General features: G+C 69.2%; 204 protein-coding genes, 4 tRNA genes and 2 pseudogenes (1 of these 210 cut by a window edge). 95 read left to right on the top strand and 115 right to left on the bottom strand.

All coding sequences use genetic code 11. From position 1 onward, the window contains the following. The 4 genes from AB0H54_RS01050 to AB0H54_RS01035 form a co-directional block, all read right to left on the bottom strand. Positions 1–1,758, bottom strand: partial view of a serine/threonine-protein kinase gene (locus AB0H54_RS01050; RefSeq protein ID WP_357341936.1) — the 5' portion only. 60 nt of this gene lie to the left of the window's left edge; only the first 1,758 of its 1,818 coding nucleotides appear in the window; it begins with the start codon at positions 1,756–1,758; its stop codon lies off the left edge, out of view. Between the two features lie 18 nt (positions 1,759–1,776). Continuing rightward, complete coding sequence (locus AB0H54_RS01045) at positions 1,777–4,596, bottom strand: hypothetical protein (protein ID WP_357341934.1); 2,820 nt, start codon at positions 4,594–4,596, stop codon at positions 1,777–1,779. Continuing rightward, positions 4,596–6,395: an HSP90 family protein gene (locus AB0H54_RS01040; protein ID WP_357341932.1), complete on the bottom strand. Its 1,800-nt coding sequence runs from the start codon at positions 6,393–6,395 to the stop codon at positions 4,596–4,598. Before AB0H54_RS01040 ends, AB0H54_RS01045 begins: the two co-directional genes overlap by 1 nt. Positions 6,396–6,488: 93 nt before the next feature. After that, on the bottom strand, positions 6,489–9,251 hold the full coding sequence (locus AB0H54_RS01035) for an AAA family ATPase (protein WP_357341930.1): 2,763 nt from the start codon (positions 9,249–9,251) through the stop codon (positions 6,489–6,491). Positions 9,252–9,373: 122 nt separating this feature from the next. On the opposite strand from AB0H54_RS01035, the gene AB0H54_RS01030 reads away from it, so the two are divergent. The 8 genes from AB0H54_RS01030 (at position 9,374) to AB0H54_RS00995 (ending at position 15,874) form a co-directional block, all read left to right on the top strand. After that, positions 9,374–9,709, top strand: a complete 336-nt coding sequence (locus AB0H54_RS01030; RefSeq protein ID WP_357341928.1) for a hypothetical protein — start codon at positions 9,374–9,376, stop codon at positions 9,707–9,709. Further along, positions 9,706–10,221 carry a YceI family protein gene (locus AB0H54_RS01025; RefSeq protein ID WP_355275248.1) on the top strand — a complete coding sequence of 172 codons (516 nt, stop codon included), beginning with the start codon at positions 9,706–9,708 and terminating at the stop codon, positions 10,219–10,221. Before AB0H54_RS01030 ends, AB0H54_RS01025 begins: the two co-directional genes overlap by 4 nt. A 105-nt stretch (positions 10,222–10,326) precedes the next feature. Then, on the top strand, positions 10,327–11,682 hold the full coding sequence (locus tag AB0H54_RS01020) for a hypothetical protein (RefSeq protein WP_357341926.1): 1,356 nt from the start codon (positions 10,327–10,329) through the stop codon (positions 11,680–11,682). Positions 11,683–11,786: 104 nt separating this feature from the next. Beyond that, a complete protein-coding gene (locus AB0H54_RS01015; RefSeq protein WP_357341924.1) occupies positions 11,787–12,578 on the top strand; it encodes a TIGR03084 family metal-binding protein in 792 nt (263 codons plus the stop codon). A 336-nt stretch (positions 12,579–12,914) separates the two neighbouring features. Continuing rightward, the gene (locus AB0H54_RS01010; protein WP_357341923.1) at positions 12,915–13,598 is read left to right on the top strand and encodes a hypothetical protein; all 684 of its coding nucleotides are present in this window, start codon (positions 12,915–12,917) and stop codon (positions 13,596–13,598) included. Then, the gene (gene lhgO / locus AB0H54_RS01005) at positions 13,595–14,800 is read left to right on the top strand and encodes an L-2-hydroxyglutarate oxidase (protein WP_357341922.1); all 1,206 of its coding nucleotides are present in this window, start codon (positions 13,595–13,597) and stop codon (positions 14,798–14,800) included. The genes AB0H54_RS01010 and lhgO overlap by 4 nt, the downstream gene beginning before the upstream one ends. A gap of 68 nt (positions 14,801–14,868) precedes the next feature. Next, on the top strand, positions 14,869–15,342 hold the full coding sequence (locus tag AB0H54_RS01000; protein ID WP_355275258.1) for an SRPBCC family protein: 474 nt from the start codon (positions 14,869–14,871) through the stop codon (positions 15,340–15,342). Positions 15,343–15,352: 10 nt separating this feature from the next. Further along, positions 15,353–15,874 (top strand): ribonuclease H, encoded by a 522-nt coding sequence (locus tag AB0H54_RS00995; RefSeq protein WP_355275260.1) that lies wholly within the window; start codon positions 15,353–15,355, stop codon positions 15,872–15,874. A gap of 91 nt (positions 15,875–15,965) precedes the next feature. Here AB0H54_RS00995 and AB0H54_RS00990 read toward each other — a convergent pair whose 3' ends face one another. The 9 genes from AB0H54_RS00990 to AB0H54_RS00950 form a co-directional block, all read right to left on the bottom strand. Continuing rightward, entirely contained in the window at positions 15,966–16,721 is a 756-nt protein-coding gene (locus AB0H54_RS00990) for a hypothetical protein (RefSeq protein WP_357341921.1), read from the bottom strand. A 130-nt stretch (positions 16,722–16,851) separates the two neighbouring features. Next, positions 16,852–18,030 carry an MlaD family protein gene (locus AB0H54_RS00985; protein ID WP_355275263.1) on the bottom strand — a complete coding sequence of 393 codons (1,179 nt, stop codon included), beginning with the start codon at positions 18,028–18,030 and terminating at the stop codon, positions 16,852–16,854. Next, positions 18,027–19,118 carry an MCE family protein gene (locus AB0H54_RS00980; protein ID WP_357341920.1) on the bottom strand — a complete coding sequence of 364 codons (1,092 nt, stop codon included), beginning with the start codon at positions 19,116–19,118 and terminating at the stop codon, positions 18,027–18,029. Before AB0H54_RS00980 ends, AB0H54_RS00985 begins: the two co-directional genes overlap by 4 nt. A gap of 8 nt (positions 19,119–19,126) precedes the next feature. Further along, positions 19,127–20,239, bottom strand: coding sequence for an MlaD family protein (locus tag AB0H54_RS00975; RefSeq protein ID WP_357341919.1), 1,113 nt, complete (start codon positions 20,237–20,239; stop codon positions 19,127–19,129). Continuing rightward, positions 20,236–21,231: an MCE family protein gene (locus AB0H54_RS00970; protein ID WP_357341918.1), complete on the bottom strand. Its 996-nt coding sequence runs from the start codon at positions 21,229–21,231 to the stop codon at positions 20,236–20,238. The genes AB0H54_RS00975 and AB0H54_RS00970 overlap by 4 nt, the downstream gene beginning before the upstream one ends. After that, positions 21,228–22,253, bottom strand: coding sequence for an MCE family protein (locus AB0H54_RS00965; protein ID WP_355275271.1), 1,026 nt, complete (start codon positions 22,251–22,253; stop codon positions 21,228–21,230). Before AB0H54_RS00965 ends, AB0H54_RS00970 begins: the two co-directional genes overlap by 4 nt. Then, a complete protein-coding gene (locus AB0H54_RS00960) occupies positions 22,250–23,728 on the bottom strand; it encodes an MCE family protein (RefSeq protein ID WP_357341917.1) in 1,479 nt (492 codons plus the stop codon). Before AB0H54_RS00960 ends, AB0H54_RS00965 begins: the two co-directional genes overlap by 4 nt. A gap of 40 nt (positions 23,729–23,768) precedes the next feature. Beyond that, a complete protein-coding gene (locus AB0H54_RS00955) occupies positions 23,769–24,632 on the bottom strand; it encodes an ABC transporter permease (protein WP_355275275.1) in 864 nt (287 codons plus the stop codon). Between the two features lie 3 nt (positions 24,633–24,635). Then, on the bottom strand, positions 24,636–25,490 hold the full coding sequence (locus AB0H54_RS00950; RefSeq protein WP_355275277.1) for an ABC transporter permease: 855 nt from the start codon (positions 25,488–25,490) through the stop codon (positions 24,636–24,638). 461 nt (positions 25,491–25,951) lie between these two features. Here AB0H54_RS00950 and AB0H54_RS00945 point away from each other — a divergent pair, with 461 nt between their 5' ends. Then, entirely contained in the window at positions 25,952–26,626 is a 675-nt protein-coding gene (locus AB0H54_RS00945) for a serine protease (protein ID WP_355275279.1), read from the top strand. Between the two features lie 62 nt (positions 26,627–26,688). Here AB0H54_RS00945 and AB0H54_RS00940 read toward each other — a convergent pair whose 3' ends face one another. Then, on the bottom strand, positions 26,689–28,140 hold the full coding sequence (locus AB0H54_RS00940) for an MFS transporter (protein WP_357341916.1): 1,452 nt from the start codon (positions 28,138–28,140) through the stop codon (positions 26,689–26,691). Positions 28,141–28,178: 38 nt separating this feature from the next. Then, the gene (locus AB0H54_RS00935; protein ID WP_357341914.1) at positions 28,179–28,799 is read right to left on the bottom strand and encodes a hypothetical protein; all 621 of its coding nucleotides are present in this window, start codon (positions 28,797–28,799) and stop codon (positions 28,179–28,181) included. 191 nt (positions 28,800–28,990) lie between these two features. On the opposite strand from AB0H54_RS00935, the gene AB0H54_RS00930 reads away from it, so the two are divergent. The 3 genes from AB0H54_RS00930 to AB0H54_RS00920 all read left to right on the top strand — a co-directional run bounded on the left by AB0H54_RS00930 (position 28,991) and on the right by AB0H54_RS00920 (position 32,589). After that, positions 28,991–30,199 carry a serine hydrolase domain-containing protein gene (locus tag AB0H54_RS00930; protein ID WP_357344137.1) on the top strand — a complete coding sequence of 403 codons (1,209 nt, stop codon included), beginning with the start codon at positions 28,991–28,993 and terminating at the stop codon, positions 30,197–30,199. Positions 30,200–30,243: 44 nt separating this feature from the next. Continuing rightward, positions 30,244–31,587 (top strand): cytochrome P450, encoded by a 1,344-nt coding sequence (locus AB0H54_RS00925; protein ID WP_357341913.1) that lies wholly within the window; start codon positions 30,244–30,246, stop codon positions 31,585–31,587. An 81-nt stretch (positions 31,588–31,668) separates the two neighbouring features. Beyond that, on the top strand, positions 31,669–32,589 hold the full coding sequence (locus AB0H54_RS00920) for an alpha/beta fold hydrolase (RefSeq protein WP_357341911.1): 921 nt from the start codon (positions 31,669–31,671) through the stop codon (positions 32,587–32,589). 34 nt (positions 32,590–32,623) lie between these two features. On the opposite strand, the gene AB0H54_RS00915 is transcribed toward AB0H54_RS00920, so the two are convergent. Continuing rightward, positions 32,624–33,328 (bottom strand): TetR family transcriptional regulator, encoded by a 705-nt coding sequence (locus AB0H54_RS00915; RefSeq protein ID WP_357341909.1) that lies wholly within the window; start codon positions 33,326–33,328, stop codon positions 32,624–32,626. Between the two features lie 74 nt (positions 33,329–33,402). Between AB0H54_RS00915 and AB0H54_RS00910 the strand changes: the two genes are divergently transcribed. The 6 genes from AB0H54_RS00910 to ugpC all read left to right on the top strand — a co-directional run bounded on the left by AB0H54_RS00910 (position 33,403) and on the right by ugpC (position 39,964). Further along, the gene (locus AB0H54_RS00910) at positions 33,403–34,311 is read left to right on the top strand and encodes an alpha/beta fold hydrolase (protein WP_357341907.1); all 909 of its coding nucleotides are present in this window, start codon (positions 33,403–33,405) and stop codon (positions 34,309–34,311) included. Between the two features lie 376 nt (positions 34,312–34,687). After that, on the top strand, positions 34,688–35,539 hold the full coding sequence (locus AB0H54_RS00905; RefSeq protein ID WP_355275446.1) for a L,D-transpeptidase: 852 nt from the start codon (positions 34,688–34,690) through the stop codon (positions 35,537–35,539). A 144-nt stretch (positions 35,540–35,683) separates the two neighbouring features. Next, positions 35,684–36,613, top strand: a complete 930-nt coding sequence (locus AB0H54_RS00900) for a sugar ABC transporter permease (RefSeq protein WP_357344135.1) — start codon at positions 35,684–35,686, stop codon at positions 36,611–36,613. 71 nt (positions 36,614–36,684) lie between these two features. Continuing rightward, the gene (locus AB0H54_RS00895; RefSeq protein ID WP_355275449.1) at positions 36,685–37,476 is read left to right on the top strand and encodes a carbohydrate ABC transporter permease; all 792 of its coding nucleotides are present in this window, start codon (positions 36,685–36,687) and stop codon (positions 37,474–37,476) included. Between the two features lie 20 nt (positions 37,477–37,496). Next, positions 37,497–38,825, top strand: a complete 1,329-nt coding sequence (locus AB0H54_RS00890) for an ABC transporter substrate-binding protein (protein WP_357341905.1) — start codon at positions 37,497–37,499, stop codon at positions 38,823–38,825. A gap of 62 nt (positions 38,826–38,887) precedes the next feature. Then, a complete protein-coding gene (gene ugpC / locus AB0H54_RS00885) occupies positions 38,888–39,964 on the top strand; it encodes a sn-glycerol-3-phosphate ABC transporter ATP-binding protein UgpC (RefSeq protein ID WP_357341904.1) in 1,077 nt (358 codons plus the stop codon). A gap of 11 nt (positions 39,965–39,975) precedes the next feature. On the opposite strand, the gene AB0H54_RS00880 is transcribed toward ugpC, so the two are convergent. The 5 genes from AB0H54_RS00880 to AB0H54_RS00860 form a co-directional block, all read right to left on the bottom strand. Further along, positions 39,976–41,151: a Fic family protein gene (locus AB0H54_RS00880; RefSeq protein WP_357341902.1), complete on the bottom strand. Its 1,176-nt coding sequence runs from the start codon at positions 41,149–41,151 to the stop codon at positions 39,976–39,978. Positions 41,152–41,256: 105 nt separating this feature from the next. After that, positions 41,257–42,003, bottom strand: coding sequence for an MBL fold metallo-hydrolase (locus AB0H54_RS00875; RefSeq protein ID WP_357341900.1), 747 nt, complete (start codon positions 42,001–42,003; stop codon positions 41,257–41,259). A gap of 69 nt (positions 42,004–42,072) precedes the next feature. Further along, positions 42,073–44,088: a M13-type metalloendopeptidase gene (locus tag AB0H54_RS00870; RefSeq protein WP_357341898.1), complete on the bottom strand. Its 2,016-nt coding sequence runs from the start codon at positions 44,086–44,088 to the stop codon at positions 42,073–42,075. A 75-nt stretch (positions 44,089–44,163) separates the two neighbouring features. Further along, the gene (locus AB0H54_RS00865; RefSeq protein ID WP_357341897.1) at positions 44,164–44,529 is read right to left on the bottom strand and encodes a DUF397 domain-containing protein; all 366 of its coding nucleotides are present in this window, start codon (positions 44,527–44,529) and stop codon (positions 44,164–44,166) included. Positions 44,530–44,539: 10 nt separating this feature from the next. After that, on the bottom strand, positions 44,540–45,391 hold the full coding sequence (locus AB0H54_RS00860) for a helix-turn-helix transcriptional regulator (RefSeq protein ID WP_357341895.1): 852 nt from the start codon (positions 45,389–45,391) through the stop codon (positions 44,540–44,542). 209 nt (positions 45,392–45,600) lie between these two features. Here AB0H54_RS00860 and AB0H54_RS00855 point away from each other — a divergent pair, with 209 nt between their 5' ends. Next, positions 45,601–46,128: a hypothetical protein gene (locus AB0H54_RS00855; RefSeq protein WP_218722251.1), complete on the top strand. Its 528-nt coding sequence runs from the start codon at positions 45,601–45,603 to the stop codon at positions 46,126–46,128. 9 nt (positions 46,129–46,137) lie between these two features. On the opposite strand, the gene AB0H54_RS00850 is transcribed toward AB0H54_RS00855, so the two are convergent. Further along, positions 46,138–46,914, bottom strand: a complete 777-nt coding sequence (locus AB0H54_RS00850; RefSeq protein ID WP_357341893.1) for a pirin family protein — start codon at positions 46,912–46,914, stop codon at positions 46,138–46,140. Between the two features lie 165 nt (positions 46,915–47,079). Between AB0H54_RS00850 and AB0H54_RS00845 the strand changes: the two genes are divergently transcribed. Next, positions 47,080–48,342 (top strand): MFS transporter, encoded by a 1,263-nt coding sequence (locus AB0H54_RS00845; RefSeq protein WP_357344132.1) that lies wholly within the window; start codon positions 47,080–47,082, stop codon positions 48,340–48,342. Here the strand turns inward: AB0H54_RS00845 and AB0H54_RS00840 are convergent. Next, positions 48,311–48,769 (bottom strand): hypothetical protein, encoded by a 459-nt coding sequence (locus AB0H54_RS00840; RefSeq protein ID WP_357341891.1) that lies wholly within the window; start codon positions 48,767–48,769, stop codon positions 48,311–48,313. The two genes, AB0H54_RS00845 and AB0H54_RS00840, sit on opposite strands and share 32 nt — an antisense overlap. 100 nt (positions 48,770–48,869) lie before the next feature. On the opposite strand from AB0H54_RS00840, the gene AB0H54_RS00835 reads away from it, so the two are divergent. After that, positions 48,870–50,420, top strand: a complete 1,551-nt coding sequence (locus AB0H54_RS00835; protein ID WP_357341889.1) for a DUF4185 domain-containing protein — start codon at positions 48,870–48,872, stop codon at positions 50,418–50,420. Here the strand turns inward: AB0H54_RS00835 and AB0H54_RS00830 are convergent, their stop codons facing one another. The 3 genes from AB0H54_RS00830 to AB0H54_RS00820 are packed head-to-tail and all read right to left on the bottom strand — an operon-like array spanning position 50,421 to position 52,814. After that, positions 50,421–51,278, bottom strand: coding sequence for a biotin-dependent carboxyltransferase family protein (locus AB0H54_RS00830; RefSeq protein ID WP_357341888.1), 858 nt, complete (start codon positions 51,276–51,278; stop codon positions 50,421–50,423). A gap of 55 nt (positions 51,279–51,333) precedes the next feature. Continuing rightward, entirely contained in the window at positions 51,334–52,044 is a 711-nt protein-coding gene (locus AB0H54_RS00825) for an allophanate hydrolase subunit 1 (protein WP_357341886.1), read from the bottom strand. Between the two features lie 14 nt (positions 52,045–52,058). Beyond that, positions 52,059–52,814, bottom strand: coding sequence for a 5-oxoprolinase subunit PxpA (locus AB0H54_RS00820; RefSeq protein ID WP_357341884.1), 756 nt, complete (start codon positions 52,812–52,814; stop codon positions 52,059–52,061). Positions 52,815–52,974: 160 nt separating this feature from the next. Between AB0H54_RS00820 and AB0H54_RS00815 the strand changes: the two genes are divergently transcribed. Beyond that, positions 52,975–53,829 carry a hypothetical protein gene (locus tag AB0H54_RS00815; protein WP_355275313.1) on the top strand — a complete coding sequence of 285 codons (855 nt, stop codon included), beginning with the start codon at positions 52,975–52,977 and terminating at the stop codon, positions 53,827–53,829. On the opposite strand, the gene AB0H54_RS00810 is transcribed toward AB0H54_RS00815, so the two are convergent. After that, positions 53,830–55,293 carry a CCA tRNA nucleotidyltransferase gene (locus AB0H54_RS00810; RefSeq protein WP_357341882.1) on the bottom strand — a complete coding sequence of 488 codons (1,464 nt, stop codon included), beginning with the start codon at positions 55,291–55,293 and terminating at the stop codon, positions 53,830–53,832. A 271-nt stretch (positions 55,294–55,564) separates the two neighbouring features. Here AB0H54_RS00810 and AB0H54_RS00805 point away from each other — a divergent pair, with 271 nt between their 5' ends. Together AB0H54_RS00805 and AB0H54_RS00800 are read left to right on the top strand one after the other, a co-directional pair. Beyond that, a complete protein-coding gene (locus AB0H54_RS00805; protein ID WP_280346635.1) occupies positions 55,565–56,020 on the top strand; it encodes an NUDIX hydrolase in 456 nt (151 codons plus the stop codon). Next, complete coding sequence (locus AB0H54_RS00800) at positions 56,017–58,446, top strand: DUF6049 family protein (RefSeq protein ID WP_357341880.1); 2,430 nt, start codon at positions 56,017–56,019, stop codon at positions 58,444–58,446. The genes AB0H54_RS00805 and AB0H54_RS00800 overlap by 4 nt, the downstream gene beginning before the upstream one ends. 732 nt (positions 58,447–59,178) lie before the next feature. Here AB0H54_RS00800 and AB0H54_RS00795 read toward each other — a convergent pair. Further along, positions 59,179–60,021 (bottom strand): hypothetical protein, encoded by an 843-nt coding sequence (locus tag AB0H54_RS00795; protein WP_357341878.1) that lies wholly within the window; start codon positions 60,019–60,021, stop codon positions 59,179–59,181. A 222-nt stretch (positions 60,022–60,243) separates the two neighbouring features. Between AB0H54_RS00795 and AB0H54_RS00790 the strand changes: the two genes are divergently transcribed. From AB0H54_RS00790 to AB0H54_RS00765, 6 genes are all read left to right on the top strand, one after another. Further along, on the top strand, positions 60,244–64,062 hold the full coding sequence (locus AB0H54_RS00790) for a murein biosynthesis integral membrane protein MurJ (protein ID WP_357344130.1): 3,819 nt from the start codon (positions 60,244–60,246) through the stop codon (positions 64,060–64,062). Between the two features lie 323 nt (positions 64,063–64,385). Beyond that, a complete protein-coding gene (gene sigM, locus AB0H54_RS00785; protein ID WP_357341876.1) occupies positions 64,386–64,946 on the top strand; it encodes an RNA polymerase sigma factor SigM in 561 nt (186 codons plus the stop codon). A 96-nt stretch (positions 64,947–65,042) separates the two neighbouring features. Then, complete coding sequence (locus AB0H54_RS00780) at positions 65,043–65,882, top strand: hypothetical protein (RefSeq protein WP_357341874.1); 840 nt, start codon at positions 65,043–65,045, stop codon at positions 65,880–65,882. 97 nt (positions 65,883–65,979) lie between these two features. Further along, positions 65,980–66,966 carry a thioredoxin-disulfide reductase gene (trxB, locus tag AB0H54_RS00775; protein ID WP_355275326.1) on the top strand — a complete coding sequence of 329 codons (987 nt, stop codon included), beginning with the start codon at positions 65,980–65,982 and terminating at the stop codon, positions 66,964–66,966. 41 nt (positions 66,967–67,007) lie between these two features. Next, the gene (trxA, locus tag AB0H54_RS00770) at positions 67,008–67,340 is read left to right on the top strand and encodes a thioredoxin (RefSeq protein WP_019050115.1); all 333 of its coding nucleotides are present in this window, start codon (positions 67,008–67,010) and stop codon (positions 67,338–67,340) included. A 130-nt stretch (positions 67,341–67,470) separates the two neighbouring features. Then, positions 67,471–68,664: an N-acetylmuramoyl-L-alanine amidase gene (locus AB0H54_RS00765; RefSeq protein ID WP_355275328.1), complete on the top strand. Its 1,194-nt coding sequence runs from the start codon at positions 67,471–67,473 to the stop codon at positions 68,662–68,664. Positions 68,665–68,725: 61 nt separating this feature from the next. Here the strand turns inward: AB0H54_RS00765 and AB0H54_RS00760 are convergent, their stop codons facing one another. The 9 genes from AB0H54_RS00760 to rpmH all read right to left on the bottom strand — a co-directional run bounded on the left by AB0H54_RS00760 (position 68,726) and on the right by rpmH (position 77,833). Then, the gene (locus tag AB0H54_RS00760) at positions 68,726–69,451 is read right to left on the bottom strand and encodes a GNAT family N-acetyltransferase (RefSeq protein ID WP_357344128.1); all 726 of its coding nucleotides are present in this window, start codon (positions 69,449–69,451) and stop codon (positions 68,726–68,728) included. Positions 69,452–69,557: 106 nt separating this feature from the next. Continuing rightward, on the bottom strand, positions 69,558–70,589 hold the full coding sequence (locus tag AB0H54_RS00755) for a ParB/RepB/Spo0J family partition protein (protein WP_357341873.1): 1,032 nt from the start codon (positions 70,587–70,589) through the stop codon (positions 69,558–69,560). Between the two features lie 34 nt (positions 70,590–70,623). After that, positions 70,624–71,619: a ParA family protein gene (locus tag AB0H54_RS00750; RefSeq protein ID WP_357341872.1), complete on the bottom strand. Its 996-nt coding sequence runs from the start codon at positions 71,617–71,619 to the stop codon at positions 70,624–70,626. Between the two features lie 2,854 nt (positions 71,620–74,473). Beyond that, positions 74,474–75,214: a 16S rRNA (guanine(527)-N(7))-methyltransferase RsmG gene (gene rsmG / locus AB0H54_RS00745; RefSeq protein ID WP_357341871.1), complete on the bottom strand. Its 741-nt coding sequence runs from the start codon at positions 75,212–75,214 to the stop codon at positions 74,474–74,476. Between the two features lie 98 nt (positions 75,215–75,312). After that, a complete protein-coding gene (locus AB0H54_RS00740) occupies positions 75,313–75,846 on the bottom strand; it encodes a protein jag (RefSeq protein ID WP_218722267.1) in 534 nt (177 codons plus the stop codon). A 24-nt stretch (positions 75,847–75,870) separates the two neighbouring features. Beyond that, positions 75,871–76,947 carry a membrane protein insertase YidC gene (yidC, locus tag AB0H54_RS00735; protein ID WP_355275337.1) on the bottom strand — a complete coding sequence of 359 codons (1,077 nt, stop codon included), beginning with the start codon at positions 76,945–76,947 and terminating at the stop codon, positions 75,871–75,873. A gap of 4 nt (positions 76,948–76,951) precedes the next feature. Beyond that, positions 76,952–77,251 (bottom strand): membrane protein insertion efficiency factor YidD, encoded by a 300-nt coding sequence (gene yidD / locus AB0H54_RS00730; protein WP_355275339.1) that lies wholly within the window; start codon positions 77,249–77,251, stop codon positions 76,952–76,954. Continuing rightward, entirely contained in the window at positions 77,248–77,667 is a 420-nt protein-coding gene (rnpA, locus tag AB0H54_RS00725; protein WP_357341870.1) for a ribonuclease P protein component, read from the bottom strand. The genes yidD and rnpA overlap by 4 nt, the downstream gene beginning before the upstream one ends. Positions 77,668–77,689: 22 nt before the next feature. Next, the gene (gene rpmH / locus AB0H54_RS00720; RefSeq protein ID WP_005516618.1) at positions 77,690–77,833 is read right to left on the bottom strand and encodes a 50S ribosomal protein L34; all 144 of its coding nucleotides are present in this window, start codon (positions 77,831–77,833) and stop codon (positions 77,690–77,692) included. Positions 77,834–78,486: 653 nt separating this feature from the next. Here rpmH and dnaA point away from each other — a divergent pair. The 11 genes from dnaA to AB0H54_RS00665 all read left to right on the top strand — a co-directional run bounded on the left by dnaA (position 78,487) and on the right by AB0H54_RS00665 (position 91,978). Beyond that, positions 78,487–80,706, top strand: a complete 2,220-nt coding sequence (gene dnaA / locus AB0H54_RS00715; protein ID WP_357341869.1) for a chromosomal replication initiator protein DnaA — start codon at positions 78,487–78,489, stop codon at positions 80,704–80,706. Between the two features lie 782 nt (positions 80,707–81,488). Then, positions 81,489–82,664 carry a DNA polymerase III subunit beta gene (gene dnaN, locus AB0H54_RS00710; protein WP_355275345.1) on the top strand — a complete coding sequence of 392 codons (1,176 nt, stop codon included), beginning with the start codon at positions 81,489–81,491 and terminating at the stop codon, positions 82,662–82,664. 24 nt (positions 82,665–82,688) lie between these two features. Further along, complete coding sequence (gene recF / locus AB0H54_RS00705) at positions 82,689–83,885, top strand: DNA replication/repair protein RecF (RefSeq protein ID WP_357341867.1); 1,197 nt, start codon at positions 82,689–82,691, stop codon at positions 83,883–83,885. Positions 83,886–84,024: 139 nt separating this feature from the next. Further along, positions 84,025–84,561: a DUF721 family protein gene (locus AB0H54_RS00700; protein ID WP_355275348.1), complete on the top strand. Its 537-nt coding sequence runs from the start codon at positions 84,025–84,027 to the stop codon at positions 84,559–84,561. Positions 84,562–84,933: 372 nt separating this feature from the next. Continuing rightward, entirely contained in the window at positions 84,934–86,967 is a 2,034-nt protein-coding gene (gyrB, locus tag AB0H54_RS00695) for a DNA topoisomerase (ATP-hydrolyzing) subunit B (RefSeq protein ID WP_357341865.1), read from the top strand. 59 nt (positions 86,968–87,026) lie between these two features. After that, on the top strand, positions 87,027–89,537 hold the full coding sequence (gene gyrA, locus AB0H54_RS00690) for a DNA gyrase subunit A (protein WP_357341863.1): 2,511 nt from the start codon (positions 87,027–87,029) through the stop codon (positions 89,535–89,537). A gap of 39 nt (positions 89,538–89,576) precedes the next feature. Then, on the top strand, positions 89,577–90,614 hold the full coding sequence (locus tag AB0H54_RS00685; protein ID WP_357341862.1) for a DUF3566 domain-containing protein: 1,038 nt from the start codon (positions 89,577–89,579) through the stop codon (positions 90,612–90,614). A gap of 135 nt (positions 90,615–90,749) precedes the next feature. Further along, a tRNA-Ile gene (locus AB0H54_RS00680) sits at positions 90,750–90,823 on the top strand. 29 nt (positions 90,824–90,852) lie between these two features. Continuing rightward, positions 90,853–90,960: a DLW-39 family protein gene (locus tag AB0H54_RS00675; RefSeq protein ID WP_355275356.1), complete on the top strand. Its 108-nt coding sequence runs from the start codon at positions 90,853–90,855 to the stop codon at positions 90,958–90,960. Between the two features lie 34 nt (positions 90,961–90,994). Then, a tRNA-Ala gene (locus AB0H54_RS00670) sits at positions 90,995–91,067 on the top strand. Positions 91,068–91,072: 5 nt separating this feature from the next. Further along, on the top strand, positions 91,073–91,978 hold the full coding sequence (locus tag AB0H54_RS00665) for an acyl-CoA dehydrogenase family protein (RefSeq protein ID WP_357341860.1): 906 nt from the start codon (positions 91,073–91,075) through the stop codon (positions 91,976–91,978). A 3-nt stretch (positions 91,979–91,981) separates the two neighbouring features. Here the strand turns inward: AB0H54_RS00665 and AB0H54_RS00660 are convergent, their stop codons facing one another. Continuing rightward, positions 91,982–93,559 carry a serine hydrolase gene (locus tag AB0H54_RS00660; RefSeq protein WP_357341859.1) on the bottom strand — a complete coding sequence of 526 codons (1,578 nt, stop codon included), beginning with the start codon at positions 93,557–93,559 and terminating at the stop codon, positions 91,982–91,984. A 606-nt stretch (positions 93,560–94,165) separates the two neighbouring features. Between AB0H54_RS00660 and AB0H54_RS00655 the strand changes: the two genes are divergently transcribed. Together AB0H54_RS00655 and AB0H54_RS00650 are read left to right on the top strand one after the other, a co-directional pair. After that, positions 94,166–95,167, top strand: a complete 1,002-nt coding sequence (locus tag AB0H54_RS00655; RefSeq protein WP_357341858.1) for an ATP-binding cassette domain-containing protein — start codon at positions 94,166–94,168, stop codon at positions 95,165–95,167. 56 nt (positions 95,168–95,223) lie between these two features. Next, positions 95,224–96,018, top strand: a complete 795-nt coding sequence (locus AB0H54_RS00650; RefSeq protein ID WP_355275456.1) for an ABC transporter permease — start codon at positions 95,224–95,226, stop codon at positions 96,016–96,018. Positions 96,019–96,022: 4 nt separating this feature from the next. Here the strand turns inward: AB0H54_RS00650 and AB0H54_RS00645 are convergent, their stop codons facing one another. Continuing rightward, positions 96,023–96,199, bottom strand: coding sequence for a hypothetical protein (locus tag AB0H54_RS00645; protein WP_357341856.1), 177 nt, complete (start codon positions 96,197–96,199; stop codon positions 96,023–96,025). A gap of 58 nt (positions 96,200–96,257) precedes the next feature. On the opposite strand from AB0H54_RS00645, the gene AB0H54_RS00640 reads away from it, so the two are divergent. Continuing rightward, the gene (locus AB0H54_RS00640) at positions 96,258–96,785 is read left to right on the top strand and encodes a peptidylprolyl isomerase (protein WP_357341854.1); all 528 of its coding nucleotides are present in this window, start codon (positions 96,258–96,260) and stop codon (positions 96,783–96,785) included. A gap of 75 nt (positions 96,786–96,860) precedes the next feature. Here the strand turns inward: AB0H54_RS00640 and AB0H54_RS00635 are convergent, their stop codons facing one another. Both AB0H54_RS00635 and crgA read right to left on the bottom strand, forming a co-directional pair. Further along, the gene (locus AB0H54_RS00635; RefSeq protein ID WP_357344126.1) at positions 96,861–97,307 is read right to left on the bottom strand and encodes a PH domain-containing protein; all 447 of its coding nucleotides are present in this window, start codon (positions 97,305–97,307) and stop codon (positions 96,861–96,863) included. Positions 97,308–97,410: 103 nt separating this feature from the next. After that, the gene (gene crgA / locus AB0H54_RS00630; protein ID WP_218715976.1) at positions 97,411–97,674 is read right to left on the bottom strand and encodes a cell division protein CrgA; all 264 of its coding nucleotides are present in this window, start codon (positions 97,672–97,674) and stop codon (positions 97,411–97,413) included. Positions 97,675–97,767: 93 nt separating this feature from the next. On the opposite strand from crgA, the gene AB0H54_RS00625 reads away from it, so the two are divergent. From AB0H54_RS00625 to AB0H54_RS00615, 3 genes are all read left to right on the top strand, one after another. Further along, complete coding sequence (locus AB0H54_RS00625; RefSeq protein WP_357341852.1) at positions 97,768–98,430, top strand: aminodeoxychorismate/anthranilate synthase component II; 663 nt, start codon at positions 97,768–97,770, stop codon at positions 98,428–98,430. Between the two features lie 4 nt (positions 98,431–98,434). Then, the gene (locus AB0H54_RS00620; RefSeq protein WP_357341850.1) at positions 98,435–99,142 is read left to right on the top strand and encodes a dihydrofolate reductase family protein; all 708 of its coding nucleotides are present in this window, start codon (positions 98,435–98,437) and stop codon (positions 99,140–99,142) included. Between the two features lie 144 nt (positions 99,143–99,286). After that, on the top strand, positions 99,287–99,754 hold the full coding sequence (locus tag AB0H54_RS00615) for a deaminase (protein ID WP_357341849.1): 468 nt from the start codon (positions 99,287–99,289) through the stop codon (positions 99,752–99,754). Positions 99,755–99,757: 3 nt separating this feature from the next. Here AB0H54_RS00615 and AB0H54_RS00610 read toward each other — a convergent pair whose 3' ends face one another. The 8 genes from AB0H54_RS00610 to AB0H54_RS00575 all read right to left on the bottom strand — a co-directional run bounded on the left by AB0H54_RS00610 (position 99,758) and on the right by AB0H54_RS00575 (position 110,199). Next, the gene (locus AB0H54_RS00610; protein ID WP_218715980.1) at positions 99,758–100,177 is read right to left on the bottom strand and encodes a CBS domain-containing protein; all 420 of its coding nucleotides are present in this window, start codon (positions 100,175–100,177) and stop codon (positions 99,758–99,760) included. Positions 100,178–100,284: 107 nt separating this feature from the next. Continuing rightward, complete coding sequence (pknB, locus tag AB0H54_RS00605) at positions 100,285–102,189, bottom strand: Stk1 family PASTA domain-containing Ser/Thr kinase (protein ID WP_357341846.1); 1,905 nt, start codon at positions 102,187–102,189, stop codon at positions 100,285–100,287. After that, positions 102,186–103,724: a protein kinase gene (locus AB0H54_RS00600; protein ID WP_357341844.1), complete on the bottom strand. Its 1,539-nt coding sequence runs from the start codon at positions 103,722–103,724 to the stop codon at positions 102,186–102,188. The genes pknB and AB0H54_RS00600 overlap by 4 nt, the downstream gene beginning before the upstream one ends. A 37-nt stretch (positions 103,725–103,761) precedes the next feature. Continuing rightward, positions 103,762–105,228, bottom strand: coding sequence for a penicillin-binding protein 2 (locus AB0H54_RS00595; RefSeq protein ID WP_357341842.1), 1,467 nt, complete (start codon positions 105,226–105,228; stop codon positions 103,762–103,764). Continuing rightward, a complete protein-coding gene (locus AB0H54_RS00590; protein ID WP_357341840.1) occupies positions 105,225–106,697 on the bottom strand; it encodes an FtsW/RodA/SpoVE family cell cycle protein in 1,473 nt (490 codons plus the stop codon). Before AB0H54_RS00590 ends, AB0H54_RS00595 begins: the two co-directional genes overlap by 4 nt. Continuing rightward, on the bottom strand, positions 106,697–108,145 hold the full coding sequence (locus tag AB0H54_RS00585; RefSeq protein ID WP_355275384.1) for a protein phosphatase 2C domain-containing protein: 1,449 nt from the start codon (positions 108,143–108,145) through the stop codon (positions 106,697–106,699). Before AB0H54_RS00585 ends, AB0H54_RS00590 begins: the two co-directional genes overlap by 1 nt. After that, positions 108,142–108,618, bottom strand: a complete 477-nt coding sequence (locus tag AB0H54_RS00580; protein WP_355275386.1) for an FHA domain-containing protein — start codon at positions 108,616–108,618, stop codon at positions 108,142–108,144. Before AB0H54_RS00580 ends, AB0H54_RS00585 begins: the two co-directional genes overlap by 4 nt. A 168-nt stretch (positions 108,619–108,786) precedes the next feature. Continuing rightward, on the bottom strand, positions 108,787–110,199 hold the full coding sequence (locus AB0H54_RS00575) for a DUF3662 and FHA domain-containing protein (RefSeq protein WP_355275388.1): 1,413 nt from the start codon (positions 110,197–110,199) through the stop codon (positions 108,787–108,789). A gap of 219 nt (positions 110,200–110,418) precedes the next feature. Between AB0H54_RS00575 and AB0H54_RS00570 the strand changes: the two genes are divergently transcribed. Continuing rightward, positions 110,419–110,504: transfer RNA gene (locus AB0H54_RS00570), tRNA-Leu, on the top strand. Between the two features lie 56 nt (positions 110,505–110,560). On the opposite strand, the gene AB0H54_RS00565 is transcribed toward AB0H54_RS00570, so the two are convergent. From AB0H54_RS00565 to AB0H54_RS00550, 4 genes are all read right to left on the bottom strand, one after another. Then, entirely contained in the window at positions 110,561–111,097 is a 537-nt protein-coding gene (locus AB0H54_RS00565) for a TetR/AcrR family transcriptional regulator (protein ID WP_357341837.1), read from the bottom strand. Further along, a complete protein-coding gene (locus tag AB0H54_RS00560) occupies positions 111,094–111,942 on the bottom strand; it encodes an alpha/beta fold hydrolase (protein ID WP_357341835.1) in 849 nt (282 codons plus the stop codon). Before AB0H54_RS00560 ends, AB0H54_RS00565 begins: the two co-directional genes overlap by 4 nt. A gap of 78 nt (positions 111,943–112,020) precedes the next feature. Beyond that, positions 112,021–112,644: a methyltransferase domain-containing protein gene (locus AB0H54_RS00555; RefSeq protein WP_357341834.1), complete on the bottom strand. Its 624-nt coding sequence runs from the start codon at positions 112,642–112,644 to the stop codon at positions 112,021–112,023. 829 nt (positions 112,645–113,473) lie between these two features. Beyond that, the gene (locus AB0H54_RS00550; protein ID WP_357341833.1) at positions 113,474–114,508 is read right to left on the bottom strand and encodes a stage II sporulation protein M; all 1,035 of its coding nucleotides are present in this window, start codon (positions 114,506–114,508) and stop codon (positions 113,474–113,476) included. An 18-nt stretch (positions 114,509–114,526) separates the two neighbouring features. Between AB0H54_RS00550 and AB0H54_RS00545 the strand changes: the two genes are divergently transcribed. Continuing rightward, a complete protein-coding gene (locus AB0H54_RS00545; RefSeq protein ID WP_357341832.1) occupies positions 114,527–115,273 on the top strand; it encodes an RDD family protein in 747 nt (248 codons plus the stop codon). 78 nt (positions 115,274–115,351) lie between these two features. Here AB0H54_RS00545 and AB0H54_RS00540 read toward each other — a convergent pair whose 3' ends face one another. From AB0H54_RS00540 to AB0H54_RS00515, 6 genes are all read right to left on the bottom strand, one after another. Then, on the bottom strand, positions 115,352–116,647 hold the full coding sequence (locus AB0H54_RS00540; RefSeq protein ID WP_357341831.1) for a DUF58 domain-containing protein: 1,296 nt from the start codon (positions 116,645–116,647) through the stop codon (positions 115,352–115,354). Between the two features lie 4 nt (positions 116,648–116,651). After that, the gene (locus AB0H54_RS00535) at positions 116,652–117,638 is read right to left on the bottom strand and encodes a MoxR family ATPase (RefSeq protein WP_357341830.1); all 987 of its coding nucleotides are present in this window, start codon (positions 117,636–117,638) and stop codon (positions 116,652–116,654) included. Further along, the gene (locus AB0H54_RS00530) at positions 117,635–118,714 is read right to left on the bottom strand and encodes a DUF4129 domain-containing protein (protein WP_357341829.1); all 1,080 of its coding nucleotides are present in this window, start codon (positions 118,712–118,714) and stop codon (positions 117,635–117,637) included. The genes AB0H54_RS00535 and AB0H54_RS00530 overlap by 4 nt, the downstream gene beginning before the upstream one ends. Further along, a complete protein-coding gene (locus AB0H54_RS00525) occupies positions 118,711–119,595 on the bottom strand; it encodes a hypothetical protein (RefSeq protein WP_357341828.1) in 885 nt (294 codons plus the stop codon). The genes AB0H54_RS00530 and AB0H54_RS00525 overlap by 4 nt, the downstream gene beginning before the upstream one ends. Positions 119,596–119,849: 254 nt before the next feature. Continuing rightward, the gene (locus tag AB0H54_RS00520) at positions 119,850–121,454 is read right to left on the bottom strand and encodes an adenylate/guanylate cyclase domain-containing protein (protein WP_357341827.1); all 1,605 of its coding nucleotides are present in this window, start codon (positions 121,452–121,454) and stop codon (positions 119,850–119,852) included. Between the two features lie 176 nt (positions 121,455–121,630). Continuing rightward, positions 121,631–122,176, bottom strand: coding sequence for a TetR/AcrR family transcriptional regulator (locus AB0H54_RS00515; protein WP_357341826.1), 546 nt, complete (start codon positions 122,174–122,176; stop codon positions 121,631–121,633). A gap of 81 nt (positions 122,177–122,257) precedes the next feature. Here AB0H54_RS00515 and AB0H54_RS00510 point away from each other — a divergent pair, with 81 nt between their 5' ends. After that, positions 122,258–123,775 (top strand): MFS transporter, encoded by a 1,518-nt coding sequence (locus AB0H54_RS00510; RefSeq protein WP_357341825.1) that lies wholly within the window; start codon positions 122,258–122,260, stop codon positions 123,773–123,775. A gap of 163 nt (positions 123,776–123,938) precedes the next feature. On the opposite strand, the gene AB0H54_RS00505 is transcribed toward AB0H54_RS00510, so the two are convergent. Then, the gene (locus tag AB0H54_RS00505; RefSeq protein WP_357341823.1) at positions 123,939–125,771 is read right to left on the bottom strand and encodes a DUF4407 domain-containing protein; all 1,833 of its coding nucleotides are present in this window, start codon (positions 125,769–125,771) and stop codon (positions 123,939–123,941) included. 948 nt (positions 125,772–126,719) lie between these two features. Between AB0H54_RS00505 and gltB the strand changes: the two genes are divergently transcribed. The 5 genes from gltB (at position 126,720) to AB0H54_RS00480 (ending at position 137,061) form a co-directional block, all read left to right on the top strand. Beyond that, positions 126,720–131,372 (top strand): glutamate synthase large subunit, encoded by a 4,653-nt coding sequence (gene gltB, locus AB0H54_RS00500; RefSeq protein ID WP_357341821.1) that lies wholly within the window; start codon positions 126,720–126,722, stop codon positions 131,370–131,372. Continuing rightward, positions 131,365–132,834 carry a glutamate synthase subunit beta gene (locus tag AB0H54_RS00495; RefSeq protein WP_355283809.1) on the top strand — a complete coding sequence of 490 codons (1,470 nt, stop codon included), beginning with the start codon at positions 131,365–131,367 and terminating at the stop codon, positions 132,832–132,834. The genes gltB and AB0H54_RS00495 overlap by 8 nt, the downstream gene beginning before the upstream one ends. 153 nt (positions 132,835–132,987) lie before the next feature. Further along, a complete protein-coding gene (gene dcm / locus AB0H54_RS00490) occupies positions 132,988–134,157 on the top strand; it encodes a DNA (cytosine-5-)-methyltransferase (protein WP_357344124.1) in 1,170 nt (389 codons plus the stop codon). A gap of 41 nt (positions 134,158–134,198) precedes the next feature. Further along, positions 134,199–136,223, top strand: coding sequence for an AAA family ATPase (locus AB0H54_RS00485; protein WP_357341818.1), 2,025 nt, complete (start codon positions 134,199–134,201; stop codon positions 136,221–136,223). 109 nt (positions 136,224–136,332) lie between these two features. Continuing rightward, the gene (locus AB0H54_RS00480; RefSeq protein WP_357341817.1) at positions 136,333–137,061 is read left to right on the top strand and encodes an HNH endonuclease signature motif containing protein; all 729 of its coding nucleotides are present in this window, start codon (positions 136,333–136,335) and stop codon (positions 137,059–137,061) included. A gap of 355 nt (positions 137,062–137,416) precedes the next feature. Here AB0H54_RS00480 and AB0H54_RS00475 read toward each other — a convergent pair whose 3' ends face one another. Continuing rightward, positions 137,417–137,581, bottom strand: coding sequence for a DDE-type integrase/transposase/recombinase (locus AB0H54_RS00475; RefSeq protein WP_357341815.1), 165 nt, complete (start codon positions 137,579–137,581; stop codon positions 137,417–137,419). Between the two features lie 392 nt (positions 137,582–137,973). Between AB0H54_RS00475 and AB0H54_RS00470 the strand changes: the two are divergent. The 7 genes and pseudogenes from AB0H54_RS00470 to AB0H54_RS00440 form a co-directional block, all read left to right on the top strand. Next, positions 137,974–138,315: pseudogene (locus AB0H54_RS00470) on the top strand (FAD-dependent oxidoreductase); the annotation flags it as partial. A gap of 286 nt (positions 138,316–138,601) precedes the next feature. Next, positions 138,602–139,207, top strand: a complete 606-nt coding sequence (locus AB0H54_RS00465; protein ID WP_218716106.1) for a tetratricopeptide repeat protein — start codon at positions 138,602–138,604, stop codon at positions 139,205–139,207. A 353-nt stretch (positions 139,208–139,560) separates the two neighbouring features. Continuing rightward, positions 139,561–139,881: a hypothetical protein gene (locus tag AB0H54_RS00460; protein WP_357341813.1), complete on the top strand. Its 321-nt coding sequence runs from the start codon at positions 139,561–139,563 to the stop codon at positions 139,879–139,881. Further along, positions 139,878–140,885, top strand: coding sequence for a hypothetical protein (locus AB0H54_RS00455; protein ID WP_357341811.1), 1,008 nt, complete (start codon positions 139,878–139,880; stop codon positions 140,883–140,885). The genes AB0H54_RS00460 and AB0H54_RS00455 overlap by 4 nt, the downstream gene beginning before the upstream one ends. Further along, positions 140,882–141,337, top strand: a complete 456-nt coding sequence (locus AB0H54_RS00450; protein ID WP_355283800.1) for a roadblock/LC7 domain-containing protein — start codon at positions 140,882–140,884, stop codon at positions 141,335–141,337. Before AB0H54_RS00455 ends, AB0H54_RS00450 begins: the two co-directional genes overlap by 4 nt. A 10-nt stretch (positions 141,338–141,347) precedes the next feature. Then, positions 141,348–141,719, top strand: a complete 372-nt coding sequence (locus tag AB0H54_RS00445) for a hypothetical protein (protein ID WP_355283797.1) — start codon at positions 141,348–141,350, stop codon at positions 141,717–141,719. A gap of 251 nt (positions 141,720–141,970) precedes the next feature. Next, positions 141,971–142,870: a cutinase family protein gene (locus AB0H54_RS00440; RefSeq protein WP_357341809.1), complete on the top strand. Its 900-nt coding sequence runs from the start codon at positions 141,971–141,973 to the stop codon at positions 142,868–142,870. A gap of 54 nt (positions 142,871–142,924) precedes the next feature. On the opposite strand, the gene AB0H54_RS00435 is transcribed toward AB0H54_RS00440, so the two are convergent. The 4 genes from AB0H54_RS00435 to lysX form a co-directional block, all read right to left on the bottom strand. After that, positions 142,925–143,548, bottom strand: a complete 624-nt coding sequence (locus AB0H54_RS00435; RefSeq protein WP_357341807.1) for a histidine phosphatase family protein — start codon at positions 143,546–143,548, stop codon at positions 142,925–142,927. 37 nt (positions 143,549–143,585) lie between these two features. Further along, complete coding sequence (locus AB0H54_RS00430; RefSeq protein WP_357341805.1) at positions 143,586–144,272, bottom strand: hypothetical protein; 687 nt, start codon at positions 144,270–144,272, stop codon at positions 143,586–143,588. Between the two features lie 35 nt (positions 144,273–144,307). After that, complete coding sequence (locus tag AB0H54_RS00425; protein WP_357341803.1) at positions 144,308–144,619, bottom strand: hypothetical protein; 312 nt, start codon at positions 144,617–144,619, stop codon at positions 144,308–144,310. Positions 144,620–144,786: 167 nt separating this feature from the next. Continuing rightward, positions 144,787–148,077 carry a bifunctional lysylphosphatidylglycerol synthetase/lysine--tRNA ligase LysX gene (lysX, locus tag AB0H54_RS00420; RefSeq protein WP_357344122.1) on the bottom strand — a complete coding sequence of 1,097 codons (3,291 nt, stop codon included), beginning with the start codon at positions 148,075–148,077 and terminating at the stop codon, positions 144,787–144,789. A gap of 149 nt (positions 148,078–148,226) precedes the next feature. Between lysX and AB0H54_RS00415 the strand changes: the two genes are divergently transcribed. Next, a complete protein-coding gene (locus AB0H54_RS00415) occupies positions 148,227–148,448 on the top strand; it encodes an RNA-binding S4 domain-containing protein (RefSeq protein WP_218716112.1) in 222 nt (73 codons plus the stop codon). 25 nt (positions 148,449–148,473) lie between these two features. Here AB0H54_RS00415 and rraA read toward each other — a convergent pair whose 3' ends face one another. The 7 genes from rraA to AB0H54_RS00380 form a co-directional block, all read right to left on the bottom strand. Further along, positions 148,474–148,962 (bottom strand): ribonuclease E activity regulator RraA, encoded by a 489-nt coding sequence (gene rraA, locus AB0H54_RS00410; protein ID WP_030201693.1) that lies wholly within the window; start codon positions 148,960–148,962, stop codon positions 148,474–148,476. A gap of 13 nt (positions 148,963–148,975) precedes the next feature. Continuing rightward, entirely contained in the window at positions 148,976–149,431 is a 456-nt protein-coding gene (locus tag AB0H54_RS00405) for an SRPBCC family protein (RefSeq protein ID WP_355283786.1), read from the bottom strand. A 36-nt stretch (positions 149,432–149,467) separates the two neighbouring features. Further along, a complete protein-coding gene (locus AB0H54_RS00400) occupies positions 149,468–150,412 on the bottom strand; it encodes a CopD family protein (RefSeq protein WP_357341801.1) in 945 nt (314 codons plus the stop codon). A gap of 6 nt (positions 150,413–150,418) precedes the next feature. Next, the gene (locus AB0H54_RS00395; RefSeq protein WP_357344120.1) at positions 150,419–150,895 is read right to left on the bottom strand and encodes a copper resistance CopC family protein; all 477 of its coding nucleotides are present in this window, start codon (positions 150,893–150,895) and stop codon (positions 150,419–150,421) included. A gap of 98 nt (positions 150,896–150,993) precedes the next feature. Further along, entirely contained in the window at positions 150,994–151,644 is a 651-nt protein-coding gene (locus tag AB0H54_RS00390; RefSeq protein WP_357341800.1) for a YcnI family protein, read from the bottom strand. Positions 151,645–151,685: 41 nt separating this feature from the next. Continuing rightward, on the bottom strand, positions 151,686–152,207 hold the full coding sequence (locus AB0H54_RS00385) for a hypothetical protein (protein WP_357341799.1): 522 nt from the start codon (positions 152,205–152,207) through the stop codon (positions 151,686–151,688). Between the two features lie 7 nt (positions 152,208–152,214). Continuing rightward, positions 152,215–152,889 (bottom strand): DUF6474 family protein, encoded by a 675-nt coding sequence (locus AB0H54_RS00380; protein ID WP_357341798.1) that lies wholly within the window; start codon positions 152,887–152,889, stop codon positions 152,215–152,217. Positions 152,890–153,126: 237 nt separating this feature from the next. Here AB0H54_RS00380 and AB0H54_RS00375 point away from each other — a divergent pair, with 237 nt between their 5' ends. From AB0H54_RS00375 to AB0H54_RS00360, 4 genes are all read left to right on the top strand, one after another. Further along, positions 153,127–154,722, top strand: coding sequence for a TM0106 family RecB-like putative nuclease (locus AB0H54_RS00375; protein ID WP_357344118.1), 1,596 nt, complete (start codon positions 153,127–153,129; stop codon positions 154,720–154,722). A gap of 13 nt (positions 154,723–154,735) precedes the next feature. Further along, positions 154,736–156,694: a molecular chaperone HtpG gene (gene htpG, locus AB0H54_RS00370; RefSeq protein ID WP_357341797.1), complete on the top strand. Its 1,959-nt coding sequence runs from the start codon at positions 154,736–154,738 to the stop codon at positions 156,692–156,694. A 126-nt stretch (positions 156,695–156,820) separates the two neighbouring features. Next, a complete protein-coding gene (locus tag AB0H54_RS00365) occupies positions 156,821–157,273 on the top strand; it encodes a GNAT family N-acetyltransferase (RefSeq protein WP_357341796.1) in 453 nt (150 codons plus the stop codon). Positions 157,274–157,340: 67 nt separating this feature from the next. After that, on the top strand, positions 157,341–158,159 hold the full coding sequence (locus AB0H54_RS00360) for a methyltransferase domain-containing protein (RefSeq protein WP_357341795.1): 819 nt from the start codon (positions 157,341–157,343) through the stop codon (positions 158,157–158,159). A gap of 125 nt (positions 158,160–158,284) precedes the next feature. Here AB0H54_RS00360 and AB0H54_RS00355 read toward each other — a convergent pair whose 3' ends face one another. After that, positions 158,285–159,052 carry an SDR family NAD(P)-dependent oxidoreductase gene (locus AB0H54_RS00355; protein WP_218716139.1) on the bottom strand — a complete coding sequence of 256 codons (768 nt, stop codon included), beginning with the start codon at positions 159,050–159,052 and terminating at the stop codon, positions 158,285–158,287. Between the two features lie 153 nt (positions 159,053–159,205). Here AB0H54_RS00355 and AB0H54_RS00350 point away from each other — a divergent pair, with 153 nt between their 5' ends. Beyond that, positions 159,206–160,084, top strand: coding sequence for an SDR family NAD(P)-dependent oxidoreductase (locus AB0H54_RS00350; RefSeq protein WP_357341794.1), 879 nt, complete (start codon positions 159,206–159,208; stop codon positions 160,082–160,084). 21 nt (positions 160,085–160,105) lie between these two features. Further along, positions 160,106–160,750: a TetR/AcrR family transcriptional regulator gene (locus tag AB0H54_RS00345; protein WP_355283764.1), complete on the top strand. Its 645-nt coding sequence runs from the start codon at positions 160,106–160,108 to the stop codon at positions 160,748–160,750. On the opposite strand, the gene AB0H54_RS00340 is transcribed toward AB0H54_RS00345, so the two are convergent. From AB0H54_RS00340 to AB0H54_RS00325, 4 genes are all read right to left on the bottom strand, one after another. Further along, the gene (locus AB0H54_RS00340; protein WP_357341793.1) at positions 160,726–161,439 is read right to left on the bottom strand and encodes a TMEM165/GDT1 family protein; all 714 of its coding nucleotides are present in this window, start codon (positions 161,437–161,439) and stop codon (positions 160,726–160,728) included. The two genes, AB0H54_RS00345 and AB0H54_RS00340, sit on opposite strands and share 25 nt — an antisense overlap. A 359-nt stretch (positions 161,440–161,798) precedes the next feature. Further along, the gene (locus tag AB0H54_RS00335) at positions 161,799–162,326 is read right to left on the bottom strand and encodes a peptidase (RefSeq protein WP_355283758.1); all 528 of its coding nucleotides are present in this window, start codon (positions 162,324–162,326) and stop codon (positions 161,799–161,801) included. A gap of 156 nt (positions 162,327–162,482) precedes the next feature. Beyond that, the gene (locus AB0H54_RS00330) at positions 162,483–163,106 is read right to left on the bottom strand and encodes a superoxide dismutase (protein WP_355283756.1); all 624 of its coding nucleotides are present in this window, start codon (positions 163,104–163,106) and stop codon (positions 162,483–162,485) included. Between the two features lie 152 nt (positions 163,107–163,258). Next, positions 163,259–163,870, bottom strand: a complete 612-nt coding sequence (locus AB0H54_RS00325; protein WP_355283754.1) for a hypothetical protein — start codon at positions 163,868–163,870, stop codon at positions 163,259–163,261. Between the two features lie 367 nt (positions 163,871–164,237). Between AB0H54_RS00325 and AB0H54_RS00320 the strand changes: the two genes are divergently transcribed. The 4 genes from AB0H54_RS00320 (at position 164,238) to AB0H54_RS00305 (ending at position 167,395) form a co-directional block, all read left to right on the top strand. After that, positions 164,238–164,597 (top strand): rhodanese-like domain-containing protein, encoded by a 360-nt coding sequence (locus tag AB0H54_RS00320; protein WP_355283752.1) that lies wholly within the window; start codon positions 164,238–164,240, stop codon positions 164,595–164,597. 109 nt (positions 164,598–164,706) lie between these two features. Then, positions 164,707–165,657, top strand: a complete 951-nt coding sequence (locus AB0H54_RS00315) for a DUF4328 domain-containing protein (RefSeq protein WP_357341792.1) — start codon at positions 164,707–164,709, stop codon at positions 165,655–165,657. Next, on the top strand, positions 165,654–166,421 hold the full coding sequence (locus AB0H54_RS00310; protein WP_355283747.1) for a glycerophosphodiester phosphodiesterase: 768 nt from the start codon (positions 165,654–165,656) through the stop codon (positions 166,419–166,421). Before AB0H54_RS00315 ends, AB0H54_RS00310 begins: the two co-directional genes overlap by 4 nt. A 53-nt stretch (positions 166,422–166,474) precedes the next feature. Continuing rightward, positions 166,475–167,395, top strand: coding sequence for a DUF5926 family protein (locus AB0H54_RS00305; protein ID WP_355283744.1), 921 nt, complete (start codon positions 166,475–166,477; stop codon positions 167,393–167,395). A gap of 248 nt (positions 167,396–167,643) precedes the next feature. Here the strand turns inward: AB0H54_RS00305 and AB0H54_RS00300 are convergent, their stop codons facing one another. The 5 genes from AB0H54_RS00300 to AB0H54_RS00280 all read right to left on the bottom strand — a co-directional run bounded on the left by AB0H54_RS00300 (position 167,644) and on the right by AB0H54_RS00280 (position 171,981). Beyond that, positions 167,644–168,192 carry a ferritin gene (locus AB0H54_RS00300; RefSeq protein ID WP_357341791.1) on the bottom strand — a complete coding sequence of 183 codons (549 nt, stop codon included), beginning with the start codon at positions 168,190–168,192 and terminating at the stop codon, positions 167,644–167,646. Between the two features lie 84 nt (positions 168,193–168,276). Continuing rightward, positions 168,277–168,816, bottom strand: a complete 540-nt coding sequence (locus AB0H54_RS00295; RefSeq protein ID WP_355283739.1) for a ferritin — start codon at positions 168,814–168,816, stop codon at positions 168,277–168,279. A 9-nt stretch (positions 168,817–168,825) separates the two neighbouring features. Further along, a complete protein-coding gene (locus AB0H54_RS00290; RefSeq protein ID WP_357341790.1) occupies positions 168,826–170,256 on the bottom strand; it encodes an LCP family protein in 1,431 nt (476 codons plus the stop codon). 132 nt (positions 170,257–170,388) lie between these two features. Beyond that, the gene (locus AB0H54_RS00285) at positions 170,389–171,165 is read right to left on the bottom strand and encodes a CPBP family intramembrane glutamic endopeptidase (protein WP_355283734.1); all 777 of its coding nucleotides are present in this window, start codon (positions 171,163–171,165) and stop codon (positions 170,389–170,391) included. 54 nt (positions 171,166–171,219) lie between these two features. Next, positions 171,220–171,981 (bottom strand): DUF2470 domain-containing protein, encoded by a 762-nt coding sequence (locus tag AB0H54_RS00280; RefSeq protein ID WP_355283731.1) that lies wholly within the window; start codon positions 171,979–171,981, stop codon positions 171,220–171,222. A gap of 111 nt (positions 171,982–172,092) precedes the next feature. Between AB0H54_RS00280 and AB0H54_RS00275 the strand changes: the two genes are divergently transcribed. Genes AB0H54_RS00275 through AB0H54_RS00265 form a run of 3 tightly spaced genes read left to right on the top strand, consistent with a single transcriptional unit; the run spans position 172,093 to position 174,145 of the window. Further along, positions 172,093–172,524, top strand: coding sequence for a hypothetical protein (locus AB0H54_RS00275; RefSeq protein ID WP_357341789.1), 432 nt, complete (start codon positions 172,093–172,095; stop codon positions 172,522–172,524). A 41-nt stretch (positions 172,525–172,565) separates the two neighbouring features. Further along, positions 172,566–173,480, top strand: a complete 915-nt coding sequence (gene pheA / locus AB0H54_RS00270; RefSeq protein WP_357341788.1) for a prephenate dehydratase — start codon at positions 172,566–172,568, stop codon at positions 173,478–173,480. Then, entirely contained in the window at positions 173,477–174,145 is a 669-nt protein-coding gene (locus tag AB0H54_RS00265) for a histidine phosphatase family protein (protein ID WP_357341787.1), read from the top strand. The genes pheA and AB0H54_RS00265 overlap by 4 nt, the downstream gene beginning before the upstream one ends. On the opposite strand, the gene AB0H54_RS00260 is transcribed toward AB0H54_RS00265, so the two are convergent. The 6 genes from AB0H54_RS00260 to AB0H54_RS00235 all read right to left on the bottom strand — a co-directional run bounded on the left by AB0H54_RS00260 (position 174,146) and on the right by AB0H54_RS00235 (position 179,785). Continuing rightward, the gene (locus AB0H54_RS00260) at positions 174,146–174,916 is read right to left on the bottom strand and encodes an ESX secretion-associated protein EspG (RefSeq protein WP_357341785.1); all 771 of its coding nucleotides are present in this window, start codon (positions 174,914–174,916) and stop codon (positions 174,146–174,148) included. Positions 174,917–174,978: 62 nt separating this feature from the next. Beyond that, the gene (locus tag AB0H54_RS00255) at positions 174,979–176,109 is read right to left on the bottom strand and encodes a PPE family protein (protein WP_357341783.1); all 1,131 of its coding nucleotides are present in this window, start codon (positions 176,107–176,109) and stop codon (positions 174,979–174,981) included. Between the two features lie 46 nt (positions 176,110–176,155). After that, the gene (locus AB0H54_RS00250) at positions 176,156–176,467 is read right to left on the bottom strand and encodes a PE family protein (RefSeq protein ID WP_355283715.1); all 312 of its coding nucleotides are present in this window, start codon (positions 176,465–176,467) and stop codon (positions 176,156–176,158) included. 109 nt (positions 176,468–176,576) lie between these two features. Continuing rightward, positions 176,577–176,927: a metallopeptidase family protein gene (locus AB0H54_RS00245; RefSeq protein WP_355283827.1), complete on the bottom strand. Its 351-nt coding sequence runs from the start codon at positions 176,925–176,927 to the stop codon at positions 176,577–176,579. Between the two features lie 2 nt (positions 176,928–176,929). Next, a complete protein-coding gene (locus tag AB0H54_RS00240) occupies positions 176,930–178,003 on the bottom strand; it encodes a septum formation family protein (protein ID WP_357341781.1) in 1,074 nt (357 codons plus the stop codon). An 84-nt stretch (positions 178,004–178,087) separates the two neighbouring features. Further along, on the bottom strand, positions 178,088–179,785 hold the full coding sequence (locus tag AB0H54_RS00235) for an aldehyde dehydrogenase family protein (RefSeq protein WP_357341780.1): 1,698 nt from the start codon (positions 179,783–179,785) through the stop codon (positions 178,088–178,090). A gap of 80 nt (positions 179,786–179,865) precedes the next feature. On the opposite strand from AB0H54_RS00235, the gene serS reads away from it, so the two are divergent. The 3 genes from serS to AB0H54_RS00220 all read left to right on the top strand — a co-directional run bounded on the left by serS (position 179,866) and on the right by AB0H54_RS00220 (position 184,543). Beyond that, on the top strand, positions 179,866–181,122 hold the full coding sequence (gene serS, locus AB0H54_RS00230; RefSeq protein ID WP_355283706.1) for a serine--tRNA ligase: 1,257 nt from the start codon (positions 179,866–179,868) through the stop codon (positions 181,120–181,122). 78 nt (positions 181,123–181,200) lie between these two features. Then, the gene (locus tag AB0H54_RS00225) at positions 181,201–183,030 is read left to right on the top strand and encodes a bifunctional diguanylate cyclase/phosphodiesterase (RefSeq protein WP_355283703.1); all 1,830 of its coding nucleotides are present in this window, start codon (positions 181,201–181,203) and stop codon (positions 183,028–183,030) included. Between the two features lie 100 nt (positions 183,031–183,130). Continuing rightward, positions 183,131–184,543: an MFS transporter gene (locus AB0H54_RS00220; RefSeq protein WP_357344116.1), complete on the top strand. Its 1,413-nt coding sequence runs from the start codon at positions 183,131–183,133 to the stop codon at positions 184,541–184,543. On the opposite strand, the gene AB0H54_RS00215 is transcribed toward AB0H54_RS00220, so the two are convergent. Then, entirely contained in the window at positions 184,544–185,056 is a 513-nt protein-coding gene (locus tag AB0H54_RS00215) for a hypothetical protein (RefSeq protein ID WP_357341777.1), read from the bottom strand. It abuts the gene before it with no gap. Positions 185,057–185,161: 105 nt separating this feature from the next. Here AB0H54_RS00215 and AB0H54_RS00210 point away from each other — a divergent pair, with 105 nt between their 5' ends. The 6 genes from AB0H54_RS00210 to AB0H54_RS00185 all read left to right on the top strand — a co-directional run bounded on the left by AB0H54_RS00210 (position 185,162) and on the right by AB0H54_RS00185 (position 194,344). Beyond that, positions 185,162–186,118: a DMT family transporter gene (locus AB0H54_RS00210; protein WP_357341775.1), complete on the top strand. Its 957-nt coding sequence runs from the start codon at positions 185,162–185,164 to the stop codon at positions 186,116–186,118. Positions 186,119–186,299: 181 nt separating this feature from the next. After that, complete coding sequence (locus AB0H54_RS00205) at positions 186,300–188,189, top strand: serine/threonine-protein kinase (RefSeq protein ID WP_357341773.1); 1,890 nt, start codon at positions 186,300–186,302, stop codon at positions 188,187–188,189. Between the two features lie 83 nt (positions 188,190–188,272). After that, positions 188,273–189,436, top strand: coding sequence for a hypothetical protein (locus AB0H54_RS00200; RefSeq protein WP_357341771.1), 1,164 nt, complete (start codon positions 188,273–188,275; stop codon positions 189,434–189,436). Positions 189,437–189,452: 16 nt separating this feature from the next. Further along, positions 189,453–191,309 (top strand): serine/threonine-protein kinase, encoded by a 1,857-nt coding sequence (locus AB0H54_RS00195; RefSeq protein ID WP_357341769.1) that lies wholly within the window; start codon positions 189,453–189,455, stop codon positions 191,307–191,309. Beyond that, positions 191,306–193,234 carry a serine/threonine-protein kinase gene (locus AB0H54_RS00190; protein WP_357341768.1) on the top strand — a complete coding sequence of 643 codons (1,929 nt, stop codon included), beginning with the start codon at positions 191,306–191,308 and terminating at the stop codon, positions 193,232–193,234. The genes AB0H54_RS00195 and AB0H54_RS00190 overlap by 4 nt, the downstream gene beginning before the upstream one ends. Before the next feature lie 66 nt (positions 193,235–193,300). Continuing rightward, complete coding sequence (locus tag AB0H54_RS00185; RefSeq protein ID WP_357341767.1) at positions 193,301–194,344, top strand: Gfo/Idh/MocA family oxidoreductase; 1,044 nt, start codon at positions 193,301–193,303, stop codon at positions 194,342–194,344. Between the two features lie 34 nt (positions 194,345–194,378). On the opposite strand, the gene AB0H54_RS00180 is transcribed toward AB0H54_RS00185, so the two are convergent. From AB0H54_RS00180 to AB0H54_RS00165, 4 genes are all read right to left on the bottom strand, one after another. Next, the gene (locus AB0H54_RS00180) at positions 194,379–194,681 is read right to left on the bottom strand and encodes a metalloregulator ArsR/SmtB family transcription factor (RefSeq protein WP_355283664.1); all 303 of its coding nucleotides are present in this window, start codon (positions 194,679–194,681) and stop codon (positions 194,379–194,381) included. Positions 194,682–194,717: 36 nt separating this feature from the next. Then, positions 194,718–195,089, bottom strand: coding sequence for a hypothetical protein (locus tag AB0H54_RS00175; protein ID WP_022566549.1), 372 nt, complete (start codon positions 195,087–195,089; stop codon positions 194,718–194,720). A gap of 189 nt (positions 195,090–195,278) precedes the next feature. Beyond that, positions 195,279–196,814, bottom strand: a complete 1,536-nt coding sequence (locus tag AB0H54_RS00170; protein WP_357341766.1) for a Rieske 2Fe-2S domain-containing protein — start codon at positions 196,812–196,814, stop codon at positions 195,279–195,281. A 43-nt stretch (positions 196,815–196,857) separates the two neighbouring features. Beyond that, complete coding sequence (locus AB0H54_RS00165) at positions 196,858–197,802, bottom strand: hypothetical protein (RefSeq protein ID WP_357341764.1); 945 nt, start codon at positions 197,800–197,802, stop codon at positions 196,858–196,860. Positions 197,803–197,843: 41 nt separating this feature from the next. On the opposite strand from AB0H54_RS00165, the gene AB0H54_RS00160 reads away from it, so the two are divergent. Next, positions 197,844–198,605 (top strand): lysophospholipid acyltransferase family protein, encoded by a 762-nt coding sequence (locus AB0H54_RS00160; protein ID WP_357341762.1) that lies wholly within the window; start codon positions 197,844–197,846, stop codon positions 198,603–198,605. A 31-nt stretch (positions 198,606–198,636) separates the two neighbouring features. Here the strand turns inward: AB0H54_RS00160 and AB0H54_RS00155 are convergent, their stop codons facing one another. After that, entirely contained in the window at positions 198,637–199,434 is a 798-nt protein-coding gene (locus tag AB0H54_RS00155) for a helix-turn-helix domain-containing protein (protein WP_357341760.1), read from the bottom strand. A gap of 85 nt (positions 199,435–199,519) precedes the next feature. Between AB0H54_RS00155 and AB0H54_RS00150 the strand changes: the two genes are divergently transcribed. After that, positions 199,520–200,374: an NAD(P)H-binding protein gene (locus AB0H54_RS00150; protein ID WP_357341758.1), complete on the top strand. Its 855-nt coding sequence runs from the start codon at positions 199,520–199,522 to the stop codon at positions 200,372–200,374. A 15-nt stretch (positions 200,375–200,389) separates the two neighbouring features. Here the strand turns inward: AB0H54_RS00150 and AB0H54_RS00145 are convergent, their stop codons facing one another. After that, positions 200,390–200,812 carry a hypothetical protein gene (locus AB0H54_RS00145; protein ID WP_357341756.1) on the bottom strand — a complete coding sequence of 141 codons (423 nt, stop codon included), beginning with the start codon at positions 200,810–200,812 and terminating at the stop codon, positions 200,390–200,392. 182 nt (positions 200,813–200,994) lie between these two features. Between AB0H54_RS00145 and AB0H54_RS00140 the strand changes: the two genes are divergently transcribed. Beyond that, complete coding sequence (locus AB0H54_RS00140; protein WP_357341754.1) at positions 200,995–201,369, top strand: DUF6463 family protein; 375 nt, start codon at positions 200,995–200,997, stop codon at positions 201,367–201,369. Between the two features lie 119 nt (positions 201,370–201,488). Further along, a tRNA-Gly gene (locus tag AB0H54_RS00135) sits at positions 201,489–201,564 on the top strand. Positions 201,565–201,609: 45 nt separating this feature from the next. On the opposite strand, the gene AB0H54_RS00130 is transcribed toward AB0H54_RS00135, so the two are convergent. Both AB0H54_RS00130 and AB0H54_RS00125 read right to left on the bottom strand, forming a co-directional pair. Further along, a complete protein-coding gene (locus AB0H54_RS00130) occupies positions 201,610–203,040 on the bottom strand; it encodes a lipase maturation factor family protein (protein ID WP_357341752.1) in 1,431 nt (476 codons plus the stop codon). 73 nt (positions 203,041–203,113) lie between these two features. Then, positions 203,114–203,773 carry a histone deacetylase gene (locus AB0H54_RS00125; RefSeq protein WP_357341750.1) on the bottom strand — a complete coding sequence of 220 codons (660 nt, stop codon included), beginning with the start codon at positions 203,771–203,773 and terminating at the stop codon, positions 203,114–203,116. Between the two features lie 107 nt (positions 203,774–203,880). Between AB0H54_RS00125 and AB0H54_RS00120 the strand changes: the two genes are divergently transcribed. Continuing rightward, positions 203,881–204,528, top strand: coding sequence for a DUF6636 domain-containing protein (locus AB0H54_RS00120; protein ID WP_357341748.1), 648 nt, complete (start codon positions 203,881–203,883; stop codon positions 204,526–204,528). Positions 204,529–204,582: 54 nt separating this feature from the next. Here the strand turns inward: AB0H54_RS00120 and AB0H54_RS00115 are convergent, their stop codons facing one another. The 5 genes from AB0H54_RS00115 to AB0H54_RS00095 form a co-directional block, all read right to left on the bottom strand. After that, on the bottom strand, positions 204,583–206,838 hold the full coding sequence (locus AB0H54_RS00115) for a heavy metal translocating P-type ATPase (RefSeq protein ID WP_355283554.1): 2,256 nt from the start codon (positions 206,836–206,838) through the stop codon (positions 204,583–204,585). Positions 206,839–206,897: 59 nt separating this feature from the next. Next, complete coding sequence (locus tag AB0H54_RS00110; RefSeq protein ID WP_357341746.1) at positions 206,898–207,827, bottom strand: hypothetical protein; 930 nt, start codon at positions 207,825–207,827, stop codon at positions 206,898–206,900. A gap of 20 nt (positions 207,828–207,847) precedes the next feature. Next, positions 207,848–208,051 (bottom strand): heavy metal-associated domain-containing protein, encoded by a 204-nt coding sequence (locus AB0H54_RS00105; RefSeq protein ID WP_355283667.1) that lies wholly within the window; start codon positions 208,049–208,051, stop codon positions 207,848–207,850. A gap of 55 nt (positions 208,052–208,106) precedes the next feature. Beyond that, positions 208,107–209,522, bottom strand: a complete 1,416-nt coding sequence (locus AB0H54_RS00100) for an MFS transporter (RefSeq protein WP_357341744.1) — start codon at positions 209,520–209,522, stop codon at positions 208,107–208,109. Between the two features lie 149 nt (positions 209,523–209,671). After that, positions 209,672–210,430 carry a carboxymuconolactone decarboxylase family protein gene (locus AB0H54_RS00095; protein WP_357341742.1) on the bottom strand — a complete coding sequence of 253 codons (759 nt, stop codon included), beginning with the start codon at positions 210,428–210,430 and terminating at the stop codon, positions 209,672–209,674. 121 nt (positions 210,431–210,551) lie between these two features. Between AB0H54_RS00095 and AB0H54_RS00090 the strand changes: the two genes are divergently transcribed. Next, positions 210,552–211,100 (top strand): TetR/AcrR family transcriptional regulator, encoded by a 549-nt coding sequence (locus tag AB0H54_RS00090; protein ID WP_357341740.1) that lies wholly within the window; start codon positions 210,552–210,554, stop codon positions 211,098–211,100. A gap of 10 nt (positions 211,101–211,110) precedes the next feature. Here AB0H54_RS00090 and AB0H54_RS00085 read toward each other — a convergent pair whose 3' ends face one another. From AB0H54_RS00085 to AB0H54_RS00040, 10 genes are all read right to left on the bottom strand, one after another. Continuing rightward, positions 211,111–211,581, bottom strand: a complete 471-nt coding sequence (locus AB0H54_RS00085; protein ID WP_357341738.1) for a hypothetical protein — start codon at positions 211,579–211,581, stop codon at positions 211,111–211,113. Positions 211,582–211,724: 143 nt separating this feature from the next. Beyond that, positions 211,725–212,336 carry a sterol desaturase family protein gene (locus tag AB0H54_RS00080; protein WP_355283670.1) on the bottom strand — a complete coding sequence of 204 codons (612 nt, stop codon included), beginning with the start codon at positions 212,334–212,336 and terminating at the stop codon, positions 211,725–211,727. 132 nt (positions 212,337–212,468) lie between these two features. Beyond that, entirely contained in the window at positions 212,469–213,200 is a 732-nt protein-coding gene (locus AB0H54_RS00075) for a GntR family transcriptional regulator (RefSeq protein WP_357341736.1), read from the bottom strand. A 90-nt stretch (positions 213,201–213,290) separates the two neighbouring features. After that, complete coding sequence (locus AB0H54_RS00070) at positions 213,291–213,935, bottom strand: hypothetical protein (protein WP_357341734.1); 645 nt, start codon at positions 213,933–213,935, stop codon at positions 213,291–213,293. 3 nt (positions 213,936–213,938) lie between these two features. Beyond that, positions 213,939–215,612, bottom strand: coding sequence for an ABC transporter family substrate-binding protein (locus AB0H54_RS00065; protein WP_357341732.1), 1,674 nt, complete (start codon positions 215,610–215,612; stop codon positions 213,939–213,941). A 49-nt stretch (positions 215,613–215,661) separates the two neighbouring features. Beyond that, positions 215,662–217,350: an ABC transporter family substrate-binding protein gene (locus AB0H54_RS00060; protein ID WP_357341730.1), complete on the bottom strand. Its 1,689-nt coding sequence runs from the start codon at positions 217,348–217,350 to the stop codon at positions 215,662–215,664. Further along, on the bottom strand, positions 217,347–219,041 hold the full coding sequence (locus tag AB0H54_RS00055) for an ABC transporter family substrate-binding protein (protein ID WP_357341728.1): 1,695 nt from the start codon (positions 219,039–219,041) through the stop codon (positions 217,347–217,349). Before AB0H54_RS00055 ends, AB0H54_RS00060 begins: the two co-directional genes overlap by 4 nt. Before the next feature lie 19 nt (positions 219,042–219,060). After that, positions 219,061–220,911, bottom strand: coding sequence for an ABC transporter ATP-binding protein (locus tag AB0H54_RS00050; RefSeq protein WP_357341726.1), 1,851 nt, complete (start codon positions 220,909–220,911; stop codon positions 219,061–219,063). Next, on the bottom strand, positions 220,908–221,876 hold the full coding sequence (locus tag AB0H54_RS00045; RefSeq protein ID WP_357341724.1) for an ABC transporter permease subunit: 969 nt from the start codon (positions 221,874–221,876) through the stop codon (positions 220,908–220,910). Before AB0H54_RS00045 ends, AB0H54_RS00050 begins: the two co-directional genes overlap by 4 nt. Then, entirely contained in the window at positions 221,873–222,850 is a 978-nt protein-coding gene (locus tag AB0H54_RS00040; RefSeq protein WP_357341722.1) for an ABC transporter permease, read from the bottom strand. The genes AB0H54_RS00045 and AB0H54_RS00040 overlap by 4 nt, the downstream gene beginning before the upstream one ends. 77 nt (positions 222,851–222,927) lie before the next feature. Here AB0H54_RS00040 and AB0H54_RS00035 point away from each other — a divergent pair, with 77 nt between their 5' ends. Next, a complete protein-coding gene (locus AB0H54_RS00035) occupies positions 222,928–223,764 on the top strand; it encodes an HAD family hydrolase (protein WP_355283597.1) in 837 nt (278 codons plus the stop codon). 67 nt (positions 223,765–223,831) lie between these two features. Here AB0H54_RS00035 and AB0H54_RS00030 read toward each other — a convergent pair whose 3' ends face one another. Then, positions 223,832–226,291 (bottom strand): N-acetylmuramoyl-L-alanine amidase, encoded by a 2,460-nt coding sequence (locus AB0H54_RS00030; RefSeq protein WP_357341719.1) that lies wholly within the window; start codon positions 226,289–226,291, stop codon positions 223,832–223,834. Positions 226,292–226,528: 237 nt separating this feature from the next. Between AB0H54_RS00030 and AB0H54_RS00025 the strand changes: the two genes are divergently transcribed. Continuing rightward, complete coding sequence (locus AB0H54_RS00025) at positions 226,529–228,157, top strand: SpoIID/LytB domain-containing protein (protein WP_357341717.1); 1,629 nt, start codon at positions 226,529–226,531, stop codon at positions 228,155–228,157. Between the two features lie 9 nt (positions 228,158–228,166). Here AB0H54_RS00025 and AB0H54_RS00020 read toward each other — a convergent pair whose 3' ends face one another. Further along, complete coding sequence (locus tag AB0H54_RS00020; protein WP_357341715.1) at positions 228,167–228,667, bottom strand: MarR family transcriptional regulator; 501 nt, start codon at positions 228,665–228,667, stop codon at positions 228,167–228,169. 102 nt (positions 228,668–228,769) lie between these two features. Here AB0H54_RS00020 and AB0H54_RS00015 point away from each other — a divergent pair, with 102 nt between their 5' ends. Further along, positions 228,770–229,741 carry an EamA family transporter gene (locus AB0H54_RS00015; protein WP_357341713.1) on the top strand — a complete coding sequence of 324 codons (972 nt, stop codon included), beginning with the start codon at positions 228,770–228,772 and terminating at the stop codon, positions 229,739–229,741. 13 nt (positions 229,742–229,754) lie between these two features. Here AB0H54_RS00015 and AB0H54_RS00010 read toward each other — a convergent pair whose 3' ends face one another. Further along, positions 229,755–230,381 carry a helix-turn-helix domain-containing protein gene (locus tag AB0H54_RS00010; protein ID WP_357341711.1) on the bottom strand — a complete coding sequence of 209 codons (627 nt, stop codon included), beginning with the start codon at positions 230,379–230,381 and terminating at the stop codon, positions 229,755–229,757. Positions 230,382–230,486: 105 nt separating this feature from the next. Here AB0H54_RS00010 and AB0H54_RS00005 point away from each other — a divergent pair. Then, positions 230,487–230,686, top strand: a pseudogene (locus AB0H54_RS00005) (dehydrogenase); the annotation flags it as partial.

Below are 230,686 nucleotides of genomic sequence, written 5' to 3'. Positions count from 1 at the left end.
GAGGGTGCCGTTCGAGCCCATGGTGACCGTCGAGGTCGCGCCGTCGTCCACACAGCCACTCGCGCTCTTGCCGGTGAGTTTCGCCTGGAGGACGAGGCCGTCGGTGGTGGCCTCGACCAGGGTTTCCGAGCGCTCGCAGCGCTCGCCGGAGAGCACGCCGGTATTCGACGCGGTGGCGACCTTCTGCCCGACCTTGCCGTCGTCGATGGTGAGGGTGATGTCGAACTGCACCGGCCCGTCGACAGCCCGCCCCTGCCAGCTCCCCACGAACGCGGCGGGGACGGTCGACACCGGCGCTCCGGTGGCGGGTGGGAGCTCGGAACCTCGGTGGCTGGTGGAGATCGACGTCGAGTTCGCCACGCTATTGCCGTCCGATCGGTCGCGCAGCTGGACCCCGATCAGGAACGCGCCCCCGGCGACCGCCAGCGCCACGACCACCGCCGCGGCCACCAGTGCGTTGCGCCCGCGGCGCGCGGGCGGGCGCAACGCCTGCCCGGGCGCGGAAGTACCGCCGGTGAGGTCACCGGCGGGCCGACGGACCGTCGCGTACCCGGCCTGCGCCGGCCCACCGCCGGCGAAGGACGTATGCCCGCCGAAGCCCGCAGCCGTGCCCTGTCCGTTGAACCCCGACCCGGACCCGGGCAGCTGCGTTTGTCCGCCGAAGCCCGCAGCCATGCCAGGCGACGACGCCGGGCCGGCGACGCCCGCAGCCATCCCGGGCGACGACGCCGGGCCGCCGAAGCCCGCAGCAGCACCTGGCAGCGGGGTCTGCCCACCGGAGCCCGTGAGGCCGGGGAAGGATGCCTGGCCGCCTGTGTTCGACCATGTCGGGGGGAGCGCTGCGCTGGGTCCGACAGGTGGGTCGGCCGGGCCGGAGTCGAGGTCGAGCAGGATGACCGCGCGCCTGCTGACGTCCTCGAGCACGGCCGGTGGTAGCCAGCCGGTGCGCTCGGGCAGGCCGATGGCGGTGAGCTCGGCGAGGACCTGCTGCGGGGTGGGGCGGGCGGCGGGGTCCTTGGCGACGCAGGCGGCGACCAGCGGACGCAGGCGCGCGGGCACGCCCTCGAGGCGCGGTTCCTCGTAGACGATGCGAAACAGCATCTGCACGATCTCGGCGGTGCCGAACGGGCCGTGGCCGGAGGCGGCGAAGGTCAGCACGCCGCCGAGCGCGAACACGTCGCAGGCGGGGCCGAGCGGTTCACCGGTGACCTGCTCCGGGCACATGAAACCCGGTGAGCCGATGACCTTTCCGGTGGTGGTGAGCGCGGTGTCCTCGACGGCGCGCGCGATCCCGAAGTCGACCACCTTGGGCCCGTCGACGGCGAGCAGCACATTCGACGGCTTCAGATCGCGATGCACGATGCCGACGCCGTGAATGGCCACCAGCGCCTCGGCCAGCCCGTGCCCGAGCGCGAGCAACGACGGTTCGGTGAAGGGCCCGAACCGCGACACCGCGTCCGAGAGCGCGAGTCCGGCGACGTAACCGGTGGCCAGCCACGGCGGATCGGCGTCGACATCGGCGTCGAGGACTGGCGCGGTGCAGGCACCGCCGACCCGCCGCGCGGCGGCCACCTCCCGGCGGAACCTGGCCCGGAATTCGGGGTCGCCCAGCAGATCCGGCCGGATCACCTTCACCGCGACCGTGCGTCCGCCCGCGTTGCGGCCCAGGTACACCTTGCCCATGCCGCCGGCGCCGAGGACGCCGAGCAGCCGGTACGCCCCGATCTGGCGTGGATCGTCGCTGCCGAGCGGTTGCATCGCGTGGAGTCCTTCGAATCAGCCGAGTCTGGAGCGGGTTTCGGTCAGCAGGGTGGTGAGCAGGCCGTAGGCGGGGTGGGTGTCGTCGAGTTCGGCGACGGCACCGGCGAGGACCTTCTCGGCCTCGGCGGTCCGGTCGAGGTCGAGCAGGATCCTGGCCTGGTCGTAGTCGGCCCGCACCGCCCGATCGATGACCTCGATCGCGCGGAACCCGGCGGCGGCGGCTTCGGCGCGCGGGAGGGCTTCGGGGAAACGATAGGCGGCGTGCAGGATTCGGGCGGCATTGTGGTCGAGCCTGGCCCGGTGCCAGCACAGCAGATCGGCGTCGGGGCCGGTGGCGGCGAGCGCCGCCAGCGCGGCGTCGGCGACCTCGACGGCCGCGACCGCGCCCGCCGAATCACCGGACCAGTGCAGGGACAGCGCGGCGCTGTAGCGGCAGTAGGCGACCCGGATCGGATCGTCGACCCGCGCCGCCACCTCGGCGGCGAGGCGGTAGCGTTCGGCGGCCTCGGCGTCGCGGTCGAGTGCGTCGAGCAGGTCGGCGGTCTCGGCCAGGACGTACGCCTCGTCACCGAGATCCTCGACGGCCCGGTCGAATTCGATGATCGCGTCGTACACGGCGAGCGCCTGATCGGGCTCGCCGAGCGAGCGGTGCAGACCGGCCAGCAGGTAGCGGCAGCCACGGGCCGCGCCGCCCGCGCCCGCGCCGTCGAGCGCGGTGATCGCCGCTTCCGCCTGCTCGGCGGCATCGAGCAGCTGCCCGGTGGCCCGGTAGGCGATGGCCAGATCCCATTGGGCGTACGGCAACTGGGGCAGACCGGCGGGTGCGCCGATCGCGATGGCGGTGAGCAGCTCGCCGACCGCTTCGGCGGGACGCTCGAGCAACAGCAGGAGATCGCCGCGACGGGCGAACAGGGCCGTCCGGAAACCGACGCGGGTGTCCGCGTCGAGCAGCGGCAGCGCCTCGTCGGTCGCGGCCAGGGCGGCGGTGAAATCACCGGCGGCCCGGTGGATTCCGGCCAGGTAGTACAGCGTGGTCGCGGCCCGGAACGGCAGGTTCGCCCGGCGGTAGGCCGAGATCGCCGTCCGTGCCGCGACATCGGCGTCGTCGATCCGGGAATTGTTCTCGGACAGGAAGAGCCGCTGCTTGGCGGCATCACCGATCAGCTCGTCGTCACCCGAGGCGGCGGCCTCGGCGTCGGCACGGTCGAGCAGTTCGGGGAGCTCGGCGGAGGCATCGTCGGGCAGCAGGCCACGGTCGTACAGGTCGAGCAGACCGCCGGACAGCCGCAGCACGGCGTTGCCCCGGACCGCAGGATCGGCCGACGCGCCCAGGTGCGCGAGCGACGCGCGCAGCAGCGGTGTCGCTTCGGCGGGATCACCGTGCCTGCACAGGTGCACGCCGAGCCTGCCGAGACCGATCTGGCGGTGATCCTCGTCGCCTGCGGCGGTGTAGTGCTCGATCGCGCGGCGCAGCAGGGATTCGGTCGCGAGACAGTCGTCGCCACGGGCGGACTCGCGCGCGAGCACGGCCGCGCGCCTGCCCGCCAGCAGCGGATCGGTGGGCTCGGCGTCCTCGGTCAGGCGCTGGATCAACGCCGTCACCTCGGTGGTGGCATCGCGCTGGAGGCCCGATTCGGCCCGTTCGATCAGCTCGGCGGTGGTCAGCGCGGGGAGTTCGATCGGGGCGGGCGCCTGCTCGACCGGCACCCGGTGCACCGCGGCGGCCGACAGCGGCAGCTGGTCGACGATCGGCGCGCTCGCCAGCACCGCGTGCACCAGTTCCGTCTGGTGGGTGGTGCCGTTGCGCCGATCGAATCGCGCCGCGATCGCCAAGGCCTCGGCGGTCAGTTCCGCGCGCAGGGCGCGCGCGGTCGATTCGGCCGCGGGGCGGTCGAGATGCGCGGGCCGCCGGACGACGGTGTCGCCGTGGCCCGCGTCCTCGACGGTGCGCAGCAGCAGCGCGGCCGCGGCGGCGAAGTCCATGGCGGCGGATGGATTCGGCGACCGGTCGAGCCAGCCGAGATGCCGGTCGAGCAGTTCCAGGCCGCGGGCCTGGTTGCCGGACAGCGCGCAGAACTCGAGATGGCTCGCGATGGCCCGCAGGTCCTGCGGCTTGGTGCGCAGCACCCGGTAGGCCCGGCGATGCGCGTCGCGCGCCGCCTCGAGCTGGCCGGTGCGCAGGTAGGGCAGCAGCAGCGCGGTGAGGATCAGCTGGGGCTGCTCATCGCAGTTCAGCTCGCCACGCAGGACCGGGGCGGCCAGGTCGACGGCCTCGGCGTCGCGACCCCGGCTCGCCAGCCAGGCGACCTTGCCGGTCGGGTCACAGCCGGCGCAGTCGGAGTTCTCGTCACGCGGTGTGGTGCACCATCTCTCGTACCAGCGCTCGGCCTCGTCCAGCTCGCCCAGGTGCTCGGTGACATAGTGCCGGTAGGCGTACACCGCCTGCGGGCTCTGGCCCTCCACGCGGTAGCGCTGCTCCATCTGGTCGAGCGCGGCCAGCGCCCGATCCTTGGGCACCTCGGGGAAGTTCGTCATCGCGCGCACCGCGAACTTGAAATCCCAGCGCAGCGATCCCGCCACCCAGTCGTCGTAGGCGCCGGGTTCCCGGTCGTAGTCGGCCAGGCAGCGGGCGAACGGGACGAACAGCTTGGCCGGGCTCATGCCCTGGGCGTAGGCGGCGATCAACCGCATCCGGGTGTTGAACGCGATGTCGGTGTGCCCGCCCGCTTCGGCGTGTCGCAGGACCTGTTCCAGCAGTGCGTCTTTGGCGTCGCCGTAGGGCATGTGACCGGCCTGGGCGAGCAGCCGCCACAGGTCGTCGGCGGACTCGGACATCAGAGCTCTCCCTGCGGATCGTGCACTGCCCAGTCGAGCAGCCCGACGAACGACTTGTTCAGCAGCGCGGTGTCCACCGGCCGCATCGGATGCTGGCCCTGGAGCAGTGCCTGGCTGTAGAGCGCCTCGACCGCCATGGTCACCAACCGGGTGTCGGCGAGCCCGGCGATGCGGCGCACCAGCGGATTACGGTGATTGAGCACCAGCTGCGGCCGGTCGCCGTCCTGACCGGAATCGAAGGCGCCGAGCACATCGGCCCACAGTTCGTCGGCGACCTGGCGGGTGGCCCGCAGTTCGGCGCGATGCTGGGTGTCGCGGTCGAGCAGGTACAGCGCCGACAGCGAAGGCGGATCGAACGTGCGCAGCGCGACCTCGCAGTCGAGCCGGTCGAGCACGCGCTGGGCGGTCGTCAGGAAGGGCCGCAGCGCGAGTTCGGTGGCCGGGTCGACCAGGTCGAAGTGGGTCGCCAGGGCGGCGGTGTCCAGGCGGGTCACCTGGATCTCGGGATCGAGCGCGGGCAGGCGCTCCAGGATCTCGGTGATGTAGGTGTAGCCGCCGTTCACCAGGCCGAGGCCCTGCGCGGCCGCCACCCCGCCGAGCTGGCGGAATTCCTCCACCGACGGCGTGTAGCGCATGCCACCGAACCGGCGGCGGAACTCCGCGAGCGGGATCTGCCCGGCATTGGTCTCCACCGGCAGCCAGCGGTCGACCAGCCGGAGCATGTCGTCGTCGTGCAGGGCCAGCGCCTTCACGCCCAGGTCGTGGACGCGCAGGAAGCGGGCGAGCGCGGCCGGGTCGGCGGTGGACAGCTCCACCAGCCAGTCCCTGATCTGCCCGCCGAGCGACTCCCTGGTGGATTCGAGCAGGTCGTCCTCGTACAACGCCTCCCGGCTCGCGGTCGGCCGCAGCTCGGTGGTGTCGACGACGCAGCGCACGAAGAACGCCCAGTCGGGCAGCAGCCCGCTGACGCTCTCCGCCAGCAGCATCCGCTTGAGATACACCCGGTGCCCGGCCTTGGCCGCCGGGTTGACCGGCTGCGGAAGCACGAACGCCACGCCGGTGACGCCGGATTCGGCACAGCTGAGATCGAACGTGGCGAACGGCGTGAAACCGAAGGTGTCCTCGGCGTAGGCGGCGAGCGCGGCCTTGCGGTCGTCGGGAGTGGGGTGGTTCGCCCGCCACGGCACCTCGGGCTCGGTGACCGAGCGCCCGTCGACGGTGACCTCGAACGGCAGCAGACTGCCGAACAAGGCGGCCAGCTCGGTGACGGTGGCGCCGGTGAGCCACTGCTCGGCGCCGCGCCGGGGCGTCAGGATCACCGTGGTGCCCGGTTCCTCGCGTTCCCGCGAGGCGGGCTCGACCCGGTAGCGGCCGTCGGCGAAGCCGGTCCAGCGCACCGTCGGCCCGCCGCGCGCGGAGCGGGTGAGCACGGTGACCTCGTCGGCGACCAGGAAGCACGAGAGCAGGCCGATGCCGAACTGGCCGAGGAACTCGTGCCTGGCGAAGCCGAGATCGTCGCGTTTGCCGCTGCGGCCGATGGTGGCCAGGAAGGTGTGCACCTCGGCCTCGGTGAGCCCGATACCGGTGTCGTGGATCCTGATGCTGCGGTCGCCGGTCCGGTCGGCGGTCTCGATCCGCACGCTGAGCTGCGCCGACGGGTCCAGCGTCCGGCGCGCGGTGCTCGCGTCGACGGCGTTCTGCATCAGCTCGCGCACGTACACCCGCGGGCTGCCGTACAGGTGGTGACTGAGCAGGTCGACCACACCACGCAAATCGACCTGGAATACCTGTTCCACCACCGGTCCCCTCCGAGCACGAGCACTACTTGCCCGGCCACTGTAACCGCAACTTCGCACCGCGCACCGACCACGATGTCAGGGGCGTGACCTGCGTCAGCGGGGGTCGCGGGCGAGTTCGGTGCGGTTGGTGACACCCAGTTTGGCGAGGATGTTGCGGACGTGGGTTTCCACGGTGCGCTCGGAAAGAACCAGACGCGTGGCGATTTCGCGATTCGTCAGGCCCGCCGCCGCGAGATCGCGGACTTCCCGCTCGCGCGGCGTCAGGGGATCGGCGGACCGGGTGGCGGCGGCGATCCTGGTCAGCAGGGCGTCGGCGGCGGCCAGGCGGTACGGCATGCCGAGCCTGCGGAACCCGGCGGCCGCCCGCCCCGCTTCGGCGCGCGCGGCGGCGAAGTCGGCGCGGGCGAGCTGGGTGCGGGCCAGGCCGAGATGGCCGAGCGCGACGAAGGGCCGCGCGCCGATCCTGGCGTCCATCGCCAGACCGCGCCGGTACAGCTCGACGGCGGCGTCCAGGTGCCCGGCCACGCGGGCGTTGTCGGCGCGGACCCGGGCCAGCGAGCTGACGCAGATCAGCGCGCCGGTGCCGTCGGCGGAGTAGTACCGTTCCTGGCCCGCCAGGGCGCGGTAGACCCGGTCGGCGGTCTCGGCGTCGTCGAGGAGTTCGGCCACCAGACCGACACAGAACACGGTGCCCGCCCAGCGCGCGCCGATCTCCAGGGTGTCGGGGAGCTCGCGGAACGGCGCGAACAGGGCCGTGGCCTCGTCGACGTCACCGGCGAGCGCGTGCATCAGCGGCGCGAAGAGCTGGGCGATCGGGATCTTCGGGGCGAAGGCCAGCGACTCGACCGCGGCGGTCAGCTCGGCGCGGTCGATGTGGCCGACGATCACCGCGTACATCCCACGGAACGCGTGATGCAGCCCGGCCAGCGAGAAGTCGCCGATGGCCAGCGCCAGTTCATAGGCGGCACTGTCGAATTCGAGGGCGGCGGCGAGGTCGCCGACGAGGACCGCGCGGGTGGCGCGCAGGCGCAGCAGGTGCCACCGGGCGATCGGCAGCCGACGGCGTTCGACCAGCAGCGCGATGTGGTCGAGGGCGCTGTCGAAGGCGGTGAGGTCGCCGCGTTGCAGGCTCGCGTCGGCGGTCCACACGTGTCCCCAGAGCTGGGCGAGCGGTTGTTCGGCGTCGACCGCGAGCTCGATCGCCTTGGCGGCCAGGGTGGTTCGCTCGTCGAGGTAGTCGGGCGCGGCCAGGGACAGGTGGCGGGCGTGGATGGCGTCGAGCGCGACATCGGGGTCGGTGGAGTGCGCGGCGGCGCGCATGGCCTGCTCGGACAGCGTCCTGGCCGCCGCGCCCGCGCCGCGATCGGCGGCCGACAGGGCGTGCCTGGCCAGGATCCGGGCGATCAGGTCGTCGTGGGTGCCGGGCTCGAGCTGCCGTAAGGCGGTGGCGCACAGCTGGTCCAGCTGCGTCATCACCGTGGGCGTGGTGACGCCGTGCACCACGAGCGCGGCCTCGGCGAGCAGGTCGGGACGGGCGGCCCGCTCGGCGAGGGCGGCGGCCTGGACACAGTGTTCGAGGCTGTCGGCGATCCGGCCCGCCGCGAACTCGTCGCGGGCGAGGTCGAGGAGCAGCTCGGCGCGGTCGGCCTCGGCGGCGGTGGCGCCCGCCGCGTCGATCGCCCACTGCCCGAACCGGATCGCCTCCGGATAGGCCGCGGCGGCCCGTGCCGAGCGGGCCGCGCGCCGCGACCAGCGCAGGCCCGCCGGTGATTCGGCGCCTGCCGTCGCCTCGCGCCACTGCGTCGCGATCGCCCCGGCGACAACGGCGTCGGGACCGCCACGCGCGGTCAGCGCTTCCGCCGCCACGCGGTGCAGGGCGGACCGGCGCGAGGGTGTCAGGTCGGCGTACACCGCGTCCCTGATCAGGGCGTGGGTGAAACCGGTCGTGCCGTCGTCGAAACGGCGGACGATGCCCGCCGCGGTCGCGGCGTCGATGGCGTCCGGCACCCGCGGGCATACCTGCGCCAACAGGTCGGCGTCGATGCGTTCACCGAATACGGCGGCGGCACTGAGCACGTCGACGGTGTCCGGCGCGAGCCGGTCGAGCTGTGACAGCACCAAACGGCGCACCGCGGGCACGGACAGCACGTCGCCGTTGCCGGACTCGGCGGCACCGGATTCCAGGACGAGCCGGACCAGCAGCGGATTGCCGTCGGTGCGATCGCGCACCCGCGCGGCGAGATCGGCGGACAGACCGCGCTGTTCGAGCCAGTAGCGCACCTCCGGCTCGGAAAGCCCCGGTACCGACAGTGATCGGGCATTCGGCAGCCGCAGCCACTCGGACTGGTGCCCGAGCAGGGTCGCCCCCGCCGGTTCGCGCGCCGTGCCGACGATGAGCAGCTCGGCGCGCGCCGTCTCGCCGGCGACGTGGGTGAGCAGCGCCAGCGAGGTCGGGTCGGCCCAGTGCAGATCCTCGAGCACGAGCAGCAGGCCGGTGCCCGCGGCCGCCGCGGTGAGCACGTCGACGACCTCGGTGCACATCCGGAAGCGCTGCGCGGCCGCACCGCCACCGGGTTCGCTGACCGTATCGAGGGCGGCGGCGAGTTCGGGCAGGTCGCGGGCGGCCCGGCGCCACGGCCACAGCGGTGGCATCCCGGCGTCGTCGAGCGCGTTGCCGCGCGCCACTCGCAGCCCCGACTCCGCGGCCAGCTCGACGGCGCGTTCCGCCAGCCAGGACTTGCCGATCCCGGCCGCACCACCGACCAGCACGAACCGGCCTGCCCCCGCGGCGGCGGACAGCACCGCCGCGCGCAGCCGCGCGATCTCCTGATGCCGTCCGACGGCCGGAGTCTGCATCGCACCAGTATCGCGCCTACGGCGAAGTTCAGTACCGCGGATACGTACCGGCACTGATCCGGACGCGCCCGCGCGCGGCGATCCTTGAATCACCGAATTCCCCAGGTCAGGAGCTGAAAATCATGTACGCACACCTTGTCTGGTTCGACCGGCCGCGCACGGCGGGCGAACTGGCGGCCGCCGACTTCGCCGCCGCGAACCGCATCCGGCCCGCCCTGGCCACCGTGCCGGGCCTGCTCGAGTACTACGAACTGCGCCGCGCCGACGGCTCCGGCGTGGTGATCGGCATCGGCGAGTCCGAGGAAGCGCTGCACGCGGTGCGCGCGGCCATCCTCGCCACCGAGCTGCTGCCGGACGAGGACCCGGCGCTGCTGCCCGGGCCCGACCGGGTGGAGATCTACCCGGTGCTGCGGCACCACGACACCGCCGCCATCTACGCCGCGGGGGCGACGTCATGAACTGGATCATGCTGGGCGAGCGCGAGCGCACGGACTGGGTCGCCGCGCCGCAGCGGTGCACCGCGCGGTTCCGGGTCGGCCACTTCGGGCGGCGGACCGTGCACGGGACGATGCCGGTGCTGGCCGGCCGGCTGACGGTCGGTCCCGCCGGGCAGCCCGAGACGGTCAGCGGGGTCGTCGACCTCGCCGCGATCGACACCGGCAACGCCCGGCGCGATCGCGATCTGCGCAAGCCGGGGCTGCTGGATCTGGACCGGCACCCGCGGATGAGCTTCGTCGCCGACGACATCACGGGCACCGATGGGGAGTGGCGTGTGGCGGGCGTGGCCACCGTCCGCGGCCGGGACATCCCGCTGGTCTTCACCGTCACCCGGTTCGACCTGACCGCCGACACCGTGGCCGTCAGCGCGGAAGCCGTGCTCGACCGCAGGGCGATCGGGGTGAAAGCACCGGAATTCCTGATCGGGCGCTGGGTGACGATCGAGGTTCACGTCGTGCTGCGGCCGGGGTAGATACCGCCCTCCGCCGTTGACACCCCGTCGCGACCGGTCAGAATGTGATTGCCTTATCCTCACGTTCTTCACGTTCTTCGCGCGTCAGCACTAGGGGGCTCCACGATGACCACACTGGCCTCCGGACTCTTCATCGATTGGGAAGAGCTGACGGGGCAGTCGAAATTCGTGGTCGAACTGGTGAGCTTTCCGATCTTCTGCGCGGTGGCGGGCTGGCTCACCAACTGGACCGGCGTGCTCATGCTGTTCTGGCCGCTGCATTTCAAGGGCTTCCGGGTACCGATGCTGCACGTCCTGTATCCGTATCTGCCACGCCGGGTCCAGGTGCTGCCGACCTTCTCCGGTGACGGGCGCCAGCTCGGTTTCCAGGGCTTCATCCCCGCCCGCTCCGAGAAGATGGCGAGTATCTGCGTCGACAAGGCGCTGATGCGCATCGGCAGCCCGCGCGATTTCATCCATGAACTCGATCTGGACGGCATCGGCGACTATCTCGCCGAACGGGCCCGCGACCAGGTGCGGCCGATCGTCGACGAGATCATGTACCGGGAGAATCCCGATCTGTGGCGCTCGCTGCCACGACCGGTGAAGCAGGCCGTCTACCAGCGGGTCGACCGGCAGCTGCCCGCGCTGGGCAGGCGCGCGTTCGCGAGCCTCGGCGACAACATCGACCAGCTGCTCGACGTCAAGAACTTCGTGATCAGGTACCTGGAGAAGAACCCGACCATTCTCAAGGACCTCACCACCACCATCGCCGCGCCGGAACTGAAGTTCATGGTGCGGATCGGCCTGCTCGGCGCGCCGTTCGGCCTGGTGCTGGCGCTGTACCTGCACGTGCACTCGCAGATCCCGTTCTGGGGGCTGGTGCCCGCGTGGGTGATCGTGCTGCTGGCCTCGGCCGCGATCGGCGTCATCGTAAACGTCATCGCGATCAAGATGGTGTTCGAGCCGGGCGACCCGCAGCCGCGCTACAAGTACCTGTGGCGCCAGGCCCTGCTGGCCAAGCGGCAGCCGCAGGCGGCGACCGACCTCGCGCACATCCTGGCCTACCAGGTGCTGACCGTGGAGAACCTGTCCAACGAGCTGCTCGATGGGCCGAACGGCGACAAGACCAAGCAGTTGATCGAGCGGGTCGTCGCCGAGGAGATCCAGCACCAGCTCGGCCCGACCGCGTTCATGGTGCGCGCGGCGATCGGGCGGAAAGGGTACGACAACCTCGCCATCTCCGGCGCGGGCGCTGGCATGAGCCTCGCGCCGGAAATGGTCGACGACGAGAAGTTCGTGCTGGAGCAGGCGAAGAAGATCGACGAGTTCGCCGATCGCAAGCTGCAGAAACTCACGCCGGGCGAGTTCATGGAGATGTTCTATGCCGCGGTGGAGCAGGACGCGTGGCTGCTGTACCTGCACGGTGGTGCGCTGGGCGTCGTAGTCGGCGCGGTCCACCTCCTCATCTTCGGCTGGTAGCGGCAAATAACAAGCACGCGTGCTTGCATTTTTCTCGGGCCGCTGAGATTCTTGGTGACGAGGCGCACCCGTACCGGGTCGCGCCACGATCGGCAAGGGAACAGATGGCTGACCTCGCAGCGCTCCTCGACGACTTCGCCGCCGAATGCGCGGATCTGGAAAACCTGGTCGCACCGCTGACCTCCGCGCAGTGGCAGACCACCACCCCCTCGCCCGGCTGGGACATCACCACCCAGATCGCCCACCTGACCTGGACCGACGAAGTCTCCAAGCTGGCCGCCACCGACGGTGACACCTTCGCGAAGCTGCTGGCCGAGGCAGCGCCCAAGATGTTCACCTTCGTCGACGAGGCCGCCGAAGAGGTCGCGCAGACCCCGCCCGCCGAGTTGCTCGTGCGCTGGCGCTCGGGCCGCGCGGCCCTGATCGCCGCGCTGGCCGCCGTGCCCGCGGGCACCAAACTGCCCTGGTTCGGCCCGCCGATGAGCCCGGCGTCGATGATCTCCGCGCGGATCATGGAGACCTGGGCGCACGGCCAGGACGTCGCCGACGCGCTCGGCGTCGAGCGCACACCCACCGCCCGGCTGCGCACCGTCGCCCACATCAGCGTCCGCACCCGCAACTACGCCTACACCGTGCACGGGGAATCCGGTCCCGCCGAGGAATTCCGGGTGGAGCTGACCGCGCCCGACGGCAGCCTGTGGACCTGGGGTCCCGAGGACGCGAAGCAGCGCGTCACCGGTCCGGCCGTCGACTTCTGCCTGGTCGCGACCCAGCGCAGGCACCGCGAAGACACCGCCCTGGTCACCGAGGGCCCCGACGCCGAACACTGGCTCGGCATCGCCCAGGCCTTCGCCGGTCCGCCCGGGGCGGGCCGCGAAGCAGGCCAGTTCGCCTGACCACACGTTTCGAACAGGCGAGCGTCAGTCTCTGAGCGCCATTCGTGCCGACTGCCCCGGACTTCGTTGGCCGGGGGTTGACCTCCGTGGCAGTCGTGAACGACGCTCGCCTGCTTCGGAGGGGTACCCCGCGGCGCGGTGTGAGAAACAACCGCGACCCCCGGGCACGGCGCTGACCCGCACTGATAGGTCGGTTGTCCAGATGTGGTCCTGATCTCACCGGCGCCGGTGCTAACAACAGCTAGCACCGGCGTACCGTGGAAATCAGCGCGTGGCTTTCAACGATGCGGGCCCCGTTCCCTCGGGTTCACCCACAGGTACAGGAAGGACCGCATCGTGACCGCTCACCGACCCGCTCAGATCGCGCGTCTGTCCGCCACCGTCATCGCCGGCGCCGCCAGCCTCTGCCTCACCGTCGCCGCGGGCGCCTACATCGTCAACCACATGCCCGAGCTCGCGCCGCCGCGCGCCGACGACACCGCGGCCCCCGCCGTGCCGCCGGGATCGGGCCACCACCGCCCCGCCTTCGCCGAGGACTCCGCGCCGCGCGCGAGCAGCGATCTCGTCGAGCTCGCGATGTCGACCGAGCGCACGGTGCCCGCCGTGACCAGGACCCCGGTGACCGCACAGCAGTCGGGTGTCGGCGCGACCCCCGACAGCTCGGCGCTGGCCGGACGGCTCAAGATCGGCACCACCTACGTCGGAGCGCAGGTCGCGCCCGCGCGCACCGACACCATCGCCTTCACGGTGGACACCAACCTGGTGACGATCGCGTCGAAATACCTTGGCCTCACCGCCGACCCCGCCGGGGTGACCGCGCTGCGGACCGAACTCGACACCCGCCGCGGTGAACTGGTCTTCGTGCTCTCCGATCCCGGCCTCGGCAGCCACACGCTGCGCGTGGAACGGGTGCAGAAGCCGGGCACCGAGCCCGCGCCGGTCGAGTCGGCACAGGCCGGCGACGAGACCGCCGCACCGACCACACCTGCCGACGAGGCGCCGACTACCGTCGGCGTGTGAGTTCTGGCGGCACCGGGCGCGGTGCGTACGACTTCTGCGTGCTCGGCGGCGGCATCGTCGGCGTGGCGACCGCGCATCGCCTGCTGACCACCCACCCCGGCGCGAGTCTGGTGCTGGTGGACAAGGAGTCGAGCCTCGGCGCGCATCAGACCGGGCACAACAGCGGCGTCATCCACTCCGGAATCTATTACCCACCCGACAGTTTGAAGGCCCGGCTGTGCCGCGCGGGCGCGCGGTGGACCAAGGAGTTCGCCGCCGCCAACGACATTCCGTTCGAGGTCTGCGGAAAGCTGCTGGTGGCCACCGATTCCGCCGAGCACGCGCGGATGCTCGACCTCTACGAGCGCTCCGTCGCCAACGGCGTCGAGGTGGAAGCGATCGACGCGGCCGAGCTGGTGCGCCGCGAGCCGCGGATCACCGGCGTCGGCGCGCTGTTCGTGCCAGCCACCGGCATCATCGACTACGCGAAGGTGACGGCCGCGCTCGCCGATCAGGTGGTGGCCATGGGCGGGCGGATCGCGCTCGACACCGTCGTCGAGGCGATCAGCGAAACCGATTCCGCCGTCACGATTTCCGGCCCGGCCGCGACGTTCACCGCGCGCACGCTGGTGGTCTGCGCCGGCTTGCAGGCCGACCGGATGGCGCGGATGGCGGGCATCCGCACCGACTTCCGCATCGTCCCGTTCCGCGGCGAGTACTACCGGCTGCCCGCCGAGCGCGCCGAGCTGGTGCGCACGCTGATATACCCGGTGCCCGATCCCGCGTTGCCGTTCCTCGGCGTCCACCTGAGCCCGACCATCGACGGCGAGCTGACCGTCGGGCCGAACGCCGTGCTCGGGCTGGCCAGGGAGGGCTATCCCAAGGGCAGCGTGAACGTGCGGGACGCGGTCGACGTGCTGCGCTTCCCCGGCGTGCACCGGGTCGCCCGCACGCACCTGCGGACCGGGGCGCGCGAGCTGCGCAATTCGGTGTTCAAGCGGGGCTACCTCGCCGAATGCCGTCGCTACTGCCCGGAACTCACGACCGCGGATCTGCTGCCGCATCGCGCGGGCATCCGCGCCCAGGCCGTGCTGCGCGACGGCACCCTGGTGCACGACTTCCTGATCGAGCGGACCCCGCGCTCGATCCACGTGCTCAACGCACCCTCACCTGCGGCGACGTCGGCGATGCCGATCGCGGAGTACCTCGTCGACCAGCTCTGAGCGGCAATCCGGCCAATAAAGAGGATATTTGTAGTAATTTTGAGCCCATCCGTGATCAGGGAGGGCCGATGGGCCACATCAGGTATGCGTGTGACGTCGGCGCACCCGTCGACGCCGCCTTCGCCTACGCCGCGAACTTCCGCTTCGTCCCGGACTGGATGTCGGGTGTCACCGGCATCGAGCCAGACGGCGAACCCGACCAGGGCCTCGGCGCCGCCTTCGTGCTGAAAGTCCGGCTGTTCGGGGTGATTCCGCTGCGCTCGACCTGCGAGATCACCGAATATCGGCGCAACGCGGTGATCGGGTATACCCTGCGTGGGCGGGTATACGGAACCGTGACACTACGGTTCGATCCGCTCGGCTACGAACGGTCGGTGCTGACCTCCGAAGCCGACTATCCACCACCACGCGGTGTGTTCGGCCGCCTGTGCCACGGCCTCGTCGACGCGGTCGCGAGATCGGCACTGCGCCGGACGGAGTCGCGGTTGCGAAGGGAGATAGAGGCATTCCACGGTACCGATCTTGTCGGCCGCATCGCCTAGGGTGGCGGTCATGATCATCGTGAGCACCGACGGGTCCTGCCTGCGCAATCCCGGTGGTGCCATCGGCTGGGCCTGGGTGAACCACCAGGGCCCGGCGGACAGCGGGGGAGCGGCGACCGGCACCAACCAGATCGCCGAGCTGCGCGCCGTACTGGAAGCCATCCTCGCCCACCCCGGCGCCGAGCCGATGCTCATCGAGAGCGATTCGCTCTACGCCATCAAATGCGCCTCCGAGTGGATCACCGGCTGGCGGCGCAACGGCTGGCGCACCTCCACCGGTGGCGCGGTGAAGAACGTCGAGATCATCAAGCAGATCGATCGGGCCATCACGACCCGCGAGGGCCCGGTGCGTTTCCGCTGGGTCCGCGGGCACGTCGGTAACTATTTCAACGAACAGGCCGACACTCTGGCAGGCGCGGCCGCCCGCGAGGCCGCCGCCCGCCCGGCGCAAGTCGCCGAACCCACCAGACCGCGGACCACGGGGAAGCCGGTCGAGCCGGCGGCGCCGTCCGGGACACTCACCCTGTTCTGAGGCGCCGACGCGACCGGAGTTGGTCCGCACGAAAACGCCTCCGGCGGCAGAGTCGCTCTGCCGCCGGAGGCGTTCGCCGATTACTCGTCGATCAGTTGCCCGGCGTCGGCGCGGGCGCCTGCGGGGTCGGCACGGTCTGGCCGGGGGCGCCGCCGCCGGGGACCTGGCTGCCGTTCTTGAGCAGCGGCGAGTCCAGCTTGCTGACCAGCCACTTGCCGTCGTCGGACTTCTCGAGGGTCATCTCGATGGCGAACATCATCCGGTCCGGTTCGGTCTGGGTGAAGTTGGTCCGGTACTGGGTCATGGTGACCATGGCCTTGACGTCCTCGGTGCTACCCGAGATGTAGGCGCACTGCACGTCCTCGCCGCGGGACTTCACCTGGGCCTGGACCATCGCGCCCTTGAGCGCCTCGCTGGCGTCGCTGAATTCCTTCAGGTAGTCGCCGGTGGCCCCCGCCTTCATCGAGGCGATGTAGCCGTCGAGGTCCTTGGAGTAGTCGTAGTTGGCGAGGATGTTGCCGTAGTCGCAGGCCGCCTTCGTCGACTCCGCGATGGCATCGAGCTTGTCGCCCTTGTCGCTGCTCTGCAGGAAGAACACCACGGCCGCGGTGGCCGCACCGAGAGCGACCACACCGGCCACACCGGCGGCGATCCAACCCGTCGAGCTCGATTTCCCGGCCGACGCGGGCGCCGGCGCCTGCGCTTCGGGCACGGTCGCCGCCTTCACCGTGGGGGCGTCCGTTTCGGGGGTGGCCGCGGCGCCCTTGACGGTCGCGTCGGCCTTGGCCAGATCGGGCTTATCCGCCGCGGCAGCTTCCTTCTTGCTCTCGGCGTCGTCGCTGGTCATCGAATCAATCCTGCTCTTTCCCGGCACACATATCGCACCGATATCCTTCGTGGGCCCGTGAGCCGGGCCACACGCTCTCCCCAGCGAGTATGCCCGGTCCGGTCCGCGAGGGACCGGGCCGGGCATCAACTCAGTTCACCGGGATGGGTGTCCGCTCGTTGGGATCGACACCGGGGGGCATCTGCGCGCCGTTGTTGGGCACGTTCGGACGCGGCGCGTTGGCCGAACCGCGGATCTGCTGATCGGCGGGCGGGTTCACGCAGTAGTTCCACTTCGGGATCGACCCGTCCTGGACTTCCTCGTTGCGGCGGTACTCGGTGGCGTAGTAGCACGTCGGCCGCGGCCAGATGTCGATGACGGTGTGGAACTCGCCGTCGTGGGCGGGTACCGCGATCGACTCCAGACCCAGCGCCAGCGACGGGAACAGCAGTCGCAGCGCGGGCTGACGCAGCTGCGCCGCCCTGGTGATGGCGACGAAGTTGGCCGCCAGACCGGTGATCGGATCGGCCGTCTTGTCCAGCACCGCGCCGAGCGCCTCGAACTGCGCCGGCGCGTTGTCCAGCACGCTCTGCAGCTCGGCGTTGGCGTTGTTGAACTGGGTCAGCAGCGCGCCCGAGTTGCTGGTCAGGGTCTGCAGATCCGGCTGCGCGTGCGAGGTGGTCTCGGCGATCACCCGCAGATTCGCGATGAGGTTCACCGTCTGCGGCAGCAGGTTGTCCAGACCCGCCACCACCAGGCTGACGCCGTTGATCAGGCCGCGCAGCTGATCCGGGCCCGCGCCGAGCGCGGTGTCGAGCTCGGACAGGATCGTCTTGAACTGCTGCGGGTTGACCTGGGCGATCAGCGCGCTGGTGTCGTCGAGCACCGCCCACACCGGGGTGGGGGTCTTGATCTGCTCGGGGTTGTACTTGATCACCGCGCCGTCACCGAGGAACGGGCCGACATCGCTCTTCGGACGGAAGTCGATGTACTGCTCGCCCGCCGCCGACAGGGCCGCCACCTGGATCATGGTGTCGACCGGGATCTTGTAGCTCTTGTCGATCTGCGCCTTGGCGGCGATCGACTGCCCCTGGTCGATCAGCTCGACCGAGGTGACCTTGCCGATCCGGTGCCCGCGCAGGGTCACGTCGTTGCCCGGCTGCAGACCACCCGACCGGTCCAAGTTGACCGTCACCGCGTACTCCGAGCGCAGCGGGTTCACCCGCATGACGTTGACCAGCAGGTAGGTGGCACCGACGATCAGCACCACCACCAGCGCGGCATTGGCCAGCAGGATCTTGTTACCGAAGAACTTCTTCGCCTTGCTCATCGGTGGCCTCCCACTCGGCCCTGAACGATCTGCAGCACCTGGATGAAGGTGCCGACGAAGTCGTTCACGTCCTTCAGATCGGGGAACTTGCTGTTGGCCGGATCGGTGAGCAACCCGATGTCGAGGTTGGTCAGCGTCGCGTACGGCGCCAGCGACTTGCCCTGGAACGTGGCGTTCGCGCCGGGCCGGATCGCGTGCAGCTGATCCAGCACGTACCCGAAGTTGTCGCCGGAGGCCGCGAGCGCGGTCATCAGGTTGTCCAGGTTGGTGAGCAGCTCGGAGAGCTGATCGCCGGTGGTGTTGGAGTAGTCGCCGAGCGCGGCGCTGGCCGTGGCCACCTTGGTGAGCAGGTCACCGATCGCCTTGTTGTTCTCGGCGATGGCGCCGATGGCCTGCGGCAGGGTGTCGGCCACCTGACCCAGCTGGGTCTTGTTGTTCTCGATGGTGTTGGCGAGGGTGTTGAACTCGGTCAGCACCGTATCGACCTTGGCGCTGTTGTTGTTCAGTTCGCCGATGACACCGGTCATCTCGGTGATCAGGTGCGACAGGTTGCCGCCCTGCCCGTTGAGGATCGAGCCGAGTTCGGTGCCGAGCCGGCTGAGGCTGGCCACGCCACCGCCGTTGAACAGCATCGACACCGAGATCAGCAGCTCTTCCACGGTGGCGCCCGCGGAGGTGTACTCGCGGGTGAGCGTGGCACCGTCCTGCAGCGGCGCGCCCGTGGGAGCGCCGTTCTTCGGCTTGGACAGCGCGATGAAGACGTCACCGAGCGGAGTCGCCTGACGCAGCTCGGCCGTGCTGCCCTGGGGCAGCACGATGTCCTTGCTGATCTGCATGTCGATGAGGGCTTGGAAGTTCTTGGTGGAGATGCCGGAGACCACCCCGACATCGGAACCACCGATCTTCACCTTCGCCTGATCGGGCAGGTTCAGCGCGTTGTCGAACTCCGCGTGGAGCGTGTAGGTGTCGCCTTCGGCGCCCGGCTTGGGCAGCGGCAGATCCTCCACGGTGAATCCACACCCGGAGGTGATCGCCACGGTGGCCGTCGCGGCCGCGGCGACCAGCGCGCGGCGGGCTTTCATCGTCATACGTAGGGTCATTTCGTCAGTCCGAGCAGTGCGGCGGTGAGCCCGTAGTCCGGGCCGAAGTCCTGCATGTTCCCGGAGCGGCAGCCATCGGACTTCATCTGGACCCGCTCACAGAAGACGCTGACGATCTCGCCGGAGAGGGCGGTACCGATCAGGCCGTGCAGGCGGACGAAGCGGCCTTCCTTGTTCATCGCGCCGTCGATGTTCTGCATCAGCAGCGGCACGATGTCGACGATCTCGACCATCGCGCCCGAGTTGGCGCGCAGCTGGTTGGTGACGTTGGTCAGACCGGTCAGCGAGGTCTCCAGCTCGTCGGCGTGCTCGCCGAACATCGTGGAGGTGTTGGCCAGGAACGCGTTCAGCTGATCCAGGGTGGCTTGCAGGCCGGGGGCCTGTTCGGCCAGCAGGCCCGACATCGCGGTCACCCGGTTGCTGAAGTCGCGCACGGACTGGTCGTTGTCGGCCAGCATCGTCGTCAACTCGTTGAGCTTGATGATGATGTTGGAGATGGCGTCCTTGTTGTCGACACCGATCTTCAACGCCGAAGACAGGGCGTCGAGGGTTTCGCGGATCTTCTGGCCGTTGCCGTTGAGGACCGGGTAGAGCACCCGGCCCGAGAGCGGGCCGAGTCCTTCCTGGCCCTCTTCCGGCTTGAGCGAGGCGGAGAACTGGTCGATGGTCTTGATCATCGTGTCCAGCTCGACCGGGGTCCGGGTACGCGCCTTGGGCAGGTGCTCACCGGACTTCATCGACTCACCACCGGTGAAGGGCGGGGTGATCTCGATGTGCCGGTCGGTGACGATCGACGGCGAGATGATCGCCGCGATCGCTTCCTTCGGGATCTTCACCCCACCGTCGATGGTCATGTGGACCTCGACGTAGGTGCCCTTGGGAATGATCTTGTCGACCTTGCCGACCGCCAGGCCCAGGACCATGACGTCGTTGCCCTCGTACATGCCCGCGATGTTCTCGAAGTCGGCCGTGATCTTGGTCGACATGCCGAGCGCGTCGTTCACCTGATTGGGCAGCAGCGAGCAGCTGCCCAGGGTCAAGGCGGTGGCGCCGATCATGAGCGATCGGGCCAGCGTCTTGCCGCCGCGGAATCTCGAGGTCAGTTTCATCCTGCGCACCCCTGAATCACCTGAACGAAGCACAGCCAGTTGTCGGGGAACAGCCACGGCAGCGAGACGTCGCCGTAGTTGCCGTTGCCGAGCGCGTTGTTGAAGTAGCGCGCGGTCGGCTGCCCGATCTGCAGCAGCCGGTCGAGGTTGTCCTTGTTCTTCTGCAGACCCTCGGCCATGGTGTTGAGCTGACCGATGGTGCCGCCGAACTGGTTACCGTTCTCGGCGCCGATCTCCTCCAGCTGACGAGTCAGCGTGGCGATGTTGTCGAGCAGCTGGCGCAGCAGGTTCTGCCGCTCCATCACCCGGTTGGCGATGGCCTCACCCTGGGTGATGACCAGCAGGATCGAGTTGCGGTTGTCGGCCAGCAGCTGGGTGACCCGGTTGAGGTCCTTCAGCAGGCTGTCGACCTCGGTCTTGCGCCGGTCGACGACCTTGGCCAGGGCGCCGACGCTGTCGATCGCCTGGGCGACGAGCTCCGGCGAGTCACCGAGCTGGCTGTTGATCGTGTTGAGCGAGGCGGCCAGCTTCTTGGTGTCGAGTTCCTCGAACTTGGGCGTACCGACCTGCACGACATCGGCGATGTTGTACGGCACGTCGGTGTTGGAGCGCGGGATGGTCTTGTTCTTCAGACCCGACCCGTCGCCCGGCTGCAGGTCGACGTAGCGCGCGCCGAGCAGCGTGGCCATCTTGATCGCGGCGTGCGCGTCGGGGCCGAACTTCAGCGACTTGTCGACATCGAGGGTGATCACCACGTGATCGCCCTCGATCTCGGCGCCGGTGACCGTGCCGACCTGCACACCCGAGACCGCGACCTTGTCGCCGGTCTTGATGCCCGCGGCCTGCACGAACTCCGCTTCGATCGACTGCCTGCCGATCCCGATGAACTGGTAGACCGTCGAGCCGACCAGCAGCAGCACGATGACCAGCGAGCCGATCACACCGAGCCAGAAGTTGCGGTTGCCAAGGAAGGTCTTCTTGAGCTTGCTCATCTGCAGACCTCCGAGTGGGAGGTGCCACCGATCTGGCTGAACAGACCGCGCGGGAAGAGCACCCCGTAGAGCGAGACGTCGAGGCTGCACAGGTAGGCGTTGGCGTGCGTGCCCTCGGAGGTCATCCGGCCCAGGTCGGCGAGCATCGACGGCATGTCGATCGCGGCCTGGTCGAGCTTGGCGCCGTTGGCCAGCAGCAGGTTCAGCGCCGCGGTGGTCGAGTTCTGCGCCGCCGACAGCTTCGGCTGGATCTTGCCGACCATGCCGACCAGCGAGGTCGTCGCGTCGGCCAGGGTGGCCGTGGACGCCTGCAGCGACTGACCCTGTTCGTAGAGCCCGCCGATCAGCGCCCGGGTCTGGGTCACCAGGGTCTCCAATTCATCCCCTCGCTTGGCCAACCCGGCCATCACGCCGGACAGGTTGGTGATCACGTCGGAGAGAATCGCGTCCCGACGCTGGAAATCCGTGGCCAGCTGCGCGGCCTGGACGATGAAGGACGACAGCGAGACACCGTCACCCTGCAGCGCCTGGATCAGCGTCTCCGACATGGCGTTGACCTCGGCCGGCTCCAGCGCCTGGAACAGCGGCTGGAAACCGTTGAGCAGCGCGGAGATGTCGAACGAGGGCTCGGTGCGGTCGATCGGGATGACCGAACCGCTCTTGAGCTCCTGCGGGCTCGGCGCCGAGCCCGGGGTCAGCGCGACGTAGCGCTGGCCGATCAGGTTCTGGTAGCGGACAAGGGCTTTGGTGTCGTCGAAGACCGTCTGGTCGCTCTGCACGATGAACGACACCTTGGCATCGTTCTTGCCGTCGAGCTCGATCTTCTCGACCTTGCCGACGCGCACGCCCGCCATGCGGACGTCGTCGCCGGGGCGCAGGCCCAGGACATCGGTGAAGATCGCGGTGTACTTGCGGGTGTCTCCGTCGACCGTGCGGGCGAGCGTATTCCACACGACCACGATGACCAGCATGGAAACGATCGCGAAGATACTGAACCCGATCAGTGGCTTGCGGATGCTCATGCGCCACCCCCGTTTTCGGACACTTGCAGGGTTCCGCCCTTCAGAATCGGACCGAGCAGCAGGAATTCGGATGCCGTCGGCTTACGCCCCAGCAGTTGAGTCATCGCCGCTTCGCCCTGGTAGGAGATCGGCTTGGCGGCCGGGGCCACCGCTGGCTGCGGTGCGTCGGCCGGGGCAGCGGGACCGGCGGCGGGCGCGGGGGCGCCACCACCGAGCAGACCCGGCAGGCCCGGGATCTGGATCGAGGGCACCAGGCCCTCGAGCGGCGTACCGGCGAACGGCTTGACCTCGGTGCCGTTGGCGGTCTGCATCGGCGCGAGGCCCGGCGTGGTGAGGCCAGGGATGGCGGGCATGCCGGGGATCGCGACCAGCGGCGGCAGGCCGGCGGCCGACGCCAGCGCCTTCGGGCGCACGCTCTCCGGCATCGGCGGCAGGCTGACCGTGGCGGGCGCGGTGAAGCAGCTCGGGCCGAGCAGTTCGCCGTAGCGCGGGCAGTCGGCGACGGTGTTCGGCTTGTACGGGGTGAAGGTGATGCCCGCGTTCCAGACCATCTGCTTGGACGGACCGCCGTGCATGGTGGTGTTCAGCGCCGCCAGCGACGGACCGAAGACCTCGAAGGTCTTGGTGATCGAGCTCGGATCGGCGGCCAGCGCGCCCAGGGTCGCGTTCATCCCGACGGTGACCTCCTTGCCGACATCGGGGTTGGTCGCGAACAGGTCGTTCACCTGGTCGGTGGTGGCACTCGCACCGGCCAGCAGCGCGATCAGCTGATCGCGCTTGGTGGCGATGGTGTTGGCGGTCTGCACCGAGCTGCCGAGCACGTCGAGCAGTTCCGGCGCCGACTGGTTGAGCGCGTGCGCCGAGGCCGCGAAGTTGTCGAGCATGCCGCCCAGGTTCGGGCCTGCATCGGCGACGGTGGTCAGCCAGTGGTCGAGGCGCTGGATGGTGGAGCCGGGGACCCGGCCGCTGCCGTCGAGCGCCTGGGTCAGGGTGCCGAGCACCCGGCCCAGCTGCACCGGGTCGACCTCGTTGAGGATGTCGCGCACCGTGGTGAGCGTGTCCTGCAGCGCGATCGTGCCCTGGCTGGTGTCCTCGGGGATCTGCGAACCCTCGTGCAGGTACTGATCGGACGCGCCGTTGAAGACCAGCTCGACCGAGGTGACGGCGAACAGGTTGCTCGGCACGACGCGAGCGGTGACGTTGGACGGGATGTCGCCGGCGAACTCGGGCTTGAGCTCGATGTTCACCTTCTGGGTGGCGCCCTGGTCGGTGATCTCGACGTCCTTGACGGCGCCGACGAGCACGCCACGGAACTTCACGTCGGCATCCGAGGGGAGGCCGTCACCGGTGGTGGTCAGGTTGGCGGCCACGTTGACCTTGGGCACGAAGTAGCCCTGGTACCTCGCCATCAGGAACCCGAGGATCACCGCGAAGACGATGACGCCACAGGTACCGGCGATGTACAGCTGTTTCATCGTGGGACCGCGCCCACTGGGATCGATGATCATCGCGCGCCTACCCCGAGATCCGGATTCCGGGGTTGACGCCCCAGATCGCCAAAGTCATGAACAGGTCGGCGAACACGACCAGGATGATGCACATCTTGATCGCGCGGCCGGCCGCGACGCCGACGCCCTCGGGACCACCGGAGGCGAAGAAGCCGTAGTAGCACTGGATGAACGTCGTGATCATGACGAACACGACCGCCTTGAGCAGCGAGTACAGCACGTCCGTCGGTACCAGGAATTGATAGAAGTAGTGCGAGTAGGTACCGGCCGCGGTGCCACCTATCAGCTGGACCGTGATCGAGCAGGAGACGTAGGCCATCACCAGGCCGATGCAGTACAGCGGCACGATCGCGATGACCGCGGCCATCATCCGGGTGCTGACCAGGTAGGGCAGCGGCCGGATGGCGATGGAGTCGAGCGCGTCGATCTCCTCGGAGATGCGCATGGCGCCGAGCTGGGCGGTGAATCGACAGCCCGCCTGTGCCGCGAACGCCAGCGCCGCCAGCAGCGGGCCGAGCTCGCGGGTGGTGGCGAAGGCCGAGATGGCACCGGTGATCGGGCTCAGGCCGAGCAGGTTCAGCGAGGTGTGACCCTGGATGGCGACCGTCATGCCGCCGAAGGCGCTGATGATCAGGATGACGCCGATGGTGCCACCACCGACGACGATGTTGCCGTTGCCCCAGGTGACGTCGGAGAGCAGCCGCCAGACTTCCTTCGGGTACTGCTTGAAGGCCAGCGGAATCGAGCCGACGGAACGCAGGAAGAAGAAGACCTGGTGACCGAGGCGCGCGAGCAGATCGATGGGCGCCTTGCCGACCGCCTTGAGCTGGCGCAGCGGCCGCAGCAGCGGGGGTACATACGTTGATGACATGGCTCAGACCACCTGTGGGGGGAAGACTGCGGCGTAGATCTGGGTGATCGCCACGTTGACACCGAGCAGCATCACCATGGAGCTGACCACCGCCGAGTTCACCGCGTTGGCGACGCCACCGGGGCCGCCGCGCGCGTTCAGGCCGGAGTCGCAGGCGATGATCGCGGCGATGATGCCGAAGATCACCGACTTGAGCAGCGCCACCGCGAGGTCGCGGGTGACCGCGAACGAGGCGAAGGTGCTCATGTAGGAGCCGGGGGTACCCGCCTGGGCGAAGATGTTGAACATGTAGCCGGTGATGAAGCCGACGAAGACGACGAAGCCGCAGAGCAGGAAGCTGACGATCATCGCGGCGCCGAGCCGGGGGGCGACCAGCCTGCGCAGCGGATCGACGCCCATCACCTTCATGGCGTCGATCTCTTCACGGATGGTGCGCGAGCCGAGATCGGCGCAGACCGCCGAGCCGACCGCGCCGGCGATCATGATCGAGGTGACCAGTGGCGCGCCCTGCTGGATGATGCCGAGGCCGTTCGCCGCGCCGATGAACGAGGTCGCGCCGACCTGACCGGCGACCGCGCCGACCTGGATGGAGACGATCACCGCAATCGGGATGGCCACGAGCAGGGTGGGCGCGGCGGCCACGTTGGCCATGAAGGCGCATTGCCGGACGAACTCGTCGAAGGGGAAGCGGCGACGGAAGATCGCGACGATCAACTCCGTGATCGCTTCGAAACCCATCGTGATCTGTCGACCGAAGGTCTCGAGTGACTTCTTCGGATGGTCGTCCCAAAGGCCCTTGGTCCGGTCGACAGCTTCGCTGACTCGTGAACGGGCGGGTGGACTCTCGGTCGACTGCACTGCTTTTACCCCTCTCGACGCCAGGTCATCAACACCCCGACGACTTGTTTGCTTGACGCACCTTACTACGGAGTAGCGCAGAACACACCACCGACATGTGAGCGCTGTCATAGACAGAGGTCACTGTCCAGAACAGCTATGAGTCCTGCCATGTCGGACCATACAGCCCACAATTGTGGCGGTATCGGCGATTGCGTTGGATGTCGTTTTCCCCCTGGATTCCCAGCACTGGCGGCTGCGCCGAATAAATATTGCGGAAAACTGTCATTCATAACGAACCCCCCGACCGAATACTCCGGCAGATCACAGACCGATGGCATAACTGGACAATTGATCATTCCATTGATAGATATCAGCTATCACCGAGAAGTGCCCGGCGGGCGGGGCGCGCCCGGGACGGAATACAGGCACGATAGGCAGAGCGAATTGATATCGTGCGGGCTTCCGACGTCTGGAGGGACATGTTCACCACACTCGCCAAGGTGGCCAACGCCGCCTTCGCCGTCGCCCTCGGTGCAGCACTGCTCGGCACCGGCGCGGGCGCTTCGCAGGCTCAACCCGGCCCACCGGTGATCGGCGGCGGCTCCGGAATCGTCATCGACAGCATGTTCGAGTGCACCGTCACCACGGTCGGCTACGACGGTGCGGGCAGACTCGTCGGACTGACCGCCGGCCACTGCGGCGACGCGGGCGCGAGCGTCACCGCCGAGGTGGACCGTGGCTACGGCGAGATCGGCCGGTTCGCCTACAGCAACTCCGAACTCGACTACGCGATCATCGAGTTCACGCCGGGACGGATCATCCCGGTCAACCGGATCGGCAACGTCACCATCACCGGCATCGGCGGGCCCGCCCAGTTCCCGACGATCGTCTGCAAGGAAGGCCGGACCACCGGCAACACCTGCGGCATCACCTGGGGTGACGTCTTCCAGACCAATACCGAGACCTGGGCCCAGATGTGTGTGATCGAAGGCGATTCCGGTGCGCCGGTGGTCGTCGGCTCGACCCTGGTGGGCATGGTGAACGCCTACCTGGCCGTGGCCTGCTTCGGTCCCGAGGTCGGCACGAACATGAGCGCGATCATGAACGACGTCAATGGCCGCGGCGGCGTCGGCGCGGGATTCCATCCCATCTAGCTCACCGTTCGGATCGCCGGAAGCACTGCGGGTCGCGTGGATTCACCTCCACGCGGCCCGCTTCATTTCTGTCCGAGGGGCGCCAGCGCCGGACCGTCGGCACCCGCGCAGTGCGGCAGGCAATCGACCCGGTCGGGTTCCGGCGCGCGGCGCGGGACCCGCAGCAGCACTCCCGCCACGACCGCCCCGACCAGCAGCAGCGCCGCGCACCAGCGCATCGCGGTGTCGAAGCCGGCGGCGAAGGCGACCGGATCGTCGAAGGCGCCGGCCAGGCCCGCCAGCCCGGGCAGCGCGGCGACGGCCAGCAGTTGCGCCGTCCTGGCGACGGCGTTGTTGACCCCGGAGGCGATGCCCGCGTCGGCGGTCGGCACCGCGGCCAGCACCGCGCCGGTCAGCGGCGCGACCATGATCGAGAGCCCGAGCCCGAAGATCAGCACGCCGGGCAGGACATCGGTGAGATAGTTCGCGTCGGCCCCGACCCGTTGCAGGGCGAAGACCCCGCCCGCGGCCAGCAGCGGACCCGCGGTCATCGGGATCCGCGGTCCGTGCCGTTGCGCCCAGCGCCCGGCCGGGGCCGACAGCACCAGCATCAGCACCGTCACCGGCAGACTCGCCGCGCCCGAGGCCATCGGCGAATACCCGGAGACCAGTTGCAGCTGCAGGACCAGCAGGAAGAAGACGCCGCCCAGCGCGGCGTAGACGAAGAACGTCACCAGATTCGCGACGGTGAACACGCGCGAGCCGAACAGCGAGGGCGGGACCAGCGGATTCGGGCTGCGCAGCTCGACCACCACGAACAGCGCCAGCGCGACCAGCCCGACCCCGATCAGCACCGGAAGCGCCTCGATCAGCCCGAGCGTGAGCGCCCCGAGCGCGATGGCGACGATCACCGCGCCCGGCACATCGATGCGCGACGGCGCGTCCGGATCCCGGCTCTCCGGCACGAACCGGATCGCCACCACCGCCACGACCAGCGCCAGCGGCACATTGAGCAGGAAGATCGCGCGCCAGCCGACCAGGTCGATGAGCCCGCCGCCGAGCAGCGGCCCGAACGCGCCCGCCACGCCGCCGAAACCGGACCACAGGCCGATCGCGCTGCCCTGATCCTCGTGATCGATCGACGCCGAGATCAGCGCGAGGCTGCCCGGGGTGAGCAGCGCGCCAGCCAGGCCCTGCAGCAATCGGGCCACGACCAGCAGCTCGATGTTCATCGCGACCGCGCACAGCAGCGAGGTGACCGCGAATCCGGCCACCCCCCAGACGAACACGCGCTTGCGGCCGAGCCGGTCGCCCAGCGAGCCGCCGAGCAGGATGAACGAGGCCAGGGTGAGCGTGTAGCCGTTGACCGTCCACTGCAGACCGGCGACATCGGTGTGCAGCGACTCGCCGATGCGCGGCAACGCGACCGCGACCACGGTGGCGTCCAGCGACGCCATCGAGGAGCCCAGGATGGTGGCGAGCAGGATCCACCGCCCCGTGGCCGAATTCAGCCGAACCGTCTGGGTCGGGGACACCTCACCAAACTAGCGCCTCGCGCCGGTCTTTCGCCGGACTACAGGCTCTGGACGCAGACCACGACTTTGCGCTCGGGGTACTTGAAGCCCGAATCGGCGACGTCGGGGCAGTCGTCGACGCTGTCGGTGCCGGTCTTGATCGTGATGACCTTGACCGCCTCGGACCCGGACTCGGTGCACTCGATGCGCTTGGGCTCGTCGCCGCCGACATCCATGCAGCCGCCGACAACCCAGTCGATATCGAGGCACAGCGCGCCGGTCTCGATGCCGTTGAGGGTCTCGGCGTAGAAGTTGTCGCGGTCGCTGACGCAGCCGGTGCTGTTCTTGGCCTTGCCGATGACCTTGTAGTTCGACGCCCGGCTGCCGCACGACGCCTTGTCGATGGTGGCGTCGTTGACGGTGCCACCGAGCGCGACGCAATCGCCGACATTGGCCTGGAAGTCGGTGTTGCCGCCCCGGGTCGAGGTCTGCGCGGGTTTGCTCGTGGTCGGCTTGCCCGAGGGTTTGGTGGTGGGGCCGGCGCTGCTGGTCGCCGGGACGACATCGATCGCGGGCTGCGCGTGGCCGTCGATGGTGCCACCGCATCCACTCGCGACGAAGGCGGTCACCGTGATGGCGACCGCGCCGACGAGCCGGCCGATGGACAGGTCTGCAAACACCTACTGTGAATACACCACCGGAGCCACCGGCGTCGACTCCATCCCGATGGTCGGGGTGCTGGGTTACCCTTGGGATTCCGGCCCCCCGGCCGTACCTGCATCAGGAGGTGAACCCGATGGTGGCAGCAACGGCGGGAGATTTCGGCCCCCTGACCCGGCCCGGCGGCACGCCGATCGCGGCGCCGCGCCAAATGCTGGTCGATCCCCGGTTCATCCGGCTGGCCGACCATTTCTTCGGACTCTTCCCGCAGCCCAGCCGTGGCGGCGGCGCGCTGGCCATCTATCTGGACGGCAGGCCGGTCGTCGACATCTGGGCGGGCTGGGCGGCCAAAGATCAGCGCTGGAACGGCGAGAACGTCGCGCTCACCTTCTCCACCGGCAAGGGCGTCGCGGCCACGGTCGTGCACCGGCTGGCCGAGCGCGGCCTGATCGACTACGAGGCGCCGGTCGCGCGGTACTGGCCGGAGTTCGCCGCGCACGGCAAGCACGACATCACCGTCCGCGACGTGCTCTCGCACCGCGCGGGCCTGCACCGCGTGCGCGGGCTGGTGCCGGGCCGCGAGGGCATCCTCGACTACGACAAGGTGGTCACCGCGCTCGCGGAGAGCCCGGCCGACCCGCGCCGCATCCGCACCTCGGGCTATCACGCGATCACCTTCGGCTGGCTGGTCGCCGAGATCGTGCAGCGGGTGACCGGCGAGCCGTTCACCACGGTGCTGGAGCGAGAAGTGGCGCAGCCGTTGGGAACCGACGAATTCTGGTTCCAGGTGCCCGCCGCGCAGCGGTACCGGATCGCCAAGATCTTCCCGCACCTGGCACCGCCGGGAATCCGCTGGAACACCGCGTCCTCGGTGCTGTCGTGGGTGCGGCCCGCGCGCGGACTGGCCGAGGCGGGCATGCCGGAGAGCTTCGACGAACTGGTGCGCGACCCGCGCGTGCACGACGCGGTGATGCCGGGCTGGAACGGCGTCTTCTCGGCCAGGGCGCTGGCCCGGCTGTACGGGGCCCTCGCCAACGGCGGTGTGGTGTACGCCGGCGACGCCGAGCACCGGCCCGCGCGCGGCGACGCGGCGGTGCGGTTCCTGCGTCCCGAGACGATCGAGGCCGCGAACGTGACCCAGCAGACCGACAGCCGCGACTACGTCCTCGGCCTGCCGCTGCGCTTCACCCTCGGCTATCACCGGCCGGTGCTGATGACCAAGCAGCAACCGCGACAGGCGTTCGGCCACTACGGAATCGGCGGCTCCGGCGCCTACGCCGACCCCGATCTGCGGATGTCGATCGCGTTCGTCACCAACCGGCTCGGCAACTCCTTCACCGCGCTCGGTGACGCGCGGCTGGCGAAGCTGTCGGCGATCGCCCAGGGCACGGTGCGCCGCCTGCGCGCCGAGCAGACCTAGGTGCCGGTTCGAACCGGCCGCGGGCGCGCGCCGTAGTAACGGGCATGACAGCGCTGAGCCCGGCACCCTCGACCCCTCGCTGGTCGGTGCTGCACGGCGTGGCGGCGGGCCGCGATTTCGAGGGCTACCTGCGACGACGCGCGGCACACAGCGATCCGTTCGCGGTGGGCTTCCCCGGCTTCCCGCCGGTGCTGTTCACCGGAACGGCCGAGGGCGCGCGCGAACTGTTCCGCGCGCCCGCCGCGCTGCTGACCCCGCCGCGGCCCAATCCGATCGAACCGATGGTCGGCGCCGCCTCGCTGATCCTCAGCTCCGGCGCGCGGCATCGCACCGATCGCGCGCTGCTGGCGCCCGCCCTGCACGGTCCGCGAGTGCGCGCGCTGGCCGGGGTGATCCGGGACGCGACGCTGCGCGAGATCGAGCACGGTTGCGGCACAGCGGGTTCCTGGCAGGTGGGCAGCCGGATCGACGCGCTCGACGCGGCACGATCCATCACGCTGCGGGTCATCCTCGCGGCCGTGTACGGACCCGAGGTCGATCGTGCGCCCGAATACGCCGGTGCCGTCACCGATTTCCTCGCCGCCTTCACCACGCCGCTGCTCGTCGCGCCCGTATTACGCCGTGGCGTAGGCGGATTCGGGCCGTGGGAGCGTTTCGTCGCCGCCCGCGCCCGGCTCGACCAGGTGATCCTGACCGATATCGCCCACCGTCGGCGCACCGGTCCCGGCTCGGGCGACCTGCTCGATCTGCTCCTGGCCACCCGCTACGACGACGGCAGCGCCCTCACCGACACCGAACTGTGCGAGCAGCTGCGGACGCTGCTCGTGGCCGGTCACGAGACGACGGCCACCACCCTGACCTGGGCGCTCTATCACCTGCACCGCGAGCCGGGCCTGCTCGACCGGCTCACCGCCGAACTGGCGACGGCCGGCGACGACCCCGCCGAGCTCGCCGCGCTGCCGCTGCTCGGCGCGGTCTGTCAGGAGACGTTGCGCCTGCATCCGGCGGTTCCCATCGTGCTGCGCACGCTGACCGGACCGCTGCGCTGGCGCGGGGTCGACGTGGCGGCCGGACAGACGATCGGCCTCGCCGTCGGCGTCCTGCACAGCGACCCGTCGACCTGGCCCGCGCCCCGCCTGTTCCACGCCGACCGTTTCCTCGACCGCAAGGTCTCGCCGTTCGAGTACGCCCCGTTCGGCGGCGGACATCGCCGCTGCATCGGCGCCACGCTGGCCGAATACGAACTCCGCATCGTGCTGGCAACCCTGTTGACCACGGTCGGCTTGGCTCTGGACCCCGCGCTCGCCCTGGGCGCCCGCCCCCGGACCGTGCCCCGGAATCTGGCCACCGCGCCGGATCGGCCGATCCGGTTCACCCGCGAACGGTAGTGAACCAGCTCATATCCCGTCACAGCGATGCCACCTGCCTCGTCCGAGGTGTGTCCACCGCAATCGACGAGGAGTCGAGTCATGCAGTACAGCACCGTTTTCCCCCGGATCGCGCTGGTCGTCGCGGTCCTGTTCGGCACCATCGGCGTGGTCGCCGGGCCCGCGGCCGCCGCGCCGGAGGCCCGGTTTCCGGGCGGGCTCGCGTCGAACTACGTGGAGACCGACCTGGCGACGTTCCACTACGTCCGCGCGGGGTCGGGTACCCCGGTCGTCCTGATCGCCGGCGGCGGCCTGTGGGGCTACTCCTGGCGCGACGTGCTGCCCGCGCTGGCGGCCGAGCACACCGTCTACGCGGTGGATCTGCCCAGTCAGGGCTACACCGAACCGCGCCGCGCCGACTTCGCCTACGACCTGCCCGCGATGTCGGCGGCGATCGCGAGTTTCCTCGACGCCGTCGGCCTCGACCGGACCACCCTGGTCGGGCATTCGTGGGGTGGCGCCTGGAGCATGTACTTCGCCCAGGAGCACCCGGATCGGGTGGATCGACTGGTCCTGCTCGACGCGCCGGGGCTGGATGCCGAGAAGGCACCGGTCGCGCCGCTGTTCACCACTCCGCTGCTCGGTGAGCTCGCCACCGAGCTCACCACGCGGTCGTTCTACGCCGAGAACATCCGCGCCACCTTCGCCCATCCACAGCTGGTCACCGACGAGATCGTCGACGCGTACTACCTCCCGTTCGCGCGACCGGCGAACCGGGCCGGGTTCCTGGCGCTGTGGCGCAACCTCGACTACCGCGTCACCGATGCCGGGCTGCACCGGATCACCGCACCGACCCTGGTGCTGTGGGGTGGCGCGGACACCTGGCTCCCCGCCACCCAGGCCGGGGCGCTCGCCGCGCGGATCCCGGACGCGACCGCGCACGTCCTGCCCGGGTGCGGGCACGCCCTGCACGAGGATTGTCCAGCGCAAGCCGTGCCGCTGCTGAGCGACTTCCTGCGGTAGCGGATTCTCATATCAAAATCAAAAGTGGGCGAAATTAGATTTTGAGACAGCGGTAGACGGTCGCCCTGGATACCCCGAATCTGGTGGCGATCTCCGGCACCGCCAGCCCGTCCGCGTGCAGGGCCTTCGCCTGCTCGACGAGGTCGGCGGAGAGCTTGGCGGGGCGGCCGCCGTTCCGGCCGCGGGCGGGTCCGCGCGGCCGGTCGGCGGCGGGCCCGCCCAGCAGCGCGCGGGCACCGTCGAGGATCAGCGGACGCAGCGTCTCCGCGGGTAGATCGCGGAACAGCAGGACCGGATCCGCGAGTCCCGCGACCGCCTGCGACGCGCGGACCCGCTCCTCGATATCGGCCGCAGGCCCCGCGACCAGCTCGTTGGCCAGCGCGATCGCGGTCCGGAACCGATCGGCGATCGGCGCCTGGACCAGCAGGGTCATGTCCTTGACGAGCATGGTCAGGGTGTGGCGGTGGCGCAGATGGACGTCCACGTAGCCCTCGATGGCCCGCCAGCGGACGCGCTCGGGGTCGCCGCAGGTCTCGGCCGCGGCCAGCACCGCTTCCAGTTCGTCCAGCAGCGGCACCGTCAGCTGCCGCAGGATCGCGTCCTTGGCGTCGAAGTGGTAGTAGAGCGCGGCCTTGGTGATCCCGACCTCGTCGGCGATGGCCTGCATGGAGGTGGCCCGGTAGCCGCGCGCCGAGAACAGCGCGCCCGCCGCGTCCAGAATTCGCTGCGATGTCGTCAAAGTTACTTACCTATGGTCAGTAGACGGGGTAGATTGCCAACCACGGGTCAGTCTATTGCCACGGGATGGTCACCATGGGAACCGAAATATCGTTCGACGTCGACGGCACCCGGTGCGCGGGTCGCCTCCATCTGCCCGCCGGCACGGACCGCGCGGCCTGCGTGGTGCTGTGCCACGGCTTCAGCGGCACCATGGACCGGCTGTTCGACTACGCCGAACGCTTCGCCGCCGCGGGGTTCGCGGCGCTGGTCTTCGACTATCGCGGTTTCGGCGCCAGCGCGGGCGAGCCGCGTCAGGTCCCCACCATCGACGGGCAGCTCGACGACCTGCGCGGCGCCGTCGCCTTCGCCCGCGCACACGCCCGCGTCGACCCCGATCGCGTTGCGCTGTGGGGTAATTCGCTCGGCGGCGCGCACGCGGTGACGGTGGCCGCCGGTGATCCACGGATCGCGGCGGTGGTCGCCCAGATCCCGTTCAACGGGTTCCCGAAGAAGGTCGAGGGCAGGTCCACCGCCGAGGCCCTGCGGCTCCTCAGGGCGATCGTCAGCGATGCCCTGCGCGGCGTGCTCGGCCTGCGACCGCACTACATCCCGATGGTCGGCGCGCCCGGCACGGTCGCCGTCACCACGACCGACGAGGCCGAACAGCACATCCGCACGCTCACCGGCGGCGAGGACACGCTGTGGCGAAACAGCATCGCGCCCAGAGCCCTGCTGACGATGCTGACCCGCTATCGCCCGGCCGAGTCCGCGGCGCTCGTGCGCTGCCCCCTGCTGGTCTGCGCCGCCGACGACGACCGGGAGACCCCACCGGAAACCAGCCGTGCGCTGGCCGACCGCGCGCCCCTTGGCGAACTGCGGATCTACCCGGGCACCCATTTCAGCTTCTACACCGACCCGCTGCTCCGGGATCGTGTCGTCGGCGAGCAGATCGAGTTCCTCCGTTCCGCGGTCACGCAGCCAACCCGGAACTCCGGAGTGTGAGCGCCGATCCGACGCGAGCCAGTTCACAAGTGACCAGTGATTTCGATCACTCAGGGTTTGAGGCTCACAACCTTGTGTTTCACCCGCCGCCGACATCACCGTCGCCGACTCGCCGCCGTGAGCGCGGCGTTTGATGAAAGCCGGTGTATAACAGCGCGTTATGTGACCTGGGACACAGAGTTGCCGGTCCGTTATCGCCGGGAAACGCGGCTGGCACGTTGTCACCCCGGACGGGTAGGAATGGACGGTCAGGGTCGGGGCGTCGTTACCCCGTGGAGACCCGTTGCGGACTCCGCGTCAATCACGAAGATCTCGCGCCGCCGCAGGCGGAACGAGAGATGGAATGGACGAGAAACCTATGCACTACGAGGCAAATATGCAGCAATCGCGCTGGCTGCGCCGGGGCCTGCTGCTGTCGGCGGCAGTCGCGGCGGCGGGCGCTTTGATCGTCATGCCCGCGCAGGCCCAGCCGACCCTCCCGGGCTCCGGTTCCAGCCAGCCCGCGGTGAACGAGCCGGCGCCCCAGGCGCCGTTCGCCCCGCCGAACATCAACATCGCCGACGGCGAGACCGTCGGCGTCGCGCAGCCGATCATCATCAGCTTCAAGGAGCCGGTCGGCGACCGCGCCGCCGCCGAGAAGGCCATCAAGGTCACCTCGAGCCAGGCCGCGCCCGGCCACTTCTACTGGACCGGCGACAAGCAGGTGCGCTGGAAGCCGAACGAGTTCTGGCCCGCCAACACCGACGTCACCGTCGTGGCAGGCGGCACCACCAGCTCGTTCCGCATCGGTGACGCCTTCATCGCCAGCGTCGACGACAACACCAAGATGATCACCGTGACGGTGAACGGTGAGGTCGTCAAGGAGATGCCGACCTCGCTGGGCAAGAAGGGCTACGAGACCCCGAACGGCACCTACATCGTGGGCGAGCGGTTCGAGAAGATGACCATGGACTCGTCGACCTACGGCGTGCCGGTCACCGATCCCGAGGGCTACAAGCTCGAGGTGGAGTACGCGACCCGCATCTCCAACAGCGGCATCTTCGTGCACGCCGCGCCGTGGTCGGTCGGCCAGCAGGGCTACTCCAACGCCAGCCACGGCTGCCTGAACGTGAGCACCGAGAACGCCAAGTGGTTCCTGGAGAACTCGCGCCGGGGCGACGCCGTCGTCGTCACCAACACCCAGGGCGGCACCCTGAGTTCCGGTGACGGACTGGGCGACTGGAACTGATTCGCTGAACAAAAGCCGAACAATACGATCAATCGCGGTCGTGTTGTTCGGCTTTTTGCTGTACTCGCCCTTGTGCGCCCGATGTTCAGAGCTACGGCGGCCAGGGTTAACCGGCAGTTCGCCATGCGCCGTAAAACTGCCGCGGTGCGAAGCAGTCCAGAGCGGGTCCTCCCCGCGCCACGAGGCCGCGGGCTGAAAAGCCGCCCGTGGCAGGACTATGCGCTGTTCCTGGTCCTGGTCGTGCCGAACCTGGTGCTGCTGACGCTGTTCGTTTACCGGCCGCTGGCCGACAACATCCGGCTGTCGTTCACCGACTGGAACATCGCGGATCCTGTTGCCACTCCGATCGGTTTCGACAACTACGTCGAGTGGTGGGGGCGCGAGGACTCCTGGAAGGTCGTCTCCAACACGGTGATCTTCACCGTCGCCGCGGTCGTCGTGAGTATGGCGCTGGGACTGGCGCTGGCCCTGTTACTCGACCGAAAACTGTTCGGACGCAATGTTGTTCGCTCGGCGATTTTCGCACCGTTCGTGATCTCGGGCGCGGCGATCGGCGTGGCTTTCCAATTCATCTTCGATCCGAGTTTCGGTCTGGTACAGGATGTTCTGCACCGGGTCGGTGTCGACCGTGTTCCGGATTTCTATCAGGACCCGCACTGGGCCCTGTTCATGGTGACGATCACTTACATCTGGAAGAACCTCGGCTATACCTTCGTCATCTATCTGGCCGCCCTGCAAGGCGTGCGCGCGGAGTTGATGGAAGCCGCCGAAATGGATGGCGCGAGCCGCTGGACGACTTTCACCAAAGTGCTTATGCCCCAGCTCCGTCCGACGACTTTCTTCCTTTCGATCACCGTTCTGCTCAACTCGCTGCAAGTCTTCGACATCATCAATGTGATGACCCGTGGCGGGCCACTCGGTAACGGCACGACGACCATGGTCTTCCAGGTGTACGAGGAGTCGTTCCGCAATTTCCGGGCCGGCTACGGCGCCACCGTCGCGACCATCATGTTCGTGGTGCTGCTGGTGGTCACGCTGATCCAGGTGCGCGTGATGGATCGAGGCGAACGGTGAAACACGTAGGACCGCAGACACTCTCGTACCGCCGCCGCGAACGCGCCGTCACCGTGCTCGGGTACGCCGCGATGGTGTGCGTGCTGATCCTGGTCGGCGTCCCGCTGTTCTGGATCCTGATCACCTCGTTGAAGGACCGCGCCGACATCTACACCCAGCCCGCGGTGTACTGGCCGCACAGCTGGCACCCGGAGAACTACGGCGAGGCCACCACGACGGTGCCGTTCTGGACCTTCCTGCGCAACTCGCTGATCGTCACCGGCGTGGTGTCGGCGGTGAAGTTCGCGCTCGGCGTGTTCAGCGCGTACGGCCTGGTGTTCCTGCGCTTTCCCGGCAAGAACATCGTGTTCCTGGTGATCATCGCGGCGCTCATGGTGCCCAACCAGATCACCGTCATCTCCAACTACGCGCTGATCGCACAACTGGGCTGGCGCAACACCTTCCAGGGCATCATCATCCCGCTCTGCGGCGTCGCCTTCGGCACCTTCCTGATGCGCAACCACTTCCTGTCGCTGCCCGGTGAGGTCATCGAGGCGGCGCGGATGGACGGCGCGAACTGGTGGCGGCTGCTGACCAGGGTGGTGCTGCCGATGTCGGGACCGACCATGGTGGCGTTCGCGGTGGTCACGCTGGTCAACGAGTGGAACGAATACCTCTGGCCGTTCCTGATGGCCGACTCCGCCGAGGTCGCCACGCTGCCGGTGGGGCTGACCCTGCTGCAGAACACCGAGAACCCGTCGGTCACCAACTGGGGGCCGGTGATGGCGGGCACCGTGCTGACGATGCTGCCGATCCTCATCGTGTTCCTCGCCCTGCAACGTCACATGATCAAAGGCCTCACCTCCGGTGCGGTCAAGGGTTGATTCTCGAACAGGAGATCCACGTGTCCAGTCAACGATTCCCGGCGCTGAGCCGCCGCGGCTTCCTCGGCCTCACCGGCGCGGCCGCCGCGGGTCTGGCGCTCACCGCCTGCGCGGGCACCGGCGGCGGCTCCGGTGACGGCGGCGACGCCAAGACCATCACCTTCTGGTCCAACCACCCCGGCACCTCCAAGGAGCTGGAGCTGGAGCTGATCAACCGGTTCCAGGCCAAGTACCCGGAGCTGACGGTCAACCTGGTCGACGCGGGCAAGAACTACGAGGAGGTGGCGCAGAAGTTCAACGCCGCGCTCACCGGTGGTGACCTGCCCGACGTGGTCGTGCTCTCCGACGTCTGGTGGTTCAACTACGCGCTGACCAAGGCGATCGAGCCGCTGGACAGCCACTTCGGCGCCGCGGGCGTGCAGCTGAGCGACTACGTCGACTCGCTCGCCGCCGACTACCTGTTCGACGGCAAGCACTACGCGCTGCCGTACGCCCGCTCGACCCCGCTGTTCTACTACAACAAGGACGTGTGGGCGAAGGCCGGTCTGCCCGACCGCGGCCCGAACTCCTGGCAGGAGTTCGACGAGTGGGGCCCCAAGCTCCAGTCGGTCGTCGGCGCCGACAAGTTCGCGCACGCCTGGGGCGACGCCAAGAACTACCTCGGCTGGACCTTCCAGGGCCCGAACTGGACCTTCGGCGGCGCGTACTCCGATCAGTGGAAGCTGAAGTTCACCGACCCGGGCTCCATCGCCGCGGCCACCTACCTGCGTGACTCGATCAATGTGAAGAAGTACGCCGCGATCCGCCCGCAGATCGCCGTCGACTTCGGCACCGGCGTCGCCGCCTCGACGATCGCCTCGACCGGTGACCTCAAGGGCATCAAGAAGAACGCCGACGGCAAGTTCGAGTTCGGTACCGCCTTCCTGCCGCACCCGAACGGTCCCGGCGTCACCACCGGTGGTGCCGGCCTGGCGATTCCGTCGCGGATCTCGGACGCGCGCAAGGCCAACGCCCTGAAGTTCATCGAGTTCATCACCAACGCGGCCAACACCGCGTACTTCACCCAGAACACCGGGTACATGCCGGTGCGCAAGTCGGCGGTGACCGACCCGTCCGAGGTGGACTTCCTGGCGAAGAACCCGAACTCCAAGGTCGCCATCGACCAGCTCTCGGTGGCCAAGTCACAGGACTACGCCCGCGTGTTCGTGCCCGGCGCCGACCAGATCATCGGCACCGGCTACGAGCAGATCGGCCTGCAGAACGCCGATCCCGCGACCGTTCTCGCGAAGGTCGCCGCCGACGTGCAGGCGATCATCGACCGGCAGATCACGCCCAAGCTGCCGAAGTAGTCACCCCCGCGGTCCGGTGGTCGTGGTGACCACCGGACCGCCTCGTTCCAGGAGAATTCGCCATGGCGACAGTGCAGTTCGACGGTGTCACGCACCGCTATCCCGGTGCCGACACCCCCGCGGTCGACGCACTCGATCTCGACATCGCCGACGGCGAGTTCCTCGTGCTGGTCGGGCCGTCGGGCTGCGGCAAGTCGACCAGCCTGCGCATGCTGGCCGGCCTGGAATCGGTCGAGGAGGGGACCATCCGGATCGGCGACCGCGATGTCACCGGGCTGCCGCCGCGCGCCCGCGACGTGGCGATGGTGTTCCAGAGCTACGCGCTGTACCCGAACATGACCGTCGCCGAGAACATGGGCTTCGCCCTGCGCAACGTGGGAATGAACAAGGCCGACACCCTCGTTCGGGTCAAGGAGGCCGCGGCCATGCTCGAGCTGGAGGCACTGCTCGACCGCAAGCCGGCCAAGCTGTCCGGTGGTCAGCGGCAGCGCGTCGCCATGGGCCGCGCGATCGTGCGCCGCCCGCAGGTGTTCTGTATGGACGAACCGCTGTCCAACCTCGACGCCAAACTGCGGGTGAGCACCCGCTCCCAGATCGCCGCGCTGCAACAGCGACTCGGCACCACCACGGTCTACGTCACCCACGACCAGGTCGAGGCGATGACCATGGGCCACCGCGTCGCGGTCCTGCGCGACGGCACCCTCCAGCAGATCGCCTCGCCCCGGCAGCTCTACGACGACCCGGTGAACACCTTCGTCGCCGGGTTCATCGGCTCGCCGGGCATGAACCTGCTCGAAGCGCCGGTCGTCGACGGCGCCGCCGTCCTCGACGGACTGCGAATCCCGGTGCCGCGCGCCGTGTCCGGCGCCCGGGTGATCCTCGGCATCCGGCCCGAGTCCTGGGCGGTCACCACCGATCCCGAGGGCATCACCGTCGTCGCCGAACTGCTCGAGGAACTCGGCGCCGAATCCTTCGTCTACACCCACGGCGCCGGCACCGACTGGTCCACTCGCTCCGGCAAGATCGTCGTGCGCGTCGACCGCCGCTTCCAGACCACTCTCGGCGAAACCCTGCACCTGCGCCCGAAACTCGACGAGGTGTTCTTCTTCGACGCGGCGACCGAGATCCGGGTGCGCTGAGGTCGACCGCGCTACGACAGGCCTGCCGTGGTGCGGCGGCCGATCGCCGCGTCGAGGGCGCCGAGTTCGGCGAAGACGTCGGTGGCGGCCCAGACGCGGTTGCGTTTGGAGTCGGAGACGACCTCGAGGATGCCGGCGTCGACGAGTCGTTCGATGGCGCGGTAGGTGGCCGAATCGGTGGTCGCGGTGAGCTTGTTCGCGACCGCGATCGTCAGGATCGGGTGCTCGAGCAGGTTCGCGAGCAGGGCCTCGTCGGCGGAGCCGCCGCGCGGGCGGGCGCGGTCGCGCCAGCGCTGGGGGAGCGCGGCCAGGGCGCGGGCGGAGTCGATGGCGGCCTCGCTGGCGTACACCGCCGCGAGCGCCAGGTACACGACGAACTCGTCGGCGGCACCGCCCCGGTAGGCATCCAGCTGCGCGAAGTAGCGCGAGGAGTCGGCGAGCATGACCGAGGAGAAGGGCACCGTCACCCGGTCGGTCAGCCCGCGCCTGCGCAGAATCGCGCTCACCAGCGCGCGGCCGATCCGGCCGTTGCCGCTGACGAACGGGTGGATCGAGACGAACTGCGCGTGGGCGATCGCGGCCTGCACGAGGATCGGCAGGTCACCGCGCGCGACGAAGGCGAGCAGATCGGCCACCAACTCGGGCACCAGTTCCGGAGGCGGGGGGACATACAGCGCGTGCAGCGGGGTGTAGTCGCTGCCGCCGATCCAGGTCTGCGCCGTGCGGAAGCGGCCCGCCTTCTCCCACTCCGGGGCGATCAGCACGCGGTGGGCGCTGAGCAGGTGCGCCTCGGTGATCCGGCCGGTGGCGCCCGCGTCGACCAGGCCGGCCAGGCTGCGCACCGCACTCACCTGTGCCTCCGCCTCGGGCCGGGTCGCCGCGCCACCGAAGGCTTTGCCGAACGCTCGCCAGCCCGCGTCGACGTGCTCGATCCGCGACGACGCGACCGCCTCGGCGCGCAGCAGGAATTCGCGCAGCGACGCCGAATACTGGCCCTGACCCGCTTCGAGATGGGTCACCGCGATCAGCGCGGCCTCACTGGCCGATGTCGTCCGCCTGGAATCGAAGTCGAGATCGGCGATGCGCGGCGGGATAGACACCGCCACCGACTCGGGCGCGGGGCCGGCTCGCGATCCGTCGCGCGCCGTCCAGGGACGCTGCTCGACATGATGAGCAGGCCAATTCATGAGCTATTACTGTACTTTCACTATCCGGAACGCGACTACTTCAGTGGCTATCCGCGTTTGCGGTTGCCGACGCCACCAATGAGATGGCTACTCGCTGTTGGCATGTCAAGGCTGGATGGGCGTTGTACGGGCTCGGGCGACCGCCTCGGCGATGCCGCCGCGGAAGGGGAGGCCGTGACCGGGCAGCACCAACTCGGCCGGGACCGACTCGAGGGTGGTGAGCGCGGCCAGCGTGGCGGGGGTGGAGTGGTTGAAGAAGCTCGGAAGTAGCTGTGGACCTACCGTTTTCGAGGTCGGATGCGCGGTGACGAGAGTATCGCCGGTCGCGATGGCACCCGCCGCGGGCAGGTGGAAGGCCGAGTGGCCCGAGGTGTGCCCGGGACAGGCGATCGGGACCGGGTTGCCCGGAAAGTCCAGCGCCCCCTCGGTGGGGAAGGGCTGGATGTGCGCGACGGTGTTCTTGCGCAAGCCCCCCGCGGCGGTGATCCGCGCGGCCCACCCGATCGTCGCGCGATCGTTGAGCCGCTTGATCACATCCAGCGGAGTGGCCGACTCATGACACTCTCCCCGCGCGTGCCGCACCTCGACGGCACTGGTGTACGCGGGAATCCCGTACCGCCGGTGCAGATGATTCAGCGCCCCGACATGATCGAGATGAGCGTGCGTGAGCAGCACCGCCACGATGTCCTCCGGCCGATGCCCGAGCTCCCGCACCACCCGCTCGATCACCCCGGCATCCCCCAGCCAGCCGGCATCGATCAGCGTGAGGTCCCGCCCGTCCCGCAGCAGCACCATATTCACGTCGGTGCCCCGAATGGTGAACACCTCGTCACCGACTTGCTGGTAGCGCATGAGCGAATCCTCCCTGGAGCAACAGCTCCCGACCCTACCGACCGTCGAGGCCGGTAGGGAGGAGTCGCCTCACCAGATCGTCACGCGTTCGGCGGGGGACAGGTAGAGGGTGTCGGTGGGGGTGACGTCGAAGGCTTCGTAGAAGCTGTCGATGTTGCGGACGACGGCGTTGCAGCGGAACTCCGGTGGGGAGTGGGGGTCGACGGCGAGGCGGCGGATGGCTTCCTCGGGGCGGGCCTTGGTGCGCCAGACCTGGGCCCAGCCGTAGAAGACGCGCTGCAGGCCGGTGAGGCCGTCGATGACCGGCGGTTCGGTGCCGTCGAGGGAGATCTTGTAGGCGGCCAGGGCGATCGACAGGCCGCCGAGGTCGCCGATGTTCTCGCCGATCGTGAACTCGCCGTTGACCTTGTGCTCGTCGGCCAGGTCGGCCGGGGAGAGCACGCTGTACTGGTCGATCAGCGCCTTGGTGCGCTTGCCGAACTCGGCGCGGTCGGCGTCGGTCCACCAGTCCTTCATGTTGCCGTCGCCGTCGTACTTGGCGCCCTGATCGTCGAAACCGTGGCCGATCTCGTGGCCGATCACCGCGCCGATACCGCCGTAGTTGGCGGCGTCGTCGGCGTTCATGTCGAAGAACGGCGGCTGCAGGATCGCGGCCGGGAAGACGATCTCGTTCATGCCGGGGTTGTAGTAGGCGTTGACCGTCTGCGGGGTCATGAACCACTCGCCGCGGTCCACCTCACCGCCCAGTTTGCCCAGGTCACGGTCGTGATCGGCGGCGTAGCCGCGACGGTAGTTGCCGACCAGGTCGGCCGGGTCGACCTCGACCGCGGAGTAGTCGCGCCAGGCATCGGGGTAGCCGATCTTGGGGGTGAACTTCTCCAGCTTGGTGAGCGCGGCGGCGCGGGTGTCCTGGCCCATCCACTCCAGGTCGGTGATGTTGCGGCGGTAGGCCTCCTGCAGGTTGGCCACCAGCTCGACCATCCGGGCCTTGGCCTGCGGCGGAAAGTGCTCGGCCACATACAGTTTGCCGACGGCCTCGCCCAGCAGCTCCTGGACCAGCGAGACACCGCGCTTCCAGCGCTCGCGGTTCTCCTGCGCGCCGGTGAGGGTGCGGCCGTAGAAGTCGAAGTTCTCCGCGACGATCTCGTCGGTCAGGTAGGGCGCCCTGGCGCGCAGCACCTGCGCGACGGCCCAGTCCCGCCAATCCGCCTGCGGCACCGCGGCCCACGCCTGCGCGAAGGCCCGGACGTAGTCGGGCTGACGCACCACGAGCTCGGCGAACAGCTCGGTCCCGCTCCGGCCGAGACCGGACGCGACGGCGTCCACCCAGGCGGCCCAGTCGAATTCGGGATTCGCGGCGGCCAGCTCGGCGAGAGTGGTGAGGTTGTAGCTCTTCTCGGCATCGCGACGGCGCACCACGTCCCAGTGGCCCGCGGCCAGGGTGCGTTCCAGCTCGAACACGCGGCGGGCCGCGTCGGCCGGATCGGCGGGGACCAGGCCGGCCAGCGCCGGATCGGCGGCCGCGATGGTGAACATCTTCGCGAGATGGGCCTGGTAGGCGGCGCGGATCTCGGCGAATTCGTCGGAGCGGTAGTACGACTCGTCCGGCAGGCCGATACCCGACTGGGTGGCGTGCACCAGGTAGCGGGTGGAGTCCTTGTCGTCGGTGTCGACGTAGTAGCCGAGCGCGCCGCGCACACCGGTGCGCTGCAGGCGGCCGAGCAGCGCGGCGAACGCGCTCGGTCCGTCGACCTCGGCGATCTCGCGCAGCTCCGCGGCGATCGGGGTGAGACCGGCCGCGGTCACGGCGTCGGTGTCCATGAAGCTGGAGTACAGGTCACCGATCTTGCGGGCGTCGGCGTCGTCGGACGCGTTCGCCGCGCTGTCCTGGATGATCGCCTGCACGTCGAGCTCGGCCTGGTCGTACAACGTCCGGAAGGCGCCGTCCACCGCGCGGTCGGCCGGGATCTCGTACCCGGCCAGCCACTGCCCGTTGACGTGCGCGAACAGGTTGTCCTGGACCCGCACCTCCTGGTCGCGGAAGGACAGATCGATACCGGAGGGACTGATCGGATCGGAAGTCACGCGCTCCAGTATGCCGACAACCGCCGACGCGTGCGGCGGCCTCGGACGAGGCCGGGCCGCGGACCGGCGCCTGCTTCAGGCGCAGACGAACTCGTCGTCGCGGACACCGGCCACGAAGGCCTGCCATTCACCGGCGGTGAAGCGGAGCAGGACGTCGTCGTGGCGGAGGGTGGCCGAGCCGTCGGGGGCGACCTGGGCGACCAGGTCGGGGTGGCGGCGGGTGCTGAGCAGGCAGTGCAGGAACGCGGTCCACAGGGTGGTCTCGACGGTGATGATCGGCTCGACGAGGCCGGCGTTCATCGGGTCGCGACGGAATTTGCTGTCGCGTATCTGGACGATGTCGCCGTCGAATCGGACCTCGACACACTGGTTACCGTTGTTGGAGCGTGACGAAGTGAACCAGCCGTGATCGGCCGGGCGGCGACGAGCGGTGGTGGACATACCCCGAATCTTACACGCTGGCATAGTCCCTGATCAGGGCGAGAGATTCGGCGCGGGAAAGGGATTGCTCCCTGGCGCGCACGTAGGCGAAGCCCAGATCGCGCACCTGCTCGGCATCGTCGACCGGGCCACCGAAGACGGCACTCTCGGCCCACGCGAAAGTAGGTAGCTGATCGCTTGCGAAGTCGATCAGATGGAAGCTGGAACCACCGAGCACCGCTCCTTCGGGAGCACTGAACGGGATCACGCGCACGTCGACGGTGTCCAGTTCACGCATCAGCTCCACCAGGTGCCGCAACTGCCCCCGCAGCACCTCGGCGCCGCCGGTCTGCTGACGCAGCGTCGCCTCGCCGAGGACCGCGGTGAGCTCGAGCGGCTCCGGCCCGCGCAGCCGCTGCTGGCGGCGCAACCGGATCGCGACCAACTGGTCCACCTGGACCGGCCGGATCATCACATCGGCGCTGATCAGGGCACGGGCGTAAGCCTCGGTCTGTAACAGGCCGGGCACGAGCAGGCTGTCGTAGCTGCGGATGCTCTGCGCGCCCGCCTCCATGCCGTAGAGGCGTTGCAGTTCGGGACCGATCAGCGCCGAGGCCGTGGTCCACCAGCCGCGCTGCTTGCTGGTCTCGAGCAGCGCGAGCAGTTCGGCGCGCTCGTCGGCGGTGACATCGAGGACGTCGAGGACCGGTTCGATGGTGGTCCGGGTGAGGACGCGCCTGCCCTTCTCCACATGCGACCAGTTGGCCGGGGTGAAACCGACGCGACGGGCGAACCCGGCCGAGTCGAAGCCGCGCTGCTCACGCAGTTCGCGCAGGCGCAGCACCAGTTCCCAGCGCGCGGCGGTCGGCGAAACGGGGGACATGTCCGAATATGCTACGCCGACAGACACGCCAGCTACTGACTATTGTCAGCGTGGTTGTGCGGGATTACGCTGTGTAGAACGGCAATTTTCCCTTAGGTCCTGCCGTTATGAAAAAGTTTCCCGCTCCACCCGTTCGTGATGAAACGCTCCCATCCAGTCGAGCGAATCCACAGCTACATCGAGTCAGCGTCGACAGAGACGAGGTCGTGATGAGCACGTCGCGCACAGATGACAAAGGCGGGTATACCGCGGCCGAGGAGTACTCGGCCACCCAGGATGCGCTGGCGCGCTGCCGTCACTACCGCAAGCACAACGGGCTCTACGGTGTGGTCGACTCGACGCTGGGCCGGATCATGCTGGAGATCGGCGCGGTCGGGGCGGTGGTCATGCCGTCGACGCTGGGGGAGCGGGTGCGCGGGCTGCTGATCGGCCGTGGGCAGCGCTGCGGGCCGATCATTGCCCATCCCCGCTCCGGCCGCTGGACCTTCCTGACCGGCCCCACCGACAATTCCTATCTGGACACCGTGCTGTTCGCCGACCTGTTCCGGGTGTGCGCCTCGGTGGCCTTACCCGGCAGCGAGATCGTGCTGCCCTCGCCGGCCGACGAACGCAGCGGCTACCGCACCTGGATGCAGGAACCCGACGGCGACTACCGGCCCGATTTCGCGCAGATCGTCGCCGCCACCCGCACGAACGCCAGGTCGGCGGCGCTGCTGCGGGAGCCCGGCTCGGCCTGAGCCCTACTGCTACTGCCCGCCCAGGCGCGCGTGCATCTCCCAGATCAGGACCTCGGCGTCGCCGTGCGGTCGCACCAGCTGCCCGCCGGAACGGGTCAACCGGACCGCGTCGCCCTGTGCCAGCGTGCCGACGCCTTCCAGCTCGACCTCGCCGCGCGCCACGAAAACATGCAGGTAGGGGGCATCGGGCAGGGTGACCCCCGGACTGTCCGCCGACAGCCGCGCGACGTGCATGGCCGCGTGCGAGGAATTGATCGCGATGGCGGTGCGATCGCGGTAGCGGGGTAACCCGGAGGCGACCGTCACCAAGCCTCCGCCCGCGAGCTCGTCATCGATCTCGAGCTGCTGATAGCCCGGATCGACCCCTGGCTCGTCGGGCACCACCCACATCTGGACGAAATGCACCGGTTCGTCGTGCTCGGGCAGCGCGCCGTCGAGGCGCCACGAGTCGTTCTTCTCCGAGTGCAGGATCCCCGTGCCGGCGCTCATCCGCTGGGCCAGGCCCGGGTAGATGATGCCGTTGTGGCCCAGCGAATCCTGGTGCACCAGGCTGCCGCCGAGCACCCAGGTGACGATCTCCATGTCCCGGTGCGGATGGGTGTCGAAGCCCTCCCCGGGCAGCACCACGTCCTCGTTGTTCACCAGCAGCAGCCCGTGATGGGTGTTGTCGGGATCGTAATGCTCGCCGAAGGAGAACGAGTGTTTGGAATCGAGCCATGAGATCCGGGTCTTCATCCGGTCACCACCGCGGTGCAGTTCGATCCGCGGTGTCGTCGATGTGGACATACGTTCCTCCTGCTCGCACCCGTACCGCCGCCTCAATTCTGGCACCACTATTCTCACGAGGTGTCGACTCATCGCCTTGACGGCTCGAATCCGGCGGATGAGTCACCGGCCTCGCTGCGACATCTGCTGCGCGAGAGCCGCGGTGTCTTCCGGCGGAATCCGCAGATGCCGCGCCTGGCGCTGCTGCGGCTCGCGGCCCAATTCGGTGACGGGATGTTCCAGGCCGCGCTCTCGGGCGCGATCCTGTTCAACCCCGAGCGCGAGACCGATCCGCTGGCGATCGCCGCCGGTTTCGCGGTGCTGCTGCTGCCGTACTCGCTGCTCGGGCCCTACGCGGGCGCGCTGCTCGACCGCTGGGACCGGCGCAATGTCCTGCTGACCGCCAGCATCGCCCGGGCGGTGCTGATCGGGCTGGCCGCGATCGGGCTGTTCGCCGGGATCGGCGAGACACCGCTGCTGCTGCTCGCGCTGGCGACCGTCGGGATCAGCCGATTCGTGCTGGCGGGGGTGTCGGCGGCGCTGCCACGGGTGCTCGAACAACGCTGGCTGGTGCCGATGAACTCGGTGCTCGCGACGGTCGCCTCGGTCTGTGCCGGCGTCGGTGCCGCCGCGTCGGTGGCGGTGATCGCGCTGCTCGGCGCCGGCGATGCCGCGTCGGCGGTCGCGGTGGCGCTGAGCGGGATCGGGTCGGTCGTCGGCGCGGTGCTCGCGGTCGGCTTCCGGCGCGGTGTGCTCGGGCCCGAGAGTGGTTCGGCCAGTTCGGAGAGCACGGTGCACGCGATCGCCACCGGTCTGCGCACCGGCGCGGCCGCGGTCTGGCACGCGACGCAGGTGACGACGGCGATGATCGGCATCGGCGCGCACCGCATCGTGTTCGGCATGAACACCCTGATCATGGTGCTGGTCCTGCGCCAGCCCGCGGGCAACGACGAGATGAGCGGCGGACTGGTCGGATTCGGCGTCGCGATCGGCTTCGCGGCGGCGGGCATGCTGCTGGCCGCGATCCTCGCGCCGGTGCTGATCCCACGGCTGGGCAGGCCGCGCACCGTGCTGCTCGGTCTGGTGACCGCGGTCGTCGTGCAGCTGACGCTGGTCACCCCGATCGCGCTGGCGACCGGCGCTGCCGTCGACAACGCGCACCGCCTGCTGCTGGCCGGCGCCTTCGGGCTCGGCCTTGCCGGTCAGACGATCAAGCTGACCGGCGACGCGAGCATGCAGATCGACATCGACGACGATCAGCGCGGCCAGGTATTCGCCCTGCAGGACACCGTCTTCAACATCACCTTCGTGCTCGCGATCGCGGTGACCGCGCTGGTGATCCCGGCCGACGGCCGCTCGATCGGCGTGGTGCTCGCCGGCGCGGCCGTCTACGCCCTCGGAATCCTGGCGATCGCGCTCAATTCTCGTCGAGCCAGGGCGGCCGGCTGAGCGCGGCCGGTTCCTGGGCCAGCACCGCGCGGTGGTCGACCGCGAACAGCGGGATGTCCGGCAGCGGGTCCACCGTGGGCGCGGCGGGCACCGCGTTCACCACCGTGTCCGCGCGTTCGACCCACGGCAGTGGTTCCTGCTCGGCGCTCTCGGGCGCGCCGGTGACCTGATGCGACCAGGTGCCGTCGCGGGCCGGGTCGGTGAAGAAGTTGTCGAGGACGCCGTCGTCGTCCAGGTCGAGGGCGGCGACGTCGGCGACGCCGTCGCGATCGGAGTCCCACAGGGCGTCGTCGGTGCTGGTGTCACCGTCGAAGTCGAGCCATAGCGCGTCGGCGACGCCGGTTTCGGCCAGGGCCAGTTCGGCCTGCCCCGACCAGTGGTGCACGATGCCGTCGCCGGTTCCGAAGACGTACTCGATGTCGTTCACATAGGGATTGGACGCGCCGGGACCCGGATCGGTTCCGGTAAATTCGGAACTACATCGGTGGTATTTGTTTGTTCGTTCGGATACCCATTCGAGGGAGCACATGCGCACAACGCTGGTACCGCACGGTTCGACCGCACTCGGCGCCTTGCTGGCCGTCGTGCTCGCGGCCCCCGCGCTCGCGACTCCCTTCCCCTGGGCACCGCCACCCGTGAATATCTGTGGCGAAACGGGATTCGACCCGCTCAACCGGCTGCCCGACCCCGCCGCGCCGCCACCGCCGGTCATCGCGCCCAGCATCGACATCCCGGTCATCGTGCCGGAGCTGACGCCGGTGCCGCTGCCCGATCCGCCGCACGACAACACCCGCGTCGCGCAGGCGCCGCTGCCGTCGGACCCGTGCCGCAACCCGTGCCCTGAGGTCAGGGACACGCCCGAACCCGAAGACGGGATCGACGAGTCCGGCGACGCGTCAACGGGTTCGGGGTCGGGGTCGGGCTCCGGGTCGGCGATCTCGTTGCCGCGCATCCGGATCAAGCCCGAGATCGAGCCCATCCCGATCCCGGTGCCGGGTGGTGAGGGCGAGCCGGCGCAGGAACCGCCCGCACCCGTCGTGCGACCGGTCGAACCTGGACCGGCGCAGCCCGCGGTCGCGGCACCGACGGTGGAATCGGTGCGCCTGGTCGAGCAGGTGACCGGGCACGGGTCGAACAACCGGACCGACATGCGCTGGCAGGTCGACGGCACCGACCTCGGCCTGTTCTGGGAGACCGAACCGGGCAAGGTGGCCATGGTGTTCGGCGATACCTTCGGCGAGGGCTGGACCTACGGCGGCGCGGGCGCCGACAGCGCCGACTGGCGTTCCAATGTGCTCGCCTACAGCACCGACCGGAACCTCGACGACGGCCTGGTCATCGATTCGATGGTGCAGGACAGTCCCTGTCACGCCGCCGAACTGCTCGGCAGCCGCAAGATCAGGAACTGGGAGACCACCACCATCCCCACCTCCGGCTTCGCCATCGGCAAGCGCCAGTTCCTGAGCTACATGTCGGTCAACCACTGGTCGCGGGTGCCGGGCATGTGGCTGACGAACTACGGCGGCCTGGCGTATTCCGACGACGGCGGGCAGACCTGGACCAAGGATCAGCACGCCCGCTGGGAGAACATGTTCGGCGTCGGCCGGTTCCAGGTGGCCGCGATGGTGCCGCACGGCGACTACGTCTACATGTTCGGCACGCCCAACGGGCGGATCGGCGTGATCGGCCTGGCCAGGGTGCGCAAGGACGACGTCCTCAACAAGACGGCCTATCAGTACTGGGTGGACGGCAATTGGGCGCCCGCCGCGGAGAATTCGGCGACACCGCTGGTGATGGGCATGGCCAGCGAACTGTCGGTGCGGTTCGACGCGGAGAGCGGGCAGTGGCAGATGGTCTACCTGGACCCGGCCGCGAACCAGATCGTGCTGCGCACCGCGGCGCACCCGCAGGGACGGTGGACCTCGACGGTGCCGCTGGTCTCCACCGCGGACTATCCCAAGGCCTACGGCGGGTTCATCCATCCCTGGTCGACCGCGCGTGACCTGTACTTCACGATGTCGGCGTGGGACAGCTACAACGTGTATCTGATGCACGCCCGGCTGAATCCGCCGCGCTGATCAGCGCGCGGGCACGAACCGTAGTCGCTCGCCGGGTCTGGCCTGGGCCACCCGGTCCACATCCGCGTCGAGCACCACGGCGATGACCGGATACCCACCGGTGATCGGGTGATCGGCGAGGAAGACGACCGGCTGACCACTCGGCGGCACCTGGACCGAGCCGAGCGCGACGCCCTCCGCGGGTAACTCGCGGGTGATCGAGCGGACCAGCGGCGGGCCGTCGGCGCGATCCAGGCGCGCGCCGATGCGATCGGTATCGGTGGAGACCACCCACGAACCGTGGAACAGCTCACCGGGATCGGCGAACCAGTCCGCGCGCGGGCCGGGCAGCGCCCGCACTGTCAGCACTTCCGGTGGCACCGGCACGGGCGCGAACTCGACGGTCGGCAGGGTGCGCGGGGGCGGGCCGATCGGGAGCTGCGTGCCGACCCGCAGCGGCTCGGGGCCGATGCCGGACATGGTGTCGCGGCTGCGCGACCCGAGCACCTTGGGCACGTCGATGCCGCCGCGCACGGCCACATAGCTGCGCAGGCCGGACAGGGCCAGACCGAGCCGCAGCACCTGGCCCTCCGCCAGTTCGAGCACACTGGCATGCCCGACCGGCGTGCCGTCGACGGTCGCCGGGGCGACGGCGCCGGTGACCGCGACGGTGAGATGGACGTCGGCGCGCAGGGCCAGGCCGCCGAGCAACACCTCGATGGCGGCCAGATCCTCCGGATTGCCGACCAGTCGGTTCGCCAGGCGCAGCGAGGCCCGGTCGGCCGCCCCCGCCTGACCCACCCCCGAGTCGAACCAGCCGGGTCGCCCCAGGTCCTGGACCGTCGCGAGCGGCCCCACCCGCTCGATGAAGATCAGCATGCGATCACTCCCCGATTCGCTGTCGAGGCGGCGCATCGTTGAGCAGCCCTGGTAGTTATTCCGCGGTCGCCGTGTCGACGAACCGTACCGCCGTCCCCGCCCGCACCAGCGCGGGCGGATCGCGGTCCACCACCCACATCCGCAGATCGGTACTGCCGATCAACTGCCATCCGCCCGGCGTGCCCCGCGGATACACCGCCGAGTAGCCGCCCGCCAAGGCGACGGCGCCGGGTGGGATCGCGGTGCGGGCCTGGGCCCGGCGTGGCACCGACAGCCTGCCGTCGGGCGAGGTCAGGTAGCCGAAGCCGGGCGCGAAACCGACGAACGCGCACCGCCAGACGGTCCCGGTGTGGGCCGCGATCACCTCGGGCACCGACAGCCCGAGCAGATCGGCGACCTCGGGCAGATCGGCACCGTCGTAGCGCACCGGAATGTCCACCACGTCGTCGGGAATCGCGCTGTCCGGCACTGTTCCACGGGAAACATCGGGCGAATCCGGCTGCGGCGGTTCCTGATCCAGCCGGTCGAGCAGGGCGACCAGCTCCCGCCGCACCTGGACGCCGTAGCTCACCGAATGCATCGTCACCAGCACGGTTTCCGCGGCGGGCAGCACATCCTGGACACCCGCGATGGCGTGTACGCGCAGGGCCGAGGCGAGGCGCTGCACCGGGCGTGGGTCGTCGAGGGTGATGAGCATCGCGCGATCGCCCGCGGGGCGGATGCGCGCGTTCCAGTCGCCAGCCGAGTCCCTCGTTGCCTCGTCCATCCTGCCTCCCACCCTCAGCCGAACGGCTCCACCGGTATTCCGGCGTCGTCGAGCGCCCGTCGAATCCGGCGGGCCATCTCCACGGCGGCGGGGGAATCGCCGTGCACGCACACACTCGCCACGGACACGGCGACCGTACCGGGACCGTCTACGGTACGCGCGGTCCCCGACAGCGCAAGAGAAACCGCCTGCGCCACGGCATCATCGGGCGGCAGCACCGCGCCGGCAACTCCGCGCGGCGCCAGCGTGCCCGTCGCGGTGTAGGCGCGATCGGCGAAGCCCTCACCGACGAACCGCACGCCCACCCGGTCGGCGGCCCGTTCCAGCTCGGTGCCCGCCGGGCCGAGCAGGGCCAGCCCGGCGTCGGCCTCGGCCACCGCCGCCAGCACCGCGTCGGCGAGCAACCGATCCCGGGCCGCCGCGTGATACAGCGCGCCGTGCGGCTTGACGTAGCGCACCCGGTCACCGGCCGCGCGGGCGAAGGCCGCCAGCGCGCCGATCTGGTACAGGACCTCGTCGCGCAGGTCGGCCGGGGCGATCGCGATGTCACGGCGGCCGAAGCCGACCAGGTCGCGATAGCCGACGTGCGCGCCGATCCGCACGCCCTTGGCGACCGCGAGTTCGCAGGTCCGCCGCATGATCGACGGGTCGCCCGCGTGGAAACCGCAGGCGATGTTGGCGCTGGTGACGATGTCGAGCATCGCGGCGTCGTCGCCCATCCGCCAGGGTCCGAAGCCCTCGCCCAGGTCACTGTTCAGGTCCAGCGGCATGTGCTGCCCTCCGGTCTCCGCGTGTCACTCCCAGGTGGGTGCTTCGGACGGCGTCCGCACCCCGGTGATTCGAGCATGAACGACTCCGTTCCGGCGATCGTCACCGGGGCGAAGTTTCCGCGCCGCCCCATTGTGACGCCGCCCCAACACGCCGCGGACCATGGCCGCCGCGCCCGCGGCCAAGTACGCTCGGACCATCATGGCCACGTATTTCGATCCGAAGTCCTGGTCACTGTCGGGCGCTGTCGACATCGGCAAACGCCTCCTCGACCCGTCATGGATCGATCAGTGGCTCGGCTTCACCACCTCCTGGGCCGACCCCGTCGCCGACCTGGGCTCGGGCACCGTGACCGCGCTCATGCCCGACGTGCTGATGACCGTGCTCAGCGAGGGCATCCTCAGCCGATTCGGCGGCCAGGAAGTCAGCGCCACCCTGCTCGGGCACGACCTCACCGCCACCCTCGACGTGTTCAAGGTGCGCAGGCGCGGCGCCCATTTCCAGAGCAAGACGGTGCTGTCGAACCTGGTCTGGGACTCGCATCCGTTCGACACCGTCACCGTCATCGCGCACGGCGTCCGGCTGATTCCCGGTGTGCCGACCAAGATCCGGGTCCAGCAGCTCGACATCGAGGGCACCATCGACCTCGCCGCCCTGGTCGAGTGGGTGGACGCGCAGAACCTCGACTGGCGGCTGCACCTGGACGAGCGCGCCCGCATCGTCGCCACCCACCGCACCCGCAAGATGCGCGCCCTGGTCGACGCGCAGGTCTACGACAACCTGCTCACCATCGACATCCGCAAGGCCAGCTGGCACGGCATCCGGCTGCCGAAGCGCGCGGTGCCCGCGCCTGCGCTGCTGCTCGACGACCTGCCCAACCGGGCGAGCATCTCCTACGCGCACCGCCGCGGCGACAAGGTGCGATTCCGGATCGAACTGCCCGAGACCACGGGCTCGTTCGACCTGGCGCAGATCCGCGCCGCCATCGTCGCCGGGACGACGCTGATCGTCTTCTGATCAGGCGTTTTCGGCGGCCCACCACTCGAGCAGCGCGGCCTCGGCTTCCTCGCGGGTCATCGGGCCCCGGTCCAGCCGCAGGTCCTTGAGGTACTTCCACGCCTTGCCGACCTGCGGGCCCGGCGGCAGGCCGAGCAGCTCCATGATCGAGTTGCCGTCCAGATCGGGCCGCACCCGCGCCAGATCCTCCTGCTCCCTGAGCGTGGCGATGCGCGCCTCGAGCTCGTCGTAGGTGGCGCGCAGGGCCGCGGCGCGGCGCTTGTTGCGGGTGGTGCAGTCGGCGCGGACCAGCTTGTGCAGGCGCTCGAGCAGGTCGTCGGCGTCGGTGACGTAGCGGCGCACGGCCGAGTCGGTCCACTGCCCCTTGCCGTACCCGTGGAAGCGCAGGTGCAGGAACACCAGGCGCGCAACCTCTTCGGTGAACGCCTTCGGATACTTCAAGGCGCGCATGCGCTTGCGCACCATCTTCGCGCCGACCACCTCATGGTGGTGGAAGCTCACGCCGCCGCCGGGCTCGTTGCGCTTGGTGTCGGGCTTGCCGATGTCGTGCAGCAGCGCGGCCCAGCGCAGCACCAGGTCGGGATCGCCCTCCTCCTGGTCGATCGCCTGCGAGAGCACGGTCAGCGAGTGCTGGTAGACGTCCTTGTGCTGGTGATGCTCGTCGATCTCGAGCTTCATCGCGGGCACCTCGGGCAGCACCCGCTGCGCCAGGCCGGTGTCGCACATGAGGTTGATGCCGTCGATCGGGTGCGCGGCGCCGATCAGCTTGTCGAGCTCGGTGCGCACCCGCTCCGCGGTGATCCGGTCGATCTGCTCGGCCATCTCCACGATCGCGGCGCGCACCCGCGGCGCCACGTCGAAGCCGAGCTGGGCGACGAAACGCGCGGCGCGCAGCATCCGCAGCGGATCGTCGTCGAACGAATCCTGCGGCGCGGCAGGAGTATCGAGCACGCCCTCGAGCAGGGCGTCGAGACCGCCGAGCGGATCGACGAATTCGAGCGAGCCGTCGGCGGCGATCTTCACCGCCATCGCGTTGACCGTGAAATCGCGGCGGACCAGGTCACCCTCGAGCGAGTCACCGAAGGTGACCTCGGGATTGCGCGAGACCCGGTCGTAGGTGTCGGCGCGGAAGGTGGTGATCTCGAGCTGCTGATCGTCCTTGGCCGCGCTCACCGTGCCGAAGGCCAGACCGCCGGTGTCCCACAGATGATCGGCCCAGCCGCGCATGAGCTCCTGGACGACCTCGGGCCTGGCGTCGGTGGTGAAGTCCAGATCGTTGCCGAGCCGCCCGAGCACCGCGTCCCGGACCGAGCCGCCCACCAGATAGAGGGAGTGCCCGCGCTCGGCGAACATCTCGCCCAGCGGCGTCAGCACATCCGATAGCTGCCCCAGTGTCACCGCCGCCGCGGCCAGCAGCCGCGCGCGCCGATCGGCCACAGCATCAGGGACAACGTTGGGAGACACGAACAGCCAGCTTACCGGGGTGACCACCCACCCGATCAGCTGGCATTCGCAACCACTGATCACCCAAGAACATGGGTAACTCGCCGACCACCTCCCAGCTGGCCCCGAACCACGCGAGACCGACTGCCAACAGTCGAGCTACCGGACGGCCCGCAGAAAGACGCGGAGAGGCGGATAAGCTTGCTGGGTGTCTCCTCCGGCCGATCGCGCGAACAGTCGACGCCGCCAGCCGCGGCGGCGCGGTTCGGCGAGCAATGCCGGCAAGCCACGGATGCGCACGGTGCGCGAGACCTCCGCGGGTGGCCTGGTCGTCGACGGGCTCGACGGCCCGCGTGAGCAGCGCTCCGCCGCGCTGATCGGGCGTACCGATCGCCGGGGCAGGCTGTTGTGGTCGCTGCCCAAAGGGCATATCGAAGCGGGCGAGACCTCCGAGCAGACCGCCATCCGCGAGGTCGCCGAGGAGACCGGGATCAACGGTGAAGTGGTCGCCGAACTGGGCAGTATCGATTATTGGTTCGTGACCGAGGGCAGACGGGTACACAAGACCGTGCACCATTTCCTGCTGCGCTCGCTCGGCGGTGAACTGTCCGACGCCGACGTGGAAGTCACCCAGGTTGCGTGGGTTCCGTTGAGCGAGTTGGATTCCCGATTGGCCTACGCCGACGAACGCCGGCTGGCCGAAGTGGCGAATCGAATGATCGACCGGATGGAGACCGGCAAGCGATGACGGGTGGACTGTTCCGGCTGATCACGGCGGTCCTGACCATCTTGGGTTCGGTGACGCTTCTGCCTTCGGTCGCGCACGCGCAGCCGAACGGGTCGGGCACGAGCACACCGAAGTTCCTCAAGCTGACGCTGGACGCCGTCGCGCCGGGCACGGTCACGACGAGCAGCGATCCGATGCTGACGGTGTCGGGCACGGTCACCAATATCGGCGACCGCGTGGTCGACGACGTGAGCGTGCGGATCCAGCGGGCCGCGCCGGTGCAGTCCCCGAGCGGGCTGCGCAGTTCGCTGCGGCTCGATCAGGTGAACTACGAGGTCACCGGGCCGTTCCAGGACGTCGCCGAGCGGTTGAGTCCCGGTCAGCGCAAGCAGTTCTCGGTGCGCATCGCGTTGCGCGCCGGCGGTGAGGGCGCCTCGCTGGGGCTGACCGATCCCGGGGTGTATCCGCTGCTGCTCAATGTCAACGGGGAACCCGCCTACGGCACTCAGGCCCGGCTCGACGACGCCCGCTTCCTGCTGCCCGTGCTCGGCCTGCCCGGCGCGGGCGGCGACGCCACCGGCGCGGCGAGCGAGCCGGTGCCACCGCCCGCGGACGCGTCGCCGGTGGCCACCACGCTGATCTGGCCGCTGGCCGACCGGCCGCGCATGGTCGCGGGCAAACCGGGCTCGGTCAACGGGCAGCCGGAGCTGCTCGACGACGAGCTGGCCGTCTCCGTCGGCAAGGGCGGACGGCTCGAACAGCTGGTCGCGGCGCTGGAATCGGTCGCGCCCGGTCCCGGCCGGGAGCGCGGCGTCGCGGGCTCGGTGTGCATCGCCATCGACCCGGACCTGGTCTCCACCGTGCAGACGATGACGCACGGCTACCGCGTGCTGGCCAGCCCGTCCGATCCGGGCGGCGCGACCAGGGAGGGCACCGGCGCGGCGAGCGCGCAGGCCTGGCTCGACCGGTTGCGCGCGCTGGCCGGGTCGATGTGCACGGTGGCCTTGCCGTTCGCGCAGGTCGACGTGTCGGCGCTGGCCGCCGTCAACGACCCCGGCCTGTCCGCGCGCGCGCTCACCGCGCCCGCCGACGTGGTCGACGCGATCCTGGGCACCCGTTCGCTGCGCGGGGTCAGCCTGCCCGATTCCGGCAGCATCGACGACCCGGCCGGGCAGCTGCTGCGCGGCCACGGCTACGGGACGGCAGTGCTGGCGAGTACGGCGGTGTCGTCCGACGGCGCGGCGAGCGCTACCGAGAACGCGCTGACCTCGGCGCCGGTGACATTGGAGCCCGGCGTGGTCGTCGGCGGGGAGCAGGCGGCGCCGGATGTCGTGCGGGTGCCGACGGTGAGCGTGGAACCGCCCGCCGGCGCGCCCGCGGGCACCGATCCCGCGCTGCGCGTCACCACCTTCGACATCTGGTCGGCGACCGCGCTGGCCGCCGTCGGCTCGAATCCGCCGACGCCGTCGTTCACCCCGTCGAAGGTGCGCTTCGACGTCACCAACGACTCGCGTGCCGCCCGGTTGCAGGACGCGCTCGGCGCGATCGCGTGGTCGGCGCTGAACCCGTCGCCGGAGCGGCCGCGCTCGCAGCTGCTGATGCCGCCGCAGCAGTGGGGTGCCAACCGGGAAGAGGGCATCGCGCTGCTCAAGCAGGTCGAACTGCTGACCCGCAACAATCTCGCGAGCCCGCGCGGTTTCGCCGAGCTGGTCGCCCAGGCGCCCGATCCGCACCCGTACGCGCTGGAATACCTGCCGCGCGCGGCCCAGGACGCCGCGCCGGAACGGTTCGTGCCGCCGGTCCACGCCCAGGGCGCCCGGATCACCGAGCTGATGCGCGCGCTGGTCGAGCTGCCGGAATCCGAGCTCACCCCGCACGCCTTCCTGACCCCGGCCCGCGAGGACCTGCTGCGCGCGCTCAGCCTGTCCGACCGCAGGGCCGACGACGACACACTCGCCGATCTGCACGCCCAGCGCCGCATCGATCAGGTCACCAAGGAACTCGACACCATGTTCTCCTCGGTGTCGGTGCTGCCGCCGGGTGGGGTGTACACGCTGGCGTCGGAGCAGAGCCCGTTGCTGCTGGTCGCCCGCAACGAACTGCCGGTCGCCATCCGGGTGCAGTTCCGGATCGAGGCGCCCGCCGAGACGAACATCACCGATATCGGCGAACAGCTGCTTCCGCCATCGGGCACCCGGTCGTTCCAGATTCCGACCGAGGTGAGCGACAGCCGTAAGCTGGTGATTCCGATCTCCCTTACCACGCCGGACGGTGTAGCGCTAGGGGAGCCGACGTCGGTCTCGGTACGCTCGAACGCCTACGGGCAGGCCTTGGCCATAATTACGGCATGTGCCGGAATATTGCTGTTGCTGTTGGCCGGGCGCCGGCTCCTGCGCCGGTTCCGCGGGCAGCCCGACCCCGCCGACGAGGGGTTCGAACGGCAGTGAACGCCCGCGCCTGAGACGCGGGCGGGGGAACATGGCAGACAAGGACGAGAGTGGCACGGGTGAGCGAAACGCTCACCGGACCGGCGGGATTCGCGGGTTGCGCCGGGTACAGGAGGCATGATGGGCGACGATGATTCCGCTCATCGGCACGACAACGACGATCGCCGCGACGGACCGGAACGCCCGGCCCCGGTCGCGCCGTGGGAGCGTGGCATGACGGGCGGGGAGCACGAGGGGAACGTCGCCGCGCCGCGTCCGGGGGTGCCGGAAGGACGGCCGTACCGGCCCGCCGATCCCGGCTTCGAGCCGCGTCAGCCCGGATATCGTCCCGCCGACCAGCCGCCACCCGGATTTCGGCCCGTGCCCACCGATCGGCCGGGCGACCGTGCGCCTGATCCGTCGCGCGCGGCCTACGGCGATCGTCCCGATGGTCCGTCCGGCGAGGGTGTACCGCAGGTTCAGTTGCCGGGGCAGCCCGGTGAGTTTCCGCAGCAGCGGCCCGGACCGGGCGGTCGTCCGGCTGTTCCGCCGCAGCGCCCCGGCCCGCCCGCGGGTCGGTCGGGGGAGTTCCCGCTGCAACAACGACCCGGTCAACGGGCGGACGGGCAGTCGGGTGACCCGCTGCAACGACGACCCGGTCAACCGCCGCGTCCAGCACCCGGACAGTCCGGCGACCCGCTGCAGCAACGGCCGGGTCAGGCGCCACGTCCGGCGGCCGGTCCCGGTGAGCAGTCAGGAGAGTTTCCCCGGCATCAGCGCCCGGGTCAGGCGCCGCGCTCCGGGCGCTCGGAAGATTTCCCGCCCGCGCATCCCGGTGCCGACGAATTCCGAGGACAGCGACCGCTGCCCGGCTCGAGTGGTCTGCCACCGGAGCAGCGTGCGGGCCACCCCGGGGCTCGCGCCGACGAGTTCCGGCCGCAGCGCCCCGGACCGAGTTCGGGAGAGTTCCCGCAGCAGCGGCCCGGTCAACCGCCACGTCCCGTAGGGGGGCAATCGGGCGAGTTCCCCCGGCAGCAACGACCCAGCCAGGCCCCGCGCCCGGGAGCCGGTGCCGACGAGTTCCCGCCACAGCGACTCGGCCAGGGTTCGCGCCCAGCGGCCGGTGCCGACCAGTTCCCGCAGCAGCGGCCGGGCCAACCGCCGCGGCCCGTAGCCGGACCGGGCGGACAGTCGGGCGAGTTCCCCCGGCAGCAGCGACCTGGCCAGGGTTCGCGCCCGGATGCTGGTGCCGACGAGTTCCCACCGCAACGACCCGGCCGGGCTCCGCATCCCGTAGCCGGGCCCGGCGGGCAGTCGGGCGAGTTCCCCCGGCAGCAGCGGCCGGGCCAGGCTCTGCGGCCCGAGGCTGGTGCCGACGAGTTCCCACCGCAGCGGCCCGGCCAGGGTTCGCGCCCGGGGGCTGGTGCCGACGACTTCTCCGCGCAGCAACGACCAGGTCGTCCGCAGCGCCCCGGTGAACTCCCGGCTGAGCCGCGTTCGGGTCGCCCTGGCGTGCGATCCGACGACCTCCGGCCGCAGCGGCCCGGGCAGGGTCCTGGCTCGGGGGAGTTCCCGCAGCAGCGGCCCGCGCCGCACGGGTCCGCGTCCGGGGCGATTCCGCGCCAGGCGCGTCCCGATCTCGACGCGGGCGCACGTCCCCAGCGGCCGCAGGAAGGTTCGGTGCCGCCCGGTTCGGGTGGGCGCCCCGGTGTCCCGCGCGGGTCGCAGTCCGGGGCGATTCCGCGGCAGGGCAGGCCCGAACAGCCGGGCGGAGCCGCCGGGCGACGCAACGCACCGCAACGCCCCTCCTATCCGGGCATGCCGGGCACCCCGGTCGGCGCGCAGGCCGACGCCGATCGCCGGGGTCGGCGCACGGCCGTCGTCGACGACGCGTCCGCCGCCAAGACCCAGCGGATCGCACGCCCCGAGCGGGTCTCGACCGAGAAGCAGGCGACCCCGCAGAGCGCCAACGCGAAACTGCTCAAGGACTCCGGCTCGATCGCCATCGCGACGCTGGTCAGCCGCATCACCGGCTTCGCCAAGCAGCTGTTGCTGCTGACGGTGCTCGGCCCGGCCATCGCCAGTGCGTTCATCTCGGCGAACCTGATCCCGAACATGGTGGCCGAGCTGGTCCTCGGCGCCGTGCTGACCGCCATCGTCGTGCCGACCCTGGTCCGCGCCGAACACGAGGACGCCGACAACGGCGCCGCGTTCGTCCGCAGACTGGTGACCGCCGCCTTCGCGGTGCTGTTCGCCGCGACCGTGCTGACCCTGGCCGCGACCCCGATCCTGGCCAGCCACGTGCTGGTGGCCAGCGACGGCAAGGTGAACACCCACCTCACCACCGCGCTGACCTACCTGCTGGCGCCGGCGATCCTCTTCTACGGCATGTCCGCCCTGTTCACCGCGATCCTCAACACGCGGCAGGCGTTCAAACCGGGCGCGTGGGCGCCGGTGCTCAACAATGTCGTCGTACTGGCCGTGCTGGCCGTCTACGCATTGACCCCCGGCGAGATCACCCTCGATCCGGTGCGGATGAGCGACCCGAAACTGCTGGTCCTCGGCATCGGCATCACGGTCGGTGTGGCCACCCAGGCGCTGAGCCTGCTGCCCGCGATCCGCAGGCACGGCATCAATCTGCGGCCGCTGTGGGGTGTCGACGCGCGCCTCAAGCAGTTCGGCAAGATGGGCGCCGCGATCATCCTGTACGTGCTGATCAGCCAGATCGGCCTGGTCGTCGCGAACAACATCGCGTCCTCGGCCGACGAGGCCGGTCCCGCGATCTTCGCCAACGCGTGGGCGCTGCTCCAGCTGCCGTACGGCGTGCTCGGTGTCACCCTGCTCACCGCGATCATGCCGAGGCTCAGCCGCAACGCCGCTGCCGACGACACCCCCGCCGTGGTCGACGACCTGTCCGTGGCCACCCGCCTCACGATGATCGCGCTGATCCCCGTGGTCACCTTCCTGACCCTCGCCGGTCCGGAGATCGGCCAGGCGCTCTACGGCTACGCCCGCTTCTCCGGCGACGCCGAACGCCTCGGCAGCGCGGTGAGCTGGTCGGCGTTCTCGCTGATCCCGTACTCCCTGGTGCTGATCCACCTGCGCGTGTTCTACGCGCGCGAGCAGGCGTGGACACCCACCTGGATCATCCTCGGCATCACCACGATCAAGATCCTGTTCTCGGCGCTGGCCCCGGTGCTGGCCCGCGACAGCGACGACGTGGTGATCATCCTGGGCGTCGCGACCGGCCTCGGTTTCACCGCGGGCGCGATCATCGGCGGTCTGCTGCTGCACCGCAGCCTCGGTGACCTGCGGATGGCCAATGTCGGCCGCACGGTGACCCGGGTGCTGCTCGCGTCCGTGGCCGGTGGCGCGGTGATGCTGATCGTCGACACGGTGACCGGCCTGGACCGGGTCTCCGGCGGCGCGGGCTCGCTGCTGCGCGTCGTCATCGACTCGGTGGTCATGTTCTCGGTCGCCTTCGGCCTCATGCGCCTGGCAGGCATCCCCGAGGTCGTGGCGATCACCGTGGCCGTCTCGCGCAAGCTGGGCATCACCCCGCCCGCGCCGGATCTCGGCCTGGACGAGACCCCCGCCGAGGACATCTACGCGACCACGATCCTGCGCAGGCCCGACACCTACGCGTTCCCGTCGTATGGGCCGTCGATGGACACCCAGACGATGGTCCTTCCGGTGATCCGGCCCGGCGCTGTTGACATCACCGGTCAGGCACAGTTCCCGTACGCTGTTCGGCATACCGACATGGGTGGCGATGACGCCAGCACGCGGAAGATTCCGCGAGATCAGGCCGAAGGAGGACCGAGGGTGAGCGATGACGCGGTGGGCGGCGTCCCGGCCGCTGATTCTGCGGCGCGCGCAGCAGGAGGAATGTCCACCGATGTCGATCCTGCCGCGTCCGGCGCGGCGGGATCCGAGCAGGCCGACACGCCCGACGAGGCCGAATCGCCGCATAACAGCTCGGCAGAGGACCGGGGACCGGCGGACGACGCGCGCGCGATGCCGCCGCACGATCCGACACACGACACCGGCATGTTGCCGATCCCGCCGCAGGTCCCGCCTGCCGCGGCGGCGAACCGCGCTCAGCGTGGCCCCAAGCTGATCCCCGGCGCGTCCGTCGCCGGCGGCCGCTACCGTCTGCTCGCCGGTCACGGCGGCGCGCGTGGCCTGAAGTTCTGGCAGGCGCTCGACATCAAGCTCGACCGCGAGGTGGCGCTGACCTTCGTCGACGCCGACCAGAAGTCGGGGGAGAACTCCGGGCACGACGGCCCGCAGGCGATCCTGTCGCGCACGCTGCGCCTCGGCCGGATCAACTCGCCCGGCCTGGCCAGGGTCCTGGACGTGGTCCGCGGCAGCTCCGGCGGCATCGTCGTCGCCGAGTGGACGCCCGGTCGCTCGCTGCGCGAGATGGCCGAGACGGTGCCGTCGCCGATCGGCGCGGCCAGGGCCATCAGGGCACTCGCCTCGGCGGCCGAACTGGCCCATCGTGGCGGCGGCTCGCTGTCGATCGATCATCCGGACCGGATCCGGATCAGCGCCTCCGGTGACGCCGTCCTGGCGTTCCCCGGCACCCTCGGCGATTCCGACGCCCAGGGCGACGTGCGCGGCCTCGGCGCCATGCTCTACGCCCTGATCACCGCGCGCTGGCCCATCCGGGTCGGCGGCGTCACCGGGACCGCGGCCACCATCGGCGGCCTGCACCTGGCCGACTTCGGCCCCGACGGGACCCCCGTCGAACCGCGGCAGATCCGGCCGGAGGTCCCGTTCGAGATCTCGGCCGTCGCGGTCCGTTCGCTGGAGTCGAACAAGGGCGTGCGCACCGCGGCGACGGTGCAGCACGTGCTCGAGCAGGCCTCGGTCGTCGACCAGAAGACCGATTTCATCCCGGTCCTGCGGCTGGGTCAGCGGGCGGTCGCGGGCGGCCCCGATTCGCTCGCCGACCCGGAACTGCTCGCCGCCGAGCGGGAACGCTCGCAGCGGATGATGTGGATCATGGTCGGCCTCGGCGTCCTCGCGGCGCTGGTCGTCGGCATTCTCATCTGGTGGATGGTCAGCATCTTCGCGCCCGGCGCGTCGGACAAGCCGCTGGACGAGCAGATCAACATCGGGCTCACGTCGAGTGTCGCGCCGCCGAGCGCGGCCCCGCCCGCCGGGCAGACCCCGGCCGCGCCGCCGACCAGCGTGCCGGTGCCCGTCACCGGTGCCGCGGTGTTCTCCCCGGAGGGCACCCCGGACGGCGCGGCGTCGGCGGGCGCGGTGCTCGACCAGAACCCGGCGACGGTCTGGCGCACCGACCAGTACTTCCAGCAGTTCCCCGCCCTCAAGAAGGGCGTGGGCCTGCTGGCCACCCTGCCGACGCCGGCCAAGCTCACCAACGTCTCGATCACCTCGCCCAGCGCGGGCAGCACCGTCGAGATCCGCACCTCGCCGACGGAGACCCCCACGCTCGACCAGACCCAGCTGATCGGCTCGGCCAAGCTGGTCGACGGGGTCACCGACATCGCCGTGCAGACCGACCAGGCCGCTCGTTTCGTGCTCGTATGGATCACCGGGCTCGCGAATTCGGGCGGTCAGTTCCAGACCGCCATCGCCGACGTCCGTTTCGACGCCGCGCCCTAGTCGGCGCCGAACTCCGCCCACCGCTATCGACGCAGGTGGCCGCCGTCTTCCGCGCGTAGATCGGTCGTTCATCGAACTGCGGTCCGGTTGGTGCGCAATTGTTATCGACGATATGATCGGGCCGCGCTCTCCGCAGGGAGCTACCCAGGATTTGTCGACGTCGATCCTGGACGCCGCAGTAGTCAGGTGATGGATCGGCCTCGTTCGCCGACGTGAAGTCGCCGAATGAGCGCTGTCCAAGGGGTCAGGTGTCGCCGGAAGTCAACGAGCAGGTACGCGGGGGGAGAACGCGGCAGGTCGCCGCACACCGCGATCGCTCGTTCGTGCTCGAGAACGGCAGCGACAAGGAACTGCTGGCCGCCCATGTCCGTGGCGAGCCGCACGCCTTCGCCGAGCTGCTGCGCAGGCACAAGGACCATCTGTGGCAGACCGCGCTGCGCACCTCCTACAGCCGCGAGGACGCCGCCGATTCGCTCCAGGACGCGCTGCTGTCCGCGCATCGCACCGCGAGCTCGTTCCGGGCCGAGGCCGAGGTACGCAGCTGGCTGCACGCCATCGTCGTCAACGCCTGTCTGGACCGGATCCGCCGCAACAAGACCCGCCGCGCGATCTCCATCACACCCGAGACCATGCCCGAGGCGATCGAGCCGCGCGACGAGTTCGCCGAGTACGAACTGTCGGCCGTCGTCGGTGAGGCGCTGTTCACACTGCCGGAGGATCAGCGGCTCGCCCTGGTCATGGTCGAAATGGAAGGCCGCAGCGTGGCCGAAACCGCCGCCGCGCTCGGCGTGGCGGAGGGCACTATCAAGAGCCGATGCTCCCGAGCGCGCGTACGTTTGCAAGAACGTTTGGAATTTTTCCGGGATCCGGGGAACCGGATCTAGCCCGGATGCGTCATTAACAGTGACGAACAAGTCAGCGATGTAAATCCTGCGATCCGATATCGACAGAACAGGGGAGGTGCGAGGGTGTCTCGATCCGTGCCGCAGCCTCCGTTCCCGTCGGAACTGCTGGCCGATCTGCATGGCGACAACCTCGCGGCCGAACTGCGCGAGCAACTCCTGCCACAGGTCAGCGCCGACCCAGACGCGCTGCACTACCTGAACCAGCTCGACGAGGTGAACACGCACCTCCGCGCACTCGGCGCCGACGACCGGATCATGCACCGCATGCCCGACGACATCGCCGACCGCATGTTCCGATTCGTCGCCGATCTGGACGCCGACACGGGCGACGGACCGACAGACCGCTTGACAACAATTTCCCCGCCGGACGGACCGACCGATCGGCTGACGACCATCCCGCAAGCCCAGCCGGACGGCCCCACCGACCGGCTGTCGACGATGTCGATCCCGCTGCCCCCACCGCGGCCACCCGTCGACGCGCCGGTCTCGCTGGCGCGGTACCGATCCCGGCGCCGCGCGGGCTGGCTCGCCGCGGCGGCCGCCTCCGTCGCCGTCATCGCGGGTGTCGGCGCGGTCGTCACCACGATCGACACCACCGACGGCACCCCGACCGCGGCACCGTTCACCGAACCGGACATCCCGGGTGACGAGCTCACCACCGCCGCGGCGCTCAGCGCGCTCGGCAAGCGCGAGGTGACCGGCCCGCTGGCCGACGAGGCGGCACTGGCCCGCTGTGTCCAGGCCAACGGTGTCGACCGCACGGTGCTCGGTGCGTCGAGCATCACCTTCCGCGGTACCGACGCGGTGCTCGTGCTCGTCATCGGGCCCAAGCCGCCGACCATCACCGCGCTGGTCGTCGGCGCGGGCTGCACCACCGGGGCGCCCGAACAGCTAGCCCTGCGCGATATCGGCTGACACGGTGCTTCCCGGGCAGTCCCGCAACCCCGGGAACAACACCGTTTAGGCTGTTGTTGACCGACACGTCCCCAGCTTGTCTTTTCGGAAGGGCCCCATGAGCACGCCAGTTCGCGACCTGATCATCGTCGGCTCAGGACCCGCCGGTTACACGGCAGCCGTCTACGCCGCCCGCGCGGAACTGCAGCCGCTGGTCTTCGAAGGCACCCAGTTCGGTGGCGCCCTGATGACCACCACCGAGGTCGAGAACTTCCCCGGCTTCCGCGAGGGCATCATGGGCCCCGACCTGATGGAGCAGATGCGTGAGCAGGCCAAGCGTTTCGGCGCCGACCTGCGCACCGAGGACGTCGACGCGATCGACCTGTCCGGCCCCATCAAGAAGGTGACCGTCGGCGACGAGACCTTCGAGGCCTACGCCATCATCCTCGCGATGGGCTCGGCCGCCCGCTACCTGAACGTGCCGGGCGAGCAGGACCTGCTCGGCCGCGGCGTGAGCGCCTGCGCCACCTGCGACGGCTTCTTCTTCAAGGGCCAGGACATCGTGGTGGTCGGCGGCGGCGACTCGGCCATGGAGGAAGCGACCTTCCTCACCAAGTTCGCGGCCAGCGTCACCGTGGTGCACCGGCGCGAGGAGTTCCGCGCCTCGCGGATCATGCTCGAGCGCGCCAAGGCCAACGAGAAGATCAAGTTCCGGCTCAACGCCGAAGTGGTGAAGGTCAACGGCGAGACGAGCGTCACCAGCCTGACCCTGCGCGACACCCGCACCGGCGAGGAGTCCGAGCTCGCCGCGACCGGCCTGTTCGTCGCCATCGGCCACGACCCGCGCAGCGAGCTGGTCAAGGGCCAGGTCGCGCTCGACGGCGAGGGCTACGTGCAGGTCACCGATCCGGGTACCGCCACCGACGTGGCAGGCGTGTTCGCCGCGGGCGACCTGGTCGACCACACCTACCGCCAGGCGATCACCGCCGCGGGCACCGGCTGCCGCGCCGCGATCGACGCCGAGCGCTGGCTCGCCGAGCAGGGTGACATCACCGCCAACACCCTCGAGAACGCCGACGGCCCGGCAGCGGTGTCCACCAACTGATTTCGAGCACTTCGAGTTCCACCCCAGCAAGGAGTACAGCCATGGCCGAGAGCGCCAACACCATCACCGTCACCGACCAGTCCTTCGCCGATGACGTTCTGCTCAGCGAGAAGCCGGTGCTGGTCGACTTCTGGGCCGACTGGTGCGGTCCGTGCAAGATGGTCGCCCCCGTGCTGGAGGAGATCGCCGGCACCCACGCCGACAAGCTGACCATCGCCAAGCTCGACACCGAGGCCAACCCCGGCGCGGCGCGCGATTACCAGATCCTGTCCCTCCCGACGATGATCCTGTTCCAGGGCGGCAAGCCGGTGAAGCAGATCGTCGGCGCCAAGGGCAAGGCGGCACTGCTGCGCGAACTCGACGGTCTCATCTGACCTGCGGTCTGATAAAGCACCTCCTACCGGCCGACGCGCCGTAGGATGCCTGGACCCGGGATTCCCGTAATACGGCCCGGGTCTGAGACAATCGAGGCGACGCTCCGGCCGAAGGAAAGGGCTCTCAAGCATGCACCGACTTCGTCACGGCGATTCAGGACCAGCCGTAGCAGAGGTTCGGAGCACCCTCGCAAGCCTGGGCTTCCTGCATCCCCAGCACGGCGATTACTGGAAGGACACCGACGCGGAGTTCGACCGGCCGCTGGACTCGGCGGTGCGCGCGTTCCAGCAGCAACGCGGTCTGCTCGTCGACGGTGTGGTCGGTCCGGCCACCTACCGCGCGCTGAAGGAAGCCTCCTACCGCCTGGGTGCCCGCACACTGATCTACCAGCTGTCCGCGCCGCTCTACGGTGACGATGTCGCGACCCTGCAGCGCAAGCTGCAGGACCTCGGCTTCTACGTGCACCGGGTCGACGGCTACTTCGGCCCGCACACCCACGACGGTCTCAGCGCCTTCCAGCGCGAGATCGGGCTGTCCGCCGACGGCATCTGCGGTCCCGACACACTGCGCTCGCTGGATCTGCTCGGCGCGCGCGTCACCGGTGGCAACCCGCATCGCATCGCCGAGGAAGAGGTCGTGCACCGGGCGGGCCCGCAGCTCACCGGCAAGCGCATCGTCATCGATCCCGGGTTCGGCGGCGCCGACAAGGGTTTCGCGGTGCCGACCGAGTTCGGTGACGTCTTCGAGTCGGAGATCCTCTGGGATCTGGCCTCGCGGCTCGAGGGCCGGATGGCCGCCACCGGCATGGAGACGTTCCTGTCCCGGCCGTGGGGCGCCAACCCCACCGATGTCGAACGGGCCGATACGTCCAACGCCTTCGACGCCGACCTGATGATCTCGCTGCGCTGCGCCACCAGCGACAACCCGTCCGCGAAGGGCGTGGCCGGCTTCTACTTCGGCAACTCGCACGGCTCGGTCTCGATGATCGGCCAGGTGCTGGCCGGCTTCATCCAGCGCGAGGTCGTCGCCCGCACCTCGGTGCAGGACTGCCGGACCCATCAGCGCACCTGGGACCTGCTGCGGCTCACCAAGATGCCGACCGTGCAGGTCGACCTCGGCTACCTCACCAACGAGTACGACGCCTCGGTGCTCACCAACCCGCGCATGCGTGACGTGATCGCCGAAGCCATCCTCATCTCGGTGAAGCGGCTGTATCTGCTCGGCCAGGACGACCAGCCCACCGGCACCTACACCTTCGCCGAGCTGCTCGCCGAAGAGCTGGCCGCCGCGGACGCGGGCAACGTGCCCGCCCCGCGCGTCTGACAGACCCCCGAAACGACCAACGGCCCTGCGGTTTCCGCAGGGCCGTTGTCGTCTGTCCGCCTCAGAGCGCGCCGACGCGGGTGGGCGGCACCATCGACGCCGCCGCGAGAAGCTGGTCAAGGGCGCGCTCGACGTCTTCCTTCCAGCCGTGGTCGGAGTCGAGCTCCAGCCGCAGGCGGGGGAAACGGTGATGCGGGGCCACCACTTCGAAACCGACGTCGGCCAGGAAATCGGCGTCGATCATGCAGGTTTCGGGGGTGCACTGGGTCGCCGCCGCCGGATCGCGCAGCGGTGCCGCGATCCGTTCCATCAGCCGCATGGACGAGCCGAGCCCACGGTCGGCCAGCGAACTGGTCGATGGCCCGTTGCGAATGCCGAACGCCTCGATCGCGCGCACGCCACGACGCACCAGATCGGCCACCACGCCCTGAATCAGCCGGTGGGCTACATCGGCCTCCTCATAGGGGAATTCGGCCTGCAGCGTGGTCAGCAGGACCGCGTCCGGGCTCACGGGGGAGGTGGGGAACAGGGTCGACCGGGGGACCGCACTCGGGGGCGAGTACAGCGCGCAGCCGGCGATGTTGTTGTCGACATGCGCCAGCTGACCGCACGAGCCCCACTCGAGCATCACGGTCGAGAGCCAGGCCTCCTTCTCGAAGACCGGATCGCTGAAAGCATGGGAGTCGGCAGCGACGGCTGGATCGAGCTCCCAGAACACACACCGCCGGGTGTGCGCCGGGAGCTGATCGAGTCGATCGAGGGTCAATGCCGTGACGCTGGTCGACACCGCTCTGCTCAGCCTCCAGCTGTCCGATTCATCCACGCTCACGCCACATCACTATCCACAGTAATGCCGCCTCTTTCAATTATGTAGAAAGAATGGGAGTGCCCCGTCACAGTGACGTTTCAGGGCCGGGCTGCTCCATCAGCGCCACAATGCGCTCGAGGTCTTCGACGGAACCGAACTCGACAACGATCTTGCCTTTACGCTTTCCGAGGCTGACCGTGACCCGGGTGTCGTAGGAGCCCGACAGCCGTTCGGCCACTTCTTGCAGACCCGGCATGTGGATCGGCTTACGCTTCGGCGCCGGGGGAGCGACCTCCGAAGGGTTGCGGTTCGCCAGCGTCACCGCTTCCTCGGTGGCCCGGACCGACAATCCCTCGGCGACGATCCGCGCCGCCAACACTTCCTGCGCGTCGGCTCCGGCATCCAAGCCGAGCAGCGCCCTGGCATGTCCGGCCGAGAGCACCCCGGCCGCCACCCGACGCTGCACGGGGATCGGCAGCTTCAGCAGTCGGATCATATTCGTCACCACCGGCCGCGAACGGCCGATTCGCGAGGCCAATTCCTCGTGGGTGACATCGAATTCCTCGAGCAGCTGCTGATAGGCGGCCGCCTCTTCGAGCGGGTTCAGCTGCACGCGGTGGATGTTCTCCAGCAGCGCGTCGCGGAGCATCGAGCCGTCGGCGGTGTCGCGGATGATTGCCGGGATCGTCGCGAGGCCGGCTTCCTGGCACGCGCGCCACCGGCGCTCGCCCATGACCAACTGGAACTTGTCGACGCCCGGTTCGAGCCGCCGCACCACGATCGGCTGCATCAGGCCGAACTCGCGGATGGAGTGCACCAGCTCCGCCAGCGCCTCCTCCTCGAAGACCTGACGCGGCTGCTTGGGGTTCGGCTCGATCTGCTCGGCGGGCACCTCGCGGTAGACCGCGCCGCCGGGGGAGACGAGCTCTTCCTCCTCCGGTTCCGGTTCGGCATCCGGGACGCGATGCAGGAACGCCTCGGCCGGCTGCGGGCCGATCGGATTGATCCCGATCACGCTCGCCGCGGCACTACTGAGACCCGGCGCCGTCGCCGCCGGACCCGTCGGGATCAGTGCGGCCAAGCCGCGCCCGAGACCGCCCTTTTTCGCCTGACTCATCGGCTACCGATCCCTTCCTCGTTCCAACACACCACTACGACGCGTCCTGGCGCAGTTGGGCGCGGGCGGCGAGCTCGCGCCCCGCGTCCAGGTAGCTCATCGCACCGCGGGAGCCTGGATCATAATCGAGCACGGTCATTCCGTAGCCCGGCGCCTCCGAGACCTTCACGCTGCGCGGGATCATCGACTTGAGGACGACGTCGCCGAAGTGGTTGCGCACTTCCTCGGCCACCTGGTCGGCCAGCTTGGTGCGGCCGTCGTACATCGTCAGCAGCACGGTCGAGACGTGGAGTTGCGGGTTGAGGTGCGCCTGCACCAGCCCGATATTGCGGAGCAGCTGACCGACACCCTCCAGCGCGTAGTACTCGCACTGGATCGGGATCAGCACTTCCTTGGCCGCCACGAGCGCGTTCACCGTGAGCAGGCCGAGGGAGGGCGGGCAGTCGATCAGGACGTAGTCGATGTCGTATCCGGCGAGGGCCGCCTCGTGGATGGCGGTCTTCAATCGACCCTCGCGCGCGACCATCGAGACGAGTTCGATCTCGGCGCCGGCGAGGTCGATCGTCGCCGGGATGCACAGCAGCCGCTCGCCATGCGGGCTCTGCTGAATCGCGTCCTTGACCGACACCTCGCCGATGAGCAGTTCGTAGCTCGACGGCACCCCGGAGTGATGCGCGACGCCCAGCGCCGTACTCGCATTGCCCTGCGGATCGAGATCGACGACGAGAACCGTCATGCCCTGGTGCGCTAGCGCCGCAGCGAGATTGACCGTCGTCGTGGTCTTACCCACGCCGCCCTTCTGGTTCGCGATGGTGATGATCCGTTGCTCGCGGGGTTTCGGCACAGTGACCTTTCCTGGATGCAGAATCTGGCTGGCGCGTTGCGCTTCCGCCGCGATCGGGGTCTCGGCCGAGGAGATGTGCCCGAAAGGAGTGTTCCCGAACGTCTCCGCGTCGAAGTTGCTGGAATCCAGCATCCCCGGGACCCGCGACGCTGTTTCCCGTGAAACATTCGCCGGACCGCTCGACATAGACAGCTCCTAACCCGAGAAACTTCAGATCACGTTCTCCCGACCGAGCGTCGGCGCCGTGTCATCACAAACAAGATCGGCGGCGTCCGGCCACTGCCACGGTGGCTCCCGGCGCGCACGCCCGACTGTGAACAGCTTGCCAGCACTGCGACAGATAGGAAAGCTGAATCGCGGCACGCCGAGAAGGACACACCCAAGTTCGCGCAAATCGGTTTCCGGATCGATGTTTCACGGGAAACACGGGGGAGTGGTGGGCCGAAATCGGATGGCCGATCAGCCCTTCCAGCCCGCCACGCGACTTTGGGCGCGCCCGTCCGAACCGTCCTTGCGGTGATCACCACCGGGTACAGGTCCGCGGCGTGGCGCCGACTTTCCCCGTCTCCGCGGCACCGACTTCTCCCGTCTCCGTGGGCGCCGACTTTCCCCATCTCCGCAGTACCGACTTTCTCGCTCCCACGGCACCGACTTTCTCGCTCCCTCAGCACCGACCTTCCCCGCTCCCGCAGCGGCGGAATTCCCCACTCCCGAGTCAGCGGCGTGGCACGACGCCCGGCCGGTGTGACAGCACCTCACCGCGGCCCCTCGGCGCTGGCCGCAGTGAGGCACTTGCTAGCCGGCGTAGAGAGATCGGCACGATCGCGCCGGTTGTGGCTGATCTCCCAGCACCTGACCGAGCCGCATCGCAGCGCGAGATCACGCTGGGGCGGCTTCGTCACGTACCACGTCGAGACGCTCGAATGTCCGTCCACCGCACAAGAACCGCGACGGTCCCCGCCACCGAACTTTCGTGCCGCATCCACGCCGTGCCCCGTGGGGAAGGTCGGCGACGCTCTCCGCAGCGCTGGCATGCGCGTCCGAAATCCGTCGACGCCACCGGACAACCAGAACAGGCCAAGTCCTGAAACCTCGATGCGGTCTTCTGAATACCGACCGCCAACGGTCCGTCCAACCGAACGATCCGCCCGCCTTCAGACAGGCCGCGCACGGTGACCACCCTCGCAGACCGAACCGACACCGTCACCGGCTCGCAGACCCGACCACCACGGCGAGACTCATTGCGCGACTGCCGTGCTGGATGATCCCAGCCACGTCCTCGGAACCGACCGCCGGATGTCACCACGAGACGTCCTCGACCGCCTCGTCCGCCACCAAGCGGAAGCCCGTTCAGCGACGGCAGGCACATGCCTCCTCCCGGCCCCGGTCCCGTGCACTCTCCTTGCCACCACCGCGGCACTGCTCGACGGCGGAGTGGCGAACCAGCCGTCCATGCCGCAGTGGCGAACCAGCCGTTCGCACCGAAGTGGCGAGCCAGCCACCCACGCCAGAGCGCCGAGCCTGTCGCCGCGGCGAAACGGCGAGCCACCCGTTCGCAGCGGAGCGTCGAGTCACCCGGCCACGCCGGAGCGTCGAGTCACCCGGCCACGCCGGAGCGTCGAGTCACCCGGCCACGCCGGAACGCCGAGCCAGCCGTCCACACCAGAGCGCCGAGTCACCCGGCACGCCGGAACGCCGAGCCAGCCGTCCACACCAGAGCGCCGAGTCACCCGTCCACACCAGAGCGCCGAGCCACCCGGCCACACCAGAGCGCCGAGCCACCCGGCCACACCAGAGCGCCGAGCCAGCCGTCCACACCAGAGCGCCGAGCCAGCCGATCACACCGGAATGCCGAGCCTGCCGCCGCGGCGAAGCGGCGAGCCACCCGTCCACACCGGAGCGGCAAGTCAGCCGTCCACACCGGAACGCCGAGCCTGTCACCGTGGCGAAGCGGCGAGCCACCCGCCGCGGCGAAGTGGCGAACCACCCGTTCGCGGTTTAGCAGCGAGCCAGCCGCCCGCGCCAGAGCGCAGAGCCACCCGTTCACGCCGGAGCACCGAGCCAGCGGCCCACGGTGAAGCGGCGAGCCAACTGTCCGCGGCAGAGCGGCGAGCCGCGCGCTGTCACCACCTGACTGGTCGACCGGCTGACCGCACTGCTGGGGACTGCGCCCACCTACTGCTCGACTCCTCGATCAACGACAGTCCGCGTGGCCGACCGCGAGTCGTGCGGTCCACCGGCGACGGTCGTCCACGGCGACTTCCAGGTCGACCATTGCCCGGCGGCGGGGGAGTGGATCACCGTCCTCGACCTTGCCGACGCGCATCATCATCACCCTGCGATCGACGGACTCCGCCTCATGAACTTCCCCTCGGTCGATCTCGCCCGTCGCTCCCGGACCGCACGGATCGGCTCGCCGCCCTCTGCTTCGCGACATGCTTCACGGGCACCCTGCGATCGACGGACTCCGTGCGATCTCGCAGTCGGCCGATCGCGCCCTCCGCTCCAGAGACGGGGAGATCGGTGCGTGACAGCACCCGACCGCTAGGCCGAGAAGCGATTCGCTGTCAGATCCCGGGCAGCGATTGCCCCCGCGCTCGCCGTGCCGAGCCGTCCGCGCTGCCGCGCCTTGCCACCACCGGACCATTGCCACCGCCGAGCCGTCCGTGCCGCCGAGCTATGCCGCTCTGAAGCCGAGCCGTTCGCGCCACCGAGCTACGCCGCTCTGGCGCCGAGTCGTCCGTACTGCCGCACCATTGCCACCGCCGAGCCGTTCGCGCCGCCGAGCAAGGCTCACCCGTGCCAAGAATTCCTGAGCGAGATCGAGTCGCGTGAGCGGATTGGTCGCTGACACGATCCGACCGAAAGCATCCGGTGGATGATTGCCCAGGCCGACCGGCGAGAATCGCGACCCGCGTGTTCCACGTGAAACAGTTCAGCAGGGGCGGTTTGCGGCACGCCGTCGCAACCATCGAATTTCGACCCGATCCGGCCCCAGGCAACGACCCTCAGCCACTTTCGTCACGTTACGAAACGTGAACTAGCGCTTCCGCGACTTCTTCTCCGCACCCGCGACTTTTCGCCCACTCCGACGGGTCGGGCGCTCGGCGCGGGGGAGCAGTTCGGCACTGATCACCAGGGTCGGCACCTCCACGATGCCGGCGCCGCATCCGACCACCCGGAGATCGGTGGCACCGTCGCGGATCAGTTCGGCACCGTCGCGCTCGAGTTCCTCGGCGGCACTCGTGCCCTTGAGTGCGAGCATCCGACCGTGGTCGCGGAGGAGGGGGAGGGACCAGTGCGCGAGCTTCGCGAGCGGCGCGACCGCGCGCGAGGTGACGACGTCCGCACCGCCGGCTTCCTTGATGACGCCGGACTGCTCGGCGCGCCCACGAACCACGGTGACGTTCTTGAGCCCGACCTCCTCGGTGAACTCACCCAGAAACACGGTGCGCCGCAGCAGCGGCTCGACGAGGGTGATGCGGAGGTCCGGCCGGGCGATGGCCAAGGGGATGCCGGGGAGTCCGGCGCCGCTGCCGACATCGACCACGGACGCGCCCTCTTCGATCAGCTCGCCGACCACGGCGCAGTTGAGGATGTGGCGCTCCCAGAGGCGGGGGACTTCGCGCGGGCCGATGAGGCCGCGCTCCACGCCGGCGGTGGCCAGCGCCGCGCAGTAGCGGCGGGCGAGGTCCAGGCGGTCGCCGAACACCCGCGCGGCAGCGGCGGGCGGTTCCAGCTCGGCGGACAGCGCACCCAGTTCGAGTTCCACGTGAAACATCCTTCCGAGTGGTGGTCGATCGCAATAGGGCATGAATAAGGCCCCCGGTCCGAGACCGGAGGCCCTATCACACCAAACGTGGTCGCGGCGGAATCAGCCTACTCGGGCACTACCACCACATGACGATTCGGCTCGACACCTTCGCTCTCGCTCGCCACGCCGTCGATATCGGCGACGGCGTCGTGGACGATCTTGCGCTCGAACGGGGTCATCGCCGACAGCGCCTCGGGCTTGCCCGACTCGAGCACCCGCTTCGCCGCGGCGACACCGAGCTCGCTCAGATCGGTGCGACGCTGCGCGCGCCAGCCGGCCACATCGAGCATCAGGCGGCTGCGGACGCCGGTCGCCTGCTGCACGGCCAGGCGGGTCAGCTCCTGCAGCGCGTCGAGAACTTCGCCGTTGCGGCCGACGAGCTTGGTCAGATCGCGGCCACCATCGATGCTCACGACGGCGCGGTCACCCTCGACATCGAGGTCGATATCGCCGTCGAAGTCGAGCACATCCAGCAGCTGCTCGAGGTAGTCGCCCGCGATCTCGCCCTCTTCGATCAACGCTTCTTCGGCGTCGTTCACGACGTCAACAGTCGTCGCCACAGTGGCGTCCCCTCCGTCGGTCTCGGTCTCAACAGTCATTGGATTCCTCTATCCGATCGCCACTCAGCGCTTACGCTTCTGGTTCGCGCGGCCGCGGTTACCCGGCCGCTTCTGGCCGCCCGGCCTGCGCTGGCCGCCACCCTGCTTGGCGGTCTGCTTGGCGGTGCCGTTGGTCGAGGCGGTGCCGTTGGTCGACGACTCGTCGGCTGCGGCGTCCTGCGGACGCTTTCGGACGTCGACCGGCTTGGCGCCGGGCTTCGGCGCGTTCTGCGCCCGCTGCTCCAGCTTCTTCGCCTTCTTCTCTTCCTCTTCCTTCTCCATGCGGCCGAACACCAGGTGCTGCTGACCGTAGGTCCAGATGTTGTTCGCCACCCAGTAGATCAAGATGCCGATCATCAGGAAGGGGCCACCGACGAGCACGCCGAGCGGGAAGACCCACAGCGACAGCTTGTTCATGATCGCGGCCTGCGGGTTCGCGGCGGCTTCCGGCGTCTGACGCTCGACGGAGGCGCGGGCGTTGAAGTGCGTCGCCAGACCGGCGATCACCATCAGCGGGATCGCGACGAGGGCGATGGTGAGCTTGGTCGGGGTGCCGCCCCACTCGGCGAAGGCTTCCAGCTCGCTCTGCGGCATCGTGATGAACGACGCGATCGGCGCACCGAAGATGCGGGCGCTCAGGAACGACTGGACGTCGGCGGCGGAGAAGATGTAGTTCGGGGTGTGCGCGTTGTCGTACGCGGACATACCCAGCTGGCCGAAGCCGTGGCCGGTGCGGTTGAACGAACGGAGCACGTGGAAGAGACCGAGGAACACGGGCACCTGCACGAGCACCGGCAGACAGCCCATCAGCGGGTTGAAGCCGTGTTCCTTCTGCAGCTTCTGCATCTCCCGCGCCATGGTCTCGCGGTCGTTCTTGTACTTCTTCTGCAGCTCCTTGATCTGGGGCTGCAGCTCCTGCATCTGCTTGGTGGTGCGCACCTGCTTCACGAACGGCTTGTAGAGCACGAGCCGCAGCGTGAAGACCAGGAAGACGATGGCGAGGCTCCAGGCGAGCCCGCTGTCGGCTCCGAACACGAAGCCGAAGGCTTTGTGCCAGAACCACAGAATCGCGGATACCGGCCAATAGATGATGTCGAGCACGGCTCTAGGTACTCCCGTCGTTCGTATCGCCGATCAGCGCGGGCGATGACTTTGTGCAGGCATTCGACCCGCGCTCTGGCACGGGATCCCACCCTCCAGGGTGCCAGGGCGCGCATTTCGCGAGGCGCACGACCGTCAGTGCCGATCCGACGAACAGCCCGCGCGTGCGCAGGGCGGTCACCGCGTATTCACTGCAGGTGGGAGTGAACCGGCAGATCGGCATCCGGGTGGGGGAGACATAGGTCCGGTACAGCTCGATCAGAAAGATCAGCGTGTTCGCGGGTAGCCGGGTGAGGGTCCTCATCGCCGCTCACCGGCCGGGGTGCGACCGAGCGCGGGCTCCGGTGCACTACGCAAACCGAGCTTGCGTAGTCCGGTGCGCAGCTGGCGCAGCAACTCGGCGGAGTCGGCGGTGGCCGCACCGGGCAGCGCCCGGATCACGACATCGGTACCGGCCGGCACTTCGTCGACGATCTGGGCGCACATATGACGCAGGCGGCGGGCCACCCGGTGGCGAACCACCGCGTTACCCACCGCCTTGCTCACAATCAGCCCGAACCGCGGACCGCCTACCCGGATCAGGGAATCGACGTCGGCGACATCGTCGTACGTGTGCGTGAACGCGTGTACGACGAGATCTCGCCTCCCGATTCGCTGACCGCGGCGCACCGTGCGGGAGAATTCGGCACGGTGGTGCAACCGATACGGCTCAGGCAACACCCGAGCGTCCGACTACGCGCGATCAGGCAGTCAGTTCGGCACGGCCCTTACGGCGACGCGCCGAAACGATGGCGCGACCCGCACGGGTGCGCATCCGGAGGCGGAAGCCGTGCACGCGCGCCCGACGACGGTTGTTCGGCTGGAACGTCCGCTTGCCCTTGGCCACGGTCAACACTCCTCGAGTTGGTGGGCACCGTTCGGCGCCCGAAGTCTGTTCAATGATTCGGATGTCTGCGCAGCGGACCGCGGTCTACACGCAGAAAGCCTTGGCGATCGACGTGCAGCACACAGCCGCCACCGCGCCAAGGGGTGACTGTACGAGGGTACTGATACCGCTACGCAGGGTCAAACTCGGCCCCCAAAGCACGTGCGCCAGGCACGATGTCCAGATTACCGGACCCCGGCGCGGCACCTCGTGCTGGGCCGACCTGGGGCGACACGCCCGGGGAGCACTGACGCATCGGCCGACTTTTCGTGAGTTCGTCCACACCTCTGGCCTTCTGCGGCGGCTACCGCTAACCTCTGTAGCCGGGGGATTGCTGAAGAACCGCAGGTCCAGCCCCATTCACTGCCACACGCTGGCAGATTCCCTCTATCCCCAGGTTTGTCCACATCTGTGGATAATTGTGTGGAAAGACGGCCGGAGTGGCATATTCGTAGGGCCGACGGTGCCCGCGCCGCAGTCCGGATTCTGGGACCGCACGGCGTTCGAACCGGCTTCGGTTGTACGCAGGATCACTGGATTCCACCTGTTCACAGGTGGTTACCTGCGTGCGCCCGGCCGTGGGCCCCAACAAACCGGTCCGGGGAGGACGCTGTATGGACGACGAGCAGAATGTGCTGGCCACAGTATGGCCAGAGGTGGTTGCCGAGCTCACCACCGGCTCGGCCGACGGCGCCATCCCCGCGGTCAGTCGCGCGCAGCAGGCCTGGCTGAAGCTGGTCAAACCGCTCACCGTCGCCCAGGGCTTCGCGTTGCTGTCGGTTCCGTCCTCGCTGGCGCAGGAGGCGATCGAACGCGATCTGCGCGAGCCGATCCTGCGCTCGCTGGGTCGCCGGCTCGGTCCGCAGGTCGAGGGATTGGGTGTGCGCATCGCCGCGCCGAGCCCGGCCGCGGGGGAGCGGGCGGGCAGCTCGCCCCGGCACGCCAGGATGACCAGCCGACCGGAACGCCCGCGCGAGCAGGTGCGCCCGCCGACCGGCTACCCCGGCCCCGATTTCAGTGTTCCCGACTACGCCGCGCGCGGTGAGTACGGCCGCCCCCGCTACGGCGCGGGCGAGTACCCCGCGGGCAACGGCGAGTACGGCGGTGACTATCCGGGTGGGCAGGAGTATCCGCCCACCGGGGAGTACGGCAGCGGCTACGGCGGCCGCGAGTACCCCGCGCAGCCGGGTGAGTACGGCGGCGAGCGGCCCGACTACGCCGGTCATCGCGAGTACCAGGCCGAGCCGGAGTACCGCCAGCCCGAACCGGAGTACTCCGCGCAGCCGGACTACCAGCAGCAGCCCGAGTATCCGCAGCAGGCGGACTACGCGCCGACGCCGGAATACGGCCAGGCCCCGGAGTTCCAGCCCGAGCGCCCCGAGTTCCCCGGCACCGATTTCGAACCGACCGCGGTCTATCGGGTGCCCGACTTCGCCAACGGCGAGTTCGGCGGACGCGGGGAGTTTCCCGGCGGCCGCCCCGAGCAGCGGCAGGCCGAGTCCGCGCCGCCCGCCCGGCGGGAGCAGTCCGGTCCGACCCGGCGTGAGCACATCCCGCCGGGCCAGGAGTCGCTGTTCACCCCGGATCCGCCGCCGCAGCGCGCGCCGAGCCGGAGCCGTGGTCCGCAGCCGGAGGAGCCGATCGCCGCGCGGGCCGAGGAAGCCCCCGCCGAGGTCGCGCCGGAACCGCTGCGGCCCGGGACGCCCGGTGCCGAGCCCGCCGACGACGAGCCGGTGGTCGACGCGCGCAACAACTGGCCGACGTACTTCAACAAGTCGCCCGAGGCCCCGCCGCAGGCGTCGTCCTCGGCGAGCCTGAACGCCAAGTACACGTTCGAGACGTTCGTCATCGGCGCGTCCAACCGGTTCGCGCACGCCGCCGCGGTCGCCATCGCGGAAGCGCCGGCCCGGGCCTACAACCCGCTGTTCGTGTGGGGTGCCTCGGGTCTGGGCAAGACCCATCTGCTGCACGCGGCCGGGCACTACGCGCAGCGGCTGTTCCCCGGCATGCGGGTGAAGTACGTCTCCACCGAGGAGTTCACCAACGACTTCATCAACAGCCTGCGCGACGACCGCAAGGTCGCGTTCAAGCGGCGCTACCGCGAGACCGACATCCTGCTGGTCGACGACATCCAGTTCATCGAGGGCAAGGAAGGCATCCAGGAGGAGTTCTTCCACACCTTCAACACCCTGCACAACGCGAACAAGCAGATCGTCGTCTCCTCCGACCGCCCGCCCAAGCAGCTGGCGACGCTGGAGGAGCGGCTGCGGACCCGCTTCGAGTGGGGCCTGATCACCGATGTGCAGCCGCCCGAACTGGAGACCCGCATCGCGATCCTCCGCAAGAAGGCGCGGATGGATCGGCTCGATGTGCCGCACGACGTGCTCGAGCTGATCGCCAGCCGGGTGGAGCGCAACATCCGTGAGCTCGAGGGCGCGCTGATCCGGGTGACGGCCTTCGCCTCGCTCAACGGACAGCCGCTGGATCTCTCGCTGGCCGAGGTCGTGCTGCGCGATCTCATGCCCGACACCGCGGCACTGGAGATCAACGCGGCGACGATCATGGCCGTCACCGCCGAGTACTTCAACACCACGCTGGAGGAACTGACCGGGCCCGGCAAGGCCAGGCCGCTCGCGCAGGCCCGCCAGATCGCGATGTACCTGTGCCGCGAGCTCACCGATCTGTCGCTGCCCAAGATCGGGCAGGCGTTCGGTCGCGACCACACGACGGTGATGTACGCGGAGAAGAAAGTGCGCAAGGAGATGACCGAGCGCCGCCGCGTCTACGACCAGGTGCAAGAACTCACAGCCCGGATCAAACAGCGCTCGCGCTGATTTCATCCACACCCTCGAACACCGCCCTGACCTGGGGCGGTGTTCTTTTTTGCCCTGTGGATTCCTCGAGGAATCCCTGTGGAGTCCTCGAGGAATCCTCGAGTAGTGCACCGGTTGGCGCACAGGGGCTGGGGAGCGAGCTGGGGGTGTTCACTCACAGGAAGTTGTCCACATCGTCCACAGCCGGATTCACTCACACCTCCACGGTCCCTCCGACCTGCGACGTCGGCGGATCGGCCCTGTGGATTCCTCGAGGAATCCGTGTGGAGTCCTCGAGGAATCCACCTGGTTGCCACCACCCTGCCCCCGCGTGTGAACAACAGGGTGAATCCGGTGGAACAACTCGAGGACTACTCGAGGATGGAAATGGGACAACTTCGGGAGTCCACAGACGCCCCCGGTTCATCCTCGAGACACCCCACGGCCATCCCCATCCCGACGTGCGCTCTGACCTGCGGATTCGGTCGAAGTCCACAGATTCCACAGTGCCTACTACTACTTCAGTTCTCTTTCTTGAAGAGATCTCTTCAAAACAGGGTGTGTGGAAAGTCGGTCGGGGAGGCTCGGCTCGGTCGGTGCTCCACTCACAAGCGGCAAGGAGGAGAGGGATGGGTAGGGAGGGCTCGATCGGCTGGGAGGGTCGATGCGGACTTCCCGCGATGCCCGGGTACCGTTTGGTTGTCGGCTTGTTGTGCGAGACTCAGTGCGCGGCCGACGCAGCACCTCAACTCCGCTGAACACCCCGCACACGGATTCGAAACTCGGAGAGGACAAATCGGGCGATGGAGCTTGCGAGCATGAAGTTTCGGGTCGCCCGAGAGGATTTCGCCGAGTCGGTGGCCTGGGTGGCGCGCAGCCTGCCCTCCCGTCCTCCCGTGCCTGTTCTCGGCGGTGTGCTGCTGGTCGCCGACGAGAACGGCCTGACCGTCTCCGGCTTCGACTACGAGGTCTCCGCGCAGATGCGGGTGGCCGCCGAGGTCGCCGGTCCCGGTCAGGTGCTGGTCTCGGGCCGGCTGCTCGCCGATATCACCAAGGCGCTGTCCAACAAGCCGGTCGATGTCTCCGTCGACGGCACGCGCGTGCTCATCGCCTGCGGTAGTGCCAAGTTCTCCCTGCCGACCATGCCGGTCGAGGACTATCCCCAGCTGCCCGAGGTACCGCAGCAGACCGGTGAGCTCGGTGTGGATGTGTTCGCCGAGGCGGTCGGCCAGGTCGCCGTCGCCGCGGGCCGCGACGACACGCTCCCCATGCTCACCGGCATCCGGGTCGAGATCGAGGGCAACGACGTGGTGCTGGCCGCCACCGACCGCTTCCGCCTGGCCGTGCGCCACCTGCAGTGGCAGCCCACCCGCCCCGACATCGAGACCGCCGTGCTCATCCCGGCGCGCACGCTGTCCGAGGCCGCCAAGACCCTCGGCGCCACCGACGCGCCCGTGCAGCTCTCGCTGGGCACCGGCGGCGGGGCCGACGGCCTGCTCGGCATCGTCAACGCGGGCAGGCGCACCACCACCCGCCTGCTCGACGCGGAATTCCCCAAGTTCCGCCAGTTGCTCCCCAAGGAGCACACCTCCATCGCCACGCTGCCCGTCGCGGCGCTGTCCGAGGCGATCAAGCGCGTCGCCCTGGTCGCCGAGCGCGGTGCCCAGGTGCGACTGGAGTTCTCCACCGACGGCGTGCTGCTGTCGGCGGGTGGGGACGACGCGGGCCGCGCCGAGGAATGGCTGGAGGCCGACTTCCGCGGTGAGCCGCTGACCATCGCCTTCAACCCCGGCTACCTGACCGAAGGTCTGTCGGCGCTGCACGCGGACCGGGTCACCTTCGGTTTCACCACCCCGAGCCGTCCCGCCGTGCTGCTGCCCGCCTCCGACGAGGAGCCCAAGGTGCTCGAGTCCGGTGCGTTCGCGGCGCTGGAGAGCCAGTACATCTACCTGCTGATGCCGGTCCGGCTGCCCGGCTGAGCCGGCCCGCCCGCGTAACCCGGCATGTTCATTCGTGCGCTGTCGGTCCGTGATTTCCGGTCGTGGGAACACGCCGAGCTCGAGTTGTCCCCAGGGCGCACGGTGCTGCTGGGGGCGAACGGCAACGGCAAGACCAACCTGCTCGAGGCGATCGGCTACCTGGCGACGCTGGGCTCGCATCGGGTCTCCGCCGACGCCCCCCTGATCCGGATGGGGGCAACGCAGGCGCGGATCGGGGCGACCGTGGTCAATACCGGCCGCGAACTGCGCGTCGATGTGGAGCTCAAGCAGGGCAGCGCCAACCGGGCCCAGATCAACCGGTCGCCGGTGCGCCGGTCCAGGGAGATCCTCGGGATCCTGCAGACCGTGCTGTTCGCGCCGGAGGACCTGTCGCTGGTCCGCGGTGACCCGGGGGAGCGCAGACGGTTCCTCGACGAGTTGTGCACAGCCCGCCTGCCCAGGCTGGCCGGTGTGCGCGCGGACTACGACAAGGTGCTGCGCCAGCGCTCGGCCCTGTTGAAAACCGCTGGGCGCCATGTGCGTTCCCGCGCCGACCTGAGCACCCTCGACGTGTGGGACGGGCATCTGGCCGAACACGCGTCGGTGCTGCTGGCCCAGCGATTGCGCCTGGTCCACGACCTGTATCCGTATCTGGCGCAGGCCTATCGGTCGATCGCGCCCGAATCACGCCCCGCGGCAATCGCTTACCGATCGGGTTACCTGCCGCCCGAATTGCTCGACCCCGCCAGGGCGCCGGGGGCCGACGATGTGGCCCAGCTGCACGAGATCGTGCTGCGCGAGCTCGCCGCCGCAAGGACCCGTGAGCTCGAACGCGGTGTGTGCCTGGTCGGCCCGCATCGCGACGACCTGGACCTGCTGCTCGGCAGCGCGCCGGCCAAGGGCTTCGCCAGTCACGGCGAGTCCTGGTCGTTCGCGCTGGCGCTGCGGCTGGCCTCGTTCGAACTGCTGCGCGGCGCGGGCACCGAGCCGGTGCTGCTGCTCGACGACGTGTTCGCCGAACTGGATCGGCGCAGGCGGACCGCGCTGGCCGAGGTGGCCGCGGGCGCGGAGCAGGTGCTCATCACGGCCGCGGTGGCCGAGGATGTGCCGTCCGAGCTGGCCGCCGAACCACTGCGGGTGCAAACGACCGGCGAAGCCGACCGGCGCACCTCACGGATCGTCACCGAGGTGGCCGAACAATCCGAAGATATGCACAGATAGCGATAGTTATCAACAGCATCCTGTGGAAAACTGGCAACATGCTGGACATATGCCGGATCGCCCCGGGCCGTGCTGTCGGTGCCGCGGCGTAGACTCGGTCCGCACTCGGCCAGCATCGACACCGGAAGGCGGAACCGAGGTGAGCGAAGAGCCCGAACCGGAGCTGCGCGGGATCGACCTGGCCCGGCGCGCGCTGGAGGAGGCCAGGGCCGCGGCCAAGGCCAGCGGCAAGTCGGTCGGCCAGGGCCGGGCGTCCCCGGTCCGTAAGCTGCGCGCGGGCGGCCGCAGGCGCACCGGCTGGTCCGGCGCCGGCCCCGATCCGCGTGATCCCCAGCTGTTGTCGGCGCTCACCGGCTCGATCGCGAAGAGTCGTGGCTGGTCGGGCAAGGTGGCCGAGGGCATGGTGTTCGGTCGCTGGCCGAGCGTGGTCGGTGAGGACATCGCCGCGCACGCCACTCCGGTGACGCTGGAGGGCGGTGTGCTCAAGATCGCCGCCGAGTCCACCGCGTGGGCCACCCAGCTGCGCATGCTGCAGGGCCAGATCCTGGCCAAGATCAATGCCGCCGTCGGGCAGGGCGTGGTCACCTCGTTGCGGATCACCGGTCCCGCGGCGCCGAGCTGGCGCAAGGGCGAACGGCACATCAAAGGTCGCGGTCCGCGCGACACCTACGGATAGCCGATCGGTGACCGGGCCGAGTTGCCTTGCGGCGGCGCCGCTCCCAGGCCCGGAGTTTTGTACATGTGGACAAAACCTGTGGATAACTCCGGACGGCCGCGAAGCCGGGCGATCGCGTTTCACGTGGAACCACCGAACGCAAGTCTCACGCCAGTTCTGCCGGGCGGAAATCTCCGGGAGGCGGAATCTTGTCACCGTAGACCGATTTCTTGCATTCACGGCGGCGTCAGGGGTGTCGTAGGTGCACTGTAAGTTGGGCTTACCAGTAGGATGGTGACGTAACCAGCGGCGAACCCTCGACGCGTGCTGTGCAGTCCGCGTGCTGCCCGATCGCTGCGACAGGGATCAGCAAGTAAGGAGAGCTACCGAGAAGTGGCTGCCAACGACTCCAACGCATCGGGCAACAAGCAGGGCTACGGTGCCTCCTCCATCACAGTCCTCGAAGGCCTCGAAGCGGTGCGCAAGCGCCCTGGCATGTACATCGGTTCCACCGGTGAGCGCGGCCTCCACCACCTCATCTGGGAGGTTGTGGACAACTCGGTCGACGAGGCGATGGCCGGCTACGCGACCCGGGTCGACGTGACCCTGCTGGAGGACGGCGGCGTCGAGGTCATCGACGACGGCCGCGGCATCCCCACCGCCATGCACGCGCAGGGCATTCCGACCGTCGAGGTCGTCATGACGCAGCTACACGCGGGCGGCAAGTTCGACTCCGACTCCTACGCCGTCTCCGGCGGTCTGCACGGTGTCGGCATCTCGGTCGTCAACGCGCTGTCGAGCAAGCTGGAAGCCGAGATCGATACCGACGGCTACCACTGGGCGCAGACCTACAAGGACGCGAAGCCGGGCAAGCTGATCCAGGGCGAGCCGACCAAGCGCACCGGTACGACGATCCGCTTCTGGGCCGACCCGGAGATCTTCGAGACCACCACCTACAACTTCGAGACGGTCGCGCGCCGTCTGCAGGAGATGGCCTTCCTGAACAAGGGCCTGACCATCACGCTGACCGATCAGCGGGTCAGCGAGTCCGACGTCATCGACGAGGTCGTCAGCGATACCGCCGAGGCGCCCAAGCACGCCGAGGAAGGCGCCGACAAGCCGGTCGAGCACAAGGTCAAGACCCGGACTTACCACTACCCGGGCGGCCTGGTGGACTTCGTCCGCCACATCAACCGCACCAAGCAGGCCATCCACAACTCCGTGGTCGGCTTCACCGGCAAGGGCACCGGCCACGAGCTCGAGGTCGCGATGCAGTGGAACTCGGGCTACTCCGAGTCGGTCCACACCTTCGCCAATACGATCAACACCCACGAGGGCGGCACCCACGAAGAGGGCTTCCGCGCGGCGCTGACCACGGTGGTCAACAAGTACGCCAAGGAGAAGAAGCTCCTCAAGGAGAAGGACGGCAACCTCACCGGTGACGACATCCGCGAGGGCCTGGCCGCCATCGTGAGCGTCAAGGTCGGCGAGCCGCAGTTCGAGGGCCAGACCAAGACCAAGCTGGGCAACACCGAGGTCAAGTCGTTCGTGCAGCGTGCCTGCAACGAGCACCTGACGCACTGGTTCGAGGCCAACCCGGCCGACGCGAAGACCATCGTGCAGAAGGCGGTGTCCTCGGCGCAGGCCCGCGTGGCCGCGCGCAAGGCGCGTGAGCTGGTGCGCCGCAAGTCCGCCACCGACCTGGGCGGCCTGCCCGGCAAGCTGGCCGACTGCCGCTCCAAGGATCCGAGCAAGTGCGAGATCTACATCGTCGAGGGTGACTCCGCCGGTGGCTCGGCCAAGTCCGGCCGCGACTCGATGTACCAGGCGATCCTGCCGCTGCGCGGCAAGATCATCAACGTCGAGAAGGCCCGCATCGACCGCGTCCTCAAGAACAACGAGGTCCAGTCGATCATCACCGCGTTCGGCACCGGCATCCACGACGAGTTCGACATCGCGAAGCTGCGCTACAACAAGATCATCCTGATGGCCGACGCCGACGTCGACGGCCAGCACATCGCGACCCTGCTGCTCACGCTGCTGTTCCGGTTCATGCGCCCGCTGGTCGAGCACGGTCACGTGTTCCTGGCCCAGCCGCCGCTGTACAAGCTCAAGTGGATGCGTTCGGATCCGGAGTTCGCCTACTCCGACCGCGAGCGCGACGCGCTGCTCGAGGCCGGTCTGGCCGCGGGCAAGAAGATCAACAAGGACGACGGCGTCCAGCGCTACAAGGGTCTGGGCGAGATGAACGCCAAGGAGCTGTGGGAAACCACCATGGATCCGTCGGTGCGGGTGCTTCGTCAGGTGACGCTCGACGACGCGGCCGCGGCCGACGAGCTGTTCTCCGTGCTCATGGGCGAAGACGTGGAGGCACGTCGCAGCTTCATCACCCGCAATGCCAAGGACGTCCGCTTCCTGGACGTGTAACCGGTGCTGCGCCGTAAGCGCGCGCCCGTGAAGCATGTCAGGCCCTCGAAGGAGATTTGATGACTGAGACCACGCTGCCGCCCTCCGGTGGTGCGGGCGACCGGATCGAACCGGTCGACATCCAGAACGAGATGCAGAGCAGCTACATCGATTACGCGATGAGCGTGATCGTCGGCCGCGCGCTGCCCGATGTGCGCGACGGCCTCAAGCCGGTGCACCGGCGCGTGCTCTACGCGATGTACGACAACGGCTACCGCCCCGATCGCGGCTACGTGAAGTCGGCCCGTCCGGTCGCCGAGACCATGGGTAACTACCACCCGCACGGCGACGCGTCGATCTACGACACCCTCGTGCGCATGGCGCAGCCCTGGTCGCTGCGCTACCCGCTGGTCGACGGCCAGGGCAACTTCGGTTCCCGCGGCAACGACGGCGCGGCCGCCATGCGATACACCGAGTGCCGCCTGACGCCGCTCGCGATGGAGATGCTGCGCGACATCGACAGCGAGACCGTCGATTTCGTCCCCAACTACGACGGTCGCTCGCAGGAGCCGACCGTTCTGCCCGCGCGCGTGCCCGCCCTGCTGATGAACGGCAGCAACGGCATCGCGGTCGGCATGGCGACCAACATCCCGCCGCACAACCTCAACGAGCTGGCCGAGGCCATCTACTGGGCGCTGGAGAACTACGACGCCGACGAGGAGACCACCCTCGCCGCGTGCATGGAACGGGTCAAGGGCCCGGACTTCCCGACCTCCGGCCTGATCGTCGGCAGCCAGGGCATCCACGACGCCTACACCACCGGCCGCGGTTCGATCCGCATGCGCGGTGTGGTGGAGATCGAGGAGGGCAGCCGCGGGCAGACCCAGATCGTCATCACCGAGCTGCCGTACCAGGTCAACACCGACAACTTCATCAACTCGATCGCCGAGCAGGTCAAGGACGGCAAGATCGCGGGTATCTCCGATATCCACGACGAGTCCTCCGACCGTGTCGGCATGCGCATCGTGGTGACGGTCAAGCGCGACGCGGTCGCCAAGGTCGTGCTGAACAACCTGTACAAGCACACCCAGCTGCAGACCAGCTTCGGCGCGAACATGCTCTCGATCGTCGACGGCGTGCCGCGCACGCTGCGCCTGGATCAGATGATCCGGTACTACGTCGACCACCAGCTCGAGGTCATCGTCCGGCGCACCCGCTACCTGCTGCGCAAGGCCGAGGAGCGGGCCCACATCCTGCGCGGCCTGGTCAAGGCGCTCGACCTGCTCGACGAGGTCATCGCGCTGATCCGCCGCTCGGCCAACACCGACACCGCGCGCACCGGCCTGATGCAGCTGCTCGAGATCGACGACATCCAGGCCACCGCGATCCTGGACATGCAGCTGCGCCGCCTGTCCGCCCTGGAGCGGCAGCGGATCATCGACGATCTGGCCAAGATCGAGCTCGAGATCGCCGACTACAAGGACATCCTGGAGAAGCCGGAGCGGCAGCGCGCGATCGTGCGCGACGAGCTGGCCGAGATCGTCGAGAAGTACGGCGACGACCGCCGGACCAGGATCATCGCCAACGACGGTGACGTCGCCGACGAGGACCTGATCGCCCGCGAGGACGTGGTCGTCACGATCACCGAGACCGGCTACGCCAAGCGCACCAAGACCGACCTCTACCGCTCGCAGAAGCGCGGCGGCAAGGGTGTGCAGGGCGCCGGCCTCAAGCAGGACGACATCGTCAAGCACTTCTTCGTGTCGTCCACCCACGACTGGCTGCTGTTCTTCACCAACAAGGGCCGGGTCTACCGGGCCAAGGCCTATGAGCTGCCCGAGGCCAACCGGACCGCGCGTGGTCAGCACGTGGCGAACCTGCTGGCCTTCCAGCCGGACGAGAAGATCGCCCAGATCATCCAGCTCAAGACCTACGAGGACGCGCCGTACCTGGTGCTGGCGACCCGCGCCGGCCTGGTGAAGAAGTCCAAGCTCACCGATTTCGACTCCAACCGGTCCGGCGGCATCGTCGCGGTGAACCTGCGCGACGACGACGAGCTGGTCGGCGCCGTGCTGTGCTCGGCCGACGACGACCTGCTGCTGGTCTCGGCGCACGGCCAGTCGATCCGGTTCTCCGCCACCGACGAGGCGCTGCGTCCGATGGGCCGCGCCACCTCCGGTGTGCAGGGCATGCGTTTCAACGCCGACGACGAATTGCTCTCGCTCAATGTGGTCCGCGAGGAGACCTACCTTTTGGTGGCGACCGCGGGTGGGTATGCGAAACGTACGGCGATCGAGGAGTACACCGCGCAGGGTCGTGGCGGAAAAGGCGTATTGACAATTCAGTACGACCCGAAACGTGGCAGCCTGGTCGGTGCGCTCATCGTCGACGACGAGGACGAGTTGTACGCGATCACTTCCAGTGGTGGCGTCATCCGCACCGCAGCCAAGCAAGTTCGGAAAGCTGGACGCCAGACCAAGGGCGTGCGATTGATGAACCTCGCGGATGGCGATACCTTGCTAGCGATCGCGCGCAACGCCGACGAGCCCGATCCCGATCAGCTCACCGGCGACGCGGCTTCGGAGCAATAACCCAAACAGCGGCGGCAACGAACGGATCTGAGGATTCCATTGACCACACCGAATCAGTCGAACGACGATCGGAACCAGACCAACGGCGTCACCGAGCGGATTGCCTCGTCTCCGATCCAGCCGCGGCCGATCCCACGCCAGGGCGGTCCGGCCGAAGGTGCGGCAGCGCCGGAATCCGGTGCCGCCGAGGGCGAATCGTTCGACCAGTCGACCGTGCGGATGGGGAACGAACCCACCCCGCCCGCCGGCAACGGGAAGGGCAAGTCGCCCTACCAGGACGGGTGGGCGCAGCTGCCGCAGCGCGAGCCGCAGTCGAACCTGTACCGGCCCGGTGAGGCGCCGAGCCAGGGGCGTCCGTCGTCCCCGAGCGCGGCGCCCGCCTCGACCGGTGGCCTGAAGGGTAGCGGCGCGTCCAACGCCCGCACCACCGCCGACCTGGCGGCCAAGGCGGCCCGCAAGGAAGCGGCGATGGTGAAGTCCGTCGGCATCGACGGGCCGACCCGCAGCATCGCCCGCCCCGAGCTGGTCAAGGACATGCCGGACCTGTCCGAGGTGCGGCATCCGACACCGGACGGTCAGGTCGCGCCCGCGGCGCCGCCCGGTCTGCCGATGGCGCACATCCCGCCGCAGCCGGGGCCGAGTGCCCGGGCTGCCGCGGCGTCCGTCGGCGCGGTCTCGCCCGCCGTTCCGGTGGCCATCGCGGCCGCCGCGTCGGGTGAGCCGCTACGCGCGACGGTGCAGATCCGCCGGATCGATCCGTGGTCGACGCTGAAGATCACCCTGGTGATCAGCGTGGCGCTGTTCTTCGTGTGGATGCTGGCGGTCGGCCTGCTCTACATCGTGCTGGCCGGCATGGGCGTGTGGGACAACCTGGACAACTCGCTGGGCGAGATGCTGAACCAGGAGGGCAGCTCGTCGAGCCTGATCGACGCGGGCACGGTCTTCGGCTACGCGGGCGTCATCGGCCTGATCAACGTGGTGCTGTTCACCGCGCTGGCGACGGTCGGTGTCTTCATCTACAACCAGTGCTGCGATCTGGTCGGCGGCATCCAGGTGACCCTGGCTGATCCGGACTAGAAACGGCGCTGTCACGACGGCCGGTCAGCCCCATGAAAAGGGGCCTGACCGGCCGTTTTGGTTATCCCCGGCCGGGTAGGGTAACCTCGTTCCTCGTTGCGGTTCACTGCTCCGGCAGGGGGTCGAAACGAGTTCGGGCCTATAGCTCAGGCGGTTAGAGCGCTTCGCTGATAACGAAGAGGTCGGAGGTTCAAGTCCTCCTAGGCCCACTCCCGAACATCACAGTAGGGTGGGAATCATGAAGATTGTCCTCACGGTCGGTGTTGTGATCGCGGTTCTCATCGGTATCACCAAATTCCGCAAGCGCGATGACGCTGACCTCTGGCACGAGGTCACCACCCGCTGATTCGGGTTGCCAACTGGTTTCACCAAGCCAGCAAGGGGCCTTAGCTCAATTGGCAGAGCACTGCCTTTGCAAGGCAGGGGTTAGGGGTTCGATTCCCCTAGGCTCCACTTCTGTGAATTCCTCGGTTTTCGATTTTCTGCTCAGCGCGGCTCCTGTCGAGTCGGTGCCGACCGATATCGCCGCGATCGCGGCTCAGCATCGCGCCCGTGGCGCCGGCTTCCCCCGTTCGATCGACCGCGCCGTTGTCGCCGGATTCGACAGTGCCGGAACAGGTACCGCGTTTCTCGGCGGATATCAGGAAGCACTCGGCGCGCTGGTGCCCACGCTCGACGCCACCGGCTTGACCTCCATGTGCGCGACCGAGTCGAACGGGGCCAAGCCGTCGCAGCTGACGACCACGGTGACCGCCGACGGCGCCGTCACCGGCACCAAGTCCTTCGCCACCCTCGGCGAATTCGCCACCCGCTTCCTCGTGATCGCCAGGGCGGGCGAGCAGGCCGACGGTCGCGCCGCGTTGCGGGCGGTGCTGGTGCCCGCCGGTCCCGGCGTGGTGGTGACGCCGCTGCCCGCGCTGCCGTTCGCCCCGGAGATTCCGCACGCCACCGTCACTTTCGACGCCGCGCCCGGTGAGCTGCTGCCCGGCGACGGCTACGCCGATTTCCTCAAGCCGTTCCGCACCGTCGAAGACCTGCATGTGGTCGCCGCTGTGCTCGGACAGCTCGTTCGGGTGTCCCGGCAAGCCCACTGGCCCGCCGAGGCCGTAGAACAGCTGCTGGCCCTGTTTGCGGCGGTGCGTGGTGTGAGTACCGAGGATCCGGGCTCGGTGGGCGCGCACATCGCGCTGGGCGGCGTCTTCGAGCGGCTGACGCGCCTGCGCGCCGAGTTCGCCCCGCTGTGGGATCGGGTGGACCCGGAGATCAGGAGCCGCTGGGAGCGCGACGAGCCGTTGCTCGGGGTGGCGGGCAAGGTCAGGGCGCTGCGGCTGGCGACGGCCTGGCGCGCGGTGACCGAGGACTGAGCGTCAGCGGGTGAACTTCCCGAGGCCGTTCTCGTCGAAGTAGTCGAGGGTGAGCGTCCCGTTGTCGAAGATCGCCGACGAGACGCTGCCGGGCGGTGCGTTCTCGCCGCTCAGCGCGAAGGCGAAGGTGTCGCCGTCCCAGTGCCGCAGCGGGTATCGCACCTGCGCCGGACCCATCGTCAGGACCAGGCCGCTGTCGGCCTCGGAGATCGTCGCCGGGCCCCAGTACTCGTTGGCGTAGCTGCCCACGTAGGTCGGCAGCGGCTGGGCAGGCGCGGGATTCGCGGGCGGGGTCTTGCCGACGAGGTCGCCGACGGGATCGTTGATCGGGGCGATCGCGGCCTGGTAGATGGACCGCCAGTCCTCGCGGATCTCGCCGAACTGGACGAGGTCGCCGAATTCGGCGGTCAGCGCCTCCGGCACGCCGATCGGCGCGGCGTTGGTGAGTGCCACGATCGCGACGTCGGCGGACGGGATCGCCAGGAAGTTGGTGGCGGCGCCGAGCGCGAACGCCCCGGAGTGGCTGTAGGCGGTGCGGCCGGCGGAACTGGTCGAGGAGTTGAATCCGAAGCCGTAGAAGCCGGCTCGCGACTGGGGCGCCGAGGCGGGGGAGGAGATCACCTGCGGGGTGATCGCGGGCAGCAGCGCGTCCTCGGGGGCGATGGTGGTCCCGTTCGCGGTGCCGTGGCCGAGCATCATCGCCAGCCAGCGCGCCATGTCGTTCACCGAGGAGCTGACTCCGCCCGCGGGGGACTGAGGGTCGGGATCGCGGACGAACTTCGCGACCCACTGGCCGTCGACGTTCACGTGGGTGACCGCGCGGTTCGGCCTGGCCTCGTAGTCGGCGAAGCGGGAACTGGTGGACGACATGCCGAGGGGGCCGTACACGGTGTCGGCGCAGAGCCGGTCCCACGGCACGCCCGCTGCGGCGGCGACCGCCTCGGCGCCTGCGGTCAGTCCGAAGTTGGTGTAGTGGTAGGTGATCCGGAACGGGTCGAGGGGTTCGAGCCGGAGCTTGTCCAGGATCGCGGCCTGGTCGTAGCCGAGGTCCTCGAGCCGGTCGCCCGCGTGGTCGGGCAGGCCGCTGCGGTGCGCGAACAGATCGCCGATGGTGAGCTGGGCGGTGGTGGCCGGATCGGCCAGCGCGAACGAGGGCAGCTTCGAGACCACCGGCGTCGTCCATTCGACCGTGCCCTTGCCGACCTGGTGGGCGACCACGGAGGCCGACACCGATTTCGACACCGAGGCCAGCTGGAAGACGGTGTCGGCGTCGATCTTGTCCTGGCCGCCCGCCTGTTTCACGCCGAAGCCCTTGGCATAGACGGTCTTCCCGCCGTGCACGACGGCGACGGCCATGCCGGGGATGTGGCTGCTGTCCATCAGCGAGGTGGCCAGGTCGTCGAGTTTCGCGACGGCCTTGTCGACCGCGTCGTCGGGGAGCGCGACGGCGGCGACCTGATTCGGTGGGAGCTGTTCGGTGCTGGTCGCGGTGGTGTTCTCGTCGTCGGCGGCACTGCTGCAACCGACCACGACAGCCATCGACACGACGAGCGCGGTGATCGCACCTTTGCCGGGCACCATCCGCTGACGATAGCCCCGGTTGCGGGGTGATCGCGGGAACGTGGCTGGACTGTGACGGTTTCGCGGACCGGGAGTACTCACCGGTAGCCGGAGCTGCGCCTTGCCGGAAAATGGGGAGCGGGCCTCGGCGAAGGGGGGGAGTTAGCCGAGGCCCGCGTAGGGTCGGCCCGGGGGGGAGGGGCCGACGTGAACGATCCTACGCGATGCGAGCCGAATTCGTGTACGCGCAACGAACCAGTTTCCGAGATTTTTCGGCGTTCTGGGCCTGGACCGTGCGCGGCGGCCGGTGTAGTGAACGGCGAATCTGCGGGTAGGTCACCCGACGGTTGTCTTACTTCGGTCGGAATGTGCTGGTGCACAACGAATTACGCGAAAAATTCGCTGAACATGTTCTTGTCGGTCCGCGATCGATGCCCCGAAGACCAGGGGCTTGTGATCCGGGAGACCGCAGGAAATTCGGTCCGATTCGCCGCGTGTCGCCGTAAATCGGCATGTCGAACAAGTCTGTACATCGGGCTGGCGGCCACCCGGAAAATGGGGGTGCGACTTGTCGGTGGGTCCCGCAATACTGGGGCAACAGCGTTGAACTACGACTTCAGGAGAATCATGCCCGACGCAATCGTCGCCGAGGGTCTGGTCAAACGGTACGGGCAGCTCACCGCCCTGGACGGGCTCGATCTGTCCGTTCCGGAAGGTACCGTCACCGCACTTCTCGGCCCCAACGGCGCGGGAAAGACCACGACTGTCCGCGTTCTCACCACCTTGCTGATCCCCGACGAGGGCCGTGCCACGGTCGCCGGGATCGACGTACTCGACAATCCCCAGGCCCTGCGCTCCCGGATCGGCACCTCCGGGCAGTACGCGGCGGTCGACGAATACCTCACCGGCTTCGAGAACCTCGAGATGGTCGGCAGGCTCTACCACCTCGGCGTGCAGCGCAGTAAGGAACGCGCGCGCGAACTGCTCGAGCGCTTCCGACTCACCGACGCGGCCGACCGCCCCGTGAAGGGCTACTCCGGCGGCATGCGCAGGCGCCTCGACCTCGCCGGCGCGCTGGTGGCGAATCCGCCGGTGCTGTTCCTGGACGAACCGACCACCGGGCTCGACCCGCGGGCCCGGCTCGACCTGTGGGATGTCATCGAGGAACTCGTCGCGGGCGGCACCACCCTGCTGCTCACCACCCAGTACATGGAGGAGGCCGACCGGCTGGCCGACTCGATCGCCGTCATCGACCACGGCCGGGTCATCGCCCGCGGCACCGCGGACGAACTCAAGGCGCTCGTCGGCGGCGACCGGATCGAGCTCACCGTCGCCTCGCCCGACCAGCTGGCCCCGGCGCAGCAGGTGCTCGCCGGGCTGGCCGACGGCGAGATCCATCTCGAACCCGGTCTGCGCCGGATCACCGTCCCGGTGGCCGACGGGTCCCAGGACCTGGTCACCGCCATCGGCCGGCTCACCGAGCACAAGGTGCAGATCAACGATGTCGCGCTGCGGCGGCCCTCGCTCGACGACGTCTTCCTCACCCTCACCGGGCACGAGGCGGAGGAACTCGTCAACGGCGACGCCGGGAAACAGACCGTCGGCGCCGAGGAAGGACACAACCGATGAGCATCACGCTCGACAAGGCCGAGGTGCAGGGCCCCACCTTCGGTGAACGGCTCTCGATGGTGGTCAGCGACAGCATGACCATCGCCAAGCGCAATGTCATCAAGATCAAGCGCGTGCCCGACGTGCTGATCTTCACGACGCTGTCGCCGATCATGTTCGTGCTGCTGTTCGCCTATGTCTTCGGCTCGGCGATCCAGATCGAGGGCGTGGAGGGCGGCTATCGCGAATTCCTGATCGCGGGCATCTTCGCGCAGACCGTCGTCTTCGGTGCCACGTTCACCGGCGCCGGTCTGGCCGAGGACATGCAGAAGGGCATCATCGACCGGTTCCGCTCGCTGCCGATGGCGCCGTCCGCGGTGCTGGTCGGCCGGACGATCAGCGACGTGGTGATCAATATCGTGAGCTTGGTCGTCATGTCGCTGACCGGCCTGGTCGTCGGCTGGCGGATCCGCGGATCGTTCCTCGACGCGGTCCTGGCCTACGTGCTGATGCTGCTGTTCGCCTACGCGCTGTCCTGGATGATGGCGGTCGTCGGGCTGCTCGTGCGCGCGCCGGAGGTGTTCAACAACGCCAGCTTCATGGTGATCTTCCCGCTGACGTTCCTGTCGAACGCGTTCGTGCCGCTGGACGGCATGCCCGGCCCGCTGAAGGTGTTCGCCGAATGGAATCCGGTCTCGGCGCTGACCCAGGCCGTGCGCGACCTGTTCGGCAACACCAACCCGCTGGCCCCGCCGTCGGACGCCTGGCCGATGCAGAACCCGGTGATCACGACGCTGATCTGGATCGTCGTGATCCTGGTCGTCTTCGTGCCGCTGGCTCAGGTGCAGTACAAGAAGTCCGTGAGCCGCTGACGGTTCAGTGCGCGCCGGTCTCCGCTCCGGGGGCCGGCGCGTTGCCGTTGCGGGAGTAGCCGAGGCGCGGCGGCTCGGCGGCGGGCTCGGGAAGTTGCGGTCGCTTGCTGCGGGCGAGGAGGGCCAGGGCCGCCGCCCCGGCGATCCCGATGGAAGCGATGATCGGGTTACGAAGCTTCATGCGACCACTGTGGCACAGCTTCCCGGCTTCCCGCCGCCCCCGTGGCACCATAACTGCCGTGACCTCACCCAACCAGACGGCCGTGGCGACTCTGCACACCAACCACGGCGATATCAAGATCGCGCTCTTCGGCAACCACGCGCCCAAGACGGTGCGCAACTTCGTCGGTCTCGCCGACGGCAGCGCGCCCTACACCACCGAGAACGCCGGTGGCACGGACGCGGGCCCGTTCTACGACGGCGCGATCTTCCACCGGGTGATCCCGGGGTTCATGATCCAGGGTGGCGATCCGACCGGCACCGGTCGCGGTGGGCCCGGCTACGAGTTCGGTGACGAGTTCCATCCCGAGTTGCGCTTCACCCGCGGGTATCTGCTGGCGATGGCCAACGGGGGGCCTGCGACCAATGGTTCGCAGTTCTTCATCACGGTCGGCGCGCAGCCGCATCTCAATCGCAAGCACACGATCTTCGGCGAGGTGGTCGATCCCGATTCGCGCAAGGTCGTCGACGCGATCGCGTCGGTGAAGACCGATCGCAACGATCGCCCGGCCGAGCCGGTCGTCATCTCCTCGGTGACCATCGCCTGACAGCTGTGCACAACAGAACTCCCCGCCGCGCCGGAGCGCGACGGGGAGTTCGTTGCTTCACGTGAAACGTCGCGGTCAGTCGCTGACCGAGGCGAAGCCGTTGACGACGAGGGCGTCGTAGACGTCGTGGGGATTGGTGCCCAGGTCCCAGCGGCCGAAGATCAGCAGCCGCTCCGAGCCCTCGTGCTGGACGTCGATCTCGAGCATCGCCGATTTCCGGCCGAGACGCCGGTAGGAGACCATCCGGATCCGATCGATCCGGTCCAGCGGGTAGGTCTTGGGGCCGGTCAGCGTGCCGACTATCAGGCGTGGCGCCGGACCGCCGACCATGGTCAGCCGGGGGCGCTGCCGGACACCGAGCGCCGCCATGGCCAGGACCGCGACCGCGGCCAAGCCGACGAGCAGCCTGCTCGGTCCGTCCTTGGCCAGCACCGCGGCGACGACCAGAATCAGGCCGCCGCCGGACACGGCGAGCAGACCGGCGGTGGGAGTTGTCCACGACGTGCTGCCGGCGGAATCCACAGCGTTCACGCGGCTTCGTCCCCCGTTGCTCCTCGAGTTGTCCACAGCTTCATCCACAGGTGTGCATGAATAACACCGGTGTAATCCGGTGCGCCGCGCTCGGTCAGCGCCATCGCATGGTCATGATCAGGCCGATGACCATCAGGCCGAACCCGATCAGGAAGTTCCAGGCGTTGAGATCGTTCATCCAGCCGATGTGCTCGGCGGCCAGGTAGTACACCAGCAGCCACACGAGCCCGGCCAGCATGAAGCCAAGCATGATCGCGACGTACCAAGCCGGCGACGGGCCCGCCTTGACCTTCACCGGGGTGCGGCTGGCAGGGCTCGGGGTGTAGTCGGCCTTCTTACGGACCTTGGACTTGGGCATGACGTCCTCGAATTCGGGATACAGGTAACTCCTAGGCTATCCCACCAGGTAATGGATGCGACGACCTACGGGGTCGCCACGTACCCTCGACGCATGCGTGTATTGGTCGTCGACAACTACGACAGCTTCGTGTTCAACCTGGTGCAGTACCTCGGCCAGCTTGGTGCCGAGGCCGTGGTCTGGCGCAACGACGACCAGCGCCTGGCCGACCTGGACACCCTGCTCACCCGCGGCGACGCGGGCGGCACCTTCGACGGCGTGCTCGTCAGCCCCGGCCCCGGCAGCCCCGACCGCGCCGGCGCCAGCATTCCGCTGGTCCACGCGGCCGCGAAGCACCGGATGCCGTTGCTCGGCGTGTGTCTCGGGCACCAGGCGATCGGCGAGGCGTTCGGCGGAACGGTCGACCGCGCGCCCGAGCTGCTGCACGGCAAGACCAGCGAGGTCTTCCACATCGGCGCGGGCGTGCTGGCCGGGCTGCCCGACCCGTTCACCGCCACCAGGTACCACTCGCTGACCGTGCTCCCGGAGACCATGCCGGCGGAGCTGGAGGTCGTCGGGCACACCGAGAGCGGCATCGTGATGGCCATGCGCCACCGCACCCTGCCCATCCACGGCGTGCAGTTCCACCCCGAGTCGGTGCTCACCCAGGGCGGCCACCGGATGCTGGCCAACTGGCTCGAGGTATGCGGGCAGCGCCCCGCCGAGGCCTTGGTGTCGGCGCTCGAAGCGGAAGTCGCCGCGCTGGCGATCTCATAACGCGATGGCACAGGAGAGTGACACCGCGCGGCCGTACGTGCTGCTGTCGGTGGCCGCGAGCCTGGACGGCTACATCGACGACGCGAGCGCGCAGCGGCTGCTGCTGTCCAACAGCGCCGACTTCGACCGGGTCGACCAGATCCGCGCCGAATCCGACGCGATCCTGATCGGCGCGCGGACGCTGCGGACCGACAACCCCCGGCTGCTGGTCAACAGCGCGGTGCGCCGAGCCGACCGGGTGACGGCCGGCAAACCCGAATACCCGGTGAAGATCACCGTCACCGCGTCCGGCGAGCTCGATCCGGAGCTGCGGTTCTGGCACACCGGCGGCGACAAGCTCGTCTACACCACCGACACCGGCGCGGCCCGCCTCGGCGACCGGCTCGCCGGGCTGGCCGATGTCGTCGCGCTCGGCCGGGAACTCGCGCTGGCCGCCCTCCTCGACGACCTGGGCGCGCGCGGGATCGGCCGGTTGATGGTCGAGGGCGGCACCGGGATGCACACCGGCTTCCTCGCGGCCGATCTGGCCGACGAGATCCGGCTCGCGATCGCGCCGATCCTGGTCGGCGACCCGGCCGCCCCGCGCTTCGTCGGCCCGGCCCAGTTCCCCGGCGGTGCACAGCGACGGCTCCGGCTGGCGGGTGTGGAACAACTTGGGGATGTCGCTGTGCTGAAGTACCTGGTCAGCCCCGGCGGCGCGCTGCTCCGCTAACCGGCCCTGTGGTCGAAATCATGTTTGCGACCTGGGGAAATTCCGCTGTCCACAGCTTGTCCGGCGAATCGCTGCACACCTGAACATGACCGAATCCACATCGTGCGACAGTTGTGGATAACTCCCGACCGGCAGGGGAATCCGATGACCGCAGGCAGTGCCGAGAGCACCGACCACCGATTCATGCACAGGGCGATCGAACTCGCCAGGAACTGCCCACCCAGCCCGACGGCCTATTCGGTGGGCGCGGTGATCGTCGCCGACGGTGTGGAGATCTCGACCGGCTACTCCAGGGAGACCGACGAGAAGGTGCACGCCGAGGAGTCGGCGCTGAACAAGCTCGACCCGGACGACCCGCGACTGACCAGGGCGACGATCTACAGCACGCTCGAACCGTGCTCGACCCGCGCCACCGCGAGCAGGCCGCCGTGCACCGACCGCATCCTGGCCGCCGGTATCCCGACCGTCGTCATCGCCTGGCGTGAGCCGAGCCTGTTCGTCGCCGCGTGCGAGGGTGTGGACAAACTCCGCAGGCACGGCGTGCGGGTGCTGGAGCTGACCGACCTGGCCGCCGAGGCCATGTCGATGAACTCCCATCTCGATCTGAGCTGAGGCTCAGGGCCGCCCGTAGATGGCGGTCACGAACTCGCCGAGCTGATTGTCGTCGAGGTGCCGGGCCAGATCGGCCTCGCTGATCATGCCGACCAGCCGCTTGTTGTCGATCACCGGCATCCGCTTGACCCGATGGCCTTCCATCTGGTCGAGCACGTCCTCCACGTCGGCGTCCGCGCTGACCCACCGCGGGGTCGACTCGCACAGCTCGGCCGCGGTCGTGGTTTCGGGGGACAGGCCGAGCGCGATGCACTTCACGACGATGTCGCGATCGGTGATGATGCCGCACATGCGCTCGTCGTCGTCGGCGACGACGAGCGATCCGACACCGAGATCGGCCATCGCCGTCGCCGCGGTCGCCACGGTGTCACCGCGGGTGATCCACTGCGCGCCGGGCTTCATGATGTCCCTGGCCGTGGTCATAGGGGCTACCTCCTCGTTCAGCGGTGCTGGGTGGGATGAAGCAGCCTCATTCTGCGCCCGCCGCGTCGCGGCAGGTGGGTTCTCCACGCAATCGAGACCTCGCGATCTCAGCGCGGTAGCGGCGAAGCACCCACCTGCAGCACGACGTTGCCGGTGATGGTCACCGAGGAACCCGCGGCCGGACTCTGGCCGACGATCTTGCCGGAGGCACTGCTGTCCAGCGTGATCACCGTGGTCTGGCTGAGCTGACCGGTCCAGCCGAGCGCGCGCAGCTTTTCCTGCGCCTGCGTCGGGGTGAGCCCGGTCAGATCGGGAACCTCGATCCGGTCACCGGCCGAGACCTGCACGGTGATGGTCGAGCCCTTCTCGGCGTTGCTGCCGCCGGTCGGGTTGGTGGAGAGCACCTGTCCCTTCGGCGCGCTCGACTTCACTTCCTGGATCTCGACCTTGAACCCGGCGCTGTCGACCAGGTTCGGCTGGGCGATCGAGATGTCCTGGCCGACCACCGTCGGCACCCGGACCTGCTCGGGACCCGAGCCGATGGTGATCACGATCGGCTGATCGATGTCGACCCGGACGCCCGCGCTCGGTTCCTGCGCGATCACCTTGTCGGTCTCGGCGGTGCTCGACGCCTTGCGCGGCGGGTTCGGGCTCAGGGTCAGCCCGATCGAGTTCAGCTTCTGCTCGGCCTCGGCCTGGGTCAGCCCGGACAGCCGCGGCACCTGCACCTGGGTGGGTCCGGTCGACACCTGCATGGTGACGGTGCTGCCCTCGTCGATCCGCGAACCGCCGAGCGGCTGGGTCGCGATGACATTGCCGACGGCGACCTTGCCGTCCGCCTTCTGCTGGGTGGCGACGTGGAACCCGGCCTGCTGCAACGCGGTCTGGGCCTGCTGCGACGACTGACCCGACACATCGGGGACAGCCACCTGGTCGGCCTTGCTGCCCGGTCCGACCAGCACCCAGAACAATCCGAAGGCCACCGCGAGCGCGGCGGCGACGCCGAGCGCGATCAGTCCGGTGCGGTTGCGGCCCTCGGCGGGCGGCGCGATCGCGGCCTGCTCGGAGGTGTCGTCGCGGCGGTCACGGAACGACCGCGGGGCGGGCTCGTCCTCGTAATCCATGATGGTGGTGCGATCTTCGTCGTTCATCACCATCGGCGCGCTCGGCTTCTGCCCGCCGAGCACCCGGATCAGGTCGGCGCGCATCTCCGCGGCCGTCTGGTACCGGTTGGCCGGGTTCTTGGCCATCGCCTTGAGGATCACCGAGTCGAGTTCGCGCGGCACGCCGGGATTCACCGACGACGGCAGCGGCGGATCCTCCTTGACGTGCTGGTACGCGACGGCGACCGGTGAGTCACCGGTGAACGGCGGCTGCCCGGTGAGGATCTCGAACAGCACGCAGCCGACCGAGTACACGTCCGAGCGGGCGTCGACGGTCTCGCCGCGCGCCTGCTCCGGCGAGAGGTACTGCGCGGTGCCGATCACCGCGGCGGTCTGGGTCATCGGGTTGGAGCTGTCGGCGATCGCGCGCGCGATGCCGAAGTCCATCACCTTCACCGCGCCCGCGCGGTTGATCATGATGTTGGCGGGCTTCATGTCGCGGTGCACGATGCCGGCCTTGTGGCTGAAATCGAGCGCGGCGCACACGTCGGCCACGACTTCCATCGCCTTGCGCGGCGCCAGCGGACCCTTGCCGCGGACGATGTCGCGCAGGGTGTCGCCCTCGACGTACTCCATGACGATGTAGGGCAGCGGGCCGCCGTCGACGGTGGCCTCGCCGGTGTCGTACACCGCGACGATGGCCGGGTGATTCAGCGCGGCCGCGTTCTGCGCTTCCCGCTTGAACCGCAGGTAGAACGTGGGATCGCGGGCCAGATCGGCCCGCAGCACCTTGATCGCGACGTCACGCGAGAGACGCACGTCGCGAGCCTTGTGCACCTCCGACATGCCGCCGAACCCGATGATCTCGCCCAGCTCGTACCGCGAGGAGAGATTCTTCGGGGTCGTCATGGCTGTCCTTGTGGCGGAGTGTTGTCGACGGTGATGTTCGGGCCGAGGGCGTTCGGGGCGTCCGGGAACGGCAGGTCGAGCGTGGGCAGGCGGGGCCTGCCGTTGACCGTCGTCGTCCCGCCTGCCGGCGTGGTGGTGGTGGTCGGCTTGGTGGTCTTGGTCGTCGTCGGCGGCTTGGTGGTCGTCGTCGGCGGCTGCGTCGTGGTGGTCGGCGGCTCCGTCGTTGTCGTCGGCGCCTCGGTGGTGGTCGTCGGGCGCGGCGCCTCCGTCGTCGTCGGCGGGGCCTCGGTGGGCGGCACGATCGGCGGCGGGAACGACTTGGTGGTCACCGGCGGGGGCAGCGGTTTGGTCGTCTGCGTCGTGGTGGTCGTGGTGCCGGAGTCGCGATTCGGCTCACCGCCGAACAGCACCCAGAGCACGACACCGCCGAGCAGCAGCGCGCCGACGCCCAGGGCGATCAGCCACTTCTGGTTGTTCTTGGCATTGCTGCTGCCTGCGATCGCCGCGGGCGCGGCGGCCTGCGTCGCCGGGCCGGTGTAGCCGCCACCCGGGGTGATCGGCTGCGGGGCCTGGTTGCCGAAGCGCATGGTCGCGCCGTCGTACTCGGCGCCGGCGGCCGCCGGGATCACCATGGTCGGGCCGGGCGGCAGCACCCTGGTCGCGCCGGTCATCGGGGGCGCGGCGCCGGCGGGCGGCGGCGGCATGTGTCCCGCGCGCACCGCGGCGACGGCATCGGCGAACTCGCCACCGCTGCTGTAGCGCTGGGTCGGGTCCTTGGCCATCGTGATGGCGATCAGCTCGTGCACGTTCGCGGGCAGATCGGCGGGCATCGGCGGCGGCGCGTCGCGGACGTGCTTCATCGCGACGGTGATGGCGCCGTCACCGGTGAACGGGCGCACGCCGGCGAGGGCCTCGTAGCCGACGATGCCGAGCGAGTAGACGTCGCTGGCCGCGGTGGCGTCCTCGCCGACGGCCTGCTCGGGCGCGATGTACTGGGCGGTGCCCATCACCATGCCGGTCTTGGTCACCGGCGAGGCGTCGACCGCCTTGGCGATGCCGAAGTCGGTGATCTTCACCTGGCCGGTGGGCGTGACCAGGATGTTGCCCGGCTTCACGTCGCGGTGCACCACGCCTGCGGCGTGCGCCACCTCGAGCGCGCGACCGGTCTGCTCGAGCATGTCCAGGCCCTGGACGACCGAGAGCCTGCCCATCCGGTTCAGCACCGCGTTGAGCGGTTCGCCCTGCACGAGCTCCATCACCAGGTACGCGGTCTCGCCACCGGAGGGGTCGGTGGTCTCGCCGTAGTCGTAGATGCCGGCGATGCCCGGGTGGTTCAGCTGGGCCGTGGTGCGCGCCTCGGTCCGGAACCGCTGACGGAAGGTCGGGTCGGCGGAGAACTCGGTCTTGAGGACCTTGACCGCCACCCGGCGGTCGAGCCGGGTGTCCATCGCTTCCCACACCTGACCCATGCCGCCCGTGGCGATGAGCCGTTGCAGGCGGTATCGGTCGGCAATCATGGCGCCGTTGTTCAGCATCGGGGCCCCCGTGTTGTCACTCGCACACTCATTTCGTTCAGCCCCCTGCCAGACCCGCGTCCAGCACCGACCTGGCGATCGGTGCCGCCACCGAGCCACCGGTGGCCTGGAGAGCCCGGTCGCCGCCGTTCTCGACGATCACCGCGATGGCGATCTTCGGGTTCTGGGCGGGCGCGAAAGCCATATACCAGGCGTGTGGCGGGGTGTTACGGGGATTGCTGCCGTGTTCGGCCGTTCCGGTCTTGGACGCGATCTGGTACGGCGACCGGCCACCGCCCGCGGTATTGGCCTCCGAGGCGACCATCAGATTCGTCAGGGTCGACGCTACCTGGGGACTCACCGCTTGTCCGACCGAGACGGGCTTGGTCTTGCTGAGCTCCGACAGGTCCGGCGCCTGGGTCTGATCGACCAGGTACGGCTGCATCCTGGTGCCGCCGTTGGCGATCGTCGCCGCGACCACCGCGATGTCGAGCGGGGTCACCGCGACATCACGCTGACCGATGCTGGACTGCCCGAGCGCCGCGTTGTCCGGGATCGGGCCGACGGTCGACTCCGCCACCGGGATCGGCACCCCGCGATGCGGGCCGATGCCGAACGCGGCGGCCTCGTCCTTGAGCGCGCTCGCGCCGACCTTCACGCCGAGCTCGACGAACGCGGTGTTGCAGGAGCGGCGGAACGCGTCGTAGAGGCTCGCGGTCGGCCCGTCACCACAGGTACTGCCGCCGTAGTTCTCCAGCGTGGTGCTGGTGCCGGGCAGGGTGATGTTGGGCGCCGCGGTGAACTGGTCGTCGGGACCGGCGACGCCGTTGGACAGTGCGGCCGCGGTGACGATGGTCTTGAAGGTCGAGCCCGGCGGGTAGGTCTGCGAGACGGCGCGATTGAGCATCGGCTGGCTCGGATCGGTGCTGAGCTGCTCCCACGCAGCCCGGCCCGCGGCGCCGTCGTGGCCCGACAGCTCGTTGGGGTCGTAGCTGGGGGTCGAGACCATCGTGAGGATCTTGCCGGTGCTCGGCTCGATCGCGACCACCGCGCCGGTGTAGCCCTTCGAGGTCATCTGGTCGTAGGCGACCTGCTGCATCATCGGGTTGAGCGTGGTGAGCACATTGCCGCCGCGCGGATCGCGCCCGGCGAACATGTCGACGAGCCTGCGGCCGAACAGGCTCGAGTCGTTGCCCGACAGCAGCGGGTCCTCGGCCAGTTCGAGTCCGGTCTTGCCGTACTGCATCGAGTAGAAGCCGGTGACCGGCGCGTACGCGGGCGGGGTGCTCGGGTACTGGCGCAGGTACTTGTACCGGTCGTCGGTGGCGACCGAGCTCGCGAGCACGGTGCCGCCCGCGGAGATCTGCCCGCGCTGGCGCGAGTACTCGTCGAGCAGCACGCGCGAGTTGCGCGGATCGCTGCGCAGATCGTCGGCCTTGACCACCTGGAGGTAGGTGGCGTTCACGAGCAGCGCGACCACCATCACCATCACGGCGACGGCGACGCGACGTAGTGGAGTGTTCATTCGCTCGCCCTGCCTTCCGACCTGCGGAACATCTCGGTCGGCGCCTCGGCGATCGGCGCCGGGCCGCGCTTGCGCACCGGTGCGGGCGCGCGGGCGGCATCGGAGATCTTGATCAGCAGCCCGAGCAACGCGTAGTTCGCCAGCAGCGACGAACCGCCGTAGGAGATGAACGGCGTGGTCAGACCGGTCAGCGGGATCAGCTTGGTGACACCGCCGACGACGACGAAGATCTGGATCGCGATCGTGAACGAGAGCCCGGCCGCGAGCAGCTTGCCGAAGCTGTCGCGCACGGCCAGCGCGGTCCGCAGCCCGCGCACGATGAAGATCAGGAACAGCATCAGCACCGCGGTGAGCCCGATCAGGCCGAGCTCCTCACCGATCGTGGTGACGATGAAGTCGGTCTTGGCGAAGGGCACCTGGTTGGGGCGGCCGCTGCCGAGCCCGGTGCCGGCCAGCCCGCCGGTCGCGAAACCGAACAGTGACTGCGAGATCTGGTAGCCGGTGTTGTGGTAGTCGTCGAACGGGTGCAGCCAGGTGTCGACGCGCACCCGCACGTGCCCGAAGAGCTGGTAGGCGAAGACGAAGCCGAGCACGAGCAGGCCGCCGCCGATGATCAGCCAGCCCACCCGCTCGGTGGCGATGTAGATCATCACCAGCACGGTGCCGAAGATGAGCAGCGAAGTGCCCAGGTCCTTCTCCAGGACGAGCACGCCGATGCAGACGATCCAGACGATCAGGACCGGGCCCATATCGCGCGGGCGCGGGAACTCCATGCCGAGGAAGTGCTTGCCCGCCGCGGTGAACAGATCGCGCTTGGCCACCAGGACGCCGGCGAAGAACACGATCAGCAGGATCTTCGCGAATTCGCCCGGCTGCACGCTGAATCCGGGCAGCCGGATCCAGATCTTGGCGCCGTTGACTTCGGAGAACCGGCTGGGCAGCAGTGCCGGAATCGCCAGCGCGAGCAGGCCGACCAGGCCTAGGGTGTAGGTGTAGCGCGCGAGCGTGCGGTAGTCCCGCAAGACGATGAGCAGGGTGATGAACACCACGATGCCCAGGCCGGTCCACATGATCTGCTGGTTGGCATCGGGGGAGGGAATGGGGCTCGAGTCGTACGCGGCCTTCTGCGCGTCCGCGAGGTCGAGCCGGTGGATCAGCACCAGCCCCAAACCGTTGAGCAGCGCCACGATCGGTAGCAGCAGTGGGTCGGCGAACGGCGCGAACCGCCGCACGGCCAGATGCGCGATGCCGAACAGCGCGAGAAAGGCCAGTCCGTACTTGGCGATGTCCCAGGTGATCGACTGTTCCTGGCTCGCCTCGACGATGAACAACGACACCGTCGTGATCCCCGCCGCCCCCGCCAGCAGCAGCAACTCCTGGTTGCGTCGCGTCGACGGGGGTGGTGCTGGCGCGAATCCGCCAGGGGGGCTGGGGAAAGCCCCAGCCGACGGCGGTGCCGGAGCGGACATCAGTCCGTCACCCGGCAGTTCTCCCCTGAGATCTGCGGAGTTGTCGGGGGCACGGTCGTGGTGGTCGGGGCAGGCGTGGTGGTGGTCGGCGCCGCGGGCTGATCGGGGCCGGGCGTCGGCGCGCCACCGGGGGTCACCGGCGGCTGCTCGGTGGGCAGCACGCCGGGCTGGGGCACCGATTCCTTCTTCGGGCAGGGCGGCAGCAGTTCCTTCTGCAGCAGCTTCATGCTGTCGCGCGCCTTGTCCAGCGAATCCGGCGGCAGGCCCTTCTGGACCTGATCGCGGCCGGTCTGCTTGAGATCGCTGACCATCAGCTTCTTGCAGCCGGCCGGCGCGGACTCGCCGACCTCGACCAGCGTCAGCTCGCCCTTGCTGTTGACGCAGCCGGTGAGCTCCACATCGTGGATCGAGTAGCCGAGGATCGACCCGGGCAGGCCGCGCATCACGACCACCTGATCGTTGTCGGCGCCCACGTAGTAGTTGCTGCGAATCATCTTGTAGCCGACCACGAGTCCGACGGCGACCGCGGCGATCAGCGCCAGCGAGAGCAGCAGCCAGCGCAGCTTGTGCGACTTCGGCTCCGGCGGCGGGGGCGCGGCGGCGGCCCGGCGCGGCTGGGCGCGCGGCGGGCGCATCGCGGCGGCCCGGCCCGCGGCGGTGTTCGGCGGCGGGGTGTCTTCCTCCTCCTCGGTGGAGGCGGCGCCCGCGACGATCGGGTGGCTCTGGCCGTAGTCGAGATCGATCACGTCGGCCACGACGACGGTGACGTTGTCGGGACCACCACTGCGCAACGCCAATTCGATGAGCCGGTCGGCGCACTCGTCGGTATTGCCCTCGCGCATGGTGTTGCCGATGGTCTCGTCGCTCACCACGTCCGAAAGTCCGTCGGAGCACAGCAGATACCGGTCACCGGCGCGGGCTTCGCGCATGATCAGCGTCGGCTCGATCTCGTTGCCGGTGAGGGCGCGCATGATCAGCGAACGCTGCGGGTGGGTGTGCGCCTGCTCGGCGGTGATCCGGCCCTCGTCGACCAGCGACTGCACGAACGTGTCGTCGCGGGTGATCTGGGCGAGTTCCCCCTCGCGCAACAGGTACGCGCGCGAGTCGCCGATGTGCACCATGCCGAGCTTGCCGCCCGCGAACAGGATGGCGGTGAGCGTGGTGCCCATGCCGTCGAGTTCGGGTTCGGCCTCGACGTGGTCGGCGATGGCCGCGTTGCCGGAACGCGTTGCGCGATCGAGCTTGCCGAGGATGTCCTGGCCCGGCTCGTCGTCGTCTAGATGCGCCAGCGCGGCGATCATCAACTGGGAGGCGACTTCACCGGCGGCGTGGCCACCCATGCCGTCGGCGAGGGCCAGCAGGCGTGCGCCCGCGTAGACCGAATCCTCGTTGTTGCCCCGGACGAGTCCGCGGTCGCTTCGCGCTGTGTAGCGCAGAACAAGTGTCACGATCGCAGCTCGATCACAGTTTTGCCGACCCGGACAGGAGTACCGAGCGGAACACGGACGGCGGTGGTGACTTTCGCGCGGTCGAGATAAGTGCCGTTGGTGGAGCCGAGGTCCTCCACGTACCAGTCGTCACCACGCTGAGAGAGTCGCGCGTGCCTGGTCGAGGCGTAGTCGTCGGTGAGTACCAGCGTCGAATCGTCGGCACGGCCGATGAGGACCGGCTGCGTGCCGAGCGTGATTCGAGTGCCGGCGAGTGAACCATGAGTCACCACTAGATACTTGGCGCCCTTCTGGCCTCGGCTGAAGGAAGGCAGCCCGATGGACCCGCGCGCACCGCGTGCGGGTCTCGGCTGAATCCGGATGCCGGATGCCGCGTAGATATCGCTGCGCAAGGTCCGCAGAACGGCCCAGACGAACAACCAGAGCAGCAGCAGGAACCCCGCGCGGGTCAATTGCAGGATCAATCCCTGCACGGCGTTCCACCTCCTGTTCGCCCGGGTACGTCGGTACGGCAGGTGCGGGGCGAACCACCCCCACCAGCGTGCTGGCTTGCGGGCCCCGAGGTCGGGGCCGTGCGTGTGATGGCAGCATCATAGGGCCGACGGCGTCGACTCGTGACCTGCACCGCGCAGCTTACGGGATCAGACGATCCGGATCAGGATCTCCGAATGTCCGGCCCGGATGACGTCGCCGTCGGCGAGCTGCCAATCCTGTACGGGCGAGCCGTTGACCAGGGTTCCGTTGGTGGAACCCAGATCCGAGAGCATCGCGGTCTGACCGTCCCAGCGCACCTCGATGTGGCGGCGCGACACACCGGTGTCGGGCAGCCGGAAGTGCGCGTCCTGGCCGCGGCCGATGATGTTGCTGCCCTCGCGGAGCTGGTACGTGCGGCCGCTGCCGTCGTCGAGCTGGAGGGTGGCCGAGTAGCTGGACTGCGCGGCGCCGTAACCGGCACCGGCGGCGGGTGCCTGGCCGTAGCCCTGCGGCTGGGCGCCGTAGCCGCCCTGCTGGCCGTAGCCCTGCTGCTCCTCCTGGCCGTAGCCGCCCTGCTGGCCGTAACCCTGCTGCGGCTCGGCGTAGCCCTGCTGGCCGTAACCCTGGTCGGCGTAACCGTTCTGGCCGTAGCCGCCCTGCTGGTCGTAACCGGGCTCGGCGTACCCCTGCTGGCCGTACCCACCCTGCTGGCCGTAGCCGCCTTGCTGGTCGTAGCCCTGCTGGCCGTAGCCGCCCTGCTGGTCGTAACCGGGCTCGGCGTAGCCCTGCTGCCCGTACCCGCCCTGCTGGCTGTAGGCCTGCTGGCCGTACCCGCCCTGCTGGTCGTAGCCCTGCTCGCCGTATCCGGGCTGGGCGCCGTAGCCGCCCTGCTGGCCGTAGCCACCCTGACCGCCCGCGTTGTCGTACCCGTTCTGGTACTCGCCACCCTGCTGGCCGTACGCGGCGTCGCCGTAGCCCGGCTGGGCGCCGTAGCCGCCCTGCTGGCCGTACTCGTCGGGGTAGGCACCGCCGGGAGCCGCACCTCGGCCGGCGGGCGGCGGCGCGTACCCGCGATTGCGTGGATCGGACTCCGCGGGCTCTCGGCTCGGCTCGTAGCCTGAGTTGTGCGTCATGGGGCCAGCTCCTGGTTGCGGGTGTGCGGGTCGTTGTGGCGGTTCGGGGCGAGGTGGGGCGGTCCCGCGACCGGCGTCGGGGTCGACGCGGCCGCTCGCTCTGAACATTCCGGTGTGCAGCGTAGGTGATGCCTCGAACGCCACGTGTACTTCGCCGTAGGTCTGCCAGCCCTGCTCGCGGATGTAATCCTGCAGATGTTTGGCGAACGCCTTGGTCGTGAGGTCGTGATCGGCGTCGAGTTTTCCGTGATCGGATTCGTTGATCGTGATCACGTAACTGTTCGGCGCGAGCTTGTGCCCACCGCCCAGATCCTGGATCTGATCTGCGGCTTCGCGCTGCAGCGCGGCCTCCACCTCCTGGGGAACGACGCTGCCGCCGAACGCCCTCGCGAACACATCACCGACGGCGCCCTGCAGGCGACGCTCGAATCTCGACACGATGCCCATCACAGCCCTCCCTTCGGTGCGCGTGTCCGACCAGGTCGACACGCTGGTTACGGCGTGTCCGGACCCGACCACGTTCCTTGCATGATATCCACGATCCTCCAACCCTGTAACTCCCGGCGAACCGCCCCGGTTCCCGAGCCGAATCCGCTCGCATCGCCGCAGGTCAGAGGGTCGATTTTATTTTCAGCGGCGAGGCATGTTAGATTTTTCCAGTCGCTCGGGCGAGTGGCGGAATGGCAGACGCGCTGGCTTCAGGTGCCAGTGTCCGTAAGGACGTGGGGGTTCAAGTCCCCCTTCGCCCACCAGACTAGAGGCTCGATCCATCCGGATCGGGCCTCTAGTCGTTTTTCCGGGGAATTCGTCAGCGGCGGACGAGGCGGAGGAGGGCTTCGCGCAGGGGTGGGGACGGGGTGGTGGTGGCCAGTTCCTGGAGGGCGGTTTCGGCGATGGCGGCGACCAGGAGGGTGGCGATGGGGGTGGGGTCGTCCCAGCCCATGGCGGTGAGGTCGGCGGTGACGAGGGCGGCGGCGGTGGCGTTGCGGGTGGCGACCTCGGGGGCCAGGCCGGCGTCGGTGCGGGCCTGGACGAGCAGGCCCTTGGTGGCCGGGTCGGCCAGGCAGCCGTCGAGATAGGCGGTGATGCCCGCGGTGAGGCGGGGCTCGCCGGGTGGGAGGTCGGCGATGGTGGTGGTGACCAGGTCGTCGAGGTGGTCGTGGAAGGCGCGGTGCAGGGCGACGAAGTAGGCCTCGCGGCTGGGCCAGTGCTGATAGAAACTGCCCTTGGCCATGTTCGCCCTGGCGGCGATCGCGTTGACCGACAGTTTGGTCAGGTCCTCGGTGGACAGCAGGCTGCGGCCCGCCGCCAGCAGCGCGCGGCGTCCCGGCTCGGCCGATCTCATGATTCCACTCCAGCACAGGCGGTCAGGAAGTCCCGCACCGTGTCGAGGAAGAGGACGGGCGCCTCGGCGAACGGTTCGTGCCGGGTGGCGAGCACCGATACCGCGGCGTGCGGCAGGGCGACGGCGACGCCGCGGCGGTTCAGCAGCCACGGATTCGTCGGATCGTTGCGCCCCCACACCACCTGCACCGGTACCCCGGCCAGCAGTGGCCCTGTCGAGGGCAGATCGAAGCGCGGATCGTCGAAACTGCGCCAGAGACTGCGATATACGGCCAGCCGCACCGGATCTCCGGGCACGGCCACCGCCCGATCGAAGATGGCCCGCACCCCGCCGCGATCGAGCGGACCCAGATACATCCGCGCGTTCGGCACGACATATCGGCCCGCCACCGCGCGGCTCGCGACGAGATGGAAGTAGCCCCTGGTGAGGAAGTTCAGCGGGGCGAACCCGGCCGGTTGCACGAGTACGAGCCCGCGTACGAGGTCCGGCGCGCGCTCGGCCAGCCGCACCGCGGCGTATCCGCCGACGCTGTTGCCGATCACCGTGAGCGCGCCGAAGCCGTGCGCGGACAGTGCCGCGGCGACCAGCACGCTCACCTCGGCCAGCGCGTCGATGGTGATCCGCTCCGGGTCCCGCACCGTTGACGCGCCCGAGCCGGGCCAGTCGACGGCCGCGATCGCCCAGTCGGGTGCCAGCGCGGGCACGATCTCGTCGAAGTCGCGGTGATCGCCCGGATTCGCGTGCAGCAGGAGCAATCCCGGCGCCGCCCCGGGCGACCGGCCGCGCAGATGCACCGCGATGTCGCCGAACGGAGTGGGAACGGTCAGTGTCTCGGCAGGCCCCATGGACCGACGGTAGCTATGACCGACCGGTCGGTCAAGGCTTCGGACGGCCGCGATCGCCGTTCGCCATGCGGCGGGGAATCAGCCCTTGCGTGCGATCAGCAGATGATGCGGAATCGGCGGGTTCGGCAGCGTCCGCTGCTCGACCGTCAGGCCGGCGCCGGACAGCGCCGCGACCACCTCGGCGACGGGCCGCAGGGTGAATCCATAAGGCGTGAACGGCATCTTGGCCATCGCGTCGGGATCGCCGATGCCGACCACCGCCGCGCCGCCCGGTCGCAGGACACGGGCCAGCTCGGCACAGGCGGCGGGCAGATCGTCGAGGAAGTAGAGGGTATTGACGGTGATCGCGGCGTCCAGGCTCGCGTCGGGCAGCGGCAGCGCGGCGAGGGTGCCCTCGGCGAGGACGAGCCTGGGGTCCGCGGCGGAGCGGGCGCGGGCGAGCATGTCCGCCGAGGGTTCGATGCCGTGCACCACACCGTCGGGGCCGACCCGGTCGAGCAGCAGCGTCAGCCCGACACCGCCGCCGAAGCCGATATCGGCGACCGTGGCGCCCCGGTCCGCGCCCGTCGCGGCGACCGCCTCGGCGATGGCGCGCCGGTTTCCCCGATTGAGAACGAAAGCGACGCCCTTGCCGAGCATTCCGTGCGGATTACCGAGCTGATCGGCGATGGTCGTGAGCAGACGATCCTTGACCCCGGGCATGCGGCTCATCGTAGGCGTGAGTGCTGACACCTTCCGCGCGCTCGTTCGAGCCACCGCGGGACCCCGACCGTGTTCCGCTCGATCCGGCGCCCACGGCGGCGCTGCTCCATGGCACGGCATCGAGGTCGTCCGGATCGGGTTGACCACCGCCGACGGCCCTGGTGAGGCGAAGATCACACTGCCCTGAGCGGGCGGTATCCGGGGGTGTTCGTCGGCTGATTTCGGGGTGTTCGGCGCCCGGTTCGCAACCGGTCATTTGTCCAAATTACGGCCTCGTGACAGGTGCTACCGCTCGATTGCTAGGTGCCGATCTTGTTTGCAGCCCTGTAAACAAACTTGGAGTCTCTTTTAATGCGATTCGCGTCAGGCAATCGAAATTCTGTTGCCGTATCCGCAGGTGATCGGCTATGCGGGCGGGTTTGCATGATCATCGGCAACCACCGGGAATATTCACCAGGTGCGGTGGCATCGGGTGGGTGACTCGTTGTCGAAGGTTTGCCGCAGGTGAATTCTCAGTGTGCGTTGGGGTCGCTGTGAGGTGGCGCCGGAAGTTAGCTGAGACTGTGAAAATCGGTGCCTTCACAGATGTTTGCTGGTTCGCAATCAGTACGCCCGACCTGCGCGTTGGGGGTTGCATGGGCATAACGATTGTGTACAGTTGACGGTAACGCTGGCCGCAGCTCGAGCCCGACTCGCTGCGGCCAGCGGAACTCAAATGGGGGAGTTCGACACCATCTCGTAACCTCGCGTAGCTGCCGATTGTCCGGCGCCGTTTCGGCGGGGTGTGCTCAGAGTTGCCTGCCGTTCAAATGCACGTGCAGATGCGAGTTCAGGCCCGGTCCAGCGACTTTGCGGTCGGCGTCAGCCAGCGGTCGGCGGGTTCGGGCAGGGCGGCGGGCGTCGCGGCCGCGGCGTCTTGCTCGTCGGCCACCCGGCGCCCGATCCCGAACACGTAGAACAGGAATGCCGCCTCGGCCGCGAACCCGAAGGCGATCCGCACCGGCGCGGGCAGCGGACTCGGAGTCACGAAGCCCTCCAGCAGACCGCACACCAGCAGCACCGCCACCAGGCCGAGCGCGACCGTCGCGGTCACCTTGCCCTGCCTGGCCATCGCGGCCGCGCGGCTGCGGCGGCCGGGGTCGACCAGCGTCCAGCCCAGCTTCAACCCGACGCCACCGGCGATGAACAGCGCCGTCAGCTCCAGCGTGCCGTGCGGGAGGATGAAGCCGAAGAACGATTCGAGCCGGCCCGCGTCGGACATCAATCCACCGGTTATCCCCAGATTCAGCGCGTTCATGAACAGGGCGTACACAGCGGGCAGGATCAGCACGCCGGTGAACAACGCGATCGCCGACACCAGCGAGTTGTGGGTCCACACCTGGGCGGCGAAGGCGTCGTTGGGGTGCTCGGTGTAGTAGGTCTCGAACGTTCCCCCAGGTCCGGTGACGATATCGAGGTCGCCCTCGGGTATCCCCAGGGCCTTGCGGGCCGCCGCGGAGTTGTCCACAAGCACCGCGATCACCCCGGCGACGGCGAGGAAGATCGCGGTCACCCCCACCCACCACGGCCACGCGCGATACACAGCCGCGGGAAAGTGCCGGGTGAAGAACCGGCCGACCTCGCGCCACGGCTGCGACCGGGCCGCCAGCACCCGCCCCCTGGCCCGCGCGAGCAGCGCGCTGAGCCCGGCGATCAGGTCGGGATCGGCCGGCCTGCCCTGGATCTTCGCAAGCTGTTGCGAAGCCGCCCGGTACAACCGGACGAGTTCGTCGGCCTCCGCGCCGGACAGCTTGCGCTGGCGGACCAGCTGATCCAGCCGATGCCACGACCGTTGATGCGCCCAGCTGTAGGCATCGGTGTCCATATCGGGAATGCTAGCCACATGGCGGAATTCACCACCGGCGAAGCGGTCGCGCTCGAGCTCCCGATCGCGCGCATCCCCAGCCGTGCGGGCGCCTTTCTGCTCGACCTGGTCATCCAGCTCACGCTCGCGTTCGTGCTCGCCTACGGCGGGGTGATGGTGCTGATCGCGGCCGACGCCGACTCGGCCTGGTACGACGTCACCTTCGTGGTCACCCTGGTGACGGTGCTGATGGTCTACCCGGTGTGCAGCGAGACGATCTCGCGCGGGCGCTCCATCGGCAAGCTGGCCTTCGGCCTGCGCGTGGTGCGCGCCGACGCCGGGCCGATCGACTTCCGGCACGCGCTGACCCGCGGGCTGGCCGGGGCGATTGTGGATTTCTGGATGCTCGGCGCGTTCGGCGCGGTCGCGGTGATCTGCTCACTGTGCTCGCGCGACGCCAGGCGGGTGGGCGACGTGCTCGCGGGAACGGTGGTTGTGCACACCCGCCAGAACCTGCCGATGCCCGCGCTCGCCGTCGCCCCGCCGTGGTTGAGCGGCTGGGCGGCGCAACTCGACCCGAGCGGCCTGTCCGACGAGCTGGCCGGTGCGGTCCGCCAGTATCTGACCAGGTTGCGCACGCTCACCCCGGCCGCGCAGCACCACCTGGGCACCCAGCTGGTGACGGCGGTCTGCGCCGCCGTGCGGCGCCCGGTGCCGACGGGATACCCGCCGTACCACGTCCTCGGCGCGGTTCTGGCTCGGCGACAGCAGGTTTCGCGCGGCTGAGCCGTGCCCTGTGCACAACGTGTTGGTCGATCGGTGGATGGGCTGTGAGTACCGGTGGACAACTCGGTTGTCCACAACTCACAGGGAGCCGGACTGCTTCAGCTCCAGGTACTCGTCGGCGAGCGCTTCCGCCAGCTGATCGGGCGCGGCGGCGACCACCGCGACCCCGCGCCTGCGCAGCGATTCCTGCACGAGCGCCCGCTCGGCCAGCACGGTTTCGGCGGCCGCCGCGGTGTAGACGGCGTCCGCTGTGGAGCGATCACGGGCGGCGGCGGCGATCTCCGGGTCGGTGACCGAGACGATCAGGACCCGGTGCCGCTTGGTGAGGGTGGGCAACGCGGGCAGCAGGTGCTCGGTGACCGTCGGACCGTCCAGGCTGGTGAACCACACGATGAGCGCCCGCCTGCGGACCCGGGCGATCACCGTCCGCACCAGGCCGGTGGTGTCGGTATCCACAAGCCGCGGTGTCACTCCGGCGAGGGTGTGCATAAGTTTCAGCGGCAGCTGATGCCCGCCGGCGCCGGTCACCTCGGCCCGCACCGTCCGGTCGTAGGCGAGCAGGTCGACGGTGTCGCCCGCGGCCGCGGCCAGCCCACCGAGCAGCAGCGCGGCCTCGATCGAGGAATCCAGGCGCGTGCCGTCGCCGACGCGGCCGGCGCTGGCCCGGCCGGTGTCGAGCACCATCAGCACGTGCCGATTGCGTTCGGGCCGCCAGGTGCGCACGAGGACGTCGGCGGCGCGGGCGGTGGCGCGCCAGTCGATGCTGCGCACATCGTCGCCGGCCACGTACTCGCGGAAGGAATCGAACTCGGTGCCCTGCCCGCGGGTGTTCGCGACATTGCGGCCCTCGAGATGGTGCAGCCGCTTCACCTTCGACCGCAGCAGCCGCTCGCTGCGGAACGGCGGCAGCGCGCGCACCCTGGCCGGCACCTCGACGCGCGACTGCCTGCCCGCCAGCCCGAGCGGACCGAGCAGCCGCACCGTGACGGGACCGGCCACCCGATCACCGCGATAGGTGGGGGTGAGCCCGGTACGCAACCGGATGCGGGTGCGCGGCGCGAGGTCGAGCCGGTGGGTGCGGTACTCGGCCCGCGCGCTGTCGGGCCAGGCGTCCCACAGCATCCCGCGCACGGTGGCGGTGCCGGTATTGGTGACGACGAGTTCCACCTCGGTGGCCCGGCCGAGCCGCACCACCGTCAGCGGATCGCGGGTGAGGGTGAGCGTGTCGGCCCGCGCGGTGAGGGCGATGTCGAACACGGCGAGCGCGAGCAGCGCCGCGCTCGCGCCGACCACGCCGACCCACGACGGGATCAGGAACATCACCAGCGCGCCCGCGATCGCCGCGAGCAGCGCGAACCGGCCTGTGACGACCACGCCGCTATACCGGAACCGGCACCGAGACCAGCAACGACGAGAGCACGCCCTCGGTGCTCACCCCGTCCAGCTCGGCCTCGGGCCGCAACTGCAGCCGGTGCCGCAGCACCGCGACCGCCACGGTCTTCACGTCGTCGGGCGTCACGTAGCCGCGTCCGTTCAGCCAGGCCAGTGCCCGCGCGGCCGCCAGCAGCGCGGTCGCGCCACGGGTGGAGGCGCCGTGCGCGACGGCGGGTGAGCTGCGCGTGGCGCGGCACAGGTCGACGATGTAGGCCAGCACCTCGGGACTCACCGTCACCTGCGCGATCGCGGCGCGCGCGGCGGCGATGTGCTCGGGACCGGCCACCGGACGCAGCCCGGCGGCGCCGAGATCACGCGGATCGAAGCCGCTCGCGTGCCGCTGCAGGATGCGGAACTCGTCGTCGCGGTCGGGCAGCCGGATGTCGACCTTGAACAGGAACCGGTCGAGCTGGGCCTCGGGCAGCGGGTAGGTGCCCTCCTGCTCGATCGGGTTCTGGGTCGCGACGACGACGAAAGGATCCGGCAGCGGGCGCGGCCTGCCGTCCACCGAGACCTGGCGCTCCTCCATCGATTCCAGCAGCGAGGACTGGGTCTTCGGCGGGGTGCGGTTGATCTCGTCGGCCAGCAGCAGGTTGGTGAACACCGGGCCCTGCCGGAAGGTGAACTCGGCCGAATGCGGGTCGTAGATCTGCGAACCGGTGACATCGCCCGGCATCAGATCGGGCGTGAACTGCACCCGGGCGTGGTCGAGCGCCAGCGAGGTCGCCAGCGCCCGCACCAGCAGCGTCTTCGCCACGCCCGGCACGCCTTCCAGCAGCACGTGGCCACGGCACAGCAGCGCGAGCACCAGGTACAGCACGGCCTGGTCGTTGCCGACCACGGCCTTGCCGATCTCGGTGCGCAGGGCGGCCAGCGCCGCACCGGCCTCGGCCGCGCTCGGCGATTTCTGCAGAACAGTGTTGTCGGTCATCCGAGCTCCGTCTCGATCCATTCGAGGTGTGCGGCAACGTAATACAGGGTTGTCTCGTCCGGTACCGGGCCGAACAGGACGGTGCCGATCTGCTGGGCGGGCGCGCCGAGGCGGGCCGCTGTGGCGCCGACGAGTTGGTCGTCGGTCAGGTCGCGGGCGCCGAGGCGGGGGCGGATCCGGCGCAGCGTCGCCGTGCGCAGGGTGCCGGCCACGTGCTCGACGTCGCCGGAGCGACGGTACAGGCCTGCCTGGCCCGCGAGCAGTTCGTTCGCGGCGACCTCGACCGGGCGCGGTTCGCCGACGAGCGCGCCGCGCCTGCGTCCGCGCCACCACAGCAGCACGCCGAAGGCGATCAGCAACTGCAAGCCGCCGAAGGCCAGCCAGGCGGGCAGGCTGGTGAAGATCGAGTCCTTGCCCGCGCCGAAATCGGGGTCGTAGTCCGGATCATCGGGCGGATCGGGTGGTTCCGGCAGGTCGGGGATCTCGGGTGGCGGCGGCGCGTCGGGCGCGCCGCACGATTGCAGCGTCGCGTACAGCAGCAGGCCCAGCGCCAGCACGGCGGCGACCGTCGCCCAGAACTTGGGACTGCGCAGCAGCGCGGGCAGCGGCGGCAGCTGCCTGCGGCGCTTGGGCGCGCGCTCGACGACCTCGAGTTCGACCGGTTCGGCGACCGGCGGGGGCGCGGACTGGGAGTACCGGTCGGCGTATTCGAGCCTGCGGTACTCGTCCTCGGTGGCGGCGCGGCCGCCGTAGACGACCTCGTCGAAACTGCGCGCCGCCGGGTGCAATTCGGTGGACTGTTCCAGCGGGAGCGCGGTGGTCGCGTCGTCGGCGGTCTCCTGCGCGGTGCGCGAGCGGCGGACCGGCAGGGTGCCGCCCTGTTCGAGGGCGCGCAGGACGGCGCGGAAGCGTTCCCGCAGCGCGCTGTCGTAGTCACGGCGATGCGCGGCCTGCTCGGCGGCGGCGCGATGCTCGGCGGCGGCACCGAGACGTGGCGGTGCCGGAGCGCCGTGTGGTGGCACCGGGGACCGCTCCGGCGGCGGGGCGCCGTGGTCGGGAAAGGGATTGCCGGTCACCGGGTCTCACCCGGAATCCGGATGTCCATGCCCTCGCGCGCGCACCGCCGGTCGATGTAGCAGACGGCCCGGCTGGTCGCCTCGACGATCTCGCCGACCGTCACCACCAGCAGCAGACCGCCGACCAGCAGCGTGATGAATGCCCAGCGATGCGTGCCGGAGAAGTCGGACAGATAGAACGGCACACCGAACGCGGGCACCGCGAGGACGGCGAAGATGACCCGCTGGGTGAGCCACAGGCCCGCCACCGTCCAATCGGCGCCCTGCACCAGCTCCTTCGACCGGGCGACCGCCGCGCCGAATCCGGCGTGCTCGCCGACGATCACCGGCTCGGTGACGAACCGCCGCGCCCGCACGTGCGACAACCAGAGCAGGGCCAGCGGATAGGTGATGATCAGCAGACTGCCGACGAGCAGCACACCGATGCCGGTGAGCGAGAACATGATCTGCGCGAGCACCAGCGGACCGGCACGTCGCGCGGCCGCCCGCGCCCCGGCGAGCGCGCCGTAGCGCACCCCGCCGAAATCGGCGAGCGCGATCGCGACCGTCGCGCCGCGCAGCACCAGGCGCGACAGCCAGATGAACGCCGCCGAACCGAGGATCGCGGCCCACGCCGTGCCCGCGTCGGAGCCGTCGGTCAGATGCGAGACCAGGCCGGTCACCCCGAGCACGCCGAGCACGGCCAGCACGAGCACGCTCCCGCCGAGCGCCGCCAGCGCCCGGATATGGGCCTGGATCAGGGCGAACGGCTCGTCGAGCAGTTCGCGGAAACGCAGGGGCCGGATCGGTACCGTCGGCGGAGAGGGCGGCGTCGGCGCGGACGCCGGTGCCGGATCGATTCCCGCCCCGACGGCGCCGACCGCTTCGACGGCGGGACGCACGTCGGCGAGTCTAGCTGGGTTGTTGGAGCGCTGGCGCGCTCGAGTCGCGGCCGCGCTGGGTTGTTGGAGCGCTGGCGCGCTCGAGTCGCGGCCCCTCCTGTCCCGCCGATCAGGCACCGTGGCTTGCTCCTGCGTCGCCTACGCCACGGCGCCTGATCGGCGGGACGGCCGCGACGGCCGACTTCGTCGGCCTGCCCCTCCTCGAGGTCGGGGCGTGCGGGGCTGGGAAGGCGGACAGTTGTTGTTCGGCCGACTCAGTGCAACTCGGTCGACTGGGCGGTCGCGGTCGTCGGGTCCGGGGTGTGCGGTGAGAGCTTGGGGACGGCCAGGTGGGTGGGGGTCAATCTGCCCCGGAGGGTGACGGTGTCGCCCAGGTTCCAGTGGGCGGTCTCGGAGTCGGCGGCGCCGGCGAGGGTGGTGGCCGAGCTGAGGAGGCGTTCGTCGTAGTTCTTGGACAGCTCGCACAGGCGGGCCGCCTCGTTGACGGCGTCGCCGATGACGGTGAACTCGTAGCGGTTGTGGGTGCCGACATTGCCCGCGACGACCCGGCCGGCGGCGACGCCGATGCCCGCGTCGAGGTCGGAGGCGTCGCGGAGCCTGCGCTGGATGGCGCGGCCGCAGGACAGGGCCGAGCCGGCCAGGTCGGGGAGGGGAGCGGGGGTGCCGAAGACGGCGAGGGCGGCGTCGCCCTCGAACTTGTTGAGGAGGCCGCCGTGCCGTTCGACCTCGTCGACGACGATGTCGAAGAAGCGGTTGAGGATGCCGACGATCTCGGGGGCGGGCCGGGTGGCGGCCATGGTCGTCGAGCCGATGATGTCGATGAACAGGGCGGCGGCCTCGGTCTCGGTACCGCCGAGCACCGGCTGGGAGGCGATCGCGGCCATCGCGACATCGTGGCCGACGTGCTTGCCGAACAGGTCCTCGATCAGCGCGCGCTCGCGCAGGCCGTGCACCATCCGGTTGAAACCGCTCTGCAGGTCACCGAGTTCGGTGCCGTCGTAGAGGGTGACCTCGGTGTCGAGATCGCCGTCCTCCACCCGGCGCAGCGCCTGACGCACTCCCTTGATCGGGGCGACCGTCGCCGCGACGACCTGGGCCATCAGCAGCATCCCGAACAGCAGCGCCGAACCGCCGAGACTGAGCACGCAGACCGCCAGCCTGGCCTTGCTCACCGCGGGATCGGCCAGCGCCCACACCGCGACGATCATCGACAGCGCCACCGGGATACCGACGCCGACCAGCCACGACAGCATGGTCCGGCCGAACACGCCGATGCCGCGGCGGCGGTGCGGGTCGGCCTGGAGCACCCGAGCGGTCACCGGCCGCAGCGCGAATTCCACGATCAGATAGCTGTTGGCGCACACCACGATGCCCGCCGCGCCGATGGACAGCACCACCTTGGGGATCAGCGCCGGATCGACCACGCCGTAGACGATCGTCAGCGTGACCAGTGCCAGCGTCCACAGCACCGCCTGCTGCAACACCATCCAGCGCGGCGCCGAGACCGCGACGCGCTGCTCGGGTGGGGTCGGTACGTGGTCGGGGTCGGTGGCCCAGCGCATGGTGCGCAGGCCGGCGAGGGTGCCCCACACGGTGCCCACCGCCAGCGCGACGACGGCGCACAGCGGCGTGAAGACGGCGTTGATCAGCAGCAGTTGTCTGGTGAAGACGGTCGGGCCGGGCAGCACGAAGCCGGCGAGCACCACGATCATCGCGATGCCGATCAGGTTGGCCACGAGCAACGGCACGGTCAGCAGCAGTTGCACGCGGACCCGCCGGATGGACGACTTCTCCTCGACCGGACCGAGCAGCGGTGAGCCCCACGGCGCCGCGCGCTTCGGTCCGTTGCTGTGGATCACTCACGCACTGTAAACCGAGTATCGAGAGTCGCGACAATGTGTAGCCCAGGTCACTGGCCGATGGTGTCGGCTATATGACCAGTCAGTGGTCTGTTTTCCGCCGCGATACGGCATCGTGTGTGTCCCGCGCCCGCCGATTTCATTTCGGAGTACATATGTCCACTGAAAATGTGTACTCAGCGCTCGAGCAGCCGGTCGACGACGGCGCGGTAGCGGGCGGGATCGACCTGCGGCAGGCCGAGCAGGGCGCGCAGGTAGACCCCGTCGCCGACCAGGCGGATGGTGTCGGCGCGGACGGGGTCGTCCACCTCGTCGTCCAGGCCGTCCGACCAGGCCGTCATCACGCCGTCGAGGGCGGTCTGCACCTCGTCGGGCTCGCTGCCCGCCGAGGCGTCGATGGTGCGCATGGTCGCCAGCAGTGAGCGGTACAGCGCGAGTTCGACGGCGTCGGCCTGGGTGGTGGGGTCGGGTGTCTGCAGGTACCACTCGGCGACCGGGGTGCCGCCCGCCTGCATCTCCGCGAGCTGGGTGTGGGCGCGTTCACCGAGTCGTTCGACCAGGCCGACGAGTAGAGCGTCCTTGCTTCGGAAGTGATAGAGCAGCCCGCCCTTGGACACGCCCGCCGCGGCGGCGACGTTGTCGAGGGTCATCTGGGCCGCGCCGCGTTCGAGCAGCAGGGTCTCCAGGGCGTCGAGGATGCGGTCGCGGGTGCCGGGGCTCACGGCAATCACTGTACCGTCTGGACGGTTTTTCTGTTACTGTACCGTCTGGACGGTTTACCAACTCAGAAAGTCGAGAAACCGATGAACACCCCCGTCACCACCGCCTCGGCTCCGCCGCGTGCCACCGCGCGCGAGTGGGCCGGCCTCGGTGTGCTGGCTCTCGCCCTGCTGCTGCTCGCCGTGGACGCCACCGTGCTCGACCTGGCCGTGCCCGCGATCAGCGCCGACCTGGCACCGAGCACACCGCAGCTGCTCTGGATCATCGACGTCTACTCCTTCGTGCTCGCCGGCCTGCTGGTCGTGATGGGCAACCTCGGCGACCGGATCGGCAGGCGCAGGCTGCTGCTGATCGGCGCCGTCGGCTTCGGCATCGCCTCGGCGCTGGCCGCCTGGGCGGTCTCGCCCGAGATGCTCATCGCGGCCCGCGTGCTGCAGGGTGTCGCCGGTGCCACGCTGATGCCCGCCACGCTGGGCCTGATCCGCTCGATGTTCCAGGACGCGCGGCAGCGCACTCTGGCGATCGGCGTGTGGAGCGCGATGGCGGGCGGTGGCGCCGCGGCCGGTCCGCTGGTCGGCGGCTGGCTGCTCGAGCACTTCTGGTGGGGCTCGGTGTTCCTGGTGAACCTGCCGGTCATGCTGCTGTTGCTGGTGCTCGCGCCGGTGCTCATCCCCGAATCGCGGGACCCGAATCCGGGCCGGTTCGACGCGCTCAGCGCGGTGCTGTCGATGCTGGCGCTGGTCCCGGTGGTCTACGCGGTGAAGGAGACCGCCGCGCACGGCCCGACGGTGGGCCCGCTGCTGGTCGGCCTGGCCGGTGTGGTCGCGGGTGTGCTGTTCGTGCGCAGGCAGCGTCGCCTGGCCGACCCGATGCTGGACCTGCGGCTGTTCGCGCTGCCCCGGTTCCGGGTCGCGGTGTTCACCAACCTGCTCGCGGTGTTCGCGCTGGCCGGTGTGCTGTTCTTCGGCTCGCAGTACCTGCAGCTGGTGCTCGGGCGCTCGCCGCTGGAGGCGGGTCTGCTGATGCTGCCCGGACTCGCGGCCAGCGTGTTCGGCTCACTGGCCGCGGCATGGCTGGTGCGGCGCTGGCGCGCCGCGGTCGTGCTGGCCGGTGCGCTGGTGACGACGGCGGTCGGCACGACGGCCTTCCTGCTGGTCGACGTGGCCAGCGGCGCCGAGGCGTTCGTGCTCGGTTTCGTCGGCATCGGCCTCGGTGTCGGTGTGGCCATGACGGTGGCCGCCGACCTGGTCGTCGGCTCGGCGCCGAAGGAGCGCGCCGGTGCCGCGGCGGCGATCTCGGAGACCGCCTACGAGACCGGTCTCGCGCTCGGCGTCGCCCTGCTCGGCAGCACCGTGATGGCGATCTTCCGCCGTGGCCTCGACCTGTCACTGCTGCCGGACGACGCGGTGGCGACGGCGTCCGGTTCGCTCAGCGGCGCGGTCGAGGTCGCCCGTGAGCTCCCGGCGACGGTGGCGCAGGAGTTCCTGTCCTCCGCGCACCAGGCGTTCGTCAGCGGTATCCACCTGACGGTGCTCGGCATCGTCGCGGTGCTGCTGTTCGCCGCCTACAGCGCGGTACGCACGAGGAACACCCGCGCGTGAGTACGCCGTGGGGTCGGTGTCGATCCGGCCCCACGGCGGCTTGCTTTCGCCGGATCGCCTCGGCCGCGTCGTCGATGGCGGCGGGGTCGGTCGGACGGCCGCGAAGGCCCTGCCGAGTGAGTCGGCGCCGACTTCGGCGAGCCCCTCGTCGCCGACCCGTGGATCAGCGGGCGGGCGGCAGCTGACGCTGACCGCCGCCGGGGAGCTCGTTGGCGTTGCCGCCGGGGAGCTCGCCGTAGCCGTCGGCGGTCGGCAGGGTGTTGCCCTGACCTGCGGGCAGCGCGGTGTAGTTCGGCGCGGCCTGGTACTGGCGCGGGTCCGGGTGGTACCTGGTCGACGGTGCGTCGACAACGGTCGAGGCGATCTGCTGGGCGTACGGGTTGTACTGCGGCGCACCCTGTTGCGGGTAGCCCGCGGGCAGGTAGCCCTGCGCGGGCTGACCCGGCAGCTGGTAGCCGGGCGGCACCATCATCTGCTGCTGCGCCTGCGAGTCCTGGGTGTCGACGGTGACCTTGCGGCTGCGGCGCAGCGTGAAGGTGACCTCCTCGACCTCCTCGAACGCCTGCCGCGCGGTGCGCAGCGGGTGCGTGGCCGAGTCGATCGCGTTGGCGACGAACGAGGGCACCAGCGGGCGGATCCAGCGGGCGGCGGTGTCGGTGAACGGCACGGTGCCGATGATCGGCAGCTCGAGTCCGCCGCCCCCGGTCGGCGCCTGCGCGGGCGCGGCGGCGACCACCGGCTGGGCGGGGACCAGCGCACCGGCCTGCGGCGCGCCCGCGGGCAGTGCGTTGGGCAGGTACCCGGCGGGCAGCTGCTGCTGGGAGACGTTCGGCTCCAGAGCCACGGAGTCGTCCTTTCGATGCGGCTCGGTGATCCCGAGCTCGAAACCGCCGATGGCGGCGATGATCCTGGTGCGCTGACGTTCCCGATCGATGACGGTGTCGGCCTCGATCGCCAGGCGCGCCGAGGTGAGTTCGTGGTCGGCGCGCAGGGCGGCCGCCTCGGTGCGCACCTCGGCCCGCTTCACCGCGATCGCGGCGTCGGCCTCGCGCTGGGCCCGGTCGGCGACCTCTTCGGCATCGACCCGGCGGTCCAGCGAGGTCTCCCCCCGCCACCAGCGCAGCAGCAGGGGAAGCAGGGCGAGCAGGACACCGGCCAGCAGGATGAGCACGCGCAGCGCGCCGGCCCCGGCGTGGTCGGTGGTGTAGCCGTTCATGGCCAGCCAGCGGGCGCCGAGCCCACGGTCGGCCTCGGCGAACGCGGTGGCGCGGGCGGCGGCCAGCTCGGCGGACTCGGTGCGGACCCGCTGGTCGAGCTGGTCGGTGCGGGCCTGCGCGGCGGCGAGTTGTTTCCGGGAGTCGTCGAGCATGTCGTTGGCGGTCTGGGCCTCGGGCCCGCGGCCGGGGACGCCGGTGATCCTGGTCTGCGGGCACTCCGGCGTCGGGTTGTACTCGCACCGGGCGATGACCAGCGCGCGGTCGATATCGGCCTGTGCTTTGGCGATGCTCACGTCCAGCGCGGCGCGATCGGCGCTCGCCCGGTCGAATTCGGTCCGCGCGGCGACGACGACCGGCGCGTTCTCGGCGCTCGCCTGCGCCCGCACGTCCAGTTCCCGGTCCACGGTGCCGCCCAGCAGCACGGTCGAGGCCAGCTCGGCGACGAGCACGCCGGCCAGCACGCCGACGCCGATCCGCGCGGCGGTGCCGACCCGGTCGGCGGCGCCGGGCCGGGTGGTGGCCAGCGCGCGCCCGAGCGCGGCGGCTGCCACGGCGACGACCAGCGCGAGCGCGACGACGGCGAACGCGCCGATCCCGTCGGCGGCGGCGAGGGCGGCGGCGGTGACGATGCCCGCGACCGCGGCGAACAACAGCACGGCGGCACCGGTGACGACGTAGCCGCCCTGTTCATGGTTGTAGGCCAGGTCGGAGCCCGTTTCGGAATCCCGGCGCCGGGGCGAGGCGAGGCCTCCGCCGAGCCAGGTGAGTGTGCCGGTCATTGGGTTCTCCCGGGTCGTGCGCTCCACTGGGCATGGCGAAACTGTCATGGATTCGTTGTGTCAGCGTGACAGGCAGCGACCCGACACACCGAGTGTCGAGGACCCCCTTGTGGTCAGCCTCACAGTAGTAGGGCCCCGGCATCGTCGCGAGCCGGCGGTGTAGGTCACATGCCCAGGCCACTTCGGCGTGTCGACCCCGGCGATCCGTACCTACCGGTTGGTAGAGGCCCCTTTGTGGCGAACGCCACTGTTCCAGAATTAGCCAGCAGTGTGCTGTGTCGCACAATCGTGATACAGACCGTACGGTCGGATGGCTGCGAGGCCACGTCGGAGCCGCTGTCGGAAATATCTCACCGGTTCTGTCCCGGTTAGCGGAGCGCGCAGGTTTGACCTGCGCATTGTCTGGGAATTCTGCTGCGGTGCAGGTGAGTTCAGCTTTCGGCCCGGCGCCAACAAGTGTTTCGGACCTGCTCCGCCACGGTGTTCGCGCAGGTCGGCGCGGGTTGTTCGGGATCGATCCGGCCCCCGCTCTGCTTTACACTGGACGACGCGCGCGACGAAGCATGCCGCCGTTACAAACCCCAGCTAGACAGGTTTCTTAGCACGACCTTAGTTGGTTGGGTCTGCGGTCTGACTTATCGTTTGCTCTTACGCCGAACGCACCCCTGTTCGGCACAACCACCTGTTTCGGGGTCCGGTGAAACCGGGCCAAGACTAGCGGGTGAACCCCGCACGGAGGTAAGGGATGTGTAAGCGTTCCGTTACCTCTGAGCACCCACTACGTCAACGAAGCGGGTGGACAACTGGAGACGTGACTGCACGCCGCAAACCATCATCGCCGCTGGTTTCGGATCGTACGGACGCAGTCTTGACGGAGGCGAAACGACGAAGGGCCCAACTCAACGGGCGGCCGATTCATCGACAGCCGACTTTCTTGAAGGCAGAGGCATGACGCAACTTCCTGGCCACAGGTCACCCGGTGTCACCGGGCTCTACGATCCGGCATTCGAGCACGACGCCTGCGGCGTCGCGTTCGTCGCCGACATGCACGGACGACGCAGTCGAGACATCGTCGACAAGGCCATCACGGCCCTGCTGAACCTGGAGCACCGCGGTGCCGCCGGTGCCGAGCCGAACTCCGGCGACGGCGCGGGCATCCTGATCCAGCTTCCGGACAAGTTCTTCCGCGCGGTCGTCGACTTCGAGTTGCCTCCGGTCGGCTCCTACGCCTCCGGTATCGCCTTCCTGCCGCAGTCCCGCCGCGAGGCATCGCGTGCCGCCTACGGTGTCGAGAAGATCGTCGTCGAAGAGGGCCTCGCGGTCCTCGGCTGGCGCGAGGTGCCGATCGAGGAGTCCTCGCTCGGCGCGCTGGCCCGCGACGCGATGCCGACCTTCCGGCAGCTGTTCATCGGCTCGCCCAAGAACTCGGCCGAGCAGCTCTCCGGCCTGGATCTGGAGCGTCGCGCCTACGTGATCCGCAAGCGGATCGAGCACGAGCTCGGCAAGTCCGGCTCCGGCGAGGGCTCCGTCGGCAAGGAATCGGTGTACTTCCCGAGCCTGTCCGGCGAGACCTTCATCTACAAGGGCATGTTCACCACGCCGCAGCTGCGCGCGTTCTACCTGGACCTGCAGGACGAGCGCGTCGAGTCGGCCATCGGCATCGTGCACTCGCGCTTCTCCACCAACACCTTCCCCTCGTGGCCGCTGGCGCACCCGTTCCGCCGGGTCGCCCACAACGGTGAGATCAACACCGTCACCGGTAACGAGAACTGGATGCGCGCGCGTGAGGCGCTGCTGCGTTCGGACGTGTTCGGCAAGGACGAGGCGGGCAAGAACCGCCTGCAGAAGATCTTCCCCGTCTGTACGCCGGGTGCGAGTGACACCGCGCGCTTCGACGAGGTGCTGGAACTGCTGCACCTCGGTGGCCGTGACTTGCACCACGCGATCCTGATGATGATTCCCGAGGCCTGGGAACGCAACGAGAACATGGACCCGCAGCGGCGGGCGTTCTACGAGTACCACTCCATGCTGATGGAGCCCTGGGACGGCCCGGCCGCCGTCTGCTTCTCCGACGGCAAGAAGATCGGCGCCGTGCTCGACCGCAACGGCCTGCGCCCCGGTCGCATCTGGGTGACCGAGGACGGCCTGGTCGTGCTCGCCTCCGAGGTCGGCGTCCTCGACATCGACCCCTCCACCGTGGTCCAGAAGATCCGCCTGCAGCCGGGCAAGATGTTCCTGGTCGACACCGAGGCCGGCCGCATCGTCACCGACGACGAGCTCAAGTCCGAGCTGGCCGCCGCGCAGCCGTACCAGGAGTGGCTCGACGCAGGCGTGAGCCGCCTGGCCGACCTGCCCGACCGCCCGCACGTGCACATGTCGCACGACCGCGTGCTGATCCGTCAGCAGATCTTCGGGTACACCACCGAGGACCTGAACCTGCTGATCACGCCGATGGCCAAGACCGGCGGCGAGGCACTGGGCTCGATGGGTACCGACACCCCGATCGCGGTGCTGTCGAACCGGTCGCGCCTGCTGTTCGACTACTTCTCCCAGCTGTTCGCGCAGGTCACCAACCCGCCGCTGGACGCCATCCGGGAGAAGGTCGTCACCAGCCTCAAGCGCAACATCGGCCCCGAGGCCGACCTGCTGCACCCCGGCCCCGAGTCGTGCAAGCAGATCGCGCTCGAGCAGCCGATCCTCGACAACGACGAGTTGTCCAAGCTGGTCCACATCAACGACGACGGCAGCCACGCCGAGCTGCGCTCGGTGGTCGTGCGCGGCCTGTACCCGGTCGCCGAGGGCGGCGAGGGCATGCGCAAGGCGCTGGCCGCGATCAACACCCAGGTGTCGGCGGCCATCGACGGCGGCGCGCGGATCATCGTGCTGTCCGACCGCGAGTCCAACGAGAAGCTGGCGCCGATCCCGTCGCTGCTGCTCACTTCCTCGGTGCACCACCACCTGGTGCGCGAGCGCACCCGCACCATGGTCGGCCTGGTCGTCGAGGCCGGTGACGCCCGCGAGGTGCACCACATGGCGATGCTGGTCGGCTTCGGCGCGGCCGCGATCAACCCGTACATGGCCTTCGAGACCATCGAGGACATGCTCGAGCGCGGCTCGCTGCAGATCCCGGGCTCGACCGGTGACCTGGCCGCCGACTACCGCAAGGCCGTCGCGAACTACTGCACCGCGGCCAGCAACGGCGTGCTCAAGGTGATGTCCAAGATGGGCATCTCCACCCTCGCCTCCTACAACGGCGCCCAGCTGTACCAGGTCATCGGCCTGGCGCAGGACCTGGTCGACGAGTACTTCACCGGCCTGCGCTCGCCGCTGGGCGGTATCGGCCTGGACGAGATCGCCGAAGAGGTGGCCATCCGCCACCGCACCGCGTTCCTGGAGAACCGCAACGAGCGCGCGCACCGCGAGCTCGAGGTCGGCGGCGAGTACCAGTGGCGGCGTGAGGGCGAGTACCACCTGTTCAACCCGGACACGGTGTTCAAGCTGCAGCACGCGACCCGCAGCGGTCAGTACTCGATCTTCAAGGAGTACACCAAGCTGGTCGACGATCAGTCCGAGCGACTGGCCGCGCTGCGTGGCCTGTTCAAGTTCAAGACCGGTCAGCGCGAGTCCATCTCGATCGACGAGGTCGAGTCGGCCGCCGAGATCGTCAAGCGGTTCTCGACCGGCGCGATGAGCTACGGCTCCATCTCGGCCGAGTCGCACGAGACCCTGGCGATCGCGATGAACCGCCTGGGCGCCCGCTCGAACTCCGGTGAGGGCGGCGAGAGCCCGGCTCGCTTCGAGGTCGAGGAGAACGGCGACTGGCGTCGTTCGGCGATCAAGCAGGTCGCGTCGGGTCGCTTCGGCGTCACCGCGCACTACCTGACCAACGCCACCGACATCCAGATCAAGATGGCCCAGGGCGCCAAGCCGGGCGAGGGCGGCCAGCTGCCCGCGCACAAGGTGTACCCGTGGGTCGCCGAGGTGCGGCACTCCACGCCGGGTGTCGGCCTGATCTCCCCGCCGCCGCACCACGACATCTACTCGATCGAGGACCTGGCGCAGCTGATCCACGACCTGAAGAACGCGAACCCGCAGGCGCGGATTCACGTGAAACTCGTCGCGGAGCCGGGTGTCGGCACCGTCGCCACCGGTGTGTCCAAGGCGCACGCCGACGTCGTGCTCATCTCGGGCCACGACGGCGGCACCGGCGCCTCGCCGCTGACCTCGCTCAAGCACGCGGGTGGCCCCTGGGAGCTCGGCCTGGCCGAGACCCAGCAGACCCTGCTGCTCAACGGCCTGCGCGACCGCATCGTGGTCCAGGTCGACGGTCAGATGAAGACCGGCCGCGACGTGATGATCGCCGCCCTGCTCGGCGCCGAGGAGTTCGGTTTCGCGACCGCTCCGCTGGTCGTCTCGGGCTGCATCATGATGCGCGTGTGCCACCTCGACACCTGCCCGGTCGGCATCGCGACCCAGAACCCGGTGCTGCGCGAGCGCTTCTCCGGCAAGCCGGAGTTCGTCGAGAACTTCATGCTGTTCATCGCCGAGGAGGTGCGTGAGCTGCTCGCCGAGCTGGGCTTCCGCACGCTCGACGAGGCCATCGGCCGGGTCGACCTGCTCGACACCAGCAAGGCCAAGGCGCACTTCAAGGCCGCCAAGCTGGACCTGTCGCCGATTCTGGACATGCCGGAGACGGCGTTCATGAACCAGAACACCCGCTGCACCGGCACCCAGGACCATGGTCTGGACAAGGCGCTGGACAACGAGCTGATCGCGCAGAGCGCCGACGCGCTCGAGCGTGGCCAGGCGGTCAAGATCGAAACCAAGATCACCAACGTGAACCGCACGGTCGGCACCATGCTCGGCCACGAGGTGACCAAGCTCTACGGTGGCGCGGGCCTGCCCGACAACACCATCGACATCACCTTCAACGGTTCGGCGGGCAACAGCTTCGGCGCGTTCGTCCCGGCCGGCATCACGCTGCGCGTGCAGGGTGACGCCAACGACTACGTCGGCAAGGGTCTGTCCGGTGGTCACATCGTGGTCCGCCCGTCGCTCACCGCGCCGGAGGGCTTCGTCGCCGAGAACAACATCATCGCGGGCAACGTGATCATGTTCGGCGCGACCAGCGGCCGGATCCTGATCAACGGTGTGGCGGGCGAGCGGTTCGCCGTCCGTAACTCCGGCGCCACCGCGGTCGTCGAGGGTGTGGGCGACCACGCGCTCGAGTACATGACCGGTGGCCGCGTGGTGATCCTCGGTGGCACCGGCCGCAACCTCGGCGCCGGTATGTCCGGTGGTGTCGCGTTCGTCTACGACCCGGAGGGCACGCTGCCCGCGCGCGTGAGCCCGGATCAGGCGGAGGCGATCGAGCAGCTCTCCGGTGACGACTTCACCTGGCTGCGCGACATCATCACCACTCACCGCGACGAAACGGGTTCGGCTGTGGCCGAACGCATCCTGAGCGATTGGTCCCAGCAGGTGAACCACTTCGTGAAGGTCATGCCCCGCGAATACAAGAAGGTTTTGCTCGCCATCTCCGAAGCTGAGAAGAGCGGCAAGGACGTGGACGAAGCGATCATGGAGGCCGCTCGTGGCTGATCCTCAGGGATTTTTGAAGCACACCTCTCGGGAACTCCCGACCCGCCGACCGGTCGAGCTGCGACTGCTCGACTGGAAAGAGGTCTACGAGGACAAGTTCTCGCACGACTCCCTGCAGAAGCAGGCCAGCCGCTGCATGGACTGTGGTATCCCGTTCTGTCACAACGGCTGTCCGCTGGGGAACCTGATCCCCGAGTGGAACGACCTGGTGTACAAGGGTGCCTGGCGCGAGGGCATCGACCGCCTGCACGCCACCAACAACTTCCCGGAGTTCACCGGCCGCCTGTGCCCGGCTCCGTGTGAGGCGTCCTGCGTGCTCGGCATCAACCAACAGCCGGTCACCATCAAGCAGGTCGAGGTCGAGCTCATCGAGAACGCCTTCGACGAGGGCTGGGTCACCCCGGTGTACCCGACCCGCCTGACCGGCAAGAAGATCGCCGTCGTCGGTTCGGGCCCGGCCGGCCTGGCCGCCGCCCAGCAGCTCACCCGGGCCGGTCACACCGTGACCGTGTTCGAGCGCGACGATCGCATCGGCGGCCTGATGCGCTATGGCATCCCGGAATTCAAGATGGAGAAGTCGGTCATCGACCGCCGCCTGGCGCAGATGGAGGCCGAAGGCACCATCTTCAAGGCGGGCGTCAACGTGGGTGTGGACATCACCGCCGAGCAGCTGCGTGAGCAGTTCGACGCGATCGTCCTCGCCGGTGGCGCGACCATCGCCCGCGACCTGCCGATCCCGGGCCGCGAGCTCGACGGCATCCACCAGGCGATGGAGTTCCTGCCGCTGGCCAACCGCGTCCAGCTCGGCGACGACATCACCGACGAGAACGGCCTGCCGCCCATCCACGCGAAGGGCAAGAAGGTCGTCATCATCGGTGGTGGCGACACCGGCGCCGACTGCCTGGGCACCTCGCACCGCCACGGTGCCGAGTCGGTCCACCAGTTCGAGATCATGCCGCGTCCGCCGGAGGAGCGCGCCGGTTCCACCCCGTGGCCGACCTACCCGCTCATGTACCGGGTGTCCTCGGCGCACGAGGAGGGCGGCGAGCGCGTGTTCTCCGTGAACACCGAGCGTTTCGTCGGCAAGGACGGCAAGGTCACCGGGCTCGAGGCGCACGAGGTCAAGATGGCCAACGGCCGGTTCGAGAAGGTCGAAGGCACCGACTTCACCCTCGAGGCCGACCTGGTGCTGCTGGCCATGGGCTTCGTCGGCCCGCAGAAGCCGGGCCTGCTGACCGACCTGGGCGTCGGTTACGACGGCCGTGGCAACGTGCAGCGGGACAAGAACTGGGCCACCAACATCCCCGGCGTCTTCGTCGCCGGCGATATGGGCCGTGGCCAGTCGCTCATCGTGTGGGCGATCGCCGAGGGCCGCGCCGCGGCCTCGGCGGTGGACAAGTTCCTGGAAGGCGAGACCGCGCTGCCCGCGCCGATCCCGCCGACGGCTGTCGCCCAGCGCTGACGCACGAACCACCAAGGCGCCCGCGGACTTCCGAGTCCGCGGGCGCCTTGCTGTATCGGGGAAGATCGCGTCCACGACTCGAGATTTCGTAGTAGACCATGTAAGTTGATCACAACTGACTAGAAGGAGACAGTCTTGTCCACCTCGTTCCGGATGGCCGGTCTATTTGCAGGTATTGGCGGGATCGAGCTGGGCTTCCATCAATGTCTTGGCGACAAGCTCGACACAGTCTTGCTATGCGAAAGTTGGGCTCCAGCTCAGACGGTTCTCCGAACCCAATTTCCTAACGTAGAGCTTCATCCCGATGTCGCTGAGCTGCGCGACTTGCCGGGCAATCTTGATGTACTTGCAGCAGGGTTTCCATGCACAGACTTGTCGCAGGCGGGGCGTACCGCCGGGATTAGAGGAGACCAATCTGGCCTAGTTGGACACGTTTTCGAAATGCTGCGACTGATCAAACAATCAGGTAGAAAGACACCATGGGTACTAATCGAGAACGTGCCCAATATGCTCACCCTCGATAGGGGTGAGGCTATGGCATATCTGGTTTCTGAACTGGAGTCACTAGGCTATCGGTGGGCATACAGAGTAGTGGATTCGCGATTCACTGGTACGCCTCAGAGACGCCGACGCGTCATTCTAGTAGCGTCGGTAACGGACGATCCCCGAAAAGTACTCTTTGCTGACGATAGTGGTTTCGACGACTCAATACTGCGCGGTGATTCATTTGGATTCTATTGGACCGAAGGACGAACTGGTGTTGGTTGGGCGAAGGATGCTACCCCTACATTGAAGGGTGGCTCGTCTGTTGGTATACCTTCCCCGCCCGCAATCTGGATTCCAGAGCGAGAGCTCGGGTCCCGCTTTATAACTCCGACTATTGAGGACAGTGAAAGTCTTCAGGGGTTCGAACGTGGCTGGACGAGTTCTGCAAGCGACGGAAAGCGAAACGGCCCTCGATGGAAATTGGTGGGAAACGCTGTAACAGTGGGCGTTTCGAAATGGGTAGCAGGGAGAATACTGGACCCTGGCGAATACCGAAATGATCTTGCTTCGGCTTGGGAACGTAATGGAGGCTGGCCACACGCTGCATGGGGAGAAAAAGGCCGTGTTTGGAGGGTTGACATAAGTGAATTTCCAACCCAGAGCAGTTATAAACACCTACTCGACGTCGTACGGATAGAAGACTGTCCGCCGCTCAGTGGACGCGCAGCCAGTGGATTCTGGAGCAGATTGAGTCAAACAAATCTGGGCCGATACCCGAATTTTCGTGAACATATCCGTGACTACGTCGAGCTTGCAACGATGGTCAAGATCGCATGAATACGAGGCGCGGGCGGCGGAATGTGCAGGAGGCTTAACAAGTGCGCTATATTAAGATCTTTCAGAGCCTCATCCCTATCAACCATTCCTCTACAAGCAATACAAAATATCGCGAGTTTGAAGGCAAACTCTCGGACGAGCTCGGCGTCGGCGTCGAAGACATATACACCACCTATATAAACGAGCGAAAAAACGCCAACGTGCGGATCTTGCAGTCAAGACGCGCGACTTCAACACCGGTCATAGTTGCGCTTGCCGGTCCAGCAGATGACACTTCGGCGATCGTACAGGCGATATTCGCTGGTCTTGAAAGAGATAGAAAGACCCACGAAGTTTTGGTAATGTCGCTGGCGGGTAACGCGTGGGCTCCCTTTGCTGTATTGCTTCCGACGGATAGGCGCCAGGCTATCCTTGATCAGATAATTCAAAACTACGCTGACCTCAATGTGGAGATCTACCAGAGTGGCCTCAGCGAGCTACGGACAGAGCAATTCAAGTTCTTTGATGGTGATATATCAGACACGATCGGAAAGCGGTATTATCCTTTCGGGCTGCTTAAGGGGGACGATTGGGACGACTTCGGATACAGAACTATGTTCTCATTGGAGGTGCATCTTGCAAGAGATAGAAGTATCATTGTCGGTGATTTAAAGATCCTAAATGCGTCGCAGTCTGGCGGTCGAACGCAGCTACCTGGAGATTCTTTTCTTGGGTTGGATGATAGTTACTGCTCACTTGGGCAAAGTGTCGCCTATTATGAGATATTGGCAGATCTTCCTGGTGCGATGCGATTGAAAATATTGAACTCACTCCGCGATGCAGCGGTATTCAAGGAAGTCGCTGAGCAGTTCAAGCACCATAGAGGGTTTACGACCTCGCTGCTTCGAACTGGACAAGCATCGCACATCATGAGTATGAAGGCGGACTTCGGCGAGTCGAAGCTCTCGTTAGCGGAAGAGAAGCCAACTTCTGTACTTACGTTCACATTCCACACCTTGGTGGGTGGCGGTACGTTTCCCATTGAGTTCTGTTTCAAAAGAAATGGGCACTTGCCAGGTAGGGTAAATGCGGTTATTGGGTACAACGGTTCCGGCAAGACTAGACTACTCGCAAATCTAGCTCTTGTTGCTACTAGCGGGCCAATCCAACGAGAGCACATTGCCAGACAGGTTGGATATATTGAAGATTCTGAACTAACAAATTTTCGATCAGTTATCGCCATTTCATATAGCGCGTTCGATACATTTGCCTTGCCTGACGTCTTCTGGGCTGAGCAGGGCGGCAGTGACGTGGGGGATAGGCTGATGCGGACAGGGGAGGTGTTTGGGTATTCATATTTTGGGTTACGGAAACTTGGAAACCAAACTAATAATCGACCCGATATTCGCAATATATATTCCCCCCGCGATCTGAAGTCGATAGACGAACTTTCATCGGAATTTGTGCAGGCTCATTCCCTTGCTGTTGCTGATAACGCAAGACTCGGTCTGTTGCGTGAGGTGGCGGAGACTTTGAACTTTGAGCCATCATTCGGCCGTGCGGGTGTTGTAGTCGATCCGGACCGGGATACGCAGACACTAGGGGACTTGTTTGATGAACTCAGCTCGGGACATAAGATTGTCATTAATATACTCACGCAATTAGTGGCACATTGTGGGCCTACATCGCTTGTACTTATTGACGAGCCCGAATCCCACCTGCATCCGTCGCTCCTAGCAGCCTTTATGCGTGCTCTGAGCATTGTCCTGGAAAAGCGAGATGCGTTTGCAATCATCGCAACGCACTCCCCGGTGGTTATTCAAGAGGTACCTCGTGCGCACGTACGTGTGCTTAACAGATTCGGTCAGAGTTCTGAAGTTAATGAACCTGACTGGGAAACATTCGGCGAAAATATCGGCGCTCTGACTTCGAATGTATTCCGGCTGGATAGCTCAAGGACCGACTATCATGCGGTCCTAACGGAACTGTCCTCTCAAATGTCTTTGGCTGAAATCGAAGCTCTTTTTGACGGCGAGATGAGCCCCCAGGCTCGCGCATACGTTCGGAACTTGAAGCGTAAGGGTTGAGTTGATATTTTCACTACAAAGGCCTGCTCGTGACCATCATGCCGACTATGACACTGTGACTCGAAATCGACGAAAGTCGAATAGCGACGTACTTCTTATAGCGCGAGCTGTGGTCTTCAAAGCCTATGACATATATGAAGAGATGATTTCTTCTCATCGAGTCTACGGGCCATCAATGCTTGATGATGACTGCTCGGGCCCCGTTCGCAGTAACTATAACCATACATATCCAGAGAAAATTCTTGAAGGGCTACGGAACGAGGTTATCAGGGGTGCCGTGAGAAGACTGTGTCCGATGTGCGGTCAAAGAGAAGCATCTACACTCGACCATTTCTTGCCCAAAGAAATATTTCCGGAGTACAGTATATTCCCGCTTAATCTGATTCCAGCCTGCCCAGAGTGCAATACGCAAAAGCGTTCATATGTGGGCGATCATCAAACCCGCCTTATCCATGCCTATCTCGATGATCTTTCGAATTGCCCGTCAGTTCTATATTCTGATATCGAGGTGTTTGACGATGGTCCGGTGATAACCTTTTCGCCAAATGAGCACCTTCCGGATTCCATATATACGAGGGTTAAGAAACAGTTCGAGGTGCTGAAGCTCTCCGCCTGCTACTCATGGGCGAGTGTCACCGAGTTGATCCAGCGGTCTGACACTTTTGAAGCGGACTACAAGGACGGAGGGGCGGAACTGGTGGCTGCTGAGGCCCGCGAGCATTCTGAATATCTTTCGCGCAAATTCGGGCGAAACTATTGGATGGCGTCATTGTATGAAGGAGTATCGCGGTCTCGCGACTTTTGTGATGGTGGTTGGGCGCATTTTGATGCTACTTGACATGGAGGGTGAGCCGCCTCGCTGATTCCGGAGATTTATCGGTGTGACAGCCCCGGGTAGGTTGCTGGGCTGGGTGTTGAGCCTAGTAGGCCACTTCCATCTTGACAGGCGGGATATCCCGTAGTGCTGTTAGAGGCGCCGGTGATTGAACCAGTCGACCCATTCGGCGGTGGCGAACTCGAACTACTCGACGCTGCGCCACGCACCATGTGATGTGATAAGTTCCGTCTTGCAGAGGCCGCTGATCGGCTCGACAAGGACGTTGTCATACGAAGACCATATCGCCCCAACCGGCAGTTGCATCCAGCGTAGGCAAAGACGTTTGGTCAGCGCGATCGAAGTATACTGCCCGCCTCTATCCGTTCGGTGCACCACGTCTTTCACTGCGGAACCCGATGTTGCCCGTTTTCCAGATTGCTTGCTTAATCGCGTCGAGAACCCGCGCAGTCGTCATCGTTGTCGAGGTACGCCAACCCAGGATCCGCCGGGCATAGGCATCGATGACGAACGCGACATACACCCACCCGACCACTTCGACACATAGGTAATGTGGGCGACCCACTACCGGTTCGGCGCCGCACCTGCCAGCCCAAGAGCCTTCATCAATCGTTCGACCGTGGAGCAGGCTACCGAGATGCCCTAATGATTGAGCTGCACCACATCTTTCGAGCCCCCATCAACACTGAAGTTCTCGCAGTGGACCCGTCTGATCTGGACCTTCAACTCACGCCCCACATCGCGGCCCACGCCGATTTGTTCTAATCCCTGATCTCGGCCAGCATACGCACCACACGCTCGCGCAGCTCTGGCGGGTTTTGCTCGTCAACATGACTCCATCTCTCCAAGCGGTGAAGTCTCCGGACATGCCGGGGCGGCTCGGGGTGGTATTCGGGGAGCGCTTGGGGCATGTCAGTTGTGATGGCCAACGGCCGGTTCGAGAAGGTCGAAGGCACCGACTTCACCCTCGAGGCCGACCTGGTGCTGCTGGCGATGGGCTTCGTCGGCCCGCAGAAGCCGGGCCTGCTGACCGACCTGGGCGTCGGTTACGACGGCCGTGGCAACGTGCAGCGGGACAAGAACTGGGCCACCAACATCCCCGGCGTCTTCGTCGCCGGCGATATGGGCCGTGGCCAGTCGCTCATCGTGTGGGCGATCGCCGAGGGCCGCGCCGCGGCCTCGGCGGTGGACAAGTTCCTGGAAGGCGAGACCGCGCTGCCCGCGCCGATCCCGCCGACGGCTGTCGCCCAACGCTGATCAGCTACTTCGAAGCGCCCGTGGACCTCGGTCCACGGGCGCTTTGTCGTTGTGTCGCACACTATTTCGCTATCCGGGCAGCTCTGGTAGCGTCTTCCGGTTCTGCACCGGCCGGGGCGGGGCCGTCGAAAGGCGTGCGTAGGGGTCTGAACACGGCACGCGCACAATGCTTTCGGTGCCGAAGCAAACGACGTGGCTGATCTCCGGTGCAGCACATAGACTTTCCGTTATCGATGTGTAACCGGTGATGACCCGAGGGGGAGAAGTGCCGTTACCGCCGGGAACGATGGCGAGTCTGCATCGCGCCGCCGAGCGCGGGGACGGTACCGCCATGCACAACCTCGCCAACATCTACTACGACCACAGCGATTTCGACGCCGCCGAGCACTGGTTCCGCCGGGCGGCCGCCGCCGGGCACACCAGGGCGATGAACAATCTGGCCGTCCTGCTGGACAAGCTCGGCGAGTTCGACGAGGCCGAGTCGTGGTACCGCAGGGCCGCCGCCGCGGGCAACGTCAACGCCATGTACAACCTGGCCACCCTGCTCTACCAGTGCGGTGACCGCCGGGGTGCCGAAACCTGGTACCACCATGCCGCTTTCGCGGGCAATGTCGACGCGATGTACAACCTCGCCCGCCTGTGCGAGGACCAGGACCGCCTCGACGACGCCGAGGCCTGGTATCGCGACGCCGCCGACAACGGTGACATCGACGCCGTCAACAATCTCGGCATGCTGCTGCGGCACCGCGGTGCCCTCACCGAGGCCCGCCGCTGCTTCCGCCGCGCCGCCGATCTCGGTCACCCGCGCGCCATGGCCAACCTCGCCGCGCTCCTGGAGTCCCAGGGCGCGCACCGCGAGGCCGAGTCCTGGTACCGGCGCGCCGCGGGCTGAGTAGCTCCCTTCCGGCGGACCGCCCCGTGGTCCGTGGCTTCGTCGCGTTCTTTTCGTGATGTTCGCGAGAGGATCGCCGGTGCGGTAAACACCGGTTGAGCACCGGGTTTATCGGGTCGGCAGCGAATCGAAATCAAGTTACCCAAAAGTATTGATACCGAGCGGTTTTCCAGCAAACCTCAGCAAACATTATGGGCCACAGCAATTTTCCGGCGTTCGGCGTGCGGGAATTTGCGGGGAGGTATAACGTCACGTTCCGATAACCTCTCGATGACAGGCCGGGGCGTGTGAATTCTCTCGACGGCTGCCTGAAGCGCATCATGGATATTCCCGGTGCGTGCAGCGTGACACTGGTGGATGGGGCCAGCGGGTTGGCGATTGCCGCCGCTGGAGTGCACGACATCGTCGACGAACACGAGGATGCGGCGGGCACCACGGATGTGGTGCGGGCCGCGCTCGGCTGTTCGGCGCTGGCGACCGGGCGCCCGGATGACGACATCACCGAGATCGTCGTCTGCCGCAACGACGGCTTCCACCTGTTGCACCTGATCGAGGGTGATTTCGACGGCAGGCTGTTCGTGCACGTCGTCTTCGGCGGTGACGCAGGCAATCTCGGCATGGCCCGGTATCAGCTGCGTGGCGCGCTCGAGGAATTGACGGGCGGCGATCGATGAGCTTGGCCCTCGCCGAGGAATTGCACCGGCACGAGGAACAGGGTTCGACCGGGGTATTGCGGGCCGGGGACGGGGAATTCCATCTGGCGCGCGGCGCGATCGCCTCGGCCGGGTGCAGGCGCACGATCGGCCTGGACCGGCTGGTGGTCGAGGCGGGCGTGGCGACCGCCGAGGACTGGCGCCGGGCGGGCGCGGGCGATCCCGGCCCGTTACTGCATCGGCCCCGGCTGGAAACCCTGGCGCTGCTGTCGGTCTTCGACGCCGCCTTCTTCCTGCTCGCCTCGGCGGCCGAGCCGGAATTCCGGCCGACGCCCGAACATTGGCTCGCCCCCGTCTGCCGGGTGGCGCCGCACACGCTGCTGCACGAATGCGCCCGGCGCAGTGCCTCGGAGTGGGGCCCGTGGCCCGCCGACCTGGTCGCCGCGGTGCCGGTGATCCCCGCGCGCCGGGTCCGCCGGCATCGGGTGGTGCTCACCGGCGGCCAGGCCGAAGTGCTGGCCGCCGCCGACGAGCGGCGCAGCATCGCCGAGATCGCCCGCGACCTCGGCCGCACCACCTACGGCTGCCTGGTCGCGGTGCGCGACCTCACCACCGCGGGGCTGATCCAGGAACCCGACCGCGCGGCGGCGGAGCAGGCCATGGCGCCCGAGCCCGTCGCCGCGCCGCCTGCCGGACGGCACCTCGCGCTCGCGCCCGCACCCGTCGAAGACACCGGGCGCCACCGGCATTCGGCACCGGAGGTGTCGAGCACAGGCGTGCCCGCGCTACCGAAGCGGGTCCCGCCCGCGCTCGGCGGCGGCGTGGGAACGGCTCGCCCGCCCCGGCCGGTGCACGCGGGGACGGGCGAGCGAACCGGTCGGCACGCGGTCGACGAGGAAGCGACCGCGCCCGCCCGGTATCGCGGAAACCGAACCGGCGCGGCACCGTACGAGCCCGAGCGCTGGCGACAGGTCGACCGCGAAGTACTCATCCGGCTCAGGGCGGCGTTGGAGGAGCTTGCGTGACCGTGCGGAAGAAACTGCTCGGTGAATGGAGGGGAAGGACGAAGGTGGCGATGCCGGTGCCCGAACGGAACACGGCCGTACTGGCCGAACTGAAGTCGTTGCGGGAGCGCGTCCCCCGCCTGACCGGTTCGGTGGTGGCCTCCAGCGACGGGCTGCTGATCGAACACGACCTACCCCCGCACATCGAACCCACCGGCATGGCCGCGATGGCGGCCGCGCAGCTGTCGCTGTCGTATCGCCTGGCGACCACGGCGCACGGCGGTGGGTTCAACGAGGTCGTCGTGCTCGGCACCGAGGGGCAGGTGGTGATCTACGCCGCCGGCTACACCTCGCTGACCGTGCTCGCGGGCCCGGAAGTGAACGTCGGCCGGCTCCACCTGGAGTCGCGGCCGGTGGCGCGCGCCATCGCCGAACATCTGGCGGCGGCGCAATCCAAGGAAGAAACCGATTGAAAGGCACGACATGTCGAATATGGACCTGGCACTGAAGGACATGATGGTGATCGACGGTGCGATAGGCGCCGCGGTCGTCGACTACAGCAGCGGGATGGCGCTCGGAATGCTCAGCAGCAGCAAGGCGCTGGATCTGCAGGTCGCCGCGGCGGGCAACACCGAGGTGGTCCGCGCGAAGATGCGCACCATCGAGCAGCTCGGCATCAACGAGGACATCGAGGACGTGCTCATCACCCTCGGCAGCCAGTACCACGTCATCCGCCCGATGACCGGTCGCAAGTCCAAGGGCCTTTTCCTCTACCTCGCGCTCGATCGCGGGCGGTCCAACCTGGCGCTGGCCCGCCACCGCCTCAAGGGCATCGAGGAAGACCTGGAGGTGTGAGTCACCCCAACGGCGGATGAACATGTCGGCGACTCGAAGTGGCCGCCGACATCCCGCGCACCCTGCGGCGATGTCGACTGTCGGAAATCGGACATGCGCGAGTCGTCGTGTGGCATCAGCGGGCTCGTCCGCCTATTGTGATTCGCGGCGAGGTCTGGGTGAGGCGCAGCGTGGCCATCGGCCGATTCCAGGATCTCGACAGCGACTTATCGGGGTTTGCTCTGCATCGAGCAAAGGTGAACTGGAGCGGTATGCAGTTGAAGAAAGTTGTCGCGGCGCTGGGTGCTGCCGCGGCGATGACCACCGGCATCATGGTCGGCAGTACGAGTGCCACGGCGGCGCCCGGCTGCCCGAGTCTCTATGTCGTCGCGATCCCGGGCACCTGGGAAACGGGGCACGACAAGGCTCCTGGCCCCGGCATGCTCGCCGGCGTCACCAACGGGCTACCCCGTAACACCGACGTCGACTACGTCACCTACGCCGCCACCGCGTTCCCGTGGGAAGGCGATGTCTACGGTCAGTCCAAGAAGCAGGCGGTCGACGCCGCGCGCGGACTGATCACCGCCAAGCTCGCCGCGTGCGGTGACACCGATATCGCGCTGGTCGGCTACAGCCAGGGCGCCGACGCGGCGGGCGACCTCGCCGCCGAGATCGGCACCGCCGTCAGCCCGATCGCGCCGGGCAAGGTCAAGGCCGTCGGCCTGATCTCCGATCCGCGCCGCTCGCCGACCGACGTGCAGGTCGGCCCGATCGCCGCGGGCGCTGGCGCCGGTGGCGCGCGGCCCGGTGGCTTCGGCTGGATCAGCGACCGCGTGCGCACCATCTGCGCCGTCGACGACCTGTACTGCGCCACCGCCACCGACGACTTCGTCACCCGCTTCGCCGGCTTCCTCGCGCAGAGCTCCGACGCCAACCCGGCCAACCTGTGGCGCTACCAGATCGAGGCGGGCGCCATCGTCAACGACCTGATGGCCCACGGCGGCGTCCCGACCCTGCAGGCGCAGCTCTCCGACGCGGCCAACCAGCAGCGCGCCAAGGACCTGGAGCGCTTCTACCGCTCGCAGGCCCACACCCTCTACGGCAGCTACCCGGTGGGCGGCGGCCAGACCGCCATCACCTGGATGCACAACTGGATCGCCCAGCAGGCCTGAGCGAACGCCCCCGAGGGCCCGGTGTCGGACGACCGACACCGGGCCCTCGGCCGTTCACGGGGAGGCGGGACTGGCGAGGTTGCGCGGCAGCAGGTCCCAGACGTGGCCGTTCTCGTTGATCGTCGCGGCGGTGCGGGAGCCGGTGCGCGAGTACAGGATCCGGGTCACCGAGCAGTAGTCGATCGGGAAGGTCAGCGGGCGGTCCAGGCCGAGGATGTCGGCCAGCAGGACATTGACCACGCCGCCGTGCGCGAAGGCGACGACGGTGTCGGTCGGGGCCGCGGCGGCGACCAGGCCGTCGATCGCGGTGAGGACGCGGGCGATGAAGGCCGGACCGTCGATCTGCTCGGGCAGCAGGCCCGCCTTGATCCGGGCGTAGGCCTCGGCGAAGTCGGTCTTGGCGTCTTCGATGGGGATGTAGGCGGGCAGGTCGCGGTCGTACTCGGCGAGGTCGTCGATGATGTCGACGGGCAGCTCGCGCGCGGCCGCGGTGGGGGCGGCGGTGTCGCGGGCCCGCCGCTGCGGACTGCTGACGATCCGGGCGATCTCGTGCGCGGCGAGCGCGGCGGGAACGCGGTCGGCCTGCTGCCCGCCGATGTCGGTCAGGCCGGGATCGGCGGCGGTGGTGGCCCCGACGACGCGTTCGGGCTGGGCGTGACGCACGAGAATGAGCTGCACGCTCACACACTCTGCCGTATCGCCGGGCCGGGTGGTCTCACGGCTCCGGGTCGATCTCCGTCCGACCGGTCACATCGGCGGTGTCGATGATGACGATCTCCCGGCCGTCTTCGCGCAACACCTTCAGGAAGCCGGGCGGATTCTCCATCACATAGCCGTCGACGAGGCCGGTCTTCGTCTCGATGTGCTCGCGGGAGACCCACGGCACCTGGACGGTCGCGGCCAGGATCAGGGCGGCGCCGGTGACGATCAGCGCGGAACTGCCGACGAACCAGTGCGCGAACTTCGCGCCCTGGGGGTTGCGCTTGCCCGCCCGCAACAGCCCGAACAGCACCAGCGCGAGGACACCGGCGACGATCAGCACCCACCACACCCGGTAGGTCCACACCAGCGCGCCGGTGAACAGGGCGACTACGACCAGCCAGGTCAGATTGCCCGCGTTGGTCCAGCTCGGCCTGCCGAGCCGGATCTGATGGATCACCGCCTCCGGCAGCAGCACCGACAGCGCGATCCCGCCGAGCAGCGGGCTGGCCATCAGCGTGCCGACCACCATCGCGGCGACATCGCCGATCCCCAGCGTGCCGAGCAGCGAGAACGCGGCGTTCCAGTCGTAATCGGTGACGGCGAACAGCCGCAGCAGCAGGAACAGGCCGGCGACACCGGTCGCGGACAGCCCGTGGGCGACCAGGCGTTCGTTCGAGGACTCGCGGGGATGCCTCGTCATCGGGCGAGGATATCGCCGCGAGTCCCTCGATCAGGTCAGGGCTGGCCGTAGGGCGGCTGACCGTACGGCGGCTGACCACCCTGGGGACCGCCGTAGGGCGGCTGGGCGGGCGGCTGGCCGTTGTCCTTCTTCTTGTTCTTGAGCAGGAAGATGCCACCGATGATGAGCACGACGATCAGCAGGCAGCAGATACCGCCGATGATCAGGCCGGAGCTGCTCTTCTTTTTCTTCTTGGCCGCCAGCTCCAGCGCGGTGTTGACCGTGTCCGAACTCGCCAGGGTGTCGAAGCTGCTCGTGAGCAGGTGCGGGTCGACGAGGGCGGCCGTGGTCAGCAGATCCAGATACATGTGTTCCCATCCCGATAGGTCGTTGGCCCGGCATCCTCCCGGTGCCGGAACTCCGAGACTAGCGCCGTGGGTGCGGCTTTCGGTGCGAAAGCCTCGCGGCGTCCCGGAGTAGTTGTTCATCGCGGCGCGGCCACGATTCGTTTACACGAGTAACGGTGTACCCCGAATCACCGCGGTTTCACCAACGGGAACGGCAGCGTCTCGCGGATGCTGCGGCCGGTGATCAACATGACCACCCGGTCCACGCCCATGCCGAGGCCGCCGGTGGGCGGCATCGCGTGTTCGAGCGCCTGCAGGAAGTCCTCGTCGAGCTCCATCGCCTCCGGATCGCCGCCCGCCGCCAGCATCGACTGTTCGGTGAGCCTGCGCCGCTGTTCGACCGGATCGGTGAGTTCGCTGTAGGCGGTGCCCAATTCGACGCCCCAGGCGACCAGGTCCCAGCGCTCGGTGACGCCGTCGATGCTGCGGTGCGAGCGGGTCAGCGGCGAGACCGAGGTGGGGAAGTCGCAGTAGAAGGTGGGGTCGGTGGTCTGCGATTCCACCAGGTGCTCGTACATCTCCAGCACCACCTGGCCCGCGTCCCAGCCGTGCTGGTAGGCGATGCCCGCCGCGTCGCACAGCTCGCGCAGCCGGGCCAGTTCGGTGCGGGTGGTGATCTCGGTGCCGATCGCCTCCGAGACCGCGCCGTGCACCGTCTTCACCCGCCACTCGCCGGAGATGTCGACGGCGTCGAACCCGCCCTCGTCGTTCGGGCGCAGCGCCACCTCGGCGCCGTTGGCCGCCATCGCCGCGTCCTGGATCAACCGCCGGCACAGCTGCATCATCCGCAGGTAATCGCTGTGCGCCTCATAGGCTTCCAGGATCGTGAACTCGGGATTGTGGCTGAAGTCGACGCCCTCGTTGCGGAAGGTGCGGCCGAGTTCGAAGACCTTCTCCATGCCGCCGACGCACAGCCGCTTGAGGTAGAGCTCGGGCGCGATGCGCAGGTAGAGGTCGAGGTCGTAGGCGTTGATGTGGGTGCGGAACGGGGTCGCGTTGGCGCCGCCGTGCACCTGCTGCAGGATCGGCGTCTCGACCTCGAGGAAGCCCCAGTTGAACAGCGAGTCGCGCAGCGAGTGCAGCACCGCGCTGCGCTTGCCCATCACCTCGCGGGTCTCCGGGTTGATCGCCATGTCGACGTAGCGCTGCCGGACCTTGGCCTCGGAATCGGCCAGGCCGCGCCACTTGTCGGGCAGCGGGTGCAGGCACTTGCCGTTCATCCGCCAGTCCTGGGCGAGCAGCGAGAGCTCGCCGCTGCGGCTGGTGCCGAGCTGGCCGCTGACCTCGATCAGGTCGCCCAGGTCGAAGAACTCGGTGAACTCGGCGCTGCGGTCGGCGCCGACCCGCTCCCGGTCGATGACGAGCTGGATCTCGCCGGTCCAGTCGCGGATCACCGCGAAGATCACCCCGCCGTAGTCGCGGATGCGCAGCAGCCTGCCCGCCACCCGCACCGTGGTGCCCTTCGGGCAGACGCGGGCGTCGGCGATGGTGTGCGTGGGCGGGTAGGCCACCGGGTAGGCGTCGACGCCTGCGGCGGTGAGCCGGTCCAGCTTGTCCATCCGCACGCGGACCTGCTCGGGCCTGCGCGGACCCTGCTCGGCGTCTTCGCCCTCCGGCGCGTCCGGCGCGCTGCCGTCGGCGTGCAGGCCGGTGACGCTCGCCGGGACCGCGGAGTGTGTTCCGGTGTGCACGGCCGCGTCGGGCTCCTTGCCGATGCGCGGCAGGAAGCCCTCGGCCAGACCGCTGGCCGTCGCCACCCGGGGCAGCTGCCTGCGCTCCTCGTAGAGGAAGAAGCGCGGCACCCAGCGCGGGTGGTACTTCACGTTCGACCGGTACAGCGCCTCGAGCTGCCACCAGCGCGAGAAGAACAGCAGCACACCGCGCCACGCGCGCAGGATCGGGCCCGCGCCGATCCGGCCGCCCTCCTCGAACACCGACCGGAACACCGCGAAGTTCAGCGAGATCTTGGTGATGCCGTACTGGTCGGAGTTCAGCGCGAGCTGGGAGATCATCAGCTCCATCACGCCGTTGGGGCTCTGCGGGTCGCGGCGCATGAGTTCCAGCGAGACGCCGCTGCGGCCCCACGGGACGAACGAGAGCATGGCGTGCACCCGCTCGTCGTGGTCGACGGCCTCGACGAGCAGGCAGTCGCCGTCGAGCGGGTCGCCCTGGCGGCCCAGCGCCATCGAGAAGCCGCGTTCGGTCTCGGTGTCGCGCCAGGCGTCGGCCCTGGCGACGATCTCGGCGAACTCGTCGGCGGGAATGTCGTGGTGCCTGCGCACCCGCACGCCGATTCCGTGCTTGCGCAGCCGGTTCGCGGCCTGGCGCACCTGCTTCATCTCCGGCCCGGCCAGGGAGAAGGTGCGGGTGTCGAGGATCGCCTCGTCACCGAGCCGCAGGGCCGCGAGCCCGGCGTTGCGGTAGGCGGTGGCACCGAGCTCGCTCGCGCCCATCACCGCGGGCGCCCAGCCGAAGCGGTCGGCCTCCTCCAGCCAGGCCCGGATGGCCTGCGGCCAGGCCTGTTTGGGCCCGATCGGATCGCCGCTGGCCAGGCTCACACCGAGCTCGACGCGATAGGTGATGGCCGCCTTGCCGTTCGGCGCGAACACCACCGCCTTGTCGCGGCGGGTGGCGAAGTAGCCCAGCGAGTCCTCGACATCGCTCGCCGCGAGCAGCCCGCGCAGCGCTGACTCGTCCAGCGCGGTCATCGCGTTGTCGGCCCGGCGCGAGCGCAGCAGCACCACCACCGCGGCGAGCAGGGCGATCGCGCCGAACAGGCCGAGCAGGAAGTTGACCCACGGCCGCGGGTGCCCGTCGAAGTGCTCGTTGTTCACCAGCACCGCCGCGGTCACCCGGTAGACCGCCCACAGCGGCCGCTGCGGGCCCGGCGGCAGCGTGCCCGGCGCGAGTTCGACCAGCGCCCAGCCGATCAGGCAGCCCAGCGCCAGCCCGGCCACCAGCACACCGAGCGCCTTCCACAGCGCGCCCGGCCGGACCCGGGTGTAGAACTCGTTGCGCGCCGCGATCAGGATCCCGATGACGACGACGTGCACGACGAAGGCCACCAGCGCGTCGATGTCGTCGTCGGCGACGAAGTCCAGGATGTTGGAGATCGCGTAGAGCAGCAGGTACACCACCAGCAGCCACCACGCGACGCGTTTTCGGCTGGCGATCGCCCCGGCCAGCAGGCCGACGACCACCGCCCACACGAGGCTGGTGTCGGGGGCGTCGAAGTAGTAGACGTCCACATAGTGCCGCGGCACCTGCGTCAGATAACGCAGCGCGGGCGAGAGGCTCCACAGGAACAACAGCACCGCGAAGACACCGAGAACGAGCCCGGTGATGTGCGGTACCTCGGCCAGCCTGCCGTGCCCACGATGCGGAACGGCGGCGGCGCGGCCCGGCGATGCCTCGACGATAGGGTGTTGCTCGGCCTGCGTGGTGGTCACCGATCCAGTGTGCGTGCATCCGGGCCGTCGGTGTGGCGGACACTGCGGCGTGTTCGTCACGCGGTCCGGTGGTGGGGCCGGTTGCGACCGGTTTTTCGCAGGGGGGTAAGTATTAGCCCATGTCGGAACCAGTCGATGTGCCGATCGATGACGAGGTCATCAAGCTCGGGCAATTCCTGAAACTGGCCAACCTGATCGATTCGGGCTCCGAGGCCAAGACGGTGATCGCCCAGGGTCTGGTCCGGGTCAACGACGAGGTGGAGCTGCGCCGCGGTAGGCAACTACAGGTGGGCGACGTCGTCGTGCTCGCCGGCCACAAGGTGCGGGTGTCCGGGAACTAGCCCGAACACCCGCCTCCCCGGACGCTCAGTCCTCGGCGCGGACCACGACGCCGTCGTGGTCGCTGTAGAGCATCTCGCCGGGGACGAAGGTGATGCCGCCGAACTCGACGGTGACGTCCTTCTCGCCGCTGCCGGTCTGGGTGCTCTTGCGCGGGTTGGTGCCCAGCGCCTTCACCCCGATGTCGAGGGTGCGCAGGATCGCCGAGTCGCGCACCGCGCCGTTGACGATCACGCCGGCCCAGCCGTTGTCGACGCCACGGCCCGCGATGATGTCGCCGACGAGGGCGGTGTGCACGCTCGCGCCGCCGTCGACCACGAGGACCTTGCCCTCGCCGGGCTCGCCCAGGGTCTGCTTCACCAGCAGGTTGTCCTGGAAGCACCGGATCGTGGTGATCCGCCCGGCGAACGCGGCCCGGCCACCGAACTGGATGAACTGGGTGTCACAACTGCGGATCTCGGGGCCGATCTCGTCGGCCAGATCGGCGGTGGCCACAACATTCGCTGATTCGGTCATGGCCAGCATTCTGTCAGGCGCCTTCGAGATGCGCCTTGGCGATCTCCTTGACCAGGCTGTCTGTGGTGTGCTTCACCGCGATCTTGACGAACGGCTCGATCGTCTTGCCGAGCATCTTGCCCGCGATCCCGCCGGGCACGAAGTACTCGATGGTCGCGTCGACGGTGCACAGCGCGTCGCCCTTGGGATAGAAGTGGAACGTCGAGATGATCTCGAATCCCTTGATCGACTTGATGCCGATCACGCGGCCCTTCTCCCACTTCACGACCTCGACCCGGGACTTGAGCGACGCGGGGCCCAGCTTCATGTGGCCGTCGAAGGTCGCGCCGAGCCCGTCGGTCTGGTCGGTGACCGGGACGAAGGATTCGATGCCGTACAGGAAATGCGGCAGATTACGGTAGTCGTTGACGTATTCGAACGCCGTCTCGGCGGACGCGGCGCAGTCTTCGACAATCCTCACTTCGGTCATATCGGCCACTTTAGTGGTCGGCCGCGACCGATCCGGCTACGCGGTGACCGCCAGGGTCGCCGCCAGGCCGAACGCCAGGCCCATCACGGTGACCTCGATCGCGGCGTTGCGCAGGGAGATCTCGGCGGTCACCCGGTGCTCGGCGGCTCGGCGCACCCAGCTGCGCCGCCACCACCAGCCGAGGCCGGTCAGCGCGCACAGGACGGCGAACTTCGCCAGCAGGATGCGCCCGTAGCCGGTCGACCACAGCGGCTCCAGCCCGCCGAGGCGCACCAGCCCGTCGATCGTCCCGGTCGCGGCCACCGCCAGGATCAACGGCGCGGCCAGCGCCGAATAGCGCGGCAGGGTCCGCGCCCAGCCGCCACGGGTGCGCAGCACCACCGCCATAGCCACCAGCAGCCCGAGCCAGCACGCCGCGGCCAGCGCGTGGATGGCGGCCAGCACCGACCCGAACATCTGCTGGGACATGTGCCCGGTGATCGGGCGCAGGGCCAGCGCGACCGCGGCGAACACCAGCACCAGATCGGCCGACGCGGTGTCGGGCCTGCGGTAGGCCAGCGCCGCGTAGCAGGCCACCGCGCCGGTGCAGAACAGGATCGCGATGCCGATCTGCCCGCTGCTCAGGTTCACCAGGAAGGTGCCGAACTCGCCGGCGCCGAGCCGGGCCACCGGCACGCCGACCACGTCGGCGGCCTCGGCCACCAGCACCGCGAACTCGGCCGCGAACCAGACCCCGGCCAGCGCGGCCAGCGGTCGCCAGGCGACCCGCAGCCGGTCGTCGAGCCGGGGCAGGGCCGCCAGCCCGAGCACCACGGCGCCCGCGCCGTCGGCGAGCACCCGCGCGCACGCCGCCAAGGGGAACCCGCCGTCGCGGCGCAGCAGCCACGCCAGCGCCACCCCGGCCAGGGCGGCCACCACGACCGGCACCAGGACCCGCCACTGCCGCGGCGTCGTCGCGGGTGCCCGGCGACCGGTCGTCATGGGGGACTACTTCTTGCGGCCGGACAGCAGCGCGACCGCGAGGCCGGCGCCGAACAGCACGACACCACCGGCGATGAACACCCACACCGGCACGCCGCCGCCGGAATCGCCGCCGCCGTCGGCCTTGTCCTCACCCGGCTTGGCTCCCGGCGTACCGGTGCCCGCCTTGCTCAGCGTGAAATGCCGGGTCCCGCTGACCGGATGCCCGTCGGCGGAGGTGACCCGGAACGCGAGGGTGTACTCGCCGACCGGCCCGAGCTCGCCCAGCTCCACGCTGACGGTGCGGCCTTCGACGAGCGCCTTGCCCTTCGACCACAGGCGACCGTCCGGGCCGACCACGGTCAGCGACGGAAAGTTCTGCTGCAGTTCCTCGTTGAAGGTGATGCTCGCGCGCGCGGGCCCGACCTCGACGGTCGAGCCGTCCTCGGGCACGCTGCTCACGGCGCCGGAATGCGCGCTCGCGGTGCCCGCCGCCGCGAACATCGCGGCGAACAGGCCGGCGATCAGCACGGCGAATACCCGGCGCCCGATGCGTCGGCGCGCGGACCGGTTGATGTCGGCGACGAGATGATCGGCCCGCATCACGACCGCCGCGACCGGAAGACGAGGCCGAGGCCGAGCGCGGCCGCGAACAGGCCGAGGGCCAGGCCCAGGCCGCCGAGCCAGCGCGCGACCGTATCGGTCTCCTTCTGGCTGGTCTCGCCGGACGCGACCTGGTGGTCGCCGCCCGCGCTACCGCCGTTGGCGGTCAACGTGATCGACGGTGCCGGGTGCTCCGGCTCGGCGCCGCCGGTGCTCGGCTGATCCCAGGCGACGACCTTGCCGTCGCTGTAGGTCTGGGTGGCGGGGAAGTTCACCGTGTCCTGCGCGGGCAGCGGGCCGAGCGAGAGCACGAAGCGCTGGAACTGGCCGGGGCCGACACCCGGGTTGCCCGGCTCGGCGGTCCAGGCGACGGCGACGGCCTCGCCCTTGTCGTTGCGCTCGACCTTGGACGTCCAGCCCGGCATGGGCTCGGTGCGAACGCTTTTCAGGTTCGGCACCGTGACGCGCAGCGCGGTGGTGGCCGCGGTCTCGGATTCGGTCGGCACCTTGAAGGTGGCGACGGTGTACTTGCCCTGGGCGGCGCCCGGCGCGTCGACGGTCACGTGCGCGGCCGCCGAGCCGCAGGCGGCGAGAACCAGACCGGCCGCGATGGCGGCGGTCCCGGTGCCGCGGGTGATGAAGTTGTGCATGGAATGCCTTCTGTCCGAAGAGATGCTGATGTCGTCGTGAATCAGGCGGACAGCGGCGGCGCGCGCGGACATCGCGCGCCCCTCGGATGGCCGGCAGGCCCGGCGAGCACCAGATCGGCCCAGCGCCGCACGCGGACGGCGACGGCGGTCGGCGGCGGGCCGAGCACGACCGCGATCACACCCGACGCGGCGAGATACAGCCGCTCGGCGACGAGAATCAGTGCGGCGCAGGCGAACGCGGCGACGGTGTGCGCGGCCACCATCGGCGCGCTCGGCAGATGGAACAGCTCGTCGTGATGATCCAGCGACGCCGACAGGGCGAAGTGCCCGGCCCACTGCCCACCGAGCAGCGCCGCGCAGGCCCGGGCCATCGGCGCGGCCGACCGCCCGCGCGGCCCACTCGCGATGACGCCCGCACCGAGCGAAACCAGCAGCAGCAGCGCGAGATCCGACGAGCGCGGCACGCCGCCACCCGCGCTCCCGTGCGCGGCGACGGCCAGCGCGCCGACGAGTACGCCGCAGCCACCCCCGCGCAGGCGGGTGGTGAGCTGCGGCGTGGTCACGACGGGATCAGCGCACGCCGAGCCGGGCGAGCGCGTCGGTCTCCAGCACACCCAGCTCGGACGAGATGGACGCGTGCACGGCCTTGCGGCGCGCGGCGGGCATCTGCTCGGCGGTGTTCACCGCGACGGTCAGGTCGGTCAGCCGGGACCGGGCGGCCTCGACGAACTTCTTGGTGTCGGCGTCACCGGGGGCGTCGGCGGCGACCTTGTCGAGCGCGCTCTCGGTGTTGGTGATGCGGGCCTGCAGGCGTGCGCCGTGGCCGCTGAACTCGCCCAGCTGGTCGAGCCCGATGCCGAGCTGCTGCGCCTTGCGGGCGTCGAGCTGGCCCCGGACGTAGGTGGCGCCCCGGTAGGCCAGCGGCGTGAGCACCGGGACCAGTACCCGGGCGACGCCGATGTACTTGCGGATCTGGCTCGCGCTGAACAGCTCGCGGTCGGCCTTCGCCGCCAGCTTCTGGGCGGCCTTCTCCTCGGCCTGCAGGGTCGCGATTTGCGCCTTGGCCACCTTGGCCTCGGTCCTGGCCTGTGCCTTGGCCGCGCGGCGGGTGGTGCGTTCGCCCGCCTTGGCGGCCTTGCGCTCGTTCTTGGCGCCGAGTTTGGCCTCAACGGCCGCTTTGTGCTTGAGCGCCTTCGCCTCAGCGCGTCGGCTCGGCCGCCGCTTGCGCTTGCTGAACAACCCCATGAGATCAGGCCCTCCGTCATGCTCGCCAAGTCATGAGGCAGTGCCGGGGTAGCGGCCTGCCGTACTTCGTAGCGTAGTGGGATGAGGGTAGCGATTGGGCATTGTGTCGGGGGGAGGGACCATACTGCTTGCGTGCGTGCAGCCGAGGACGACTTCGACGGCGGGCCGGTGCATCGCCCGGCCCCCGCTTCCGCTGCGCTCGATCGAGGTACCGACACCGGGGTCGCCGAGTCCCGGATCGCCTTCCTGGACGCGCGCTCGCTGATCGGGTGCAGGCATCGCCTGCGCCTGGACGCCGAGCATCCGGGCACCATCGCCGAGGTCAGGGAGGATCCGGGCGTCCAGCAGCGCCGCGAGGCCGCCGCCGCGCACCGGCTCAAGGTCCGCGACGAGCTGGTCGCCGCCGCACCCGCCGAGTGGGTGGTGATCGACCCACGGCTGCGCGCGGGGGAGAAGGCCGCGGCGACGATGGCCGCCATGGAGGCGGGCGCCGCCCGCATCTGGGGTGGGCTGCTGCCGCAGGAACCCGATACCGGCCGTCGCGGCGGCGCCGAGTTCCTGCTCCGTGACGACGATCGCGGCGGCTATATCCCGATCATCGTGGTCAACCACAAGGTCACCGACCCGCGCAGGCCCGACCCGGCCGATTTCCACCCGCTGACCTCCGAGCTGTTCCGCTGGCAGCCCCGCCGCGACAAGCACGTGAAGCTGCGTCCGCAGCCGCGCGACCAGCAGCGCCTCGCGCATCTGTACCGGATGCTGCAGCGCCACGGCATGGCCAGCCCGGCCCTGCTCGGCGGCGCGATCGGCCTGGCCTTCGACCGCATCCTCGTGCACGACCTGACCAATGTCCTGGCCGACTACGACCAGCGCTACGGCGACCGGATCGCGGTGGTGCGCGGCGAGCTGCCGACCCAGCCGTCGAAGGTGCCCGAGTGCAGGCAGTGCCCGTGGTGGGTGCGCGGCGCCGACGGTGCGCCGAGTTGCGAGGGGCAGCTGGCGCTGATGCGCGATGTCAGCCTGGTCGCGCCCGGCTCCCGGGCCGACGTGCTGCGGGTACACGGCGTGCAGACCGTCGACGAGCTGGCCGCCTGGACCGGCGACGACCCGGAGGACTGGCAGCACGGCCCGTTCTCCGAGACCGTGGTCACCGCCCGCGCCTGGATCGAGGGCGCGCCGCTGGTGCGCCGCTTCGACACGGTGAGCGTGCGCCGCGCCGACGTGGAGGTCGACGTCGACCTGGAGAGCTACCAGGAGGACGGCGCCTACCTGTGGGGCACCCTGCTCGACGACGTCTACCGGCCGTTCGTCACCTGGGACCCGCTGCCCACCGAGGACGAGGGCCGCTCGTTCGGCGAGTTCTGGACCTGGCTCATGGGCGTGCGGGCCGAGGCCCACGCCGCGGGCAAGACCTTCGCCGCCTACTGCTACTCCCGCACCGCCGAGGACAAGTGGCTCTACGAGTCGGCCCGCCGCTTCGCGGGCAGGCCGGGTGTGCCGACGCACGAGCAGGTGCGCGCGTTCGTCGATTCGCCCGAGTGGGTCGACATGTTCCAGGCCGTCACCGACCAGTTCATCTGCCCCAACGGCAAGGGCCTGAAGAAGATCGCCCCGGTCGCCGGCTTCGCCTGGCGCGACCCGGAGGCGGGCGGCGAGGCCTCGATGGGCTGGTACCGCCGCGCCGTCGGCTACGACGCCGAATCCGACCTGTCCCAGCGCACCCGCCTGTTCGAATACAACGAGGACGACGTGCGCGCCACCCAGGTCCTGCGCGGCTGGATGACCGAGCGCGCCGCCGACGAGGTTCCCTCCCTGGCGGATTTCGGGCGGTAATACGATCGGGGGCGTGACAGAGCATGTCGAAACCCTCGAGTTCCAGGCCGAGACCCACCAGCTGCTGGAGCTGATGATCCACTCGGTCTACTCCAACAAAGACACGTTCCTGCGGGAGCTGATCTCGAACGCCTCCGACGCGCTGGACAAGCTGAAGCTGGCCACGTTCCAGGACAAGGATCTCGTCGCCGACACCTCCGACCTGCGCATCGAGCTCGAGGTCGACGCCGACAAGCGCATCCTGACGGTTCGTGACAACGGCATCGGCATGTCCCGCGCCGAGGTGATCGATCTGATCGGCACCCTCGCCAAGTCCGGCACCGCCGAGCTGCGCCGCAAGCTCACCGAGGCCAAGTCCGACGCCGCCGCCGAGGAGCTGATCGGCCAGTTCGGCATCGGCTTCTACTCCACCTTCATGGTCGCCGACCGGGTCACGCTCACCACCCGCAAGGCGGGCGAGGCCGAGGGCACCCGCTGGAACGCCGCCGCGGGCAGTTCTACCTACGAGATCGACACCGTCGCCGACGCGCCGCAGGGCACCTCGGTCACCCTCGAGCTCAAGCCCGCCGACGAGGACGATCACCTCTTCGACTACACGCAGGAATGGAAGCTGCGCGAGATCGTCAACAAGTACTCCGATTTCATCGCCTGGCCGATCCGCATGCAGGTCGAGCGCACGGTGATGGAGGGCGAGGGCGAGGACAAGGTCGAGAAGACCATCGTCGAGGACCAGACCCTCAACTCGCAGAAGGCGCTGTGGACCAGGCCGCGCAGCGAGGTGACCGACGAGGAGTACAAGGAGTTCTACCACCACGTCAGCCACGCCTGGGACGAGCCGCTCGAGATCATCCCGATGAAGGCCGAGGGCACCTTCGAGTACCAGGCCCTGCTGTTCGTCCCGTCGACCGCGCCGTTCGACCTGTTCACCCGTGAGCACAAGCGCGGCGTGCAGCTCTATGTGCGCCGGGTGTTCATCATGGACAACTGCGAAGAGCTGATGCCGGAGTACCTGCGCTTCGTCAAGGGTGTGGTGGACGCGCAGGACCTCTCGCTCAACGTCTCCCGCGAGATCCTGCAGCAGGACCGCCAGATCCAGATGATCCGCAAGCGCCTGGTCAAGAAGGTGTTGTCGACGGTCAAGGACCTGCAGGGCGCCGAGGACCAGACGAAGTACCAGACCTTCTGGACCCAGTTCGGCCGGGTGCTCAAGGAGGGCTTGCTCTCCGACACCGACAACCGCGAAACCCTGCTCACCGTCTCGTCTTTCGCCTCGACCGCCTCGGACTCCGAGCTCACGACGTTGAAGCAGTACGTCGAGCGGATGCCGGAGGGCCAGGACGCGATCTACTACATGACCGGCGAAAGCCGTGCGCAGGTGGAGAACTCGCCGCACCTGGAGGCGTTCAAGGCCAAGGGCCGCGAGGTGCTGGTGCTGACCGATCCGGTCGACGAGATGTGGGTCGGCTCGGTGCCGGAGTTCGACGGCAAGAAGTTCCAGTCGATCGCCAAGGGCGAGGTCGACCTGGAGACCGAGGACGAGAAGAAGGAGACCGAGGCCCTGCGCGAGCAGCAGGACAAGGACTTCGCCGATCTGCTCACCTGGCTCGGCTCGACCCTCGACGAGGTCGCCAAGGAGGTGCGCCTGACCAACCGGCTCACCACCTCCCCGGCCTGCCTGGTCGGTGACGTCTTCGACTTCACCCCGATGCTCGAGCGCATGTACCGCGCCTCGGGCCAAGCGCTGCCGGAATCCAAGCGCATCCTCGAGCTCAACCCGACCCACCCGCTGGTCACCGGCCTGCGCGACGCCTACGACGCGCGCAAGTCCGATGCCGACGAGGGCAAGGTGCCCGAGCTCGCCGAGACCGCCGAACTGCTCTACGGCACCGCGGTTCTCGCCGAGGGCGGCGAACTCAAGGATCCGGCTCGTTTCGCGCAGCTGTTGACGGAGCGCCTGACCCGCACCGTCTGAGGAAGCTCGAACACGCACCCACGATGGCCGCTCGTCCGGAGCGGCCATCGTGGTTCGCGGACAAGGGCTGCACTCGCTGTGCGGAATACGGGTGCCGACCGGCCCCGCAAGCCGCACTATGGAGGGATGGCGGCGGGGCATGTGATCCGCCGGGCGCGGCCCGGTGACTACGACGGCCTGATCGGGGTGGTCGATCACTGGTGGGGCAGAACCGTGGTCCCGAGCCTGCCGAGGTTGTTCCTCGACCACTTCCATCGCACCAGCCTGGTGGCGACCGACGAGGACGGAATCTCCGGTTTCCTCATCGGTTTCGGTTCCCCGTCCGATCCCGACGCGGCCTATATCCATTTCGTCGGTGTGCGTCCCGATGCCCGCAAGGTCGGGCTCGGCCGCACCCTCTACGACGAATTCTTCGAGCTGGCCAGGGCCGACGGCCGCAAGGTGGTCACCGCCATCACCGCTCCGGCCAATTTCACCTCGATCGATTTCCATCGCAGCCTCGGCTTCACCGTCACCGGCCCGGTCCCCGACTACAACGGTCCCGGCCGCGCGCTGATCACCTTCGAACGCACTCTCTGACACCGTACGAGGCGAAAAACGTAGTCTGGTCGCGGCATCGATCGCGGAGCGAGAGGAACGGTCGGACATGTCGGAGGGGACGTCGGTCACGGCACAGCCGTGGGATCTGGTGGCCGAAGGGTACGCCGCGGCGGCGGCGACCGTGCTCGGTCCGTTCGCGGAGCGCGCGCTCGAATTGGTGACGCCGGGAACGTATTCCGTGATCGTCGACGTCGCGGCCGGAACGGGGCTGCTCAGTCTCGCGGCGGCGGCCAAGGGCGCGCGGGTCGACGCGATCGATGTCTCGGCCCCGATGATCGAACAGCTCACGGCGGCGGCCGAACTCGCCGGGCACACCACGATCACCGCGCAGGTCGGCGACGGCCAGGACCTGCCGTATCCGGACGGCCGCTTCGACGCCGGATTCTCCCTGTTCGGCCTCATGTTCTTCGCCGACCGGCCGCGGGGTTTCGCCGAGCTCCGCCGGGTACTGCGCCCCGGTGCCACCGCGGTCGTCACCGCCTGGGCGCCCGCCGTCGACTCCTCGCTGATGCGCGCGCTCTACGGTGCGCTGACCGCGGGCGACCCGAATGCCGCACTGCCGCAGCCGAACGCGCGCGGCCTGGAGAACCCGGCCGTCTTCGAGGCCGAGCTGCGCGCCGCCGGATTCGAGGCGGTGACGATCCGCCCGCACACCGTCGAGGTCCACTTCCCGGACGCGGCGGCGCTGTGGGACACCATGACCCGCAGCAGTGCCCCACTGACCACGCTCAGACACGAAGTGGGCGAAGCGGAATGGGAGCGCCGCACCGAGGCGGCCATCGAGCACCTCACGGTCACCTACCGCGCGAACACACCGCTGTTCACCACGGCCCTCTTCGGCGTCGGCACGGTCCCCGCGGCCTGAACGACAACTGCCCGACGCCGAAACCGGCAGCGGGCAGTTATTCGATGGCTCGTACTCCGCGACGGCCGCATGGATCGGTCAACCGACGAGGTGGTCCCGATCGGCGAAAGTCGCGGGGGAGCGTCCTAGCGCGGGGCCATACGCAGGGCGCCATCCATGCGGATGGTCTCGCCGTTCAGGTAGTCGTGGCTCGCGATGTACTCGACGAGCTGGGCGTACTCGTCGGGGCGGCCGAGGCGCGACGGGAACGGGACGCCCGCCTCGAGGCCCTTGCGGTACTCCTCGGTGACGCCGGCCAGCATCGGGGTGTCGATGATGCCGGGGGCGATGGTGTTCACGCGGATGCCGAACTGGGCGAGGTCGCGCGCGGCGGGGACGGTCATGCCGTGCACGCCACCCTTGGACGCGGAGTAGGCGATCTGGCCGATCTGGCCCTCGAACGCCGCGACCGACGCGGTGTTGATGACCACGCCGCGCTGGCCGTACTCGTCGACCGGCTCGGTCTTGGCGATGGCGTCGGCGGCCAGACGCATCACGTTGAACGTGCCGAGCAGGTTCACGGTGATGACGGTGCGGAACAGCTCGAGGTCGTGCGGGCCGTTCTTGGACAGGATGCGACCGGCCCAGCCGACACCGGCGCAGTTGACCACGATGCGCAGCGGGGCGGGGCCCTCGGTGATCTGGGCGATCGCGGCGGCGACCTCGTCGCCGCTGGTCACATCGGCCGCGATCAGGGTGACACCCGCGGGGACGTTGTCGCCGGCGCGCTCGATCGACGCCGGGACGTCGAGACCGAAGACGGTGGCGCCCGCGTCGGCCAGACGCTTGGCGGTCGCGGCACCGAGGCCGGATGCGCCTCCGGTGACGATGGCGGCGGAACCCGAAATCTCCACGATGGTCCTCTCGTTCATGACTGCTAGTTGGCACTTCGTCAATTGGCACCCTAGCGGGTTTCCGGTGAGGTGCCCATCACGCCCACCGACGCTGCCGGATCAGCTGCGAAAATACCAGCGAACAGGGCTGTTTTCCGGTGGTAACGTGCGTTCATGAGATCGTTCGCCGCTCCGACGGTGGCCGGACGCAAGGTCCTGATCACCGGGGCAGCTCGCGGTATCGGGGCCGCACTCGCCCGCAAGCTCACCGCGCAGGGCGCCCACGTCGCCCTGCTCGGACTGGAACCGGAACTGCTGGCGGAGGTGGCCGCGGAATGCGGCGACGCCCCGTGGCGCTACTGCGACGTGGCTGACCGCGCCCAGGTCGACCGGGTGGTCGAGGCGCTGGTCGCCGAACTCGGCGGACTCGACGTGCTCGTCGCCAACGCGGGCATCGCCAAGCAGATGCCGATGATCGGCGGCGACCCGAGCGTGCTGGAGGAGACCCTCGCGGTCAACGTGCTCGGCGTCGCGTACGCCGTGCAGGCCGCCGGCCCGCATCTGGCCCGTCCCGGCGGCTACGTACTGATGATGTCGTCGATCTCCACGGCGGTGCAGTTGCCGCTGGCCGGCGCCTACAGCGCCTCGGCGGCCGCGGTCGAGTCGCTGGCGGGCACCCTGCGCTGCGAGCTGCGCCCGACCGGCGCGCGCGTCGGCGTCAGCTACTTCGCCGAGATCGACACCGAGATGACCCGGCGCGGCTTCGGCACCGCGGCGGCACACACCGGCCTGCGTGAGATCAGCCTGACCGGCACCTCGCCGATCGGGCCTGCCGTGGACGCATTGGTCCGGGCGATCGCGCGCAGGCGCAAGAGCGTCGTCTCACCCTGGTGGGTCTCGCTCGTGCTGCCGGTGCGACCCTTGGCGCAGCAGCTGGTGCAGCGGTTGCTCGGCAACCGGGTCGCTCGCGCGATCGAGATCGCGCGCACCGAGGACGCCCCCTTCACCACCACCCAGCCTGCCCGACCACGCAGAATGGAACGGCAAGCCTGACCTCGAGCACGGAGTTCGACGATGAGCGATTCGGCATCCACCCTGCGCCAGCTCCCGCGCGGACGGCACCACCTCTCGCGTGAGGAAGTGGTCGCCTCCCAGCGGGAACGCATCCTCGTCGCGATGGGCGAGGCGATGACCGAAGGCGGCTACGTCGGCACGCCGGTGGCGGCGGTGCTCAAACGGGCCGGGGTCTCCCGCGAGACGTTCTACGAGCTGTTCCGCTCCAAGGAGGACTGCTTCGCCGCGGCCTTCGACCGGGTCTCCGGCCTGCTGGCCGGGCGGCTGCAGGGCGTCATCGCCGACACCGCCGACGCCGACGCGTTCACCAGAATGGACGCGATCCTCACCGCCTACTTCGACCACATGATCGACGATCCGGCCTCGGCCAGGCTGTTCCTGATGGAGGTGTACGCGGTCGGGCCGTCGGCGGTCCAGGCCAGGATGGAACTGCAGAGCCGCTTCGTCGCGGTCGTCGCCGCCATGCTCGGCGCCCAGACCGACGAGCAGCAGTTCGCCTGCGCCACCCTGGCCGCCGCCATCGGCGCCATGGTCACCGGCAAGATCGCCGCCGACGACCTGGAGGGCCTGCGCGCGCTGAAGGAACCGCTGATCGACCTGGCCCGCCGCTCGGGTGCCGTCTACGGCAACGCGTTCGCCGGCTGATCCGCGATCGGCGCGGCGGTCCTGCCGGGCCGGGTGAACCGCCAGGCGCCGATCCCGAGGCCGACCACGGCCGGGACGGCCAGCGCCAGGCCGGTAGAACCCCAGCCGCCTAGGCCGGGGACGAACGCGTCGAGGATCGTCTTGGCGGCGAAGAACAGGAACAGCAGGCCGGAGGCGAAGGCGATGCCGCGTTCGGGCAGGTGCTTGCCCGCGAGCTTGCCGACCAGGATCGCCAGGGCGCCCGCCGCGACCATGCCGAGGGTCGAGCCGATCCACACCGCCAGCCAGCCGTTCTTGGAGGCCAGGGCGGCGGCGGCGAACATGGTGCGGTCGCCGAGTTCGGCGAGCATGAAGGCGGAGATGACGACCAGGAAGGCGTTGCGCGTGCTGGGCGGGGGCGCGTCGTCGCTGTCCGCACCGGAGCCGATGGCGTCGCGCAGCGTCCACAGGCCGACGACCAGCAGCGTGAGCGCGGTGACGACGGCGATGGCGTTCGCGGGCAGCGCGGTGCCGAGGAAATGTCCGACACCGGCGGCGATCAGATTGACGGCGACACTGGCGACGGTGATGCCGGACAGCACCACCCACCAGCGATAGCGCAGCGAGAAGGTGAGCGCCATCAGCTGCGATTTGTCGCCCAGCTCGGCGAGGAAGAGCACGCCGAAGCTCAGCAGGATCGTGGCGATCATGAATTCAGCTCCCAGGGTGGTACTCCGGCCTGCGGCTGAAGAAACGGGTGCGCCTCCAGCCACACCGGTCGACGGATCGGTTCGTGGCCGAAGGTCTCGCCCACCGGTGGTGACCGGTTCACGCAGCCGGACCGCGCCGAATGTGGCGCCGATCAGTATGTCGACTGCGCGATTGCGGGCTACTCCCCTTCGCTGCTGTCCACCCTAGCCCGATAGCTGTCGGGATGCCAACTCCTTATGAGCGAAATCGCAATGGCCGCAGTAAGTTTGGCTGTGCGGCCCGAATAGTTCGGTATCCCTGAATTCCGGGTCGCGGACGCCCGTTGCCGAGCGTTCGCCAGACCTCGGTCGCGAAAGCCTCAGGCCGCCAGCAACATCGCCAGCACGGCGGTGTCGGGATCGCTGATCAGATCCATCCCGACCCGGCTCACCAGCGAGGTGACCGTGCCGTCGAGCTCGGCCTCGGCCCAGGCCGCGCGGTGCTCGAGACCCAGATGCGGCACGCCGGGCAGCAGCACACAGCCCGAGGCGGCGCCGGTGCACTCGGGCAGCGACGGCCGGGTCTCCGACGGCGGATGCAGCATCAGCAGCGCGGGCGGCACGTGCGCGGCGAACCGGCCGGGCTGGATCGCTTCCTCGCCCAGCACCGGCCCCTCGGCCAGCACCAGTCCGACCGTGCCCGGTTCCGGATCGTCGGGCAGCTCCTCGCGCACCCCGAACACCGTCGAGGTCGTCAGCAGGCCGGGCATCGAGGCCACCCGGACGGCGAGCACCAGGACCTGCGCCCATTCCTTGGTGGTATCCGGCCAGCGGCCCGAAACCACGAATCCCTGGAGGTGACCGCGCGCCTGGAAGGGCGTGATCCCGATCGGACCGTGTGTCGTCATGATGGCCTCCCGACTATCCGGGGGCTGCGCTGCCCGGTATCCCAGGAATAGCCCCGAACCCATCTGGCACACAAGTACCAATGAGTGCTAATCGGGCAAAAAGACAACGGGCCCGGACGCGGCGAAACCGCGTCCGGGCCCGTCGAGGGCTTCTTCTCAGCCGAAGATCAGGCCCTTGCCCTGCGACACGGCGCGGGCGAAGCGGTCCTGCACGTCGGCCCAGTTGACGACGTTCCAGAACGCGGTCACGTAGTCGGCCTTGACGTTCTTGTACTGCAGGTAGAAGGCGTGCTCCCACATGTCGACCTGCAGCAGCGGGATGATGCCGGTCGGCACGTTGGCCTGCTGGTCGTACAGCTGGAAGGTCAGCAGCTTCTGGCCCAGGGTGTCGTAACCCAGGACGGCCCAGCCGGAGCCCTGCAGGCCGTTCGCGGCAGCGGTGAACTGCGCGCGGAACTTGTCGAACGAACCGAACTGGTCGGCGATCGCGGCGGCGAGGTCACCGTCGGGCTGGTCGCCACCGTTGGGGGAGAGGTTCTTCCACCAGACGGAGTGGTTGTAGTGACCACCCAGGTGGAACGCCAGGTTCTTCTCCAGCAGCAGGATGTTCGCCAGGTCGCCGCTCTCGCGGGCCTCTTCGAGCTGCTCCAGCGCCTTGTTGGCGCCGGCGACGTAGGCGGCGTGGTGCTTGGTGTAGTGGATCTCGTTGATCTGACCGGAGATGTGCGGCTCCAGTGCGCCGAAGTCGTAGTCCAGTTCCGGCAGCGTGTAGACGGCCACGATGTCCCTTTCCGTATGTCGGGCTGTGTGCGCCCAGTCGGACGAGCACACCAACCATCATTCGTACACCCGCTCGATGCAACCCCGCACGGTCGGCCCTGCATTCCCTTCGAATCACGCCGGAGGAAAACCGGGTGTCCGCGGGCGGGTGGCTACAGCGGCGGTGCGACGTCGGCCTTGGAGGCCCGCAGGTCGCCGGAATCGTGGGCGGCCCACCAGCGCTTGCCGCCCGCGATGAACTCGGCCATCGGGATCTCCCGGCCCGCCGGGTCGGTCACGGTGATCCGGTCGAACCAGACGCGGACGTCGAGCTCGCGCGGGTCGATGCCCTCTTCCTGGGAGAACTCGATGACGTGCGCCGCGATCCGGTTGTCGAGCACGGTGTCGAAGCTGAGCAGCTCGCTCCACAGGGTCCAGCCGCTGTCGTCGAGGTCGATGAATTCCCAGCCGTGCAGCCCGCCGCCACCGAAACTCTCGATGGCCTCGTCGAGCTGCTCGAGGGTGAGGGGGAGGACGCGGGCGTCGATGTCGTCCCAGCGCTGGATGCGCAGCGACGCCGCCACCCGGGTGACTCCGGTGAAGGTGAGCAGGACTTTGGTGTCGATCGGCGTCTCGCCGTCGGCGGGTAGCGTCAGCACCTCGAGAGCGAGCTGCAGCCGCCCCGCGGCGGCGTCCACCTCTACTCCGAGACAGGTTGATTCGGACAAAGCGGTATTCAGGCCGTTGATGTCGAAACTGTCGAGTAGCCCCCTGCTCACGTTCATGCGCTCAGGCTACCGATCGGCCCGCCCAGATCCCAGGATTTAGGATTTTCTCTAGTGATGTCGTTTTTATGGAACCGAAACGGTCCGGCTCGCGTCCAAGTAGATGTCGGGACCGATGGGAGGTCGGAATCCCGACGTCAGCGGCGAACGGCCGCTCCGGGATGACATGGAGGGGAGTCCCGGATCGGCCGTTCCGCCGCTGACTTCGCGCGACGCACCTCGGCTGATAGCCCCCGCCTCATGATTGTGTGCTGACCGATAGCTGGGACCTGTGGATCAAGTTGTGGATTCTGTGGATAACCGGCATCCATCCACAGACCGCGCATTGCCCCGCCCGGCCTCGCTTCCGGCATGGCAGGATCGAGGCGTGACGAGCTCCGATGTGCCCACGGTGCCGGTGGGTGCGGTACCCGCCGCGTTCGACCACGCCGAACCGGCCGCCGGCGCCCAGCTGCTCGACGTGCGCGAACCCGACGAGTGGGAGCTCGGGCACGCGCCCGGCGCGATCCACATCCCGATGGTCGACGTGCCCGCCCGGCTCGACGAGATCGACATCGACGCCGAGGTGTACGTGGTGTGCAGGCAGGGCGGGCGCTCGATCGAGGTCGTCAAGTATCTGGCCCATATCGGGTACGAGGCGGTGAACGTGGCGGGCGGCATGGTGGCCTGGCAGCAGACCGGCCGTCCGGTGGTCGCCGACGGCGAGCACGAAGCCAAGATCTACTAGTCCGGAACGGGGTGCGCGGGTGAGTTCGGTGGTGCAACCATGTGCACGCTGTGGCGCGCGGTGGGCCGTACAGGGCGCGCCGATGCACTGGTGCCCGCGGTGCCGTGGCGTGCTGCTGTCGCCGGGCCGGGTCGACGCGCCCGCCGCCCAGCGCAACTACCGCTGGATCGCCCGCAGGCCCGACCATCGCGCCCGCAAGGCCGCGACCTCGACCGTGCCGGCGCCGCTCGGCCCCACCCCGCACTACACCGAGATCCCGCGCTGGGGTCTGCTCGATCCGCCGCCCGCTCCGGCCCGCACCCCCGAGCGGCCGCTGTGGGGCCTGGCCGCCTCGCGCGATGTCCTGCTGGTGGTGACGGCGCTGGCCTTCCTGGTCGCCGCCTGCGCCGAGTACGGCCGGTACCTCATCCTGCTGCGCAACCGCACCAAGCTCATCCCCAGCTGGCTGCTGTGGATCTCCGACATGTCGGTGTGGGTGTTCGGCGTCATCGCGCCGCTGTGCGCGCTCGCCACCGCGCTTGCGCTGACCGGCTGGCTGATCGAGACGCGCAAGGCGAGGTTCGCGGCCGAGGGCAGGCGCGATCCGCGCCGCCGCTGGACGCTGATCCTCGGCTGCCTGGTGCCCGGCGTGAACCTGATCTGGCCCGGCGTCTTCCTCACCGAACTGCTCGGGCCCGCACCCGATCCCCGCGCCCAGCGGGCCGTGCGGATCTGGTGGGCGGCCTGGGCGGTCAGCGGTCTGATCCTCGTCGCGGCCACCCTCTGGCGCGACGCGTCGACCCTGCAGGCCGAGGCCGACGGCGTCTCGTTCACCGCGTTCAGCGATCTGTGCGCGGCCGGGTTCGTCGTGCTCACACTGTGGACCGTGCGCCTGCTCGAAGGGCGTGACCTGCGCGGCGAGCCGCGTTCGGCGCACCGCTGGGTGATGGCCGCCGATCCCGCGGAGGTCGTCATCGCCCCGGTGCAGCCCGGTGCGCCCGCGAGCGGGCAGGATGACAGTGAACGCGCGGATTCCGCCGGAACGGGCGAGAATACGCAGGAGGAGGTTGTGGCCAAGTGAGCCAGGGCAATCGGGCGCCATTCGTCGTCGCGCACCGCGGTGCGTCCGCGGCGCGCCCCGAGCACACTCTCGCCGCCTACGAGCTCGCCCTCGAAGAGGGCGCCGACGGCGTCGAGTGCGACGTCCGGCTGACCCGCGACGGTCATCTGGTCTGCGTGCACGACCGCACCGTCGACCGCACCTCCGACGCCACCGGCCTGGTCAGCGAACTGACCCTGGCCGAGCTGCGCGACATGAACTTCGGCACCGAGGACGCGCCGTCGGGCGTGCTCGCCCTCAGCGATCTGATCGGCCTGGTACTCGACTGGCGCAGCAGGCCGACCAAGCTGTTCATCGAGACCAAGCACCCGGTGCGCTACGGCGCGCTGGTGGAGAACAAGGTGCTCGCCGAACTGCAGCGCTTCGGCATCGCGACGCCGGCCTCGGCCGATCACTCCCGCGCGGTGGTGATGTCGTTCGCCGCGACCGCGGTCTGGCGGATCCGCCGCGCCGCGCCGCTGCTGCCGACCGTGCTGCTCGGTGAGTCCTCGCGCTTCCTCGGCGGCGGCGCGGCGACCACCGTCGGCGCCACCGCCGTCGGCCCGTCGGTGAAGACCCTGCGCGAGCACCCCGAACTCGTCGACAAGGCCGCCGCGGCGGGCCGGGCCACCTACTGCTGGACCGTCGACGATCCCGACGACGTGAAATTGTGCGCCGACCTGGGCGTCAGCTGGGTCGCCACCAACCACCCGGGCCGCACGAAGGCGCTGCTGGCCGGCGTCTGAGTTTCCGCAGGGTCGCGTGCGGCGACAGCGCCGCCCGGCCATAAACTCCGTGCGTGGGTAAAAGCAAGCGGAACAGTCCGAAGCCCGACAGTAATCGGGCTCAGCGTCTCGCCGAGCGGCGTGCGGCGCAGGAGCAGGCATCTGCGGCCGTGACGCGGCCGTTCGAGGGGCTTGCTGCCGAATGTGATCTGGTGGCGCTGCGGGAGTTCGTGCCGTCGGCGACCGCGACCTTGAAGCTGGCGCCCGGTGTCGCGGCGCAGCGCGAGGTGACGCTGGCGACGGTGCTGCCCGGTGCGGTGGCCGCGCTGGTGCGTGCCGGTGACGAGCCGGTCGGCTTCGTCGGCACGCAGATGCAGTTCCAGGGCACCGACCCGAACGCCGACATCGCCGCGGCGATCCTGTGGACCCAGTCCGCCGAGCCGGGCGAGTCGCTGAACTCGGCCGATTCGGTCGAGGGCGGTCCGCGCCTGGCCGACGTCATCGATCCGGGCGCCGACCTCGAGCTCACCGTGCACCAGGACTTCGACTGGTGGGTGCCCGAGGGTGTGACCCCCGATCCGCAGGTGGCGGCGACGATCGAGCAGGCCAAGCAGGCGATCATGCCCTCGGCCCGGCTGGATCTGGGTGCCGACGGCATCGGCGCGGCCTGGTGGGTCGACGCGGGCGAGAAAGCGCACGTGCGCTGGGTCCGTCCCGAGGACGAGGACAAGCTGATGCTGGCGCTGGCGCGCGTGCACGCCGGCGGTGGCCTGCACATGGGCGAGGGTTCGCGCTTCGCCGGCTCGTTCCGTACGCACGGTCTGCTGGTGCCGGTGTTCGATCTCGATCCCGAGCGGCACCCGACCGAATGGGAAACGCCCGCACGGGAATTCGGTGCGCGGCTGGCCGAGGCGCTGGCCTCGGATGCCCCGATGTCGGGCGAGGAGCGTCGCTCGCGCGACGGACTGCGTTCGCGTCAGGTCACCCTGCGCTGAACTCTTCCATGCTGAACTAAATGAAATAATCCCATTTCACTTGCCGGGTCGGCTAGGTTCACGCCTACGCCGACCAATCGGCGAAGTGGAAAGGGACAACAATGGAGTTTCTCGGTTCTGTCGCCGGCCTCGCGCAGATGGTCATCGGCACCATTCTGGCCAATACCGGCTCGGGCGGTTCCGGCTCCGGCTGGTGAAGCGCACAACGGATTCGGCTCGCGTGCGCGAGCCGAATCCGGGTGGCTGTATCAGACGCTGCCGCCGGCGACGGACGGTGCGCCCGACGCGTCCTTCGGGGTGCTGAGCTCACGCCACATGAACGCCTCCAGGTCGAACAGGTTCGACCCGGCGCGATCGGCGATGTTGAGCAGCGTCGTCATGTGCGCGACTTCTTCGACCTGTTCCTTCAGGAACCACTGCATGAACTGCTCGCCGAGGTAGTCGCCCTCTTCACGGGCCGTGCTGGCGAGCCGGATGATCTGGTCGGTGACCGTCTTCTCCTGGGCCAGGGCCAGTTCGATCGGCTCACGGGCGGTCTCGAAGCTCGACTTCGCGGCATCGATGCCCGCGATCTCCACGCTGATGTCGCGATCGACGAAGTACTGCACGATCATCATCGCGTGGTTTCGTTCTTCGACGGACTGGGCGTAGAACCGCTTGGCCAGCTGCGGGAGGTCGTTGTTGTCGAACCACACCGCAATGGCGATGTACTGATGCTCGGCGTTGAACTCATGCCGGATCTGGTCTTGGAGCAGGCTGTGGAATTTGCTGCGCGGGGGTTCCGGATGAATCGACATGGCCGCAACATTAGACCTGGTAAAAGGGGGTTGTCATCCAAGTGCAACCTTATTGAGGGAAGTATTTCCTAACCAAGTATTCCCTTACTGAAGCTGCCCTGTGCCCGCCATTTTCGGCGCCGTGTTGTCCACTGGCACAGCGCCTGCCAGCTCACGCCGGATGAATTCCTCCACGTCGAACAGATTGTCCTGCCGGTCCAGCACGGTGAGCAGCGTGCTCATCTCCGCGACATCGGCGACCTGTTCCTTCAGGAACCACTGCACGAATTGTTCGCCGAGGAAATCCTCGGCCTCGCGCGCCGCCCCGGCCAAGGCACTGATCTGCGCGGTGGCGGTCCGCTCCCGATCGAGCAGGAAGGCGATCGCGGCGCGCGGCGAATCGAACTCCGAGCGCAGCTCGTCGAGCCCGCCGATGGTCACCGCGACATCGCGATCGAGCAGATACTGGACCATCCGCATCGCGTGGCCCCGGTTCTCGGCCGAGCGGGCGTAGGTCTGCGCGGCCAGCTCCGGTAGTCGCTCGGCGTCGAAGTACACGGCGGCGGCCAGATACTGCTGTGCTGCGGTCAGCCCGTGCCGGATCTGGTCCCGCAGCAGCTCGATGAACGAACGGTCCTCGGCCATACAACGACGTTACCGCGTCAGCAGGTCCTCGGGAATCTGTTGATCCTTGGCCAGGGCGTCGAAGAAGGCGCTCGCCTTCGTCTTGTCCCACAGCAGCACGTTGCCGACGTCGGTGTCGTCGAATCCGCCGATCGGCACGCTGGTGGTGACGGTGTCGCCGCGCATCGCCCAGCCGAGCGCGGCCAGGTTCCAGATGTGGTCGCCGTCATCGACTTTCAGCGATCCGGCCACGCCGGTGGCCATCGGCCACAGCGCGAACGGATTGGCCAGGGTGCCCAGGCTGGTCGCCTTCTTCAGCAGCGCCGACATGAACATCCGCTGGTGCTTCATCCGGTCGACGTCCGCGCGCGGGGTCGCCCTGGTGCGCACGAAGCCCAGCGCCTCGGGGCCGGTCAGCTCCTGGCAGCCTGCGGGCAGGTCGAGCCCGGCCAGTGGGTCGACGATCGGCTCGTCCAGGCACATCTCGATGCCGCCGAGCGCGTCGACGACGCCGGCGAAGCCACCGAAGCCGATCTGGGCGTAGTGGTCGATCCGCACGCCGGTGGCTTCCTCCACCGTCTGCACCAGCAGCGACGGGCCGCCGAACGCGAACGAGGCGTTCAGCTTGTCCTTGCCGTGGCCGGGAATGCTGACGTAGGAGTCGCGCGGCAGGCTGACCATCGTGGTCGGCCCGGACGACGGGATGTGCACCAGTATGATCGTGTCGGTGCGTTCCGGGCCGGTGTCGCCGCCGGTCGCCAGCTCCTGCTCCTGCTCGGTCGACAGGTCGCCGCGGCCGTCGGAACCGACCAGCAGCCAGTTAGTGCCGGGCGTATTGCCGATCCGGTCGCTGTAGGAGGCGAGCGCGGGGATACGGGTCAGCGAGTTGTCCAGGTGCACCACCCCGGCGATCAGGCCGACGATCAGCAGCACGACGACCACCAGGAACCACCGGAACGGATGCCGCCTGCGCCGTCGTCGCGGCGGCTGGACCTGCCCGCCCGCGTCGGCGGGCGGCGGGGTGCGCCGCCGGGGCGGGACGGCGTCGTGATGGGGGACCGGGCGCTGGGTGGGCGCGTGCCTGGCCGGCTCGCGATGCGGCACCGGGCGCTGCGTCGGCGCGTGGCCGCGCGGTGTCACCTGCTCGTGCGGCATCTGCGAATAGGCGAGCGGCTGATCGCCGCGGCCGTCGCGATGCAGGACCTGGGTCGGCTCGATATGCGAGGCGGGACGCTCGCGCCGCGGCGCCGGGTTGTAGCGCACGGTCGGACCCTCGTCGGGCGCGGGCATGCGCCCGGCCTGCGGGTTTCCGCGCCGCATGGCCGGATCGCCGCCCGGGGGCAGCGGTCGGCGCGGCGGAGCGCCGCGGCCCGCCGGTGGCGGCACGGCAGGACCGCCGGGGCGGCCTGGCGGCGGCACCCGGCGCCTGCGCGGGTCATCGCGCGGATCGTCGCCGTTCATCACTGTGGAACTCTACTGATCGTCGGGGGCGCGGGTCGGTGTGCGCGCTCGGTTACTACTGGATACCCCGCTCGCGTGCCCGTGTTAGCGCGAAACGCGGTGATGTGGTGAGACTCGCCGTGACACGCCGCCTCACGGCAGCCAGCCGACGCGGCCGCGCAGCACGGTATAGCCCAGGTAGGCGACCGCATCGATGGTCGCGTGCGCCAGGATCAGCGGCCACAGCCGATTGGTGCGCTGCCAGTACCGGCCGAAGATCACCCCCATCACGATGTTGCCGAGCCCGCCACCGAGCCCCTGGTACAGGTGATAGCTGCCACGCAGCAGCGCCGAGGCGGCCAGTGACCGGTTCTCCGACCAGCCGAGCTTGCGCAGCCGGGTGATCAGGTAGGCCACCACGAGCACTTCCTCGGCGACCGCGTTCGCGCAGGCCGACAGGATCAGCACCGGCAGCCGCCACCAGTGCTCGGTCAGCGAGCTGGGCACGATGGTGACGCTCACCCCGAGCGCGTGCGCGATGAGATACAGCGCCAGTCCGGGCAGGCCGATCACCGCGGCCAGGATCAGGCCGTGCAGCACGTCGGTCCGGCGGATCCTGGCCAGCCCGATCAGGCGGGGTCCGATCCCGCTGCGCCACAACAGGTACAGGCCCAGCGCCGCCCACGCGAGCAAGCGGGTGACGCCGACGAGCTGGAACAGCAGGTCGAGGATCGAGTTGTCCGAGCGCGAGGCGTTCAGCGCCACCGTGCGCCCGCCGACCCCGCCGGGGGCCAGCGCCGAGTCGAGCAGGGCCAGGCCCGCGCTGATCCCGCTCAGCCCGAAGGTGACGAGCAGGACGATGGCGATCTCGACTCGGAGACCGAACCGTTCCCGCTCGCTGAGCGTTGTGTCAGGAGGATCGACGCGCATGTCGCGCAGTGTAGGCAGCCCGGGTGGCCGGGGCGCGTCGCGCCGTGACCGGATTCAGATGCGGCGCAGGCCGTTCAGAAAGGGGCAGCCCGCCAGGATGCGCACGGCCTTGCTCAGCGCGGCGACGTCGTCGGCGGGCGTGGCGAAGGGCAGACGCACGTCGTGGTCGCCCTCGTTGCTCTCCACCCGCAGGGTCAGGCCGTAGCGGTCGATGGCCAGCGGGTGCACCAGGCCGCCGCGCAGCCGGGTCGGCAGGTGGCGGGCGAGCATGGCGACGATGTCGGCGTGGTCCTCGACCATGTGCTGCAGCCAGGCGCTCTCCATCTCGCAGAACGGATCGGCGGTGGCCGCGCGCAGGTCGGCGTGGTCGACCGATTCCGCGCCCGAGGTGTCGGCCAGCACCGCCGAATTCACCACGACGCGCAGCAGGGTGACCCCGTGGCCGACGTCCAGCAGCCCCGGATGCGGGTATTCCTTGGCGATCTCGACCGCGAGCGCGCGCTGGGCCTGCATCGGCACCTGCCGCACCCAGCCGCGCAGCCACACCAGCGCGCGGACCGGTTCGCGCAGCGGCAGCGGCGCGTGGTCGGTGAGCTCGAGCACCGCCGAGGTCTCGTTCGCGGTCGCCGCCAGCGCCGCCGCGATCGAGGTGGCGGGCACCGCGATCACCGCGTCGCCGCAGCGGCGCAGGTGATGCAGCGTGGTCGGCACCGGATCGATGCCGGGGAGCGCGAGCATCGCCGTTTCCGCGTGGGCGCACGCACTACGCACGCGCTCGGCGGTCGTCGGCGCGAGAATCGTGGTGGGGCTCGACATGACATCCTCCGCGAACTGATGATTAGGTAAACCTAAGCTAAGTTACAGCGACGGTTCGCGCAAGAGGACACCCGAGCGAATCGGCGAACGAATCGGCTCTACGGTGGTCTGATGACGCACGACGACCACGGCGACGACCACCCGACCCCCGCCGAACCCGTGCTGGTCACGCTCTCGACCCCCGCTCGCCGCAGCCTGGTGGCCGGCCTGGTCCGCCCGCCGGGCAGCGCACCGGCCACCGCCGAGGTCGTCGACATCGACGTCCCCGACGCCGAACTGGCGGCCTTCCTGGTCCGGATCGCGCACGCCGACCACGGTTTCGTCGCCCGCACCGCCAGCGCGCCCCGCGCCGTCGCCATCGTCGCGGGCACGGTCGCCGCCCTGTGCGGCGAGGACATCCCGACCGCCCTCACCACTCCCGACCTCGAATTCCTGACCTCGCTCAAGCCCCCGGCCATCGAAGCCACCCGCACCGTGCTGCTGGCCATCGAAACCGACGATGAGCAGGCGATCCGCGACGCTCTCCGAGTGCTGGATTCCTGAGCCGGGCCGACTTCGGACAACGATCCAGCTAATCTTTCTGTGTGCCGCGTATTGCGTATTTCGGACCGTCCGGGACGTTCACCGAGATGGCTCTGGCGAAGTTCGAGAACTCGGGAGCCTTCGACGGCCCCGTCGAGCGAGTCGCCGCGCCGAGTCAGGGCGCGGCGCTCGATCTGATCCGGTCCGACGACGTCGACGGCGCCGTCGTGCCGATCGAGAGTTCGGTCGAAGGATCGATCCCGGCGACGCTGGATTCGCTCGCCCTCGGACCTCGGCTGCAGATCGTCGCCGAGACCGAGCTCGAGGTGAGCTTCACGATCCTCGCGCGACCCGGCACCACCCTCACCGAGGTGCGCACGCTGGCGGCCTACCCGGTCGCTGGCGCGCAGGTCAGGCAGTGGGTCGCGCGGAACATGCCGGCGGCGCAACCGTTCACCTCGGCCTCCAACGCGGCCGCCGCCGAGGACGTCGCGGCAGGTATCGCCGACGCGGCGGTGTCGACGGCGCTGGCGGGGGAGCGCCTCGGCCTGGCCACGCTGGCCGCCGGGGTGGCCGACCACGAGCAGGCGATCACCCGCTTCGTCCTGGTGACGAAACCCGGGGTCGCCCCGCACGCCACCGGCGCCGATCGCACGTCGATCGTGCTCGAACTCCCGAACGAACCCGGGTCGCTGATGCGCGCGTTCGCCGAATTCGCCACCCGCGGTGTCGATCTCACCAGGATCGAGTCACGGCCCACCCGGACCGCGATGGGCACCTACCGCTTCTACCTGGACTGCGTCGGCCATATCGACGATCCGGCGGTCGCGGAGACATTGAAGGCTTTGCATCGCACGGCGCGGGTCCGCTACCTCGGCTCGTGGCCCGCGTACGCGGCAGTCGGAACACCGCCCCCGTCGGACGAACCTGCCGCAGAATGGTTGACGCAATTGCGAAAGGGGGTCGCTGACCTATGAGTACACCCGCGAAGCTGGTGCTGGTGCGGCACGGCGAGACCGAGGGCAACGTCGCGAAGATCCTGGACACCCAGGTGCCCGGTCTCCCGCTCACCGAACGCGGTGTGGCACAGGCGAAAGCCTTCGGCGCCGGGCTGGTGCGGGCGCCGCAGGTGCTGGTGTCGTCGGAGGCGCTGCGCGCCCGGCAGACGGCGAGCTACATCGAGGCGGCCACCGGTTCGCCCGCGCACGTCCTCGACGGGCTGTACGAGGTGCAGGTCGGCGAGCTGCACGGTCGCTCGGACCACGCCGCGCACCAGGTCTTCCAGGAGATCTACCGGGGCTGGCATCGCGGCGAGCTCGACACCAGGGCGCCCGGAGGAGAATCCGGCCGCGAGGTGATCGACCGGATCGTGCCGATCCTCGCCGGACTGCGCGAGGAATTCCTGACCGAGGACGCCGAGGGCGACGTGATCGTGGTGAACCACGGCGCCGCCATGCGCCTGGTCGCGATGACGCTGGCCGGGGTGGCGCCGCCGTTCACGACGAACAACCACCTCGACAACACCGAGACCATCGAGCTGCTCCCCACCGCCGACGGCGGCTGGGAGTGCCTGCGCTGGGGCAGGTTCACCCCGCCGTTCGCGCTCGAGGCCGCGCCGTCGGCCGACGACCCGATGGGCTGATCAGACCGGGTTGTCGGCCTTCGCGGTCGGGAACTCGGCGCGGATCGGCAGCGACTCGATGAGATCGGCCACCGCGGTGCGCAGGCGCGCGGTGGTGCCGGTCGCGATGGACGACCACTTCACGCCGTCGTCGGCCATGCTGGCGGTGATGATGAATCGGCCCGCGCGCGTGTTGAACACGGCGATGTGGTTGTCCTGGATGTCGCGGGTGCCGTCACCGTAGGCGACGCCGACGATCTCGGCGTAGGAGTGGATCTCCACCAGGGCCGAGGCCAGGGCCTGGGCGTCGGTGGCCGGCTTGCCGATCTTGCTCAGCCGCTGCGTGGTGGCCGCGACGTCACCGGTGTCGCCGAAGATCGGCGCGAGTTCCTCGGTGGGCGCGTTCATCCCGTACAGCTCGAGCGCTTCGGAGTGCCCGAGCGCCTGCAGCACCGCGCCCGGCAGGTCGAGGCCCGCGTCGTCGATGACGAAGGACTCCGGCCCGCGCAGGGCGACGACCGCGCGGTCGTCGCCCTGCGCCAGGCAGAATCTGTTGACGTGGCCCTGGACCACCCAGCGCAGGGCGATGATCCACTGCGGCCGGTAGAGCACCCGCAGGCGCTCGGCCAGCTCGGTCTGGACCACGTCACCGAACAGCAGTTCACGCTCGGTGAGAGCGGCTTCGGCCGCCTTCATGGCGGCGTCGTGCGTCGAGATGTTGTCGTAGCGACCCATGGCGTCGAGCACCACGGGCATCTCGTCGAATTGCAGCTTCTCCAGGAGAAACTGCATCTCGTCGAGCGAAAGCACGACGGCCTCCAGCAACGAACCCCCGCTACTCCCCCCGAGCACCGTCACTTGGCCGATCCGGCGAGATCGCCGCCGATCACACCTTCGGCCGTGTACCGGCCGTCGGTGAACGCCTCGTCCGAACGGCCGTAGTCGACGGCGTCGTGCTCGTCGTCGTCCTCGCCGTTGGCGCGGTTGCCCATCAGCGGGTTGCCGCTGGTGTTCGCGTTGCGCACGGGCGCACCGTCCGCGCGGGCGACGACCGACTCGGTGACCGCGGGCGCCGCGGCGGGCGCGTTGGCCGCCGGCGCGCCCCAGCCCTCGGGCAGCTTCAGCTGACCGTTGCTGAGCGAGACGTTGCCGAGGCCCGCCGACGTGGTGGCCACTCCGGCCGCCGCGCCGACCGCGCCGAGGCTCGCCATCGCGGGTGCCGCGCCGGTGGCCGCGGGCACGGTCGCCGAGGTGGCGGCCGAGATCGCCGAGGCGCCGATGTTGCCGACCGTGCTGACGCCGCTGGTGACGACGCCACCGGCGACATTGGCCGCCTGGGTGGCGGCGCTGACGACACCGGGGTTGGTGACGAAGGCCTGCGCCGCGGCGACCGCGGTGCTCAGCGGGTCGCCGCCGAAGTCGCCCTCGGCCGCGGTGCCCGCGCCGTTGGCGATCGTCGGCGGCATCGAGAACTCACCGGGCGTGGTGACGGTGGCGGTGGTGGCGGCCTCGTAGGTCTCCATCACCAGCGCGGCGCGGATGTCCATGGCGTGGCGGGCGACCTCGGCCGCCTCGAAGGCGCCGGACACGACACCGGGCGGGTTGGCCGACGCGGCCACCGCGGTGTTGGTCGCGGCGATCTCGGGCAGGCTCGGCATCGCGAGCGAGGCCACAGTGTAGGCGGTGGCGTTGGCGGTGGCCTTGACCCCCATGGCCGCGGCCATGATGCCCTGCTGACCCGCCCAGGCGCCGAAGGGCGCGAGCTTGGCGAGCACGGCGAGGCCGTTGACACCCTGCAGGCCGACGCCGACCTCGGCGATGACGCGGGTGACGGTGAAGGCTGCGTCACCCCACGCCGCGGCCAGCGTGCCCCACGAGGTGGCGGCAGCGGAGATCGGAACGGCGTGTGCGCCCGCGTTGAGCGTGGTCGAGTTGACTTCTGCCATGCGCGGCAGCCAGAAGACCCCGGTGATCCCTGCGGTCATGCTTGTTTCTCCCCTGAATGAATGATCGACGACGGATCGGGTACGACTAGACCTGGATCGCGGTGATCGCCGCGCCCTGGGCGATGTCCTCGCCGATATTGGTGACGAGCTGCGAGCGCAGGGTCGCGGCCGCGTGGTGCAGCTCGAGGATGCCCTGGGCGACGGAGCTGTCGTGCGTGGCGGCGGCGCGGTTGAAGTGCGAGGCCGCGAGCAGCGACACCTCTTCGGCACCGGACGGGAGCACATGGGTGGTTGGCCCGGCGAGGCCGGCGGCCACGGCGAGGCGCTCGGCGAGCAGATCCAGCTCGGCGGCAGCGGCGAGGACGATTTCAGGTGTGACGAGAACGTGTCCGACCATGACCCGACTCCTTCTGGTGGCGACTATCGGGAACCACGAGAATTCCCCCTACGAGTGATAGGACGCGAGAGCGGGTCGTTCGGTTCCATCGATTCCCCACCCAGTTTCGCTAGCCCCATCCCAGCTCATGCAACCGGTCGTCGTCAATCCCGAAATAGTGTGCTATTTCATGGATCACGGTGATCGCTACTTCCTCGACCACCTCGTCGTCGGTATCGCAGATGTCGAGAATAGCCTCTCGATAGATGGTCACGGTATCCGGCAGTGACCCCGCGTAGTAGCTGTCGCGCTCGGTGAGCGCGATGCCGTGATACAGCCCGAGCAGCGAGGGTTCCTCGTCGTTTCTGGCCTCGACCAGCACCACGACGTTGTCGATCGCCTCGGCCAGCTCGGGCGGGATCAGGTCGAGCGCGTCGCCGACCAGCTCCTCGAAGCGCTCCGGCGACATCCGTTCCGACACGGTCACCGCGGCTGCGGCTGCGGGGGCAGCGGCGCCGCGCCGGGCAGCGGGGCGGGCGTGGAGCGGCCGGTGTTCGGCGGCGGCACCGGGGCTTGACCATCGATCAGGATCTCGCCGCGGGCCGATCCGACGATCGCGGCGAATCCCTCACGGTCGGCGCCTTTTCCGAGCCAGCAATCCAGTTTGTGGCTGCCCGCGAGCCAACTGGTCGGTTCCAGATAATCGAAGAACAGCGTCAGCGTCTTGTTCCGGATGGCGTCGGGGCTGCCCAGATAGTCGGTCGAGAGCCGGTTGCATTCGGACTCGACGTACTTGTCCTGGTCGGCCTCCGAGGGCGGCCCGCCGGTGAAGTTGCTCGCCAGGTCGACCGTGCCGACGATCTCGACCGAGTGCGGCTGGGCGCAGTCGACCGGATCGGTGGGCAGGTTCTGATTGATGCCGAGGCAGGTGCCGGTGGCGTGCACCTTCGACTGGTCCTGGCTCGCGACGGCGCCGGTCGCGGCCGGGCTGGTCGCGGTCGCGGCGACCTGGAGGCCGCAGCGCAGGGTGCGGTCGCCGTGCTGCCAGCCCGCCGGGCTCGGCGACATCACGTTCACCATGTACCGGCCGCGCGGATCGAAGCGCCCGCCCAGGTACTGCTGCACCGCGGGGACGCAGTGCTCGTCGCGCAGCTCGGTCATCCGCAGCGAATCGGGGTGCCTGGTGCCGCCGGCGAACTCCCGGCCCGGGTAGGCGGCGAGATCGATGACGCCGGCCACCTCGAACAGGTGCTTGTCGTCGCAGTTCACCTTCACCAGGTCGCTGCGGTCGGCCTTGGTCCAGCTCAGGCAGTCGCCCACGTTCGCGCTGGAGAACTCCTTGTCCCTGACCACGGGCTCGGAGCCGGGCTGGTGCGCCTCCAGGCCCTTGTCGTTCTCGAAGCCGGTGACCAGCATGGTGACCATCGCCGCGATCACCGCACCGAGGGCGCCGATCAGCAGCCCCCACCGCAGTTTCGTCGCCGACAGATGCAGCGAACTGGGGACGCGGCCACGCGACGCGGATCCCTCGGCTGGTTCCCTCTGCTCATCAGACATCGCGGTCCATCATGGCAGCGCGGTCGCCGCCGTGCCACGACCTTCGGCCCGGAACCCGTCGGCGCAGGTCCCGGGCCGTGGCCGTCAGCCGCGCAGGGCCGAGGCGAAGATGCCGGGCAGGCGGGTCTTCTTGCCGTCGCCGTAGAAATCGGTGAGCTTGCGACCAGTGCCGGTGCCGGTCTTGTTGCTGACGAACCACGGCGGCTTCGGGCTCAGGGTGAATTCGCCGTGCAGCAGCGCGCGGGGCGCGGGCCGGAACGGGCCGCGGACCACGGTGCGCTCCACATCGTCGAGCAGGAAGGCGTTGTGCACGACGCCGATGCCGCTCTGGATGTCGTCGAGGGTGTGGCCGGGGAAGGCGCCCCAGCTCGCGCGCGGGGTGAGGAAGGCCAGGCCGGTCCACGCGTTGAGCGCGACGGTGCCGTAGCGCAGGTCCTCGATCGCGGTGTCGAGCGCGCCGCCGAGCTCCTTGATCGTCGCCGGGTGGGCGATGATGTTGGCGCCGAGCGTGCCCATCAGCTCGTCGTTGGCGAAATCGACCGCGTTGCGGAGGAACTCGCCGCCGGTGCCGGTCAGCTCGACCACGCCGAGCACGGGGGAGAAGTACTCGGTGCGCAGCAGCGGGGTGTCCGCGGTGGGCAGGTTCTCGACGAGCACGCGGCCGTTGGCCCGCTCCGAACCCGGGTACGCCGACAGCGCGCCCTCCACCCGGCCGTCGCTGCCCGGGTAGTAGGCGGGCCGCGCGGGCGCGCTGTCGATCGCCGCGCGCAGTTCGGTGAGGAACGCGTCCTTGAGCGGCCAGTCCGCGCTGAGCACCACGGTCTGGGCGGCGACGCAGTTGTAGCCGCCGTTGTGCAGCCGCTGGGTCGCCACGTGCTCGGCCTGGAACTTCAGGTCGGCGGCGGACCAGTCGCCCGGCACCACGATGCACGGGGCGACGCCGCCGAGTTCGCTGGTGATCGGCTTGTCCAGCGCGGGCTCGCCGGTCTTCTTGCGCTCGGCGCCCGCCTCGCCGGGACCCCACACGATCGCGTCGTGGGTGGGCGCGCCGCCGGTCATGTGCACGTGCGCGACCTGCGTATGGGTCACCAGGTAGCCGCCCTCCGGCGCGCCGCCGGTGAGGATGCGGACGACCCCGAGCTCGATGAACGGCGCGAAGATGGCCTGGAACACCGGCAGCAGCGGATCGGTGATCGGGTTGAGCTTGAGCGCGACGACCCGGTTGTTGGCGTAGAGCTCGTAGAGGGTGTCCAGCGGCGCGATCGACATGATGTTGCCGGCGCCGAGCACCGCGCCGACACCGCCGGTCGCGGCCGGTTCCAGCTGGGCCAGCCCGGCCTTGCGCCGCGCGGTGGCCGCGTCGACGCCGGGACGCAGCCAGACATCGGCGCTGAAGCCGCTGAGCAGCAGCTTGTCGTAGACGCCGTGCGGCAGCGCGGGCACCGAGACCCGGCCACCGGGGGCGGTGCCGAGGTCGACACCGTCGAGCGGGCTCGCGCCGCGCTCGAGCGCGCCGATCGATTCGGCCAGCGCCTGCGCGCCGGCCAGCATCGTCATCGGCCCCGACATCCACTCCTCACCGACCAGCGGGCTGTCGGCGGACAGCTGCTTGATGGTGCGGGCCGCCGCCACCCACGCCTCGGCGTTGGCGGCGGTGTTCGTATGGAGTTCCTCGAGCAGTTCGCGGCGACGGCGCAGGTCGGTCGCGGCCCAGGTCTTTTCCCCCTGTGTGAGATCAGCGAGCGCGGTGTCGATGACGGCGGTGTCGAAAGTAGTACTCACACCGCAACTATGCTCCTGTTCGGCCCGGAAGGCATAGGCCGCGGGATTAAGAGTTGAGTAAACTACTAGGCTGTTTTCTCATGATCGACCTCCGATTCCTGCGCGAGAACCCGGAAGCCGTCCGAGCCTCGCAGCGGGCCCGCGGTGAGGACCCCGCACTCGTCGACGCCCTGCTCGAAGCCGACGCCGCGCGCCGGGCCGCCGTGGCCACCGCCGATACGCTGCGGGCCGAGCACAAGGCGATGGGCAAGGTCATCGGCAAGGCGAGCAAGGACGAGCGTCCGGCGCTGCTGGCCGCCGCGACCGACATGTCCGCCAAGGTCAAGGAAGCCGAGGTCGCCCAGAACGCGGCCGACGCCGACCTCGACGCCGCGCACCGCGCCATCTCCAACGTGGTGCAGGACGGCGCGCCCGCCGGCGGCGAGGACGACTACATCGTGCTCGAAACGGTCGGCACCCCACCGGAGTTCGACTTCGAGCCGAAGGATCACCTCGAGCTCGGCGAGTCGCTCGGCCTGATCGATATGGAGCGCGGCGCCAAGGTGTCGGGCTCGCGGTTCTACTTCCTGACCGGCGCGGGCGCGCTGTTGCAGCTGGGTCTGCTCCAGCTGGCCGCGCAGAAGGCCGTCGCCAACGGCTTCACCATGATGATCCCGCCGGTGCTGGTGCGCCCGGAGATCATGGCCGGGACCGGCTTCCTCGGTCAGCACTCGGCGGAGGTCTACCACCTGGCCGACGACGATCTGTACCTCGTCGGCACCTCGGAGGTGCCGCTGGCCGGCTACCACGCCGAGGAGATCCTCGACCTGAGCGAGGGCCCGAAGCGCTACGCGGGCTGGTCGTCGTGCTTCCGCCGCGAGGCGGGCAGCTACGGCAAGGACACCCGTGGCATCATCCGCGTGCACCAGTTCGACAAGGTGGAGATGTTCGTCTACACCACCCCCGAGCAGGCCGATGCCGAGCATCAGCGGCTGCTCGCGTGGGAGCGTGAGATGCTGGCCGCGATCGACGTGCCCTACCGGGTCATCGACGTGGCCGCGGGCGACCTGGGCAGCTCGGCGGCGCGCAAGTTCGACTGCGAGGCCTGGGTGCCCACCCAGCAGACCTACCGCGAACTCACCTCGACCTCGAACTGCACCACCTTCCAGGCCCGCAGGCTCGCCGTGCGCTACCGCGACGAGAACGGGAAAGCGCAGGTCGCGGCCACGCTGAACGGCACGCTGGCGACCACGCGCTGGATCGTGGCGATTCTGGAGAACCACCAGCAGGCCGACGGTTCGGTGCGGGTGCCCGCGGCCCTGGTGCCCTTCGTCGGCACCGAAGTACTCAAACCGTAGAGTCCTTCACTGTTTGCTGGACTCCCATTTGGTGGATGTGGCAAACGCCCTGACCGAACAACATCTAGGCTGGTGCTCGTGCGAGGAATCGGGGCGCGCGGCGATACCCGAACCCGGGTGCGGGCGGCATCGGCGTTGGCGACGGCGAAGGTCATGGCCAGGACAACGGGGGCGTTCTACGTCCTCGGCGGTGTCCTCGGCCTGACGATCACTGCCATCGCACCGGGTGACGACGGTAATCGGCTGCTGGTCGGTACGGCGGCGGCGGTCGCGCTGGTGCTCGGTCTGACGTTGCTGGCGTGGGGTCCGCGGATGCCGCACTCCCTGCACCACCTCTACCTGGCGACCGCGACCGTCCTGGTGACGATCGCGGTGCACTCCTTCCCGAACCTGGTCGGCGGTATCACGCTGGCCTCGTTCTACGTCTTCGTCGCCTGTGACGCCGCGCTGTTCTTCGCGTGGCCCCAGGCCGCGGCGCACATCGGCTTCGCCATGGCGCTGTGCCTGTGGGTGCTGCCCGACCGTGGGCTGCCGTGGTGGTCGGGCATGATCCCGGCCGGTGTCACCTTCGGCGCCGGTGTCGTCGTCGGCATCCTGACCAGGATGGCCTCCGACGCCGATATCGATGTGCTCACCGGGCTGCTGAACCGGCGTGGCTTCGAGAAGCAGCTCAACCCCGCGATCGACGCGGCGGGTCGCGGCGGTCAGGGCCTTGCCCTGGTCCTGGTCGACCTGGACCGCTTCCAGAAGATCAACGATCACCTCGGCCACCGCGCCGGGGACGCGGTGCTGCAGCGGGTCGCCGACACCTGGCTCGACCTGCTCGCCCCCGATCAGGTGCTGGCCCGCTTCGGCGGCGACGTCTTCGCGCTGCTGCTGCCCGGCACCACCGAGCAGGCCGCGATCCTGCTCACCGAGAAGCTGCGCGCCGCGGTGACCATGGGCTGTTCGGCCGGTGTCACCTCCTGGCAGCCGGGCGAGTCCGGGTCGCTGTTGATCAGCCGCGCCGATGTCGGCCTGTACCGGGCCAAACAGGCGGGCCGCAACCGCACGGTGCTCGAGTCGTCGCGGCAGCTGCCGCTGGCGGTGGAGCTGCGCGAGGCGATCGACCGCGGCGCGCTCGACGTGCACTACCAGCCGATCGTCAGCCTGTCCGAGGACGGCGGCCAGGCCGTCGGGGTCGAGGCGCTGCTGCGCTGGTCGTCCAACGCCCAGCCGGAGGTCACCACCGAGGGTCTGATCCGGGTCGCCGAGGAATACGACCTCATCTCCGACCTGGACGAGCTGGTGCTGCGCCGCGCGTGCGCCGACGCCGCCCGCCTGCAGGAGAGCTTCGCCTCGCTCGACCTCACCCTGAACGTCAACGTCTCGGGCCTGGAGCTGGCCGAACCCGACTACGCCGAGCGGGTCGCGACCATCCTCAACGACACCGGCTGGCCCGCCGATCAGCTGGTCCTCGAGGTCACCGAGAGCGAGCTGGCCGCCGAATCGCAAACCGCGATCACCAACCTGCACACCCTGCGCGACCGTGGCGTGCGCATCGCCATCGACGACTTCGGCACCGGCTACTCCTCGCTGAGCCGCCTGGCCACCATCCCCAGCGACATCCTCAAGGTCGACCAGTCCTTCGTCGCCGCGATCCGCTCCGACTCACCGGCGCCGCCGCTGCTCGGGGTGATCGCCGCGCTCAGCAAATCGCTGGATCTGCAGGTCATCGCCGAGGGCGTGGAGACCGAATACCAGGCGGCGGTGCTCACCGAGCTCGGCTTCGCGCTGGCCCAGGGCTACCACTACAGCGACTCGCATCCGGTCTCGGAACTGATCAACGATCTCAACGACGGTCAGCCGCGCACCGGCAGCACCGACGACGATTCGCTCTCGGCGAGCGGCTGGATTCCGCTCGGTTAATCGCTTGACGTCTCGCCCGCTCGCGGCGAACCATGGACGCATGCGAATGCTCATCTACCGCTGTTGATCTTCGGAGCTCTACCGGCGCGCTGCGGCGGTGGTGGCGCGCTTGACCAGTGACCCGGTCGACGTGCGCGGTGTCGCGGTTCGGGCGGTCCTGTTCAGGGGCACGCGCGACCTGCTGCCGATCTATGCGCTCTACGGTGTGCTCTTCGCCGACCACGGCCTGAGCACCGCGCAGATCTCGCTGCTGCTCGCCCTCTGGTCGATCACCGCCTTCCTGCTGGAGGTGCCGTCGGGCGCCTGGGCCGACACCGTCTCGCGTCGGGCGTTGCTGGTGCTGAGCTGCCTGCTGCAGGCGGCCTGCTTCGCGCTGTGGATGCTGGCCCCGTCGTTCCTCGGTTTCGCGCTGGGCTTCGTGATCTGGGGTATCGCGTCGTCGCTGGAATCGGGCACCTTCGAGGCGCTGATCTACGACGACCTGGTCGCCCGTGGGGAACCGTCGGCCTACGCCAGGATCATGGGCTGGGCGCGTGGCGCCCAGGAGACCACGGTGCTGGCGGCGATCCTGGTGGCCGCCCCGCTCTTCGCGCTCGGCGGCTATCCGCTGGTCGGCTGGGTCAGTGTCGGTATCGCCCTGCTGCACACCCTGACCGCGGTGGCGTTGCCGAGCCCGCCGGTCGCCATCTCCGCCACCGCCGTCGACGACCTCGACGACGAGCCACCGGCCGCGGGCCCGCACCGGGTTCCCGGCGCGGCTCCCGGGCACCCACGCCCGGCGGGCACCGCCGAAACGACCCGCGTCGACGACCTGGCGCCCAGCGTCCGCACGGGCGACCGGGTCGCGCCCGCCCAGGAAATCGCGGTTCGGTCGACGACGCCGACCGGCCTGGCGCGCTACCTGGACATGCTGCGCACCGGCACCGCCGAGGCGTTCCGGGTGCGCCGGGTGCGCCGTGGCGTGCTGCTGGGCGCCCTGCTGTACGGCGTCACCGCCTTCGACGAGTACTTCGGTCTGCTCGCGGTGTCCGGTGGCTCGTCGACGAGCACGTCCGCGCTGCTGGTCGGCGTGACGGTGGTCGGTTCGCTCGCCGGTTCGCTGCTGGCGGGCCGGACCGAGGTCGTCCCGGCGCGCTGGCTGGCCGTCGCGTTGTTCGCGGCCGGTCTGCTGTTCATCGCGGGCGCGCTGGCGGTGGGCGCCGCGCCGACCGTCGGCCCGATCCTGCTGTGGGCCGGCTTCGTCGGTATCGGCATCGCCTACGGTGTCGACTTCGCGATCGAGGTGGTGGCCGGAGCCCGGCTGCAGGCCGCCATCGCGGGCCCGGCGCGGGCGACGGTGCTGTCGTTCTCCGGACTGCTCTCGGAGATCGTCGCGCTGGCGGTGTTCGGCTTCGTCGCCGCGGCCACCCAGTGGCTGACGATGTCGGCCACGATCGCCCTGCTCGGCACGGTCCTGCTCGCGGCCGCGCTGCTCACCCCGAGCTGGCTGCCGCCGCGGGTCTCGGACGACTAGTCACCACCGCAGCATCGGCAGCGGCCGCGTGGGATGCCGCACCGCCTGCCGCAGCGCGCTGCGCACCAGGAAGCCGTGGAATCCCCGATACGGAAACCGTGCGACGACCTGCGCGGCGAACCCCGCGTCGATCCCGCCCCGGAGCACGCCGTGGCTGACATCGACGCGATCGGCGACCCGGAACGTCTCGACGAGCGGATCGCTCCTGGCCCGCAGACCGTGATGATCGAGCACCATCGTCCGCACGAGTTCCGGATCGGTGATCCCGAACCCGGCCGCGAGCTGGTCGCCGAGCTCGGCCGACGGCGCGAGATAGTCGAAGGTGCCCGCCGTCCAGATCCCCAGATCGTGTACGGCCCAGGCCAGGGCGGCCGCGTCCGGCAGCTCCCCGCCGAGCAGCGCCCGCTGGTAGTTCGCGCAGCGATAGACGTGGTTGCGGTAGGTCTGTTCGTCCGGTCCGAGCGCCGCGCGATGACGTGCCAGTACCTCGTCGATCACCGGGTGTGCCTGCATCGGAACATCGTTCGCCGACATCGTTCTCGCCCCCTGACGCGTGTCCGGACACCACCGGTGAGTCTACTGTCGAAGGGCACAGCGGCACGGTGACGAAAGGACGCGGTGGTCGGGCGCGGCGGTCTCGGACTGATCTTCGGCTTCTGCATCGGCGCCGGCGTCGCCGTGCAGGGGCGGATCAACGGCGCGCTCGGCGCGGAACTGGGTGACGGTGTCGCGGCCGCCACGATCAGCTTCGGCACCGGCCTGCTGGTCCTGCTGATCGCCTTCGCGGGCAGCCCGGCCCTGCGCGCCGGGCTGGGCCGGGTGCGCACCGGCGTCGCGGACGGCACGCTGCGGCCCTGGCAGCTGCTCGGTGGCCTGTGCGGCGCGTTCTTCGTCGCGAGCCAGGGACTGACGATCGCCGCGATCGGCGTCACGGCCTTCACCGTCGCCGCGGTGGCGGGTCAGCTGCTCAGCAGTCTCGTCGTCGATCGGCTCGGCATCGCGCCCGCCGGTCGCACGCCGGTCACCGGGTGGCGGGTGGTCGCCGCCGTGCTCGGCATCGCGGGCGTCTTCCTCTCGGCGGGCGGGCACTCCGTCCCCGCCGGCGCGGTCACCGGGGTCCCCGACCTCCCGCTCCTGCTCATCGCCCTCCCCGCGCTCGCCGGCGTCGGCCTGGCCTGGCAGCAAGCCGTGAACGGCCGGGTCGGCGCGGTCGGCGGCCCCTTCTCCGCCACCCTGGTCAACTTCGTCGTCGGCCTGGTCGCCCTCTGCGCGTTCGACCTGGTCACCCTGCTCCGCACCGGCCTGCCGACCACCTTCCCCACGGACCCCTGGCTCTACCTCGGCGGCCTGATCGGCGTCGCCTTCATCGCCCTGGCCGCCGTCACCGTCGGCCTGATCGGCGTCCTCCTCCTCGGCCTGACCTCTGTAGCAGGCCAGCTCGTCACCGCCCTCCTGCTCGACGCCATCGACGGAAAACTTTCCACCACAGCCGTTCTCAGCTGCGCGATCGTCCTCGCCGCGGTCGCGGTGGCCGCTCGCGCGTCGGCCGCGACCACCCGGCGAGGCGCCTCCTAGGCGGCGTCGGGCGATCCGATGGAGTTGCGGTCCGGCTCTATCGCGCGGCGCCGTTCCGGCCGGGTCGTCACGGATGAACCGCGCTGTCGGCGTGGGTGTTAGGTTGCTCGCGAACGTACCGAGCCGGGCTGAACGGACCGGCTCGCCCGCCGCGGCGGGAGTGAAGTGGGGGAGTGCCGAAGTGATCGAGCCGTTGGCGGCGGGCGAACTGACGATGATCGGCCGGTACCGGATTCGCGGTGTGCTCGGCGCGGGCGGGATGGGGCGGGTGCTGCTGGCCACAGGCCCGGACGGGCGCTTCGTCGCGATCAAGCAGATCCACGCCCACCTGCTCGACGACCGCGAGTTCCGGGCCCGCTTCGAGCGTGAGGTCGCCATCTCCGCCCGGGTGTCCGGCGCGTTCACCGCTGCGGTCGTCGACTTCGACACCAGCGGCGAAACACCCTGGCTGGCCTCGGTGTTCATCGCCGGTGTCCCGCTGGATCGCGCGGTTCGCGAACTCGGCCCGCTGCCCGTCCCGGCGCTGCGCACCCTCGCCTCCGGCCTCGCCTCGGCCCTGCACTCCATCCATGCCACCGGCCTGGTGCACCGTGATCTCAAGCCCGCCAACGTGATCCTCGCCGCCGACGGGCCCCGGGTCATCGATTTCGGCATCGCCCAGGCGGTGGGTTCCGGAGCGCTCACCGAGGTCGGCGCCGTCGTCGGCTCGCCCGCGTACATGTCACCGGAGCAGGCCATGAGCGAGCCGGTGACCTCGGCCAGCGATGTCTTCTCCCTCGGTTCGCTGCTGTGCATGGCGGCCACCGGACAGAGCCCGTTCGCCGCCACCTCCGCGCCGTACACCCTGTTCAACATCGTCCACAGCGAACCCCAGCTCGACCAGGTCCCCGCGCCGCTGCGTGAGCTGATCGCGGGGTGCCTGCGCAAGGACCCCCAGGCCAGGCCCACTCCCGCGCAGATCCTGGACTACCTAGGCGTCCTCCCGGTCCAGCCGCACCCTTGGCCCGCGCCGATCCACACCGAAATCACCGATCAGACCCGGAATCTGGTGGCGCTCACCTCGGATCCCGAGGCGACCCAGATCATTCCGGCCGACCTCGCGATTCCCCAGGCGCCCACCGCGTCACCGCCCACCGCGCCGGCCCGGAAGCGGCGCACGGCACTGCGGGTGGGGGTCGCCGTGGCGGTGGCGGCGGTGCTCGCCGCCGGGCTCACCGCGGTCGTGCTGCGTGGCGGCGAAGCGGCGCCCCCGACCGCGACGCCGACGGCCACCCTCCCGAGCATCGACCAGCTGCGCGGCGTCGACACATGCGCCTGGCTGCCGAAGGCGCTCGGCACCACCCTGCCGAGCGCCGCCGCGGCCAAGGCGTCCACCGATGTGTCGTCCTGGCGCTGGCAGGCGACGTCGAGCTGGGGCTGCGACGGCACCTCGGGAGCCGCGCGCGTCGCGGTCGAAATCGGCGCCGCGATCGATGGATTCGAGCCGAACGAGCGGGTGGTCAACGGCTACGCGGTGGCTCGTCGAGGCGCCGACTGCGCCTTCGCGATCGAGGGCGGTGCAGCCGGCGCGCGCTGGGGCATCACGGCCGACACCTTCACCAGCGATGACTGCGCCCTCGCCGACCAGGTCGTCGACCGGCTGACCGCGTCGCTGGGTGGGCTGTCGGCCGATCCCGCCGCGCAGCGCTCGCTGGCCTCGGTCGATCCCTGTGCCCTGGTCGACAACACGGCCTTCGCGCGACTCGGCGCCGGTGCCGCGGTGTCGGCGCACACCTGCCACTGGCCGGGGACGACCAGCGTGCGGGTCACGCTGGCACAGCCACGACAGCGGCAGACCTCGATGGCGGAGGAGACGATCGATATCGGCGACGGCATCCTGGTCGAGAAGTCCGGCGAGATCACCGCCCCGGCGTCCGAATGCCGCCGGACCTACCGCTACCGCAAGGTCGGCCAGACCTTCACCGAGGTCGTCGAGATCCTGGTGAGCGATCCGGCCCTGCGCACGGCCCAGCTGTGCGAGATCGCCGACCCGCTGGTGAAGCAAGCCGTCGGCAGGTTGCCCGCGCAGTAGCGGCGCCGATAGCCGGGTGATAGTTTCACGGCAGAGTTCGGGAGGGGTCCGGCGGTCAGACCGCCGGTCGGAGGGGATCATTCGTGCGTTACCGGTCGCGTTGTCTCGCGGCGCTGCTGTCGCTCGCGCTGCTCACCTCGGCGTGCGGTGACGATTCCGCGGAGGCCGACCACGGCGGCTACGCCCTGGAACCCGTCCCCGGCGCCTTCGACGACGCGCCGAGCCGCGTGCGTGGCTCGCTGGTGGAATCGGTGCGCATCGGGGAGCGGCTGCTGTTCGCCGACCGGGTCGACCCGGATCTGGTCGAGGGTGACGGCGGCGGCGTGGTCGTCGGGGCGCGCGGCGTCGACGAACTGCTCTCGGGCGTGCAGCAATCGGCCCTGCAACCCTTCGACGTGCTGGCCGGTTTCGGCGCGATCGGCAGCAACGGCCGCCCCGACAACGAGCAGCAGCACAAGTTGCTGTCGATCACGATCCTGTCCCTGCCCGACGCGGAGCAGGCCGGTGCCGCCGCGCAGGCGATGGCCGCCGCGGATTTCGGCGCCAACACCGAGAACGCGCCGCTGCCGCTGCCCGACTACCCCGCCGCGCTGAGCCATTGGCGGCCCGGTGTGCCGACGGTCGGCAGCTGGCTGGTGTGGAAGAACCTGGTGATCCGGGTGTACGCGAAGGTCGTCGACCCGCGACCCGAGGTGCTGACCGAACTGCTCACCCGCACCTACCGCGCCCAGCTGACCGAGCTCGACGGCTTCGTCCCCACCTCGGCCGCCGACCTGCCGACCCTGAAACTCGACAGCGCGCACCTGCTCACCCGGGTGGTCAAGACCGGCGAATACTGGCCGGACCGCTGGGATTTCATGATCTACGGGCCGCGAACCTACGCCCTGCTCCTCGACAAGCCGGCGGCTCGGCTGCGCGATTTCGAAGCGAGCTCGATCGACGCGGTCGCGGTCTCGTACAACAAGTTCCTGCATCGGGCGCGGGACGCGAGTGCCGCCCGGACCCACGCCGAGACCGAGGAGAAGACGCTGCTGGCCGCCGATTACACGGCGATCGGCGAGGTGTCCGGGCTCAGCGGGGTGACGTGCTATCGCGCGGCGCGACCCAATACCGAGGTGAGCGCCGCCCGCCGGTTCGCGTGCCTGGTTCGTCGCGACGAATTCGTCGCCCGCGTCTACAGCAATCAGGAAACCGATGTCCGGCAACTCGCGGTCGCGCAGTACGCGTTGCTGAGCGGATCCCGGTGAGACGGGGAGACGAGCGATGAAACCACTGGGTCCACGGGATCCCGATCGGCTCGGCCGCAACCGCCTGCTGGCCGTGGTCGGCCGGGGCGGCATGGGGCAGGTGCTGCTGGGACAAGGCCCCGACGGCCGGTTGATCGCTGTGAAGCAGATCCACCACCAGTTCACCGGGAACCCCGAGTTCCGGGCCAGGTTCCGGCGCGAGGTGCTCGCCTCCCAGCAGGTCACCGGCGCCTACACGGCAGGCGTCGTCGACCACGACGCCGACTCCGAAACACCCTGGCTGGCCTCGGAATACATCGCGGGCCCCTCGTTGCAGGAGATGGTGGGCGAGTACGGCAGGCTGACCGTGAGCGGGCTGAAGCTGCTGGCCACCGGGCTGGCGATGGCGCTGCTCGAGATCCACCGGACCGGCCTGGTGCACCGTGACCTCAAGCCGAGCAATGTCCTGCTGACCAACGACGGCCCGCGGGTCATCGACTTCGGCATCGCCAAGGCGCTCGAGGACGACGTCGCCCTCACCGCCACCGGTGCGGTGCTCGGCTCGCCCGCGTACATGTCGCCCGAGCAGGCCGAATGCCACCCGCTCACCCCGGCTTCCGACGTGTTCGCGGTCGGCGCGGTGCTGGCGATGGCGGCCACCGGGGTCAGCCCGTTCGAGGCCGCGTCGACGCCGCAGGTGCTCTACAACGTCCTCTACACCGCGCCGGACACCACGGCCATCCCGCCGCCGATCCGCGCGCTGGTCGAGGCGTGCCTGGCGAAGGACCCGGCGGCGCGCCCGACCCCGGAGCAGTTGCTCGACGCGGCGAGCCGGATCGAGGCCGAGCCGGTGTGGCCGGTCCGGATCCGCAGGCGGATCGCGGAATGCCAGGCCGAGGCGGCACGCTGGGCCGACGGCACCGCGACCGTCGCCCCCGAGCCGGTCGACCAGCCGAAGCGGCCGATGTCGCGCTTCGTCGTCGCGGCCGCGGTGGTGTCGGCCCTGGTGCTCGGCGTCATCACGATCGTCGGCATCGGCGTGGAGGGCAACGCGGTGGCGATGGACGATCCAGCGCTCGCGCTGACCGTCGACGAGAGCCGCAGGCTCGATCTCTGCGAGCTGCTGAAGCCGGCGGTGCTCGGTGAACTCGGCACGGCGACCGGCGAACTCGTGCCGAACGGCGTGCACTCGTGCAGCCTCACCTACCGCGAACCATCCGGTCGCAAGATGCAGCTCACCCTCGAGAACGGCTCCCCGGTCGAGCAGATCAAGGGCAGGACCCCGATGGGCAGCACCATCAACTGGATGCCGGTGCTCGGCCGGAACAAGGAAGCCCGCAATTGCGACCGCTCGGTCGTGGCGCAGAGCGGGCTGCCGATGGCGCTGACCTTGAGCTCGTCGACCTTCGAGGGCAGCGACACCTGTCCGGCGGTCGAACGTGGACTCGTCGCGGTGGTACGCCGCCTCGCGGTCAACCCGCCGCTGCGCGACCTCCCCGCGAACTCGGTGCTGCGGCTCGATCCCTGCGTGCTGCTGGATTCCGCGGACATCGCTTCGGTGACCGGTGACCCGGCCCGCGGCCGCACGGTGCACGGCTGCGTGGCGGACGGGCGGGAAGGGTACGTCGCGCTCGACCTCGACGATCGCCTGCGGCCCGACCACGTGGTCGGCGGCAAGGTCCGGCCCACCAGGACGATCGCGGGGCGCACGGTGAACGTCCAGACGGAAAACGTCAACTACTGCGAGCTGGCCTATCTGACCAGGCCCAGCCGGGACGACCAGGCGGAGCAAGTGCGCATCATGTACTCGGCGTACAAGCCGGGACCGTTGAGCCCGTGCGATGCCGCGGCCACCCTGTTCGCGCCCGTTCTCACGAAGTTGCCGACCTCATGACGATTCATCCCCGCGGTCCCGGCGAACCGGACACCATCGGCCGCTATCGCGTCATCGGCGCCCTCGACTCGACCGCGGGTTTCCGCTCGCTGCTCGCGGCGGGCCCCGACGATTCCCTCGTCGTCGTGCGGCAGGCCGAGGCCGAACTGGTCGACGAGCCCGAGTTCCGGATCAGGCTGCGGCACAGCGCGGTCGCCGCGATGCGGGTCTCGGGCGCCGGCAACACGACGGTGATCGATGTCGACGCCGATGCCGACAAGCCCTGGCTCGCCTCGGTATTCGTGCCGGGTGTGCGGCTCGACCGCGCGGTCGCCGAGCACGGCCCGCTGCCGGTGCCCGCCGTCCGCGCGCTCGCCGCTGCTCTGGCCTCGGCATTGCGGACCGTGCACGCCGCAGGCCTCGTCCATCAGCGGCTCAAGGCCGACTCGGTGTTGCTGGCACGCGAGGGCGGACGGCTCAACGAGATCGGCATCACGCCGGTCGCCGGACCGCCGACGACCGGCAGCGTGACCGCCCTCGGCACCCCGGACTTCCTCGCGCCCGAACAGGCGCTCGGGCTGGCGATCACCCCGGCCGCCGACATGTTCGCGCTCGGCTCGGTGCTCGCCTTCGCGGCCTCCGGCAGCGCGCCGTTCACCGCGCCGTCGGTGCCGTACATCCTGTTCAACATCGCGCAGCGCGAGCCCGATCTGAGCCGGGTGCCCGAACCGCTGTACGAGCTGATCGCCGCGTGCCTGCGCAAGGACCCGGCGGCCCGGCCGACGCCGGGTCAGATGCTGGAGTACCTCGGCGGTCCGCCCGCGGCAGCCCCGCCCTGGCCCGCGCCGGTACTCGACGACATCGGCCGTCAGCAGGACCAGGTGTCCGCCCTGCTCGCCGGGTTGCCGCCGGTCGTCGCGCCGGTGGCGCCACCGGCGCGGCCGCTGCCAGAAGTGCTCGCCGGTGCCGGGCAGACCGCGCTCGACACGAGCAGGCGGGCGATGCGATCCGGCCTGCGCCGCTGGAACTCGGCAACCCCGAAAATCCGGAGCGCGCTGGCAGGCGGGCTGGCGGCGCTGCTGCTCGTGGTCGGCGGCCTCGCCTACTTGGCCACCAGACCGGCGAGCGAACCGGCGCCGGTGACCGGCTTGACCCTCGCCCAGTTGCGCCAGACCGACGCGTGCGCCTGGCTCCGCAAGGCCATCGGCGACGCCGTCCCGGTCGCGCCGGCCCCGCTCGCCGCCGACACCTGGAAGCTGGACACGTCCACGACCTGGGGCTGCTACGCCACCTCCAACCGGACCTCGCTGAGCCTGGAGCTGGGCACCGAGGACATGTACCTGACGCCGAACCAGACCATCGTCGACGGTGTGCCGATCATCGACGGCAGTGCGGCCGGCTGCACCAGGGCCATCGCCAGTCCGGGCGCGGAGGGTCCGTCGGGCATCGTCATCACCCTCTATCAACCGAGTGGCGTCAAGGGGTGCGAGGGCATCGACTACGTCGCGGCCAATATCGCTCGGTCGCTGTCGTCCGCGCCGCGCGCCGCGCACCAGGAGTCGTCCTTGGCGCTGGTCGAGCCGTGCACCCTGCTCGATCGTGAGCTGGTCGCCGCCAGGATCGGCGCGCTGGCGCCCGCGCCGACGGTCGCGGACGCGCACACCTGTCAGCTGAACGGCAGCGTGCAGCTCAGCCTGAAACTCGTCAGCAGCAGCAGGTACACCTCGGGCAACGAGCAGGTGACGGTATCCGTCGACGGTTACCGGCTCTACGTCGACCAGGCCACCAGCACGAAGGCCATGTGCACCAGGGCCTACCTCGCCCCCCGGTCCGAGAAGGAGACGGTCGAGGTCACGGTGCACGGTGCCGAGGGCATGCGCGAGGACTACTGCGCGATCGCCGCCGAGGTCCTGCGCTCCGCCGCGGAGAAGCTGCCGAACCGCTGAGATCCCCGTCCCCCGTCGGCCCCGGGGGCATACTCGACCCCGGGACCCACCACGAAAGGGACAGCGATGGACCAGCTCGGGGTAGCGGTAGTCGGGTACGGCTTGGCCGGTTCGGTGTTCCACGCGCCGCTGATCGCGGCCGATCCGCGGTTGCGGGTGGCGACGGTGGTCACCTCGTCCGAGGAGCGGGCGGAGCGGGCGCGGGCCGAGCATCCGGGTGTGCGGGTGGTGCGCAACGCCGACGAACTGTTCGCCGATCCGGCGGGCATCGACCTGGCGGTGATCGCCACGCCGAATCGCAGTCACGCGCCGCTGGCGTCGCGCGCGCTGGCCGCCGGGCTCCCGGTGGTGGTCGACAAACCGTTCGCGGTGACGTCGTCCGACGCCGACGCGGTGGTGACGGCCGCCGAGGAGGCGGGACTGGCGCTGAGCGTGTTCCAGAATCGCCGCTGGGACAACGACTTCCTGACCGTCCGCGCGCTGCTGGCGGAAGGCGAACTCGGTGAGGTGCGCCGGTTCGAGTCGCGATTCGAACGCTGGCGCCCGGTCACCAAGGGTGGTTGGCGCGAGGTGGGTGACGCCGCCGAGGGCGCGGGCATCCTGTTCGACCTGGGCAGTCACCTGGTCGACCAGGCGCTGACCCTGTTCGGCCCGGTCACCGAGCTGTACGCCGAACTCGACCGCCGCCGTCCCGGCGTCAACTCCGACGACGACGCCTTCCTCGCCCTCACCCACGCCTCCGGAACGCGCTCGCAGCTGTGGATGAGCGCCGTCACCCCGCAGCTGGGCCCCCGCCTGCGCGTCCTCGGCTCGACGAACGGCTACACGGTGCACGGCCTCGACCCACAGGAAGACGACCTGCGCGCGGGCCGCCGCCCCGGCGACGGAAAACCCTGGGGCACAGTCCCACCCGAGCGGTGGGGCACCTTCGGCGCGGGCGACGACCTGCGCCCCCTCCCCACCCGCCCCGGCGACTACCCCGCCTTCTACGCGGGCATGGCCGCGACCCTCCTCGACGGCACCCCGGTCCCGGTCGACCCCCGCGACGCCGTGGAAACCCTGCGCATCCTGGAGTACGCCGTGCAGGTGGCGGGCCGGGACGCGCCCTGACCGGGAGCGATCCGGCCCGGTCAGGGAACGGCGATCAGCGGTCCGCGGGCGCGAGCGCTTCCACCTGCACCGCGACCACCCCGGTCAGGATGCCGCGGGCGACCGCGAGCAGCTCGGCGACCCCCGGTGAGGTGAGTGCGTAGGTGACCGACTGCCCGTCCCGGCGCGAGGTCACCAACCCGGCCCGGCGCAGCACCGACAGCTGCTGGGACAGGGTCGCCGCCTCGCCGCCGACTTCGGGCAGGATCTCCGCGACGGCGTGCGGCCGCATGCTCAGCAACTCCAGCACACGGATCCGCACCGGGTGCCCGAGGGTTTTGAAGAAGTCGGCCTTCATCTGATAGAGCGGCCGCTGTGTCCCGGGCACGGACGGCTAGATCTCGAGCTCGGCGTCGATGTCGGCGAGGCGACGGCGAGCGAGCGCGAGATTGCCGCGGGTGCGGTCCATGGCCAGGTAGAGGAACAGGCCCTTGGCCCGGCGCGCCTTGGACGGCCGGATCAGGTGGTACTGCCCGCTGAGAGTGATGAGCACGTCCTCGATGCCCTCATCGATGCCGAGCTGCTCCATGGTGCGGACCTTGGCGCGCAGCACCTCGGTGTTGCCCGCGGCGGCGACCTGTAGGTCCAGGGTCTTGGATCCGCCGATCGCGCCGAGGGTCATGCCGCTGGTGTAGTCGACGATGCAGGCGCCGAGCGCGCCATCGAGCAGCATCATTTCCTTGAGTGCGATGTCCATGTCCGCCAAGGGATTTCCTTCCGAATCGGAGCGGTTGATCGTCGATGGTGACGCTAGGCGCTCGGCGCCGTTCCGTCGGCCGAATCGACCCGGAATTGTCCGAAGATTGGCAGTTTGCAAGTTATGCAAACAGTGGACAGGCGGGTGGACAGACGAAACGGGCGGGACGAAAGTCGTCCCGCCCGTTCGGCGTTCGGGTCAGAGCTTGCGCGAGCGCAGCTCGTGGCCCTTGGAGGTCTTGCAGCGGCCCGATTCCAGGTCCCACTGCCAGCCGTGCAGGTTGCAGGTGAGGTTGTTGCCTTCCACCACACCGAATTTGGAGAGGTCGGCCTTGAGGTGGGGGCAGCGGCGCTGGACTTCCCAGCCGTCCAGCTCGGTGACGGCGGAATCGTCGTGCGCCTCGGAGAACCAGCCGTCGGCGTAGGCGATGCGCTCGTCGGTGAGGCACTTGAAGAAGGTGTAGAGGAACTCGTTGTAGCCGCCGATGCGCCACGCCTGGAACCGGGTGGACAGGAAGATCGTGTTGACCCAGTCCGGCTCGTTGTCGCGCAGCACGGTGCGCACCAGTTCGGGCGCGATCCGGAAGCCGTAGCGGTAGCGGCCCTCGCCCTCGATCGGCTCGCGGACGGTGCGGTGCGGGAAGTCCAGCACCACCGTCTCCTCGCCGATGACCAGGCCGACCGGGTACCCGATGCCGTCGCTGATCAGCGCGGACTGCTTCATGATCGGCTCGAACAGCTCGCGCAGCGGCTCGAGCAGCGAGCCGTCGCCGGTCTCCCAGGACGCCTTCTCGGCCGCGAGCGCCGGGGCGAACCGCTCGGCCATCTCGGCGATGTAGGCGGCCTTGTCGCCGTAGATCCGGTCCGGGTCGAAGGGGTGCGCGAGGTCGAGTTCCTTGCCGCGCACGTCGGCGACCGAGCCGGGGATCATCAGGATTCCGCCGGCGTTGCCGTGGATCTCCATCTGCTCGAGGAACACGATCTGGTCGGGGAAGATGTTGCCCTCGTCGCCGCGATCGTCGTTGAGGTAGCGCAGTTCGTCGTCGAGGAACACCGGCGGACCGGCCGAGGGCACCACCCAGGTGGCGCCGACCTGCTCGATGTAGGAGCGGGCGCGGTCCATGCCGCGCTGGCGCTTCTGCTTGCCGAAGTTGGCCTTGGTGCGCGCCGGGATGTCGTACACGGCCGGGTACCAGATGGCGCCCGAGTACTGCAGCAGGTGGATGTCGATGTCACCGAACGCGTCGTGGATGACGTCCATGTCCACCGGGCGCGCGTCGTTCATGTTGAAACAGGTGGTCTCACCGTCGGAGATGAGAATGCCGGAGTCGCCGATCGGGCCGTCGGCGGGCGCGCGCAGCGCCACGATCATGATGTCGAGCGAACCCTTGGGCCCGGTGACGGTGTGCTTGACCGAGTCCTCGGTCTCGAAGAACTTGGTGAAGCCCAGCGCCTCGAGCTCACGGCGCAGATCCGGCACCGGGTAGTCCGGCAGCAGGATGGTCGCGTCCTTGTTGACGTACTTGCGCAGGTGCGCGGCGTCGAAGTGGTCGCGATGCAGGTGCGAGACATACAGGTAGTCGACATCGCCGAGCGACTCCCACTCGAGCTGGGAGTTGTCCGGGAACGGGAACCACGAGGCGAAATACGCGGGATTGACCCAGGGGTCGCACAGGATCGTCCCGGCTGTGGTTCGGATGTGGAAGCCTGCGTGTCCGACGCTGGTGATCTGCACGAGCTTGTTTCCTCCTACCAGTACCAGCCAACCAGGGTAGTGGCTAAATCGTTACGTCACCGATGCAGTAGCCCTCGGCGGTCGGTACGACGGTGAAAGTCCGCATCCGCGTGCCCCCCGGCGAGGTGGTCACCGGGACGTGAACTGCCAGGTAGTCGCCGCGAACCTGGTCGGATCGTAGCTCCTCACCGGTGTAGGAGGTGACATTGCCTACTTTGCCCGAGTCGCTGGTCAGCGGGGGTGCTGTGGGGTTGCCGGTGCCCTGCGGGTCCCAGGTGGTGAGGGTCGCCTTGCAGGTCAGCGGATGGGTGGCTTCGACATCGGCCGGATCGAGCGGTTTGCCGGTGGCGCGCGCGAGGTAGCGGCGGACGGTGTGCCGGGCGTCGGCCTCGTCGTAACCCGGCTCGACGCCCGCCGCGAACACCCGGCCGCAGGCGTACCCGGAGGCGATGGCCTCGCGGTCGACGGTGACGGTGGTCGTGCGGTTGCGCCAGGTGACGGTGTCGGCGGTCGCCGTGCCGGGCTGGCTGAGCGCGGCGAGGATCGACTGCGGGTCGGCGTACATGTCGGTGACCGTGCGCGGCGGGATGGTCCAGCAGGCGGCCTGCAGTTCGGCGGGAGTGCTCGTCTGCAGGTCGGCGGCCCAGCGGCGGACCGCGATCACGGCGTCGGCGTTGCCGGGCACCGCGCCGACCTGCGGCGCGTCGGCGGGCAGCGGGGGCAGTGAGCCTGCCTTGCCCGGCGCGGGTTCGCCGGGGGCGATCGCCTGGGTGGCGGTGGACGTGGTCGACGGCGGCGCGGTCGTCGTCGCGGTGGTGGTGTCGGCGGGCGCCGGATCGTCGCCGGGGATGCCGGAGACCGAATCACACCCGGCGATCAGCGCCGCGGTGACGGTGAGACCCGCGGCCAGCGCGACGGCGCGGTGCGGGCGGGGACGGGGCAGAGCAAGCAGGGGCGGCTGCGCGCGTTCCACTACGACGTTCCTCATTCCTGGGCCGTGGCACGATCTGCGACTACGCTAGCTGAATTGTGGAACCCGTCTACCGGTCGATCATCGGCCTGGCCCGAACCGTCTTCTTCCTCGAAGGTCTGAAGTTCACCGTGAAGGGCGCGGAGAACATCCCCGCGTCCGGTGGCGCCGTGGTGGCGATCAACCACACCGGCTACATGGACTTCACCTACGCGGGACTGCCCGCCCGCACGCCTGGTCGCTACATCAGGTTCATGGCCAAGCAGGAGGTGTTCGACAACAACATCTCCGGCCCGATCATGCGTGCCCTCAAACACATCCCGGTGGACCGCACCGCGGGCGCCGACTCCTACAAGTCGGCGGTGAAATACCTGCGTGACGGCGAGTTGGTCGGCGTCTACCCCGAGGCCACCATCAGCCGCAGCTTCGAGATCAAGGAATTCAAGTCCGGCGCCGCCCGGATGGCGCTCGAGGCCGACGTCCCGATCATCCCGATCGTCATCTGGGGTGCCCAGCGCGTCTGGACCAAGGGCTTCCCGAAGCGGCTCGGCCGCACCAACACCCCCATCTCGATCGCCGTCGGCGCCCCGATCAAGCCGTACGAGCCCGCCGCCGAGCTGACCGCTCAGCTCCGCACCACCATGCAGGGCCTGCTGGCCGACCTCCAGGAGTCCTACGAACACGAGCCGGGCGCCTACTGGGTCCCGCGTCGCCTCGGCGGCAGTGCTCCGACCCTCGAAGAGGCCACCGCGCTCGATGACGCCGAGGCCGCCGAGCGCCTCGCCCGCAAGGCCGCGCAGCAGGAGAAGCCGGAAGCCTGATCCCGGCCGACTCGCTACCGGGGCCGCGCGCTCAGCGCGGTAGCCGGCAGCGGGTCGGCGCTGGCAGCCTGCCGTGCAGGTAGGCCGCCGGTGGGACGCCCATGATGGTGCGGAAATCGGCGGTGAGATGGGACTGGTCGTAGTAGCCGGTGTCGGCCGCGAGATGGGACCACGGCGTGTTGCCCGCGTACGCGAGGACCCGCCGGACGCGGTCGATGCGGGCGAAATGCTTGGGGGAGACCCCGATTCCCGTCGCGAACAGGACGCGCAACTGGCGTTCGCTGACCGCGAGCCGGGCGGCGAGATCGGGGACGGAAGGGGCGAGGTCGGCGGTGAGCGCCGAGATCGCCTCGCGCAACACGAGGCGATGCGCGCGCTCGGTCGCGGTCTCGGAGACCTGATGCGGCAGTAGGTCTTCCAGGTAGCGCACGGCCTCGTCGGCGGGGAGCCGCGTCAGGTCGCTCGCGGCGGTACCCAGCGGGCCGGGCAGCTCGTCGAGGCGCACCACGCGGTCGGTGAGTTCGCCCGCGGCGACGCCGAGCAGGGGGCGCGAGACGCCGGGAGCCAGGCGCAATCGCACGCAGCCCGCCGGCTCCTCGGCGCGCGAGTACGCCGCCTTGGTCTGCGCGCCGACGACGAAAGCCCGTCGCCTGCCGGAGGGTTCGGTGCGCAGCACAACCGTCGTCGACGCCACCGGCGGATGGGCGAACGGCCGGGTGTGGTCGTCGTGGACGGGCGTGCTGGTCAGCTCGGTGAGCCAGGGTCGCAGCGATTCCGGTGTCGCCACCGTGGACTCGAGTTGCGCCGAGGTCAGATACTGCGTGCTCACCCGGTCAACAGTAGGGCCCGCGGCCCGGTTCGGCTGTGCCGATTTCTCCTATAGCCGCAGGCAGGGGAATTGCCATGCTCGTCGCATGATCCTGATCACCGGTGCGACGGGCACCATCGGCAGCAATCTTCTCCGGCACCTCGTGGCCGACGGTGTAGCGGTGCGGGCGACCGCCCGCGATCTGGCGACCGCGGACTTCCCGGCCGGCGTCGACGCGGTCCGGGTGGACTACCGCGAGCCGGACACCTTCGCCGCCGCGATGACGGGCATCGAGGCCGCGTTCCTCAACGGCGTGCCCGGCCCCGACGACACCGGCGTCGACGCCGCGCTGGTCGCGGCCGCGCGCGCCGCCGGTGTGCGCCGGGTGGTGAAACTGTCGGCCATCGGGACCGGCGATCCCCGCCTCGCCGGTCCCGGTTCCTGGCATGTGCCGGGAGAGGACGCCGTCCGCGCCTCGGGTCTCGAATGGACGATCCTGCGCCCCAACACCTTCGCGTCCAACACCTTCAGCTGGATCGAACCGATGCGCAACGGCCACCCGGTACCGAACCTCACCGGCGACGGCCGACAGGCCGTGGTCGACCCCCGCGACGTCGCCGAGGTCGCGGCGGCCGCGCTGCGCGATCCTGCGCACCACGGCCGCACATACACCCTCACCGGCCCTACCCTGCAGACCACCCGCGACCAGGCCGCCGAGCTCGCCGAGATCCTCGGCCGCCCGATCGCCGTCACCGATATCGCCGCGGCCGACGCCCGCGCCTTCATGACCGCCGCCGGACTGCCACCAGCCTTCGTCGAAGGGTCGCTGATCGGCCAGAACTTCATCCGTGACGGCCACAACGCCGTGGTCACCACCGATGTCGACGAGATCCTCGGCCGCGTCTCCCGCAGCTACGCCGAGTGGGCCGCCGATCATCGCAGCGCCTTCGCGCATCCGTGACCAGCCGTCGCCGGATCAGTTCATGGTCAGCACCCAGGATCCGTTGCAGCCCTTGCGGTTGTTGAGCTTGCCGTCGTAGACCCAGTGGAACACGATCGGCGGGTTGGTCCGCACGCTCCAGCGCCCGGACGGTGAGGTCACCACCCGGTTGTTCCGGGTGAGCACGCCGACGTCATCGTGGGCGAAGGTCCATTTGCCCTGGCTGGTCGGATAATTCAGCCGCACGGTCACCCGGCCGCCGGTGTGGTTCTGCACCACCAGGCATGAGCCCGGATTGTTCCGGTCGACCGCGTACTCGCCGAACTCCCCCTCCTCGACGTTCTCGCCGCTGTCGGTGAACTCCACCGCGTCGGTGAAGTCCGCGTGCGCCGGACCGGCGCCCATGATGGTCACGGTGGTCGCGGCGACGCCCGCCGCGATCAGCCCCAGAGTCTTCATCCCGTTCCTCCCTCGTGCCCGGGTGGTATCCACCGGGCTGGGAAAGAGCTTTCCCGGCAAGGGATTCCGGATTCTTGGTGCGCGCTTAACGGTGGATCGGGTGCGGGAGGGCGAGACCTGTGGCAGCATACGAAACTGTTAGTTTCGATATCAAGAGTCTCGTAACTCTGCTGGAGGCAGGCATGATCACCTGGGCCGGACGCGTGCTCGCGTTCCTCGGTGCGGCGCACGTCGTCGCCGCGACCCTGCTCGGGCACCGGCACTACGGCGAGTGGTTCACCTTCGGGCTGTGGCTGCCCGACGCCGACATCACCGAGCTGCCGCCCGCCATCGGTGCGTTCTGGATGGGTCCGGGCAGCTTCGGGGTCCCGCTGCTGCTCCTCGGCTGCCTGATCGTCTGGCTCGACCGGCGCGCGATCGCCCCGCCGGCGTTCCTGGCCTGGTCACTGCTGGTCTGGACCGTCGTCTGCGCGCTGATCTTCGAGCCGGCGCCCTGGGTGCTGGCCGCGGCCGCGTCGGTCCTGCTGCTGATCGGTATCCGGCGCGCACCCCGCTGACCTCACCGCCGCCGCCGGTCGGCGGTGCGCACGGATTTCGTTTTTCGCCGCCGACGCGCTAAAGTTCCTTCTCGCACGACGAAGCCCCCGGCGATCCCGGAACGGGCCTCGCACGGCGTGCGGATGTAGCGCAGCTGGTAGCGCATCACCTTGCCAAGGTGAGGGTCGCGAGTTCGAATCTCGTCATCCGCTCCACGAAAAGCCCGGTCGACAGTGTGTCGAGCCGGGCTTTTCGCGTTCTCAGCGCCGAGTGATCCACTCGAGCGCCATCGGCGGCAGGTAGTCGCCGATCAGTCTGCGCCGCCACCAGATCCGGTCCCGACGCAACTCGGTACGGGAGCTGAAGTGGTATTCGTAGAGCCGGGCACGCAGGTAGCGCGGCGGCGCGTCGGGGAAGGGGCAGCGCCGCAGCAGGCGCAGGGTGTCGGGGTCGTTGCGGAGCAGGCGCCGCGCCAGGGGGACCGCCCAGCCCCTGGCGTACGCCGGTGACAGCGCGGCGAACCACATCAGCCAGTCCAGGCGCAGGTGATACGGCGCCCACTGCCGGGGCAGGCTGCCTGGTTTGCCTGGTTTGCCCTTGAATTCGTACTCGCGCCACTCCGTCTCCGGGGTGAGCTCGGCCGCGTCGGTGCCCTCGAGCACGATCTCGTGCCGCACCTTGGTGATGCTGCCGAAGGCGCCATAGGTGTTGACCAGGTGCAACGGCTCGAACGACGCGTTCATGGCCTGACGCGGCGAGAGCAGATTGGCGGCAGGCTGATAGCTCAGCACGAGGACCAGCCCGAGGTAGGCGAACACCGCGCCGGTGAACCACACCGGCGGCGGCTGCGTCTCTGGCGCGTCGGGCAGCATCGGGTAGAACCGCCCGCCGACCACCGTGGTCGCCAGCAGCAGCGTCACCCAGTTCAACCAGGCGAAATTGCCCGACAGCACCAGCCACAGCTGGGTGACGATGACGATGCCCGCCGCCACGCTCGCCACCGGCTGCGGCGCGAACAACCCGAACGGCACCACCAGCTGCGCGAAGTGATTGGCCGCGACCTCCACCCGGTGCAGCGGCCGGGGCAGATGGTGGAAGAACCAGCTCAGCGGGCCTGGCATCGGCTGGGTCTCGTGGTGGTAGTACAGGCAGGTCAGATCGCGCCAGCACCGGTCGCCGCGCATCTTGATCAGCCCTGCGCCGAACTCCACCCGGAACAGCAGCCAGCGCGCGGCGAACAGCACGAGCAGCGGCGGCGCGACGGTGTCGTTGCCGAGGAAGATCGCCAGGAAACCGGCCTCGAGCAGCAGCGATTCCCAGCCGAAGGCGTACCAGGCCTGCCCGACATTGACGATCGACAGATACAGCACCCACAGCACGAACCACAGCGCCATCGACCCCCACAGCGGCACCAGATCGGCGGCCCCGACGGCGACGGCGACCGCGACGGCCACGCCCGACCACGCCACCACGGCGTAGCCGCGATCCGAATAGCGCAGCTGGAACAGGCTCGGCGCCCGGCGGAAGGGGGTGCGCGCCAGGAAGCGCGGGATGGGCAGCATTCCCCGCTCGCCGAGCAGCGCGCGGAATTGCAGCGCGGCGCCGAGGAACGCGAGCGCGTAGATCACTGCCAGGCCACGCTGGAAGATCAGCCTGCCCTGCCAGTACTCCGGCGCCGTGAACCAGTCCATGCATCCGCTCCCGGACGGTCATGCTCCCTGGTTCGATTGTCTACCCGATGGTCGTCCGGCGAAACGTCGTCCGTCATTCCGGCAGGTCGAGGCCGGGTCCGCCGTCGACCACGGCACGCAGGCCGGGTTCGGGCCAGCGGGCGGCGATGCCGGGCCGCGTCGACAGGTAGCCGACGATGCGGTCGGTGTCCCAGCCGTGGGATTCGCGCAGACCGGCGGCGATCATGCCGACGTAGCGGGCCGATGGGCGTTGCAGGTCAACGGTTTCCGGGCGCCACGGCGCGGTGCAGGTGAGAATCGGCGCGCCGTCGGCGGTCCCGGCGTGCAGGACGGTCTCGTATCGGCCGGGACCGAGCGCGACCGCGCCCGCCGCCAGTACCGGCGCGAGATCGAAGTCGGCGCTCGGTGTCCGGTACATCTCCTGGGCGAGCAGATCACCGAACTGGCCGACGGTGAGCAGGTACCCCCTGGCCGCGACGCCGGTCGGCCAGCCGGTGGCCGGGCGATCGGTGTAGAAGGCGACACCGCCGGTCCACACCTGGCTCCGCCAGGCGAAATACAGGCTCCCCGGCAGGGTCAGCGGCGTGATCGCGACCGGCGGCGTGCGGTCGCGGAAGCCCGGATAGGTGTGCGCGGTGCCGGGCGGGGTGCCGCCGTCGCGGTAGTAAGCGAACCGCGCGGCGTGCATGTTGGAGCCGTACGCGGCGTACCAGACGTGCTGAGTTGTGGTCACGGGCTCACCTCGGGTGGGTCACGGTTCCCTGAGCGAAGGAAACGAATCCGCTCCTGTCGTCGATTCTTCCTTCGATGGGTCGGGAGGACATCGAGGGGAGAGTTCCAATGAGATCAGCAATCGTGGTGGCGGCGCTGGTGGCGCTCGCAGGGGGACTGGCCGGTTGTGCCGGTGACCAGGGTTCGACCGCGCAGACCACTCCGCCGAGCGCGGCCACCGTCATCCAGCCGAGCGCGCCCGAAATCCTCCCCGATATCTGGGTGCCGAACCCCCCGTCAGGGCAGATTTTGGTGCCCAATGGCTCGGGAAGCACCGGCCCGGTGCCCACCGGTATGCCGTCCCGCGACGACGCCACCGTCGACGCCCGCGACTACCAGCAGCGCGACAGCTTCTACTTCCAATCGCCCACCGGCAACATCATGTGCGGCATCCTCGCCGACGCCCCGTTCGGCGTCGGCTGCCAGCTGTCCAAGGCGAATGTCATTCCACCGCAACTGCCCAACTGCGACGACGCGCCCAACCGCAAGGTCGCCGTGCACACCGTCGGCGGCAAGTCGGAGTTCCTGTGCACCAGCCAGGGCATCTTCGTCGGCGAGCCGGTCGACGGCACCACCAAGGGCGGCGGCGCGACCCTGCACTACGGCGACACGCTGGTAGTCCGCGGCGTCGCCTGCACCTCCAGCCAGCAGGGCATCCGCTGCGACGCGGCGGGCCACGGCTTCACCATCTCCGCCGACAGCCAGACCATCTTCTGACCCGACGACGAAGGGGCGCACCTTCCGGTGCGCCCCTTCGGCCGGTGTCGCGACCTACTGCGCCGTCGACTTGAACCGCCGCAGCCGCAGGCTGTTGCTCACCACGAACACCGAGCTGAACGCCATCGCGGCGCCGGCCAGCATCGGGTTGAGCAGGCCCGCCATGGCCAGCGGGATGGCCGCCACGTTGTAGGCGAAGGCCCAGAACAGGTTGCCCTTGATCGTGGCCAGGGTGCGGCGGGACAGGCGGATCGCGTCGGCGGCGGCGCGCAGGTCGCCGCGGACCAGGGTCAGGTCGCTGGCCTCGATGGCGACATCGGTGCCGGTGCCCATCGACAGGCCCAGATCGGCCTGGGCCAGGGCGGCCGCGTCGTTGACGCCGTCACCCACCATGGCGACGACCTTGCCCTCGGCCTGCAACCGCTTGACGGTGTCGACCTTGTCCTGCGGCAGCACCTCGGCGATCACCTCGTCGATGCCGACCTCGTCGCCGATGGTGCGGGCCGCGCGGGCATTGTCGCCGGTCAGCAGGATCGGGGTCAGGCCGAGTGCGCGGAACTGCGCGATGGCCTGCGCCGAGGTGGGTTTCACGGCGTCGGCGACCACGAGCACGCCGCGCGCCTTGCCGTCCCAGCCGATGGCCACCGCGGTCCTGCCCGCCGACTCCGCTTCCGCCATGGCGGTTTCCAGGTGCGCCGGCAGCGGCTGCGACCAGTCGGCCAGCAGCCGGGCCCGGCCGACGATCACCGCGGAACCGTTCACCACGCCCTGCACGCCGAGACCTTCGACATTGGCGAAGCCCTCCACCGGCAGCAGTTCACCGAACTCGTCCTGCGCGGCCTTGGCGATCGCCTGGGCGATCGGGTGCTCCGACGAGTGTTCCAGCGCGCCCGCCAGTTCCAGTACCCGGCCGCGTTCCTCGCCCTCGGCGGGGAGCACGTCGAGCAGGGTCATCTTGCCGGTGGTGACGGTGCCGGTCTTGTCCAGCACGATGGTGTCGACCTTGCGGGTCGATTCCAGCACCTCGGGACCCTTGATCAGGATGCCGAGCTGGGCGCCGCGCCCGGTGCCGACCATCAGCGCGGTCGGGGTGGCCAGGCCGAGGGCGCACGGGCAGGCGATGATCAGCACCGCGACACCGGCGGTGAAGGCCGCCGCGATCGCGCCACCGGTGCCGAGCCAGAAGCCGAGGGTGCCGACGGCCAGCGCGATGACGATCGGGACGAAGATGCCGGAGATCTTGTCGGCCAGGCGCTGGGCCTGGGCCTTCCCGGTCTGCGCGTCCTCGACGAGCTGGGCCATCTGCGCCAGCTGGGTGTCGGCGCCGATCCTGGTGGCGCGCACCAGGAGCCGTCCGCCGACATTGACGGTCGCGCCGGTCACCGCGTCGCCCGCGCCGACCTCGACCGGCACCGATTCGCCGGTCAGCATGGCGGCGTCGACCGCCGAACTGCCCTCGGTCACCACACCGTCGGTGGCGATCTTCTCGCCGGGCCGGACGATGAACTCGTCACCGACGGCCAGCTGCTCCACCGGAATCCGCGTCTCGACGCCGTCGCGCAGCACCGCGACGTCCTTGGCGCCCAGCTCCAGCAGCGCCCGCAGCGCCGCACCGGCGCGCCGCTTGGACCTGGCCTCGAAGTAGCGTCCGGCCAGGATGAACGTGGTGACGCCCGCCGCGGCCTCCAGGTAGATGCTGCCGGTGCCGTCCATCCGGGCGATGGTGAACTCGAACGGGTGCTTCATGCCCGGCGTGCCCGCAGTGCCCCAGAACAGGGCGTACAGCGACCAGCCGAAGGCGGCGAGCGTGCCCATCGACACCAGCGTGTCCATGGTGGCGGTGCCGTGCTTCAGGTTGGTCCAGGCCGCCTTGTGAAAGGGCAGCGCGCCCCACACGACGACCGGGGCGGCCAGCGTCAGCGACAGCCACTGCCAGTTGGTGAACTGCAACGCGGGGATCATCGCCATCGCGATGACCGGGACGGTGAGCACCAGCGAGACCAGCAGGCGGGTGCGTAGCGAAGCGGTCGGGTCGGGTTCGGCGGCCGCGTCCTCGGTGGGCTCGGCCTGCTTCGGCGCGGGCAGTGCGGCGGTGTAGCCGGCCTGCTCGACGGTGGCGATCAGCTCCTCGGGGGAGACGTCGCCGGTGAAGTCGACCCTGGCCTTCTCGGTCGCGTAGTTGACCGTCGCGGTGACCCCGTCGAGCTTGTTGAGCTTCTTCTCGATCCGGTTCGCGCAGGAAGCGCAGGTCATGCCACCGATCACCAGTTCTACCTGGCCGGTGCCCGGTGGTTGCGTCACGGTGGTCATGGGGTGCTCCGTTTCGTTCCTGGTATCGATTCTTGCTGAGGGATTGCTGGTGGGCTACGTCAGTGCCCGTGGCCGGGTTCGGCCGGTGCGTTCGTCGGGGCCGGGCTGCTCGCGCCGGTGGCGTCCGGCTGGGCGACCCGCACCGTGAACTCCGCGGTCCGGACGACGCCCTGGTGCTGGAAGTCGAGGAACAGGCGGTAGTCGCCCGCGCTCGGCGCGTTCACCACGAAGTCGATGCCGGGACCGGCGGGGGTGACCCCGTCGCCGGGCGCGCCCTCGGGGTGGACGTGCAGGTAGGCGAGGTCGGCCGCGCGCAGGGCGACCAGGTGGCCGTAGGCCCCGAGGTAGGGCTGCAGGTCGGTGACCGGTGTGCCGTTGCGGCTCACCGAGAGCGTCACGTTCGAGGCGGCGCCCGGGGTGACCGTGCCGTTCAGCGCGACGGTGTACTCGCCGACCTGCGCGGTGGCCGCGGGGGCAGGGAGCGCCTGCACGTCGTAGTTGCCCGCGACGCGCAGGTCGGCGCCGAGGGTCAGGTTCGACCCGCCCGCCGGGGTGAAGTCGGCGAACACCCGGTAGTCGCCGCCCCGGCTCAGGTTCAGCGGCACCGACCATGTACCGGCCGGGTCGAGCACCGGGTGCACGTGCTGGAAGCCCGCCATGTCCCGCCGCACCACGATCAGGTGCAGATCCTTGTCGTGGCTGGTCACGTACTTCGTGACCGGTGCGCCGGTGGCGTCGAGGATGCGGAAGCTCACCGGCGCCTGCGCCGCGGTCGTGGTGTTCGGCTTGTCGATGGCGAGGGTGTAGCCCTGATCGGAGGCGAGCAGGCCGCCGGGCAGATCGGCCGACGGTGCCGCCGCGGTCTCGTGCTCGCCGTGCCCGGCCGGTTCGGAAGGTTCCGGACCGACCAGGGCACCTGCGGCCAGAGCGATCCCGAAGACCGCCGCGAGGCCGAGGGTGAATCCGGCGAACTTGCCTGTTGCGTTCATCGGGATGCTCCGTTTCGGGTTCAGTCGGCGAGCTGGAAGCCGGCCGCGGTGACGGCGTCGGCGAGGGCGGTGCGGTCGGGTGCGGTGCCGTCGATCGCCACCGAGCCGGTGGCCAGGTCGACCTCGACGCCGGTGACGCCGGGCAGCGCGCCGACCTTGTCGCGCACCTTGTTGGTGCAGCAACCGCAGGTCATACCGGTGACGGTGACAGTGGTGGTGCTCATGGTGGTCTCCTCGTTCTCGATCTCAATCATTACCATACCCCCCTAGGGTATTTTGTCAAACGGTCGCGTCGGCGGTGGCCGGGGCCGGAGCCCGCATGACCGCGGCGGTGATGCCCGCGCCGGCCAGGGCCAGCAGGCCCGCGCCGAGGAAGGCCGCCGAGTAGCCGTCGGTCAGTGCCGTGGCGTCGCCCAGTTCGCCGGCGCCGAACGCGGCGGCGACCGCCGTCATCGCGGCCAGGCCGAGCGCGGAACCCACCTGGTAGCTGACATTGACGATGCCCGAGGCCAAGCCGCCCTCCTCCGGTCGCGCCGCCGAGATGGCGGTGCCGAGCGAGGGGATGAAGGCCAGCGACATACCGCCCGCGGCCACCAGCGAGGCGGGCAGCACGTCGACCCAGAAGTTGCCGGTTGGCCGCACCAGCGACATGATCCCGAGGCCGAGGCCGAGCACGATCAGGCCGGTGACGATCATCGGCTTGGCGCCGAAGCGCTGCATGGCCTTCGGGGCCAGCACCACCATGCCGAGCATGATCAGCGTGGTCATCGGCAGCAGCGCGGCGCCCGAGGGGAACGCGCTGTAGCCGAGCACCTGCTGTAGGTACAGGTTCAGGAAGAACCACATCGGCACCCAGGCGGCGGCCAGCGCGAACTGGGCGAAGTTGGCGGCGGCCAGGTTCGGCGCGCGGAAGATGCTCAGCCGCATCAGCGGTTCGCTCCGCCGCGACTGGAGGACGACGAAGCCGGCCAGCAGCGCGGCGGCCAGCGCCAGCACACCCCAGGTCTGCCCCGAGGCCCAGCCTGCCTCCGGCGCCTGCACGATCGCGTACACCGCGGCCGCCAAACCGGCCGTCACCGTGATGGATCCGACGATGTCGATGGAACCCTTGCGGGCCGGGGCGGCGGGCATCAGCAGCGGAACGGCGATCAGGGCCAGCACCGCGATCGGGACGTTGATGTAGAAAACCCAAGGCCAGCTGATGTATTCGGTGATCACGCCACCCAGGAACACGCCCGCGGTACCACCGGCGGGCGCGGCAGCGCCGTAGACGGCCAGCGCCTTGGTGAGTTCCTGTGGCGAGCCGCCGAATAGCATCATCAGCAGGGTCAGCGCCGAGGGTGCGATCAGTGCCGCGCCCGCGCCCTGGATCGCCCGGCCCGCGAGCTCGAGACCGACGGTGCCCGCGGCACCGGCGAGCACGGAACCCACGGCCAGCACCAGCCAGCCGGCCCCGAAGACCCGGCGCGCGCCGAGCAGGTCGGAGAGCCGGCCGCCGAGCAGCAGCAGCCCGCCGAAGGCGATCACGTAGGCGTTGAACACCCAGGTCAGATTGCCGGGGGTGAAGCCGAGTTCGGCCTGCATCTTCGGCAGCGCGATCCCGATGATCGAGGTGTCCATGATGACCATGAACTGCGCTGCGGCGATCACCGCCAGCGCCCACCACTTCCTGGTGGATTGCGATTGCGTAGTCACGACTTTCGTCCTTTCGAGCGGAGAGCGTCTCGTGGTCGGTACCATACCCCCCTAGGGTATAAACCTGTCAAGCCTCCGGCGGAAAGGATTCCGGCAGTCGAAAGCCCGGCCCACACGGTGGTGGACCGGGCATTTCGTGCTGCGCCGGATCAGGATTCGGGGCGATAGGTGATCAGCGCGACGGCCGGTGCCGACACCACCTGGACGCGGTCGCTGCCGTCGACGCGGATGTGCGCGAAGCCGCCCTCGATGGCGACGCGCGCGTCGCGCACCAGCGCGGTCTGTTGGCCGTCGGCATCGGTCAGGGTGTAGCCCGCGACCAGTTCTACGGTGTCGGCGGCTCGCCATTTCGGTGTCATCGCAGGTGCTTTCGGCGTGTGGGGAGCGGGTGGAAAGTCCAGCTCAGGGCGGGCCACATGGTTGAAGTAGTTCGACAGCACATTCAGTGCGACATGGCCGACGGCCTCGGTCAGTTCGGCATCGCTGACGCCGTTGTTCCTGGCCTCGGTCAGTTGGTCGTCGGCCACCCGGCCACCGGTGCGCAGTACCTCGCGGGCGAAGCGCAGCACCGCCTCGGCGTGCGGGTCCTCGGCCCGCGCGGCCTGTGTCGCCGTGATCGCCTCCGGGGAGAAACCCATCTTCGCCGCGCGCATCGTGTGCGCCGAAACGCAGTATTCGCAGCCGTTGTCGGCGGCGATCAGGAGGGCGAGCTGCTCGCGGGTACGGGCGTCGAGCGTGCCCGCCGTCAGCGCGTCTCGCAGGCGCAGATACCCCCGTAGGGTGGCCGGGCTGTTCGCCATGGCGGCGTAGAGATTCGGCACCCGGCCCAGTTGCCGCTGGACTTCGGTGAGCAGTTCGCCCTGCTCGGTATCGGCGGTATCGGCGGAGAGAACAGGCAGTCGGGACATGGTGCGCTCCAGAGGTGTTCGACAACGGTACTGATCAGTACCGAGCCGTGACGGTACCGATCGGTTCCGTTGTGGTCAATCAACTCGGTACCGATCGTTTCCGTTCTGGTACGGTGAGCGCATGGCGACACAGGCCAAGCAGCGGTTGCTCAACACCGCCGAGGAGTTGTTCTACGCGGAGGGGATTCGCGCCGTCGGGATCGATCGGCTGCTCCAGGAGTCCGGCGTCGGCCGCGCTTCCTTCTACCGGCACTTCGCGAGCAAGGACGACCTGGTCGTCGCCGTCCTCGAAGACCGCGACCGCCGCTGGCTGGACTGGCTGCGCACCTCCGTCGAAGCCGTCGACGACCCCGCCGCGCGCCCCATGGCCGTCTTCACCGCACTCGCACAACGCTTCGCCCGCAACGATTTCCGCGGCTGCGCCTTCATCAACACGATGATCGAGGTCGCCGACCCCACCGCCCCCGCCCACCAGGTAGCCGACCGCCACAAGCGCCGCGTCATCGCCTACCTCACCGAATTACTCACCGCCGCAAACCAACCCGATCCAGACACCCTCGCCCCCGAACTGGCCCTGCTCATCGACGGCGCCATCGTCACCGCCGTCCGCGAGAACTCCCCGGCCGCCGCCGACCGCGCCGCCACCATCGCCACGAAACTCCTGTCCTGAGCAGTAGTACTCAGGGACGCTGCGGCAACAATGTGCTGACTTCCTCCATGGCGCGGAGCCAGCCCGCCGTGTCGGTGCACCGCAATTCGACCAACTCGAGCAGCCGGGTGAGGTCGTCGGTCAGATTTCTGCTGAAGATCGGCTCGTGATGCGCGACGCGGTTGCGCAGCTTCCTGATCGAGTCCAAGTCGGTGTAGATCCGGCCGCGGAGCTCGCGTGCGGTGTGTGAAGTTCTCGACGGAAACAGCGTGAGTATCTGGTGATCCCAGACCCGAACGTCGTGGCGGGCGGTGAACATACTCTGCCAGAACGCGAACTTCAGTTCCGCGATCACCTTTCCGGTCGTGTGCTCCTTGCTGCGCGCCCGGGTCAGGTCCCGGCGCGGGTTGTAGGAGGGGCCGCCCGGCCCGGGAAGGCTGCGCTCGAAATTGCCGTCCCACGGCCATCGCGGTCCATAGGTCGCGGTCAGCGCGTCCGACACTGCGTTTCGCGTGGCGATTTCCGCGAAGTGGAAAATGTACACTTGGACGCATTAGTCGTGGGAATCGTGGGCTTCGGCCTCCCCCCGCGGACAGACGAAATGAGAATGGGACCTCGCTCGCGGGGTCCCATTCTCATTTCCGGTCAGCTTGCGTGGAGGTGGCGGGCTGTTGGGGAGGTGGCGACGGTTGCCGGGTCGGGGGCGGTGCCGAGGAGGCGGTCGGCGGTGCCGGAGGTGGTGACGGTGAACCAGTAGTGCTCGTTCTTGTAGTGGTGGTGGCGGTGATTGCGCCAGACTGCCCGGTAGAGAGCGTGCTTGGGCTTGTAGTCGGTGTGGATGAGGTAGTGCGTCCACTCGTAGAGCAGGCCGAGGGTGGTGATCGTCAGCAGGAAGGTCAGGCCGAGGCCGAGACGCGGGAAGGCCAGCAGGCCGATCGCGAGCAGGGCGACGATGGTGAACGCCAGCGACTTGGGTGGGATGAACACCAGCGGGATGTCGCGCGGATCCGTGTGGTGCGCACGGTGTTTGCTGGCCAGTTCGCTGTCGATGGTCAGCGGGCCGAGATGCCGCGGGCGCCAGTGCAGCACCGTCACGTGGATGATCCACTCCGTCAGCGGGAACGTGCCGATGACGATCAGCGGGACGAGCGCGTCGGTGAACTGCCAGTCGCCGACGGCGATGCGCGCCACCAGGACGGCGACGAAGACGGTGGCGATCATCCAGGGCGAGGGATGCCGGACGAACTCGCGGGCCATCTCGCTCAGCGAGGCGCTGCGGCGGAGCGAGCGGGCCGCGCCGGATCCGGTGGGGCGGCCCCGATCGGCCGCGGTGGTGTCGTGCGACGTCGTTGTCGGACGGTCATTCTTCATGGCGATTCCTCGGGTGGATCACGCCCCGTCGAGGGCGTGGATGAGAGCGGTGGTCGCCGGCCCGAGCAGTGCTCGCGCGGACTCGGCGGCCCGTTCCGGCTCGCCCGCGGTGATCGCGGCGGCCAGGTCTCGATACGCGCCACCATTGCCCACCTCGGCGGACATGATCGGCGCGAGCGCCGCCAGCGCTGGTTCGTAGGCGGCGCGAAGCATGGAGTACATCAGCCGGAACGCGATCGAATCGGCCAGCTCGAGGACGTGGTCCCAGAATTCGAGGGCGATGCGCTGCTGGGTGAGCGGGTCCGCCTCGGCGAGCAGCGCGGTCACGGACGCGCCGAGCGGGTCCAGTTCGGCGGCGAGCGCGTCGGCGCCCTTCGCGCGGACCCGGGCGGCCGCGAGCTCCGCGATCTTGGGACCGTTGTGCAGCCGCGCCTCGAGAATGCTGCGCGCCACGGCGGGATCGATGGTGTCGCCCCGCAGCAGTAGCCGGGGCAGCACTTCCAGTCCGGCGCTGCGTCGATAGTCGAGCACGGTGGTGGCTTCCCCCTGCCGCACCGACACCAGCCCCGCGGCCGCCAGCCGCTGCAACGCCTCCCGCACGGCGGGCCGCGACACTCCCAGCGCCTCCGCCAGCTGGCGCTCGCTCGGCAGGGTGCTCCCCGCCGCCAGCTCCCCGCCCAGCACCTCGGCGGCGATCTGCTCGAACACATCACCCGATACCGACCGCTTCACGACAGGAGTCCACGCCATGCCCTCGATAATCCCCCCAACAGGTCAAGAGGTCAAGTGGTCAGACCAGTTGAATCGACAGGGCTGGTGCCCATGTCTGAGCAGGGGGAATCAGCTGGGGTCGGAGCCGCGGATGGCTGAGAACCAGGTGAACGTGGCGGCGGCGGCGAGAGTGGCGCCGGTGAAGGCGGGGATGCCGCCGTTCATGACGTAGACCCACAGCAGGCCCGCGATCGGGGCGGCGACGGCGGGCTGGACATCGAGGATCAGGCGGCGGGCGACGCCGTATGCGGGGACCTCGGACGGGCGGCTCGGGTTATCGATGAGCTTGCCCGCCGGCTCGGTGTTGCGGACCCGGCCCGACGGGTAGAAGCGGGTATCGCCGGTGCGGATCGTGCGCCCGGTCAGCTCCAGGTCGGTCGGCGTCAGCGCGGACAGGCCCGGCTCGTAGAACACCGGCTGCCACACCATCCGATCCCCGCTGGTGATCTCCAGCCACGACCGGCTGACCAGCCGATGCTGCTGCCGGACCCGCCGCCCCCCGACCGTGCCCGTCGCGACGAGCCCGGTCGGCAGGACCCCGAACGCCAGCCCCACCTGATAGGTGGTGACCGCGAGAATCACCAGCACGACCACGGCGAGCGCACTCAGCTGATCGAGATCGGCGAACGGCACCAGCGCGGCGATGACCGCGATGGTGCCGGACGTGACCAGCAGGGGGTAGGTGAGCGCGCGCGCCGGGCCGGAACTGGTCACGGGTTACTTCACGAAGCCGATCTTGGTGTAGTCGAGCGAAGCCAGGCCCGCCGCACCGAAATTGGCGAGATCGGCGCGCACGCCGACGTTGCCCGCGGACTGGAACAGCGGCACCGAGTGGCCCTCCTCGAAGACCTTCCGGTCGACCTGGTTTGCCAGTTCCTTGGCCTTGTCCGGATCGAGTTCGGAGATGGTCTGCTCGATGAGGGCGTTGAGCTCGGGCGAGCCGATCCGGCCGTAGTTGCCCTGGATGTCGTCCGGGTAGTAGCCGTAGATCTGGGTCAGGCTGCTCAGCGGGAACGGGTCACCGGCCCAGAACCACTGGCCCACATCGAAGTTGCCCGGCTGCAGGACGTCGGAGAACAGACCGGCGCCCGGCTTGGTCTCGATGACCAGCTTGACGCCGATCTGCGCGAGATTCTGCTGGATGATCTGACCGATCTGGATATTGGTCGGGTCGTTGTACATGACGTCGCGGATCTCGAGCTTGCGCCCATCCTTCTCGCGCACGTCGCCGTTGAGCTTCCAGCCGAGGGCGTCGAGCTCGCTCGCCGCCGCCGTCGGGTCGAACCCGAGACTGTTGTCCTGATAGCCGTCCTGGCCGCGCAGGTAGACGTGATTGTTCAGCGGCTGCGGGTCCTGGACGAGACCGTTCTGGATGGCGGTCGCGATGCCCTGCCGATCGATCGCCTTCGAAATCGCGACGCGCACACCCTGTTCCGCGAGCAGCGAACCGGGCGCACCGTTGAAGGTGAAGTGGCCCCAGCTGTTGCCGGGTGCGCGGCGGACCGCGACGCCCGGCGCGTTGCGCACCGACTTCAGGTTGTCCAGGCTGGCCACGCCGACCGCGTCGATCTCGTTGTTCAGCAGCGCGGGCACGAAGGCCGCGCTGTCGAGCACGCTGAAGGTGATGGTGTCCAGCTTCGGCGTCGCACCCCACCACTTGGGGTTGCGGGCGAGGACGACGCGACCCTGGCCGCGGTCGACGGACTGGACGATGAACGGACCGGACGACAGGCCGAGCCCGTTGACCTGGCTGTTGTTGAAGGCGTCCGGCGTCGCCGTGGCGGACTTGGGGAGCAGGAAGGAGTTACCGGCGAACTGGCCACGCCAGTCGGCGTAGTGCTTGTTGAAGGTGATGACGGCCTGCCGGTCGTCGACACCGCGCTCGACCTTCTCGATCCGGTCGAAGCCGCTGCTGTTCGCGATCAGGAAGGCCTTGTCCTTGCCGCTGAGCGCGTTGGCCTGGGCCTGGAAGTCCTCCCAGGTGATCGGCGAACCGTCCGACCAGACGGCCTTGGGGTTGATCGTGTACGTCACCTGCTGCGGCTCGGTGTTGGTCAGGGCGACATCGGTGAAGAAGTCGGTGTTGACCGAGAGTTCCGCCGCGGCATTGGTCTTGAACGCGCGCGGCATCACCGGCCGCAGGATCGAACCGGTGTCACCGTCGTTGCCGTCGGTGTGCAGGGAATTCCAGTTCTCCGGCAGCGAGGTGAGCGCCAGGCGCAGGTTGCCGCCGTCGCGCAGCTCGCTGACATCCTTCGGATTGATGTCGTTGGTCGTGCCGAGCGCGGCCTGGCCCTCGGCCGGCGGTTCCTCCGAGCTGCACCCGGCAGCGAGCACACTGACGATGACCAGAGGTATGGCCAGGCGCGTGGTCAATGAACGAATCCGCATGGTCCGCTCCTTTCCAAATGTTCGCTGCACGAGTGCGGCACTTCGGTGATTACTTGACGAAGCCGACCTTGGTGTAGTCCTCCGACGCCAGTCCCGGCGCACCGTAGTTCGCGAGGTTATCCCGCACCGCGACCGTACCCGCGGACTGCACGATGGGCAGCGAGAAGCCTTCCTCGAAGATCATCCGATCAGCCTTGTTCGCCAGCTCGATGGCCTTTTCCGGGTCGAGTTCGGCGATCACTTCCTCGATCAGGGCATTCAGCTCAGGTGAACCGATGCGGCCCTTGTTGCTCAGCGGGTTGGCCGGGTCGTAGGCGTAGATCTGTGGAAGTGCGCCGAGCGGGAAGATGCTCTTGGACCAGACGAATTGGGCGATATCGAAATTCCCCGGATCGATGACATCGGTGAACAGGCCGTTGCCCGGATAGGTCTCGATCTTCAGTTTCACCCCGATCGCCGCGAGATTCTGCTGCGCGATCTGTGCCATCTGCGTCCAGGTATCCGACTGGTACATGACGTCGCGGATCTCGAGCTTGCGGCCGTCCTTCTCCCGCACGTCGCCGTTGAGCTTCCAGCCCAATTCATCGAGCATGCGAGCGGCCTCGGCCGGGTCGTACGACACCGATTGGGCGTTGTCCTGATAGCCCTTCTGCCCGACCAGGAAGAGGTGATTGTTCAGCGGCTTCGGGTCGGTCACGATGCCCTGCTGGGTCGCGGTGGCGATGGCCTGCCGGTCGATGCCCTTGGAGATCGCGATCCGGAGCTTCGGGTCGGACAGAAGTGCGCCCGGTGCCCCGTTGAAAGTGAAGTGTGAGAACCGGTTCGCCGAGGCACGTCGGACCTTGACCCCCGGTGTGCCGGTAGCGGCGGTCACCTCCTCGATCCCGCTCAGGCCCGTGGCATCGAGTTCGTTGTTCTGCAACGCGGTCAAGCGGGCCTCGTCAGCGAGGACGCTGTAGGTGACGGTGTCCAGCTTGGGGGTGTCGCCCCACCACCTCGGGTTGCGGCTGAGCACGATTCGCTGCTGTGCGCGGTCGATCGAGGTGATGATGAACGGTCCCGACGACAGCGGCATCTCGTTCCGGTACAGATTCTCGAAGGCCTCGGGGGTCGAGGTGAGCTGGCGTGGGTACAGCGGATTGAACAGGCCCTTCCATTCCGCGTAGTGCTCGGCGAAGGTGACGATCGCCTGCCGGTCATCGACACCGCGCTCGACCTTCTCGACGCTGCTGTAACCCTGGTCGTGACTGATCTTGAACGCCGGGTCGCGGCCACTCATCGCGGTAGCTTGCGAGCGCAGATCCTCCCAGGTGATCGGCGACCCGTCCGACCACACGGCCTTCGGGTTGATCGTGTACACGATCCGCTGGGGATTGGTGTCGGTGAGCTGGACATCGGTGTAGAAGTTGTGGTCGATCGAGAGTTCGCCCGCGGCATCGGCATTGATCGATCCGGGCAGCGTCCATCCGGTGACGTCACTGACCTCCCCGTCGGAATCGACATGGAGGCTGTTGAACGTCTCCGGGAAGCTGGACAGTGCCAACCGGAAGTTGCCGCCGTCGCGGATCGCGTCACGTTCCTGCGGGTTGATGTCGTTGACCGCACCGATCGAACTCGACCCCGATTCCACGGTGGCATCGGACCCACAGCCGCCCAAGACCAGCGTCAACGCGACAGCGGGCGCCGCCACGCGGAAACCGGCGCGACGCAGCCGGGATGCGTAAGTAGCAGTGGTCATTTCGTGAATCCGATCTTCGTGTAGTCGTACGATGCCAAGCCCGGCGAACCGATGTTGGCGAGGGTGGTGCGGGCGCCGAAGCTGCCGTCGGACTGCATGAGGGGCAGGGAGTGGCCCTCCTCGAACACCGCGCGGTCGACCTGGTTGGCCAGCTCGATGGATTTCTGCGGGTCGAGTTCGGTGATGGTGCGTTCGATCAGGGCGTTGAGTTCGGGGGAGCCGATGCGGCCGTAGTTGCCCTGCAGGTCGGTGGGGTCGTAGTAGTAGATCTGGCGGATGCTGGACAGCGGGAACGGGTCGCCCTGGAAGATGAACTGGGCGGCGTCGAAATCGCCGGGCTGGATGACGTCGGTGAAGTAGCCGGCGGAGGGCTTGGTGTCGATGGTCAGGCCGACGCCGATCGCGGCGAGGTTCTGCTGGATGATCTGGGCGATCTGCACCCAGGTCGGGTCGTTGTACATGACATCGCGGATGACGAGCTTGCGGCCGTCCTTCTCGCGCACATCGCCGTTGAGCTTCCAGCCGAGCGCGTCGAGTTCCCTGGCCGCGGCGTCGGGGTCGAAGCCGAGGCTGTTGTCGCGGTAGCCGTCCTGGCCCTGCAGGAAGATGTGGTTGTTCAGCGGCTTCGGGTCCTCGACCAGGCCGTTCTGCAACGCGGTGACGATGCCCTGCCGGTCGATCGCCTTCGAGATCGCGACGCGCACCCCCTCTTCGGCGAGGATCGAGCCGGGCGCGCCGTTGAAGGTGATGTGGCGCCAGCGGTTACCCGGCGCGCGGCGGACCACCAGGCCCTCGGTGCCGCGCACGGTCTTCACCTCGTCGATGGTGGTCAGCCGGACCAGGTCGAGTTCGTTGTTCTGCAGCGCCTGCACCCAGGCCGTGTGGTCGAGCACGCTGTAGGTGATGGTGTCGAGCAGCGGCTGCTCGCCCCACCATTTCGGGTTGCGGCCCAGGGTGATCCGGCCCTGACCGCGGTCGGTGGCGGTGATGATGAACGGGCCCGCGGTGAGACCGATCGCGTCGACCTGACTGGTGTTGAAGGCCTCGGGGGTGCTGGTCACCGACTTCGGGTACAGCGAGCTGTTGCCGGCGAACTGGCCGCGCCAGTCGGCGAACGGGGTACCGAAGGTGAGCACCGCCTGCCGGTCGTCGACGCCGCGCTCGACCCGGTCGACGAACTCGAAACCGTTGGTGATGGCGATCAGGTAGCGCTTGTCCCGGCCGCTGAGCGCGTTCGCCTGCGCGGCGATGTCCTCCCAGGTGATCGGGGAACCGTCCGACCACACCGCCTTCGGGTTGATCGTGTACGTCACCCGCATCGGATCGGTGCCGGTCAGCGCGATATCGGTGAAGTAGTCGGGGTCGACGGTGAGCTTGCCCGCCGCGTCGATCGCGAACGAGCGGGGCATCATCGGGCGCAGGATGTCGGCGATCTCGCCGTCGTTGCCGTCGTTGGACAGCGTGTTCCAGTTCGCCGGATAGCTGGTCGTCGCCAGCCGCAGGTTCCCGCCCTCGCGCAGGGCTTCGCGCGGCAGGGGGTTGATATCGCTGGTGGTCCCGAGCGCATCGGTCAGACCCGTGGCCGAATCGTCGGCGGAACCACACCCCGCCACGATCATCCCGGCCGCCACCACCACGGCGGCGCAACGCAGCCTGGCACGACGACGGGCTTGCATTCCTCGGGATCTCATGGCGGGGCCTCCTGCGTGATCAGCCGCTGACGACGGGTTCCGGAACGGCCGCGATCAGCGAGCGGGTGTACTCGTGCCGAGGATCGGCGAAGATCTGTTCGGCCGGGCCCGATTCGACGATCTTGCCGCGCAGCATGACGGCGATGTCGTGGGCCAGATTGCGCACCACCGAGAGGTCGTGCGAGACGAACAGATACGACAGCCCGCGCTCGGCTTGCAGGTCACGCAGCAGATTCAGCACACCGGCCTGGATCGAGACGTCCAGCGAGGAGACGGGTTCGTCCAGGACGAGCAGCTGCGGGTCCAGCGCCAGGGCGCGCGCGATGCTGATGCGCTGCTTCTGGCCGCCGGAGAAGTCGGCCGGGTAGCGGTCGGCGTGTTCGGGCCGCAGCCCGACCTGGCGCAGCAGCTCGGGCACCCTGCGGTTGACCTCCTCGCGCGAGCGGCCGTCGATGCGCAGCGGCTCGGCCAGCGCGTCGAAGATCGGCAGGCGCGGGTCGAGCGAGGCGCTCGGGTCCTGGAAGACGATCTGCATCTTGCGGCGGATCTCGCGGGTGCGGGCCTTGGTGAGGGTCGCGACGTCGTTGCCGAGCACCTCGATGCTGCCCGACTGCGGCCGCACCAGGTCCATGATCTGCGACAGCGTTGTCGACTTGCCCGAGCCCGATTCGCCGACCAGGGCCAGGGTCCGGCCCGCGCGCACGGCGAAGCTGATGCCGTCGACCGCGCGGACCTCGCCGGTCTTGCGGCGCAGGATCACCCCGGAGGTGAGCGGGAAGGTCTTCACCAGGTCGGTGACCCGCAGGACGACATCGGACTCCACCGCCTCCGGCTGCGCCGGGGTGGCGATCTCCTTGCGGTAGGCGTCGAACAGCTGCGCCGAGCCCACCTCGGCGGTGCGGATACAGGCGACCGAGTGCCGGGGCGCGACCTTCTCCAGCGGCGGCTCGGCGGCGGTGCAGTCGTCGATCGAGACCGGGCAGCGCGGCGCGAACGAGCAGCCGCGCGGCAGGTCGTGCATGGCGGGCGGCGCGCCGACGATCGGGATCAGCGGGCGGCGCGGCGGGCCGTCCATGCGCGGGATGGAACCGAGCAGGCCCACCGTGTACGGCATCCGGGGCGCGGTGAAGAGCTCGGCGACCGGGGCGGTCTCGACGACCTTGCCCGCGTACATGACCGCGACCCGGTCGGCGATCGTGGCCGCGATGCCCATGTCGTGGGTGATCATGATGACGCCCGCGCCGGTGATGTCGCGCGCCTTGCGCAGCAGGTCGAGGATCTGCCGCTGCACGGTCACGTCGAGCGCGGTGGTCGGCTCGTCGCAGATGATCAGCGCCGGATCGTTGGCGATGGCCATGGCGATCACCACGCGCTGGCGCATGCCGCCGGAGAACTCGTGCGGGAAGGCCCGCGCCCGCGCCCGCGCGTCGGGGATACCGACGAGCTCGAGCAGTTCGATCGCGCGTTCGGCCGCTTCCTTGCGGTGCATCGTGCCGTGCGCAAGCAGCGCCTCGGCCACCTGATCTCCCACCCGGTACACCGGGGTGAGCGCCGAGAGCGGGTCCTGGAAGACCATGCTGATCGAGGAGCCGCGCAGTTTCGACATCTGCTTGTCGCCGAGGCCGAGCAGCTCGCGCCCGCGCAGCCGGATCGAACCCTGCACGCGCGCCTGCTCGGGCAGCAGGCCGATCACGGCCAGCGAGGACACCGACTTGCCGGACCCGGACTCGCCGACGATGGCCAGCACCTCGCCGTCGGCCACGGTGTAGTTCACCCCGCGCACCGCGTCGACGCGGCCTTCCTCACCGGGGAAGGAGACCCGCAGATCGGTGACTTCGAGCAGCGGCGCGGTGGACGTGTTCGAGGTCATCGCTTCTCGGCTTTCTTCAACTCCACCTGCGCTTCGTCCTTCTTCTCCGCGACCTCCTTGCGCGCCTTGCGGGCGCCGCGAGCGCCCGGGTCGAAGGCGTCGCGCAGGCCGTCGCCGACGAGGTTGGCGCACAGCACGATCGTGATCAGCAGGCCGCCGGAGAACAGGAACAGCCACGGATAGGTCAGTGCCGACTTGGTGCCCGTCGCGATCAGCGAACCCAGCGACACATCGGGCGGCTGCACACCGAAACCGAGGAAGCTGAGCCCGGTCTCGGCGCTGATCGCCGCGCCGACGGCCAGCGTGGTGTCGATGATCAGGATCGAGGCGATGTTCGGGATGATGTGGCTGATGATCACCTTGTGCGTCGGCGCGCCCATATAGCGTGCGGCGCGCACGAATTCGCGTTCGCGCAGGCTCATCGTCAGGCCGCGGATGATGCGCGCCGCGATCATCCAGCCGAACACGCTGAGCAGGACGATCAGGATGACGATCGAGCCGGACCCCTTGGTGCGCGGGGCGAAGATCGCGATGATGATGAACGCGGGGACCACCAGCAGCAGGTCGACCAGCCACATGATGGCCCGGTCGGGCCAGCCGCCGAGCAGCCCGGCCACCGCGCCGGCGGTGGAGGCGATGATGCTGGAGAAGATCGCCACGCAGAAGCCGATCACCAGCGACTTCTGCAGCCCGCGCATGGTCTGGGCGAGCACGTCCTGGCCGATCTGGGTGGTGCCGAACGGATGCTCGGCGCTCGGCGGCTTCAGCAGGGCCTTGTAGTCGAGCTGCTGGTAATCCCACGGCAGCAGCGGCGGCAGCGCGAAACTGAGGATGAACAGCAGGATCAGGATCACCGCGCCGACCACGGCGGGCTTGTTGCGCAGGAAGCGGCGCCAGACCAGCTTGCGGCGGCCCGCCGCGGCGGCCTCGGGCGCGCCGACGGCGATGAGTTCGGTTTCGGTCATGACACACGCACCCTCGGGTCGAGCAGCGCCAGCACGATATCGGAGAGCAGACCCGACACCAGCACGACCAGACCGGCGAAGGTCGCGATCGTGACGACGATGTAGAGGTCCTGGGCATTGATGCCGTCGACGAACCATTCACCGACGCCGTGCCAGCCGAAGATCTTCTCCACGAAGGTGGCGCCGGTGATCAGGCCGCCGAGGCTGTAGGCGAACAGGGTGGCCATCGGGATCAGCGCGGTCCGCAGGCCGTGTTTGTAGAGCGCGCGGTTGCGCGAGAGGCCCTTGGCGCGGGCGGTGCGGATGAAGTCGCTCTGCAACACGTCGAGCATGGCATTGCGCTGGTAGCGGCTGTATCCGGCGGCGGCGCCGAGCACCAGCACCAGGGTCGGCAGGACCATATGCTGTGCGCGGTCGACGAACTGGTTCCACAGGCCGACGACCTGGGTGGCCGAGGTCTCGCCGGTGTAGAGGAAGATCTGCGTCCCGGTGGCCGTATTGATCTGTAGCGCAGCGTATTTCAGCAGCGTGGCCAGCAGGAACACCGGCGTCGAGATGATCAGCAGCGAGACCACCGTCGCGAAGTAGTCGCTGAATTTGTACTGCCGGATCGCGCTCGCCGCGCCGATCAGCACACCGAGCACGGTGCCGATCACCGAACCGAGGATCAGCAGCCGCAGGCTCACCGCCACCCGCCTGCCCAGCTCCTCGCTCACCGGCTGCCCGGCCAGCGTCGTCCCGAAATCCCCTTGCACGACGCCGCCGAGCCAGCTGAGATAGCGCTGGGGGATCGGCTCGTCGAGGTGCAGTTGCTCGGCCTTGGCATCGATCACGGACTGTGGCGGGCGCGGATTGCGCTGCTCGAGGCTCTCGAGCGGGTTGAACGTGAGGGATGCGAGGCTGAACGTCAGGAACGAGGCCAGCAACAGGAGCACGATGTAGTTGAGCGTGCGCCGCAACAAGAAGCCGGTCATCAGTCCCCTCTGGATCGGGTAATCAGGCCCTGATCATAAGGACAGTCCGCCGTCCCCGCGTGGCGACGTGCGGCAGGATGGAATGGATGACGCCCCTGCACCCGAAACCGAAGCTGGTGGCCACCGACGTCGACGGCACGCTGATCGACGACGCCGACAAGGTCTCGGCCCGCACCAAGGCCGCCGTCGCCGCGCTCGTCGACGACGGTGTCACCTTCGTGCTCGCCACCGGCAGGCCGCCGCGCTGGATCGACCCGGTGGTCAGCGAGCTGGGGTACGCCCCGCTCGCGGTGTGCGGGAACGGCGCGGTCATCTACGACAGCGCGACCGACCGGATCCTGTCCAGCCACACCCTCGACGTGGACACCCTCGCCTGGCTGGCCGAGCTCGCCGAGCACGCGCTGCCCGGCTGTGGGCTGGCGACCGAGCGGGTCGGCGCCAGCGCGCACGACGCGGCCACCCCGCAGTTCGTCAGCTCGCCGACCTACGAGCACGCCTGGCTCAACCCCGACGACACCGTGGTCTCGCATGCCGAGGTCATCGACTCGCCCGCGATCAAGATGCTGATCCGGCTCAGCTCGGCCCGCAGTTCCGACATGCGCGCCGCGCTCGCCCCGCTGGTCGGGGACCGCGCCGAGATCACCTACTCCACCGAGAGCGGGCTGATCGAGATCGCGGTGCCTCGGGTGACCAAGGCGTCGGGGCTGGTCGAGGTGGCGCGGCGGTTCGGGATCGACGAGGGGTCGATCGTGGCCTTCGGTGACATGCCCAACGACGTGCCGATGCTGACGATGGCCGGGCACGGCGTCGCCATGGGCAACGCGCATCCCGAGGCTCGCGCGGCGGCCGACGAGGTCACCGGCAGCAATGTCGACCACGGGGTGGCCATGGTGCTCGAACGCTGGTGGAACTGACCCGCGACATAAACAGCCGGTGCCCTCACGAGGAGGCGCACCGGCTGTTCTTCGCCGTGACCGGGGGCTAGCCGGCCGGGGCGGGTTCGGTGGCGACCGGCGGCTGCGCCGGTGCCGGTTCCACGGGGACGGACTGCGGTTCGGCCGGGACCTGCGGGGCGACCGGCTCGGTCGGTGCCGGAGCGGCGGGCGCCGCGGGGACCGTCGAGGTGGGGGCGGTGGTGGCGGGCGCCTGCTCCGGCTTGGTGCCGTTCATGCCCTCCATCTCGGCCTTGTAGGTCTCGTTGTAGGTCTTCCAGAACGTGGTGACGATGCCGGTCAGCTCGTTGAGCACCAGCGAGCCGTTCTGGAAGTCCGTGCGCAGACCGTCCGGCACCAGGTAGGCGCTGCCGGTCGGCAGACCGAGCACGCCCGAGTCGCCGCCGAGGCTGAGGTAGCGGTCCAGGATCGCCCCGACCACCTCGAAGACCGCGCCGTTCTCCCCGGAGAAGATGTAGCCGTTGGCGAACTTCGCGTACTGGCGGCCCTGCGCGCCGGACAGCAGATCCGACTTCGGTGCGCCGAGCGGACCGTCGACGCCGCCGCGGCTCACCCAGTGCCTGGCGATCTCGTTCGAGCCGGACAGGCCGAGCAGCTTGTCGACCAGCGCGCCCAGTTCGGCCATGTTGCCCTGCTGCGGTTCCTGCTCCTGCTGTTGCGGCGCGCGGGCCTGCTGGCTCGGCGGCCGTTCCGGCGTCGCGGGGGAGGAGTAGGTGCTGTTGCCCGCGGCGATCCCGCGGATGCGGTCCATCAGGGCGTAGGCCGCGTCGCCGGGGCAGTCGGTGTTGCCGACGTCGCGGTGCGCGAACACCGTCGGCAGGTCGACCGCCTCGTCCTGGGCGTACGGGGTGAACTCGGTGCCCTCGGAGTACATGGTGGTGTGGCCCTTGGGGTTGATCCCCGCGAGCTTGGCCCGCCAGCCGACGAACTTGCCGATCGCGTTGATCGACTCGGTGCTCGGCGTCTCGGTCTCGTAGTTGCCCATCAGCGCCACCCCGACGGTGTTCTCGTTGAACCCGCCCGCGTGCGCGCCCTGCACCGCCCGGTCGAGGCCGCCGTAGCGGCCCTCGAAGATCTGGCCGTACTGGTCGACCAGGGCGTTGTAGCCGATGTCGCACCAGCCGAGGGTCTCGGCGTGGTAGGCGTAGATCGCGCGGACGATGCCCGCCGACTCGGCCCGGCTGTAGTCGTTGCGACCGGCCGTGTGGTGCACGGTGATGCCGCCGACGCCGTCGTCGTAGGTGGGTTCCTGGCAGCGGATCGACTCGTCGGCACCCCACTGCGCGCGGGTGATGACCTTCGGGCCACCGCCCGGCAGCGCGGCGGCGACGTCGGTGAGTCCGGCGTCGATGGCGGCGCGGCCCGGGTTGATCAGGATCGCCTTGAGCGCGGCCTCGGTGAGATGGGCCGGATCGCTGTGGTCGGGGCCTGCGACCGGCTTGCGGGTCACCAGCATCTGCACCGCGGTGGTCTCGCCGACGTAGATCGGCTCGGTGCCGGTCGGCGCGTCGGCGGGGGTCTGGTCGGTGGCCCTGGTGTCGACCGGATCGGCGTCGTACCAGGGGCCCCAGTTGCCGTCGAGCTGCCGGGCCCGCAGCTTGGTCGTGGTGTTCACCAGGTCGCGCGCGGTGACCGCGACCATGCTGAACGGGGTGTCCTGGGTGAGTTCCTTGACCTGCGCGCCGACCTGGTCGATCAGGTCGGGCCCGACCGCGCCGGGCGACAGGGCCGGGGTCTCGGGGGTGGTGCCGGGTTCCAGGTTGGCCGGATCGGCGATGAACTTCATCCCGCTCGGGCGGTGCTGGACGACCGGCGCGCCCGCCGGGGGCGTGGTCGCCGGTGCGGCAGGTGCCGGAGCCGCCGGTGCGGGGGCTGCGGGCGCCGGAGCCGCCGGTGCGGGGGCTGCGGGCGCCGGAGCCGCCGGTGCGGGGGCTGCGGGCGCCGGAGCCGCCGGTGCCGGGGCTGCGGGCGCCGGGGCTGCGGGCGCCGGGGCTGCGGGCGCGATCGGTGCCGGGGCGGCCGTTGTCGTCGTCGGCGCGGCGGGCGGCGCGGTCGGGACCGACGTGCTCGGAACCGGCGGACGCGCGGCGGGCGCGTTGCCCTGCTGGGCGGGCGCGGGCGTCGTGGTGGTCGGCTGCGCCTTCGTCGGGATCGCCGGGAGCGGGATCTCGGTGGGCAGCGCCACGCCCGGCGGGACGGGCAATCCCGGCGGCACCGGGATCGAGGTCGGCAGCGGCAGCATCTGCAGATCCGACAGGTGCAGATCGGGCAGGTCGAGACCGGTCAGCTCGCGCAGCGGGACCGTGATGTCGGGGACGGTGGTCAGCGCGACTTCGGCCAGCTGGGTCGGCACCGCCGCGAGCTGGGAGTCGTTGGTGCTGCGGTAGTCGGTCGAATCGCTCAGCGCGAACGCGCCGACGGGTGCGGCGACGGCGAGCGTGGTGACCACCGGGAGCACGTAGGAACGTTTCGGCTTTCGATATCGCACGTGCCTTCTCCAATCAGGGTCGAGCTCGTAGACCTTGGTGGCATCGGGGCCATCACCGGCAAGTGATGCTTGCTTCCTCGTGCCTCACACACCACACTAGTTAACATACGTCACACATCTAAACCTCAACTTGAGGATTATGTGATTGCTCGAATGTAGCCTTCGGAACCCGCTCGGCCACGACGACATGCCGACGCGAGCTCCGCCGGTCGAACCGCGACACCGTGGGAGCGCAGTATGAGAGCGGACACCAAGATCAACCGCAGTACCCGCAGGGGCACCCGGCGCCGCGCCGTGCCGATGATCAAGACCGCGCCGCTGCCGGTTCTGGTCGGTGGCACCGCACTGGCGCTGACCGGCGCGTTCGGGCTGTGGCAGATCCTGCCCGGCCAGGTCGCCCCGACCGTCGGCGCCGGCCACGGACGCGGAATGAGTCAGGTGGGCGCGTTCGACAGCGCCAGGGAGGGCCGGTCCGCCGAGGAGATCCTCGGCCACTACTACCCGGGCGCCGACCTCGGTCAGGTCGGGCCGCTCACCATCGGGGTCCGGCTGCAAGCCCAGGACGACGCCACCCTCGACACCTTCGCCGCCGCGGGCGCGCAGGTCGCGGGCCGGATGATCGGGCCGGGCGAAGCCGCCCACCTCACCCCGCTGCCCGACGGTGGCGCGAATGTCGTGGTGACCACGGGCTGCGACGGCGAAGTGCTGTGGCAGGCCGCCACCGACGATCCGTTCGTCTATCCGCTCGATCCGGGACCCGGCAGGCCCACCGCCGAACACCTGACGCTGTGCGGCGGTACCGGCTATCGCGGCGCGCTCGGTGTCGCGCTGGAAGGCGGCGCGTACCGGACCGTCAACCAGGTCGATCTCGACGACTATCTCGCCGGCGTGCTGCCCGCCGAGATGCAGGCGAACTGGGCTGATCAGGGCGCGTTCGAGGCACTGCGCGCGCAGGCCATCGCGGCCCGCTCCTACGCGCTCGCCGAGAACCGCTACGACTACGCGCAGACCTGCGACACCACCGACTGCCAGGTGTATCCGGGGACGGTGAAGGAGGACGCGCGCACCACCGAGGCCGTCGCGGCGACCGCGGGCACCGTGCTGCTGCGCGACGGGCTGATCCTGCGCTCGGAGTACTCGGCCGCGCCCGACGGTGGCCGCCCGGCCGACATCGAGACCTTCGCCGTCGGCCCCGCGCCCGGTGATCTCGTCGAAACCGCACCGGCCCCCACCGCTCCCACCGCGCCGACCAGGCCCGATCCGACCATCGAAGCGCTGGCGGGCGAGACCGCGATCGACACCGAGTACCGGCGGATCGGCGGTCCGGAGAGCACCATCGGCGCGCCGATCGGACCGGAGATGATGCTGCCGCAGCGGGCGGGCACGTACCGGCTGTACACGAACGGTGTCATCGTGGCGACCAAGACGCTCGGTGCCCAGGTGGTCGACTTCTCGACGCTGCTGCAACTGGTGCCGGAGGTGGGCGATCAGCTGCCGCCGTCGGCCTCGGGGCAGCCGAAGGTGACGACGCCGGAGGGCACCGCGCCCACGGGTGTCGCGCCGGGGACGCAGGCGCAGCCCGGCGCGCCGGCTCAGGCCGCCGCGGGTGGAGCGCCGGTCGTCGGTGCGTCACCGGGGCAGGTGCACGGTCCGGCGAATCCCGCCGTCCCCACGCATCCGGTCGCGGCGCCGCACGGTCCGGTGAATCCGGCTGCCACGCCACTCGGTCCGATGAATCCTGTTGCCGCACCGCGTGGTTCGGTGAATCCCGCTACCGTTCAGCAAGCTCCCGCTGCCGGGTCGCAGAACCCGGCCGTCGTGCCTCACGACCCGGCTGCCGCGCCGGGAATCCACGACGGCGAGTAGCGCCCGGGGTCAGTCGAGGGTGGTGTCGTCCAGGCCGACGGCCAGGGTTCGCAGGAGTCCGGCGAGCTGTTCGCGGTCTGCGGCGCCGAGCGCAGCGAGCAGGCGCTGCTCGTTGTCCATGTGCAGCGGCAGCAGGCGGTCGACCAGCTCCCTGCCCTCGTCGGTGAGCTGGACGAAGACCGAGCGGCGGTCGTCGGCCGATGGCACCCGGCGGACCAGGTTCTTGGCGGCCAGCCGGTCGATGCGATTGGTGATCGCGCCGGAGGTGACCATCGCGGCGCGGTTCAGCGAGCCCGCGGTCAGCCCGGTGTCGCCGCCGGAGCGGCGCAGCGTCGCGAGGACGTCGAACTCCCAGAATTCCAGGCCGTGACCGGCGAAGAAGCGCTTGAGGTCCTGTTCGAGGACGCGCGAGAGCCGGGTGATCCGGCCGACGATCGCCATCGGTGACACATCGACATCGGGCCGCTGGATCTCCCAGTGCTCGGTGATCAGATCGACGGCGTCCCGCATGCGCATCCCTCTCTATTGAAAATCTTAACGTTCATCTACTTGACGATGAGGCATCCCGCCGGGTAGATATTTCAATGTTGAGATTATCAATCAGGAGCGAACATGACGACGGCAACTCGCCCGACCGGCTACGCGGGCACCCTCGCACTCACCGCACTGACCCCGATCGTCTGGGGTTCCACCTATGCCGTCACCACCGAATTCCTGCCGCCGGACCGGCCGCTGTTCACCGCGCTGATGCGCGCGCTGCCCGCCGGTCTCGCGCTGCTGGCGCTGACCAGGGTGCTGCCGCACGGCATCTGGCTCGGCCGCGCCGCCGTCCTCGGCATCCTCAATATCGGCGCGTTCTTCCCGCTGCTGTTCCTGGCGGCCTACCGGCTGCCGGGCGGGGTCGCCGGGGTGCTCGGTGCGGTAGCGCCGATGATCGCGCTGGGCTTCGCCGCGGTCCTGCTGTCCGAGGCGCCGACCCGGCGCAAGGTGCTCGCGGGCCTGATCGGCGTCTTCGGGGTGGCCCTGGTGGTACTGCGCGGCAATGCCGAGCTGGACACGATCGGTGTCGTCGCCGGCCTGGCCGGCGCGGCGTCGATGTCGGCGGGCACCGTGCTGACCAAGAAGTGGGGACGTCCCGATGGCGTCGGTCCGCTGGCGATGACCGGCTGGCAGCTGACCGCGGGCGGCCTGTTCATCCTGCCGCTCGCCGTCCTGATCGAGGGCGCGCCGCCCGCCATGGACGCGCAGGCCATCGGTGGCTACCTGTACCTCGGCGTCATCGGCACCGCGCTGGCCTACTGGCTGTGGTTCCGCGGGATCTCGCGGGTGCCCGCGACGTCGGTGGCCTTCCTCGGCCTGCTGAGCCCGATGTCGGCCGCGGTCATCGGCTGGATCGCGCTCGGTCAGGCGCTCACTCCGCTGCAGGTCCTCGGCCTGGCCATCGCGCTGGGCGGCACCGTGCTCGGCCAGATTCCGCCGAAGGCCGCGCCGGAAGCCGCGTCGACGGTGGGCGCCGCGCGGACCGGAGTCATCACGAAGGTCGCGGTTCTGCCCGCGCCGGAGACGGTTTCGGCCGCGCGCTGAGACAAGCGAGCCGTCAGCCGCGCATCGCCTGCATCAACTGGTCCTCGGTGAGGGCCGGAACCGGCAGGGGGTGCGCGGCTTTCGCGCGCAGGCCGTCCAGGATCAGCGCGAGGTTGCGGCGCCACAGCTCGGGGGCGACGGTCGCGGTCGCGGCGACCACGCTCGTGTGCGACCAGGTGATGAAGGCGATGTCCTCGAGCGTCCAGTCCGGCCGCAGCGCGCCTGCGGCCTGGGCGCGCTCGATGATCCGGCGCATCAGGCCGTGCCCGTGCTCGCGCGCGCGGGCCAGCGCCGCGCTCGGCGGGTTGCGCAGGGCGAGTTCGCCGAGGATGCGGTCGCTCGCCTGGAGCTCGCAGATCCGCTCGACCAGGACCGTGAACGACTCCCACGGATCGGTGAGTTCGAGCGCCTGCTCGGCGATCCTGGTGCCCGCCTCGACGCGGTCGGCCACGGCGGCGGCGATCAGGTCGTCGCGGGTGGGGAAGCGGTTGTAGAGGGTGCCGATGGCGACGCCGGCGCGGGCGGCGATGTCCTTGAGCGGGGCGTCGAGGCCGCGTTCCTCGAAGAGTTCGCGGGCCGCGGTGACCAGCGCGTCGCGGTTGCGCTTGGCGTCGCTGCGCAACGGCTTGTCCTCGGGCATTCGCCGATCCTACAAATCAGCGCTGCCAATTATCTTGAGCCTAGGTTCAACTTGGTGTTATCTTGCGATAACTTGAACCAACACTCAACTTAGTGAGGTAGTCGGATGAGCGCGCTCGCGATCTTCGGATACGGACCCGGCCTCGGCGCCGGGACGGCACGGGAGTTCGGCCGCAACGGTTTTCGGGTCGCGGTGATCGGCCGCGACCCGGCCGCGGGCGCCGCACGCCGCGCGGCCCGCGGCGGCCCCCGGCGGGGCGGCGCGCCGCTCGCCGCGGGCAAAAACCCATTAGCCCGCGCGGTCCA

The sequence above is a fragment of the Nocardia sp. NPDC050718 genome, assembly GCF_040654235.1.
Classification (GTDB): Bacteria; Actinomycetota; Actinomycetes; order Mycobacteriales; family Mycobacteriaceae; genus Nocardia.
This window is presented reverse-complemented; position numbering and strand designations above follow the sequence as displayed.

Coding starts and splice junctions, on each gene's coding strand:
- AB0H54_RS00865 (WP_357341897.1), bottom strand. CDS start 44,529: ATGTCCACCACCGCTCGTCGCCGCCCGGCCGATCACGGCTGGTTCACT.
- dnaN (WP_355275345.1), top strand. CDS start 81,489: ATGGAGCTTGCGAGCATGAAGTTTCGGGTCGCCCGAGAGGATTTCGCC.
- ugpC (WP_357341904.1), top strand. CDS start 38,888: ATGGCGACAGTGCAGTTCGACGGTGTCACGCACCGCTATCCCGGTGCC.
- AB0H54_RS00060 (WP_357341730.1), bottom strand. CDS start 217,350: ATGACCACTGCTACTTACGCATCCCGGCTGCGTCGCGCCGGTTTCCGC.
- AB0H54_RS00625 (WP_357341852.1), top strand. CDS start 97,768: ATGCGTGTATTGGTCGTCGACAACTACGACAGCTTCGTGTTCAACCTG.
- AB0H54_RS00620 (WP_357341850.1), top strand. CDS start 98,435: ATGGCACAGGAGAGTGACACCGCGCGGCCGTACGTGCTGCTGTCGGTG.
- trxB (WP_355275326.1), top strand. CDS start 65,980: ATGAGCACGCCAGTTCGCGACCTGATCATCGTCGGCTCAGGACCCGCC.
- AB0H54_RS00920 (WP_357341911.1), top strand. CDS start 31,669: ATGCAGTACAGCACCGTTTTCCCCCGGATCGCGCTGGTCGTCGCGGTC.
- AB0H54_RS00975 (WP_357341919.1), bottom strand. CDS start 20,239: ATGAAACTGACCTCGAGATTCCGCGGCGGCAAGACGCTGGCCCGATCG.
- AB0H54_RS00130 (WP_357341752.1), bottom strand. CDS start 203,040: ATGGACTGGTTCACGGCGCCGGAGTACTGGCAGGGCAGGCTGATCTTC.
- AB0H54_RS00545 (WP_357341832.1), top strand. CDS start 114,527: ATGGCGGAATTCACCACCGGCGAAGCGGTCGCGCTCGAGCTCCCGATC.
- AB0H54_RS00555 (WP_357341834.1), bottom strand. CDS start 112,644: ATGCCCGGGGTCAAGGATCGTCTGCTCACGACCATCGCCGATCAGCTC.
- AB0H54_RS00830 (WP_357341888.1), bottom strand. CDS start 51,278: ATGCTGATCTTCATCGAGCGGGTGGGGCCGCTCGCGACGGTCCAGGAC.
- AB0H54_RS00425 (WP_357341803.1), bottom strand. CDS start 144,619: ATGTATCTGGATCTGCTGACCACGGCCGCCCTCGTCGACCCGCACCTG.
- AB0H54_RS00660 (WP_357341859.1), bottom strand. CDS start 93,559: ATGGTGCCCGGCAAAGGTGCGATCACCGCGCTCGTCGTGTCGATGGCT.
- AB0H54_RS00390 (WP_357341800.1), bottom strand. CDS start 151,644: ATGCACAACTTCATCACCCGCGGCACCGGGACCGCCGCCATCGCGGCC.
- AB0H54_RS00025 (WP_357341717.1), top strand. CDS start 226,529: ATGAGAGCGGACACCAAGATCAACCGCAGTACCCGCAGGGGCACCCGG.
- AB0H54_RS00300 (WP_357341791.1), bottom strand. CDS start 168,192: ATGTCGATTCATCCGGAACCCCCGCGCAGCAAATTCCACAGCCTGCTC.
- AB0H54_RS00035 (WP_355283597.1), top strand. CDS start 222,928: ATGGAATGGATGACGCCCCTGCACCCGAAACCGAAGCTGGTGGCCACC.
- AB0H54_RS00970 (WP_357341918.1), bottom strand. CDS start 21,231: ATGAGCAAGCTCAAGAAGACCTTCCTTGGCAACCGCAACTTCTGGCTC.
- AB0H54_RS00440 (WP_357341809.1), top strand. CDS start 141,971: ATGCAGTTGAAGAAAGTTGTCGCGGCGCTGGGTGCTGCCGCGGCGATG.
- AB0H54_RS00610 (WP_218715980.1), bottom strand. CDS start 100,177: ATGACCACGGCCAGGGACATCATGAAGCCCGGCGCGCAGTGGATCACC.
- AB0H54_RS00550 (WP_357341833.1), bottom strand. CDS start 114,508: ATGGACACCGATGCCTACAGCTGGGCGCATCAACGGTCGTGGCATCGG.
- AB0H54_RS00045 (WP_357341724.1), bottom strand. CDS start 221,876: ATGACCGAAACCGAACTCATCGCCGTCGGCGCGCCCGAGGCCGCCGCG.
- AB0H54_RS00365 (WP_357341796.1), top strand. CDS start 156,821: ATGGCGGCGGGGCATGTGATCCGCCGGGCGCGGCCCGGTGACTACGAC.
- AB0H54_RS00280 (WP_355283731.1), bottom strand. CDS start 171,981: ATGTCGAGCCCCACCACGATTCTCGCGCCGACGACCGCCGAGCGCGTG.
- AB0H54_RS00185 (WP_357341767.1), top strand. CDS start 193,301: ATGGACCAGCTCGGGGTAGCGGTAGTCGGGTACGGCTTGGCCGGTTCG.
- AB0H54_RS00835 (WP_357341889.1), top strand. CDS start 48,870: ATGCGCACAACGCTGGTACCGCACGGTTCGACCGCACTCGGCGCCTTG.
- AB0H54_RS00265 (WP_357341787.1), top strand. CDS start 173,477: ATGAGTACACCCGCGAAGCTGGTGCTGGTGCGGCACGGCGAGACCGAG.
- AB0H54_RS01000 (WP_355275258.1), top strand. CDS start 14,869: ATGGGCCACATCAGGTATGCGTGTGACGTCGGCGCACCCGTCGACGCC.
- AB0H54_RS00845 (WP_357344132.1), top strand. CDS start 47,080: ATGCCGCGCCTGGCGCTGCTGCGGCTCGCGGCCCAATTCGGTGACGGG.
- AB0H54_RS00260 (WP_357341785.1), bottom strand. CDS start 174,916: ATGCAGTTTCTCCTGGAGAAGCTGCAATTCGACGAGATGCCCGTGGTG.
- AB0H54_RS00095 (WP_357341742.1), bottom strand. CDS start 210,430: ATGTCCCGACTGCCTGTTCTCTCCGCCGATACCGCCGATACCGAGCAG.
- pknB (WP_357341846.1), bottom strand. CDS start 102,189: ATGACGACCCCGAAGAATCTCTCCTCGCGGTACGAGCTGGGCGAGATC.
- AB0H54_RS00855 (WP_218722251.1), top strand. CDS start 45,601: ATGAGCACGTCGCGCACAGATGACAAAGGCGGGTATACCGCGGCCGAG.
- AB0H54_RS00055 (WP_357341728.1), bottom strand. CDS start 219,041: ATGAGATCCCGAGGAATGCAAGCCCGTCGTCGTGCCAGGCTGCGTTGC.
- AB0H54_RS00645 (WP_357341856.1), bottom strand. CDS start 96,199: ATGAAGCTTCGTAACCCGATCATCGCTTCCATCGGGATCGCCGGGGCG.
- AB0H54_RS00800 (WP_357341880.1), top strand. CDS start 56,017: ATGACGGGTGGACTGTTCCGGCTGATCACGGCGGTCCTGACCATCTTG.
- gyrA (WP_357341863.1), top strand. CDS start 87,027: ATGACTGAGACCACGCTGCCGCCCTCCGGTGGTGCGGGCGACCGGATC.
- AB0H54_RS00875 (WP_357341900.1), bottom strand. CDS start 42,003: ATGCGCTACCAGCAAGTCGGTGACGAGGTGTTCACCATTCGGGGCACC.
- gltB (WP_357341821.1), top strand. CDS start 126,720: ATGACGCAACTTCCTGGCCACAGGTCACCCGGTGTCACCGGGCTCTAC.
- AB0H54_RS00115 (WP_355283554.1), bottom strand. CDS start 206,838: ATGACCACCGTGACGCAACCACCGGGCACCGGCCAGGTAGAACTGGTG.
- AB0H54_RS00250 (WP_355283715.1), bottom strand. CDS start 176,467: ATGGTCGGACACGTTCTCGTCACACCTGAAATCGTCCTCGCCGCTGCC.
- AB0H54_RS00345 (WP_355283764.1), top strand. CDS start 160,106: ATGAGCGATTCGGCATCCACCCTGCGCCAGCTCCCGCGCGGACGGCAC.
- AB0H54_RS00405 (WP_355283786.1), bottom strand. CDS start 149,431: ATGACCGAAGTGAGGATTGTCGAAGACTGCGCCGCGTCCGCCGAGACG.
- AB0H54_RS00650 (WP_355275456.1), top strand. CDS start 95,224: ATGGTGGTCAGCGACAGCATGACCATCGCCAAGCGCAATGTCATCAAG.
- AB0H54_RS00575 (WP_355275388.1), bottom strand. CDS start 110,199: ATGGGCATCGTGTCGAGATTCGAGCGTCGCCTGCAGGGCGCCGTCGGT.
- AB0H54_RS00675 (WP_355275356.1), top strand. CDS start 90,853: ATGAAGATTGTCCTCACGGTCGGTGTTGTGATCGCGGTTCTCATCGGT.
- AB0H54_RS00535 (WP_357341830.1), bottom strand. CDS start 117,638: ATGACCGACAACACTGTTCTGCAGAAATCGCCGAGCGCGGCCGAGGCC.
- crgA (WP_218715976.1), bottom strand. CDS start 97,674: ATGCCCAAGTCCAAGGTCCGTAAGAAGGCCGACTACACCCCGAGCCCT.
- AB0H54_RS00595 (WP_357341842.1), bottom strand. CDS start 105,228: ATGAACACTCCACTACGTCGCGTCGCCGTCGCCGTGATGGTGATGGTG.
- AB0H54_RS00415 (WP_218716112.1), top strand. CDS start 148,227: ATGTCGGAACCAGTCGATGTGCCGATCGATGACGAGGTCATCAAGCTC.
- AB0H54_RS00820 (WP_357341884.1), bottom strand. CDS start 52,814: ATGCCGCTGGACCTGAACAGTGACCTGGGCGAGGGCTTCGGACCCTGG.
- AB0H54_RS00740 (WP_218722267.1), bottom strand. CDS start 75,846: ATGACTGTTGAGACCGAGACCGACGGAGGGGACGCCACTGTGGCGACG.
- AB0H54_RS00815 (WP_355275313.1), top strand. CDS start 52,975: ATGGCCGCCGCGCCCGCGGCCAAGTACGCTCGGACCATCATGGCCACG.
- AB0H54_RS00165 (WP_357341764.1), bottom strand. CDS start 197,802: ATGAGGAACGTCGTAGTGGAACGCGCGCAGCCGCCCCTGCTTGCTCTG.
- AB0H54_RS00755 (WP_357341873.1), bottom strand. CDS start 70,589: ATGAGTCAGGCGAAAAAGGGCGGTCTCGGGCGCGGCTTGGCCGCACTG.
- AB0H54_RS00765 (WP_355275328.1), top strand. CDS start 67,471: ATGCACCGACTTCGTCACGGCGATTCAGGACCAGCCGTAGCAGAGGTT.
- AB0H54_RS00090 (WP_357341740.1), top strand. CDS start 210,552: ATGGCGACACAGGCCAAGCAGCGGTTGCTCAACACCGCCGAGGAGTTG.
- AB0H54_RS00510 (WP_357341825.1), top strand. CDS start 122,258: ATGAACACCCCCGTCACCACCGCCTCGGCTCCGCCGCGTGCCACCGCG.
- AB0H54_RS00590 (WP_357341840.1), bottom strand. CDS start 106,697: ATGTCCGCTCCGGCACCGCCGTCGGCTGGGGCTTTCCCCAGCCCCCCT.
- AB0H54_RS00985 (WP_355275263.1), bottom strand. CDS start 18,030: ATGAGCAAGGCGAAGAAGTTCTTCGGTAACAAGATCCTGCTGGCCAAT.
- AB0H54_RS00505 (WP_357341823.1), bottom strand. CDS start 125,771: ATGACCGGCACACTCACCTGGCTCGGCGGAGGCCTCGCCTCGCCCCGG.
- AB0H54_RS00340 (WP_357341793.1), bottom strand. CDS start 161,439: ATGATCGCCACGATCCTGCTGAGCTTCGGCGTGCTCTTCCTCGCCGAG.
- AB0H54_RS00980 (WP_357341920.1), bottom strand. CDS start 19,118: ATGACGATGAAAGCCCGCCGCGCGCTGGTCGCCGCGGCCGCGACGGCC.
- AB0H54_RS01045 (WP_357341934.1), bottom strand. CDS start 4,596: ATGTCCGAGTCCGCCGACGACCTGTGGCGGCTGCTCGCCCAGGCCGGT.
- AB0H54_RS01020 (WP_357341926.1), top strand. CDS start 10,327: ATGACCACACTGGCCTCCGGACTCTTCATCGATTGGGAAGAGCTGACG.
- AB0H54_RS00560 (WP_357341835.1), bottom strand. CDS start 111,942: ATGGGGCCTGCCGAGACACTGACCGTTCCCACTCCGTTCGGCGACATC.
- trxA (WP_019050115.1), top strand. CDS start 67,008: ATGGCCGAGAGCGCCAACACCATCACCGTCACCGACCAGTCCTTCGCC.
- AB0H54_RS00880 (WP_357341902.1), bottom strand. CDS start 41,151: ATGAATTGGCCTGCTCATCATGTCGAGCAGCGTCCCTGGACGGCGCGC.
- AB0H54_RS00910 (WP_357341907.1), top strand. CDS start 33,403: ATGGGAACCGAAATATCGTTCGACGTCGACGGCACCCGGTGCGCGGGT.
- AB0H54_RS00010 (WP_357341711.1), bottom strand. CDS start 230,381: ATGCCCGAGGACAAGCCGTTGCGCAGCGACGCCAAGCGCAACCGCGAC.
- dnaA (WP_357341869.1), top strand. CDS start 78,487: ATGGACGACGAGCAGAATGTGCTGGCCACAGTATGGCCAGAGGTGGTT.
- AB0H54_RS00350 (WP_357341794.1), top strand. CDS start 159,206: ATGAGATCGTTCGCCGCTCCGACGGTGGCCGGACGCAAGGTCCTGATC.
- AB0H54_RS00455 (WP_357341811.1), top strand. CDS start 139,878: ATGAGCTTGGCCCTCGCCGAGGAATTGCACCGGCACGAGGAACAGGGT.
- AB0H54_RS00615 (WP_357341849.1), top strand. CDS start 99,287: ATGACCGCAGGCAGTGCCGAGAGCACCGACCACCGATTCATGCACAGG.
- AB0H54_RS00655 (WP_357341858.1), top strand. CDS start 94,166: ATGCCCGACGCAATCGTCGCCGAGGGTCTGGTCAAACGGTACGGGCAG.
- AB0H54_RS00075 (WP_357341736.1), bottom strand. CDS start 213,200: ATGGCGTGGACTCCTGTCGTGAAGCGGTCGGTATCGGGTGATGTGTTC.
- AB0H54_RS00600 (WP_357341844.1), bottom strand. CDS start 103,724: ATGCTGAACAACGGCGCCATGATTGCCGACCGATACCGCCTGCAACGG.
- rsmG (WP_357341871.1), bottom strand. CDS start 75,214: ATGTTTCACGTGGAACTCGAACTGGGTGCGCTGTCCGCCGAGCTGGAA.
- AB0H54_RS00255 (WP_357341783.1), bottom strand. CDS start 176,109: ATGACCGCAGGGATCACCGGGGTCTTCTGGCTGCCGCGCATGGCAGAA.
- AB0H54_RS00145 (WP_357341756.1), bottom strand. CDS start 200,812: ATGAAGACTCTGGGGCTGATCGCGGCGGGCGTCGCCGCGACCACCGTG.
- AB0H54_RS00945 (WP_355275279.1), top strand. CDS start 25,952: ATGTTCACCACACTCGCCAAGGTGGCCAACGCCGCCTTCGCCGTCGCC.
- AB0H54_RS00105 (WP_355283667.1), bottom strand. CDS start 208,051: ATGAGCACCACCACTGTCACCGTCACCGGTATGACCTGCGGTTGCTGC.
- AB0H54_RS00805 (WP_280346635.1), top strand. CDS start 55,565: ATGCGCACGGTGCGCGAGACCTCCGCGGGTGGCCTGGTCGTCGACGGG.
- dcm (WP_357344124.1), top strand. CDS start 132,988: ATGGCCGGTCTATTTGCAGGTATTGGCGGGATCGAGCTGGGCTTCCAT.
- AB0H54_RS01015 (WP_357341924.1), top strand. CDS start 11,787: ATGGCTGACCTCGCAGCGCTCCTCGACGACTTCGCCGCCGAATGCGCG.
- AB0H54_RS00020 (WP_357341715.1), bottom strand. CDS start 228,667: ATGCGGGACGCCGTCGATCTGATCACCGAGCACTGGGAGATCCAGCGG.
- AB0H54_RS00395 (WP_357344120.1), bottom strand. CDS start 150,895: ATGTTCGCGGCGGCGGGCACCGCGAGCGCGCATTCCGGCGCCGTGAGC.
- AB0H54_RS00995 (WP_355275260.1), top strand. CDS start 15,353: ATGATCATCGTGAGCACCGACGGGTCCTGCCTGCGCAATCCCGGTGGT.
- AB0H54_RS00825 (WP_357341886.1), bottom strand. CDS start 52,044: ATGGACGAGGCAACGAGGGACTCGGCTGGCGACTGGAACGCGCGCATC.
- AB0H54_RS00215 (WP_357341777.1), bottom strand. CDS start 185,056: ATGCAGGCACACCCGGTGATCGACGAGGTACTGGCACGTCATCGCGCG.
- AB0H54_RS00990 (WP_357341921.1), bottom strand. CDS start 16,721: ATGACCAGCGACGACGCCGAGAGCAAGAAGGAAGCTGCCGCGGCGGAT.
- AB0H54_RS00465 (WP_218716106.1), top strand. CDS start 138,602: ATGGCGAGTCTGCATCGCGCCGCCGAGCGCGGGGACGGTACCGCCATG.
- AB0H54_RS00015 (WP_357341713.1), top strand. CDS start 228,770: ATGACGACGGCAACTCGCCCGACCGGCTACGCGGGCACCCTCGCACTC.
- AB0H54_RS00140 (WP_357341754.1), top strand. CDS start 200,995: ATGATCACCTGGGCCGGACGCGTGCTCGCGTTCCTCGGTGCGGCGCAC.
- AB0H54_RS00290 (WP_357341790.1), bottom strand. CDS start 170,256: ATGAACGGCGACGATCCGCGCGATGACCCGCGCAGGCGCCGGGTGCCG.
- AB0H54_RS00050 (WP_357341726.1), bottom strand. CDS start 220,911: ATGACCTCGAACACGTCCACCGCGCCGCTGCTCGAAGTCACCGATCTG.
- yidD (WP_355275339.1), bottom strand. CDS start 77,251: ATGAGGACCCTCACCCGGCTACCCGCGAACACGCTGATCTTTCTGATC.
- AB0H54_RS00360 (WP_357341795.1), top strand. CDS start 157,341: ATGTCGGAGGGGACGTCGGTCACGGCACAGCCGTGGGATCTGGTGGCC.
- recF (WP_357341867.1), top strand. CDS start 82,689: ATGTTCATTCGTGCGCTGTCGGTCCGTGATTTCCGGTCGTGGGAACAC.
- AB0H54_RS00445 (WP_355283797.1), top strand. CDS start 141,348: ATGTCGAATATGGACCTGGCACTGAAGGACATGATGGTGATCGACGGT.
- AB0H54_RS00150 (WP_357341758.1), top strand. CDS start 199,520: ATGATCCTGATCACCGGTGCGACGGGCACCATCGGCAGCAATCTTCTC.
- AB0H54_RS00325 (WP_355283754.1), bottom strand. CDS start 163,870: ATGAACGTGAGCAGGGGGCTACTCGACAGTTTCGACATCAACGGCCTG.
- AB0H54_RS00790 (WP_357344130.1), top strand. CDS start 60,244: ATGCCGGGCACCCCGGTCGGCGCGCAGGCCGACGCCGATCGCCGGGGT.
- AB0H54_RS00110 (WP_357341746.1), bottom strand. CDS start 207,827: ATGAACGCAACAGGCAAGTTCGCCGGATTCACCCTCGGCCTCGCGGCG.
- serS (WP_355283706.1), top strand. CDS start 179,866: ATGATCGACCTCCGATTCCTGCGCGAGAACCCGGAAGCCGTCCGAGCC.
- AB0H54_RS00065 (WP_357341732.1), bottom strand. CDS start 215,612: ATGCGGATTCGTTCATTGACCACGCGCCTGGCCATACCTCTGGTCATC.
- AB0H54_RS00895 (WP_355275449.1), top strand. CDS start 36,685: ATGGTGTGCGTGCTGATCCTGGTCGGCGTCCCGCTGTTCTGGATCCTG.
- AB0H54_RS00930 (WP_357344137.1), top strand. CDS start 28,991: ATGCTGGTCGATCCCCGGTTCATCCGGCTGGCCGACCATTTCTTCGGA.
- AB0H54_RS00960 (WP_357341917.1), bottom strand. CDS start 23,728: ATGAAACAGCTGTACATCGCCGGTACCTGTGGCGTCATCGTCTTCGCG.
- AB0H54_RS00120 (WP_357341748.1), top strand. CDS start 203,881: ATGAGATCAGCAATCGTGGTGGCGGCGCTGGTGGCGCTCGCAGGGGGA.
- AB0H54_RS00430 (WP_357341805.1), bottom strand. CDS start 144,272: ATGACGAGGCATCCCCGCGAGTCCTCGAACGAACGCCTGGTCGCCCAC.
- AB0H54_RS00040 (WP_357341722.1), bottom strand. CDS start 222,850: ATGACCGGCTTCTTGTTGCGGCGCACGCTCAACTACATCGTGCTCCTG.
- AB0H54_RS00275 (WP_357341789.1), top strand. CDS start 172,093: ATGACGCACGACGACCACGGCGACGACCACCCGACCCCCGCCGAACCC.
- AB0H54_RS00905 (WP_355275446.1), top strand. CDS start 34,688: ATGCAGCAATCGCGCTGGCTGCGCCGGGGCCTGCTGCTGTCGGCGGCA.
- AB0H54_RS00965 (WP_355275271.1), bottom strand. CDS start 22,253: ATGAGCATCCGCAAGCCACTGATCGGGTTCAGTATCTTCGCGATCGTT.
- rraA (WP_030201693.1), bottom strand. CDS start 148,962: ATGACCGAATCAGCGAATGTTGTGGCCACCGCCGATCTGGCCGACGAG.
- AB0H54_RS00565 (WP_357341837.1), bottom strand. CDS start 111,097: ATGAGATCGGCCGAGCCGGGACGCCGCGCGCTGCTGGCGGCGGGCCGC.
- AB0H54_RS00180 (WP_355283664.1), bottom strand. CDS start 194,681: ATGAAGGCCGACTTCTTCAAAACCCTCGGGCACCCGGTGCGGATCCGT.
- AB0H54_RS00080 (WP_355283670.1), bottom strand. CDS start 212,336: ATGGCCCGCGAGTTCGTCCGGCATCCCTCGCCCTGGATGATCGCCACC.
- AB0H54_RS00240 (WP_357341781.1), bottom strand. CDS start 178,003: ATGTCTGATGAGCAGAGGGAACCAGCCGAGGGATCCGCGTCGCGTGGC.
- AB0H54_RS00860 (WP_357341895.1), bottom strand. CDS start 45,391: ATGTCCCCCGTTTCGCCGACCGCCGCGCGCTGGGAACTGGTGCTGCGC.
- AB0H54_RS00195 (WP_357341769.1), top strand. CDS start 189,453: ATGAAACCACTGGGTCCACGGGATCCCGATCGGCTCGGCCGCAACCGC.
- AB0H54_RS00750 (WP_357341872.1), bottom strand. CDS start 71,619: ATGTCGAGCGGTCCGGCGAATGTTTCACGGGAAACAGCGTCGCGGGTC.
- AB0H54_RS00335 (WP_355283758.1), bottom strand. CDS start 162,326: ATGACGACACACGGTCCGATCGGGATCACGCCCTTCCAGGCGCGCGGT.
- AB0H54_RS00400 (WP_357341801.1), bottom strand. CDS start 150,412: ATGACGACCGGTCGCCGGGCACCCGCGACGACGCCGCGGCAGTGGCGG.
- AB0H54_RS01030 (WP_357341928.1), top strand. CDS start 9,374: ATGTACGCACACCTTGTCTGGTTCGACCGGCCGCGCACGGCGGGCGAA.
- AB0H54_RS00285 (WP_355283734.1), bottom strand. CDS start 171,165: ATGCGCGTCGATCCTCCTGACACAACGCTCAGCGAGCGGGAACGGTTC.
- AB0H54_RS00925 (WP_357341913.1), top strand. CDS start 30,244: ATGACAGCGCTGAGCCCGGCACCCTCGACCCCTCGCTGGTCGGTGCTG.
- AB0H54_RS00850 (WP_357341893.1), bottom strand. CDS start 46,914: ATGTCCACATCGACGACACCGCGGATCGAACTGCACCGCGGTGGTGAC.
- AB0H54_RS00295 (WP_355283739.1), bottom strand. CDS start 168,816: ATGGCCGAGGACCGTTCGTTCATCGAGCTGCTGCGGGACCAGATCCGG.
- AB0H54_RS00380 (WP_357341798.1), bottom strand. CDS start 152,889: ATGGGGTTGTTCAGCAAGCGCAAGCGGCGGCCGAGCCGACGCGCTGAG.
- AB0H54_RS00955 (WP_355275275.1), bottom strand. CDS start 24,632: ATGTCATCAACGTATGTACCCCCGCTGCTGCGGCCGCTGCGCCAGCTC.
- AB0H54_RS01035 (WP_357341930.1), bottom strand. CDS start 9,251: ATGCAGACTCCGGCCGTCGGACGGCATCAGGAGATCGCGCGGCTGCGC.
- AB0H54_RS01025 (WP_355275248.1), top strand. CDS start 9,706: ATGAACTGGATCATGCTGGGCGAGCGCGAGCGCACGGACTGGGTCGCC.
- AB0H54_RS00190 (WP_357341768.1), top strand. CDS start 191,306: ATGACGATTCATCCCCGCGGTCCCGGCGAACCGGACACCATCGGCCGC.